The organism is Streptomyces sp. NPDC090022 (genome assembly GCF_044748145.1).
Taxonomy (GTDB): Bacteria; Actinomycetota; Actinomycetes; order Streptomycetales; family Streptomycetaceae; genus Streptomyces.
This window is the reverse complement of record NZ_JBIVFN010000002.1, coordinates 280,076-500,284: the sequence shown is the minus strand read 5'-3', so window position 1 is coordinate 500,284 and position 220,209 is coordinate 280,076. Positions and strand designations below refer to the sequence as shown.

General features: G+C 71.4%; 222 protein-coding genes, 2 tRNA genes and 9 pseudogenes (1 of these 233 running past the window's edge). 103 read left to right on the top strand and 130 right to left on the bottom strand.

What is annotated here, in order from left to right:
• The 3 genes from ACIPXB_RS06940 to bldG all read right to left on the bottom strand — a co-directional run.
• A protein-coding gene (locus ACIPXB_RS06940) for a sodium-translocating pyrophosphatase (protein ID WP_401445467.1) crosses the window boundary here: on the bottom strand, window positions 1-339 show its beginning. Its footprint begins 2,040 nt before the window's first position; 339 of the gene's 2,379 nt are visible here — the first part of the coding sequence; the start codon lies at window positions 337-339; the stop codon falls past the left edge of the window.
• Between the two features lie 279 nt (window positions 340-618).
• The gene (locus tag ACIPXB_RS06935) at window positions 619-1,056 is read right to left on the bottom strand and encodes an ATP-binding protein (protein ID WP_401445465.1); all 438 of its coding nucleotides are present in this window, start codon (window positions 1,054-1,056) and stop codon (window positions 619-621) included.
• Between the two features lie 85 nt (window positions 1,057-1,141).
• The gene (bldG, locus tag ACIPXB_RS06930; protein ID WP_125647807.1) at window positions 1,142-1,483 is read right to left on the bottom strand and encodes an anti-sigma factor antagonist BldG; all 342 of its coding nucleotides are present in this window, start codon (window positions 1,481-1,483) and stop codon (window positions 1,142-1,144) included.
• A gap of 81 nt (window positions 1,484-1,564) precedes the next feature.
• Here bldG and ACIPXB_RS06925 point away from each other — a divergent pair, with 81 nt between their 5' ends.
• The gene (locus tag ACIPXB_RS06925; protein WP_401445462.1) at window positions 1,565-4,021 is read left to right on the top strand and encodes a DEAD/DEAH box helicase; all 2,457 of its coding nucleotides are present in this window, start codon (window positions 1,565-1,567) and stop codon (window positions 4,019-4,021) included.
• 75 nt (window positions 4,022-4,096) lie between these two features.
• Here the strand turns inward: ACIPXB_RS06925 and ACIPXB_RS06920 are convergent.
• From ACIPXB_RS06920 to ACIPXB_RS06895, 6 genes and pseudogenes are all read right to left on the bottom strand, one after another.
• Window positions 4,097-4,357, bottom strand: a pseudogene (locus tag ACIPXB_RS06920) (Rv3654c family TadE-like protein); the annotation flags it as partial.
• Window positions 4,354-4,719 carry a TadE family type IV pilus minor pilin gene (locus ACIPXB_RS06915; protein ID WP_401445460.1) on the bottom strand — a complete coding sequence of 122 codons (366 nt, stop codon included), beginning with the start codon at window positions 4,717-4,719 and terminating at the stop codon, window positions 4,354-4,356. The pseudogene ACIPXB_RS06920 and the gene ACIPXB_RS06915, both read right to left, overlap by 4 nt.
• Window positions 4,706-4,912, bottom strand: a complete 207-nt coding sequence (locus ACIPXB_RS06910; protein WP_401445457.1) for a DUF4244 domain-containing protein — start codon at window positions 4,910-4,912, stop codon at window positions 4,706-4,708. Before ACIPXB_RS06910 ends, ACIPXB_RS06915 begins: the two co-directional genes overlap by 14 nt.
• A gap of 105 nt (window positions 4,913-5,017) precedes the next feature.
• Window positions 5,018-5,800, bottom strand: coding sequence for a type II secretion system F family protein (locus ACIPXB_RS06905; RefSeq protein WP_401445454.1), 783 nt, complete (start codon window positions 5,798-5,800; stop codon window positions 5,018-5,020).
• Window positions 5,800-6,687, bottom strand: coding sequence for a type II secretion system F family protein (locus tag ACIPXB_RS06900; protein ID WP_401445453.1), 888 nt, complete (start codon window positions 6,685-6,687; stop codon window positions 5,800-5,802). The genes ACIPXB_RS06905 and ACIPXB_RS06900 overlap by 1 nt, the downstream gene beginning before the upstream one ends.
• Window positions 6,684-6,992: pseudogene (locus tag ACIPXB_RS06895) on the bottom strand (ATPase, T2SS/T4P/T4SS family); the annotation flags it as partial. The gene ACIPXB_RS06900 and the pseudogene ACIPXB_RS06895, both read right to left, overlap by 4 nt.
• Before the next feature lie 44 nt (window positions 6,993-7,036).
• On the opposite strand from ACIPXB_RS06895, the gene ACIPXB_RS06890 reads away from it, so the two are divergent.
• The 5 genes from ACIPXB_RS06890 (at window position 7,037) to ACIPXB_RS06870 (ending at window position 11,854) form a co-directional block, all read left to right on the top strand.
• Window positions 7,037-8,584, top strand: coding sequence for a recombinase family protein (locus ACIPXB_RS06890; protein WP_401445451.1), 1,548 nt, complete (start codon window positions 7,037-7,039; stop codon window positions 8,582-8,584).
• A gap of 696 nt (window positions 8,585-9,280) precedes the next feature.
• Complete coding sequence (locus tag ACIPXB_RS06885; RefSeq protein WP_401445448.1) at window positions 9,281-9,529, top strand: hypothetical protein; 249 nt, start codon at window positions 9,281-9,283, stop codon at window positions 9,527-9,529.
• An 11-nt stretch (window positions 9,530-9,540) separates the two neighbouring features.
• On the top strand, window positions 9,541-10,986 hold the full coding sequence (locus ACIPXB_RS06880; RefSeq protein ID WP_401445446.1) for a phage/plasmid primase, P4 family: 1,446 nt from the start codon (window positions 9,541-9,543) through the stop codon (window positions 10,984-10,986).
• Window positions 10,987-11,065: 79 nt separating this feature from the next.
• Window positions 11,066-11,377 carry a hypothetical protein gene (locus tag ACIPXB_RS06875; RefSeq protein ID WP_329101142.1) on the top strand — a complete coding sequence of 104 codons (312 nt, stop codon included), beginning with the start codon at window positions 11,066-11,068 and terminating at the stop codon, window positions 11,375-11,377.
• Window positions 11,378-11,380: 3 nt separating this feature from the next.
• Window positions 11,381-11,854 (top strand): hypothetical protein, encoded by a 474-nt coding sequence (locus tag ACIPXB_RS06870; RefSeq protein ID WP_401445444.1) that lies wholly within the window; start codon window positions 11,381-11,383, stop codon window positions 11,852-11,854.
• A gap of 252 nt (window positions 11,855-12,106) precedes the next feature.
• Here ACIPXB_RS06870 and ACIPXB_RS06865 read toward each other — a convergent pair whose 3' ends face one another.
• From ACIPXB_RS06865 to ACIPXB_RS06850, 4 genes are all read right to left on the bottom strand, one after another.
• Window positions 12,107-12,661 carry a hypothetical protein gene (locus ACIPXB_RS06865; protein WP_401445442.1) on the bottom strand — a complete coding sequence of 185 codons (555 nt, stop codon included), beginning with the start codon at window positions 12,659-12,661 and terminating at the stop codon, window positions 12,107-12,109.
• A 772-nt stretch (window positions 12,662-13,433) separates the two neighbouring features.
• Window positions 13,434-14,279, bottom strand: a complete 846-nt coding sequence (locus ACIPXB_RS06860; protein ID WP_401445440.1) for a helix-turn-helix domain-containing protein — start codon at window positions 14,277-14,279, stop codon at window positions 13,434-13,436.
• Window positions 14,280-14,300: 21 nt separating this feature from the next.
• Entirely contained in the window at window positions 14,301-14,816 is a 516-nt protein-coding gene (locus tag ACIPXB_RS06855) for a DUF6879 family protein (RefSeq protein WP_401445438.1), read from the bottom strand.
• Window positions 14,788-15,042: a hypothetical protein gene (locus ACIPXB_RS06850; protein WP_401445436.1), complete on the bottom strand. Its 255-nt coding sequence runs from the start codon at window positions 15,040-15,042 to the stop codon at window positions 14,788-14,790. The genes ACIPXB_RS06855 and ACIPXB_RS06850 overlap by 29 nt, the downstream gene beginning before the upstream one ends.
• Window positions 15,043-15,842: 800 nt before the next feature.
• Between ACIPXB_RS06850 and ACIPXB_RS06845 the strand changes: the two genes are divergently transcribed.
• Window positions 15,843-16,286 carry a hypothetical protein gene (locus ACIPXB_RS06845; RefSeq protein WP_401445434.1) on the top strand — a complete coding sequence of 148 codons (444 nt, stop codon included), beginning with the start codon at window positions 15,843-15,845 and terminating at the stop codon, window positions 16,284-16,286.
• A 78-nt stretch (window positions 16,287-16,364) separates the two neighbouring features.
• Window positions 16,365-17,192 carry a protein kinase gene (locus tag ACIPXB_RS06840; protein ID WP_401445433.1) on the top strand — a complete coding sequence of 276 codons (828 nt, stop codon included), beginning with the start codon at window positions 16,365-16,367 and terminating at the stop codon, window positions 17,190-17,192.
• On the opposite strand, the gene ACIPXB_RS06835 is transcribed toward ACIPXB_RS06840, so the two are convergent.
• Window positions 17,125-18,141 carry a TadA family conjugal transfer-associated ATPase gene (locus tag ACIPXB_RS06835; protein ID WP_401445430.1) on the bottom strand — a complete coding sequence of 339 codons (1,017 nt, stop codon included), beginning with the start codon at window positions 18,139-18,141 and terminating at the stop codon, window positions 17,125-17,127. The two genes, ACIPXB_RS06840 and ACIPXB_RS06835, sit on opposite strands and share 68 nt — an antisense overlap.
• Window positions 18,138-19,262 (bottom strand): septum site-determining protein Ssd, encoded by a 1,125-nt coding sequence (ssd, locus tag ACIPXB_RS06830; RefSeq protein WP_401445428.1) that lies wholly within the window; start codon window positions 19,260-19,262, stop codon window positions 18,138-18,140. Before ssd ends, ACIPXB_RS06835 begins: the two co-directional genes overlap by 4 nt.
• A 430-nt stretch (window positions 19,263-19,692) precedes the next feature.
• Here ssd and ACIPXB_RS06825 point away from each other — a divergent pair, with 430 nt between their 5' ends.
• On the top strand, window positions 19,693-20,565 hold the full coding sequence (locus tag ACIPXB_RS06825) for an HAD family hydrolase (RefSeq protein WP_401445426.1): 873 nt from the start codon (window positions 19,693-19,695) through the stop codon (window positions 20,563-20,565).
• Between the two features lie 428 nt (window positions 20,566-20,993).
• Here ACIPXB_RS06825 and ACIPXB_RS06820 read toward each other — a convergent pair whose 3' ends face one another.
• The gene (locus ACIPXB_RS06820) at window positions 20,994-21,836 is read right to left on the bottom strand and encodes an oxidoreductase (RefSeq protein WP_401445423.1); all 843 of its coding nucleotides are present in this window, start codon (window positions 21,834-21,836) and stop codon (window positions 20,994-20,996) included.
• Window positions 21,837-21,938: 102 nt separating this feature from the next.
• On the opposite strand from ACIPXB_RS06820, the gene ACIPXB_RS06815 reads away from it, so the two are divergent.
• Window positions 21,939-23,015, top strand: coding sequence for an ATP-binding protein (locus ACIPXB_RS06815; RefSeq protein WP_401445421.1), 1,077 nt, complete (start codon window positions 21,939-21,941; stop codon window positions 23,013-23,015).
• On the opposite strand, the gene ACIPXB_RS06810 is transcribed toward ACIPXB_RS06815, so the two are convergent.
• Complete coding sequence (locus ACIPXB_RS06810; protein WP_401445419.1) at window positions 22,969-24,264, bottom strand: hypothetical protein; 1,296 nt, start codon at window positions 24,262-24,264, stop codon at window positions 22,969-22,971. The two genes, ACIPXB_RS06815 and ACIPXB_RS06810, sit on opposite strands and share 47 nt — an antisense overlap.
• A 226-nt stretch (window positions 24,265-24,490) precedes the next feature.
• Between ACIPXB_RS06810 and ACIPXB_RS06805 the strand changes: the two genes are divergently transcribed.
• The 5 genes from ACIPXB_RS06805 (at window position 24,491) to ACIPXB_RS06785 (ending at window position 31,979) form a co-directional block, all read left to right on the top strand.
• Entirely contained in the window at window positions 24,491-26,773 is a 2,283-nt protein-coding gene (locus ACIPXB_RS06805) for a SulP family inorganic anion transporter (protein WP_401445416.1), read from the top strand.
• Between the two features lie 192 nt (window positions 26,774-26,965).
• Complete coding sequence (acs, locus tag ACIPXB_RS06800; RefSeq protein ID WP_401445414.1) at window positions 26,966-28,921, top strand: acetate--CoA ligase; 1,956 nt, start codon at window positions 26,966-26,968, stop codon at window positions 28,919-28,921.
• A gap of 203 nt (window positions 28,922-29,124) precedes the next feature.
• Complete coding sequence (gene nhaA / locus ACIPXB_RS06795) at window positions 29,125-30,522, top strand: Na+/H+ antiporter NhaA (protein ID WP_401445411.1); 1,398 nt, start codon at window positions 29,125-29,127, stop codon at window positions 30,520-30,522.
• Window positions 30,523-30,564: 42 nt separating this feature from the next.
• On the top strand, window positions 30,565-31,023 hold the full coding sequence (locus ACIPXB_RS06790) for a phage holin family protein (RefSeq protein ID WP_401445408.1): 459 nt from the start codon (window positions 30,565-30,567) through the stop codon (window positions 31,021-31,023).
• Window positions 31,020-31,979, top strand: coding sequence for an alpha/beta fold hydrolase (locus ACIPXB_RS06785; RefSeq protein ID WP_401445405.1), 960 nt, complete (start codon window positions 31,020-31,022; stop codon window positions 31,977-31,979). Before ACIPXB_RS06790 ends, ACIPXB_RS06785 begins: the two co-directional genes overlap by 4 nt.
• Before the next feature lie 368 nt (window positions 31,980-32,347).
• Here ACIPXB_RS06785 and ACIPXB_RS06780 read toward each other — a convergent pair whose 3' ends face one another.
• From ACIPXB_RS06780 to nth, 3 genes are all read right to left on the bottom strand, one after another.
• Window positions 32,348-33,550, bottom strand: a complete 1,203-nt coding sequence (locus ACIPXB_RS06780; protein ID WP_401445402.1) for a MarP family serine protease — start codon at window positions 33,548-33,550, stop codon at window positions 32,348-32,350.
• A 13-nt stretch (window positions 33,551-33,563) separates the two neighbouring features.
• Complete coding sequence (locus ACIPXB_RS06775) at window positions 33,564-34,403, bottom strand: NUDIX domain-containing protein (protein ID WP_401445400.1); 840 nt, start codon at window positions 34,401-34,403, stop codon at window positions 33,564-33,566.
• Window positions 34,404-34,569: 166 nt separating this feature from the next.
• A complete protein-coding gene (gene nth / locus ACIPXB_RS06770; RefSeq protein ID WP_401445398.1) occupies window positions 34,570-35,382 on the bottom strand; it encodes an endonuclease III in 813 nt (270 codons plus the stop codon).
• A 345-nt stretch (window positions 35,383-35,727) separates the two neighbouring features.
• On the opposite strand from nth, the gene ACIPXB_RS06765 reads away from it, so the two are divergent.
• Complete coding sequence (locus ACIPXB_RS06765; protein ID WP_003981529.1) at window positions 35,728-36,402, top strand: Crp/Fnr family transcriptional regulator; 675 nt, start codon at window positions 35,728-35,730, stop codon at window positions 36,400-36,402.
• Between the two features lie 164 nt (window positions 36,403-36,566).
• On the top strand, window positions 36,567-37,004 hold the full coding sequence (locus ACIPXB_RS06760) for a hypothetical protein (protein WP_401445395.1): 438 nt from the start codon (window positions 36,567-36,569) through the stop codon (window positions 37,002-37,004).
• An 82-nt stretch (window positions 37,005-37,086) separates the two neighbouring features.
• Here the strand turns inward: ACIPXB_RS06760 and ACIPXB_RS06755 are convergent, their stop codons facing one another.
• The 4 genes from ACIPXB_RS06755 to ACIPXB_RS06740 all read right to left on the bottom strand — a co-directional run bounded on the left by ACIPXB_RS06755 (window position 37,087) and on the right by ACIPXB_RS06740 (window position 39,672).
• Complete coding sequence (locus ACIPXB_RS06755) at window positions 37,087-37,932, bottom strand: MBL fold metallo-hydrolase (RefSeq protein WP_401445393.1); 846 nt, start codon at window positions 37,930-37,932, stop codon at window positions 37,087-37,089.
• The gene (locus ACIPXB_RS06750; RefSeq protein WP_401445390.1) at window positions 37,929-38,846 is read right to left on the bottom strand and encodes an NUDIX hydrolase; all 918 of its coding nucleotides are present in this window, start codon (window positions 38,844-38,846) and stop codon (window positions 37,929-37,931) included. Before ACIPXB_RS06750 ends, ACIPXB_RS06755 begins: the two co-directional genes overlap by 4 nt.
• A gap of 197 nt (window positions 38,847-39,043) precedes the next feature.
• Window positions 39,044-39,514 (bottom strand): RidA family protein, encoded by a 471-nt coding sequence (locus ACIPXB_RS06745; RefSeq protein WP_401445388.1) that lies wholly within the window; start codon window positions 39,512-39,514, stop codon window positions 39,044-39,046.
• A complete protein-coding gene (locus ACIPXB_RS06740) occupies window positions 39,511-39,672 on the bottom strand; it encodes a DUF4177 domain-containing protein (RefSeq protein ID WP_007264966.1) in 162 nt (53 codons plus the stop codon). Before ACIPXB_RS06740 ends, ACIPXB_RS06745 begins: the two co-directional genes overlap by 4 nt.
• Window positions 39,673-39,757: 85 nt before the next feature.
• Between ACIPXB_RS06740 and ACIPXB_RS06735 the strand changes: the two genes are divergently transcribed.
• Window positions 39,758-40,738: an ArsA family ATPase gene (locus ACIPXB_RS06735; protein WP_401445386.1), complete on the top strand. Its 981-nt coding sequence runs from the start codon at window positions 39,758-39,760 to the stop codon at window positions 40,736-40,738.
• An 80-nt stretch (window positions 40,739-40,818) separates the two neighbouring features.
• Window positions 40,819-42,063 carry an ArsA family ATPase gene (locus ACIPXB_RS06730; RefSeq protein ID WP_401445842.1) on the top strand — a complete coding sequence of 415 codons (1,245 nt, stop codon included), beginning with the start codon at window positions 40,819-40,821 and terminating at the stop codon, window positions 42,061-42,063.
• A gap of 1 nt (window position 42,064) precedes the next feature.
• Here ACIPXB_RS06730 and ACIPXB_RS06725 read toward each other — a convergent pair whose 3' ends face one another.
• Window positions 42,065-42,415, bottom strand: a complete 351-nt coding sequence (locus tag ACIPXB_RS06725) for a WhiB family transcriptional regulator (protein ID WP_401445384.1) — start codon at window positions 42,413-42,415, stop codon at window positions 42,065-42,067.
• 375 nt (window positions 42,416-42,790) lie between these two features.
• On the opposite strand from ACIPXB_RS06725, the gene ACIPXB_RS06720 reads away from it, so the two are divergent.
• Window positions 42,791-45,133 (top strand): transglycosylase domain-containing protein, encoded by a 2,343-nt coding sequence (locus ACIPXB_RS06720; protein WP_401445382.1) that lies wholly within the window; start codon window positions 42,791-42,793, stop codon window positions 45,131-45,133.
• Window positions 45,134-45,290: 157 nt separating this feature from the next.
• Here the strand turns inward: ACIPXB_RS06720 and ACIPXB_RS06715 are convergent, their stop codons facing one another.
• Window positions 45,291-45,752: a GatB/YqeY domain-containing protein gene (locus tag ACIPXB_RS06715; RefSeq protein WP_401445379.1), complete on the bottom strand. Its 462-nt coding sequence runs from the start codon at window positions 45,750-45,752 to the stop codon at window positions 45,291-45,293.
• A gap of 67 nt (window positions 45,753-45,819) precedes the next feature.
• Here ACIPXB_RS06715 and ACIPXB_RS06710 point away from each other — a divergent pair, with 67 nt between their 5' ends.
• From ACIPXB_RS06710 to ACIPXB_RS06680, 7 genes and pseudogenes are all read left to right on the top strand, one after another.
• On the top strand, window positions 45,820-46,761 hold the full coding sequence (locus ACIPXB_RS06710) for a metallophosphoesterase (RefSeq protein WP_401445377.1): 942 nt from the start codon (window positions 45,820-45,822) through the stop codon (window positions 46,759-46,761).
• A 97-nt stretch (window positions 46,762-46,858) separates the two neighbouring features.
• Window positions 46,859-46,932: transfer RNA gene (locus ACIPXB_RS06705), tRNA-Pro, on the top strand.
• A gap of 232 nt (window positions 46,933-47,164) precedes the next feature.
• Entirely contained in the window at window positions 47,165-48,016 is an 852-nt protein-coding gene (locus ACIPXB_RS06700; protein ID WP_401445374.1) for a hypothetical protein, read from the top strand.
• A gap of 79 nt (window positions 48,017-48,095) precedes the next feature.
• Window positions 48,096-48,305 (top strand): hypothetical protein, encoded by a 210-nt coding sequence (locus ACIPXB_RS06695; RefSeq protein WP_401445840.1) that lies wholly within the window; start codon window positions 48,096-48,098, stop codon window positions 48,303-48,305.
• A gap of 124 nt (window positions 48,306-48,429) precedes the next feature.
• Window positions 48,430-49,875 carry a flotillin family protein gene (locus ACIPXB_RS06690; protein WP_401445371.1) on the top strand — a complete coding sequence of 482 codons (1,446 nt, stop codon included), beginning with the start codon at window positions 48,430-48,432 and terminating at the stop codon, window positions 49,873-49,875.
• 105 nt (window positions 49,876-49,980) lie between these two features.
• A complete protein-coding gene (locus tag ACIPXB_RS06685) occupies window positions 49,981-50,496 on the top strand; it encodes a hypothetical protein (protein WP_401445368.1) in 516 nt (171 codons plus the stop codon).
• Window positions 50,497-50,681: 185 nt separating this feature from the next.
• Window positions 50,682-51,175: pseudogene (locus ACIPXB_RS06680) on the top strand (amino acid transporter); the annotation flags it as partial.
• 70 nt (window positions 51,176-51,245) lie between these two features.
• On the opposite strand, the gene codA reads toward ACIPXB_RS06680, so the two are convergent.
• Window positions 51,246-52,550 (bottom strand): cytosine deaminase, encoded by a 1,305-nt coding sequence (gene codA / locus ACIPXB_RS06675; protein WP_401445365.1) that lies wholly within the window; start codon window positions 52,548-52,550, stop codon window positions 51,246-51,248.
• 131 nt (window positions 52,551-52,681) lie between these two features.
• Complete coding sequence (locus ACIPXB_RS06670; RefSeq protein WP_401445363.1) at window positions 52,682-52,849, bottom strand: hypothetical protein; 168 nt, start codon at window positions 52,847-52,849, stop codon at window positions 52,682-52,684.
• A 152-nt stretch (window positions 52,850-53,001) separates the two neighbouring features.
• On the opposite strand from ACIPXB_RS06670, the gene ACIPXB_RS06665 reads away from it, so the two are divergent.
• Both ACIPXB_RS06665 and ACIPXB_RS06660 read left to right on the top strand, forming a co-directional pair.
• Window positions 53,002-54,801, top strand: a complete 1,800-nt coding sequence (locus ACIPXB_RS06665) for a S9 family peptidase (protein ID WP_401445360.1) — start codon at window positions 53,002-53,004, stop codon at window positions 54,799-54,801.
• A gap of 122 nt (window positions 54,802-54,923) precedes the next feature.
• Window positions 54,924-55,679, top strand: a complete 756-nt coding sequence (locus tag ACIPXB_RS06660) for an SURF1 family protein (RefSeq protein WP_401445357.1) — start codon at window positions 54,924-54,926, stop codon at window positions 55,677-55,679.
• A 12-nt stretch (window positions 55,680-55,691) separates the two neighbouring features.
• On the opposite strand, the gene ACIPXB_RS06655 is transcribed toward ACIPXB_RS06660, so the two are convergent.
• The 4 genes from ACIPXB_RS06655 to ACIPXB_RS06640 form a co-directional block, all read right to left on the bottom strand.
• Entirely contained in the window at window positions 55,692-56,702 is a 1,011-nt protein-coding gene (locus ACIPXB_RS06655; RefSeq protein WP_401445354.1) for a hypothetical protein, read from the bottom strand.
• Complete coding sequence (locus ACIPXB_RS06650; protein WP_401445352.1) at window positions 56,699-57,463, bottom strand: SigE family RNA polymerase sigma factor; 765 nt, start codon at window positions 57,461-57,463, stop codon at window positions 56,699-56,701. The genes ACIPXB_RS06655 and ACIPXB_RS06650 overlap by 4 nt, the downstream gene beginning before the upstream one ends.
• A gap of 168 nt (window positions 57,464-57,631) precedes the next feature.
• A complete protein-coding gene (locus tag ACIPXB_RS06645) occupies window positions 57,632-58,708 on the bottom strand; it encodes an aspartate-semialdehyde dehydrogenase (protein ID WP_401445349.1) in 1,077 nt (358 codons plus the stop codon).
• Window positions 58,705-59,985, bottom strand: a complete 1,281-nt coding sequence (locus tag ACIPXB_RS06640; protein ID WP_401445346.1) for an aspartate kinase — start codon at window positions 59,983-59,985, stop codon at window positions 58,705-58,707. Before ACIPXB_RS06640 ends, ACIPXB_RS06645 begins: the two co-directional genes overlap by 4 nt.
• 202 nt (window positions 59,986-60,187) lie before the next feature.
• Between ACIPXB_RS06640 and ACIPXB_RS06635 the strand changes: the two genes are divergently transcribed.
• Window positions 60,188-60,718, top strand: coding sequence for a hypothetical protein (locus ACIPXB_RS06635; protein ID WP_401445344.1), 531 nt, complete (start codon window positions 60,188-60,190; stop codon window positions 60,716-60,718).
• 31 nt (window positions 60,719-60,749) lie between these two features.
• Here ACIPXB_RS06635 and ACIPXB_RS06630 read toward each other — a convergent pair whose 3' ends face one another.
• The 3 genes from ACIPXB_RS06630 to ACIPXB_RS06620 form a co-directional block, all read right to left on the bottom strand.
• A complete protein-coding gene (locus tag ACIPXB_RS06630) occupies window positions 60,750-61,409 on the bottom strand; it encodes a DUF5063 domain-containing protein (RefSeq protein WP_401445341.1) in 660 nt (219 codons plus the stop codon).
• Complete coding sequence (gene recR, locus ACIPXB_RS06625; protein ID WP_401445339.1) at window positions 61,402-62,001, bottom strand: recombination mediator RecR; 600 nt, start codon at window positions 61,999-62,001, stop codon at window positions 61,402-61,404. Before recR ends, ACIPXB_RS06630 begins: the two co-directional genes overlap by 8 nt.
• A gap of 93 nt (window positions 62,002-62,094) precedes the next feature.
• Window positions 62,095-62,439, bottom strand: coding sequence for a YbaB/EbfC family nucleoid-associated protein (locus ACIPXB_RS06620; RefSeq protein WP_076044258.1), 345 nt, complete (start codon window positions 62,437-62,439; stop codon window positions 62,095-62,097).
• A 274-nt stretch (window positions 62,440-62,713) separates the two neighbouring features.
• Between ACIPXB_RS06620 and ACIPXB_RS06615 the strand changes: the two genes are divergently transcribed.
• Window positions 62,714-63,460: an SLATT domain-containing protein gene (locus ACIPXB_RS06615; RefSeq protein ID WP_401445335.1), complete on the top strand. Its 747-nt coding sequence runs from the start codon at window positions 62,714-62,716 to the stop codon at window positions 63,458-63,460.
• Window positions 63,461-63,544: 84 nt separating this feature from the next.
• On the opposite strand, the gene ACIPXB_RS06610 is transcribed toward ACIPXB_RS06615, so the two are convergent.
• The 4 genes from ACIPXB_RS06610 to ACIPXB_RS06595 all read right to left on the bottom strand — a co-directional run bounded on the left by ACIPXB_RS06610 (window position 63,545) and on the right by ACIPXB_RS06595 (window position 69,118).
• Window positions 63,545-64,195: a hypothetical protein gene (locus ACIPXB_RS06610; RefSeq protein ID WP_401445334.1), complete on the bottom strand. Its 651-nt coding sequence runs from the start codon at window positions 64,193-64,195 to the stop codon at window positions 63,545-63,547.
• Window positions 64,196-64,373: 178 nt separating this feature from the next.
• Window positions 64,374-66,812 (bottom strand): glycosyltransferase, encoded by a 2,439-nt coding sequence (locus tag ACIPXB_RS06605; RefSeq protein ID WP_401445838.1) that lies wholly within the window; start codon window positions 66,810-66,812, stop codon window positions 64,374-64,376.
• Between the two features lie 173 nt (window positions 66,813-66,985).
• The gene (locus ACIPXB_RS06600; RefSeq protein ID WP_401445332.1) at window positions 66,986-67,666 is read right to left on the bottom strand and encodes a GntR family transcriptional regulator; all 681 of its coding nucleotides are present in this window, start codon (window positions 67,664-67,666) and stop codon (window positions 66,986-66,988) included.
• Window positions 67,667-67,744: 78 nt separating this feature from the next.
• A complete protein-coding gene (locus ACIPXB_RS06595) occupies window positions 67,745-69,118 on the bottom strand; it encodes an aspartate aminotransferase family protein (RefSeq protein ID WP_401445329.1) in 1,374 nt (457 codons plus the stop codon).
• Window positions 69,119-69,290: 172 nt separating this feature from the next.
• Here ACIPXB_RS06595 and ACIPXB_RS06590 point away from each other — a divergent pair, with 172 nt between their 5' ends.
• From ACIPXB_RS06590 to ACIPXB_RS06555, 8 genes are all read left to right on the top strand, one after another.
• Window positions 69,291-69,917, top strand: a complete 627-nt coding sequence (locus tag ACIPXB_RS06590; protein ID WP_401445327.1) for a DJ-1/PfpI family protein — start codon at window positions 69,291-69,293, stop codon at window positions 69,915-69,917.
• Between the two features lie 160 nt (window positions 69,918-70,077).
• The gene (locus ACIPXB_RS06585; RefSeq protein ID WP_401445836.1) at window positions 70,078-70,551 is read left to right on the top strand and encodes a MarR family winged helix-turn-helix transcriptional regulator; all 474 of its coding nucleotides are present in this window, start codon (window positions 70,078-70,080) and stop codon (window positions 70,549-70,551) included.
• A 184-nt stretch (window positions 70,552-70,735) separates the two neighbouring features.
• Complete coding sequence (locus tag ACIPXB_RS06580) at window positions 70,736-72,730, top strand: serine/threonine-protein kinase (protein WP_401445325.1); 1,995 nt, start codon at window positions 70,736-70,738, stop codon at window positions 72,728-72,730.
• A gap of 264 nt (window positions 72,731-72,994) precedes the next feature.
• Window positions 72,995-73,981, top strand: coding sequence for an alpha/beta hydrolase (locus ACIPXB_RS06575; protein ID WP_401445322.1), 987 nt, complete (start codon window positions 72,995-72,997; stop codon window positions 73,979-73,981).
• Window positions 73,974-75,164, top strand: a complete 1,191-nt coding sequence (locus tag ACIPXB_RS06570) for an acyltransferase (RefSeq protein ID WP_401445320.1) — start codon at window positions 73,974-73,976, stop codon at window positions 75,162-75,164. The genes ACIPXB_RS06575 and ACIPXB_RS06570 overlap by 8 nt, the downstream gene beginning before the upstream one ends.
• Window positions 75,165-75,174: 10 nt before the next feature.
• Window positions 75,175-76,560 (top strand): sensor histidine kinase, encoded by a 1,386-nt coding sequence (locus ACIPXB_RS06565; protein ID WP_401445317.1) that lies wholly within the window; start codon window positions 75,175-75,177, stop codon window positions 76,558-76,560.
• A 9-nt stretch (window positions 76,561-76,569) separates the two neighbouring features.
• Complete coding sequence (locus ACIPXB_RS06560) at window positions 76,570-77,235, top strand: response regulator (RefSeq protein WP_401445314.1); 666 nt, start codon at window positions 76,570-76,572, stop codon at window positions 77,233-77,235.
• Window positions 77,236-77,261: 26 nt separating this feature from the next.
• Window positions 77,262-78,467, top strand: coding sequence for a cytochrome P450 (locus ACIPXB_RS06555; protein ID WP_401445311.1), 1,206 nt, complete (start codon window positions 77,262-77,264; stop codon window positions 78,465-78,467).
• A gap of 70 nt (window positions 78,468-78,537) precedes the next feature.
• On the opposite strand, the pseudogene ACIPXB_RS06550 reads toward ACIPXB_RS06555, so the two are convergent.
• The 3 genes and pseudogenes from ACIPXB_RS06550 to ACIPXB_RS06540 form a co-directional block, all read right to left on the bottom strand.
• Window positions 78,538-78,681 (bottom strand): annotated as a pseudogene (locus ACIPXB_RS06550) (ABC transporter permease); the annotation flags it as partial.
• 72 nt (window positions 78,682-78,753) lie between these two features.
• A complete protein-coding gene (locus ACIPXB_RS06545) occupies window positions 78,754-79,422 on the bottom strand; it encodes a hypothetical protein (protein ID WP_401445309.1) in 669 nt (222 codons plus the stop codon).
• A 156-nt stretch (window positions 79,423-79,578) separates the two neighbouring features.
• On the bottom strand, window positions 79,579-80,418 hold the full coding sequence (locus ACIPXB_RS06540) for a diacylglycerol kinase (RefSeq protein WP_401445307.1): 840 nt from the start codon (window positions 80,416-80,418) through the stop codon (window positions 79,579-79,581).
• A 185-nt stretch (window positions 80,419-80,603) separates the two neighbouring features.
• Here ACIPXB_RS06540 and ACIPXB_RS06535 point away from each other — a divergent pair, with 185 nt between their 5' ends.
• Window positions 80,604-81,887, top strand: a complete 1,284-nt coding sequence (locus ACIPXB_RS06535) for an adenylosuccinate synthase (RefSeq protein WP_401445304.1) — start codon at window positions 80,604-80,606, stop codon at window positions 81,885-81,887.
• Between the two features lie 97 nt (window positions 81,888-81,984).
• On the opposite strand, the gene ACIPXB_RS06530 is transcribed toward ACIPXB_RS06535, so the two are convergent.
• The 14 genes from ACIPXB_RS06530 to ACIPXB_RS06465 all read right to left on the bottom strand — a co-directional run bounded on the left by ACIPXB_RS06530 (window position 81,985) and on the right by ACIPXB_RS06465 (window position 93,984).
• Window positions 81,985-82,275 carry a hypothetical protein gene (locus tag ACIPXB_RS06530; protein ID WP_401445302.1) on the bottom strand — a complete coding sequence of 97 codons (291 nt, stop codon included), beginning with the start codon at window positions 82,273-82,275 and terminating at the stop codon, window positions 81,985-81,987.
• 92 nt (window positions 82,276-82,367) lie between these two features.
• A complete protein-coding gene (locus ACIPXB_RS06525) occupies window positions 82,368-83,243 on the bottom strand; it encodes an alpha/beta hydrolase family protein (protein ID WP_401445299.1) in 876 nt (291 codons plus the stop codon).
• A 199-nt stretch (window positions 83,244-83,442) separates the two neighbouring features.
• Window positions 83,443-84,645, bottom strand: coding sequence for a kynureninase (gene kynU / locus ACIPXB_RS06520; protein WP_401445297.1), 1,203 nt, complete (start codon window positions 84,643-84,645; stop codon window positions 83,443-83,445).
• Window positions 84,638-85,489, bottom strand: a complete 852-nt coding sequence (locus tag ACIPXB_RS06515; RefSeq protein WP_401445295.1) for a tryptophan 2,3-dioxygenase — start codon at window positions 85,487-85,489, stop codon at window positions 84,638-84,640. The genes kynU and ACIPXB_RS06515 overlap by 8 nt, the downstream gene beginning before the upstream one ends.
• Window positions 85,490-85,671: 182 nt before the next feature.
• Window positions 85,672-86,085 (bottom strand): DUF3151 domain-containing protein, encoded by a 414-nt coding sequence (locus ACIPXB_RS06510; protein WP_401445293.1) that lies wholly within the window; start codon window positions 86,083-86,085, stop codon window positions 85,672-85,674.
• 99 nt (window positions 86,086-86,184) lie between these two features.
• Window positions 86,185-86,628, bottom strand: a complete 444-nt coding sequence (locus tag ACIPXB_RS06505) for a hypothetical protein (protein WP_401445291.1) — start codon at window positions 86,626-86,628, stop codon at window positions 86,185-86,187.
• 313 nt (window positions 86,629-86,941) lie between these two features.
• Window positions 86,942-87,964: a class II fructose-bisphosphate aldolase gene (fbaA, locus tag ACIPXB_RS06500; protein ID WP_401445289.1), complete on the bottom strand. Its 1,023-nt coding sequence runs from the start codon at window positions 87,962-87,964 to the stop codon at window positions 86,942-86,944.
• Between the two features lie 193 nt (window positions 87,965-88,157).
• Window positions 88,158-88,697 carry an orotate phosphoribosyltransferase gene (gene pyrE, locus ACIPXB_RS06495; protein WP_401445287.1) on the bottom strand — a complete coding sequence of 180 codons (540 nt, stop codon included), beginning with the start codon at window positions 88,695-88,697 and terminating at the stop codon, window positions 88,158-88,160.
• Window positions 88,698-88,768: 71 nt separating this feature from the next.
• Window positions 88,769-89,563 carry an aldose 1-epimerase gene (locus tag ACIPXB_RS06490; protein ID WP_401445285.1) on the bottom strand — a complete coding sequence of 265 codons (795 nt, stop codon included), beginning with the start codon at window positions 89,561-89,563 and terminating at the stop codon, window positions 88,769-88,771.
• Window positions 89,564-89,599: 36 nt separating this feature from the next.
• The gene (locus ACIPXB_RS06485; protein WP_401445282.1) at window positions 89,600-90,682 is read right to left on the bottom strand and encodes an SRPBCC domain-containing protein; all 1,083 of its coding nucleotides are present in this window, start codon (window positions 90,680-90,682) and stop codon (window positions 89,600-89,602) included.
• A 114-nt stretch (window positions 90,683-90,796) separates the two neighbouring features.
• On the bottom strand, window positions 90,797-92,443 hold the full coding sequence (locus tag ACIPXB_RS06480; RefSeq protein WP_401445280.1) for a polyamine aminopropyltransferase: 1,647 nt from the start codon (window positions 92,441-92,443) through the stop codon (window positions 90,797-90,799).
• Window positions 92,444-92,576: 133 nt separating this feature from the next.
• Window positions 92,577-93,098, bottom strand: a complete 522-nt coding sequence (locus ACIPXB_RS06475) for a DUF2617 family protein (RefSeq protein ID WP_401445278.1) — start codon at window positions 93,096-93,098, stop codon at window positions 92,577-92,579.
• Window positions 93,099-93,419: 321 nt separating this feature from the next.
• Complete coding sequence (locus ACIPXB_RS06470; protein ID WP_401445276.1) at window positions 93,420-93,599, bottom strand: hypothetical protein; 180 nt, start codon at window positions 93,597-93,599, stop codon at window positions 93,420-93,422.
• A gap of 121 nt (window positions 93,600-93,720) precedes the next feature.
• Entirely contained in the window at window positions 93,721-93,984 is a 264-nt protein-coding gene (locus ACIPXB_RS06465; protein WP_401445275.1) for a hypothetical protein, read from the bottom strand.
• A gap of 129 nt (window positions 93,985-94,113) precedes the next feature.
• Between ACIPXB_RS06465 and ACIPXB_RS06460 the strand changes: the two genes are divergently transcribed.
• Both ACIPXB_RS06460 and ACIPXB_RS06455 read left to right on the top strand, forming a co-directional pair.
• On the top strand, window positions 94,114-95,304 hold the full coding sequence (locus ACIPXB_RS06460) for a pyridoxal phosphate-dependent aminotransferase (RefSeq protein WP_401445273.1): 1,191 nt from the start codon (window positions 94,114-94,116) through the stop codon (window positions 95,302-95,304).
• A gap of 5 nt (window positions 95,305-95,309) precedes the next feature.
• Entirely contained in the window at window positions 95,310-96,485 is a 1,176-nt protein-coding gene (locus ACIPXB_RS06455) for a hypothetical protein (RefSeq protein WP_401445271.1), read from the top strand.
• 21 nt (window positions 96,486-96,506) lie between these two features.
• On the opposite strand, the gene ACIPXB_RS06450 is transcribed toward ACIPXB_RS06455, so the two are convergent.
• Entirely contained in the window at window positions 96,507-97,046 is a 540-nt protein-coding gene (locus ACIPXB_RS06450) for a YbjN domain-containing protein (RefSeq protein ID WP_401445269.1), read from the bottom strand.
• 199 nt (window positions 97,047-97,245) lie between these two features.
• Complete coding sequence (gene clpB, locus ACIPXB_RS06445) at window positions 97,246-99,831, bottom strand: ATP-dependent chaperone ClpB (RefSeq protein WP_401445267.1); 2,586 nt, start codon at window positions 99,829-99,831, stop codon at window positions 97,246-97,248.
• Window positions 99,832-99,936: 105 nt separating this feature from the next.
• On the opposite strand from clpB, the gene ACIPXB_RS06440 reads away from it, so the two are divergent.
• On the top strand, window positions 99,937-100,341 hold the full coding sequence (locus ACIPXB_RS06440) for a pyridoxamine 5'-phosphate oxidase family protein (RefSeq protein ID WP_401445265.1): 405 nt from the start codon (window positions 99,937-99,939) through the stop codon (window positions 100,339-100,341).
• 282 nt (window positions 100,342-100,623) lie between these two features.
• Here the strand turns inward: ACIPXB_RS06440 and ACIPXB_RS06435 are convergent, their stop codons facing one another.
• Window positions 100,624-100,938, bottom strand: a complete 315-nt coding sequence (locus ACIPXB_RS06435; RefSeq protein ID WP_219667885.1) for a (2Fe-2S)-binding protein — start codon at window positions 100,936-100,938, stop codon at window positions 100,624-100,626.
• Window positions 100,939-101,228: 290 nt separating this feature from the next.
• Here ACIPXB_RS06435 and ACIPXB_RS06430 point away from each other — a divergent pair, with 290 nt between their 5' ends.
• Window positions 101,229-102,242, top strand: a complete 1,014-nt coding sequence (locus tag ACIPXB_RS06430) for a helix-turn-helix transcriptional regulator (protein ID WP_401445262.1) — start codon at window positions 101,229-101,231, stop codon at window positions 102,240-102,242.
• A 140-nt stretch (window positions 102,243-102,382) separates the two neighbouring features.
• Here ACIPXB_RS06430 and ACIPXB_RS06425 read toward each other — a convergent pair whose 3' ends face one another.
• The 4 genes from ACIPXB_RS06425 to dnaK are packed head-to-tail and all read right to left on the bottom strand — an operon-like array spanning window position 102,383 to window position 106,528.
• On the bottom strand, window positions 102,383-102,829 hold the full coding sequence (locus ACIPXB_RS06425; RefSeq protein WP_401445259.1) for a heat shock protein transcriptional repressor HspR: 447 nt from the start codon (window positions 102,827-102,829) through the stop codon (window positions 102,383-102,385).
• A gap of 1 nt (window position 102,830) precedes the next feature.
• Window positions 102,831-104,012 (bottom strand): molecular chaperone DnaJ, encoded by a 1,182-nt coding sequence (gene dnaJ, locus ACIPXB_RS06420; RefSeq protein WP_401445257.1) that lies wholly within the window; start codon window positions 104,010-104,012, stop codon window positions 102,831-102,833.
• Window positions 104,013-104,045: 33 nt separating this feature from the next.
• Window positions 104,046-104,684: a nucleotide exchange factor GrpE gene (gene grpE / locus ACIPXB_RS06415; RefSeq protein ID WP_401445256.1), complete on the bottom strand. Its 639-nt coding sequence runs from the start codon at window positions 104,682-104,684 to the stop codon at window positions 104,046-104,048.
• On the bottom strand, window positions 104,684-106,528 hold the full coding sequence (gene dnaK, locus ACIPXB_RS06410) for a molecular chaperone DnaK (RefSeq protein ID WP_401445253.1): 1,845 nt from the start codon (window positions 106,526-106,528) through the stop codon (window positions 104,684-104,686). Before dnaK ends, grpE begins: the two co-directional genes overlap by 1 nt.
• Before the next feature lie 242 nt (window positions 106,529-106,770).
• On the opposite strand from dnaK, the gene ACIPXB_RS06405 reads away from it, so the two are divergent.
• The 3 genes from ACIPXB_RS06405 to ACIPXB_RS06395 all read left to right on the top strand — a co-directional run bounded on the left by ACIPXB_RS06405 (window position 106,771) and on the right by ACIPXB_RS06395 (window position 111,121).
• Window positions 106,771-107,400, top strand: coding sequence for a sugar transferase (locus ACIPXB_RS06405; RefSeq protein WP_401445250.1), 630 nt, complete (start codon window positions 106,771-106,773; stop codon window positions 107,398-107,400).
• 144 nt (window positions 107,401-107,544) lie between these two features.
• Window positions 107,545-109,818: a (Fe-S)-binding protein gene (locus ACIPXB_RS06400; protein ID WP_401445248.1), complete on the top strand. Its 2,274-nt coding sequence runs from the start codon at window positions 107,545-107,547 to the stop codon at window positions 109,816-109,818.
• Window positions 109,819-110,176: 358 nt separating this feature from the next.
• On the top strand, window positions 110,177-111,121 hold the full coding sequence (locus tag ACIPXB_RS06395; protein ID WP_401445246.1) for a Yip1 family protein: 945 nt from the start codon (window positions 110,177-110,179) through the stop codon (window positions 111,119-111,121).
• Window positions 111,122-111,195: 74 nt separating this feature from the next.
• Here the strand turns inward: ACIPXB_RS06395 and ACIPXB_RS06390 are convergent, their stop codons facing one another.
• Together ACIPXB_RS06390 and dcd are read right to left on the bottom strand one after the other, a co-directional pair.
• Entirely contained in the window at window positions 111,196-111,693 is a 498-nt protein-coding gene (locus ACIPXB_RS06390) for a phosphoribosyltransferase (protein ID WP_401445245.1), read from the bottom strand.
• Complete coding sequence (gene dcd / locus ACIPXB_RS06385) at window positions 111,690-112,277, bottom strand: dCTP deaminase (protein WP_401445242.1); 588 nt, start codon at window positions 112,275-112,277, stop codon at window positions 111,690-111,692. The genes ACIPXB_RS06390 and dcd overlap by 4 nt, the downstream gene beginning before the upstream one ends.
• 460 nt (window positions 112,278-112,737) lie before the next feature.
• On the opposite strand from dcd, the gene ACIPXB_RS06380 reads away from it, so the two are divergent.
• A tRNA-Gly gene (locus ACIPXB_RS06380) sits at window positions 112,738-112,811 on the top strand.
• A gap of 51 nt (window positions 112,812-112,862) precedes the next feature.
• Here ACIPXB_RS06380 and ACIPXB_RS06375 read toward each other — a convergent pair.
• The 13 genes from ACIPXB_RS06375 to ACIPXB_RS06315 all read right to left on the bottom strand — a co-directional run bounded on the left by ACIPXB_RS06375 (window position 112,863) and on the right by ACIPXB_RS06315 (window position 120,690).
• Window positions 112,863-114,008 (bottom strand): tyrosine-type recombinase/integrase, encoded by a 1,146-nt coding sequence (locus tag ACIPXB_RS06375; RefSeq protein WP_401445240.1) that lies wholly within the window; start codon window positions 114,006-114,008, stop codon window positions 112,863-112,865.
• Window positions 114,008-114,220 (bottom strand): excisionase family DNA-binding protein, encoded by a 213-nt coding sequence (locus tag ACIPXB_RS06370; RefSeq protein WP_401445237.1) that lies wholly within the window; start codon window positions 114,218-114,220, stop codon window positions 114,008-114,010. The genes ACIPXB_RS06375 and ACIPXB_RS06370 overlap by 1 nt, the downstream gene beginning before the upstream one ends.
• Window positions 114,213-115,661, bottom strand: coding sequence for a replication initiator (locus ACIPXB_RS06365; RefSeq protein ID WP_401445834.1), 1,449 nt, complete (start codon window positions 115,659-115,661; stop codon window positions 114,213-114,215). The genes ACIPXB_RS06370 and ACIPXB_RS06365 overlap by 8 nt, the downstream gene beginning before the upstream one ends.
• A gap of 14 nt (window positions 115,662-115,675) precedes the next feature.
• Window positions 115,676-115,999, bottom strand: a complete 324-nt coding sequence (locus tag ACIPXB_RS06360; RefSeq protein WP_401445235.1) for a hypothetical protein — start codon at window positions 115,997-115,999, stop codon at window positions 115,676-115,678.
• 5 nt (window positions 116,000-116,004) lie between these two features.
• Window positions 116,005-116,199 (bottom strand): hypothetical protein, encoded by a 195-nt coding sequence (locus ACIPXB_RS06355; RefSeq protein WP_401445233.1) that lies wholly within the window; start codon window positions 116,197-116,199, stop codon window positions 116,005-116,007.
• A gap of 90 nt (window positions 116,200-116,289) precedes the next feature.
• On the bottom strand, window positions 116,290-116,472 hold the full coding sequence (locus ACIPXB_RS06350) for a hypothetical protein (RefSeq protein ID WP_401445231.1): 183 nt from the start codon (window positions 116,470-116,472) through the stop codon (window positions 116,290-116,292).
• Window positions 116,473-116,609: 137 nt separating this feature from the next.
• Window positions 116,610-116,933 (bottom strand): hypothetical protein, encoded by a 324-nt coding sequence (locus ACIPXB_RS06345; protein WP_401445230.1) that lies wholly within the window; start codon window positions 116,931-116,933, stop codon window positions 116,610-116,612.
• A gap of 23 nt (window positions 116,934-116,956) precedes the next feature.
• Entirely contained in the window at window positions 116,957-117,112 is a 156-nt protein-coding gene (locus tag ACIPXB_RS06340) for a hypothetical protein (RefSeq protein WP_401445228.1), read from the bottom strand.
• Between the two features lie 18 nt (window positions 117,113-117,130).
• The gene (locus ACIPXB_RS06335) at window positions 117,131-117,319 is read right to left on the bottom strand and encodes a mobile element transfer protein (RefSeq protein ID WP_401445225.1); all 189 of its coding nucleotides are present in this window, start codon (window positions 117,317-117,319) and stop codon (window positions 117,131-117,133) included.
• A gap of 14 nt (window positions 117,320-117,333) precedes the next feature.
• Window positions 117,334-117,981 carry a DUF2637 domain-containing protein gene (locus ACIPXB_RS06330; RefSeq protein WP_401445223.1) on the bottom strand — a complete coding sequence of 216 codons (648 nt, stop codon included), beginning with the start codon at window positions 117,979-117,981 and terminating at the stop codon, window positions 117,334-117,336.
• An 84-nt stretch (window positions 117,982-118,065) separates the two neighbouring features.
• Complete coding sequence (locus ACIPXB_RS06325; protein WP_401445221.1) at window positions 118,066-119,418, bottom strand: FtsK/SpoIIIE domain-containing protein; 1,353 nt, start codon at window positions 119,416-119,418, stop codon at window positions 118,066-118,068.
• Window positions 119,419-119,424: 6 nt separating this feature from the next.
• Entirely contained in the window at window positions 119,425-119,772 is a 348-nt protein-coding gene (locus ACIPXB_RS06320) for a hypothetical protein (protein ID WP_401445219.1), read from the bottom strand.
• A gap of 138 nt (window positions 119,773-119,910) precedes the next feature.
• A complete protein-coding gene (locus ACIPXB_RS06315; RefSeq protein WP_401445217.1) occupies window positions 119,911-120,690 on the bottom strand; it encodes a GntR family transcriptional regulator in 780 nt (259 codons plus the stop codon).
• An 18-nt stretch (window positions 120,691-120,708) separates the two neighbouring features.
• Here ACIPXB_RS06315 and ACIPXB_RS06310 point away from each other — a divergent pair, with 18 nt between their 5' ends.
• From ACIPXB_RS06310 to ACIPXB_RS06300, 3 genes are all read left to right on the top strand, one after another.
• Entirely contained in the window at window positions 120,709-121,176 is a 468-nt protein-coding gene (locus ACIPXB_RS06310) for an NUDIX hydrolase (RefSeq protein ID WP_401445214.1), read from the top strand.
• A gap of 633 nt (window positions 121,177-121,809) precedes the next feature.
• On the top strand, window positions 121,810-122,991 hold the full coding sequence (locus ACIPXB_RS06305) for an AAA family ATPase (protein ID WP_401445211.1): 1,182 nt from the start codon (window positions 121,810-121,812) through the stop codon (window positions 122,989-122,991).
• Window positions 122,992-122,996: 5 nt separating this feature from the next.
• Window positions 122,997-123,578, top strand: a complete 582-nt coding sequence (locus ACIPXB_RS06300; protein ID WP_401445209.1) for a DUF4276 family protein — start codon at window positions 122,997-122,999, stop codon at window positions 123,576-123,578.
• A gap of 256 nt (window positions 123,579-123,834) precedes the next feature.
• On the opposite strand, the gene ACIPXB_RS06295 is transcribed toward ACIPXB_RS06300, so the two are convergent.
• Genes ACIPXB_RS06295 through ACIPXB_RS06280 form a run of 4 tightly spaced genes read right to left on the bottom strand, consistent with a single transcriptional unit; the run spans window position 123,835 to window position 125,280 of the window.
• A complete protein-coding gene (locus tag ACIPXB_RS06295) occupies window positions 123,835-124,179 on the bottom strand; it encodes a hypothetical protein (RefSeq protein WP_401445206.1) in 345 nt (114 codons plus the stop codon).
• Entirely contained in the window at window positions 124,176-124,871 is a 696-nt protein-coding gene (locus tag ACIPXB_RS06290; RefSeq protein WP_401445203.1) for a GntR family transcriptional regulator, read from the bottom strand. Before ACIPXB_RS06290 ends, ACIPXB_RS06295 begins: the two co-directional genes overlap by 4 nt.
• Before the next feature lie 8 nt (window positions 124,872-124,879).
• Window positions 124,880-125,104 (bottom strand): hypothetical protein, encoded by a 225-nt coding sequence (locus ACIPXB_RS06285; protein ID WP_401445200.1) that lies wholly within the window; start codon window positions 125,102-125,104, stop codon window positions 124,880-124,882.
• Entirely contained in the window at window positions 125,101-125,280 is a 180-nt protein-coding gene (locus tag ACIPXB_RS06280; RefSeq protein ID WP_401445198.1) for a hypothetical protein, read from the bottom strand. Before ACIPXB_RS06280 ends, ACIPXB_RS06285 begins: the two co-directional genes overlap by 4 nt.
• Before the next feature lie 492 nt (window positions 125,281-125,772).
• Here ACIPXB_RS06280 and ACIPXB_RS06275 point away from each other — a divergent pair, with 492 nt between their 5' ends.
• Window positions 125,773-126,528, top strand: a complete 756-nt coding sequence (locus ACIPXB_RS06275; protein ID WP_401445195.1) for a GntR family transcriptional regulator — start codon at window positions 125,773-125,775, stop codon at window positions 126,526-126,528.
• A gap of 297 nt (window positions 126,529-126,825) precedes the next feature.
• On the opposite strand, the gene ACIPXB_RS06270 is transcribed toward ACIPXB_RS06275, so the two are convergent.
• The 3 genes from ACIPXB_RS06270 to ACIPXB_RS06260 all read right to left on the bottom strand — a co-directional run bounded on the left by ACIPXB_RS06270 (window position 126,826) and on the right by ACIPXB_RS06260 (window position 129,081).
• Complete coding sequence (locus tag ACIPXB_RS06270) at window positions 126,826-127,215, bottom strand: hypothetical protein (RefSeq protein WP_401445833.1); 390 nt, start codon at window positions 127,213-127,215, stop codon at window positions 126,826-126,828.
• Between the two features lie 610 nt (window positions 127,216-127,825).
• Entirely contained in the window at window positions 127,826-128,701 is an 876-nt protein-coding gene (locus tag ACIPXB_RS06265; RefSeq protein ID WP_401445193.1) for a sigma-70 family RNA polymerase sigma factor, read from the bottom strand.
• On the bottom strand, window positions 128,698-129,081 hold the full coding sequence (locus tag ACIPXB_RS06260) for a VOC family protein (RefSeq protein ID WP_401445190.1): 384 nt from the start codon (window positions 129,079-129,081) through the stop codon (window positions 128,698-128,700). Before ACIPXB_RS06260 ends, ACIPXB_RS06265 begins: the two co-directional genes overlap by 4 nt.
• 628 nt (window positions 129,082-129,709) lie before the next feature.
• Here ACIPXB_RS06260 and ACIPXB_RS06255 point away from each other — a divergent pair.
• Window positions 129,710-130,954 (top strand): annotated as a pseudogene (locus tag ACIPXB_RS06255) (IS110 family transposase).
• Window positions 130,955-131,367: 413 nt separating this feature from the next.
• Here ACIPXB_RS06255 and ACIPXB_RS06250 read toward each other — a convergent pair.
• Entirely contained in the window at window positions 131,368-132,081 is a 714-nt protein-coding gene (locus ACIPXB_RS06250; protein WP_401445187.1) for a cation transporter, read from the bottom strand.
• Window positions 132,081-132,416, bottom strand: a complete 336-nt coding sequence (locus tag ACIPXB_RS06245; RefSeq protein WP_401445185.1) for an ArsR/SmtB family transcription factor — start codon at window positions 132,414-132,416, stop codon at window positions 132,081-132,083. The genes ACIPXB_RS06250 and ACIPXB_RS06245 overlap by 1 nt, the downstream gene beginning before the upstream one ends.
• A 138-nt stretch (window positions 132,417-132,554) precedes the next feature.
• Here ACIPXB_RS06245 and ACIPXB_RS06240 point away from each other — a divergent pair, with 138 nt between their 5' ends.
• On the top strand, window positions 132,555-133,280 hold the full coding sequence (locus ACIPXB_RS06240; RefSeq protein ID WP_401445183.1) for a class I SAM-dependent methyltransferase: 726 nt from the start codon (window positions 132,555-132,557) through the stop codon (window positions 133,278-133,280).
• A 65-nt stretch (window positions 133,281-133,345) separates the two neighbouring features.
• Here the strand turns inward: ACIPXB_RS06240 and ACIPXB_RS06235 are convergent, their stop codons facing one another.
• Entirely contained in the window at window positions 133,346-133,618 is a 273-nt protein-coding gene (locus ACIPXB_RS06235) for a twin-arginine translocase TatA/TatE family subunit (protein ID WP_401445180.1), read from the bottom strand.
• Between the two features lie 226 nt (window positions 133,619-133,844).
• Between ACIPXB_RS06235 and ACIPXB_RS06230 the strand changes: the two genes are divergently transcribed.
• Complete coding sequence (locus ACIPXB_RS06230) at window positions 133,845-134,249, top strand: BlaI/MecI/CopY family transcriptional regulator (protein WP_401445178.1); 405 nt, start codon at window positions 133,845-133,847, stop codon at window positions 134,247-134,249.
• Between the two features lie 5 nt (window positions 134,250-134,254).
• On the top strand, window positions 134,255-135,184 hold the full coding sequence (locus ACIPXB_RS06225; protein ID WP_401445175.1) for a M56 family metallopeptidase: 930 nt from the start codon (window positions 134,255-134,257) through the stop codon (window positions 135,182-135,184).
• A 63-nt stretch (window positions 135,185-135,247) separates the two neighbouring features.
• Here the strand turns inward: ACIPXB_RS06225 and ACIPXB_RS06220 are convergent, their stop codons facing one another.
• The 3 genes from ACIPXB_RS06220 to ACIPXB_RS06210 form a co-directional block, all read right to left on the bottom strand.
• Entirely contained in the window at window positions 135,248-135,703 is a 456-nt protein-coding gene (locus ACIPXB_RS06220; RefSeq protein ID WP_401445173.1) for a tellurite resistance TerB family protein, read from the bottom strand.
• A gap of 131 nt (window positions 135,704-135,834) precedes the next feature.
• Window positions 135,835-136,857: a sporulation protein gene (locus ACIPXB_RS06215; RefSeq protein ID WP_401445171.1), complete on the bottom strand. Its 1,023-nt coding sequence runs from the start codon at window positions 136,855-136,857 to the stop codon at window positions 135,835-135,837.
• Window positions 136,858-136,950: 93 nt separating this feature from the next.
• A complete protein-coding gene (locus ACIPXB_RS06210) occupies window positions 136,951-137,172 on the bottom strand; it encodes a hypothetical protein (protein ID WP_401445168.1) in 222 nt (73 codons plus the stop codon).
• A gap of 385 nt (window positions 137,173-137,557) precedes the next feature.
• Here ACIPXB_RS06210 and ACIPXB_RS06205 point away from each other — a divergent pair, with 385 nt between their 5' ends.
• Together ACIPXB_RS06205 and ACIPXB_RS06200 are read left to right on the top strand one after the other, a co-directional pair.
• Window positions 137,558-138,904, top strand: a complete 1,347-nt coding sequence (locus ACIPXB_RS06205) for a hemolysin family protein (RefSeq protein WP_401445166.1) — start codon at window positions 137,558-137,560, stop codon at window positions 138,902-138,904.
• A complete protein-coding gene (locus ACIPXB_RS06200; protein WP_401445164.1) occupies window positions 138,901-139,926 on the top strand; it encodes a hemolysin family protein in 1,026 nt (341 codons plus the stop codon). The genes ACIPXB_RS06205 and ACIPXB_RS06200 overlap by 4 nt, the downstream gene beginning before the upstream one ends.
• Window positions 139,927-139,997: 71 nt before the next feature.
• On the opposite strand, the gene ACIPXB_RS06195 is transcribed toward ACIPXB_RS06200, so the two are convergent.
• Together ACIPXB_RS06195 and ACIPXB_RS06190 are read right to left on the bottom strand one after the other, a co-directional pair.
• Complete coding sequence (locus ACIPXB_RS06195; RefSeq protein ID WP_401445162.1) at window positions 139,998-141,089, bottom strand: GNAT family N-acetyltransferase; 1,092 nt, start codon at window positions 141,087-141,089, stop codon at window positions 139,998-140,000.
• A 206-nt stretch (window positions 141,090-141,295) separates the two neighbouring features.
• Complete coding sequence (locus ACIPXB_RS06190) at window positions 141,296-142,669, bottom strand: FAD-dependent oxidoreductase (protein WP_401445159.1); 1,374 nt, start codon at window positions 142,667-142,669, stop codon at window positions 141,296-141,298.
• A gap of 107 nt (window positions 142,670-142,776) precedes the next feature.
• On the opposite strand from ACIPXB_RS06190, the gene ACIPXB_RS06185 reads away from it, so the two are divergent.
• Entirely contained in the window at window positions 142,777-143,151 is a 375-nt protein-coding gene (locus ACIPXB_RS06185; protein ID WP_401445156.1) for an ArsR/SmtB family transcription factor, read from the top strand.
• A 5-nt stretch (window positions 143,152-143,156) separates the two neighbouring features.
• Window positions 143,157-143,645 carry a GNAT family N-acetyltransferase gene (locus ACIPXB_RS06180; protein WP_401445832.1) on the top strand — a complete coding sequence of 163 codons (489 nt, stop codon included), beginning with the start codon at window positions 143,157-143,159 and terminating at the stop codon, window positions 143,643-143,645.
• A 33-nt stretch (window positions 143,646-143,678) separates the two neighbouring features.
• On the opposite strand, the gene ACIPXB_RS06175 is transcribed toward ACIPXB_RS06180, so the two are convergent.
• From ACIPXB_RS06175 to ACIPXB_RS06160, 4 genes are all read right to left on the bottom strand, one after another.
• The gene (locus tag ACIPXB_RS06175; protein ID WP_401445155.1) at window positions 143,679-143,924 is read right to left on the bottom strand and encodes a hypothetical protein; all 246 of its coding nucleotides are present in this window, start codon (window positions 143,922-143,924) and stop codon (window positions 143,679-143,681) included.
• A 123-nt stretch (window positions 143,925-144,047) separates the two neighbouring features.
• Window positions 144,048-145,115 carry an ArsO family NAD(P)H-dependent flavin-containing monooxygenase gene (locus ACIPXB_RS06170; RefSeq protein ID WP_401445153.1) on the bottom strand — a complete coding sequence of 356 codons (1,068 nt, stop codon included), beginning with the start codon at window positions 145,113-145,115 and terminating at the stop codon, window positions 144,048-144,050.
• Entirely contained in the window at window positions 145,112-145,894 is a 783-nt protein-coding gene (locus tag ACIPXB_RS06165) for an aquaporin (protein ID WP_401445151.1), read from the bottom strand. Before ACIPXB_RS06165 ends, ACIPXB_RS06170 begins: the two co-directional genes overlap by 4 nt.
• Window positions 145,895-145,934: 40 nt before the next feature.
• Window positions 145,935-146,249 carry an ArsR/SmtB family transcription factor gene (locus ACIPXB_RS06160; RefSeq protein WP_401445150.1) on the bottom strand — a complete coding sequence of 105 codons (315 nt, stop codon included), beginning with the start codon at window positions 146,247-146,249 and terminating at the stop codon, window positions 145,935-145,937.
• A gap of 76 nt (window positions 146,250-146,325) precedes the next feature.
• Here ACIPXB_RS06160 and ACIPXB_RS06155 point away from each other — a divergent pair, with 76 nt between their 5' ends.
• From ACIPXB_RS06155 to trxB, 3 genes are read left to right on the top strand one after another with little or no spacing between them, the layout of a single operon-like run.
• On the top strand, window positions 146,326-146,958 hold the full coding sequence (locus ACIPXB_RS06155; protein ID WP_401445148.1) for a low molecular weight phosphatase family protein: 633 nt from the start codon (window positions 146,326-146,328) through the stop codon (window positions 146,956-146,958).
• Between the two features lie 42 nt (window positions 146,959-147,000).
• Window positions 147,001-147,420: an arsenate reductase ArsC gene (locus ACIPXB_RS06150; protein WP_401445145.1), complete on the top strand. Its 420-nt coding sequence runs from the start codon at window positions 147,001-147,003 to the stop codon at window positions 147,418-147,420.
• 4 nt (window positions 147,421-147,424) lie between these two features.
• On the top strand, window positions 147,425-148,411 hold the full coding sequence (gene trxB / locus ACIPXB_RS06145) for a thioredoxin-disulfide reductase (RefSeq protein ID WP_401445143.1): 987 nt from the start codon (window positions 147,425-147,427) through the stop codon (window positions 148,409-148,411).
• 43 nt (window positions 148,412-148,454) lie between these two features.
• Here the strand turns inward: trxB and ACIPXB_RS06140 are convergent.
• Window positions 148,455-148,615, bottom strand: a pseudogene (locus tag ACIPXB_RS06140) (amino acid permease); the annotation flags it as partial.
• 603 nt (window positions 148,616-149,218) lie between these two features.
• On the opposite strand from ACIPXB_RS06140, the gene ACIPXB_RS06135 reads away from it, so the two are divergent.
• Window positions 149,219-149,887: a uracil-DNA glycosylase gene (locus ACIPXB_RS06135; RefSeq protein WP_401445141.1), complete on the top strand. Its 669-nt coding sequence runs from the start codon at window positions 149,219-149,221 to the stop codon at window positions 149,885-149,887.
• 800 nt (window positions 149,888-150,687) lie between these two features.
• On the opposite strand, the gene crcB (ACIPXB_RS06130) is transcribed toward ACIPXB_RS06135, so the two are convergent.
• The 6 genes from crcB (ACIPXB_RS06130) to ACIPXB_RS06105 all read right to left on the bottom strand — a co-directional run bounded on the left by crcB (ACIPXB_RS06130) (window position 150,688) and on the right by ACIPXB_RS06105 (window position 156,634).
• Window positions 150,688-151,062, bottom strand: coding sequence for a fluoride efflux transporter CrcB (gene crcB, locus ACIPXB_RS06130; protein ID WP_401445138.1), 375 nt, complete (start codon window positions 151,060-151,062; stop codon window positions 150,688-150,690).
• Window positions 151,059-151,406 carry a DUF190 domain-containing protein gene (locus ACIPXB_RS06125; RefSeq protein WP_401445136.1) on the bottom strand — a complete coding sequence of 116 codons (348 nt, stop codon included), beginning with the start codon at window positions 151,404-151,406 and terminating at the stop codon, window positions 151,059-151,061. Before ACIPXB_RS06125 ends, crcB (ACIPXB_RS06130) begins: the two co-directional genes overlap by 4 nt.
• On the bottom strand, window positions 151,403-151,888 hold the full coding sequence (gene crcB, locus ACIPXB_RS06120; protein ID WP_401445134.1) for a fluoride efflux transporter CrcB: 486 nt from the start codon (window positions 151,886-151,888) through the stop codon (window positions 151,403-151,405). Before crcB (ACIPXB_RS06120) ends, ACIPXB_RS06125 begins: the two co-directional genes overlap by 4 nt.
• Before the next feature lie 822 nt (window positions 151,889-152,710).
• Window positions 152,711-154,081, bottom strand: coding sequence for an FAD-binding oxidoreductase (locus tag ACIPXB_RS06115; protein ID WP_401445132.1), 1,371 nt, complete (start codon window positions 154,079-154,081; stop codon window positions 152,711-152,713).
• 675 nt (window positions 154,082-154,756) lie between these two features.
• Window positions 154,757-155,125, bottom strand: a complete 369-nt coding sequence (locus ACIPXB_RS06110; RefSeq protein ID WP_401445130.1) for a hypothetical protein — start codon at window positions 155,123-155,125, stop codon at window positions 154,757-154,759.
• Window positions 155,126-156,121: 996 nt separating this feature from the next.
• Entirely contained in the window at window positions 156,122-156,634 is a 513-nt protein-coding gene (locus ACIPXB_RS06105) for a DUF5994 family protein (protein WP_401445127.1), read from the bottom strand.
• A 492-nt stretch (window positions 156,635-157,126) separates the two neighbouring features.
• Here ACIPXB_RS06105 and ACIPXB_RS06100 point away from each other — a divergent pair, with 492 nt between their 5' ends.
• From ACIPXB_RS06100 to ACIPXB_RS06080, 5 genes are all read left to right on the top strand, one after another.
• Window positions 157,127-158,320, top strand: a complete 1,194-nt coding sequence (locus ACIPXB_RS06100; protein WP_401445124.1) for a PP2C family protein-serine/threonine phosphatase — start codon at window positions 157,127-157,129, stop codon at window positions 158,318-158,320.
• Window positions 158,321-158,942: 622 nt separating this feature from the next.
• The gene (locus ACIPXB_RS06095; protein ID WP_401445121.1) at window positions 158,943-159,146 is read left to right on the top strand and encodes a cold-shock protein; all 204 of its coding nucleotides are present in this window, start codon (window positions 158,943-158,945) and stop codon (window positions 159,144-159,146) included.
• Between the two features lie 250 nt (window positions 159,147-159,396).
• Window positions 159,397-160,908, top strand: coding sequence for a DEAD/DEAH box helicase (locus ACIPXB_RS06090; RefSeq protein ID WP_401445118.1), 1,512 nt, complete (start codon window positions 159,397-159,399; stop codon window positions 160,906-160,908).
• A 46-nt stretch (window positions 160,909-160,954) separates the two neighbouring features.
• Window positions 160,955-161,359 (top strand): CBS domain-containing protein, encoded by a 405-nt coding sequence (locus ACIPXB_RS06085; RefSeq protein ID WP_401445115.1) that lies wholly within the window; start codon window positions 160,955-160,957, stop codon window positions 161,357-161,359.
• A gap of 49 nt (window positions 161,360-161,408) precedes the next feature.
• Window positions 161,409-161,720, top strand: a complete 312-nt coding sequence (locus ACIPXB_RS06080) for an SCO5918 family protein (RefSeq protein ID WP_401445112.1) — start codon at window positions 161,409-161,411, stop codon at window positions 161,718-161,720.
• Between the two features lie 125 nt (window positions 161,721-161,845).
• Here ACIPXB_RS06080 and ACIPXB_RS06075 read toward each other — a convergent pair whose 3' ends face one another.
• A complete protein-coding gene (locus ACIPXB_RS06075; RefSeq protein ID WP_401445109.1) occupies window positions 161,846-162,205 on the bottom strand; it encodes a hypothetical protein in 360 nt (119 codons plus the stop codon).
• A gap of 890 nt (window positions 162,206-163,095) precedes the next feature.
• On the opposite strand from ACIPXB_RS06075, the gene ACIPXB_RS06070 reads away from it, so the two are divergent.
• Window positions 163,096-163,434, top strand: coding sequence for a MerR family transcriptional regulator (locus ACIPXB_RS06070; protein ID WP_401445106.1), 339 nt, complete (start codon window positions 163,096-163,098; stop codon window positions 163,432-163,434).
• Between the two features lie 612 nt (window positions 163,435-164,046).
• On the opposite strand, the gene ACIPXB_RS06065 is transcribed toward ACIPXB_RS06070, so the two are convergent.
• Together ACIPXB_RS06065 and ACIPXB_RS06060 are read right to left on the bottom strand one after the other, a co-directional pair.
• Entirely contained in the window at window positions 164,047-164,523 is a 477-nt protein-coding gene (locus tag ACIPXB_RS06065) for a cupin domain-containing protein (RefSeq protein ID WP_401445103.1), read from the bottom strand.
• Between the two features lie 205 nt (window positions 164,524-164,728).
• Window positions 164,729-165,661, bottom strand: coding sequence for an NAD-dependent epimerase/dehydratase family protein (locus ACIPXB_RS06060; RefSeq protein WP_401445101.1), 933 nt, complete (start codon window positions 165,659-165,661; stop codon window positions 164,729-164,731).
• 131 nt (window positions 165,662-165,792) lie between these two features.
• On the opposite strand from ACIPXB_RS06060, the gene ACIPXB_RS06055 reads away from it, so the two are divergent.
• A complete protein-coding gene (locus tag ACIPXB_RS06055; RefSeq protein ID WP_401445099.1) occupies window positions 165,793-166,764 on the top strand; it encodes a GlxA family transcriptional regulator in 972 nt (323 codons plus the stop codon).
• Between the two features lie 61 nt (window positions 166,765-166,825).
• On the top strand, window positions 166,826-167,356 hold the full coding sequence (locus ACIPXB_RS06050; RefSeq protein WP_401445096.1) for an NAD-dependent epimerase/dehydratase family protein: 531 nt from the start codon (window positions 166,826-166,828) through the stop codon (window positions 167,354-167,356).
• A 27-nt stretch (window positions 167,357-167,383) separates the two neighbouring features.
• Here the strand turns inward: ACIPXB_RS06050 and ACIPXB_RS06045 are convergent, their stop codons facing one another.
• Window positions 167,384-168,382, bottom strand: coding sequence for a LuxR C-terminal-related transcriptional regulator (locus tag ACIPXB_RS06045; RefSeq protein ID WP_401445094.1), 999 nt, complete (start codon window positions 168,380-168,382; stop codon window positions 167,384-167,386).
• Window positions 168,383-168,517: 135 nt separating this feature from the next.
• Here ACIPXB_RS06045 and ACIPXB_RS06040 point away from each other — a divergent pair, with 135 nt between their 5' ends.
• The 10 genes from ACIPXB_RS06040 to ACIPXB_RS05995 all read left to right on the top strand — a co-directional run bounded on the left by ACIPXB_RS06040 (window position 168,518) and on the right by ACIPXB_RS05995 (window position 179,129).
• Entirely contained in the window at window positions 168,518-168,664 is a 147-nt protein-coding gene (locus ACIPXB_RS06040) for a hypothetical protein (RefSeq protein WP_401445091.1), read from the top strand.
• 46 nt (window positions 168,665-168,710) lie between these two features.
• Entirely contained in the window at window positions 168,711-169,928 is a 1,218-nt protein-coding gene (gene hemA / locus ACIPXB_RS06035) for a 5-aminolevulinate synthase (protein ID WP_401445088.1), read from the top strand.
• Between the two features lie 39 nt (window positions 169,929-169,967).
• The gene (locus tag ACIPXB_RS06030; protein ID WP_401445086.1) at window positions 169,968-170,822 is read left to right on the top strand and encodes a TauD/TfdA dioxygenase family protein; all 855 of its coding nucleotides are present in this window, start codon (window positions 169,968-169,970) and stop codon (window positions 170,820-170,822) included.
• Complete coding sequence (locus ACIPXB_RS06025) at window positions 170,810-171,769, top strand: 3-oxoacyl-ACP synthase III family protein (protein WP_401445083.1); 960 nt, start codon at window positions 170,810-170,812, stop codon at window positions 171,767-171,769. Before ACIPXB_RS06030 ends, ACIPXB_RS06025 begins: the two co-directional genes overlap by 13 nt.
• Entirely contained in the window at window positions 171,766-172,965 is a 1,200-nt protein-coding gene (locus ACIPXB_RS06020; RefSeq protein WP_401445080.1) for an acetyl-CoA carboxylase biotin carboxylase subunit family protein, read from the top strand. The genes ACIPXB_RS06025 and ACIPXB_RS06020 overlap by 4 nt, the downstream gene beginning before the upstream one ends.
• On the top strand, window positions 172,962-174,002 hold the full coding sequence (locus ACIPXB_RS06015; protein WP_401445078.1) for a zinc-binding dehydrogenase: 1,041 nt from the start codon (window positions 172,962-172,964) through the stop codon (window positions 174,000-174,002). The genes ACIPXB_RS06020 and ACIPXB_RS06015 overlap by 4 nt, the downstream gene beginning before the upstream one ends.
• A gap of 15 nt (window positions 174,003-174,017) precedes the next feature.
• Window positions 174,018-174,602, top strand: a complete 585-nt coding sequence (locus ACIPXB_RS06010) for a hypothetical protein (RefSeq protein ID WP_401445076.1) — start codon at window positions 174,018-174,020, stop codon at window positions 174,600-174,602.
• Window positions 174,602-175,912 (top strand): PLP-dependent aminotransferase family protein, encoded by a 1,311-nt coding sequence (locus ACIPXB_RS06005; RefSeq protein ID WP_401445074.1) that lies wholly within the window; start codon window positions 174,602-174,604, stop codon window positions 175,910-175,912. Before ACIPXB_RS06010 ends, ACIPXB_RS06005 begins: the two co-directional genes overlap by 1 nt.
• A 122-nt stretch (window positions 175,913-176,034) precedes the next feature.
• Window positions 176,035-177,858: a phenylacetate--CoA ligase family protein gene (locus tag ACIPXB_RS06000; protein ID WP_401445072.1), complete on the top strand. Its 1,824-nt coding sequence runs from the start codon at window positions 176,035-176,037 to the stop codon at window positions 177,856-177,858.
• A complete protein-coding gene (locus ACIPXB_RS05995; protein ID WP_401445070.1) occupies window positions 177,858-179,129 on the top strand; it encodes an MFS transporter in 1,272 nt (423 codons plus the stop codon). The genes ACIPXB_RS06000 and ACIPXB_RS05995 overlap by 1 nt, the downstream gene beginning before the upstream one ends.
• A 121-nt stretch (window positions 179,130-179,250) precedes the next feature.
• Here the strand turns inward: ACIPXB_RS05995 and ACIPXB_RS05990 are convergent, their stop codons facing one another.
• Window positions 179,251-179,844 (bottom strand): TetR/AcrR family transcriptional regulator, encoded by a 594-nt coding sequence (locus ACIPXB_RS05990; RefSeq protein WP_401445068.1) that lies wholly within the window; start codon window positions 179,842-179,844, stop codon window positions 179,251-179,253.
• Window positions 179,845-180,002: 158 nt separating this feature from the next.
• Window positions 180,003-180,938, bottom strand: coding sequence for an alpha/beta fold hydrolase (locus ACIPXB_RS05985; RefSeq protein ID WP_401445066.1), 936 nt, complete (start codon window positions 180,936-180,938; stop codon window positions 180,003-180,005).
• Window positions 180,939-181,050: 112 nt separating this feature from the next.
• On the opposite strand from ACIPXB_RS05985, the gene ACIPXB_RS05980 reads away from it, so the two are divergent.
• The gene (locus ACIPXB_RS05980; protein ID WP_401445063.1) at window positions 181,051-181,671 is read left to right on the top strand and encodes a TetR/AcrR family transcriptional regulator; all 621 of its coding nucleotides are present in this window, start codon (window positions 181,051-181,053) and stop codon (window positions 181,669-181,671) included.
• Here the strand turns inward: ACIPXB_RS05980 and ACIPXB_RS05975 are convergent.
• From ACIPXB_RS05975 to ACIPXB_RS05965, 3 genes are all read right to left on the bottom strand, one after another.
• Window positions 181,668-182,711, bottom strand: coding sequence for an MASE1 domain-containing protein (locus tag ACIPXB_RS05975; RefSeq protein ID WP_401445061.1), 1,044 nt, complete (start codon window positions 182,709-182,711; stop codon window positions 181,668-181,670). The two genes, ACIPXB_RS05980 and ACIPXB_RS05975, sit on opposite strands and share 4 nt — an antisense overlap.
• 68 nt (window positions 182,712-182,779) lie before the next feature.
• Window positions 182,780-183,607, bottom strand: coding sequence for a PP2C family protein-serine/threonine phosphatase (locus ACIPXB_RS05970; RefSeq protein WP_401445059.1), 828 nt, complete (start codon window positions 183,605-183,607; stop codon window positions 182,780-182,782).
• A gap of 144 nt (window positions 183,608-183,751) precedes the next feature.
• Window positions 183,752-184,141, bottom strand: a complete 390-nt coding sequence (locus tag ACIPXB_RS05965; RefSeq protein ID WP_401445057.1) for a VOC family protein — start codon at window positions 184,139-184,141, stop codon at window positions 183,752-183,754.
• A gap of 292 nt (window positions 184,142-184,433) precedes the next feature.
• Between ACIPXB_RS05965 and ACIPXB_RS05960 the strand changes: the two genes are divergently transcribed.
• A complete protein-coding gene (locus ACIPXB_RS05960; RefSeq protein ID WP_401445055.1) occupies window positions 184,434-185,507 on the top strand; it encodes a SigB/SigF/SigG family RNA polymerase sigma factor in 1,074 nt (357 codons plus the stop codon).
• A gap of 31 nt (window positions 185,508-185,538) precedes the next feature.
• On the opposite strand, the pseudogene ACIPXB_RS05955 reads toward ACIPXB_RS05960, so the two are convergent.
• The 3 genes and pseudogenes from ACIPXB_RS05955 to ACIPXB_RS05945 form a co-directional block, all read right to left on the bottom strand.
• Window positions 185,539-186,057 (bottom strand): annotated as a pseudogene (locus ACIPXB_RS05955) (ATP-binding protein); the annotation flags it as partial.
• 83 nt (window positions 186,058-186,140) lie between these two features.
• Window positions 186,141-186,575, bottom strand: a complete 435-nt coding sequence (locus ACIPXB_RS05950; protein ID WP_401445053.1) for an STAS domain-containing protein — start codon at window positions 186,573-186,575, stop codon at window positions 186,141-186,143.
• A gap of 17 nt (window positions 186,576-186,592) precedes the next feature.
• Window positions 186,593-186,946 (bottom strand): PRC-barrel domain-containing protein, encoded by a 354-nt coding sequence (locus tag ACIPXB_RS05945; RefSeq protein ID WP_401445051.1) that lies wholly within the window; start codon window positions 186,944-186,946, stop codon window positions 186,593-186,595.
• Between the two features lie 148 nt (window positions 186,947-187,094).
• On the opposite strand from ACIPXB_RS05945, the gene ACIPXB_RS05940 reads away from it, so the two are divergent.
• The gene (locus ACIPXB_RS05940) at window positions 187,095-188,432 is read left to right on the top strand and encodes an aspartate aminotransferase family protein (RefSeq protein WP_401445048.1); all 1,338 of its coding nucleotides are present in this window, start codon (window positions 187,095-187,097) and stop codon (window positions 188,430-188,432) included.
• 255 nt (window positions 188,433-188,687) lie between these two features.
• A complete protein-coding gene (gene pucL / locus ACIPXB_RS05935; RefSeq protein WP_401445046.1) occupies window positions 188,688-189,632 on the top strand; it encodes a factor-independent urate hydroxylase in 945 nt (314 codons plus the stop codon).
• Here the strand turns inward: pucL and ACIPXB_RS05930 are convergent.
• Window positions 189,629-189,763, bottom strand: a complete 135-nt coding sequence (locus ACIPXB_RS05930; RefSeq protein WP_401445044.1) for a hypothetical protein — start codon at window positions 189,761-189,763, stop codon at window positions 189,629-189,631. The two genes, pucL and ACIPXB_RS05930, sit on opposite strands and share 4 nt — an antisense overlap.
• An 18-nt stretch (window positions 189,764-189,781) precedes the next feature.
• Between ACIPXB_RS05930 and ACIPXB_RS05925 the strand changes: the two are divergent.
• From ACIPXB_RS05925 to ACIPXB_RS05910, 4 genes and pseudogenes are all read left to right on the top strand, one after another.
• Window positions 189,782-190,312 (top strand): annotated as a pseudogene (locus tag ACIPXB_RS05925) (CbtA family protein); the annotation flags it as partial.
• A gap of 17 nt (window positions 190,313-190,329) precedes the next feature.
• Window positions 190,330-190,575, top strand: coding sequence for a hypothetical protein (locus tag ACIPXB_RS05920; RefSeq protein WP_401445041.1), 246 nt, complete (start codon window positions 190,330-190,332; stop codon window positions 190,573-190,575).
• Window positions 190,576-190,691: 116 nt separating this feature from the next.
• A complete protein-coding gene (locus ACIPXB_RS05915) occupies window positions 190,692-191,051 on the top strand; it encodes a hypothetical protein (protein WP_401445039.1) in 360 nt (119 codons plus the stop codon).
• Window positions 191,052-191,109: 58 nt separating this feature from the next.
• On the top strand, window positions 191,110-191,298 hold the full coding sequence (locus ACIPXB_RS05910; protein WP_401445036.1) for a hypothetical protein: 189 nt from the start codon (window positions 191,110-191,112) through the stop codon (window positions 191,296-191,298).
• 88 nt (window positions 191,299-191,386) lie between these two features.
• Here the strand turns inward: ACIPXB_RS05910 and ACIPXB_RS05905 are convergent, their stop codons facing one another.
• The 3 genes from ACIPXB_RS05905 to ACIPXB_RS05895 all read right to left on the bottom strand — a co-directional run bounded on the left by ACIPXB_RS05905 (window position 191,387) and on the right by ACIPXB_RS05895 (window position 192,839).
• A complete protein-coding gene (locus ACIPXB_RS05905; RefSeq protein WP_401445034.1) occupies window positions 191,387-191,791 on the bottom strand; it encodes a hypothetical protein in 405 nt (134 codons plus the stop codon).
• A 96-nt stretch (window positions 191,792-191,887) separates the two neighbouring features.
• A complete protein-coding gene (locus ACIPXB_RS05900) occupies window positions 191,888-192,289 on the bottom strand; it encodes a RidA family protein (RefSeq protein WP_401445031.1) in 402 nt (133 codons plus the stop codon).
• A gap of 76 nt (window positions 192,290-192,365) precedes the next feature.
• Entirely contained in the window at window positions 192,366-192,839 is a 474-nt protein-coding gene (locus tag ACIPXB_RS05895; RefSeq protein WP_401445829.1) for an RrF2 family transcriptional regulator, read from the bottom strand.
• Window positions 192,840-192,986: 147 nt separating this feature from the next.
• Here ACIPXB_RS05895 and ACIPXB_RS05890 point away from each other — a divergent pair, with 147 nt between their 5' ends.
• The 4 genes from ACIPXB_RS05890 (at window position 192,987) to ACIPXB_RS05875 (ending at window position 198,014) form a co-directional block, all read left to right on the top strand.
• Window positions 192,987-193,814, top strand: a complete 828-nt coding sequence (locus ACIPXB_RS05890) for a hypothetical protein (protein ID WP_401445029.1) — start codon at window positions 192,987-192,989, stop codon at window positions 193,812-193,814.
• Between the two features lie 50 nt (window positions 193,815-193,864).
• A complete protein-coding gene (locus ACIPXB_RS05885; RefSeq protein WP_401445027.1) occupies window positions 193,865-195,907 on the top strand; it encodes an FUSC family protein in 2,043 nt (680 codons plus the stop codon).
• 108 nt (window positions 195,908-196,015) lie between these two features.
• Window positions 196,016-196,738: a hypothetical protein gene (locus tag ACIPXB_RS05880; RefSeq protein ID WP_401445026.1), complete on the top strand. Its 723-nt coding sequence runs from the start codon at window positions 196,016-196,018 to the stop codon at window positions 196,736-196,738.
• Between the two features lie 25 nt (window positions 196,739-196,763).
• The gene (locus ACIPXB_RS05875; RefSeq protein WP_401445023.1) at window positions 196,764-198,014 is read left to right on the top strand and encodes a sensor histidine kinase; all 1,251 of its coding nucleotides are present in this window, start codon (window positions 196,764-196,766) and stop codon (window positions 198,012-198,014) included.
• Window positions 198,015-198,105: 91 nt separating this feature from the next.
• On the opposite strand, the gene ACIPXB_RS05870 is transcribed toward ACIPXB_RS05875, so the two are convergent.
• Complete coding sequence (locus ACIPXB_RS05870) at window positions 198,106-200,196, bottom strand: PhoX family protein (protein WP_401445021.1); 2,091 nt, start codon at window positions 200,194-200,196, stop codon at window positions 198,106-198,108.
• A 284-nt stretch (window positions 200,197-200,480) separates the two neighbouring features.
• Between ACIPXB_RS05870 and ACIPXB_RS05865 the strand changes: the two genes are divergently transcribed.
• On the top strand, window positions 200,481-202,358 hold the full coding sequence (locus ACIPXB_RS05865; RefSeq protein WP_401445019.1) for a VWA domain-containing protein: 1,878 nt from the start codon (window positions 200,481-200,483) through the stop codon (window positions 202,356-202,358).
• 76 nt (window positions 202,359-202,434) lie between these two features.
• Here ACIPXB_RS05865 and aspS read toward each other — a convergent pair whose 3' ends face one another.
• Complete coding sequence (gene aspS, locus ACIPXB_RS05860; protein ID WP_401445017.1) at window positions 202,435-204,264, bottom strand: aspartate--tRNA ligase; 1,830 nt, start codon at window positions 204,262-204,264, stop codon at window positions 202,435-202,437.
• Between the two features lie 146 nt (window positions 204,265-204,410).
• Between aspS and ACIPXB_RS05855 the strand changes: the two genes are divergently transcribed.
• Both ACIPXB_RS05855 and ACIPXB_RS05850 read left to right on the top strand, forming a co-directional pair.
• The gene (locus tag ACIPXB_RS05855) at window positions 204,411-206,627 is read left to right on the top strand and encodes a SpoIIE family protein phosphatase (RefSeq protein ID WP_401445015.1); all 2,217 of its coding nucleotides are present in this window, start codon (window positions 204,411-204,413) and stop codon (window positions 206,625-206,627) included.
• 58 nt (window positions 206,628-206,685) lie between these two features.
• Window positions 206,686-207,747: an AI-2E family transporter gene (locus ACIPXB_RS05850; protein WP_401445827.1), complete on the top strand. Its 1,062-nt coding sequence runs from the start codon at window positions 206,686-206,688 to the stop codon at window positions 207,745-207,747.
• A gap of 131 nt (window positions 207,748-207,878) precedes the next feature.
• Here the strand turns inward: ACIPXB_RS05850 and ACIPXB_RS05845 are convergent.
• Window positions 207,879-208,202, bottom strand: a pseudogene (locus ACIPXB_RS05845) (hypothetical protein); the annotation flags it as partial.
• A gap of 113 nt (window positions 208,203-208,315) precedes the next feature.
• Window positions 208,316-209,287: a pirin family protein gene (locus tag ACIPXB_RS05840; protein WP_401445013.1), complete on the bottom strand. Its 972-nt coding sequence runs from the start codon at window positions 209,285-209,287 to the stop codon at window positions 208,316-208,318.
• A gap of 190 nt (window positions 209,288-209,477) precedes the next feature.
• Here ACIPXB_RS05840 and ACIPXB_RS05835 point away from each other — a divergent pair, with 190 nt between their 5' ends.
• Window positions 209,478-209,981, top strand: a complete 504-nt coding sequence (locus ACIPXB_RS05835) for a hypothetical protein (RefSeq protein WP_401445011.1) — start codon at window positions 209,478-209,480, stop codon at window positions 209,979-209,981.
• Window positions 209,982-210,107: 126 nt separating this feature from the next.
• Here ACIPXB_RS05835 and ACIPXB_RS05830 read toward each other — a convergent pair whose 3' ends face one another.
• From ACIPXB_RS05830 to ACIPXB_RS05815, 4 genes are read right to left on the bottom strand one after another with little or no spacing between them, the layout of a single operon-like run.
• Entirely contained in the window at window positions 210,108-211,067 is a 960-nt protein-coding gene (locus ACIPXB_RS05830) for a helix-turn-helix domain-containing protein (RefSeq protein WP_401445010.1), read from the bottom strand.
• 27 nt (window positions 211,068-211,094) lie between these two features.
• Entirely contained in the window at window positions 211,095-211,553 is a 459-nt protein-coding gene (locus ACIPXB_RS05825; RefSeq protein WP_401445008.1) for an SseB family protein, read from the bottom strand.
• Window positions 211,554-211,601: 48 nt separating this feature from the next.
• Window positions 211,602-211,796, bottom strand: a complete 195-nt coding sequence (locus ACIPXB_RS05820; protein WP_401445825.1) for a DUF397 domain-containing protein — start codon at window positions 211,794-211,796, stop codon at window positions 211,602-211,604.
• Entirely contained in the window at window positions 211,738-212,637 is a 900-nt protein-coding gene (locus ACIPXB_RS05815) for a helix-turn-helix transcriptional regulator (RefSeq protein ID WP_401445006.1), read from the bottom strand. The genes ACIPXB_RS05820 and ACIPXB_RS05815 overlap by 59 nt, the downstream gene beginning before the upstream one ends.
• Before the next feature lie 113 nt (window positions 212,638-212,750).
• On the opposite strand from ACIPXB_RS05815, the gene ACIPXB_RS05810 reads away from it, so the two are divergent.
• The 5 genes from ACIPXB_RS05810 (at window position 212,751) to ACIPXB_RS05790 (ending at window position 217,619) form a co-directional block, all read left to right on the top strand.
• Window positions 212,751-212,957, top strand: a complete 207-nt coding sequence (locus tag ACIPXB_RS05810; RefSeq protein WP_401445004.1) for a hypothetical protein — start codon at window positions 212,751-212,753, stop codon at window positions 212,955-212,957.
• Window positions 212,954-213,310, top strand: coding sequence for an ATP-binding protein (locus tag ACIPXB_RS05805; RefSeq protein ID WP_401445001.1), 357 nt, complete (start codon window positions 212,954-212,956; stop codon window positions 213,308-213,310). The genes ACIPXB_RS05810 and ACIPXB_RS05805 overlap by 4 nt, the downstream gene beginning before the upstream one ends.
• Window positions 213,311-213,427: 117 nt before the next feature.
• Window positions 213,428-215,254, top strand: a complete 1,827-nt coding sequence (locus ACIPXB_RS05800; protein ID WP_401444998.1) for an acyl-CoA dehydrogenase — start codon at window positions 213,428-213,430, stop codon at window positions 215,252-215,254.
• A gap of 200 nt (window positions 215,255-215,454) precedes the next feature.
• Complete coding sequence (locus tag ACIPXB_RS05795) at window positions 215,455-216,213, top strand: hypothetical protein (RefSeq protein WP_401444996.1); 759 nt, start codon at window positions 215,455-215,457, stop codon at window positions 216,211-216,213.
• 113 nt (window positions 216,214-216,326) lie between these two features.
• The gene (locus ACIPXB_RS05790; protein WP_401444994.1) at window positions 216,327-217,619 is read left to right on the top strand and encodes a M18 family aminopeptidase; all 1,293 of its coding nucleotides are present in this window, start codon (window positions 216,327-216,329) and stop codon (window positions 217,617-217,619) included.
• A 91-nt stretch (window positions 217,620-217,710) separates the two neighbouring features.
• Here ACIPXB_RS05790 and ACIPXB_RS05785 read toward each other — a convergent pair whose 3' ends face one another.
• Complete coding sequence (locus tag ACIPXB_RS05785) at window positions 217,711-219,546, bottom strand: NHL domain-containing thioredoxin family protein (protein WP_401444992.1); 1,836 nt, start codon at window positions 219,544-219,546, stop codon at window positions 217,711-217,713.
• Between the two features lie 90 nt (window positions 219,547-219,636).
• Complete coding sequence (locus ACIPXB_RS05780; RefSeq protein ID WP_401444990.1) at window positions 219,637-220,182, bottom strand: class I SAM-dependent methyltransferase; 546 nt, start codon at window positions 220,180-220,182, stop codon at window positions 219,637-219,639.
• Window positions 220,183-220,209: the final 27 nt, after the last annotated feature.

Genomic DNA, 220,209 nt, shown 5'->3' with positions numbered 1-220,209 from the left:
GGTGATCGCCGAGAAGATGGCGCCGACCAGGAAGAAGGCGGAGCGGCCCGCCCGCTGGGACCAGTCGTCGGCGGGGAGCAGGAAGAGCAGGAAGAAGACCACGACGGCGAAGACGCCGAGGGTGCGCAGCTGGCGGCCCAGGTAGGCGTTGGCGCCTTCCTGCACGGCTGCGGCGATCTTCTTCATATTGTCGGTTCCCTCGTCGGCGGCGAGGACCTGGCGGACCAGGATCTGCGCGACGACGAGTGCGGCAATGGCGACAATCGCGATGACGATCACGATCAGACGATTGTCATCGGTGAGTACTGCCGCCGCTTGAGGGGTGAAGAGCCCCGTCATTCGTCCTCCTTGACGTGTGAGCTCAAAGATGTGGACGGATTGTAGGGAGCCTCACCTGATCAAAACAGTACGCGGGAAACGGAATTGGCCTGCTGTTGCTCCTCAGCAAAAGATCGCGTCACTCCATTACGCTCGAAAGAGGTAATGGGACAAAGGCATTGACGCCCGATCATTGATCGGGAAGTCCGCACCGGGGCATGAAAAAGGCCCTGCTCAGCAGGGCTGGCAGGGCCTTTCAAAGAAATATCCGACGATGGGATTAACGATCTCGTCGGCGGGTCACGGAAGGTCCGCACCGCCCGCGGTCGGCCAGCTCATGCGGATGACACCGCCCGATTCTCCGCTGGTGACCTCGACGTCGTCGACCAGCCCGCTGATCACGGCCAGCCCCATCTCGTCCTCGCCGTCGGCGTCCGGATCGAGCACGGCGGCCATGCCGGGAACGGTCTCGTCGCCGCCGGGCGGTCCGGGGACCTCGTCGCCGACCTCGATGGAGAAGGTCTTCTCCTCCTCGTTCAGCACGACCCGGACCGGGGCGGTCAGCCCGTGGCTGCGGTGCAGCCCGACGGCACGCGAACAGGCCTCGCCGACGGCGAGCCTGACCTCGTCGAGCACTGCCTCCTCCACACCGGCCCGGCGCGCCACGGCGGCCGCGACGAGGCGGGCCGTCCGGACGTGTTCGGGCTGAGCGCTGAAGCGGAGTTCAACGGTGGCCATGCGCGTCCCCCTCGGACTCAAGGCGTGCCTTGCAGGGGCCCGGACCGCTCCGGCCCGGTACCCCCGCTCCTACTACCGGAAGCCGTCAGTCGGTGGCCGCGACGGCGTCGTCCACCGTCGTGTGGATCGGGAACACCTTGGTGAGACCGGTGATCCGGAAAATCTTGAGGATGCGCTCCTGGTTGCACACCAGACGCAGCGAGCCCTCGTGCGCACGGACGCGCTTGAGGCCTCCCACGAGCACACCGAGACCGGTGGAGTCGAGGAAGTCCACCCGCTCCATGTCGACAACCAGGTGGTAGCTGCCGTCGTTCACCAACTCGACCAACTGCTCGCGCAGCTTGGGCGCGGTATACACATCAATCTCGCCACCGACCTCCACGACCGTGCGGTCGCCGACAGTGCGAGTCGACAGGGACAGGTCCACGGATCCTCCAGCACCTTGCTATCGAGCGGCGCCCCCCAGGGGCCTCCCCACCCGAAGGTAGGGGAGGGATTGGCTGCCGCGATGGCATTCAATCACTTACCGGCAGGCGCGCACGACGCCTTGGGACCATTGTCCCCGACGCCAGTGCCACACTCGGTTCCAATGGCCAATACTCCTCGTCCCGGTCGGCCCACGGCACCCGCGGACGCACGACCCACTCCCGGCACGGTCCTGGACCGGCTGTCACGGGGGCCTTCCCGGGCTGCGCGCATCACCCATACGGAGCACTTGCCCCCTCGGGAGGGCCGTCATGCCGTCTGGCCCGACTGCATCCGAACGGATGTCGTAGCCGCCATTCGGTCCAACGGCATCGAGCACCCGTGGGAACACCAGGTCAGGGCCGCCGAGCACGCCCTGGACGGCGAATCGGTGGTCGTCGCCACCGGCACCGCCTCGGGCAAGTCCCTGGCCTATCTCGCGCCCGTCCTGACCGCTCTCGCGGACGGCGCCGAGGCCCCGAACGGGCGCGGCGCCACCGCCCTGTACCTGGCGCCCACCAAGGCGCTCGCCGCCGACCAGCGCCGCCGCGTACGGGAACTCGCCGCGCCGCTGGGCAACGCGATCCGGCCCGCCGTGTACGACGGCGACACGCCGGTGGAAGAACGCGAATGGGTGCGTCAGTACGCGAACTACGTGCTCACCAACCCCGACATGCTGCACCGCGGGATACTCCCGGCCCACCCGCGCTGGTCCTCCTTCCTGCGCGCCCTGCGCTATGTCGTGATCGATGAGTGCCACACCTATCGCGGCGTGTTCGGCTCCCACGTGGCCCAGGTCCTGCGCCGGCTGCGGCGGCTGTGCGCCCGCTACGGCTCCGAACCCGTCTTCCTCCTCGCCTCGGCCACCGCCAGCGACCCGGCGGCCGCCGCCGCCCGCCTGACCGGGGTGCCGGTCGCCGAGGTCGTCGACGACGCCTCCCCGCGCGGCGAGGTGGTCTTCGCCCTGTGGGAGCCCCCGCTGACCGACCTGCACGGCGAGAAGGGCGCCCCCGTCCGCCGTACGGCCACCGCGGAGACCGCCGACCTGCTGACCGACCTGGTCGTCCAGGGCGTCCGTACGGTCGCCTTCGTCCGCTCCCGGCGCGGCGCCGAGCTGATCGCCCTGATCGCCCAGGAGCGGCTCGCCGAGGTGGACCGCTCGCTGCCCGGGCGGGTCGCGGCCTACCGGGGCGGCTATCTTCCCGAGGAGCGCCGGGCCCTGGAGGGGGCCCTGCACTCCGGCGAGCTGCTGGGCCTGGCCGCCACCACCGCCCTGGAGCTGGGGGTGGACGTGTCGGGCCTGGACGCCGTCCTGATCTCCGGCTACCCCGGCACCCGGGCCAGCCTGTGGCAGCAGGCCGGCCGGGCCGGACGCTCCGGACAGGGCGCGCTGGCCGTGCTGATCGCGCGGGACGACCCCCTGGACACGTACCTGGTCCATCATCCCGAGGCCCTGTTCCGCCGTCCGGTGGAAGCCACCGTCCTGGACCCCGACAATCCCTACGTCCTCGCCCCCCACCTGTGCGCGGCAGCGGCCGAGCTGCCGCTGACCGAGGCGGACCTCGCGCTGTTCGGCCCGGCCGCCCCCGGACTGCTGCCCCAGCTGGAGTCGGCGAAGCTGTTGCGCCGCCGGGCCACGGCCTGGCACTGGACCCGGCGGGAGCGGGCCTCGGACCTGACCGACATCCGGGGCGGCGGTGGCCGGCCCGTCCAGATCGTCGAGGCCGCCACCGGACGGCTGCTGGGGACGGTCGACGAATCCGCCTCCCACACGGCCGTCCACGACGGCGCGGTCCACCTCCACCAGGGCCGCACCTATCTGGTCGAGCACCTGGACCTGGAGGACTCGGTCGCCCTGGTCCAGGAATCGTCTCCGCCGTTCTCCACCACGGCCCGCGACACCACCACGATCTCCATACTCGAGACCGAGACCGAGATCCCGTGGGGCGACGCCCGGCTCTGCTACGGCTCCGTCGAGGTCACCAACCAGGTCGTCTCCTACCTGCGCCGCAAGCTGATCACCGGCGAGGTGCTCGGCGAGGCCAAGCTGGACCTGCCGCCGCGCACGCTGCGCACGCGGGCCGTGTGGTGGACGGTCACGGAGGATCAGCTCGACGAGGCCCGGATCAACCCGGAGATCCTCGGCGGCGCCCTGCACGCCGCCGAGCACGCCTCCATCGGCCTCCTCCCGCTCTTCGCCACCTGCGACCGCTGGGACATCGGCGGCGTCTCCGTGCCGCTGCACCCCGACACCCTCCTGCCGACGGTCTTCGTCTACGACGGCCACCCCGGCGGGGCGGGCTTCGCCGAGCGGGCCTTCCACACGGCCCGGGCCTGGCTGACGGCCACCCGGGACGCGATCGCCTCCTGCGAGTGCGACGCCGGCTGCCCCTCGTGCATCCAGTCCCCCAAGTGCGGCAACGGCAACGACCCCCTCCACAAGCGCGGCGCGGTCCGGCTCCTGACCCGGCTCCTGGCCACCGCGCCCCCGCCCGCCTGAGACCTCTTCCGGCTGTGGCCCGGCATGGGCCCGGGCCCGTGCGGTGAAGGGGCCGGCGCGGACCTCGGCCGTGACCTCGGCCAGCTCGCCCGTGACCGTGCAGACGCCGAGCCGGGCCTCCTGGGCCCGGGCCACCCGCCCGGCCGTCACGCAGGCCGCCGCCGGGCCGTGGGCCCAGCTCACCGCCGCGGCCAGGGCCGCGAGGTCGGCGGCCGCGGCGGCCCGGTGCCGGGCGGCCACCGCCTGGCCCAGGACCAGTACGCCGCCGAAGACCGCGCCCAGGACGGTGGTGACCAGCGCCGCCCACACCGTGGCCGAACCCCGGTCCCCGCTCATGGCGGCGGCCCCACGGAATCCTCGGCCAGGGCCACCGCCCGGGCGCCCAGGCGGACGGGCAGGGCCCTGGGGCCCGGGGCGGGCGCGGACACCCGCACCCGCCACAGGTCTCCGGTCCGGGCCAGCTCCACCACCGCGCCCGGCGGGGCGGCCGACCTCGCGGCCGCCACCGCCACCTCCGCCGGCTCGGAAGCCGCCGCGGCCCGCGCGCCGGCCCGGGCCGCGTCCACGCACCGGATCTGTGCGGCGGCCGCCATCAGCGCCCACACCAGCAGTGCCGCGAAAAGCACCAGCGCGGGAATCACCATCGCGGCCTCCGCCGTCACGTATCCGCGGTCGGCTTTTTGTTCAGAACGGCACATCGAGCGCCTTTCCGATGGTCGACTGCAGTGCGGTGGAGACCACCTCGCTCGTCACCACCTTGTACAGAACGGCCGCGAACGCACAGGCCGCGATCGTGCCCATGGCGTATTCCGATGTGGACATCCCGGCATCGGCCCTCCGCGGGCGGCGGAGTTCGATCAGTCGGGTACGGACCGAGGAAATGATCTTCACGGTGACTCTCCTTGCTGTCGCATGTCATGAATCGCCGTCACCGGCGCTGTCGTTATCGCTGTCACGGCTCGGATGTTCTTGTGTTCTCGTGTTGTTGATGTGATTTCAGGTGGAGCCGAGAAGGCCGGCTGCCATTCCGATCACCACCGGCGCGACTCCCACCGCGAGAAACGCGGGGAGGAAACACAGCCCGACGGGTGCGGTCACGAGGACCGCCGCCCGCTGGGCCTTCGCGGTCGCCCGGCGGGTCCGCTCCGCACGCAGGCCCGACGCGATCCGGGAGACCGGCTCCGCGACGGGAGCGCCCGTGCGCGCCGCCCGCTCCAGGCAGTCCGCCAGCGGTCCGGCGCCCGGCAGCTGCGCCAGCCTCCCCCAGGCGGCCCCCGGTTCACCGCCGAGCCGGAGCTCCGCCCCGGCCAGCGCCAGCCGCTCGCCCACCGGGCCGCCCAGCGACTCGCCCACCACTTCGGCAGCCTCCACCGGCCCCGCCCCGGCCGCCAGACAGGCGGCCAACAGGTCGGCGGCGAAGGGCAGCCGCCGCTCGGCGCCGGCGAGGTCCTCCCGCGGCGGCCGCTGCCGGACCTTGCGCTGCCAGCGGCGCACACCGACCGCGGCCACGCCCCCGGCCAGCACCCCCGGCACCCCGCCGACCAGCACCCAGCAGACGGTCAGCGCGCCCACCGGAGCTCCCCAGGCGGCCGCGGCCGACCGAACCCGGGGGCCGACCGGACTCCTGCGGCGGCCGAGCTCCGCCGCGAACAGCAGCGCCAGCCTCCGCCTGGCCGCACGCTCCCGGATCCCCGCCACCACCACCGCGCCCACGCCCAGCACCACCGCCGCGAGCACCAGCACCGTCCCCAGCCTGTGGACGAAGAACCCGCCCTCCATCACCGCTCCCCCGCCCGCACGATCCGCCGGCACCACACCAGCCCCAGCACTTCCAGGACCCCGCCCACCAGCAGGCAGCCCAGCCCCATCGGGGTGTGCAGCAGCACCCGCAGCGGGTCGGCGCCCAGCGCCGTGCCCATCAGCAGCCCCACCACCGGCAGCAGCGCCAGCACCACCGCCGTGGAACGCGCCCCCGCCAACTGGGCGCGCAGCGACTCCTGCCGGTCGCGCTCCGCGCGCAACGCCCCTTCCAGCCGCTCCAGTCCGGCGGCCAGCCCGGCGCCCCCGTCCACCGACACCCGCCAGCAGGCCGCCATCCCGGCCAGCCCCTGAGCTCCCGGCTCCCGGGCCGCCTGCCGCAGCGCCCCGGCCACATCCCCGCCGAACGCCGCCGCGGCCAGCACGCCCGCCTCCCGTGGGCCCGGCCCGCCGGGCCCGGTCACCGTCCGCCGCAGCGCCGCCGAGAGCGCCTGCCCCGGCTGCGCCCCCGCCCGTAACTCGCCGACCGCCGCCCCGCACAGGGCCACCACCCGCTCCGCCCGCGCACCGCGGGCTCGGGCCCGCTCCCGTGCCCGCAGCCGGCGCCGCACCAGTGGCACCGCCAGCGCCCCCGCCACCAGGGGCAGCACGGACCCGCCCAGCAGGGCGAGAAGGAGCCCGGCCGCGACACAGGCCACCTCGCCCCACCGCACCACCGCCGCCCGGGCCGCCAGACGCTCCCACCGCACCGCACGCCCCGGCGGCCGCACCCCGTGACCTCGCGCCAGCAGCGCCCCCGCCCGGCGCGAGACCCGCTCGCCCCGCACCGGCAGCCAGGCCAGCACCGCCCCCGCGCACAGCAGCCCGGCCAGCACCGGCGCCTGCCCGCCCACCGCTCCCGTGCTCATCGCAGGCCTCCCAGCAGGGGCCGCAGCCGCTCCCAGCCCCGCTCCCGCGCGAAGCCCCGCGCGCCCCAGCGCAGCGCCGGCACCGTGACCACCAGACCGGCCGCGTCCCGCTCCAGGACGTGCACCTCGGCCACCCGCCGCCGCCCGTCCCGGCCCCGGACCAGATGGATCACCAGGTCCAGTGCGGCCGCCAACTGGCTGTGCAGGGCGGCCCGGTCGAGGCCGGCAGCCGTGCCGAGCGCCTCCAGCCGGGCCGGGACGTGCGCGGCCGCGTTGGCATGGACCGTGCCGCAACCGCCCGGGTGTCTCGCCTAGCAGTGCATGGCGATCGACTCACTGGGACCCTGATGTGAAGCAACCCACCGTCGTCATTTACGACCGCCTGTCCCGCCTCTTCGCCGAGGAAGCACCCGACCACCGCATTACCGCCTGCAAGGCATACGCCGAACAGCGCGGGTGGAGGGTCGTGCACATCGCCACAGACACCAACGTCAGCGGCGCAAGCCGACTGGAAGACCGCCCCGGCATGCGCGAAGTGCTGACTTGGCTTCCGCGCGCTGACTACGTGCTGGCTTCCAAGCTGGACCGGTATGCACGAAGCGTTCTGGAGTTTCAGCGGCTCCTGCGCGCTGCCGAATCGACCCACACAACGATCATCACTGCCGATGGCGTGGTGTCCCCGGAAAATGCATCCATCATCATCAACGTCCTTGCCGCATTCGCTGAGTATGAGCGCGACATGATCAAGGCTCGCATCACAGACAGCAAGAAGCACTTCCGCTCACGGGGCAACCACCTCGGCGGACTGGCCCCCTACGGCTACGCGGTAAGCGGACCGATCAACAACAAGCGATGGATCATTGACGAGTCTGCGGCCGATGTCTTGCGTGACTGCGCCGACAAGCTGATCAATCACGGCGGATCTCTGACGGGCCTTGCCCGAGACCTGAATGAGTGCGGAATTCTGCCCCCGGCAGACCATGCACGCAAGCGGGACGGCCGGAAGCTACGCAACCAACGTTGGCACTCAACAACTCTGCGGGATGTTCTCTACACCCCTGCTGTTCGCGGGTGGCTAGTTCAGGCTACGCCCGGAGAGAAGCGTGGCGCTCTCACAAATCAGCCCGTGCTAGATGCTGAGGGGAAGCCCATTTCGGCTGGACCGGAAATCCTCAGTGCCGAAACCTGGTCCGCAGTCCGCGCGATCATTGACGGAAAGTCGAAGGGTCGTGGCAGCGAGCGAACCGGCAAGGCACTACTCCTTCATGTTGCGCTCTGCTCAGAGTGCGACGGCCCGATGTACCGGCAACGCCGTGCCGTGAACGGAAAGGACTACAGCACCTACGTATGCCGCAATGGTGTGGGCAAGCGAGGAATCCACAAGCCCAACGTCATCATTGCCCGGCATCTCGAAGAACTGGTGACTGCCGATTACCGGAAACGGTTTGGCACTTTCAAACTCATGCGCTGGGCTGAGCCGGACGGCAGCGCGGTACTACAACACTCCGAAGTAACGGAGCGAATTGAGCGCCTTGCAGGGAACCTTGGACAACTGGACCCGAACGGCACTGCGGCGCGAATGGTGATCGGCCAGATCGCGGCACTGGAAAAGCGGCAGGCGGAACTAATGGCAGAGGCCGAACACGCCGAAGGCCGCTGGGTGGACGCTGGGGGCACCATCAGCGAAGCATGGGAATCACGCGACGAAGAAGGGCGGCGCGCCTTGCTCGCCGACCTAGGCACAAGGGTAGTGATTCGCCCGGCAACTCTCGGAGCAGCTAGGCGATTCGACCCCACGCGGGTCTCCCTGAGTTTCGCTGGCCCTGCCTGGTGGCGTGAATCTGAACCGGCAGAAGCGCACTTGCTCGCTCTCGCGCTGGAAGAAGAGTTGAGTTGACCCCCTAGCCCCTGAGGTTCTGAGTCCCGTTCGGTCATTGACCGGGCGGGGCTTTCTCATGCCCTGAGTGGCCCCCTGAGGGCTGCCCGCACGCTCGCTGACACCTGGGACGGGCGGACCGCCCAGGGCGCTCAGGCGGGCACACAGGGCTTCACGTGCAGGCTGCCGCCCACGGGCAATCCACTCCTTCACTCCCCTTTGAAACCGCTTGCCGGTAGCCCCACCAACGAGGGGAAGCACCATGACCGAGGCTCCGCTCGTAGGCACTCAGGCGGGCACGTGGCACCCCGCCCCACTCGGGAACAGCGGGCAGACCCACGGGAGCTGGTGTCAGAATTCCTGACACCTGAGCAGACCCTCTATACGCGTATGGGAACTCTCTACAGGTGCAAGCTTTTTCGACACCTCCGCTGCGGTCGCCACTTGGCAGCCGGCCCACAGGCGATCGACTCACTAGATACATTTAGAAGGAACGATGCGGGTCCCGCCTCCACGCGGAGGCGTTCGACTCCCTAACTCCATTCGAGACCGGTTGGACGGCGAATCCAGCATCCCGGTCATGCGCTGACGCGCACCCCCTTTCACTAAGCCCCCGGTCTCGTACCGGTTTCATCGCTGCGGATTTCGCCGTCCACGCAGCGTGTGAGACCAGGTACGAACCGGGGGCTTTTTCTTTACCTAAAAGGACGGCGAACCATGAACGGTTACCAGCATTACCAACGCGCTGAGCAGATTGCAGCGGAGTGTGCGCAGTACGGCGTGAACCCCGAAACAGTGGCCCTTGCTCAGGTTCACGCGACGCTATCTCTTGCTGCTGCCACTGCTGACGCTACGAATTTCAAGCGAGACCTGTACGCGGGAAATGGCGAAGACCTCCCGGCCGCTAAGACCGCCAAGAGTCGTGCCGAGCGTGCCGCCGCATCCGCTGCCGCTTTTCTCGACTAGGAATGGCCACTATGATTTTCGATGACGCCTACTGGGTCAAACAGCGCGCACGGCTGGACGTGAGCAACGATGTTCTTCACGTAAATTTCGCGAAGTTCGTTGCTGATCATTGCGCGCATCGACTCAAGCATATTGAGCACGTTGGTTGGTATCGCTGGAATGGGACTGTCTGGGAAGCAACCGGCAATGACGGGGCGGCAATGCAGGCCATCACGGATGCTGTTGCCATTCTGGCTAAGCGCATCGTGGATTCGCCTGGTGACACTTCATGGGCTTCCGCTGCCATGAGCAAGATGCTCGTAAATTTTCAGCGCAGGGCAATCGTTGCTGAGATGAGCGTGCTTCGGGAGTTTCACGCAAGCGTTGACGACATGGACGCACAGCGGCACCTGTTGACGTTCCAGAATGGCACCGTGGATCTCCGGTCTGGTGAAATACGGCCACACTCGCCGGCTGACCTGCTGACTCAATGCGCGAAGGTTAAATACGTGCCTGACGCTGAGGCTCCGCGCTGGCTTCGGTTTGTGGAAGAGGTCTTTCCGGATGACGGCGAGCTACAGCGGTACTACCAGACGTTTTTGGGTTATTGCGTGACTGGCGAGGTGCGAGAGCACGCGCTAGGTGTCTGGTACGGCGCTCATGGCCGGAACGGTAAGGGCACGACAGTCCGCACGATGCAAAAGGTCTTTGGCGCTGAGATTATCCGGGAAGTTGAGTTCTCGATTTTTGAGAACGTCCGAGGGCAGGCTCCGCACACTGAGCAGATTGCAGCCCTTCGCGGGGCACGCATGGTCGTTGCTCAGGAAGGCAACCCGGGTACGCCGATGAACACGGCGCTCTTGAAGAATTTCAGCGGTGGCGACCGAATCAGCACCCGTCACCTTATGGGCAAGGTCTTCTCCTATGAGCCGACATTTACCATTGTGCTGGCGACGAACCACCTGCCGGAATTCTCTACAGGTGGTGCAGCATTGTGGGCGCGGACTAAGGCAGTTCTGTTTGGCCAGTCTTTCGCTGACCGACGGGACCCAGACCTTGAGCCGACCATTCAGGGCCCGGAAGCCGAGGGTGTTGCCGCATGGGTTGTTCGCGGAGCGACTCGCTATTACGCCGAGGGGTTGAAAGACACACTCAGCGTGATTCAGGCCACGGAACACCACAGAGACAGCGTCGACCCGCTTAAGGACCTAGTGGGCGAACTCTTCGACTACTCCGAGGGCGGGGAAGTCGGCCGTTCTTCGTTCAATGCCGAGTTGAAGATGTGGCGGGACAACAACGGCGACAAGTCGGCGAAGTTCAGCCCGTCCAGCGTGAAACGACATCTACTCGATAGCGGAAAGGTCCAAGAACTCCGGCGCAAAAATAGGGGTTGGGTCTACACCGGCATTCGCCTGGTGAGTGACCCGGATACCACGGCTGGCCCCGGCATCTTCGACCACACCGACGCTGCCACCTGAGTACCTAATTCTCCTACCCTTTCCCTCCCCGTCCGCAATCGGTTGCAGCGGGGCCTCTCCAAAACGTAAGGAATTACCGATGACCGATACCCCCTGGTACATGCGCAAGAACCAAATTGTTGAGAAGCGTGATCCAGAGCGAATGCGCCGACACCTTGAGTCGCTGGCATCTGTGGCCAGCGAGGAACTTGACGCCGAGTCGGCCCACCTTCGAGCCGCTGAGGCAAAGGGCGTTCAGCTCAGCCCCGCGCAGCGAATGACGATGGGCTATTCGCAGATTGCCCGCAGCGCCGCCGATCAGCTAGGCGTCCAGCCGTCCAAGCCTGAGCCTTCGCCGTCCGGCGATCACCTGACCCCTGACCAGCGCATTGCGCGCGGATATGGAGCTTGATCTATGACTGCCCTTGAGAATGCCCGTAAGGCCGCTGAGGCCGCCGCAGCGAAGCTATCCGCCCTGGAGTCCGCCGAGGCCGAGAAGGCCGCCCAGAAGGCCGCTCAGCGAGACGCACGCCAGCGTGAGCTAGACACTGAGTTCCTGAGCCGCTGGGAGGCGCTCGACGCTGAGCTGCTGGCAGTCGGTTCGAAGTCTGCCGCTGACGCTGTGTACGAGGGGGTGGATTCGGTTGCCGCCGTTGCTGCCTTCTGGATCGCCCGCGCTAAGCGCAATGCGGTTCGGACCCATGCGCGAGACGCGTTCTTCCGGCTGCACGGTCGACACCCTGACGACACCTTCGCCCGTGAGCTTTCCGCTCGGGACATGATGGTTGCGGCGCGACTGGACGAGGCTATTTATGGTGCCTCTCATCGTCATGCCGCTGACCTCGCCACTGCCCTTGAGGCTGAGTGGTTGGTGCCGGATGGCGCATGACGCACTGGACCCGGGACCGAATGGCGATTACCCATTCTTCCCTCGGTTGCCGGACGGCTCGCCCGCATGGTCTGACCAGTGCCCTGCTGTCTATCACGGTTCCCGTGTGCCCCGAGGCGTTGCCACCATTGTCCGCGACCATCAGCGCATTGTGATTGACCAGACTCCACGCGACGCAAACGGCGACCCTATCATGCCGCCGATAGTCTCGCCGAATTAGCAGATAGCCCCCCTGTATCCCGTGCAGGGGGGCTACCTTACACTTCCGTCATCGTCTAGGGCAGCCTGAGCGAGAAATACGAATCGGTCTAGAGTCTCTTCAAATTCGCGCGCCTCTTCCGCGATCCGATCCTTTATCCCCTGCAATGCCTCTTCGCTGGTTGTTCGCTCCCCAGACACGTACTGGTGAAGTCCCAGCACGCGGAAGGTCAAAGCATTGCTGAGTCTTTCAAGCTTGCTTGCTGTTGTCGCGATTTCCTTCGGCCCGGCTAGCGCAACCTCTACCCATTTCTCTTTCACGGCATCGGCCGCTTCCTCGCAGCGTGCAGTAAAGGTCTCATTGATCCGTTCGAAAGGGAATGCATCATAGGCGACCGCGAGTATCGCGACATGATCATTCATCCTCGATGTCACGGCGATGAATTCTTTGTAGGCGCCGTGTCGCGGCTCTCGCCTCTCCTTCCGATGTTCTGCGCGGGCTGTGATGCGTACACCTTCCCGCTGAGCCCAACCCGTGGCCATAGCCGCGCCAATGGTCGCCACCGAACCCGCCAACGCCCCGCACACTGCTGCCAATCCTGCGTCCATGCGGCAACCCTCACGGCTCAGAAGTCGGGCCGTCAAGAGGTCCGTGTTGCCAGCGGCACGCCCCTTCACTTGCGCAACTCTGCCCCCTTCGCCGGCATTTGAGGCCCACCCCCACTGACCAGTAGATATGCCCCGCGCACCCCACCTGACCCCCCTTCGCTGTCGCTATGCCCCCGGCCACGGGTAGGCACTCAGACCCTTGGAGCAGCCATGCCCCGAAAGCCTAAGAAGCCTTGTACTCAGCCAGGTTGCAGCGAACTCACGGATGGCGGTCCGTGCACTGAGCACAAGAGACAGAGGGACCAACAGCGAGGATCAGCGAGCAAGCGCGGTTATGACGTCGGCTGGCAGCGAAAGCGAAAGGCTTATCTGTACGCGAATCCGTGGTGTGTGATGTGCAGTCGACATGCGAACGTCGCGGATCATTGGCCGTTGAGCCGTAAGCAACTGTTGGCGAGAGGTGAGGCAATGCCTGATGCGCCAAAGCACCTCAGGCCGTTGTGTACTGCATGCCACAACAAGGAAACAGCTAAGAACCAGCCGGGCGGATGGGCTGCCGAGAAGGCCAAGCGAAGGCCGAATGACGTTCCGCCGTTCTGACGTTCTGAGTCGCGTCTACCCCCTGGGGGGTGCCCCCCTCCCGGCCCTGAGATTGACCGACAGGGAGGCAAAAACCTAGCACCGCAACTCAAGGCGTTTGCGCGGGATGATCTTTCCGCCGTAGCCCCGTATCCGCTGCCTTCCTGGTGGCCGATACGGGGCTTTCTGTGTTTCATCCCACGGCGTCAATGGCTGCTGTGATGAGCGACCGAGCCTCAGCCCCGTGGACGGCAACCTCTTTCAGCTTTCCGAAAGCCTTGAGGTACAGCGCTACGTCACTCGGCTGAGTTTCCTTGATGGCCGCCGACAGGGTTTCCACATGGACACGCTTGCCATCAAAAATTGTGAACGTCTCCAACGGCCATGCTTGCCGGGGCGCCGTGAACGGAATGATTCCCAGCGAGATGGAAGGCAGCGCCATCACGGACAGCAGGTGACCTAGCTGAGCGGCCATTACTTCGGCGCTGCCAATCCGGTACCGCAAAACCGCCTCTTCAACCAGTACAGCGAACCGGTGGTCCCCTTCACGGATTACGTGTGACCGATTCATACGTGCTTTCACAGCGTCCGACACATCGTCTGGTGTCCCGCGAAACTGTGCAATGGAGGTCAGCAAGGCAGTAGCGTAACCGGGAGTTTGAAAGAAGCCGGGCACCACGTTGGAGCAATAGACGTGGAATTGCTGTGTCTGCTCGTAGAGCGGTACGCCCGACTCCTGAAGCCGCCGGAGCCCTGTTCGTTGCAGCCGCTTCCACTGGACATACATGGAATCCGCTTGCCGGTTGGCGGCAATCAAGTCTTCGGCTTGCCGTGACACGCCGCATGCTGTGCACCAGGCCCTTATATCGGCGTCGCTGGGCGGTGTCTTGGCATGCTCAATCCGCGATGACTTTGACTCACTCCACCCGCACCGGACAGCCAACTCACGGCCCGTGATTCCTGCGTCAAGCCTCATCTCCCGCAACCGCACGGCTACGGCTTCCCTGGCTTCTTGGGCTTTGGACGAAGGGGATGACATGGGTTGACTGTCCGGTTCGACTCAGATCGTGTATTCGCTGTGCGGGGTTGCGCGCTGCCAGACTTCTTCGAACGCGCTGGCGCAGAGCTTCAAAGTGCCGGCGTCAGTGCTGAGTTCATCCGCGACGTGGCTGCCATCTCCGGCGAAGTAGTGGAAGCGAATTAGGTTTCCGTCGAACAGCCAGAAGTCATTGGCAGGCAGCAGGAATCCCGTTGCGTGACTACGGCGCAGCCAGCGCACATCCTCGCCAGCAACGACGTTAGCGCGCGTGGCGTAGTGCTCCCAACGGATGTATTCGCTGACAGGTTCCGAGACAACGCGGGCACGCCGAATAGCCACACCCCGCAACACGGCATCCGCAATGGTCTGATGGAAGGGGTGCCACCAGGATTCCCGGTTGTCCCAGTCGATGTGTTCCCCGCGCTGCCATGCTTCTAGCCGGGGGTTGCTCCCATAGTCGTCCCGCAACTCCAAATGGACGGCGGATTCACGGGTGTTGGCCAGCAGTTCACTGAACGGCGGAACGCTCGACGGCATCGCACGCTTCCCTGATCATCGGCACCATGCGGGCCGGAATCCTGACGACTTCCTCGCTGTCCGGGATCGTCCCCTTGGCCGGACTGCTGGCCTCACAGGTCGCGCGGAGTTCAGCGCCAGCCTTCCAGCCCTGCAACACCAGTTCTCCCGCCTCTTCATCAGCCCAGACGGTAGGGCAGTGTTCAAGGTCGGTGTTCGGGTCGATCCCAACGAACCGTAGCGCCATGACAGCCTCTCTCCGTTGCGGTTTGCCTGAACTTGCATGGCCCATACTCCCGTTGCTGCGCGGGTAGTCAAGACCGCCCGCAACGAATCAGTGTGCAAGCTCATGCAAGTTTGCGGAGTTCCGGCCGGGCCGACTTTTAGCGTCGTCATCACCACGACTGCACCGAGGGGACGGCGGACATGGCGGCAAAGACCGAGACCGACGCGAGACAGCGGGAGTACACGACTTTCGCCCCCTCGGGGGAGACGTGCCCGGCCTGCCGGAAGCCGATCAAGAGCCTTGAGCGTTGTCGCCGGGGGGAGGTCGAACGTCAGTCGGCCGGTCCCGCCGTGGTCTATCGGCACATCGACTGTGACGACCCGCAGGGGCTCAAGGCCGGGTCCAAGTCGTGACGGCCCCAGCTAGGCGCGCGAGAGCCCGCCTGGACGCCTTACCGGCCCCGAAGCTGGTCAGCCTCATAGACGACCCGGACGGGCCTTACAGGGACTCTCCAGAAGGCTGGTGGACCGAGCGGGGTGGAGCGCTGGACGTGCGGTCCGGGGTCGTCTACTTCCCGCCTGGCAGCAACCCGCCCCCGTCCCCGTTCCGCGACGAGGAGACGTGAGGGCCGCGCGCGGCCTGGTGGTGGGTCTCGCTGCTGCTGCGTGGGTCTACGTCGTCGCCGTCATCGTGGCCCGAGGCTGGGCCGCCTAAATCTCCGTCCCTGCCGGACGCATATCCGCATAGGTGTTCCCCCACCAGGAATCCCGGCAGGGGCGGCGCAATGCACCGTGCTCCACTCGACAAGGAGGAACACAGGAATGACCGCAGTAGCGAATGACCTCAAGACCGGCCGCTCCCTGGTGAGCGCCGACCTTTTCGACAGCATCGCTGAGTTCACGGTGATCCACTTCGGCTACAGCCGCGACAAGGCGGAGCGGGCCACGGATCAGGCTCTCGCGTTCGTCGCCACGGTCGGCACGGCTGCGGTGAAGATGGTCCCGAGTGACGACGTGGACGGCGCGCTGCACGCGTTCATCCTGCACACCGCCGACTACCGCGAGTTCTGCGAGACGTACGCGGGCCGGTTCCTGGAGCACAACCCGCGCCCGGGTGGTGGTGGCCGGGTTCTGGAGGAGGTGCAGGCGACCGCCCACGCGATCAAGGCCAACGGGTTCCTGGTGCTGGATGCGCTGTGGACCGTGAACGGCGAGAACGCGGCGCAGTGCGACTCTGACTGCGGACGCGACTACCGGGCCGCCTGACGGCCGGCTGACCCGTACTGGTGAGGGTGGGGCCGGTTCTCAACTGCGGGAACCGGCCTCACTGTTGGAAGGTGAAGCGTGATTTTCGAAGGTCCGTACAGCCCGCCGGACGGTGCGCTGCAACTCCTCAATCCGGGGCCCGCCGAACTGGTGCTCAACCGGCGCGGGTCGTCCGTGTGGAAGGTCAAGACCGAGGCCGGTCCCTACGCGGTGAAGGTGGGATATCCGAGCCGCACGCATGCATGGACGGCGCTTGCTCCTGCCCGTGAAGCCGCCGTTCTGCGACAGCTCACCCATGAGCGGATCTTCAGCGGGGAGTGGGAGCACGGCACGTGGGGCGCTCAGCCGTGGCGGCGAGGAGACAGCCTCTATGACCGGTGGGCACCCTGCCGGGATGGGGAGGCTGAGCCGAACCTCGGACAGGCCCTGTCGTGCGCCGTGGCGCTGTCGGGGCTGCATGAGATGGGATGGGTTCATGGGGATGTGCAGCCCGCGCATCTCCTCCTGGGTGAGGTAGGCGGCGCGTTCCTGATCGATCTTGCGCTGTCCAGCGGAGGACGGATTCCCCGCGCCTATGACTTCCCGTACCGAGGCTGTCTCGTCCACTACGAGGCCCCGGAAGTCTCGGCCAGCGTGTTGGAATCCGGAGCGGCAACGCCGACACAGGAAGCAGACGTGTACGCGCTGGGAGCAGCACTGTTCATCAGCGCGACGGGCTGGCGGCATGTGGCCTACCCGGACGACGCTCCCCGGGAGGTACAACGGCAGGCCGTCGTGGCGGGCCCTCACCGCCCCGTGGACGTGCCGGGAGTGCTGGGCAGCCTCATCCCCCACATGCTCAGCCGTACGCCCGCTGACCGGCCCACCAGCGCCGAGGTATGCGAGAGGCTGAGCGCCGCCATGTAGGGGTTGGTCCTAGCCCCGTCTGTGCGCTCGCCCCACGGCGCATGGCCGGGGTTTCCCCATGTGCGCTAGCCGGATCTATGTATGGTTTGGGTAGGCACCCGCCCTCGTGCCCGGTGTTGAGCGCGGCCAGCAGATCCGCGACCTCCGGACCGCGCACCTCGCCCACCACCAGCCGGTCGGGCCGCATCCGCAGCGCCTGCCGGACCAGATCGGCGAGCGTGACCAGACCGGCGCCCTCCTGATTGGCCGGGCGGCTCTCCAGCCGCACCACATGCGGGTGTTCGGGGCGCAGTTCGGCCGAGTCCTCGGCCAGCACGATCCGTTCCCCCGGCCCCACCAGCCCCAGCAGCGCGCTCAGCAGCGTGGTCTTGCCCGTGCCGGTGCCGCCCGAAATGAGGAACGACCGCCGGGCCTCCACCAGCGCCCGCAGCATCCGCTGTCCGCCGGGCGGCAGCATGCCCACCGCGACCAGCTCCTCCAGCGTGAACGCCCGTGGCCGCACCACCCGCAGCGACAGGCAGGCCGATCCGACGGCCACGGGAGGCAGCACCGCGTGCAGCCGGGTCCCGTCCGGCATCCGGGCGTCCACCCAGGGCCGGGCATCGTCCAGCCGCCGCCCCGCCACCGCCGCCAGCCGCTGTGCGAGCCGGCGCACCGCGTCGGTGTCGGCGAAGGTGACCCCGGTCAGCTCCAGCCCGCCGCCCCGGTCCACCCAGACCCGGTCGGGCGCGGCCACCAGCACATCGGTGACCTCCGGATCGGCGAGCAGTGGCTCCAGGGGTCCGGCTCCCACCAGTTCGGATCGCAACGCGGCGGCGGTGCCCAGCACTTCCGCGTCGCCCAGCAGCCTGCCCTGCTCCCGCAGGGCCGCCGCCACACCCGCCGGGGTCGGCTCGGTGCCGGTCTCGGCGAGCCGCTGCCGTACGGCGTCCAGCAGTCCCGTACTCATGCCGGCACCCCCTGGGCCGCGAGCGCCCGCTGCCAGAACCCGGCGCAGAACCGGGCCAGGGCGCTGCGGGCGGACGATCCCGGCGGCTCGCCCTCGGCCACCCTCCCGGGCAGCCCCACCTCCAGCGGCACCTCACCGGCGAGCGGCACCCGCAGCAGCCCGGCCACCGCCTCGGCGTCGAGCCCGCCCGGGCAGCGGCCGCGCACCACCACCCGCACGTCCCGGGCCACCATGCGCACCCCGGCCGCGACCCGGGCGGCGGCGGCCACCGACCGCAGCTCCCCCGGGACCACCATCAGCACCAGGTCCAGCTGCGCCAGCACCTCGGCGACCGCCTCGTCGACGCGGCGCGGGAGGTCCACCACGACCACCCCGCCCCGCCGACGGGCCGCGGCCACCACCGACCGCACCGCCGCGGGCGGCACCGCCACCCGCTCCCCGCGGTCCCAGCTGAGCACCCGCAGGGCGTGCAGCTCGGGCAGCGACTCCTCCAGGGCCCCGGCGGCGACCCGCCCCCGCGAGCGGGCGAAGTCCGGCCAGCGCAGCCCCTCAGCGCCCTCGCCGCCCAGCAGGACGTCCATGCCGCCGCCCAGCGGATCGCCGTCGATGAGGATGGTCCGCTCCCCCGACCGCGCCGCCGTGACCGCCAGGGCGCACGCCAGCGTGGAGGCGCCGGCCCCGCCGCTGCCGCCGATCACGCCGACGGTCAGCGCCGGCCGCCCGGCGCCCTCCACCACATCGGCGAGCCGGTCGACGAGCCGGGCCTCCGCGTCGGGCAGCCGCAGCACCTGCTCGGCGCCGATCTCCACCGCCCGCTGCCACACCAGGGGATCGTCCGGCTCCCGCCCGACGAGGAACACCCCGTCCCGGCGCGGGGCACCGCGCACCCGCCGGGCCGCGTCGTCCCCCACCAGCACCAGGGGTGCGGACTCCCAGCCGCTGTGCTCGGGCATCGCGTGCCGCACATGCGCCCGCGCGCCCGCGGCGGCGCACAGCCGCAACAGGTCGTCCAGCAGCGCCGGGTCCTCGGTGATGATCAGCGGCCTGCCCGCGCCGGGCTGCGGCACACCCCCACCCGGCCCGCCACGCTCCAGCAGTTCACTCGACTTCGATCCAGCCACGATCTCCGCCTCCTTCTCGCCGCAAATCCACGACCGCGCACTTCGCGGCCGGAATCACCGTGCAGCGATCCGGAAAAAAGCGTGGATCTTGGTCGAATACTGTGGACAGCAAGCCCCCTGTGAATAACTCCATCACCCCAACAGGTGAGTTTCAGAGCGCGGCGGAACCACTACGCAGCGTTACGCGTCTCATGTGGTGTGGAAGGACGCCGCTCAGGGCCGCAAAAGAGGAAGGGCCGGGGCCGGGGACGCTCAAACTGCGTCCGGACATGCGACGACCCCCGCCGGGGGGGAGAGCGGGGGTCGTCCCCACGGCCGACTCGGGGGGGGAGGAGTCGGACCGGGTTAGCACGGTCGCGAACGATCCGTGACTTCCATGGTGTACCCGAGAGCCTTCTCAGGCAAACCCACGCGCCACACCTTACGCCGAATGGTGGGCGCATATGCTCGGCTCGTGGAAATCCAGTCCTTGGCGCACTCCTCGCCCCGCACCGCTGCCTTCTTCGACCTGGACAAGACGGTCATTGCGAAGTCGAGCACACTGACGTTCAGCAAGTCCTTCTACCAGGGCGGCCTGATCAACCGACGCGCCGTGCTGCGCACCGCGTACACCCAGTTCCTCTATCTGGCCGGCGGCGCCGACCACGACCAGATGGAACGGATGCGCGAGTACCTCTCCTCCCTGTGCAAGGGATGGAACGTGCAGCAGGTGAAGGACATCGTCGCCGAAGCCCTGCACGACCTCATCGATCCGCTGATCTACGACGAGGCCGCCTCGCTCATCGAGGAGCACCACACGGCCGGCCGCGACGTGGTGATCGTCTCGACGTCCGGGGCGGAAGTGGTCGAACCCATCGGCGAGATGCTCGGCGCGGACCGGGTCGTCGCCACGCGCATGGTCGTCGGCGAGGACGGCTGTTTCACGGGTGAGATCGAGTACTACGCGTACGGCCCGACCAAGGCGGAGGCCGTACGCCAGCTGGCCGAGTCGGAGGGGTACGACCTGGCGCGCTGCTACGCGTACAGCGACTCCATCACCGACGTGCCGATGCTGGAGGCGGTCGGCCACCCGCACGCCGTCAACCCGGACCGGGCGCTGCGCAAGGAGGCGTACGCGCGCGACTGGCCGGTCCTGGTCTTCAACCGCCCGGTACGGCTCAAGCAGCGCCTGCCCGGGCTCTCGATGCCGGCGCGCCCCGCGCTCGTCGCGGCGGCGGCCGTGGGCGCGGCCGCGGCCACGGCGGGACTGGTCTGGTACGCCAGCCGGCGCCGCGCGAACGCGCTCACGAGTCTGACGGGCTGATCCCCGGGGCCGGCCACGGGCCCGACCCCGGCCCCGACCCCGGCCCCGGCTGACCTGCGGCGACGCGGGCCGTCCGATTCGCCCCGACCCGTCCTGGAAAGTAAAGAAGTGCGGCAAGGGGTTCCGCTTACCTCGGAAGCGGAGTACAAAGGAGTCAACGGCCCGCGAGACCAAGGACATCCGAGAGGATCATTCTTAAACGCAGCAAGGCCCCACGGACCGAAGCATGAACGCCGAGCACCCACGCGACGTCGACCCGTCGATTACGGGCCAGCCGCACCAGGTGACGGGCAAAGTTCCCGACCTGATGGGCAACTATCGAGGACGCTTGGTAACTGGGCGTGAATGCCAGCGGCGACACCATGAGCAGGACGGTGTCGCCGCAACCCGTGTCCGGGCCCGAAACGCGCCCGCGCCCCGGCCTGCCCCTACGCCGCGCCGCGCTGGAGCGCCTCGCACACGGCCGTCGACTCCCGCACCCCGAGCTCGACCGCCCGCCCGCAGTGCGCGATCCACGCCGCCATCCCGTCCGGGGTCCCGGACACGTACCCGTCGAGCGCCGCCAGGTACGCCGCCCGGCCCTGCTCCGCGTGACCGACCTCCGCCGGGCAGATGGCCTTCGGGTCCAGCCCGCTGTTGATGAGCACGATCCGCTCCGCGGCCCGCGCCACCACCCCGTTGTACGAACCGAAGGGCCGCAGCGCCAGCAGCTCGCCGTGCACGACGGCGGCCGTGACCAGCGCCGGAGCCGCACCGCCCGCGATGATCAGCCGGGAGAGTCCGTCCAGCCGCCCCGCGACCTCGTCGGCGCCCGGCAGCGGCAGCTCCACCAGCGGCTCGTCCACCGGCTCGCCGGCCAGCCGCGGCCGGCCCACCGTGTCGTCGGAGGCCGCCCCGCCGGCCGCCACCAGGTGCAGCCGCGCCAGCACGCGCAGCGGCGACTGCCGCCAGATGCTCAGCAGCTGGCCGGCCTCGGCGGTCAGGCGCAGGGCCGCGCCCACCGTGCGGGCCTGTTCGTCCGCGCCGAAGTCGGTCCGGCGGCGCACTTCCTCCAGCGCCCAGTCCGCGCCCGACAGCGCGGCGCTGCCCCGCGCCGCGCGCAGCGCCGCCTCGGAGGTGATCTCCCCGCTGCGCCGGCGCATCACGCGGTGGCCGTACACCCGGTTTACGGACTTGCGTACGGAATCCACGGACTCCGCCACGCCCGGGAGCGCGGCCAGTGCGGCGAGCGGATCGTTCGGAGCGGCAGGCGGGGTGGCAGGCGTACTCATAAGCAGGGAGCCTACGCACCCATACCACCCGCCCCACCTTTGAGTGGTCTTCTTCACTCACACCGACCACTCAAAGCAAGCGCACTACTACGCTACGTGAACATGAAGATCGCTTTCGTGGGAAAGGGCGGCAGCGGCAAGACCACGCTGTCCTCCCTCTTCATCCGCCACCTCGCCGCCAATGAAGCCCCCGTCGTCGCGGTGGACGCCGACATCAACCAGCACTTGGGGACGGCGCTCGGTCTCACCGAGGACGAAGCCGCCGCGCTGCCCGCGATGGGCGCCCACCTGCCCCTGATCAAGGAGTACCTGCGGGGCTCCAACCCCCGGATCGCCTCCGCCGAGACGATGATCAAGACGACTCCGCCCGGCAGCGGCTCCCGGCTGCTGCGGGTCGGCGAGGACAACCCCGTCTACGCGGCCTGCGCCCGCCCCGTGGAGCTCGACGGGGAGATCGTCCGGCTCATGGCCACGGGCCCGTTCACCGAGGCCGACCTGGGCGTGGCCTGCTACCACTCCAAGGTCGGCGCGGTCGAACTGTGCCTGAACCACCTGGTGGACGGGCCCGACGAGTACGTCGTCGTCGACATGACGGCGGGCTCCGACTCCTTCGCCTCGGGCATGTTCACCCGGTTCGACATGACCTTCCTGGTCGCCGAACCGACCCTCAAGGGCGTCTCCGTCTACCGCCAGTACAAGGAGTACGCCCGCGACTTCGGGGTCGCGCTCCGGGTGGTCGGCAACAAGGTGCAGGGGGCCGACGACATCGACTTCCTGCGCGCCGAGGTGGGCGAGGACCTGCTGGTCACCGTCGGCCACTCCGACTGGGTCCGGGCGATGGAGAAGGGCCGGCCGGCGGCGTTCGACCTGCTGGAGGCCGGCAACCGGCTGGCCCTGCAGGCGCTGCAGGACGCCGCCGAGGACTCCTACGCGGACCGCGACTGGGTCCGCTACACCGAGCAGATGGTCCACTTCCACTTGCGCAACGCCGAGAGCTGGGGCAACGCGAAGACCGGGGCCGACCTGAGTGCCCAGATCGACCCCGGCTTCGTACTCGGCGAGCCTCGAAGCGGGCCCGCCGGTGGGCCCATGGACGGGCCGGCCGGTGAGCCCGCCGGAGTGCAGGAGGGGCTCAGTCCTCTTCCGCAGCCTCCCCTTCCGGCCCCGCAGCCGGCGTAGCGCCCGCGGGCGTCGCGGGAGGGGACGGCGGCAGGACCGGACCGCTGGTCAGGAACTTCTTCCAGCCCTCCTTCGGCGCCTCGCCCACGTCGAGCGTGCGCAGCCACTCCAGGGCCTTGGGGTCCTGCGCGTCCAGCCAGTCGACCAGCTCGCGGAAGGGCACGCAGCGCACGTCCTTCTGGGTGCAGACCGTCTTGATGGTCTGCTCGAGGGCGCGCATGTACGTGCCGCCGTTCCAGGACTCGAAGTGGTTGCCGATGATCAGCGGGGCCCTGTTGCCCTGGTAGGCGCGGCCGAAGGCCTGGAGCAGACCGTCGCGCAGCTGGTTGCCCCAGTACTCGTGCTGCGCCGGGTCGCCCTGCGAGGTGGTCCCGGACTGGTTGACCATGAAGTTGTAGTCCATGCTCAGCGTCTCGAAGGCGCGCCCGGGGATGGGCACGAGCTGGAGCGGGATGTCCCACAGGCCGTCCGTCTTCTTCGGCCACTTCTGCTTGCTGATGCCGCTGGAGTCGTAGCGGAAGCCCAGGTCCTTGGCGGCCAGCATGAAGTTCTTCTGACCCTCCAGGCACGGGGTGCGGGCGCCGATGAGCTCCTTGTCGTAGTCGAAGGGGAGGGACGCGACCTGCTTGAGGCCCGAGTTGGTCCGCCAGTTCTTGACGAAGGACCTGGCCTGGCTGATCTCGCTCTTCCAGTCCTCGACGGACCAGGTGCCCACTCCCCCGTCCGGGCCGCAGAAGTGGCCGTTGAAGTGGGTGCCGATCTCGTTGCCCTCCAGCCAGGCCCCGCGCAGCTGCTCGGCGGTGTCCTTGATGCCCTGGGGGTCGCCGAAGCCGATCTCGGAACGGCCCGGGCCGTGCTGGGGCGCGTTGTAGAGCGAACGTTTCTCCTCGGGCAGCAGGTAGACGCCGCTGAGGAAGTACGTCATCCGGGCGTTGTGCTTCCTGCCGACCTCGCGGAAGTGGGAGAAGAGCTTCTGGCTGTCCTCCCCGGCCCCGTCCCACGAGAACACCACGAACTGCGGCGGCTTCTCACCGGGAGCCAGCCGCGTCGCCTTCGACACGTGGGGCTGCGGACCGGTGTACGACGTCGAGCCGTCGCCGATGGGCCGGTTCACGCTGCCGGGGGCCTCGGGCGCGGCGACGCCCTTCTGCGGGCGCTCGTGCGGGGCCTGCGAGCCACTGCATCCGGCGACGCCCAGCGCCAGGGCCGTGGCGGCCAGGCCGCCGGCGATCTTTTTCTTGGCGGTCATGTCCGCCCACCTCTCCCGTGCCGTAGGACGTCTCGACCGCAACGTCCCATGCGGCCAACCCCGGGAATGGTGTGACAAGCCGGACAAAATGCTTAATCACTCCTGAGAGTTAATTCGTAGGCCATTTGCCCCTTTTGTCGGGCAGGGTCCTTTACTCTCCATTACCTTTCATTTACCGAGTGTTGAGACTCCCGCCGCTTCCCCCCTTGCCCAGAGGAGACGGGACATGACCCCCCGCTTCACCGCGGATCTCTCCGCATCCATCGCCGTATTCCTGATCGCGCTGCCGCTCTCCCTCGGTATCGCCCTGGCCACCGGCGCCCCGCTGCAGGCGGGCCTGGTGGCCGCCGCGGCCGGCGGCATCGTGGCCGGGCGGTTCGGTGGTGCGCCGCTCCAGGTCAGCGGCCCCGCCGCCGGACTCACCGTCGTCACCGCCGAGCTGATCCAGCGGTACGGGTGGCGTACCACGTGCGCCATCACCGTGCTCGCCGGTGTCTGCCAGCTCGCACTCGCCGCGCTGCGCACGGCCCGGTCCGCCCTGATGGTGAGCCCGGCCATCGTGCACGGCATGCTCGCGGGCATCGGCGTGACGATCGCCCTCGCCCAGCTGCACATCGTCCTGGGCGGCACCCCGCAGAGCTCGCCCATCGCCAACGTCCAGGGGCTGCCCGGCCAGTTGGCCGACCCGCATCCGGCCGCGCTCGCCGTCAGCGTCCTGACGTTCGCCGTCCTGCTCGGCTGGCCGCGACTGCCCGGACGGGTCGGCCGACGGCTGCGCAAGATCCCGGCCGCCCTGGCCGCGGTGGCCACCGCCACCACCTTCGCGGTCCTGGCCGGGCTCACCCTGCCCCTCGTCGACCTGCCGTCCTGGCGCAGCCACGCGCTGCCCGAGCTGCCCGAGGGGCCGGTCCTGGGGATCATCGCGGCGGTGCTGACCATCACCCTGGTCGGCAGCGTCGAGTCGCTGCTCTCCTCGGTCGCCACCGACAAGCTGATCGCCTCCGAGCGCACGGCGGACACCCGCCCGCCGCGCGCCGACCTCGACCGTGAACTGCGCGGCCAGGGCGCGGCGAACATCGTCTCCGGCGCGCTCGGCGGACTGCCCATCACGGGCGTGGCCGTGCGCAGCGTGGCGAACGTCAAGTCCGGTGCCGTCAGCCGCCGGTCGTCGATCATGCACGGGTGCTGGGTGGTGCTCGCGGCCGCGCTGCTCGTACCCGTCCTGGACCTCATCCCGCTGGCCGCGCTGGCCGCGCTGGTGATGGCGGTCGGCATCCAGATGGTCAGCATCACGCACATGCGCACCGTCACCCGGCACCGGGAGATCCTCGTCTACGTGACGACGATCGTGGCCGTCGTCCTCGGCGGCGTGCTGGAGGGCGTCGCGATCGGGATCGCCGTGGCGGTCGCGGTGGCGCTGCACCGGCTGGCGCGGACCCGGATCACCGTGGAGCAGCCCGACGAGGGCGTCCACCGGGTGCGGGCGCGCGGGCAGTTGACCTTCCTGGCCGTACCCCGGCTGAGCCGGGTGCTGGGCCAGATCCCGCACCAGTCGCACGCGGTGATCGAGCTGGACGGTTCCTTCATGGACCACGCGGCGTACGAGGCGCTCCACGACTGGCAGGACTCGCACGTGGCGCACGGGGGCTCGGTGGAGGTCACCGGCCGCTCCGGGGCGCGGATCGCCGATCCCGACCGGGGCGAGCGCGGCCACCAGTGCTGCCGGCCCTGGACGCCGTGGGCCAACCACTGCGACCACCGCGAGGCACCGGCGACGCCGGCCCGCCGTGGCAAGGGGCAGCTGGCCAGCGGGATCACCGCGTTCCAGCGGGACACGGCACCGCTCGTACGCGACGAGCTGGCACGGCTGGCGCGCGAGGGCCAGCGGCCCTCCCAGCTGTTCATCACCTGCGCGGACTCCCGGCTGGTCACCAGCATGATCACGGCGAGCGGCCCGGGAGACCTGTTCACCGTCCGCAATGTCGGCAACCTGGTGCCGCTGCCGGGCGCGGAGTCGGGTGACGACTCGGTCGCGGCCGCCATCGAGTACGCCGTAGACGTCCTCCAGGTGGAGAGCATCACGGTGTGCGGGCACTCGGGCTGCGGGGCGATGCAGGCCCTGCTGAACTCCTCGCCCGACGCGCCCCCGAGCCCGAGCCCGAGCCCGAGCCCGCTGCGCCGCTGGCTGCGGCACGGCCGGCCGAGCCTGGCCCGGATGGCCAGCCGCCACCACGCGTGGGCGCGGATCGCGGGCCGGCTGCCGGCCGACGCCGTGGAGCAGCTGTGCCTGACCAACGTGGTGCAGCAGCTGGAGCATCTGCGGGCCCACGAGGCCGTGGCGCGCCGGCTCGCCGAGGGCAAGCTGGAGCTGCACGGGATGTACTTCCACGTGGGCGAGGCGCAGGCCTACCTGCTGACCGGCGGCGAGGACCACTTCGACTGCCGCGTCTTCGACAGCGTGGGCATTCCGGCGGAGAACTGGACAGAACGCGTCAACAGCGGCGTGTGACATCGGTGCCGTGAACCGACACGCCGCCGAAACCGTGGAATCGTGTGGCCCCTTCCCGCACCCTGCGGCGGGAAGGGGCCATACGCCGGTATAGGTCTACACCAATTTTCGGACAAGGCCTTGCCACCTGGCCCTCTGGCTGGTGAGCTATGCCCGGGGACACAACGGACACCCCGGGAAAGGGAGATGTCGGTGAGCAACGAGAGCCTGGCCAACCTGCTCAAGGAGGAGCGTCGCTTCGCGCCGCCCGCCGAGCTGGCCGCCGCCGCGAACGTCACGGCGGACGCCTATGCACAGGCAGACGCCGACAGGCTGGGCTTCTGGGCCGAGCAGGCCCGGCGCCTGACCTGGGCCACGGAGCCGACCGAGACGCTCGACTGGTCCAACCCGCCCTTCGCCAAGTGGTTCGCGGACGGCAGGCTGAACGTCGCGTACAACTGCGTCGACCGCCACGTCGAGGCCGGCAACGGCGACCGCGTCGCCCTCCACTTCGAGGGCGAGCCCGGCGACAGCCGCGCGATCACCTACGCCGAGCTCAAGGACGAGGTCTGCCGGGCCGCCAACGCGCTCACCGAGCTCGGTGTCGAGGCCGGCGACCGGGTCGCCGTCTACCTGCCGATGATCCCCGAGGCCGTCGTCGCGATGCTCGCGTGCGCCCGCGTCGGTGCCGCGCACTCGGTGGTCTTCGGCGGCTTCTCCGCCGACGCCGTCGCCTCCCGCATCCAGGACGCCGACGCCAAGCTGGTCATCACCGCCGACGGCGGCTACCGGCGCGGCAAGCCGAGCGCCCTCAAGCCGGCCATCGACGAGGCCGTCGCCAAGTGTCCGCAGGTCAAGAACGTCCTGGTGGTACGGCGTACCGGCCAGGACACGGCCTTCACCGAGGGCCGCGACATCTGGTGGCACGAGCTGGTCGGCCGGCAGTCCAAGGAGCACGCGCCCCGGGCCTTCGACGCCGAGCACCCGCTGTTCATCCTGTACACGTCGGGCACGACGGGTAAGCCCAAGGGCATCCTGCACACCTCCGGCGGCTACCTGACGCAGGCCGCCTACACCCACCACGCGGTCTTCGACCTCAAGCCCGAGTCCGACGTGTACTGGTGCACCGCCGACATCGGCTGGGTGACCGGGCACTCGTACATCGTGTACGGCCCGCTGGCCAACGGCGCCACCCAGGTCATGTACGAGGGCACGCCCGACACCCCGCACCAGGGCCGCTTCTGGGAGGTCGTCCAGAAGTACGGCGTCACGATCCTCTACACCGCGCCGACGGCGATCCGGACGTTCATGAAGTGGGGCGACGACATCCCCGCCAAGTTCGACCTGTCCTCCCTGCGGGTCCTGGGTTCGGTCGGCGAGCCGATCAACCCCGAGGCCTGGATCTGGTACCGCAAGCACATCGGCGGTGACCGCTGCCCGATCGTCGACACGTGGTGGCAGACCGAGACCGGCGCCATGATGATCTCCCCGCTGCCCGGCGTCACCGAGACCAAGCCGGGCTCCGCCCAGCGCGCGCTGCCCGGTATCTCCGCCACCGTGGTGGACGACGAGGCGCACGAGGTCCCCGACGGCGGGGGCGGCTACCTGGTGCTGACCGAGCCCTGGCCGTCGATGCTGCGCACCATCTGGGGCGACGACCAGCGGTTCATCGACACGTACTGGTCGCGCTTCGAGGGCAAGTACTTCGCCGGTGACGGCGCCAAGAAGGACGACGACGGCGACATCTGGCTGCTGGGCCGGGTCGACGACGTGATGCTGGTGTCCGGCCACAACATCTCCACCACCGAGGTCGAGTCCGCTCTCGTCTCGCACCCCGCGGTCGCCGAGGCGGCCGTCGTGGGCGCCGCGGACGAGACCACCGGCCAGGCGATCGTGGCGTTCGTGATCCTGCGCGGGACGGCGCACGAGGACAGCACCCTCGTCGCCGAACTGCGCAACCACGTCGGCGCCACCCTCGGGCCGATCGCCAAGCCCAAGCGCGTCCTGCCGGTCGCGGAGCTTCCCAAGACCCGCTCCGGCAAGATCATGCGCCGGCTGCTGCGCGACGTGGCGGAGAACCGTGAGCTGGGCGACGTCACCACGCTCACCGACTCCTCGGTGATGGACCTGATCCAGACCAAGCTGCCGTCCGCCGCCAGCGAGGACTGACCGGCAGCGCACAGACGGGTGAGGGGCATTCGGCGCGACCGCGCCGGATGTCCCTTTCGCGCTTAAAGTGAAGATCGTCGGATAGCCCTCGCGCCCACCCTGTAGGGTATTGAAAGCGTAAATAAAGATCACAGGGTGCGCCGGGAAGTCTGGTCGGCAAGCGATTCGTCATGCCGTCCAACGCACCCCGGAGGTGCCCCACCGTGGCCACGCCCAGCCCCCGCCGCAAGCTCCTCGGACGGCTCTCGCTCCCCGAGAGCCGTTTCGTGGCCGATGCCCTGCGCACCGAGACGGTCGGCGGCATCCTCCTCCTCGTGGCCGCCGTCATCGCCGTCATCTGGGCGAACACACCGCCCATGGCCGACAGCTACACCGCCGTCCGCGACTTCCACATAGGCCCGGCCGCCCTCGGCCTCGACCTCTCCCTCCAGCACTGGGCCGCAGACGGCCTGCTCGCGATCTTCTTCTTCGTCGCCGGCATCGAGCTCAAGCGCGAACTCGTCGCGGGCGACCTGCGCGAACCCAAGGCCGCCGCCCTGCCGGTCATCGCCGCGCTGTGCGGCATGGCCGTGCCCGCGCTCGTCTACGCCCTGGTCAACATGGCCGGCAACGGCTCGATGGCGGGCTGGGCCGTACCCACCGCCACCGACATCGCCTTCGCGCTCGCCGTCCTCGCGGTCATCGGCACCTCGCTGCCCTCCGCGCTGCGCGCCTTCCTGCTCACCCTCGCCGTCGTCGACGACCTCTTCGCGATCATCATCATCGCGGTGTTCTTCACCGAGGAGATCAGCTTCCCGCAGCTCGGCGGTGCCGCCCTCGGCCTGGTCCTGTTCTGGTTCCTGCTCCGCAAGGGCGTCCGCGGCTGGTACATCTACATCCCGCTCGCCCTGGCCATCTGGGGCCTGATGTACAACAGCGGGGTCCACGCCACCATCGCCGGTGTCGCCATGGGCCTGATGCTGCGCTGCCGGCGCACCGACGAGGAGGAGTACTCCCCCGGCGAGCACATCGAGCACCTGGTCCGGCCCGTCTCGGCCGGCCTCGCCGTCCCCCTGTTCGCCCTGTTCTCCGCTGGGGTCTCCCTCTCCGACGAGGCGATCGCCCAGGTCTTCACACGCCCCGAGACCCTCGGTGTCGTCCTCGGTCTGGTCGTCGGCAAGACCGTCGGCATCTTCGGCGGCACCTGGCTGGCCGCCCGCTTCACCCGGGCCGAGCTGAGCGAGGACCTGGCCTGGCCCGACGTCTTCGCGGTGGCCTCCCTGGCCGGCATCGGCTTCACCGTCTCCCTCCTGATCGGTGAACTCGCCTTCACCGGAGACCCCGAGCTCACCGACGAGATCAAGGCCGCCGTCCTCATCGGCTCGCTCATCGCGGCGATCCTGGCCTGCGTCCTGCTCAAGCTCCGCGACCGCAAGTACCGCGCCCTGACCGACCGCGAGGAGCGCGACGACGACCGCGACGGCATCCCGGACATCTACGAGGAGCACACGCCGGAGTACCACTGGCGGATGGCGCGGATCTACGAGGAGAAGGCCGCCGAGCACCGACGCAGGGCCGAAGCGGCGGCCGGGTCCAGCACCGACGGCGGTCGTCCGGCATGATCTGAGTGACGACAGGACGCCGCAGACTTGAGGGAGAGAGCGATGAGCGCAGTGGACCAAGGGGCGCAAGGAGCCGAGCGCACACTCGGCCAGCTGGTCGCCTCGGCCACGGCCGAGATGTCCGCCCTGGTGCACGACGAGATCGCCCTCGCCAAGGCGGAGATCCGCCAGGACGTCAAGCGGGCCGGCGCCGGCGGCGCCGCCATCGGCGTGGCCGGCGTACTGGCCCTGTTCTCCCTGCCGGTGCTCAGCTTCGCCGCCGCGTACGGGATCCACAACCTCGGTCTCGGCCTCGCCTGGTCCTTCCTCATCGTGGGCGTGGCGTTCCTCCTGATCGCCGCCCTGCTCGCGCTGCTGGCCGTGTCCAAGTTCAAGAAGGTCAAGCCGCCGGAGAAGACCATCGCCTCCGTCAAGGAGACGGCCGCGCTCGTGGGCACCGTCAAGCCGCACCCGCGGCCGTCGAGTGACAAGGCCGTGGGTGTGACACGCTCGTCCTCATGACAGCGCCCACACCGGAATCCACCCCTGCGCCCACAGCCGCCTCGGCGGTACGGCTCGACCTCCCCGGCGGGCACCGGGTGACCCACCGGGACGTCGCCGCCAACGGCGCCCGGTTCCACGTCGCCGAGGTCGGGGACGGGCCGCTGGTCCTGCTGCTGCACGGGTTCCCGCAGTTCTGGTGGACCTGGCGGCACCAGCTCACGGCCCTCGCCGGCGCCGGCTACCGCGCCGTGGCCATGGACCTGCGCGGGGTCGGCGGCAGCGACCGCACCCCGCGCGGCTACGACCCGGCCAACCTGGCGCTCGACGTCACCGGCGTCATCCGCTCGCTGGGCGAGCCGGACGCCGCCCTGGTCGGCCACGACCTGGGCGGCTACCTCGCCTGGACGGCCGCCGTGATGCGGCCCAAGCTGGTGCGCCGGCTGGTGGTCTCCTCCATGCCGCACCCGCGGCGCTGGCGCGCCTCGATGCTGGCGGACTTCGGGCAGACCCGTGCCGGCTCGCACATCTGGGGCTTCCAGCGGCCCTGGATCCCCGAGCGGCGCCTGGTCGCCGACGACGGGGCGCTGGTGGGCGAGCTGCTCCGGGAGTGGTCGGGGCCGCGGCCGCCCGAGGAGGAGGACGTGGACATCTACCGGCGCGCCATGTGCATCCCCTCCACCGCGCACTGCTCGATCGAGCCGTACCGGTGGATGATGCGCTCGATGGCCCGTCCTGACGGTCTGCAGTTCAACCGCCGGATGAAGCGGCCGATCCGGGTGCCGACGCTGCACCTGCACGGCTCGCTCGACCCGGTGATGCGCACGCGCAGCGCGGCCGGTTCCGGCGAGTACGTCGAAGCCCCCTACCGCTGGCGGCTGTTCGACGGGCTGGGGCACTTCCCGCACGAGGAGGACCCGGCCGCCTTCAGCGCCGAGCTCATCAACTGGCTCAAGGACCCCGAGCCCGACCGCTGAGCCGTACGCCGGTGCGCGCCGCACTCCCTGACGATCCGTCCGGTGTTCGTACGACGATCGGGTGAGCATTCAATTGCCCGGCGCATAGGCCAAATAGCCGCGCCGAACGCGGTTACCGACCTTGGGGTACGGGCACAGGTCGGAGTATGGGCTGGACGCACGACCACAGTGACTCCGCACGCGAACGCCGCTCGGCCGCCACGCCGGGCACCCACGAGAGGGTGGCCCGGCAGGGCCACGACCCTCGTCTCGGGATTCCTCGCATCCTGCGCCGGCGGGCCCGCTGGGTCTCGGCCCGCCTGCGCCATCAGCGCACGTAGGACCGCCCGCGCCGGGGACACGAGCGGCACCGGCCGGGCCGCGCCGCGTCAGAGCGCGCAGCCCTCGGTGCCCACCCGCTGGGTGGCGGTCGTCCCCAACCGGATGTCGTCGCGGACCTCGTCCGCGGTCAGCGCGTACCCGGTGTTCGGGTCGTCCAGCGACTTGGCGAACACGACCCCGTAGACCTTGCCGTCGGGTGTCAGCAGCGGGCCGCCGGAGTTGCCCTGGCGGACCGTCGCGTACAGCGAGAAGACGTCGCGGCGCACGGTCTTGCGGTGGTAGATGTCCGGGCCGCTGGCGTTGATCCGGCCGCGCACCCGCGCCGCGCGGACGTCGTACGCGCCGTTCTCCGGGAAGCCGGCCACGATCGCGTCGTTCCCGCTGACCGCGTCCTTGTCGGTGAACTCCAGCGGCGGCGCCTTCAGCTTGGGCACGTCCAGGACGGCGATGTCCCGCTGCCAGTCGTAGAGCACGACCTTGCCGTCGTAGAGCTTGCCCTCGCCGCCGATCTGCACGGTCGGCTCCGCGACCCCGCCGACCACGTGCGCGTTGGTCATCACCTTGCCGGGCGCGAACACGAAGCCGGTGCCCTCCAGCACCTTGCTGCAGCTGGGCGCCGTACCCACGACCTTGACGATGGACTTCTTCACGCGCTCGGCGACCGGGCTCGTGGCCAGCGCCGGGTCGGGGGCCTTCACCTCGGTGATGTGCTCGTTGGAGAACGGGGAGAAGACCTGCGGGAAGCCGTTCTGCGCGAGGACCGAACTGAAGTCGTTGAACCAGGTGTTGGCCGTTTCGGGCAGCACCCGGGACACCCCGAGCAGCACCTTGGAGTTACGGACTTCCTTGCCCAGCGTGGGAAGTGACGTCCGGGCGAGGGCCGAGCCGATGAGCCAGGCGACCAGCAGCATCGCCACCACGTTCACCAGCGCCCCGCCGGTCGCGTCGAGGGCGCGCGCCGGTGACCAGGTGATGTGGCGGCGGAGCCGGCTGCCGAGGTGGGTGGTCAGGGCCTGCCCGATCGAGGCACAGATGATGATCACGACGACGGCGATGACCACGACCGTGGTGGAGGCCTGCTTGCCGTCGTCCGTCACCTGGTCCCAGATCAGCGGGAGCAGGGACACGGCGACGAGACCACCGCCGAGGAAGCCGATCACCGACATGATGCCGACGACGAACCCCTGGCGGTAGCCGACGATCGCGAACCACACGGCCGCGAGCAACAACAGGATGTCCAGCACGTTCACGTGGGCCACCGTCTCACGCGCGCCAGTCGAGCGGGACCTGCCGTGACCGGTCCCACGGCTCCTCCCAGCCCGCGAAATGCAGCAGCCGGTCGATCACTCCGGCGGTGAAACCCCAGACCAGAGCCGATGCGACCAGGAATGCGGGGCCGTGGTGGCCGCTCGGGTGGACGGCCACGGCCCGGTGTGCCGGGTCCGTGAGATCCGCCACGGGAACCGTGAAGACCCGGGCGGTCTCGGCAGGGTCGACCGCGCCCACCGGGCTCGGCTCGCGCCACCAGCCCAGGACCGGGGTGACCACGAACTCGCTGACCGGGATGTAGAGCCGGGGCAGCACGCCGAACAGCTGCACGCCCGACGGATCCAGGCCGGTCTCCTCCTCGGCCTCGCGCAGGGCCGCGCGCAGCGGGCCGGTGGTGTGCGGATCGCCGTCCTCGGGATCGAGCGCGCCGCCGGGGAAGGAAGGCTGGCCGGCGTGGCTGCGCAGGCTGCCCGAGCGCTCCATGAGCAGCAGCTCGGGGCCGCGCGGGCCCTCTCCGAAGAGGATCAGCACGGCCGACTGGCGGCCGCGGCCGTCTTCGGGCGGCAGGAACCGGCTCAGCTGCGGCGGCCGGACGGTCCGTGCCGCCTCGACCACGGGATCGAGCCAGGCCGGCAGGCCGGTCACCGACACGACGGGCCCGCCGTCGGCGCCGCCGCCCTCGGCGAGGGCCTGCCCGGTCGCGTGCCCGGTCGCGTGCCCGGTCGCGTGCCCGGTCGCGTGCCCGGCGACGTGCCCGGTGGCGTGCGCGGCGCCCGTCCGAGCGCTCCGCCCGGCGGCCGCCGCCGCGCCTTCGTCCCGCGTACCGCGCGTCATAGACGCCCCTGCCTTCCGTCGTGGACGTACACCGGCTGAAACGCGGGCCGGGTACGGATTCGTTCCACCCGGCCCGCGACCGGTTCCCGCGGGTTACCCCTGCGCCCCCTGGCCGTGCCCCTGTCCATGCCCCGGCCCGTGGCCCAGCCCCTTGCCCGGGACCGGGTCAGCCCGCCGAGCCCAGCGGGAGGGCCGGCCGGCCCGGGTAGTCGGGCGGCGGCGAGAGCCGCTGCCCCGGATGGCCCCCCATCTCGTACTTCAGCAGCTTCTTCGCCTTCTCCGGGTCCGTCTCGCCCTCCCCGTACGCCGGACACAGCGGGGCGATCGGGCAGGCTCCGCACGCCGGCCGCTGCGAGTGGCACACGCGCCGCCCGTGGAAGACGACCCGGTGCGACAGCATCGTCCACTCGCTCTTGGGGAAGATCGCGCAGATCTCCGCCTCGACCTTCTCCGGGTCCGTCGCCGCGGTCCACTTCCAGCGGCGCACCAGCCGGCCGAAATGGGTGTCCACGGTGATGCCCGGGACCCCGAACGCGTTGCCGAGGACCACGTTCGCCGTCTTGCGGCCCACGCCGGGCAGCGTGACGAGGTCCGCCAGCCGCCCCGGCACGTTCCCCCCGAAGTTGTCCCGAAGGGCCGCGGACAGCCCCATCAGCGACTTTGCCTTCATCCGGAAGAAGCCCGTCGGCCGGATGATCTCCTCCAGCTCCTCCGGCACGGCCGCCGCCATGTCCTCGGGCGTGGGGTACTTCGCGAACAGCGCCGGGGTCGTCTGGTTCACGCGCAGGTCGGTGGTCTGTGCGGACAGGACCGTGGCGACGAGCAGCTCGAACGGATTCCGGAAGTCCAGCTCCGGGTGTGCGTACGGGTAGACCTCGGCGAGCTCCCGGTTGATCCGCCGGGCCCGCCGGACCATCGCCAGCCGCGACTCCGGTTTCGCGGCCTTCACGGTCACGGCCTTCGCTGCTTTCGCGGGCACGGCCTTCGCTGCTCTCGCGGCCACGGGGCTCGCAACCGCTTTTTTGGGCGAACCTTTGCTCTTTTCCCGTGCCGTGGGCCCCGCCTGGGCCTTCGCGGCCCCTTGTTCGCCCACAGCTGAATTCCGGGCCCCGGTCACTCCCGTGGACCCCTTGGCCTGTGCTCTCACCGGCTTATTGGACACCCGGCCAGCCTACGGCGGAGCACTGACACCCGCCCGGACCTCCGGTAACACCACCCAGCACACCCGTACGTCCGGCATCCTTGTGACTGATCGCACTGTTTGATGCGTCCGGCAAAATGGGGAACACGGTCCCCTGAGGCGGTCGACATAGGAGAGAGACTCGTGGACGACGTTCTGCGGCGCGCCCCGCTCTTCGCGGCGCTCGATGACGAGCAGGCCGCGGAGCTCCGCGCCTCCATGGGCGAGGTGACCCTCGCACGCGGCGACGCCCTGTTCCACGAGGGCGACCCCGGTGACCGGCTGTACGTCGTGACCGAGGGCAAGGTGAAGCTGCACCGCACCTCCCCCGACGGCCGCGAGAACATGCTGGCCGTCCTCGGCCCCGGCGAGCTCATCGGTGAGCTCTCCCTCTTCGACCCGGGCCCGCGCACCGCGACCGCGACCGCGCTCACCGAGGTCAAGCTGCTGGGCCTGGGCCACGGCGACCTCCAGCCCTGGCTGAACGCCCGCCCCGAGGTGGCCACCGCCCTGCTGCGCGCCGTCGCGCGCCGCCTGCGCAAGACCAACGACCAGATGTCCGACCTGGTCTTCTCCGACGTACCGGGCCGTGTGGCCCGCGCGCTCCTGGACCTCTCGCGCCGGTTCGGCGTGCAGTCCGAGGAGGGCATCCACGTCGTCCACGACCTGACGCAGGAGGAGCTGGCCCAGCTCGTCGGCGCCTCCCGCGAGACGGTCAACAAGGCGCTCGCCGACTTCGCCGGCCGCGGCTGGCTCCGCCTGGAGGCCCGCGCCGTGATCCTGCTCGACGTCGAGCGCCTGGCGAAGCGCTCGCGCTGACGCCTCTCGCGCGCGCCGGCACCGTCACGTAACGGCGCCACCGCGCACCGGCGCCGCCGCGCACCGGCGCCGCCGTATTGCCGCTGGAGGGCCCCATCCACCCGGGTGGGGCCCTCCCGTGCGTCCCCCTCCCGCACGGCCGTCACAGCCGTCACAGTGGTCTCATGGAGCACAAAACCCCGGACACCCACGGGTACGTCGAGCGGGAGGGCTCCCTCGGACAGGTGCAGCCCGCCTTCGCGGCCGTCGTCGCCACCGCGCGCTCCCGCGTCGCCGAGGCGTACGGACGCCGGCTGCACAGCGCCTACCTGTACGGATCACTGCCGCGCGGTACCGCCCGGCCCGGCCACTGCGACCTGGACCTGCTGCTCGCCCTGCACCACGCACCCCGCGACGAGGACCGCCAGCGCGCCGACGTGCTCGCGCGCGGGCTCGACGAGGACTTCGACGTGATCGACGGCGTCGGCATCCTGCTGTCCGACAAGGACACCCTGCTGAGCGAGCGGGAACGTGACGACCTGGGCCGGTTCCTCGCCTGCCGGTGTACGCCGCTGCTCGGCGCCGATCTCGCCGAGCACCTGCCCCGCTACCGGCCCGGGTGACGACCCGGCTACCGGCCCCGCTGACGACCCCGCACGAGGATCAGGCAGCCGACCGGGCCGTCAGGGGGCTTGATCGCCGAGATCACTCGGGCCCCCCGGGGATCAGTCCGTGATCCTGGAGGTACTCGAGCTGCGCGCGCACGGACCATTCGGCGGCCGGCCACAGCGACCGGTCCACGTCCGCGTAGACGTGCGCCACGACCGCCTCGGGCGTGGTGAACCCGCTCTCCACGGCCGTCTCCACCTGCGCGAGCCGGTGGGCCCGGTGCGCCAGGTAGTACTCCACCACTCCCTGGGCGTCGTCCAGCACCGGCCCGTGGCCGGGCAGGACCGTGTGCACGCCGTCGTCGACGGTCAGCGAGCGCAGCCGACGCAGCGAGTCCAGGTAGTCGCCCAGCCGTCCGTCGGGATGCGCGACCACGGTGGTCCCGCGGCCCAGGATGGTGTCGCCCGTCAGGACCGCGCGGTCGGCGGGCAGATGGAAGCAGAGCGAGTCGGCGGTGTGCCCGGGGGTGGCGACCACCCGCAGCTCCAGGCCGCCGACGCGGACCGCCTGCCCCGCGGCCAGGCCCTCGTCGCCCAGCCGCAGCGCCGGATCCAGGGCCCGCACCTTGGTACCGGTCAGCTCGGCGAACCGGCCCGCCCCCGCCGCGTGGTCGGGGTGGCCGTGCGTGAGCAGGGTCAGCGCGACCCGCTTCCCGGCCCGCTCGGCGGTGGCGATGACATGGCGCAGGTGTACGTCGTCCAGCGGGCCCGGGTCGATGACGACCGCGAGTTCGGAGTCCGGCTCGGAGACCAGCCAGGTGTTGGTGCCGTCCAGCGTCATCGGCGAGGCGTTCGGCGCCAGGACGTTGGTGGCGCGGGCGGTGGCCGGCCCGGAGGCGACCACACCGCGCGGCTGGCCGGGCAGGGCGGCGGCGTCCGTCATGAGGTGCCTCCCGACGACGTGTCTCCCAGGTCCACCCGTTTGGTGAACTCGTCGTGACCCGGCCAGCTGAGCACCAGTTCGCCGCCCACCAGGGCGGCCTGGGCCAGGACCGGCGTCAGGTCCTGCGCGGCGGCCGCGTCGAGCGCGGCGGCGGCGTGGGCGTACGGCTGAAGGGAGCGCAGGGTGGAGATGGTCGGCGGCATCATCAGCAGCTCGCCCTTGTCGTAGCCCGCGGCCGCGTCGGCCGGGCGGATCCACACCGTCCGGTCGGCCTCGGAGGAGGCGTTGCGGGTGCGCTGGCCCTCGGGCAGGGCGGCCACGAAGAACCACGTGTCGTAGCGGCGCGGCTCGAACTCGGGTGTGATCCAGCGCGCCCAGGCGCCGAGCAGGTCGGAGCGCAGCAGCAGACCGCGACGGTCCAGGAACTCGGCGAAGGAGACCTCGCGGGCCACCAGCGCCTGCCGGTCGGCCTCCCAGTCGTCGCCGGTCACATCGCCGACGAGGGTCCCGTCGGCGGCTCCGGCCAGCAGGACCCCGGCCTCCTCGAAGGTCTCGCGCACCGCGGCGCAGACGATGGCCTGGGCGGTGCCGGTGTCCGTACCCAGCCGCTCGGCCCACCGCTCCAGGGAGGGCCCGGCCCAGCCGACGAGGTGGTCGTCGTCGCGCGGGTCCACGCCGCCGCCCGGGTACGCGTACGCGCCTCCGGCGAAAGCCATGGAGGCGCGTCGGCGCAGCATGTGTACGGCGGGCCCGGCGGCGGTGTCCCGCAGCAGCATCACGGTGGCGGCGCGCTTGGGAGCGACCGGGGTGAGCGAACCGTCCGCGAGCGCGCGGATCCGGTCGGGCCACTCCGGCGGGTACCACTGGCCCCCGGCGGGGGGCTGGGCCTGGGGTTGCTGCTGACCATTCGGCATGGGCGGATGCTACGGCCATCCGGCCCGATGTTCGAGAGCCCCCGAGCGGGCCGGGGCGCGCCGCCCCCGAGGCCGCCCGTTCGCCACGGCGCGAACGGGCCACCCCGGGAACGGGCCACCCCGGGAACGGGCCACCCCGGGAACGGGCCACCCCGGGAACGGGCCACCGCGAGGGCGGTACGCCAGGACGCGGTACGTCAGGAAGCGGTCAGCTCGACCTGGATCTCGACCTCGACCGGTGCGTCCAGCGGCAGGACCGTGACGCCGACCGCGCTGCGCGCGTGGACGCCCTTGTCGCCGAGGATCTCGCCGAGCAGCTCGCTCGCGCCGTTGAGGACGCCGGGCTGGGCGGTGAAGTCGGGGGCGGAGGCGACGAAGCCGACCACCTTCACGACCCGCGCGATCTTGTCGAGGTCACCGACCACCGACTTGACGGCGGCCAGGGCGTTCAGCGCGCAGGTCGCGGCGAGCTCCTTGGCCTGCTCCGCGGAGACCTCCGCGCCGACCTTGCCGGTGACCGGCAGCTTGCCCTTCACCATCGGGAGCTGGCCCGCGGTGTAGACGTACGCGCCCGAGCGGACCGCCGGCTGGTACGTGGCCAGCGGCGGGACGACCTCGGGCAGGGTCAGGCCGAGCTCGGCGAGCCGGGCTTCGACGACGCCGCTCATGCCTTCTCCCGCTTGAGGTAGGCCACGAGCTGCTCGGGGTTGTTCGGGCCGGGCACGACCTGGACGAGCTCCCAGCCGTCCTCGCCCCAGGTGTCCAGGATCTGCTTGGTGGCGTGGACCAGCAGCGGAACCGTCGCGTATTCGAACTTCTTGGTCATGGGAGCGAGGGTAGTACCTGCCACGGACGGCTCTTGCGCACCCGCCTCCACCGCGTCCGCCACCGAGGAATTAGGCTCGGTGGCTGTGAGCAGGCTCCAGGTGGTCAGCGGCAAGGGCGGAACCGGGAAGACCACGGTCGCCGCGGCACTCGCGCTCGCCCTCGCGCGCGAGGGCAGACGGACACTTCTGGTGGAGGTCGAGGGCAGGCAGGGCATCGCCCAGCTCTTCGGGGCGGAGGCGCTCCCCTACGAGGAGCGCAAGATCGCCGTGGCACCCGGCGGCGGCGAGGTCCACGCCCTCGCCATCGACGCCGAGCGGGCGCTGCTGGACTACCTCCAGATGTTCTACAAACTCGGCTCGGCCGGGCGCGCCCTGAAGAAACTCGGCGCCATCGACTTCGCCACGACCATCGCCCCCGGGCTGCGGGACGTGCTGCTGACAGGCAAGGCGTGCGAGGCGGTCAAGCGCAAGGACAGGACGGGGGCGTACGTCTACGACCACGTGGTCATGGACGCGCCGCCGACCGGCCGCATCACCCGGTTCCTGAACGTCAACGACGAGGTGGCCGGGCTCGCCCGGTTCGGGCCGATACACAACCAGGCGCAGGCCGTCATGGGGGTGCTGAAGTCCCCTCAGACGGCCGTGCACCTGGTCACCCTGCTGGAGGAGATGCCGGTCCAGGAGACCGCCGACGGCATCGAGGAACTGCGGGAGGCCGGGCTTCCGGTGGGCCACGTCGTGGTCAACATGGTGCGCCCGCACCATCTCGACGAGGACGCCCTGCGGGCCGCGGCCGGCGAGCGGCGCGCCGAGGTGGCCCAGGCGCTCTCGCGGGCCGGCCTCGGCGGCGCGCGCCGCGGGGGCCTGGCGGAGCGGCTGGTGGATCCGCTGCTGGAACAGGCCGCCGAGCACGCGGGGCGCGTACAGCTGGAGCGGGAGCAGCGGACGGTGCTGGAGGGACTGGACGTGCCGACGTACGAGCTCCCCCTGCTGGGGACGGGCATGGACCTGGCCGGGCTGTACGAGCTGGCCGTGGAACTGCGGAAGCAGGCGGACGACGCATGACGGGCACCACGACGGGCACGACGGGCACGACGGGCACGACGGGCACCACCACGACCGGAAGCGCGAGCGGGGGCACGGCGATGGGGCTGGGCACGGGGCTGGACAGACCGCCGCGGCTCGCCGTGGACGCGCTGCTGGACGATCCGGGCACCCGGATCATCGTGTGCTGCGGCGCGGGCGGGGTCGGCAAGACGACCACGGCCGCGGCGCTGGGCGTACGGGCGGCGGAGCGCGGCCGCAAGGTGGTCGTGCTGACCATCGACCCGGCGCGCCGGCTCGCCCAGTCGATGGGGATCGACTCCCTCGACAACACCCCCCGCAAGGTCACCGGGGTCGACGGCGACGGCGGCGGCGAACTGCACGCCATGATGCTCGACATGAAGCGGACCTTCGACGAGATCGTCGAGGCGCACGCGGACCGCGAGCGGGCCCGGGCCATCCTGGAGAACCCCTTCTACCAGTCCCTGTCGGCCGGCTTCGCGGGCACGCAGGAGTACATGGCGATGGAGAAGCTCGGGCAGCTGAGGGCCCGGGACGACTGGGACCTGATCGTCGTCGACACCCCGCCGAGCCGGTCCGCGCTGGACTTCCTGGACGCGCCGAAGCGGCTGGGGTCGTTCCTGGACGGGAAGTTCATCCGCGTGCTGATGGCGCCGGCGAAGGTCGGCGGCCGGGCGGGGCTGAAGTTCCTCAACGTCGGCATGTCGATGATGACCGGCACGCTGAGCAAGCTGATGGGCGCCTCGCTGCTGGGGGACGTGCAGACGTTCGTGGCCGCCATGGACACGATGTTCGGCGGCTTCCGCACGCGGGCGGACGCGACGTACCGGCTGCTGCAGGCTCCGGGTACGGCGTTCCTCGTGGTCGCGGCGCCCGAGGCGGACGCGCTGCGCGAGGCGGCGTACTTCGTGGAACGGCTGGCCGCGGACCGGATGCCACTGGCCGGGCTGGTGCTGAACCGGGTGCACGGCAGTGGCGCCGACCAGCTGTCCGCGGAGCGGGCCCTGGCCGCCGCGGAGAATCTTGAAGAGGGCGGCATTGTCGATCAGGAGTCCGGGAAAGCTGGACCTGGTGACTCCGACGCGGGCACTCCCCCGCCCGTGGACGGGATCACGACAGATGAGATCACCGCGGACCAGATCACCGCGGGGCTGCTGCGCCTGCACGCCGAACGCATGCAGGTGATCGCGCGCGAACAGCGCACACGCGATCGCTTCACCTCGCTCCACCCCGAGGTGGCGGTGGCGGAAGTGGCCGCCCTGCCCGGCGATGTGCACGACCTCGCCGGGCTGCGGGCCATCGGAGTACGGCTCGCGACCGGCTGACCTACCCGGCCGCCGCGTACGTCTCGTACGGAACGTCGACGTCCGCGACGTCGTCCACGGTGAGCAGGCCCGTACCGCGTTCGTACTCCGTGCGGGCGGTTTCGAGCAGCCGTCGCCACGAGGTGACGGTGGGACGCCTGCGCAGCAACGCGCGCCGCTCCCGCTCGGTCATACCGCCCCATACGCCGAACTCGACACGATTGTCGAGCGCGTCGGCCAGGCACTCCGTACGCACCGGGCATCCGGTGCACACCGCCTTGGCCCTGTTCTGTGCCGCTCCTTGAACGAACAGTTCATCCGGATCGGTAGTGCGGCAGGCTGCCTGCGCACTCCAGTCGGTAACCCAGCCCATGCCGGCGCCGTCCTCTCCCGAATCGAGGCTCCCCCACGGCGGCAGCGGCATATTCACCGCTGCCAGTTGAGGACGTTACGCAGGGCGAGCACAGTGCAACACCCCCGACGGGCCCAATCTTGAATGGCCCGAACGGACTATGGGTAAGCGGCAGATCACCCGACGGAGTGATCGGGCGACATGCCCGGCACTTCCGGCAATTCGGGTGGAATCATCGGAAGCGGGGATCGGATTCGGACATCAGTCCACCCCATTCGGGAAGGGTGAAAATCAAGCCGAGGGGTTGATGTCGCACCGCACTGCTGTGACAGTTGAGGGCAGCTTAGGCCAAGGCATACACGCGTGTCCGGCGAATGAGAACGTAGGCTGCCCTTCATGGGAAAGAAGCGCTCGGGCGGAGGGCTCTCGCCGAGTCATCAGGCCGCCAAGTTCCTCGGGGTGTCCGTTCTCGCCGGAGTCGTCCTCGCCGGCATCGCCATCCCCGCCGCGGGGGCCTTCGGTCTCGCCGCCAAGGGGACCGTCGAGGGTTTCGACGAGATCCCGGCCAATCTCAAGACCCCGCCGCTGAGTCAGCGCACCACGATCCTGGACGCCGAGGGTGGCTTGATCGCCACGGTCTACTCGCGTGACCGGCAGGTGGTCCCGCTGACCGCGATCTCCCCGTACATGCAGAAGGCGATCGTCGCGATCGAGGACGCGCGCTTCTACGAGCACGGCGCGGTCGACCTCAAGGGCATCCTGCGCGCGGTCAACCGCAACGCGCAGGAGGGCAGCGCGGCGCAGGGCGCCTCGACGCTCACCCAGCAGTACGTCAAGAACGTCTTCGTCGAGGAGGCGGGCGACGACGAGACCAAGGTGCGCGAGGCCCAGGAGAAGAGCCTCGGGCGCAAGATCCGCGAGCTGAAGTACTCGATCCAGGTCGAGGAGGAGCTCGGGAAGAAGAAGATCCTCGAGAACTACCTCAACATCACCTACTTCGGGCAGCAGGCGTACGGCATCGAATCCGCCGCGCAGCGCTACTTCAGCAAGCCCGCCAAGGACCTCACCCTGGAGGAGTCCGCGCTGCTCGCGGGCGTCGTCCAGTCGCCGAGCCGGTACGACCCCGTCAAGGACTCCGTCGAGGCCGCCAAGCGCCGCAACACGGTCCTGCAGCGGATGGCCGACATCAAGGACATCTCGCAGACCGAGGCGGACGAGGCGAAGAAGAAGCCCATCCAGCTGAAGGTCACCCGGCCCAAGAACGGCTGCATCACCGCCGTGAAGGGCGCCGGCTTCTTCTGCGACTACGTCCGCAACACCTTCCTGTCCGACCCGGTCTTCGGCAAGACGCGCGAGGAGCGGGCGAAGGTCTGGAACCAGGGTGGCCTGACGGTCCGTACGACACTGGACCCGCAGTCGCAGGACTCGGTCAACGAGTCGATCAAGGACCACGTCGACCAGGACGACAAGGTCGCCACCGCCGTCACCCTGGTGCAGCCGGGCACGGGCCGGGTCATGGCCATGGGCCAGTCCAAGCCGTACGGCTTCGGCAAGGACGAGACGCAGATCAACTACTCCGTCGACAAGCGGATGGGCGGCTCGAACTTCGGCTTCCCGACCGGTTCGACGTTCAAGCCCTTCGTGGCGGCGGCCGCCATCGAGAACGGCGTGTCGCCCACCAAGTCGTACGCGGCGCCGTACTCCATGCTCTACCCCGCGTCGGTCGACACCTGCAGCGGCAAGCCGTGGGTGCGCGACAGCAACAAGCCGGTGGAGAACGAGAAGGAGTCCGAGGTCGGCCCGTACGCCCTCCGGGAAGCCATGGCGTTGTCGGTCAACACCTACTTCATCGAGATGATCGGTGACCTGGGCCTGTGCCCGCTGGCCGAGATGACCACCAAGCTCGGTGTGATCCCGGCCGACGGCACCAAGCTCAAGGAGGTGCCCTCGATCGCGCTCGGCACCGAGGGCATGTCCCCGCTGACCATGGCCAACGCGTACGCGACCTTCGCCAACCGGGGTCTGTACTGCACGCCGGTCGCGATCGAGTCGATCACCGACGCGCACGGCAAGGCGCTGCAGGTGCCGAAGTCGAAGTGCGAGCGGGCGATGTCGGAGAGGACCGCCGACACCATCAACGCGCTGCTGCTCGGCGTGGTCGACTCCGGTACGGGCGCCACCGCGGGCCTGACCGACCGGCAGAGCGCGGGCAAGACGGGTACGACGGACGAGCGCTACAACGCCTGGTTCGTCGGCTACACGCCCAACATCGCGGGCGCGACCTGGCTGGGGTCGGGCGGCACCAAGCAGGTGTCGATGGAGCAGATCACCATCGGCGGCCAGTACTACGGGGAGGTCTGCGGCGGCTGCCTGCCCGGTCCGATCTGGAAGCAGGCGGTCACGGGCGCGCTGGCCGGCCGGCCGGTGGAGAGCTTCCCCTCCGTCCACATCCCGGAGAGCGGGCTCCCGGGCGGCGGCAACCGGCCGGGCGGTGGCCCCGGCCAGACGCCGACCCGGCCCACCAAGCCCGGTAAGCCGAACAAGCCGGGCGGTGGCGACAACAAGCCCGGCGAGTCCCGGCCCGGCGGCCTGACCACGGGCGGCAACGGAGGCAACGGCGGGACCGGCGGCACCGGTGGGACCGGCGGCACGACCAACCCGTTCCCGGGGATCACCCTGGGCCCGGGCGGCGTGGTCGGCGGCCCGGACGACGGCGACTCGGGCGGCGGCCGCCCGTAACCGGAGCGGTAGCCGGTAGCCGGTAGCCGGTAGCGGCGTAACCCGGAACGCCGAAGGCCCCCCGGCCGTGCACAACGGCCGGGGGGCCTTCGCTTGGTCCATCCCGAGTCAGGCGGATCGGGCGCGGATCAGTCGCGGATCAGGCGAATCGGGCGGATCAGGCGAGGTGCTGCTTGACGACGGCGGCGACGCGGCCGCCCTCGGCCAGCCCGGCCACCTTCGGGTTCACGATCTTCATGACGACACCCATGGCACGCGGCCCCTCGGCCCCCTGCGCCCTGGCCTCCTCGACCGCCTGCGCCACGATCGCGGCGAGCTCGTCGTCGGAGAGCTGCTTGGGCAGGTAGGCGGCGAGGATCTCGCCCTCCTGGGTCTCCCGCTCCGCCTGCTCCGGGCGGCCACCCTGGGCGAAGGCGTCGGCGGCCTCGCGGCGCTTCTTCGCCTCCTTGGTGATCACCTTGAGGATCTCCTCGTCGGAGAGGGTGCGCGCCTCCTTGCCGGCGACCTCTTCCTTGGTGATGGCGGAGAGGGTGAGCCGGAGCGTGGACGAGCGCAGCTCGTCGCGCGCCTTGATGGCGGTGGTGAGGTCTTCCTGGAGCTGGGCCTTGAGCGTGGTCATGCAACGAGTCTGCCAGGTGATGACCGGGTGCCGCCCACTCGTTTTCGGCGTCTGCGACGATGTCCCCATGCGCGCGCGTTACGGAATCCCCCTCAAGGTCACCGCCGGAATCGCGGCGGTGGGGGCCGCGGGAGTGGCCTACGCCGCCGGTTTCGAAGCCCGGTCGTTCCGGCTCCGGCGAATCACGGTCCCGGTGCTCCCGCGGGGCATGCGGCCGCTGCGGGTCCTGCAGGTGTCGGACATCCACATGGTCCGCGGGCAGCGCAAGAAGCGCGCCTGGCTCCAGTCGCTGGCGGGCCTGCGCCCGGACTTCGTGGTCAACACCGGCGACAACCTCTCCGACACCGAGGGCGTGCCCGAGGTGCTCGACGCCCTCGGCCCGCTGATGTCCTTCCCCGGCGTGTACGTCTTCGGCTCGAACGACTACTACGGGCCGCGGCTGCGCAACCCCGGGCGCTACCTGATCGAGAAGGTCCAGGGCCGGCACGGGCTGAACGGCAACAAGCCGGTCGTCGGCGCCGTCCACAACCCGTGGGAGGACATGCGCGACGCCTTCGACGCGGCGGGCTGGCTGAACCTGACCAACACCCGGGCCCGCCTGAAGCTCGAGGGCCTGGAGCTCGCCTTCACCGGCCTGGACGACCCGCACATCAAGCGCGACCGGTACGAGCGGGTGGCAGGCGGCCCGGAGGCGGACGCCGACTTCTCGATGGCGGTGGTGCACGCGCCGTACCTGCGCTCGCTGGAGTCCTTCACGGCGGACGGCTACCCGCTGATCCTGGCCGGTCACACCCACGGCGGCCAGCTGTGCATCCCCTTCTACGGCGCCCTGGTCACCAACTGCGACCTCGACACCGACCGCGTGAAGGGCCTGTCCACCCACGAGGCCAACGGCAACCGCGCCTACCTGCACGTCTCTGCCGGCTGCGGCACGAACCGCTACACCCCGGTCCGCTTCGCCTGCCCCCCGGAGGCCACCCTCCTGACCCTGACCGCGGCCACGACCTGACCGCCACGCACTCCGCGAAAACCGGATTTCGTCTCAGGCCGAGGGTCCGCTAGAGTAATCGATGTCGCCAGGGCAGCCAGTCTGCAGGGGCGGCGATCGGGGTGTAGCGCAGCTTGGCAGCGCGCTTCGTTCGGGACGAAGAGGTCGTGGGTTCAAATCCCGCCACCCCGACTTCGTAAGACCAGGTCAGGGGCCTGATCCGAGAAATCGGATCAGGCCCCTGACTGGCGTTTGCCCCTGTCGTGGGAGCCAACGGGAAGCCGACCCCGAAACTCGGCTCCCTACCCCCCCTCCGTGATCTACCGCAAGGAACTGACCCGGGGGGGGCGACCCGCGCATAGGCTCAGGACGGCCGGCGTGGGACCGGCTGGACGTCCTCGGGCTGGACGCCACGGGGCGGCTCGTGGTCGTCGAGCTGAAGCGCGGAACAGCCGACCGTGACGTCCACCTCCGGGCGATCACCTACGCCGCTCTGGTTTCCCGGTTCGACCTCGACGCGCTGGCCCAGGCGCACCGCGAATTCCGGAAGGGCAGGGGCGAGGTCCTCGAACTCGACGAGTGCCGGCAACGTCTCCTGGATCATGTGGACGGGGAGTGGAGCCCGGAGCTCCTCCAGCGCCCCAGGCAGGTGATCATCGCCGGCGGCTTCCCCAAGCAGGTCACCCACACCGTGGTCCGGCTGTCGGAGATGAACCTCGACATCGACCTCATCCAAGTAGGCCTGTGGAAGGTCGACGGACAAGTCCTCGCCGACCTCACCAAGGTCTATCCCACCCCGGAGGTGGAGGAGTTCACTCTCGCCCCGGCCCGGATCGAGGCCGAGGCAGCGGCCAAGAAGCTGGAGGAACGCTCGCGGTCCCAGAACGCCGTGCACGTCATCGTCGGCGCCGGGCTGCTCCCGGACGGCACCCTGCTCACACCGACGCCGAGGCAAGGGCACCACCTGGTGGGACGTCGACACCGCCCACGTCCCGGACACCGTCGCCCCCGACGCGTGGGGAACTCTGGCCAGGACCAGCCTCACCGGCCTGGCCGAGCAGCTCAGCGGCACCGGCAAGGACTGGACGAGCGTGCACGACCTCCTGGCGGCGGTCCCCTCAGGCTGGTGGACGACACCGACGTCCTGCCGACCGAAGGCATCTATTGCAACGCAGGCGCCGCGGCTCGGCTCGGGCTATACCTGATCACCCCGAGGGCAGTCGGCCGCGTGGTTCGGAGCCCAGATGGGGCGCTGACACCGGTGCCGGCTGCGTGACCGTGGCTTTCGATCTTCCTCACTCGCTCGGCGCCCTTGTGTCGGGGGCAGCCGGTAGCCTGCGGGTATGGCCGATGACATGGTGGGGCTGTCCGGGCGGGTGACGGGCACGGTGGGGCCGGGGCTGGTGGGCGAGGTCATCGTGCGGATCCGGGGCGGGGCCGAGCACTTCCTGGCGTACCCCGCGCTCGGGGAGCGGGACCGGCTGGAGGTCGGGGCCGTGGTGACGGTCGTGGAGTACCTGGCGCCGCGGACCGTGTACGTGACGGCCGCCTATCCGGGCGGCTGAATTCCGTAACTGTCCCTTTTCGTCTCAGGATTGCGACAAGTGACGGTCAGCGGCTTCTGTCGCGGACGTACCGGGCGCACACTCCCCTTCACCGGCGCCGAGCGGCGCCGGCCTAAGGGGGCGAATGCCGATGGCCATCGGCGTCGTTGCGGGACTCGTTCTCGCCGCTGTCATCGTCGTGGTCGGCCTGTTCAAGCTCATGTGGCGGGTCGCCGAGCCGAACGAAGCACTCATCATCTCCGGTTCCACCCACAAGACCGAGGGTCTCGGGGAAGGGATGGGATTCCGGATCGTCACCGGGCGCGGCACCCTCGTGCTCCCCGGTGTGCAAGCGGTACGCAAGCTCTCCCTCGACCTCAACGAGACGCAGCTGTCCGTGGACTGCGTGACCCAGCAGGGCATTCCGCTGCGGGTCAAGGGCGTGGTCATCTTCAAGGTGGGCGACGACTTCGTCTCGATCGCCAACGCCGCCCGCCGTTTCCTCGACCAGCAGAAGATGATGCCCGAGCGGGTGCACATCGTCTTCGCGGGCCATGTCCGCTCCATCGTCGGCGGGCTGACCGTCGAGGACATGATCCGTGATCGCGAGAAGCTCACCGGGCAGACCCGGGCCGCCTGCGGCACCGAGATGGAGAAGCTGGGGCTGATCGTCGACTCGCTCCAGATCCACGAGATCGAGGACCCCACCGGGTACATCAAGAACCTCGCCATGCCGCACGCCGCCGCGGTCCAGCGCGACGCCCGCATCGCGCAGGCCGAGGCGAACCGGCTGGCGACCGAGGCCGAGCAGACCGCCTTCGCGCGGATGGCCGAGGCGACCCGGGACAGCGAGATCCTGCAGGCCGGCTACCAGGCCGAACGGGACAAGGCGGCCGCCGCCGCACGGCAGGCGGGCCCGCTCGCGGACGCGGCCGCGCGGCAGGAGGTCGTGGTCCAGGAGACCCGGGTGGCGGAGCTGGAGTCCCACCGCCGCGAGCAGCAGCTCCAGGCCGACGTGCGCAAGCCCGCGGACGCCCGGGCCTACGAGCGGCGCACGATCGCCGAGGCGGAGCGCGACGCCCGGATCTCGGCCGCGCAGGCCAAGGCAAAGGAGACCGAGCTCGCGGCGGCGGCCGAGGCGCGGGCCACCGAGGCGCGCGGGCTGGCGGCGGCGACGGCGACCCGGGCCACCGGTGAGGCGGAGGCGGCGGCCGCGCAGGCCAAGGGGCTGGCGGCGGCGCAGTCGGCGAAGGCCAGGGGCCTGGCGGAGGCCGAGTCCATCAAGGCGCGGGCGGAGGCGCTGGCCGAGAACCAGGAGGCCGTCGTCGCCCAGCAGCTCGCCGAGAACTGGCCGCTGATCGTGGAGGCCGCGGCGGGTTCCTTCGGCAAGGTGGAGCACATGGTGCTGCTCAACGGCGCCGAGGGGATGTCGGAGATGTTCGCCAAGGCGCTCACCATGGGTGGCACCGGGCTGGGGCTGGCCCGGCAGCTCATCGCCTCCATGGGGCCGGGTGGGGGCAACGGGGTGGGTGCGGTCGCCGGGGCAGGTGGTGAGGCTGTTTCCGAGGTGGTTTCGATCACCGAGGCGTAAAGCCGGTAGGCGGGGCGCCAACGGGGTCTATGGACTTCGTCAACGGCCCGTCAGCACTGCGTCAGGAACGGCCCGCCGGGGAGCCGGCGGGCCTACCGTCGGGGCATGGGACGACGTATCAGCCTGCCCGACACCGACCAGGGTTGGGCATCCGAGCGACGTACCGCCCTGGGGGCGGCCGGCCTGCTGCTCGCGGCGATCCTGACGGTCGACGCAGGCGCCGGACTCCTCACCCCGGCCCGGGCCGCGCTGTGGGCCGGGCTGGCCGCCCTCGCCTTCGTGATCCTGCTGCCGTCGCGGGTCTCGGCCGGGCCCGGCCGGCTCGCCGTGCGCGGGCTGCTGACCGAGCGGCAGGTGCGGACGGACGCATTGGTCTCCGTGCGGTGGATGGACGGGGTCGCGCAGCGCATGGTGCTCCGCGACGCCGACGGGCACCGTGTGGAGATCGATCCGGAGGTGTTCGTACGCAATCCCGCGATGTGGCGGCGGGTCGACGAGGACACCCGGGGCTGTGTCGAGCGGGGCACGCTGCTGTGCGGCGCGACCGCGATGCGGCAGCTGGCGGCACGGATCGACCGGCGCACGGCGCGGTCGGTGTTCCAGGTGTCCGGACTGGGGTGAGCCCCGGCCACCGCGCCCGGCGGGCCCACCACCGCCAACCGGCTCATGATCGGCGTTGACGACGCGTCGGGATGGCGTCGTCACCGTGCAGATCTGATCACCCTGAGTGCGCCGGCTGCGCCGTCCCGTGCCGACGGTCGGAGCATGCCGTACGACAGGAGCGCCCGACGATGGCCACCCCTGCCCGCACCTCGCGCGTGAAGATCGGCGCCTGCTTCATCGCCGGCATCCTGGCCCTCTCGCTCCTCTCCCGCCTCGCCCGCATCTTCGAGCTGCGCGTCACGCACGTCGAATTCGACGACATGGCCGCGCGGTTCGTCCGCGACACCGCCAACCGCACCATCCGGCTCATCGCCAACGAGCCCGACAACCGCGACAAGGCCGAGTACCGCGAGAAGGTCGAGCAGATCCGCGCCGACAACGACATCTTTGCTGACGCTGGAGAGCTCCACCGTCCCCAACGCCCTCGCCCGCGCTGCTCCTGCCCATCCGGGACGAGACCGGGCAGCGGCCGCGCATCTACTTCGAGTGGACCGAGGGCAATCCACTCGCCGACTTCCTACGGTTCTTCCTCTTCGGGCAGGGCGAGGTCGCGCCCGTCACCCGCGAGGTGATCCGCGAGGTGATCCGCGAGGCGGAGCCCGACCGCGCCCGCCGCCCCCACGTGCACGCGGGCTGACGCGGCGGGCTGACACGGCGGGCGGCCGCACCGGCCGGCCGCCGTCCCGTCCGGGGAGGGGCGCGGGTGGCTACGGGTGGGTGAACGTCACCTCCCTGGGTGGCTCGTCCGGCCAGGTGAGGTGGGTGGCCGCGGGCGGGGTCGTGGCCAGCAGGTGGCCGCGGGAGACCACGTGGCGGGGCCGGACCTGACGGCGCAGCGCCTCGGCCGGTGAAGGCGCCGGGAGGAGGACGAACGAGGCGGGCGCGCCCTCCGTGATGCCGTACTCCTCCAGGCCCAGCACCCGCGCCGCCCGGTCGGTCACCATCGAGAAGGCCGTCGGGATCTCGTCCGCGCCGGTGAGCTGCGCGGCGTACAGCCCCATCAGGGCCGTCTGGAGCGGGTTGCCGGTGCCCAGGGCGTTCCACGGGTCCATCACGTCGTCGTGCCCGAAGGCCACGTTCACCCCCGCCGCCAGCATCTCCTTGACCTGGGTCAGGCCCCGCCGCCGCGGGTAGCCGTCGAAGCGGCCCTGGAGATTGAGGTTGGCGAAGGGATTGCAGACCAGATTGATGCCCGAACGCCGCAACAGCCGCTGCAGCTTGTAGCTGTACGCCCCGTTGTACGACCCCATCGCCGTCGTGTGCGAGGCGGTGGCCCGCCCGCCCAGGCCCGAGCGCAGCGCGAGGGTGGCCAGGACCTCGACGAAGCGGGACTGCTCGTCGTCGATCTCGTCGCAGTGGGCGTCCACCCGCAGCCCGTGCCGCTCGGCGAGCTCGAACGCCAGGTGGAGGGAGGCCACCCCGTCCTCCCGGGTGTCCTCGAAGTGCGGGATGGCACCGACGACGTCCGCCCCGCGCGCCACGGCCTCGCTCATCAGCTTCCCGCCACCCGGGAAGGAGAGGATGCCCTCCTGCGGGAACGCCACGATCTGGAGGGTCATCACCTCCCGCACCCGGTCGCGGACTTCGGCGAGCGCGTCCAGCGCGACCAGCCGGTCATCGGTGACATCGCAGTGCGTCCGCACATACAGCACCCCCTGCGCGGCCTGCCAGCGCAGCACCTCCGTCGCGCGGGCGATCACGTCCTCCCGCGTCAGGCTCTGCTTGCGCTCGCTCCAGCAGGCGATGCCCTCCCAGAGCGTCCCGGAAGCGTTCGGGCGCGGCTCGCCCGCCGTCAGCGCGGTGTCCAGGTGGATGTGCGGCTCGACGAAGGGGGCGCTGATCAGGTCACCGTGCGCCTCGATCAGCGTGCCGGTCGCGGGCGGCTCCTTCTGGTCGTCGTACGGCACGACGCGCGCGACGCGGCCGTCCTCCGCCACCTCCACGTCGACGGGACCGGGGGCGAGCCGGCCCTCCCCCGTGTGCAGCCGGGCACCCCGGACGATCATTCGCATACGCTCACGATACGACCGGTCACGCAGTGTGCCCACCCCGCGGCCGCCCCTGTGGACGACCGCCCGCCCGGCCCGCGGCGATCGGCCCGCCTTCGCGCGCCGGCCGCGGGCCGGGTGACCGGTGCCGGGACTCAGCCGCGCTTGGCCTGAGCCTTCTGCTGCATGCCCCTCGTCTTCGCGGAGAGCTGCTGCGCGTCTCTGACCGCGGCCTTGGCACGTGCCTCGGCCGCCGTGTTCTTCGCCATCGCGCGCTCGGAATCGTGGTGACCGATCTTGCCGGCACGATCCTTCTTGGCCATGATCACTCCTCCTCGGAGCACTCGGACGTCGCGGGGCGTACGCAGTCCACTGTCCCCCCGTTCGGCGCAGTCGGCATCCCGGGGCCCCGCCGTCAACGCCCGGGCCGGAAATCCCCGCCCGCGGGGCCGCGCCGTACGCCGAGAATGTGGCTATGACCAGCGATACGACGATCACGGCCGACATGCCCGACTGGGAGAAGCGCTTCCGCGCGCCCCGCGTCCTGATGCCCGAGTGGGCCGAGGACGCACCCGACCGCTCCCTCTACATCTCGAACGTGACGGGCACGTACGAGTTCTACGCCTGGGACCGCGCGACCGGCGACCGCCGGCAGGTGACCGACCGCCCCAACGGCACCACCGACGGCACGCTCTCCCCCGACGGCGAGTGGATCTGGTGGTTCAACGACAAGGACGGCGACGAGTTCGGCACCTGGGTGCGCCAGCCGTTCGCGGGCGGCGCCGACGAGCCCGCCACCCCGGGCCTGGAGCCCTCGTACCCGGCGGGCCTGGCCATCGGCCGCGACGGCACGGCCGTCGTCGGGCGGTCCACCGACGAGGACGGCTCGACGATCTTCGTCTCCCGGCCGGACGCCGCACCCGTCGAGATCTACCGGCACCGCGAGTCGGCGGGCGTCGGCGACCTCTCCCGCGACGGCACGCTGATCGCCGTCGAGCACACCGAGCACGGTGACTCGATGCACTCCTCGCTGCGCGTCGTCACCCTCGACGGCACGACCGTCGCCGAGCTGGACGACACCAAGGACGGCACCGAGGAGCTGGGCCTGTCGGTCCTCGGCTTCGCGCCCGTCCCCGGCGACACCCGGCTTCTGGTCTGCCACCAGCGCCGCGGCCGCTGGGAGCCGATGATCTGGGACGTCGCCGACGGCACCCAGCAGGACCTGGCGATCGACCTGCCCGGCGACGTGGGCGCGCAGTGGTACCCGGACGGCTCGGCGCTGCTGGTCTCGCACAGCTTCGAGGCGCGCGACGAACTGTGGCGCTACGACCTCGCGGGCCGCGAGCTGGTCCGTGTGGACACCCCGCCCGGCTCCCTCTCGGACGCCTCCGCGCGGCCCGACGGAACGGTGGAGTACCTGTGGTCCTCGGCCGCCGAGCCCTCCGCCGTACGGTCGACCGCGGTCGGTGTGGTCCTGGAGCTGCCGGGTCTGCGGGCGCCGCGCTCGGTGCCGGTGGAGGACGTGTGGGTGGAGGGCCCCGGGGGCCGGATCCACGCCCTCGCGCAGCGTCCGGTGGGCCACGGCGACGGCCCGTTCCCGACCGTCTTCGAGGTGCACGGCGGCCCGACCTGGCACGACAGCGACGCCTTCGCCGCGGGCCCGGCGGCGTGGCTGGACCACGGCTTCGCGGTCGTCCGGGTCAACTACCGGGGCTCGACCGGGTACGGGCGGGAGTGGACGGACGCCCTCAAGCACCGGGTCGGCCTGATCGAGCTGGAGGACGTGGCCGCGGTGCGCGAGTGGGCCGTGGCCTCCGGACTCGCAGATCCGCGCCGGCTGGTCCTCTCGGGCGGGTCGTGGGGCGGCTACCTGACGCTGCTGGGCCTGGGCACGCAGCCCGACGCGTGGGCGCTGGGGCTGGCGGCCGTGCCGGTGGCCGACTACGTGACGGCGTACCACGACGAGATGGAGACGCTGAAGGCGCTGGACCGCACGCTCTTCGGCGGCACCCCGGAGGAGCAGCCCGAGCGCTGGACGGCCTCGTCCCCGCTGACGTACGTGGACGCCGTGCGGGCGCCGGTCTACATCGCGGCCGGGGTCAACGACCCACGCTGTCCGATCCGGCAGATCGACAACTACGTGGACCGGCTGGCGGCGCGCGGCGCGGTGCACGAGGTGTACCGCTACGACGCCGGGCACGGCTCGCTGGTGGTGGCGGAGCGGATCAAGCAGCTGCGGCTGGAGCTGGACTTCGTACGCAAGCACCTGCCGTAGGACGTGTGACGCGACGGTGTGACGCCGCCGTGTGACGCGGCACACCTGGCGCAGGGCCTCGGCCGTGCGGCCGGCGCGGACCTGCCGTGAGGTCGCCGGTGCACCCCCCGTACCGTGGAGGGGTGCACCGGTTTCTGCTGACCCCGCGGTGGTGGGGGATCAACGTCTTCGTCGTGCTGGCCGTCCCCTTCTGTCTCTTCATGGGGTCGTGGCAGCTCGGCCGGTTCGAGGACCGCGTCGACAGTCATCGCGAGGCGTCGGCCGGGCGGCCCGCCGACGAGGCCGCCGTCCCGCTGGACTCGCTGCTCCCGGTGGACAAGAAGACCTCGGGCCGCATGGCGACGGCCTCCGGCGAGTACGCCGAGCAGTTCCTGGTGCCGGAACGCTCGCTGGAGGGCCGGACCGGCTTCTACGTGCTGACGCTGCTGAAGACGGCCGGCGACGGCAAGGTCGTCCCGGTCGTCCGCGGCTGGCTGCCGGGGGACGCCGACCCCGCGAAGGCGCCCGCGCCGCCGGCCGGGCCGGTCTCGGTGACCGGCGCCCTCCAGGCCCCGGAGAACTCGGGCACCAGGGGCGTGCACGCCTCCGGCGGCCTGCCGGCCGGACAGCTCGGCGTCATCGGTGCGGCCTCCCTGGTCAACCTGGTGCCGCACGACCTGTACGACGCCTGGCTGACGGTGCAGACCGCGTCGGACGGGCTCACACCGGTGCCGGCGAAGGCGCCCGCGAACACCGGACTGGACCTGAAGGCCTTCCAGAACCTGGGCTACACGGGCGAGTGGTTCGTCTTCGCCGCGTTCGTGCTCTTCATGTGGTTCCGGCTGTACCGCCGCGAGGTGGAGTCCCTGCGCGACGCCGAAGCGGGCCTGGCCGCCTGATCCGCCGGCCCCCTACGGGGTGGGCGACTGCGGGATGGTGCCCGTCCGGTAGACCGTGCCGGCGCACGGGGACGACGGGAGCGTGGTCTGCGCCGTCGGCGCGCCGGGCCGCGCGGTGAGGGTGACCGAGACGCCCGGCGACGCGGGCGGCTGCGGCGGGGGCGCCGCGGCCTCGGTGTTCGCCGCGGGACCGGTGGCCGGACCCTGCGGGTCGCTGGCGGTCGGCGCGGGGCAGGACAGGGCCGACGGCACCCAGGCGTAGCGGACCTCGTACGACATGTGCGGCGCCAGGACCAGCGAGGCGACCTCGGACGACGGATCCGGCAGCCCCGGGGCCGGGTCGGACGGCGTATGGGCGAGGACCTCGGTGCCCGCCGACGCGGTCACCGCGTCCGGCCCGGTGACCACGCAGCCCAGCGCCGAGACGTTGGTGACGCGGAAGCTGCCGTAGACCTTGCCGTCGGAGTCGGGGGTGCCCGCGCTGCCCGACACGCCCAGCTGTCCCGCGGTGCACAGGGGCACCCCGGGGGCGGCGGCGGGCGGCTGCGGCCCGGAGCTGAGGGTGGGCGCGGCGGAGGTGCCGCCGGCCGTCGTCTGCGGGGCCTCCGGCGAGACGCCCGGCCGCTGGTCGGGGACCGCCGGGACGGTCGCGCCCCGGGTCGGGGAGCCGGTGGGCTGCCGCTGGTGCCCGGAGCCCGTGGCGTGCGGGTCGGAACCGGTGCCGGCGGTGCCCGGCACGTCCTGGCCGTGTCCGGCCATCGCCGGACCGTCGGCCTCCGTGTGTTCGGTGCCGTCCGTCAGGTGCAGCACCGCCGGGGTCCCGCCGCCGATCAGCAGCACGGCGGCCGCGGCGCCCACCAGCGCCTGCCGCTTGCGGGCCCGGCGCGCGGGGACCGCGTGCCGCAGCCGCTCCAGGGCCAGCGGGGCGGGTTCCAGGTCGGAGACCGCCCCGTGCAGCAGCGCCCGCAGGGCCCGTTCGTCGTCCGGGGCGGGGGCCTGGCCGTCGTTCCGGTCGTCCTTCATGACTGCGCAGCCTCCATCGCCACCCGCAGCGCGGCAATGCCCCGCGATCCGTACGCCTTGACCGAGCCCAGGGATATCCCGAGCGTCTCGGCGACCTGAGCCTCCGTCATGTCTGCGAAGTAGCGCAGGACCAGGACCTCGCGCTGCCGCCGCTGAAGGCTCTTCATGGCCTTGATCAGGTCGTCCCGCTCCAGCTGGTCGTACGCGCCCTCCTCCGCGCTCGCCATGTCCGGCATCGGCTTCGAGAGCAGCTTGAGGCCGATGATGCGCCGGCGCAGGGCGGACCGCGAGAGGTTGACGACGGTCTGGCGCAGGTAGGCCAGGGTCTTCTCGCGGTCCCGGACGCGGTTGCGGGCCGAGTGGACCCGGATGAAGGCCTCCTGGACGACGTCCTCGCAGGAGGCGGTGTCGTCGAGGAGCAGCGCGGCGAGCCCCAGCAGGGAGCGGTAGTGCGCCTGGTAGGTGGCGGTGAGATGGTCGACGGTCGTCCCGGCGACGACATCGCCGACGCACGCCACGACGTCCTCGGCGCCGCCCGCGGCACCGGGCACACCGGCGCCGGGCAGGTCCTTGTCGCCGGATTCGGCGCTCTCGCGGGGCGGGGGCACGCTACCGCCCCGCACCGTGCGCGGGGGTGCCGTGCCCGTGTCGGCGGCGGCCGGTCTCACCGTGACGCCGTCGGAGATGCGTACGCGCCGCCGCACCGGGCCGAATCCCGTGCGCGCCGGTACGACGGCGAAGTCCAGCAATGCCTCTGCCACGCCAGTTGGACACCCGTCCCCCCGTCAGGGTTGTACGCGCGCGGCAGCGTCACTCCTGGTGCGTCAAATACCGTCATGCGTACCCGCTCTTCCCGATTGCCCCGTTCGTCGAGGCGGCACCGGGCCTACACCTTGATCAAGGGATCAGTGCAGATCCTACAAAGCGAATTACGCATATTCACGCGAGATCAGTTCCGCGATCTGGGCACCGTTCAGCGCGGCCCCCTTGCGCTGGTTGTCGGCGCACACGAAGAACTCCAGCGCCCGCCGGTCGTCCAGCGAGCCCCGCACCCGCCCGACCCACGCCGGATCCGTCCCGGCCGCGTCCGCGGGCGTCGGGAACTCCCCCGTCGCCGGGTCGTCGACGAGCACCACGCCGGGCGCGGCGTCCAGGATCTCGCGGGCCCGCGCCGGGTCCACGTCCTGCTCGAACCGGGCCCGGACGCTCACCGAGTGCCCGGTCACCACCGGTACCTGGACGCAGGTGACGGCCACCGGCAGCGCGTCCAGCTGCAGGATCCGGCGGACTTCCGCCCGTACGGCCAGCTCGTGCGAGGAGTGGCCGCCCTCGCGCAGTTCGCCGGACCACGGCACCACGTTCAGGGCGAGCGGGGCCGCGAAGGGCCCGGTGTCCTCGCCCACGGCCCGGCGTACGTCGCCCGGCTGCTCGCCGAGCGCGGTCCCGGCGACCAGGGACAGCTGACGGCGCAGCGCGTCGGTGCCGGCGCGGCCGGCGGCGCCGGCGGCCTGGTACGAGGAGAGCGCCAGCTCGGTCAGGCCGTACTCGGCGTGCAGCGCACCCACCGCGGCGATCATCGCGGCGGTCACGCAGTCCGGCCCGGCCACGATCCCGCGCGGCCGGATCCGCGCCGCGTGCGCGTTGACCTCGGGCACCACCAGGGGCACCTCGGGGTCCTCGCGGAAGGCGGCGGAGGTGTCCACCGCCACCGCGCCCCGGGCGACGACCACGGGCGCCCAGCGCGCCGAGATCTCCGCCGGGGTCAGGAAGAGCACGACGTCGCCCGGGCCGAGGCCGTCGAAGGCGTCCTCGGTCAGGGCGAGCACCTCGCTCTCCTCGCCGCGCACGGCCAGCATGCGGCCGGCCGAGCGCGGCGAGGCGATCAGGCGTATGCCGCCCCAGACGTCCGCTCGCTGGGACAGGATCTGGAGCAGGACGGAGCCCGCCGCCCCGGTCGCCCCCACCACGGCGAGCGCCGGGGCGGCGGGCGGCCGGGTGGCGGTCATCGTCCGGTGCCTCCGTAGACGACGGCCTCGTCGCTGTCGGAGTCGAGGCCGAAGGCGGTGTGCACGGCGCGCACGGCCTCGTTGACGTCGTCCTGGCGGGTCACGACCGAGATGCGGATCTCCGAGGTGGAGATCAGCTCGATGTTGACGCCCGCGTCGGACAGTGCCTGGAAGAAGCTCGCGGTGACGCCCGGGTTGGTCTTCATACCCGCGCCGACCAGCGAGATCTTGCCGATCTGGTCGTCGTAGCGCAGCGAGTCGAAGCCGATCGCGTTCTTCGCCTTCTCCAGGGCGTCGATGGCCTTGTGGCCCTCGGCCTTGGGGAGGGTGAAGGAGATGTCGGTCAGGCCCGTGGAGGCAGCCGAGACGTTCTGCACGATCATGTCGATGTTGATCTCGGCGTCCGCGATGGCGCGGAAGATCGCCGCGGCCTCGCCCGGCTTGTCCGGGACGCCGACGACCGTGATCTTGGCTTCGGAGACGTCGTGGGCGACTCCGGAGATGATGGCGTGCTCCACCTGCTGGTCCCCTTGCGACTCGGGCTTCTCGTTGCTGACCCAGGTGCCCGGCAGTCCCGAGAAGGACGAGCGGACGTGGATCGGGATGTTGTAACGGCGCGCGTACTCCACGCAGCGGTGCAGCAGCACCTTGGAACCGGAGGCGGCGAGCTCCAGCATGTCCTCGGAGGAGATCCAGTCGATCTTCCGGGCCTTCTTCACCACGCGCGGGTCGGCGGTGAACACGCCGTCCACGTCGGTGTAGATCTCGCACACCTCGGCGTCCAGCGCCGCGGCGAGCGCGACGGCGGTGGTGTCCGAGCCGCCGCGGCCGAGGGTGGTGATGTCCTTGCTGTCCGCCGAGACGCCCTGGAAACCGGCGACGATGGCGATGTTGCCCTGGTCCAGCGCGGTACGGATCCGGCCCGGCGTGACATCGATGATGCGCGCTTTGTTGTGGACCGAGTCGGTGATGACGCCTGCCTGGCTGCCGGTGAACGACTGGGCCTCGTGGCCCAGGTTTTTGATCGCCATGGCCAGCAGGGCCATGGAGATCCGCTCTCCTGCGGTCAGCAGCATGTCGAATTCCCGTCCGGCGGGCATCGGAGATACCTGCTCGGCGAGATCGATCAACTCGTCCGTCGTGTCGCCCATCGCCGATACCACGACGACCACCTGGTGGCCGTTCTTCTTGGCGTCGACGATCCGCTTGGCGACCCGCTTGATGCCCTCGGCATCGGCTACGGAGGAGCCTCCGTACTTCTGCACGACAAGGCCCACGTGCGCTCCTCGCTCAGTCCATTACTGCGGTCAGCTCCGCAGTCTAACGAGCGACCGGATTCCGACCGCCGTGTACCACATCATGAGACGTAGTGTTCGTCACATGTCGACACCGGGGGCGGGCGAGGGGATCGTGGGAGAAGGGGGCGTGCAGGGGGTGCGGGGGCGTTCGTGAGGGGGTCCGCAGGACGGGAGAACCATCATGAACCGAGGCTCGACGTTCGCCGTCGCCGTGGCCGTGGCCGCGGCCTGCACGGTCTCGCTGGGCAGCGTCGCCGTGGCCCTGCCGTCGGCCGCGGCCGCACCCGCCGCGACGTGCACGAAAGTGCCCGTCGACGGCTCCCCGAACACGGTCCGCCTCATGGGCGAAGGCTTCGACTCGGTCAAGGTGAGCCTCAGCTCGACCGGCGGCGACGGCTACGTCCCCGACGTGCCGCTGAAGCACGGCTCGTTCACCGTCGGCCCCGTGGCCGACCACTTGTGGTGGGCCTACCCGGACAAGGGACCGGGGGTCCCGTGCGTGCAGGCGGCCCCGGGCCAGCAGCCCCCGCAGCAGAGCCAGGAAGAGGCCAAGGACCAGTACAGCAAGGGGTTCCAGCAAGGCCTGAGGGAAACCCTGGCCATGTGCAAGCAGACCACGCCGAAGACTCTCACCACGGACCCGAACTGGCAGGCGGGCTACGCCAAGGGTGCCGAGACCGCCCTGGCCACCAAGCGCTGCCAGGGCTCCTGACCCGGCTGCCACGGCTCCTGACCCGGCAGCGCTACGGGCGGGCCGGGCGGCGGCCCAGGCCGCCCAGTTCCTCCGCCATGACCAGGCCCGCCTGCTCCGCCAGATCGTCCTCGGCCAGGTCCTCGTCGGTGTCCAGGCCGTCCAGCTCCTGGAGCGGCTGGTCGAGACGGACGTGGGCGATCAGGGACTGCAGGGCGCGCAGCGTGGCCGAGGCCGTCGGGCCCCAGTTGGTGAAGTACGAGAACTGCCACCACCACAGCGCCTCCGTGACCCGGCCCGCCTGGTGGTGGATGAGGCCGTGCCGCAGGTCGGCGACCACGTCGGCCAGGTCGTCCGAGATCCGGTGCGCGACCGGGGCCTTGCGCGGCTCGTACGGGTCGAAGACCTCGGAGTAGACGTCGACCGGCTCCAGCATGAGCGCGAAGCGCTCGCGCAGCTCGTCCACGTCCGGCTCGGGACCCAGGTCCGGCTCGTAGCGCTCGTCGGGCAGGACGTCCTGGTACGCACCCAGCCGGCCGCCCGCCAGCAGCAGCTGGGAGACCTCCAGCAACAGGAACGGGACGGCGCTGTCCGGGTCCTCGCCCTTGGCCACCTCGGTGACCGCGACGATGAAGGACTCGATCTGGTCCGCGATCGAGGCGGCGAAGTCGTCCGGGTCCTGGCCCAGTGCGTGCAGCGTTGCGTCAGACATCGAGGAGTCGCCTTCCTTCAAAGGCCCGCCCGAGCGTGACCTCGTCCGCGTACTCGAGATCGCCCCCGACGGGGAGTCCGCTGGCCAGGCGGGTGACCTTCAGGCCCATGGGCTTGATCATGCGGGCGAGGTACGTGGCGGTCGCCTCGCCCTCCAGGTTCGGGTCGGTGGCGAGGATCAGCTCGGTGACCGAGCCGTCCGCGAGCCGCGCCAGCAGCTCGCGGATGCGCAGGTCGTCCGGGCCGACGCCCTCGATCGGGCTGATCGCGCCGCCCAGCACGTGGTAGCGGCCCCGGAACTCGCGGGTCCGCTCGATCGCGACCACGTCCTTGGGCTCCTCGACCACGCAGATGACGCCGGGGTCGCGGCGCGGGTCGCGGCAGATGGTGCACCGCTCCTCCTGCGCCACGTTCCCGCAGACCGCGCAGAACCTCACCTTGTCCTTGACCTCCAGCAGGGCGTGCGCGAGCCGGCGCACGTCCGTCGGCTCGGCCTGCAGGATGTGGAAGGCGATCCGCTGCGCGCTCTTGGGCCCGACGCCGGGCAGCCTGCCCAGTTCGTCGATCAGGTCCTGGACCACGCCTTCGTACAACGGACTGCCTTCTTCCTGTTCAGCCTGTTCAGCTGGGGACTGCAGAGACTAGAGGGACGGGAGGGATTGCTGAAGGGTCTGGAGCCGACGCGTCTAGAACGGCAGGCCGGGGATCCCGCTGCCGCCGCCCAGCCCCTGCGCCAGCGGACCGAGCTTCTGCTGCTGGAGCGCCTGCGCGTTCTCGTTCGCCGCCTGGACCGCCGCGACGACCAGGTCGGCCAGGGTCTCGGTGTCCTCCGGGTCCACCGCCTTCGGGTCGATCACCAGGGCCCGCAGCTCGCCGGAACCGGTGACCGTCGCCTTGACCAGGCCGCCGCCGGCCTGGCCCTCGACCTCGGTCCGCGCGAGCTCCTCCTGGGCCGCTGCGAGGTCCTGCTGCATCTTCTGGGCCTGCTGGAGCAGCTGCTGCATATTGGGCTGGCCACCACCGGGGATCACGGGTCACTCACTCCATGCCATCGACAGACTTCGACCTTCGACCACGTTGTGGTCAATCCGAGCCTACGTGCTCCCCGCGCGGCGCGCCCTACGCCGTGCGGACCAACTCTTTCGGGTGAGAGACGGGACGTACCCGCACCTGATCAAGACCTCCTTGCGGGCGGAAATCCCGGGATTCGCCGCCCATCGCCCGCCATTCGGAGGTAGGAAGTGCATGCGCACCATTGCGCACACGCGCACCACCACACGTCAGCGCAGGCAGAGGGAGTGCCGGGTGAGCCAGCCGGAGATGCAGCCCGAGGGGCCACCCCGGGATCCCCGGGAGGAGAGCAGCGGCCCGACGGCGGCGGGGGATCTGACCGGCAGGCCGTTCCCCCTCGGGGACTGGGGCGAACCCGCCGAACGCCTGGACGAGCTCTACCGGCGCGTGGAGGCGGATGCGCTGCGCACCGCCGAGTGGTATCTGTCCGACCGGGCGTGGAAGCGGCGCGGCGCCCGCGTGCTGCGCGCCGGCGCGGCGCTCGGCGCGGTCACAGGGGCCGCGATGCCGCTGGTGGAGCTGACCGGCGCGGCGCCCGGCGCGGCGGCGTACGGGTACCTGGCGCTGCTGCTGGGGGCCGCCTGCCTGGCCTGCGACCGGTTCTTCGGGCTGACCTCGGGCTGGATGCGCGACGTGGCCACGGCGCAGGCGGTCCAGCGAAGACTGCAGACGCTGCAGTTCGACTGGGCCTCGGAGAACGTACGGGAGGTCCTCGGGCCGACCGAGGGCACGGCCAGCGAGGCCGCCGAGCGCTGCCTGACCGTGCTGCGGCGGTTCTCCGAGGACATCACCGAGCTGGTGCGCTCGGAGACGGCGGACTGGATGGTCGAGTTCCGTTCGGGGCCGGCGCCGCTGGTCATGCAGTCCCTCGGCACCGCCGCCCCCCGCCCGGAGCCGGGCGCGCACCCGAGCCGCTTCCCGCTGCCCCCGGGCACCCGCCCGAACATGCCGCGCCAGCGGCCGCCGGAGCAGCCGCGCTGAGCGACGGCCGCGCTGAGCGACGGCCGCGCTGAGCGACGGCCGCGCTGACCGACGGCCGCCCGGCCGCACCTCCCGGTGGCGCGCTCAGCTGAAGATGATCATCGACCCCTGGCCCAGGCTGCGGGTCGCCGCCGCGTGCAGGCCCAGCCACACGTGGCGCTCCCGGGCGAAGGGACTGTCGTCGTACGGAATGGGACCCGCCGGTTCCTCCAGCGAGGTGGGGCGCCCCGGCGGGGCCGGCGGGGCCGGGGGCCGGGCCGGGTCGATCCCGATCGCGGGCGCGACGAACGCCAGCTCGCGCAGCAGGCCCTGCGCGGAGCCCAGCGGGCCGCCCCCGGCCAGCAGCTCCTCGTTGGCCAGCGGAGCGGCGAAGTCCACCGGCACGTAGGCGCCCGCGTGGTCGTAGTGCCAGACCAGGTGCGACTGCTGGGCCGTGGCCTCGAACATCTCCAGCAGCTGCTCGTAGTCCCCGCCGAGCTCGTCCACCGGGGTCACCGGCAGCCCGCAGATCTGCAGCAGGTAGGCCCGCCGCAGGAAGTGCAGGGCGTCGTAGTCGAAACCGGCGACCGGGGCCACGTCCCCGGACAGACCCGGCATGTACGCGAAGACGGGCACGGACGGCAGTCCGGCCTCGCCCAGGGCCTTGTCGTACGAGGCGATCTCTTCCGCGAAGGGGTTGTCGGGGCTGTGGCACAGCACGTCGACAAGGGGGACCAGCCACAGGTCACAGGCCACGCGGGCTCCGTTCGGTCGTTGTGCGCCGATCGGGCCAGAGTAGTGCTCCGAACACCCTCCGCGAAGGGGTGCGCAGAACCTGGCCGGGCGAACCTGGCAGACCTGGCCGGGCAGACCTCGCCGGGCAGACCTCGCCGGGCGAACCCGGCCGGGCAGACCCCGGCCGGGCCGGCCCTCGCTAGGTGGGTCCCACCCGCCACACCCAGACGTCCGCCACCCGCGCCGGCTCCGCGCCCAGCAGCTCCGTCAGCAGGACGCGCAGTTCGTCGGCCCGGTCCTGGTCCGGCAGGACCACCGCGCCCGCCTTCCAGTGCGCCAGGTCCTGGCGGGCCTGCTCCCGCCACTGCGGACCGATCTCGGGCAGGTCGGCGCCGTAGCGCACGTCGCGCAGCAGGTTGGACAGGTGCCGCGGGGCGGCGCCGTAGATGCCGATCCGCTCGGGTCCCCAGGGGCCGTTGAAGTACCCGCCGGCCAGCCGGAAGCCGAAATCCGCCTCGACCTGCCAGTGCAGCGCGTCCGCCCCGGCGGGGTCCGGCAGCGGTACCGGAACGAGTGTCTCGCCCTCCTTGACGTACGGCTTCCAGGCACCCGAGGTGACGAACTCCGGCACCGGCGCCCGGTCCCGTACGGGCAGCGGCGTCGGCAGCACCGGCACCAGCGCGGCCGCCACCGCCAGCAGGCCCAGGACACGCTGGTCCCGGCCGCGCAGGCGCAGGATCCGGTCGAGCGCGAGGGCCAGCAGCATGCCCAGGACCGGGGCGCAGATCATCGCGACCCGGCCCTCGATGACCGATTCGAAGAGCGGGGCCTCGGCCAGCAGCGCCCAGGGCCCGGGCAGCACCACGTCGGTGTGCGGGACGCGTACGAGGGGCCCGAGGGAGAGCAGGGCCGCGGCCACCGCCGTGAGCGCCAGCGCGCGGACCGCCGTACGGCGCCACAGCCACACCGTGACGGCGCCGCCGAGCGCGAGGAGCGGCCAGCCGTAGAAGGCGTTCTGCTCGGTCGGGTTCATCGACAGGCGCTCGGCGGTCTTCTCGTCGCCGAAGAGCGAGCGCCCGGCGTACTCGATCAGGGCGCGCGGACTGTTCCCGGCGTTGTCCCCGTGCAGCACCGAGTGGTAGCTCTGCGGGCCGAAGAACTGCCACCACAGCGGGAACGCCACCAGCGGTACGGCGACCGCCGCGCCGATGGCCAGGCCCCGCCCCAGCGGCCGCCAGGAGACCCGGGCCCGCTCGCGGTCGAAGGCGGCGTACCCGGCCGCGAAGACGAGCATGCCGACGGCCGCGAGCAGGAAGGGCTCCTCGCCGAGGAAGACCTGGTACGCCGACAGCAGCCCGAGGATCACACCGTCACGTACGACATTGCGCCCCGTGCACAGCCGCAGCGCCCGGTCGATGATCAGCGGGAGCACGAAGAGCACGACGAAGTTCGGGTGCGCGGTGGCGTGCGAGACCATCGGCGGCGCGAAGGCGGCCAGCGCCCCGCCCACGGCCGCCGGCCCGCGCCCCGCGGGCAGCCACCGGCGCATCAGCCGGTACCAGGTCCAGGCGGTCGCGGCGATGCCGAGCGTGAAGACCAGCGCGAGCGTGAAGGTCGGGCCGAACGCGAGCGTGACGGGCGTCAGCGGCACGGACAGGCCGAGCATGACCGTGTTGCCCATCAGGTTGACCCCGTCGGGCGCGCCCTGGAACAAGGTGAAGAGCGGATTGCGCAGGTGGGAGACGTTGTCGGCGGTGACCGCGAAGAACCATTCCCACTGGTTCTGGTCCTGCATCGCGTCGCGCAGGTAACCGCCGCCGAGGTCGGACCAGAGACGGTGGTAGAGCAGCACCGCGCCCAGCAGGTAGAGCGCGGCCACGGCCAGCCCGCCGGCCTTCAGCCGGGCCAGGTCCCCCAGGACGCGCAGGTAGTCGGCCGGGCGGATCTTGGAGCCCTCCTGGTGCGCCCAGCGCACCGGCACCTCGGCCACCGGCCAGCCCTGGGTCCGGAAGTACTGCAGGATCTCCACGTCGATGGCCCAGCCGTCGAGCCGGGAGGCGGCGAAGGCGGCGCGTGCCCGGTCGCCGTCGAAGAGCTTGAAACCGCACTGGGTGTCACGGACACCGGGGACGGCGACGGCGCGTATCAGCCGGTTGCCGGTACGGCCGAGCAGCTCGCGCAGGGCGCTCTGGTGGCGCTCGATGAGGGAGTCGGGGTGGGCGCGCGAACCGATCGCCGCCCAGCTCGCGGGCTCCTGCGCGAGGGTCTTCTCCAGCCGGTCCAACTCCTCGACGGGCGTGGCGAGATCGGCGTCCGTGAGCAGCACCCGGCGGCCGGCGGAGGCGGCCACGCCCAGGCGCAGGGCGTGGCCCTTGCCGCGGTTGCGGTCGGAGCGGACCAGGCGGATCCGGGGGTCGGCGGCGGCCGCGGCCCGGGCGACGGCGGCGGTGCCGTCCGGGGAGCCGTCGTCCACGACGATGACCTCCCAGTCGGCGGGGCCGGTGCCCAGCCGCTGGTCGAGGTGGGCGCGGATGCGCTCCAGGGACGGCCCGAGGCGGTCCTCCTCGCAGAAGGCGGGGACGACGACGCTGAGCGCGACGGGGCCGAGCCAGGGGCGGGGGGCGGCGGGGGCCGGGATACGCGCGGATGTGGGGGCGGGCGTGGCGGTGGCCGTGGTTCCGGTCGTGCGGGTTCCGGTGGCCGTGGTTCCGGTGGCCGTGGCTCCGGTGGCCGTGGCTCCGGTGGCCTGGGCGGGGTCGGGGCGGTTGGGACGGGTGGTGCGGTCGGGACGATGAGGACGTTCCGTTGCCGTCACGCGTCCGCCGCCTCGAGGCCTGCCGCCCAGTCCAGGCCGTGCTGGTTGTAGGCGCGCACCAGGCGCCGTACCTCCTCCGCGTCGGCACGCGTCACCGCGTCCACCAGCTCGCTGTGCCCGCGCCACAGCACGGTGTTCAGCTGCGGCTCCCGTTTGAGGTGGGGCACCGCGAAGACCCAGCACTGCACGCGCAGGCGGTGCAGGAACTCGGAGATGTACGTGTTCCCCACCAGCCCGCCCAGCTCGCGCCAGAACCGCAGGTCGTAGCCGATGAGGACCTCCAGCGAACCGCTCTGGGCGGCCCGCATGGCCTCCTCGGCGCGCCGCCGTACGGACACCAGCTGCTCGGCGGCGCGGGCCGACGTACCGCGCTCCACCAGCCGGCGGAAGATCCCGTCGACTATGAGGATGCGGGCCTCGACCATGCCCCGGAAGTCGGCCACCGAGTAGACCCGGACCCGGAACCCGCGGTGCATCGCGGATTCCAGCAGCCCCTGGGCCGAGAGGTCGACGAGCGCCTCCCGGACCGGGGTCGCGGAGACCTCGTACTGCTCGGCGATCTGCTTGACCGTGAACTCGGTCCCGGGCGGCAGGCGTCCCGCGAGCACCTCGTCGCGCAGTGCGTCGGCGATCTGCTGGCGAAGTGTGTTGCGGGTGACAGCGCCGCTGCCGGCCATAGGGGTCCGTCTCCTTCGTAAGAACTTCCGGACACCTTAGGCCAGGCGGCGGAGCCGGACCGGGTGGATGTGACGCCCCTAACCGCCGGTCGTGTGGCGGTCGGCGACCGTCAGCGCCTCGTCGAGCAGGGCCAGGCCCTCCTTCGCCTCCTCGTCGGTGATCGTGCAGGCGGGGACGACGTGGGTGCGGTTCATATTGACGAAGGGCCACAGACCGGACTTCTTGCACGCGGCCGCGAACTCGGCCATCGGCGCGTTGTCGGCGCCCGCCGCGTTGTAGGGCACGAGCGGTTCGCGGGTGGCGCGGTCGCGTACGAGCTCCAGGGCCCAGAAGGCGCCCAGGCCCCGGACCTCGCCGACCGAGGGGTGGCGCTCGGCGAGTTCGGCCAGGCCCGGCCCGAGGATGTCGGCCCCGAGGCGGGCGGCGTGCTCGACGACGCCCTCCTCCGCCATGGCCGTGATCGTCGCGACCGCGGCGGCGCAGGCCAGGGGGTGACCGGAGTAGGTCAGTCCGCCGGGGTAGGGGCGGGTGGCGAAGGTCTCGGCGATCGCCGCCGAGATGGCGACGCCGCCGAGCGGCACGTAACCGGAGTTGACGCCCTTGGCAAAGGTGAGCAGGTCGGGGGTGACGTCCCAGTGCTCGGCGGCGAACCAGGTGCCGGTGCGGCCGAAGCCCGCCATCACCTCGTCGAGGATGAAGACGATGCCGTGGCGGTCGCAGAGCTCACGGACGCCCGCGAGGTAGCCGGCCGGCGGGACCATGATCCCGGCGGTGCCGGGCACCGTCTCCAGGATGATCGCGGCGATGGAGGCCGGGCCCTCGAAGGCGATGGTGTCGGCGAGGTGGGCGAGCGCGCGCTCGCACTCCTCCTGCTCGGTGGTGGCGTGGAAGGGCGAGCGGTAGAGGAACGGTCCCCAGAAGTGCACGACGCCGGCCGAGGCGGTGTCGGAGGGCCAGCGGCGCGGGTCGCCGGTGAGGTTGATCGCGGCGGCGGTGGCGCCGTGGTACGAGCGGTAGGTGGAGAGCACCTTCTGGCGGCCGGTGTGCAGCCGGGCCATCCGGACGGCGTTCTCGACGGCCTCGGCGCCGCCGTTGGTGAAGAAGATCTTGTCGAGGTCGCCGGGGGTCCGCTCGGCGATGAGGCGTGCGGCCTCGGAGCGGACGTCGACGGCGAAGCCGGGAGCCAGGGTGCAGAGCCGGCCGGCCTGCTCCTGGATCGCGGCGACGACCTTGGGGTGCTGGTGGCCGATGTTGGTGTTGACCAGCTGGGAGGAGAAGTCGAGGAAGCGGTTGCCGTCGTAGTCCCAGAAGTACGACCCCTCGGCCCCGGCGACGGCGAGCGGATCGATGAGCTTCTGGGCGGACCAGGAGTGGAAGACGTGCGCGCGGTCGGCGGCCTTGACGGCGGCACCGGCCTGCGGGTCGGCGGCGGACACGGAGTGAGGGGTCATGAGGGGAGGCTAGAAGTGCGCAGGTGGGAGGGGGTATCGGCGCTGTGTACGGGAGTGGGGCGCGGACCTCGGCAACCTGTCGGGGAGGTGATGCGCCGGAGTATTGACAGCATGCTGTCGTCATGACAGTCTTTTGTCATACGGCACGGCCCGACACACGGAGGCGAGCACCATGAGCGACACCACCCGCGGCATCGTCCACCTCGCGGTCTACGACACGTACGCGGACTGGGAGACCGGCCACACCACCGCACACCTGGCCCAGCGCGGCTACGAGATCCGTACGGTCGCCCTGTCGGCCGGCACCACGGTCACCACCATGGGCGGCGTCCGCATCCAGCCCGACCTGGCGCTGGCGGACCTCGACCCGGCCGACTCCTCGCTGCTCATCCTGACCGGCGCCCACCTGTGGGACGCCGGGGACTCGCTGGCCCCGTTCGCGGCCAAGGCGCGCGCCTTCCTGGAGGCCGGGGTGCCGGTGGCGGCGATCTGCGGCGCCACGGCGGGCCTGGCGCGGGAGGGCCTGCTGGACGGCCGGACGCACACCAGCGCGGCGCCGTACTACCTGGCGCAGACCGGGTACGAGGGCGGCGAGGGGTACGTCGAGGCGGACGCGGTGACGGACGGCGACCTGATCACGGCGGGGCCGACCGAGCCGGTGGCCTTCGCGCGCGAGGTCTTCGCGCGGCTCGACACGTACAAGCCGGACGTGCTGGACGCCTGGTACCGGCTCTTCCACGACTCGGACGCGAGCGCCTTCCCGGTGCTCGCGGCGGCCGCGGAGACGGGCGATGCGTGACGGCGGGTCCTGTCCGGGAGCGGCTCGCGAGGCCGGTTCCGCGGGAGGCGGGGAGGCTGGTTCTGCGGGAGTCCCGGAGCCCGGTTCCGGCCGCGGCCGCGGCCCGGAGGGCGGCTCCGGAGACGGCCCGGGGCGCGGTGGGGCCCGGGCGCGGCAGGACCTGCTCAGCAGGACCGCGCTCGGCGTCTTCCGGCTGAACGGCCAGTTCCTCTCCGTATCGGAGGAGCTGGCCCGGCCGGCCGGGCTGACGGCGGCCTGGTGGCAGGTGCTCGGCGCGGTCCTGCGCGAGCCGCTGCCCGTCGCGGGCATCGCGCGGGCGATGGGCATCACCCGGCAGAGCGTCCAGCGGATCGCGGACCTGCTGGTGGCCAAAGGGCTGGCCGAGTACGTCCCCAACCCGGCCCACCGGCGCGCCAAACTGCTGCGCCCGACGGAGGCCGGCCGGGCGGCGGTCGCCCGGATCGACCCCGGGCACGCACGGCTGGCGGACCGGCTCGCGGCGGAACTCGGCGAGGAGGCGTTCGCACAGACGGTCCGCACGCTGGAACGGCTGGCGGTGGCGATGGACGCGCTGACCGAGGCGGCGCCCGAGGCACAGGGCGAGGCGCAGGGCGAGGCGCAGGGCGGGACGTAGGACCGGGCCCGGGCGGGGCGCAGGGCGGGGCGCAGGGCGGGGCGCAGGGCGGGGCCGGCGCCCCGCCGCGGGCAGCCGAAGAACCGGAAATGCGGCCGAGGCCGTCCCTCTCGCTGCGCGAGCGGCGCAAACGGCATTATCCTCGGCCCGTTCGGCCAGTCCTAGGGGGAGGGACCACTCGGCCATGGAGCAACTGCTGCCAGGCGATCCGCACCAGATCGGCCCGTATCGCCTGCTGTCCCGGCTGGGGGCCGGCGGCATGGGCCAGGTCTTCCTCGCCCGGTCCGACCGCGGGCGGACCGTCGCGGTCAAGCTCGTCCACCGTGAGCTGGCGCTCCGCGAGGAGTTCCGCAACCGGTTCCGGCAGGAGGTCGCGGCCGCGCGGCGGGTCGGTGGGGAATGGACCGCTCCGGTCCTCGACGCCGACACCGAGGCCGACACGCCCTGGTTCGCGACGGGTTACGTCGCCGGCCCGAGCCTGCGGCAGGTGGTCAACCGCGACTTCGGTCCGCTGCCGAGCCGTTCCGTACGCATCCTGGCGGCCGGACTCGCGTACGCCCTCCAGGACATCCATGCCGCGGGCCTGATCCACCGCGACCTCAAGCCGTCGAACGTCCTGCTCACCATCGACGGGCCCCGGGTCATCGACTTCGGCATCGCGCGCGCCCTGGAGGCGGCCGACGCCGACGGCGGGCTGACCCGGACCGGTGAACTCGTCGGCTCCCCCGGCTTCATGGCCCCCGAGCAGGTCCGCGGCGAACCGGTGACGGCGGCGTGCGACGTGTTCTGCCTCGGCGCGGTGCTGGCGTACGCGGCGACCGGGTCGCTGCCCTTCGGCGACGCGGAGGGTGCGGGCGGGCTGGCCCCGCTGCTGCTGCGGATCACGGAGGCGGAACCGGCGCTCGACGACGTACCGGACGAGCTGCGCGACCTCGTACGGGACTGCCTGCACAAGGACCCGTCGGCCCGGCCGACGCCGGCGGACGTGCTGGCGCGGGTGGGCGCGGACGACACGGTGGCCGCCGGAAGATCCCTGGAGCCCTGGCTTCCGGGGGCGCTGGTGGCGCAGCTGGGGCGGCACGCCGTACAGCTGCTGGACCGGGAGGACACCGGGCCGGAGCGGACCGTTCCGCCGCAGGGCGGTGCGGGGGCCGTGGGGGCGGCGGGGGCCGTGGGGGCGGCGGGTGGCGTGGGTGCCGCGGGTGGCATGGGTGCCGCGGGTGGCGTGGCCGGTGCGGGTGTTCCGGTACCGCCGGTCGCTCCCCCGGCCGCGACGATGCCGACGGCTCCGACCGCTCCGACCGCTCCCGTGACCATGGATCCGGCGACCCTGGTGGCGCCGCCCGGGTACGGGCAGCCGCCGGCGTACCCGGGGCAGATGCCCGGTCACCTGCCGGGGCACGTGCCTGGTCATGCGCCCGGTGCCGTGCCCGGTCACGTTCCCGGTCACGTTCCCGGTCACGCGCAGATTCCGGGGCAGGTGGGGGGCCAGGGACACGTCGGATACGTCGGCGGGCCCGGCCAGTCGTACCCGACGTACCCCTCCTACCCGGGGTTCCCGCCGGTCGAGGAGCGACGGCAGCCGCGTACCGCCTCCACCGCGTTCCTGGTCGGCGTGGCCACGGTCGTCGCGATCGCGGCGGGCGGCACCGTGTACGCGGTGATGCGCGGCGGTGACGCGAACACCGCTGCGCCCGCCGCCCCGAACGGCTCGGTGTCGGCCCCCGCCTCACCCGGTTCCTCGGGATCGTCGGGGGCGTCGGGGTCCTCCGGTTCGCCTTCCGGTTCGTCCTCCGGTTCGTCCTCCGGCCCGTCCGGTACGGCGCCCACGGCCCCGGCGACGCCGCCGACCGCGCCGGACGCGCTGCCGTCGGGATACGTGGGCACCTGGCGGACCACTTCCGCCACCCAGAGCTGGCAGCTCACGCTCGCGCCCGGCCGGGTCGGCGACACCGTGATGACGCTGTCCGTCCAGGACTCCGCGTTCTCCTGCACCTGGACGGCCACGCTGCAACGCGGCGGCAGCAATGTCGAGCTCAGCGCCTCGTCTCTGACGGCCGGCGGTCCGCCGCACTGCGACCCCGGCCAGTGGAGCCGGCTGCGGCTGCTCGGCGACGGCTCGCTGGAGCGCGAACTGGTCGGCAGCAGCCGCTCGCCGCTCGTCTACCGGCGCGCCTGAGCGAGCCGACCGCTCCTCGCGGCGGATTGCGTCGAAGCCATCGACCGGTCCGGACGGCGTGGACGGCATGGACGGCATGGACGTCCGGACGGTCCGGACGGTCCGGACGCGCCTGGAGGTCCGACCTGTCGTCACCCTCGTCATACCTGAGAGCCAGTCGGAAAGGCGGCTCTGGAGCATGACGCCGACCACGGGACGCGATTTCTAACTTCGGAACCAGGGAGAAAGATCCTCTCCTCCCCTGGACCGGAGGGACGAACTGTCATGACCAGCAGCCGCAAGCGCCGCCGACCCGCCGGACGTCTGCGTCGCACCCTGCTGGCCTCGCTCGTCGCCGGCGCCGTCGTCCTCCCCCTGTCCGCGGCGACCGCCGTGCCCGACGCGCCGGCGCCCGCCGCCATCGGCTTCGGTGACGGGTCGGGTGCGGGCGCCGACGCGGCCGCCGTGCAGGAGCGGTACACCGCCGCGCTGGCCGGCGTGGCCGGGGCCGCCGCCATGGCCGAGGACGCCGGGCGCCCGGAGCGGGCCGCGAAGCTGCGGGAGATGACCGCGGGCGGCTCGGCGCAGTTCCTCGCCTTCGACGGACACGGGAAGGGGAGGGCCGTCGAGGTGTTCGGCCGGCTCGCGACCGCCGACCGGGTCACGGTCCTGGTCCCGGGGTCGGACACGACGCTCGACACCTATCAGAGGTTCCGTGCCGGGGCCGTCGCCCTGCAGCAGCGCCTGGAGCGGGAGCACCCGGAGTCCGCCGTCGTGGCCTGGCTCGGGTACGACGCCCCCGGCACGGTCAGTCCCACGGTCGCCACCACCGGCCGCGCCGACGAGGCCGCGCGTGAACTGGCGCCCTTTCTGGACCGGTTGCCGGCGCTGACCGCGCCCGGGGCCCGGCTGTCGTTGCTGTGCCACTCCTACGGCTCGGTGGTCTGCGCCCGGACCAGGACCGGTCCCGCCGTCACCGACATGGTCCTGTACGGCAGCCCGGGCACCGGCGCCGGCGCCGCGGCAGCCCTGCCGACCGGGGCGCGGGTGTGGGCCGGGCGCGGCAGCCGTGACTGGATAGCCCACGTGCCCCATGTGCGGTTCGCGGGGATCGGCTTCGGTACCGATCCGGTGGACCCCGCCTTCGGGGCCCGCCCGTTCGCCGCCGGTGCGGCCGGGCACAGCGACTACCTCAAGCCCGGTACGCGCTCCCTCGACAGCCTCGCCGCGATCGTTCTCGGCACCGCTGCCCCGGAGGCCTCCCATGGGTGAGTTCCGTACACGCTGGTCGGTCCTGGCCGGACGGATCGAGAGGGGCACCCCCGCCGGACGTGACCGGGCCGTCGATGCGCTGCGGGCCTTCGCCATCCTCGGCGTGGTCCTCGGGCACTGGCTGGTCACCGCGCTGACCACCGCCAAAGGGGGCCTGAGCACCACCAGCCCGCTCGTGCACCTGCCGTATCTGGCGCCGCTGTCCTGGGTGTTCCAGACCCTGGCCGTCTTCTTCCTCGTCGGTGGCCAGGTGGCCGCCCGTGGGTATGCGTCGGCGCGGGAGCGCGGGATGCCGTACCGGGAGTGGGTCGGGGGGCGGCTGGGGCGGCTGTTCCGGCCGGTGCTGGCGGTGCTGACGCTGTGGGCGGTGGCCTCGGCGGGGATGCTGGTGGGCGGGGTGCCGCCGGGCACGGTGCACACCCTGCTGAAGCTGGTGCTGTCGCCGCTGTGGTTCCTGCTGGTCTTCGCGGTGCTGACCGCCGCGACGCCGCTGGTGGCCCGGCTGCACCCGCTGTGGCCGCTGGCCGTGGTGGCGGCGGTCGATGCCGGCCGATTCGTGGGCGGTGCCCCCGAGAGGCTGGGCTGGATCAACGTGGCGGCCGGCTGGCTGGTCCCCTTCACCCTGGGGGCGGCCTGGTCCCGCGGCGCCGCGTTCACCCGGCGCGGGCCGGCCGTGGCGCTGCTGGCCGGCGGCGCCGTCACCACGGCCGCGCTGATCGTGTGGGGCGGCTACCCGGCGTCCATGGTCGGCGTACCGGGAGCGGCGGTGTCGAATCTGAACCCGCCGACCCTGGCGGCGGTGGCCTTCGGGCTGGCCCAGTGCGGGCTGGCGCTGCTGGTGTGCGGGCCGCTGGCCCGCGTGATGCGCCGGCCGCGTGCCTGGGCGGCGGTGGCACTGGTGAACCTCTCCGCGATGACCGTGTTCCTGTGGCACCAGACCGCGATGATGGCCGTCACCGCCATGGGTCTGCTGGCCGACGGGGACCTGCCGGGCCTGCACACCGTGCCCGGCGACTGGACGTGGATAGCGGCCCGCCTGCTGTGGCTGCCGGTGTTCGCGGGCGGGCTGCTGGTCTGCTGGGGCGCGTTCCGGATCCACGAGGAGGCGCGGCGGACGCCGGGTCGCGGTGCCCTGGCCTCCCGGGCCCGGGTGGCGGCCGAGCCGGAGATCGCCCGTGCCTAGGCTGATCGGCGTGAAACAGCCGAACGAGCCGAACGAGTCGAACCAGTTCCGCAGCCACGCTCTCGCCCCGGTTCTGGCGCACGCCCGCAGGGCGGCGGGGACCCTGGCGCGGGACCTGCTGACCACGCAGCGCGACCCGTTGCCGAGGATGCGCAAGCCGCGCTGGCTGGCCCGCCTGCCGCACGTGTTCGTCGGCTACTGGGCCTACTTCTTCGGTTTCCTCGTCTCCATGCAGCTGGGCGGCACGTACCGGGTCCACGGCTTCGTCCCCGGGACCATGCTCGGGGTGCTGGCCGGGCTGTCGATCCTGGTGGCGATGTTCCGGCCGATGCCCGGCTTCTGGCTGGGGCTCGGTGCGGCGACCTGGGCCGCCTTCGAGATGAGGGACGGCCTCGAGGACGTCCACGGGGTCGAGCCGTTCGCCGTCGGTGGCCAGAGCTGGCCGTGGACGCCCGCCGGGCTGCCCGCGTTCGCGGTGGTGATCCTGCTGGTCGCCCTGCGGGTGCCGCCCCGGGTCACCGCCGAAGCGGTCGGCGTGGCGCTGGCGTTCACGGCGCTGGCGGAGCTGGTCTTCGCCCCCGTGGTCCCGGTGGGCGGAACCACCTCCACGTTCCTGGACGCGGTGCTCCTCCTCGGCATCGCCGGCATCCTCGGCTACGCGCTGCGCGCGGTGCGGCTCGCCCGCGGCAAGCTGGAGGAACAGGAGACCCTCACCGAGGCCGAGCGGGCCCAGCGCACGCTGCTGGAGGAGCGCAGCCGGATCGCGCGCGAGCTGCACGACGTCGTCGCCCACCACATGTCGGTGATCTCGATCCAGGCGCAGGTCGCCCCGCACCTGGTGGACAACCCGTCGCAGGAGCTGAAGGAGAACCTGGCGGGCATACGGCAGAACGCGCTGGAGGCCCTCACCGAGCTGCGCCGGGTGCTGGGCGTCCTGCGCTCGGAGCATCCGGACGACCCGGCCAATCCCCACCATCCGCAGCCCACGCTGGCCGATCTCGACGCGCTCGTGGACAACGTGCGGGGAGCCGGGCTGGAGGTGACCACCGAGATCGCCGGTGTCCGTCGGCCGCTGACCCCGGGCACGGAGCTGACCGCGTACCGGATCGTGCAGGAAGCGCTGAGCAACTGCCTGCGCCACGCGCCCGGTTCCCGGGTCGAGGTGGGCGTCGCCTACGGGCCGCACGAGCTGCACCTGTGCATCGCCAACAGCAGGCCGACCCGGTCCGCCCCGCCCTCGCAGGGCGCCGGGCACGGGCTGCTCGGCATGCGCGAACGGGCGGGCATGCTGGGGGGCGAACTCGCCGCGGGGCCCCGCCCCGGCGGCGGGTACGAGGTGTCCGCCGTGCTCCCCATGGATCCCCCGGCCGCCACCGACGAGACGACGAAGGACTGAAACAGCCTCATGACCACGCCGATCCGGGTGATGATCGCCGACGACCAGATGATGGTCCGGCAGGGCTTCACCGTACTGCTCAACGCCCAGCCCGACATCGAGGTGGTCGGGCAGGCCGTGGACGGCGCCGACGCCGTCGAGAAGGCCGCCGAACTCACCCCCGACGTGGTCCTCATGGACATCCGCATGCCGGGCATGGGCGGTATCGAGGCCACCGCCGCCGTCACCGGCGCGCCCGGGGCCACGGTGAAGGTGCTGGTGCTGACCACCTTCGACCTCGACGAGTACGTGTACGAGGCGCTGCGCGCCGGGGCCTCCGGCTTCCTCCTCAAGGACGCCTCCGCCGACCAGCTCGCCGAGGCGGTCCGGGTGATCGCCGCCGGCGAGGCGCTGCTGTCGCCGAACATCACCAAGCGGCTGATCACCGAGTTCTCCCGGCTGGGCGCGCCCAGGGCGCCCTCCAGGGACCGGATCGGGGAGCTGACGGAGCGGGAGACGGAGGTGCTGGTCCTGATCGCCCAGGGGCTGTCCAACTCCGAGATCGCCGACCGGCTGGTCGTCGCGGAGTCCACCATCAAGACCCATGTGAGCCGGATCCTGGTGAAGCTGGGCCTGCGCGACCGCACGCAGGCGGCGGTGTACGCGTACGAGACCCGGCTGGTCATCCCCGGCTAGTGCGGTCGCGGCACTAGGGTCCGGGGATGGACTTCGATCCGTGGAATCCCGCATTCGTCGCCGATCCCTATCCCGCCTACGAGGCGCTGCGCGCACGGGGACGGGTCATCCGGTACGAGCCCACCGGGCAGTGGCTGGTCCCGCACCACGCGGATGTCAGCGCGCTGCTCAGGGACCGCCGACTGGGGCGGACGTACCTGCACCGCTTCAGCCACGAGGAGTTCGGCCGGACCCCTCCCCCGGCCGAGCACGAGCCGTTCCACACCCTCAACGACCAGGGCATGCTCGATCTGGAGGACCCCGCCCACGCCCGGGTGCGGCGGCTGGTCGCCAAGGCCTTCACGCCGCGGACGGTCGAGCGGCTGGCTCCGGCCGTCACCCGGATGGCCCAGGAGCTGGTGGCCGGCTTCGTCGCCGACGGCGGCGGCGACCTGCTCACCGCGATCGCCGAGCCGCTGCCCGTGGCCGTCATCGCCGAGCTGCTGGGCATTCCGGGTCCGGACCGGCCCCTGCTGCGGCCGTGGTCGGCGGACATCTGCGGGATGTTCGAACTCAACCCGGGCGAGGAGGTCGCCCGCCGGGCGGTCCGCGCGTCGGTCGAGTTCAGCGCGTACCTGCGCGGTCTGATCGCCGAGCGCCGCAAGGATCCCGGCACGGACCTGATCTCCGCGCTGATCGCGGCCCACGACTCCGAGGACGGCAGGCTCAGCGAACAGGAGATGATCTCCACCTGTGTGCTGCTGCTCAACGCGGGCCACGAGGCGACCGTCAACACCACCACCAACGGCTGGTGGACCCTCCTGCGTCATCCGGACGAGCTCGCCGCCCTCCGCGCCGATCCCACGATGTTGTCCACAGCTGTGGATGAACTGATGCGCTACGACACCCCGCTCCAGATGTTCGAGCGCTGGGTCCTCGACGACATCGAGGTCGGCGGGACCGTCGTCCCCCGCGGCAGCGAGGTCGCCCTGCTCTTCGGCTCCGCCAACCGCGACCCCGCCAGCTTCGAGCGCCCCGACACCCTGGACCTGCGGCGGACGGACAACCCGCACCTGAGCTTCGGTGCCGGGATCCACTACTGCCTGGGCGCTCCGCTCGCCCGCGTCGAGCTCGCCGCGTCCTTCGGCGCGCTGCTCGCGGACAGCACTCCGCCACTGCGGCTCGTGCGCGAGCCGCAGTGGCGGGAGGGCTACGTGATCCGGGGCCTGCGCGAACTCGTCGTCGCGTTCTAGAGGGCCAGGTCCCGGCGGCGCAGGGCCGTCAGGCCGGCCCCGGCGAAGGCCACGGCCGGCGCGGTCAGCACCAGCGTTCGGTGGCGAAGAGCCGTACGTTCTCGGCCCAGCCGAGCGGCGAGAGCCAGGTCAGGACCGACTCCCCGCCCGGCGTCCCCGCGTCGCCCGCCGCCTTGAGGACGAAGGCGGCGCCCAGGACGGCGGACGTGATGCCTTGGCGGCGCGAGCGTTCTTGGCGCACGCACCGCACGACGCTGGACCTGCCGGGGTCCTGACGGGGCCGGGGCTACGCGCGCGGGCCGGGCCTACGCGCGGGGGCCGGACGCGGGCGTCCCGCCGGGCGGGCCAGGCCCAGCCGCCCGGTCTCCGGGACCCACAGGAGGACCGCGCCGTCGGGATCCCCGCAGAGCCACACGACCGGCCCGCACGCGGGCACCGCTCCGGGCCCGCCCCCGGTCTCGGGCGCCGGTGACGGCCCCGGCCGACGCCACGGCTGGAAGGGGCGCAGGACGCGGTGGGACAGCGGACCCAGGGTGAAGGCGTGCGGCTCACCGGCGCCGGGCTCCGCCGGGACGGCCGGGAGCGGGTGCGGGGGCGGGAGCGGGTGCGGTGGCGGGTCGTGCGGGCGCGCACCACGGGCCCCGGGGCCCGTCAGCAGGGCCACCGGTGGGCGCAGCCGGCCGCCGGTCACCGTCAGGACGTACGGCGTCCAGCGCGCCCCCGGCCGCAGGCGGCGCTCCGCGCCGCGCAGGACGTACAGCTCCCGCAGGCCCAGCCCGCTCGGCGCGCACAGCACCGCCAGGTGCAGGGCCGCCGCCGGCCCCCACGGCACCGCGACCAGCTGCGCCAGCACCGCGGGCAGGAAGAACAGCGGCAGGAGGCACAGCAGGACGCCGTCCCGCCGCCAGTCGGCCACCGCGTCCCGCAGCGCCGCACCGTCCGGCCCGTCCGTCACCCCTTGTCCGCCCGTCCCGCCCCTCGCCTCCACCCGCACCTCGCTTCCCCGCGCCCCGCGACCTCCCGCGCCCTCGCAGCGACCGCGACTCGCGGCCTCCCGCCCCCGCCCCTCGCGGCCGCCCCCAGCCCGCCCCCGCAGCCCGCCGGCCGCTCGTTACCGCGGGACCGTCAGTTCCCACGCCGCCGGCCGCAGGGTCCAGGTGCGGCGGCGGACCGGGCCCGTCACCGTGTGGTCGGCCCGGTAGCGGAAGTCCGGCCCCGACACCGTCACCGACCGTGCCCGCGCCACCCGCGGCCCGGCACCGCCGCCCGCCCGGACGCTCACCTCGGCCAGCCCGTCCCGCACCACCACCGACACCTCGTGCACCGGCTGGTCCACGTCCGCCAGCAGCACCCCGTCCGCCTCCACCCGCAGCCGGTGCGCCGCCCCCGGCGCGCCCGGGCCCCCGCCGCCCACCGGCGGCCGGACCAGCGTCCGTACCAGCGACCGGCACGCGCTCCACACCGACGGCGCCGCCGGCCCGGACACCGCGCGCCGCGCCGCCGCCGGGGACGACGGGATCCGCAGGCCCCCCAGCACCACCCCGTCGCTGTCGTCGACCAGCAGGTCGTACGTCCGCACCGCCCCCTCCAGGACCGCCCGCGCCGCCGCCACCGCCCCCGCCGGAACCCCCAGCGAGCGCGCCACCACCAGCGACCCGGCCGGCCCCACCGGGATCAGCGCCACCGCCGACGACCCCAGCTCCCGCGAGCGGTGCAGCAGGGCCACGGTCCGTGCCAGCGCCCGGTCGTCGCCCACCACCACCGGCTGGCGACTGCCCCGGCGGGCGAGCGCCCGCGCGTACTCCTCAGGGGTCTGCGGGAGGCAGATCTTGGCCGCCGCCCCCGCGCTCAGCACGTCCTTCGCGATCCGTACGGACTCGCCGTCCAGGCGGCGGGCGACCGGGTCGACGAGCACGAGCAGGCCGCCCACCGGCGCGCCCGCGTGACTCATGGTGGGCTCTGGAGCCGACACCTCGGTCCTTCCTCGGGTAGCATCTTTGTGCAAGAGCCCCTTGCGCTATTGCGCCAGGGGCTTCGTCTATTCCGGGGCAACCGGTCCGACGGCTCAGCCTGCGGTGTACATCGTCGTACGCCCCCTGACCTTGGACATGCCCCATCCGGAAGAGGTGTACGCCTGTGCCCGCTCTTGTGCTGCTCGGAGCCCAGTGGGGTGACGAGGGCAAGGGAAAGGCCACCGACCTCCTCGGTGGCTCCGTCGACTACGTGGTCCGCTACCAGGGCGGCAACAACGCCGGCCACACGGTCGTCGTAGGCGACCAGAAGTACGCCCTTCACCTGCTCCCTTCCGGCATCCTCTCGCCCAGCTGCACGCCGGTCATCGGCAACGGTGTCGTCGTCGACCCGTCCGTGCTGCTGTCCGAGCTCCGTGGCCTGAACGAGCGCGGGATCGACACCTCCAAGCTCCTGATCAGCGGCAACGCCCACCTGATCACGCCGTACAACGTCACCCTCGACAAGGTGGGCGAGCGCTTCCTCGGCAAGCGCAAGATCGGCACCACCGGCCGCGGCATCGGCCCGACGTACGCGGACAAGATCAACCGCGTCGGCATCCGCGTCCAGGACCTCTACGACGAGTCGATCCTCACCCAGAAGGTCGAGGCGGCGCTGGAGAACAAGAACCAGCTGCTCGCCAAGCTCTACAACCGCCGCGCCATCGAGGCCGGGGCGATCGTGGAGGAGATGCTCCAGTACGCGGACCAGATCAAGCCGTACGTCGCCGACACCACGCTGATCCTGAACGACGCGCTGGACGAGGACAAGGTCGTCCTCTTCGAGGGCGGCCAGGGCACGCTCCTCGACGTCGACCACGGCACGTACCCCTTCGTCACCTCCTCGAACCCGACGGCCGGCGGCGCCTGCACCGGCACCGGCGTGGGCCCGACGAAGATCACCCGGGTCATCGGCATCCTGAAGGCGTACACCACGCGCGTCGGCGCCGGTCCGTTCCCGACCGAGCTGTTCGACCAGGACGGCGAGGACCTGCGCCGCATCGGTGGCGAGCGCGGTGTCACCACCGGCCGCGACCGCCGCTGCGGCTGGTTCGACGCGGTCATCGCCCGCTACGCCACCCGCGTGAACGGCCTGACCGACTTCTTCCTCACCAAGCTCGACGTCCTCACCGGCTGGGAGCAGATCCCGGTCTGCGTCGCGTACGAGATCGACGGCAAGCGCGTCGAGGAACTGCCGTACTCGCAGTCCGACTTCCACCACGCCAAGCCGGTCTACGAGTACCTGCCCGGCTGGTCGGAGGACATCACCAAGGCGCAGACCTTCGCCGACCTGCCGAAGAACGCCCAGGCGTACGTGAAGGCGCTGGAGGAGATGTCCGGCGCCCCGATCTCGGCGATCGGTGTCGGCCCGGGCCGCACCGAGACGATCCAGATCAACTCGTTCCTGTAGGAACCGCGTGCCCTCGAGGGGGACGGCCGGCACACCCCGTCGGCCGTCCCCCTCCGCCGTTCCCTCCGGCGTTCCCTCCGGTCAACGCCACCTGCGCCTACGCCGGGTCCGGCGGGGCGCTGTCGTACAGCTCCTCCGCCACCATGAAGCGGAAGTGGAAGACGGCGGACCACTTGCTCTCCAGCACCAGCAGGAAGCCGTCGCGGTCGCGGTACAGCCTGCGGCGTACGACCCGACCCGGGCGTTCGGGGTCGAAGCACTCCGCCCGGCGGCGAAGCTCCGCCAGCGCCTCCTCCCGGGTGCCGTCGACATGCCCCACCACCCGCGCCTGCCACATCCGCCGCTCGTAGCCGACGTTCTGCTCGACGATCAGTCCCCACCTGGCCAACGCCACCACCCCCGGGGGACATTGTCTCGAACCAGCCGCTTTTCGTCCCGGGGCGCGGCACACCGCTCGCGCGCGCCCGTCGCGGCGCCGCACTACCAGGCGAGCTGGGCGATCTCCTCGCAGACCACCGCGCAGGCGTCCGCCGCCGGGTCGATCAGCGGGAAGTGACCGACCCCGTCCAGCAGCGTCAGCCCGACCATCTCGCCGGCCTTCGCGGCCGCAGCCACGTACGACTCGGCGACCGGTGCCGGGACGACGATGTCCTCCCGGCCGTGGACGATGGCCGTGGCGATGCCCGTCGGCAGCAGGGCGGCCGGGTCCGCGTACGGCAGCCGCTCCGTGAACGCGGCCGCGCCGCCCAGCAGCTGGGCGCTGGCGCCGCCGCAGACGCCGAGTTCCTCCGCCACCACGAAGTCCGCGATGGGGGCCAGCGCCACCACCCCGCGCAGCGGCGGCGGGGAGGGCAGCCGCCAGGGCGAACCGGCCGGCAGGACGTGCCGGGCCGCGGCCCACAGCGCGAGGTGGCCGCCGGCCGAGTGGCCGGTGACGACCGTCCGGCGTACGTCGGCCTGCGGCAGCGCGCCCGCCACCAGCGCCGGGAGCGCGTCCATCGCGGCGGCGACGTCGTCGAAGGTCTCGGGCCAGCGCCCGGCCACGGGGCCGTCCGCGCCCTGGTGCGGCACGGACCGGCCGCGCCGGTACTCGATGTTGGCCACCGCGAAACCGCGCCGGGCCAGGAAGTCCGCGAGGGGGGTGATGTGCTGCCGGTCGTACGGGGCGCGCCAGGCACCGCCGTGCAGGACGGCCACCAGCGGGGCGGGCACGCTGCGTTCGCCCCGGGGGGCGTAGAAGTCGATGACCTGGTCGGGGTGTTCGCCGTACGCGGCGGTGGCGTCCGGGGCGACCGGGGGGTGAGCGAAGGCCGAGGCGGCCTCGGCGGCGTCCCGTTCGACTGCGGGGTCCGTCATCGGCTCAACCTCTCGGTAACGCGTGGGACAAGGGGGACACATGTTCCGGGCAGAGCGGGACGGTATCAGGCCGGAACCGAACGTCTCGCGCCAGCCCGGGGCCCGGACGGGCGTGCACGGGGCCGATACGGGGGCGGACCGGACCGAAATCCCGCCCGCCCCCGGCACGTCACGTCCCAGGTGACGCTTCAGCGGCGCGTCACCCGAAAATGTGACCCAGTGTCCGCGCCGCCCGCTCCGCGTCGGCGAAGCCGACGTACAGCGGGGTGAAACCGAAACGCAGCACGTCGGGGGCCCGGAAGTCCCCGATCACGCCCCGCGCGATCAGCTCGCGCATGACCTCGGCGGCGTTGTCGGTGCGCAGCGAGACCTGGCTGCCGCGCTCGGCGTGGGCCAGTGGAGTGACGCACTCGACCCGGCCGGCCGGGACGTACGCCTCGACGCACTCCAGGAAGAAGTCCGTCAGGGCGAGCGACTTCGCCCGTACGGCCTCCACCTCGACCCCGTCCCACGCGTCGAGCGCCGCCTCCAGGGCGAGCATCGACAGGATGTCCGGAGTGCCGACCCGGCCGCGGACCGCTCCCTCGCCCGCCGTGTACACCGGGCTCATGGCGAACGGGTCCGCGTGCGAGTTCCAGCCGGGCAGCGGGGAGTCGAAGCGGGCCTGGTGCCGCTCGGCGACGTAGAGGTACGCGGGCGAGCCCGGCCCGCCGTTGAGGTACTTGTACGTGCAGCCCACCGCGAGGTCGACGCCGTGCTCGTCCAGGCCCACCGGGAGGGCGCCCGCGCTGTGGCACAGGTCCCAGACGGCGAGCGCGCCCGCCGACCGGACCGCCGCGGTGAGCCCGGCCAGGTCGTGCAGCCGGCCGGTGCGGTAGTCGACGTGGTTGAGCAGGACCGCGGCGGTGCGCGGGCCCAGGGCGGCCGGGACCGCCGAGGGCTCCACCGGGACCACGGTCAGGCCGGTCATCCGCGCCGCGGACGCGGCGATGTAGCCGTCGGTGGGGAAGGTGGTGGCGTCCACGAGCAGCTCGGTGCGGCCCTCGCCCGCCAGGCGGGCGGCGCCGACCAGCGCCTTGAAGAGGTTCACGCTGGTGGAGTCGCCCACGACGATCCGGCCGGGCGCGGCGCCGACCAGCGGGGCGATCCGGTCGCCGATCCGCTCGGGCGCCCTCCACCAGCCGCTCTCGTCCCAGGACCGGATGAGCAGCTCGCCCCACTGGCGGCCGACGACGTCCGCGACCGCGCCGGGTACGGCGGCCGGCAGGGCGCCGAGCGAGTTGCCGTCGAGGTAGACGATGCCGTCGGGGAGCCGGAAACGCTCGCGGAGTTTGCCGAGGTCGTCGGCGGCGTCCGCCTCGGCCGCGCGGGTGCCGAGCGGGGTCGGCGTCGGCTCAGACATGGCTGCGCGCCGTCCACAGCTCGGGGAAGACGTTCTTCTGGGCGCGCTTCTCCAGCCAGGTGACCCCGGCGGAGCCGCCCGTACCGGTCTTCGCGCCCATCGCGCGGCGGGTGGCGACCAGGTGGTCGTTGCGCCAGCGCCAGACGAGCTCGGCGACGTCGGTGAGGACCTCGCCGAGGCGGTGCAGGTCGTGCTCGGCGTCCGGGTCCGCGTACAGGGCGGTCCAGACGGCCTCGACGTCGGGCGAGGGCTCGTAGCGCCGGGAGAGGTCGCGTTCCAGGACCTCCGGCGGGACGGGCAGGCCGCGGCGGGCGAGCAGGCGCAGGACCTCGTCGTAGAGGCTGGGCTCCTGGAGGGCCTTCTCCAGCTCCGCGTGGACGCGCGGGGCGCCGCGGTGCGGGACGAGCATGGAGGCCGACTTCTCGCCGAGGAGGAACTCCATCCGGCGGTACATCGCCGACTGGAAGCCCGAGCCCTCGCCGAGGGCGGCGCGGTAGGAGTTGAACTGCCCCGGAGTGAGCTGGGCGAGCGGGCGCCAGGAGGCGTTGAGGGCCTCCAGTTCGCGCAGGGATCGCTTCAGCGCGTCCATCGCGACCGGCACGCGGTCCTCGCGCAGAGCCTTCGCGGCGGTCTCCCACTCGTGGACTATGACGGTGAACCACAGCTCCATGACCTGGGTGGTGACCAGGAAGACCATCTCGCCCGGATCGTCCGAACGGGGGTGCTGGAGGTGGGTGAGGACGTCCGCCTGGACGTAGTCCTCGTACGGGGTGGTGCCGTCGAAGTCGAGGTTCGGGGTGTCCGAACCGCCGGCTCCGGAGGCATCAAGGGAAGGCGTCGACATTGCTGTCTCCTCGACACGTGATTCCGGGTAGCGGTCCGCTCCTTCCTGCTAGGAAAAGTGGAGCCCCGGTCCCCTGCCCGCATCATAAGCCGGTCCGGCGCGCCGCCCCCAGAGAAGAGTGACGGGCATCACATCGGGGCGGCGGCCGGTCGGCCCGGGCCGCGAACGGGCCCGGGCGGAGGTCAGCCGAGGGTGTCGGCGGCCGTCTGCGAGGAGTCGCGCAGGAAGGTCGAGCAGCGCTCGTACTCGTCCTTCTCGCCGATGGCCTGCGCGGCCCGGGCGAGGGCGTGCAGCGCCCGCAGGAAGCCGCGGTTCGGCTCGTGCTCCCACGGGACCGGGCCGTGGCCCTTCCAGCCGGCGCGGCGCAGGGCGTCCAGACCGCGGTGGTAGCCGGTGCGGGCGTACGCGTACGACTCGACCGTGCGGCCGGCCTCGAAGGCGTCGTCCGCCAGCCGCGCCCAGGCGAGGGAGGAGGTGGGGTGCTGCGCGGCCACCTCGGCCGGTTCGGTGCCGGCGGCGAGCGCCTCGCGCGGCTCCGGGTCGTCGGGGAGGTGGGTCGGGGCGGGTCCCCCGAGCAGGTTCTCGTGAATGGCCATGGTCACCAGTCTGCTGCACCGGACCCCGCCCGCGGCGCCGGGCCGTCCGGTCCGCCCGCCCCGACCGGCCGGACAGGCGTGAACCTTCCGGTCACGGCGCTAGCCGGCGGTGCGGGCCGCGCGGACCAGGCGGGCGGCCAGGAAGCGTACGGAGTCCAGCGAGGCCTGCGCGACGGACAGCGGCGCGTGCGGGGAGGGCGGCGGCGGAACGTGCGTACCGAGCCAGTCCATGCCCAGCCCCTGCGCGAAGGCGCACAGTTCCCGCAGCCGGTCGTACGGGTCGGCCCGCGGGTCCGTGAACCCGGCGGCGGGCCGGCCCCGCCAGTCCGCGCGCCCGGCCGCGCCGGGCAGTTCGGCGCCGAACAGGATCCCGCCCGCCGCCCGCAGCAGCGCCCACTGCGGCTCGCCCAGGCCCTGCGACCCGACGAGCACACAGCGCGCGCCGACTTCCGCCGCGCCGTCACGGGCGGCATAGGCCTGCGGCGAGGCCCAGCCCTGACGGCCGTCGTGGACGACCGCTATGAGGGGTGTCGTGCCGGCCATCGCTCAGGTCCAGCCCGTGTCACCCGACCCGCCGGTCGTCGGCTCGCGGTATGGCTGCGGTCCCCCCACCGTGCTCTCCCCCGTACGAAAAATCAGTACCTGTAAGTGTTTTTCCTGGAACGTATTCATGATCACGAAGAACGTAGCGCCCGCACCGCCCGGGCCAAAACCGAACCCCCCGCCGGCGGCGGGGGGTTCGGTCGGGTCCACGCGGACGAGGGGCCCTGCCCGCCGTCCCGGGACGGCGGGCAGGGCCCCTCGCGTGGTGCTGAGCGGCAGCGTCGTGACGCTGCCGCGCTGCCGCGCTGCCGCGCTACTTCAGCTTGGTGCCGGTGGAGCGCAGGTTCGCGCAGGCCTCGGTGACGCGCTGGGCCATGCTCGCCTCGGCCAGCTTGCCCCAGGTGCGCGGGTCGTAGGTGGACTTCTTGCCGACCTCGCCGTCGACCTTCAGGACACCGTCGTAGTTGCGGAACATGTGGTCCGCGACCGGGCGGGTGAAGGCGTACTGGGTGTCGGTGTCGAGGTTCATCTTCACGACGCCGTTCTCCAGCGCGGTGGCGATCTCCTGCTCGGAGGAGCCGGAGCCGCCATGGAAGACGAAGTCGAACGGGGAGGACTTGCCGTACTTCTCGCCGACACCCTGCTGCAGGTCCTTCAGCAGCTCGGGGCGCAGGACGACGTTGCCCGGCTTGTAGACGCCGTGCACGTTGCCGAAGGAGGCGGCCAGCAGGTAGCGGCCCTTCTCGCCCAGGCCCAGGGCCTCGGCGGTACGGATCGCGTCGTCGACGGTGGTGTACAGCTCGTCGTTGATCTCGTGGCTGACGCCGTCCTCCTCGCCGCCGGTCGGGGTGATCTCGACCTCAAGGATGATCTTCGCCGCGACGGCCTTGGCGAGCAGCTCCTGGCCGATGGCCAGGTTGTCGGCCAGGGTCTCGGCGGAGCCGTCCCACATGTGCGACTGGAAGAGCGGGTTCAGACCCTTGGCGACGCGCTCGGCGGAGATGTCGAGCAGCGGGCGGACGTAGCCGTCCAGCTTGTCCTTGGGGCAGTGGTCGGTGTGCAGGGCGACCGTGATGTCGTACTTGGCGGCCACGACGTGCGCGAACTCCGCCAGCGCGACCGCGCCGGTGACCATGTCCTTCTTGTGCTGGCCGCCCAGGAACTCGGCGCCGCCGGTCGAGATCTGGATGATGCCGTCGCTCTCGGCCTCCGCGAAGCCGCGCAGCGCAGCGTGCAGGGTCTGGCTCGAGGTCACGTTGATGGCCGGGTAGGCGAACTTGCCTGCCTTCGCCCGGTCCAGCATCTCGTTGTAGACCTCGGGGGTTGCGATGGGCATCTGTCCGCTCCTTGGGTATGCGGGTGGTGTGCTGAGTTGCTGTCCCTGACCTGGGGGCGACGTCACCGTCGCGCCCATCTTTCCAGACTCTCGGAGACACTCCAGACCGCGTCCGGGCGGCCGTGCCCCGCGATGGTCCGGGTGTTTCACGTGAAACACCCGGACCCGCCGGAAAGGCGCAGGTCAGGCCTGATCAGGCGAGATCGAGGTCCTCGAGGCGGTACCCGGTGAGGTACTGCAGACCCGCCTGCGCGATGGCGTCGGCGGCGCCGCGGTCCACGATCGTGGCCACCGCGACGACCTCACCGCCGGCCTCGCGGACCGCCTCGACGGCGGTCAGCGGGGAGCCGCCGGTGGTCGAGGTGTCCTCGACGACCAGGCAGCGGCGGCCCTTGACGTCGGTGCCCTCGATCCGGCGCTGCATGCCGTGGGCCTTCTGCGCCTTGCGCACGACGAAGGCGTCCAGCCGCTGCCCGCGCGCGGCGGAGGCGTGCAGCATCGAGGTCGCGACCGGGTCGGCGCCCAGGGTCAGGCCGCCGACGCAGTCGTAGTCGAGGTCGGCGGTGAGGTCGAGCATGACCTGCCCGACCAGGGGGGCCGCCTCGCCGTCCAGCGTGATCCGGCGGAGGTCGATGTAGTAGTCGGCCTCCCGGCCGGAGGAGAGGATCACCTTGCCGTGCACGACGGCCTTGTCCTTGATCTGCTGGAGCAGCTCACCACGTACGTCACTCATGAACCCACAGCTTAGGGGGTGCCCGGCGGACACCCCCTCGGCCGTGGAACCCACGGCTCCGCGCGCCGTCCCTAGCCCCTGTCGTCAAGCCGTCGCCAGGTCCACGTGGCTGTGACCTCCAGGGGGTCGACGGGGGTGACCAGGCGGGGGGCGGTGTTGAAACCGTTCGGCGGGCCGGACTGGGGCTCGACGCAGACGGCCTCGGGCTGTTCGTCGTAGACGACCACCCATTCCGCCCGGCTGGTGATCTTCAGCTCCAGGGCGCCGGGCCAGGTCAGGGTGACGTCCACGCCGTAGGGCATGCCGAAGCAGTCGTCCCACGGGCCGGGGCGCGGCTCGATCCGGCGGCCGGTGGGCAGGTGGTCCTCGCCCCGCTCCTCCTGCCACTCGGGCCGAAAGTCCAGCACCACGTCCTCGCCGTACCCGAGGTTGCGCAGGAACCAGGGGTGCCAGCCGGCCTGCGCCGGGAAGCTGTCCCCGTACGTCTCGACGCCCAGCGCGAGCGTCAGGGAGTCCTCGGTGAGCGCGAAGGTCTGGGTGACGCGGCCCGGGTGGGGCCACGGCTCGACGAGGTCGTACGTGAAGGCCGCCTCGGTCTTGTCGGCGGTGGCGGTGCGCCAGGCGGCGTCGCGGCCGAGGCCGTGGAGGGCGTGCGGAGGGTGGTTGAGCAGCATCTGCCGGGTGACGCTGCCGTCCTGGAACCGCCCGTCCGCGAGCCGCCCGCACCACGGCACCATCGGGAACGAGCCGAAGTGCGAACCCTGGCGCAGCAGCTCGGTGCCGTCGATACGGAGGCTGCTGATACGGCAGCCGTTGTCCTGGTCGACGGTCACCTCGGCGCCGCCGGCACTCAGTTGCGTACTCATGGCCCCGACCCTACGGCCCGTCAGCCCAGGACGCCCCTACCTGCGGCGGCGCAGCACGCGGCCGACGACGACAGCGGAGGCGATGGCGAGCGCGGCGGCGGGCGCGAGCCAGCGCAGGCTCGCGCCGGGCGCCACGGTGGCGGGGGCGGGCACCGGCGCGTAGCGGCCGCGCGGCGGCGCGTGGTCGACCTCCTCCGCGCTGCGCCCGATCATGGTCCGCCGTGCGTGGGCGGCCTCGGCGGGCGGGCGCGGCCCTTCGCCGAACTCGGCCTCCAGGAAGGGTTCGAGGGCGGGGTCGAGGGAGGGGTCGAGCGAGGGCGGCGGCACCTCGGCGTCGAAGACGGAGGCCGAGCCGTCGGCGGGCGATCCGTCGACGGACGGAAAGTCGGCGGACGGAACATCGGCGGACGGAACGTCGGCAGGCGGAACGTCGGCGGCCGATCCGTCAGCGGGCGGAATGTCGGCGGGCGGAATGTCGGCGGGCTCGATGAAGTCCGGGGCCTCCACCACCTCGACCCCGTCGTCGACCCCGTCGTCGACCCCGTCCTCGTCCTCGTCCGGGCCCGCGCCCGTGTCGACGTCGTCCTCCAGGCCCGCGTCCGTGTCGACGTCCTCGTCCAGGCCCGCGTCCAGGTCCGCCTCGACCACGTCCGTCCCGGCCGCGCCGGCCTCCTCCGCGGCCCCGGGCCGGCCGGCCACCGTGGCCAGGTGGGCCGCGGTCCGGTCCAGCAGCCGGTGGACCGCCGTCGTGGTGGCCTCGGGGGCGAAGGCGGCCGCCCGGCCGTCGGCGGTGGCGTCACCCGTGAAGGCGACCCGCGTACCACCGTCCACGTCGGCCAGCCGCAGGGCCAGCGCCAGCTTCACGGTGCCCGAGCCGCGGACCTCGGTGCCCTCGCCGCTGATCTCGTACGTGTCCGGGTCCCGCTCGGTGACGGTCAGCGCGCCCCGGTAGGTGACGGTGTGCCCGCCGACGCGCAGCTTCAGCCGCCCGGCCAGCGGCCCGCTGGCCTCGTCCGCGTCCTGCTGGAGCCCCGGCACACACCGGGCCACCCGCACGGGGTCGCGCAGCACCGCGCGGAGGTTCTCTACGGCCACCGGGACGAACACCAGATGCTCCATGCAGCCGAGCCTACCGACGACACCCCCTCCCGCACCCGGTCCGGCGCCGACCAAACGCCGACCAGCACCGTGGCTCCAGCGGAGCCCGAGCGCCGCCGGCCGCCCCGCCGCCGGTCAGGAGAACGAGTACCGGGGGTGCGGCAGCGTCGACGGCGGCAGGCCCGGCATCCGCAGGCGCTCCGCATCGCGCGCCGCGTCCCGCAGGGAGCCCGTCGAGAGGGAGCGCAGGCCGCCGGGGGTGTCCTGGTCGACGTGCAGGGCCGGGCGGTGGTCGCGGGCGGCCAGGACGAAGCCCCAGTCCTGCGGCGGGGCGTCGGCCGCGCCCAGGGTCCGGTCGGGGCCCGCGGCGAAACCGGAGAGCCGGCCGCCCGCGCTGTACGGCGCGGTCCGCAGGCCCGCCGCCCGCAAGGTGGCCTCGACCGTCCAGTACGTGCGCGGCCGCGTGGCCAGCGGTCCCGCGTGCACCACGAGCCGGCCGCCCGGGGCCAGCGCCCGCCCGGCCAGCCCGTAGAACTCCTGCGAGTACAGCTTCGTGCTGGGCGTGATCCCGGGGTCGGGCAGATCGGAGACGATCACGTCGTACCGCCCGGCCGGCACCCCCCGCAGCCAGCGGAACGCGTCCGCCGTGACGACGTGGACGCGCGGGTCCGCGAGCACGCCGGCGTTCAGCGCCGACAGCATCGGGTCCGTCCGGGCCAGCCGCACCACCCCCGGGTCCAGCTCCACCACGGTCACCGCCGCGACGTCCGGGTGGCGCAGCACCTCCCGCGCGGCCAGCCCGTCCCCGCCGCCCAGCACCAGCACCCGCGCGTGGCGGCCCGACATCGCCGGGTGCACCAGCGCCTCGTGGTAGCGGTACTCGTCGTAGCCGCTGATCCGCAGCCGGCCGTCCAGGAACAGGTCGAGCGAGCGCGGCGAGCCGGTCCGCGGGCCCGTGACCACCAGTTCCTGCACCCCGGTCTGCACCGCCACCCGCACCTCGCCGCCGTAGACCGCGCGCCGGGCCGCCCGCTCGAAGTCGTCGGCGAGCACGGTCGCGGACGCCAGCGCCGCGAGGACGGCGACGTTCGCCGCCAGGATCAGCCAGCGCGCCCGCCGGGTCAGGTCCCGCCGGAACAGCCACAGCACCAGGGCCCCGCCGGCCGCCGCGTTGACGGTGCCCGTCAGCATGGCGCCGGTCAGCTGGCCGAGCAGCGGCAGCAGCAGGAACGGGAAGGCCAGGCCCCCGACCAGCGCGCCCACGTAGTCGGCGGCGAACAGGTCGGCGACCGCCCCGCCGGCGTCCTGCCGCCGCACCCGCTGGATCAGGGTCATCAGCAGCGGCACCTCGGCCCCGATCAGCACCCCGATGACGAGCGAGAAGCCCACCAGCGCCGGCCGCGACTCCCCCAGCCAGGCGAAGCTCGCGTAGAGCGCGGTCGCCGAGAGCCCGCCCACCAGCGCCAGGGCCGCCTCGATGACGGCGAAGCCGACCGCCGGGCGCGCCCGCAGCCCCTTGGCGAGCAGCGAGCCGACGCCCATCGCGAAGACCATGAGGGACAGCACGACGGAGGCCTGGGTGACGGAGTCACCGATCAGGTACGAGGCGAGGGCCAGCAGCTCCAGCTCGTACACGAGCCCGCAGGCGGCGCAGACGAACACGGTGGCCAGGACGAGGAGTCGGCCGGTCCGGGGCCGTACGGGCAGGGCGGCCGGGACGGTCGCCGCACCCCGAGGCTCCGGCGCCGGGAGCACCCCGCGGGAGGCGGAACGGTCGATCATGCAGCGAACCGTACGTCACGGCCCGCTCGCACCGAGTCACCCACATGGGTGTAACTGGAGCACTGCTCCGGCCAGTTGGAGTAACGGTGCAGAAACGACTCGGCACCTCGCCCGCCGGCGCGGGAACAGCGCCTCACACGGCGGCCGCGGCCATCCTCACCCCGACCCGGGTCCGGGTCGCGACCAGCTGTCCTTCCTGCGGGTAGGCGTGCCAGGTGCGCCAGCGGACCTGCCCCTCGTAGCGCTGCGCGAGCATCGCGGTGAAGGCGTGCGGGCTGCCCGGAAAAGTGCCGGCGAGTCCGTTCGGGTGATCGGCGACCAGCGCGAGCAGTTCCTGCGCCCGGCCCGCGAAAGACCCCTGGGAGAGGGTCTCCACCCGCGCGGCGAACTCGTACTCCCAGTCACCCACCCGCTTGGCCACGCCGAGCGGCAGCGGCGTGCTGCTGCCGGGGATGCAGGCCACCGTCTCCGAACAGAGGACCGCGTCCTCCTCCAGGAGCACCTGATGGGAGGCTCCGAGCAGGCGCAGCTCCACCTTCGCACCCGCCAGCTCGAGGTTCAGTACGGCCAGGGCCGGCAGCCGGTCACGGCCCAGGGCCCAGGCGAGGTCGGCGGCACGCGTGTCGGTGTAGGTGGTCTGGAGGGTCGTGAGCATGAGTCGGCTCCGCAAACGCGCGAGGGAGAGGGGCCGGAGCCCCGCCAGCGGCCATGACGACGGGTGGGGGGTCACCGGCTCGGGTCCACAGGAAGTCCCGGGATGTCCGAGGACTGGTCTACTCAACCGAGGGAATCATGAAAGGCACGGCACTCACAGCGTTTTTACCCAACTTGAAGGGGTTTACATCCCCTCGGGGGCTCCACAGTTCAGGTGTTCAACCAGGCACGTCATCCGCCCCGCGCGCGAGGCTCTCCAATGGAACGGCGCCCGGCGGAAGTTGTCCCCGCCGGACGCCCCCGCACGGGCCGCTCACTCGCGTCAGTCGACGCCCTGACAGCCGTTCAGGCAGGAGTGCGGGCCGCTGCCGCACTGCGGGTGACCGCCGCAGGAGTGCGGACGCCCGCATTCCTGCGGCGGCGCCGTTTCGGCCGCCGCCCACCAGCTGAGCGTGGTGTCGTTCGACGGCCGTGCGAGCCGGTCCAGCCAGGCTCTGATCATCGTGCTCGACCCCCTTCCGGGCACCGCGGGACGCCGGGGGCCGACACCCTGTCCCGGCCCCCGGCGTCCCGCGTACAGACGTAGAGAGGGGATGCCCGCACCACGCCCCGCCGAAGCAGGATCAGCTGCCTCCGCCTCCGCAGCCCCCGCCGCCACCGCCTCCGCCACCGCCGCCTCCGCCTCCGCCTCCGCACGAGGAGGACGACGAGCCGCAGGAGGAGCCGCCGCCCGAGTCGCCACCGGAGTCACCGCCCCACCAGCTGGAGGACGACGACGTGTGCGAGCGCTTGCTCCCGGAGCCCGAGCCGACCGCGCCGATCCGCGCGACCAGCACGATGATCCCGGTGACCACCAGGATGATCGGAATGAGAATGGCCATCGACATGACGTCCGGCCCCCTTCGTACGCCCCGGTCCCCCGAGGAGCGGGATCCCCGCGTCCCGCGTGAGAGGGGGATGCCCCCGCCTCCGGCGGCCCAAAGCACACTTGAGCAAGTCCAGAGGTTCCCCTCAGGATGGCGCCCATGAGCGCATCCGCGGGCGAGAACCGCCCCTTCCTGAACCGCCGTCTCGCGGCTTTCGGCACCACGATCTTCGCGGAGATGTCGGCTCTGGCCACCCGCACCGGCTCCCTCAACCTGGGTCAGGGGTTCCCCGACACCGACGGCCCCGCCGAGATCGCCGAGGCGGCCGTCCGCGCCGTCCGCGACGGCCGCGGCAACCAGTACCCGCCCGCCCCCGGCATCCCGGAGCTGCGCCGGGCGGTCGCCGCCCACCAGGAGCGCTTCTACGGCCTGTCCTACGACCCCGACACCGAGGTCCTCGTCACGGCCGGCGCCACCGAGGCCATCGCCGCCGCCCTCCTCGCGCTCCTCGAACCCGGCGACGAGGTCGTCGCGCTCGAACCCTTCTACGACTCCTACGCCGCCTGCATCGCGATGGCCGGCGCCACCCGCGTCCCGGTCACCCTGCGCCCGCGCGACGGCGCCTTCGCGCTCGACCTCGACGAGCTGCGCGCGGCCCTCACCCCGCGCACCCGGCTGCTCCTGCTGAACACCCCGCACAACCCCACGGGCCACGTCCTGCCCGACTCCGATCTCGCCGCCATCGCCGCCCTCGCCGTCGAGCGCGACCTGCTGGTGGTCACCGACGAGGTGTACGAGCACCTCGTCTTCGAGGGCGGGCACACCCCGCTGGCGGGCCTGCCCGGCATGCGCGAACGCACCGTCACCATCTCCTCCGCCGGCAAGACCTTCTCCTTCACCGGCTGGAAGGTCGGCTGGGTCACCGCGCCGCCCGCCCTGGTCACGGCGGTCCGCTCCGCCAAGCAGTTCCTCACCTACGTCGCCTCCGGGCCCTTCCAGTACGCGATCGCCGAGGCCCTGGCCCTGCCCGACGCCTACTACCGCGACGTCCGCGAGGACCTGCGCGCCAAGCGGGACCTGCTCGCCGACGGCCTGCGCCGGGCCGGTTTCGAGGTCTACGCGCCCCGGGGCACGTACTTCATCACCACCGACATCGCCCCGCTCGGCGAGGACGACGGCCTCGCCTTCTGCCGCGCCCTGCCCGAACGCGCGGGGCTGGTCGCCATCCCCAACTCCGTCTTCTACGACGACAAGGACGCCGGCCGCACCCATGTGCGCTGGGCCTTCTGCAAGCGCACCGAGGTCCTCGAAGAGGCCGTCGCCCGTCTCGGCAGGCTCTAGTGCCGGTGACGACGGGCCGAGCGCCCGCCGCCACCGTCCCCTCCCCCGCCCCCGCCGTCCCCGCCGCCCTGCCCGGGGCCGTCGTGGCGCTCGCCGCGTTCGCCCTCGTACGGGGGCTGGGGGCGGCCGCCGTCGCCCTCGGCGCGTGGTGGGTGGGCAAGGACCCGGTGGCGGTGCTGGGGGCGTCGTGGGACTCCGGCTGGTACATCGCCATCGCCGAGCGCGGGTACGGGCGGACGCTGGCGTGGCCCGAGGGCGGCTACCTCCAGAGCGACCTGGCGTTCTTCCCGCTCTACCCGGGTCTGATGCGGCTGGCCTCGGCCGTGCTCGGCGTCGGCGCGGCGGGCGCCGGGCTGCTGGTGGCCTGGGCGGCGGCGGGCCTGGCCGCGGTCGGGGTGTACCGGATCGGGGAGCGGATCTCGGGGGCCCGGGCCGGGGTGCTGCTGGTGGTGCTGTGGGCGGCGGTGCCGCACGCGGTGGTGCTGAGCATGGGCTACACCGAGGCGCTGCTGGCCGCGCTCGCCGCCTGGGCGCTGTACGCCCTGCTGACCGGGCGGTGGCTGTGGGCGGCGGGCCTCGCGGTCCTGGCCGGACTGACCCGGCCGACCGGGATCGCGGTGGCGGCGGCGGTGTCCGTGGCGGCGCTGTGGACGCTGCGGGAGCACCGCGGGCGGGCCGGGGCGGCCGTGTGGGCGGCGGGGCTGCTGGCCCCGGCGGGCTGGGCGGCGTACCTGCTGGCCGTCGGGATCCGGCGGGGGGATCCGCTGGGCGGCTACTTCACCGTGCAGCGCGGCTGGGGGTCGCGCTTCGACTTCGGGGCCGGGGCGGCCGGGTCCGCGGCGCGCGTACTGACCGGTGACGGGCGGACGACGTTCGCCTCGGTGGTGACGCTGCTGGTGCTGGTGGGGGCGGTGGCGCTGGGAGTGGCGCTGGTGCGGTACCGGGCCCCGCTGCCGCTGCTCGTCTACACCGGCGTCCTGCTGGTGATCTCGCTGGGCGGGAGCGGGTTCTTCGAGTCCAAGCCGCGGTTCCTGCTGCCGGCGTTCCCGCTGCTGCTGCCGCTCGCGGCCGTCATGGCGCGAGCCCGGCCGCGGTCCGCGGTCGTGGTGACCGCGGCCCTGGCCGGGCTCTCGTCGGGCTACGGGGCGTACCTGCTGCTCATCGCCCGGGTGCCGCTGTGACGGCGGGTGCGGGGGCGGGGACTACTTGCCGTCCTCGCCGCCGTCGGTCTCGCCCTCGGACGAGTCGACCTCCTGCTCCAGGCCGAGCTGCTCCAGGAGCCACTTGTCGAACTCGATCGAGGCGCGGACCCAGCTGACCGTGGAGGACACGAAGTGCTCCAGGGAGACGCCGGTGCCGATCAGCATCTGCGCCTCACCGATCAGACGGACGGAGCCGTCGTCGTGGGTGTGGGTGTAGACCTTGGGCCACAGGGTGCGGCGGTTCCAGTCGTCGATCGACTCGAGCAGCTGGTGCTTCTCGTCGATCTTGTGCGGGCGGTCGTAGAACGTCCGCACCGAGAAGACCTGCTGCTCGTCCTCGCCGCGGAACATGAAGTACGTACGGAACTCCTCCCACGGCGCCGCGAGGTCACCCTCGTCGTCGACGACGTACTTGAGCTCCATCTGCTCCAGCAGCTGCTTGACCAGGTCCTGGTCGGGGACGACGGGGCCCGCCGGTCCTGAGGCCTGCGGTTCGGGCTGACTCCCGAAATTCGGAATCGAGGCCGGGTCGATGCTCACCGTGTTTTTCCCTTCGTGCGGATACCGCCATCCTCCCCCATGGCGCCCACCCCGTGGCAACCCTCGCACCGACGATCCGCTCCGGGCGGACACGATCGGCGGCGTCAGGGGCCCCGCGGGGCCCCTGACGTGGGCGATCGCCCGGACCGCGGCCGCGGCGGCTCCGGGACCGCGGCCGTGGCGACGCCCGGACCGCGGTTTACAGGGCGCGGCCGACCAGCAGGTCCTCGCCCGCGACGTCGACGCGTACGGTGTCCCCGTCGCGGACCTCGCCCGCCAGGATCTCCTTGGCCAGCCGGTCGCCGACGGCCGTCTGGATCAGGCGGCGCAGCGGCCGGGCGCCGTACGCCGGGTCGTTGCCCTTCTCCGCCAGCCAGGCCAGGGCCTGCGGCGTGACGTCCAGCGTCAGCCGGCGCTCGGCCAGCCGGCTCGCCAGGCGGCCGATCTGGAGCTCGGCGATCCGGCCCAGCTCGGCCTGGTCCAGGGCCGAGAAGACGACCAGGTCGTCCAGCCGGTTGAGGAACTCCGGCTTGAAGGAGGCCCGGACGACCTCCAGGACCTGCTCGCGCTTGACGTCCTCGCTCGTCAGCGGCTCGACCAGGTACTGGCTGCCCAGGTTCGAGGTCAGGATCAGGATGGTGTTGCGGAAGTCCACCGTCCGCCCCTGGCCGTCGGTGAGCCGGCCGTCGTCGAGGACCTGGAGCAGGATGTCGAAGACCTCCGGGTGCGCCTTCTCCACCTCGTCCAGCAGCACCACGCTGTACGGGCGGCGGCGCACCGCCTCCGTCAGCTGGCCGCCCTCCTCGTAGCCGACGTACCCGGGCGGGGCGCCGACCAGACGGGCGACCGAGTGCTTCTCGCCGTACTCGGACATGTCGATGCGGACCATGGCCCGCTCGTCGTCGAAGAGGAAGTCCGCGAGCGCCTTGGCCAGCTCGGTCTTGCCGACGCCGGTGGGGCCCAGGAACAGGAAGGAACCGGTGGGGCGGTCGGGGTCGGCGATCCCGGCGCGGGTACGGCGCACGGCGTCCGAGACGGCCCGTACGGCCTCCGACTGGCCGATCAGGCGGCGGCCCAGCTCCTCCTCCATGCGCAGGAGCTTCTGGGTCTCGCCCTCCAGCAGCCGGCCGGCCGGGATGCCGGTCCAGGCGCCGACCACGTCCGCGATGTCGTCGGGGCCGACCTCGTCCTTGACCATGGTGTCGCGGGCGGCGCTCTCCTCGTCCGCGGTGGCGGCCTCCAGCTCCTCCTTCAGCGCCGGGATCTCGCCGTACTTCAGCTTGGACGCCGCCTCCAGGTCGCCGTCCCGCTCGGCACGCTCCAGCAGGCCCTCCAGGGCGTCCAGGCGCTCCTTGAGCTCACCCACCCGGTTGAGGGACTGCTTCTCCTTCTCCCAGCGCGCGGTGAGGCCGCGCAGCTCCTCCTCCTTGTCGGCGAGGTCCTTGCGCAGCTTCTCCAGGCGCTCGATCGAGGCGGGGTCGGACTCGTTCTTCAGCGCCAGCTCCTCCATGCGGAGCCGGTCCACCGACCGCTGGAGCTCGTCGATCTCCAGCGGGGAGGAGTCGATCTCCATGCGCAGCCGGGAGGCGGCCTCGTCGACGAGGTCGATGGCCTTGTCGGGCAGGAAGCGGGAGGTGATGTACCGGTCGGACAGGGTCGCGGCGGCCACCAGGGCGCTGTCGTTGATCTGCACCTTGTGGTGGGCCTCGTAGCGGCCCTTGAGCCCGCGCAGGATCGCGATCGTGTCCTCGACGCTCGGCTCCGCCACCAGCACCTGCTGGAAGCGGCGCTCCAGGGCCGGGTCCTTCTCGATCCGCTCGCGGTACTCGTCGAGGGTGGTCGCGCCGACCATGCGCAGCTCGCCGCGCGCCAGCATGGGCTTGAGCATGTTGCCCGCGTCCATGGCCGAGTCGCCGCCGGCGCCCGCGCCCACGACGGTGTGCAGCTCGTCGATGAAGGTGATGATCTGCCCGTCGCTGGACTTGATCTCCGCGAGGACGGTCTTGAGGCGCTCCTCGAACTCGCCGCGGTACTTCGCGCCGGCCACCATCGCGCCGAGGTCCAGGGCGACCAGGCGCTTGTTCTTCAGCGACTCGGGGACGTCGCCCTTGACGATGCGCTGCGCGAGGCCCTCGACGACGGCCGTCTTGCCGACGCCGGGCTCGCCGATGAGCACCGGGTTGTTCTTCGTACGGCGCGAGAGCACCTGGACGACGCGGCGGATCTCGTGGTCGCGGCCGATGACCGGGTCGAGCTTGCCCTCGCGGGCGGCCGCCGTGAAGTCGGTGCCGAACTTCTCCAGGGCCTTGTACTGGCCCTCGGGGTCGGGGGTGGTCACCCGCCGTCCTCCTCGTACGTTCTCGAAGGCGGCCAGCAGCTTGCCGGCGGTCGCGCCCTGTGCGGTCAGGACCTCACCGGCGGCGCCGCCCTTGGCGGCGACGGCGATGAGGAGGTGTTCGGTGGAGAGGTAGTCGTCCCCGAGCCGGCCGGCCTCGGCGTCCGCCTCGGCCAGGACGGCGAGCAGCTCGCGGCTGGGCTGCGGCGGCGCCACCGTGGAACCGGTGACGCTGGGCAGGCCCGCCAGGACGCGCTCGGCGCCGGCGCGGACGGCGGCCTGGTCGGCGTCGACCGCGACGAGCAGATCGACGATGTTCTCGTTGTCCTCGCCGGCGAGCAGGGCCAGCAGCAGGTGCGCGGGGGTCAGGTCCGGGTGGCCGTCCTTCACGGCCCGGGTGGTGGCGGCGTTCAGGGCGGCCCGGCTCCTGTTGGTCAGCTCGGCGTCCACGGGCGGCTTCTCCTCTCCGGCTCTTCCTTGATACTGACAAGGTCAGCGTACACAAAGTTGAGTCTATTCCACTCAAGGCGCTGTCCGGTAGATACGCTGCGGCCCATGTCCCACGACGTACGGAACCCGACGCCCGACTACCTCGCCTTCTGGCGGGAACGGCACGTGTGCACGCTGACGACCCCGCGCCCCGACGGCACCCCCCACGTGGTCCCGGTGGGCGTGACGTACGACCCGGAGGCCGGGGTGGCACGGGTGATCAGCAACAAGCACAGCAAGAAGGTCCGCAACGTCCTGGCGGCGGCGCCGGGGACGGCGCGGGTCGCGGTCTGCCAGATGGCGGGCCGGCGCTGGGCCACGCTGGAAGGGCGCGCGACCGTCGTCACGGACGAGGCGTCGGTCGCCGACGCCGTGGCGCGCTACGCGGTGCGGTACGGGCGGACGCCGTCGCCGAACCCGGACCGGGTGGTCATCGAGATCGCCCTGGACCGTGCGATGGGCCGGGCCTGATCACGGAGCGGACACCGGTCCCGATCACGGGAACGGCACCGGGCGCGATCACGGGAACGGCACCGGGCGCGATCACGTCCGTGGCACCGAGTGCCGCCGGCGCGGGGCCGTGACCTGGCACGGCGCCGGTTGAGAGCGGGATTCCGCTTTCGGTTCGGATTTCATCTTGTCCGGTTCGCGTATGGACGCGGACAGCACAACGGCGCCATCGTGTTCAGGTCCACGATGGCGCCGTTGTGTGGGGGTAGCGCCTGAGCGATCTGCGACGACGGGGGAATCGCGTCAGGCACTGCGGGGGGTGGCGGTGGTGATGTCGGGCTCGAACAACTGGTGGTCGCGCTGGTCCAGGTTGACGAACACCATGCCGTACCGGACTTCGCAGCGGACGGGCTGCGGCGCACCACGGGGGCGCCGCAGGCACCGGTACGCCCGGACGTCCTCGTCCTCCTCGCGCACCACGACGATCGGCTGCCCGAACAGGGTGACCATCAACGAATCGCCAGGGTGGGGGATGGCCGTGACGAGATCGATGAACTGCCACCCGGACCGGTAGGCCGAGGCCATTTCACGCCGGAAGTCGCGATCGTCGGGGGTCATCAGGACACCTTCGCAGGGGCCGAGGTCCACCCGGTGTCCAACTTGCCCGCCGTCGGACCGTTGGTCCAGCCGGTGTCTCCGTCGGCGCGAGCGCTGCCCGCATCAGCGTCGATCGCGCTCACTGCCCCAAATACCGCAACGGCGGAGAAAACAACGGCAAGCGCCGAGCGAAGCATTCTCTTGTACATGGTCGGCTTCGTCCTCACTTGATGGAATCCTCTCCCCCGCGTGTCAGACGATGGCTCATTCGGGCACGTCAATGCCACAGGGACGATGCATCATGTTCTTGCATGTTCAGGACCCTGGGGGGTGGAGATTTGCCCAGAAACGACACAAACCCGACACATCCCCACCCCGTCACGTCCCTGTGCGACGAGGGAACACGGCTGTACGCGGCAGCGCTCAGCACCGGACGAATCGCCCGGGGAGAGGTCCAGAACGCTCCCTGCCTGCTTGAATTCGCCCTTCTGCAGCCCGACCCTGACGACGCGAACCAACTCCGTCCGGTTCCCCCGTCCGTCGCGCTCGCCCAACGGCTCCACCCGATTGAACGGGAGATCCAGGACCGGCGGCGGACCGCTGTAGATCTCACCGACGCTTTCGAGCCGTTCCTGGCCATCAGCGCGCAGAGCCCGTCGGACACCCATGCCATCACGGTGCTCGAGGGCTTCGAACGGATCAACGCCGCCCTCAACCTCGCCACCGCCGAGTGCCACACCGAGGTCCTGACCGTCCAGCCGGGCGGCCCTCGGCCCTCCCTGGCCCTCAGTCAGGCCCTGGAACGCGACGCCCCGTTGATCGACCGTGGGGTCAGCATACGGACTCTCTACCAGCACACCGTGCGGCACAGTCAGGGCACGCTCGCGTACGTCGACCGGATATCCGCCGGCAAGGTGGAGATCCGCACCCTGGAGGAGCTCATCGAGCGCCTCATCATCTTCGACCGCTCGGTGGCCTTCATCCCGGCGAGCGACGACCGCCGGGTGGCGCTGGAACTGCGGCACCCGGGGCTGGTCGACTACCTCATCAAGGTCTTCGAACAACTGTGGCGGCGCGCCGTGCCGCTGCGCGACGAGGTCACCTACACCCCGACGCCGACCGGCATATCGGGGGTCCAGCGCTCGATCGCGCAGCTCCTGGTCGAGGGCCACGTGGACGAGGCGATCGCCCGCCGGCTGGGCATGAACGTCCGCACCTGCCGGGCGCACATCGCCAAACTGGCCACCACCCTGGGCAGCGGCAGCCGCGCCCAGCTCGGCTTCCTCATCGCCCAGTCGGGCATCCTCAACGGCCCGGAGCGCTAGCCCCCGTACGCTCGCCCGTACGCCGTGCCGTACGCCGCCCCGGAGGCCTCCCGGGACGCACGAGGGCCCCGCCCGGGGTCTTCCGGGCGGGGCCCTCGTCACGTCACGCGGTACCGCGTCGGCAGCGCACCGCTGCCGGGTCAGTCCTGCGGGCGCTTGGGGCGCCACACGACCAGCGCGCTGGTCTGCTGCGGCGGCTGGTACGGGACCAGGTCGCGCCGGTAGGAGGCGTGCACCTGGGCCTCGCGCTGGCGCATCGCCGCCGCCGCGCCGTCCACCGCCGCCGAGAGCTCGGCCACCCGCTGCTGGAGCGCCGCGACCTGGTTCTCCAGCTCGATGATCCGCTTGATGCCCGCCAGGTTGATGCCCTCGTCCTGCGACAGCTGCTGCACCGTGCGCAGCAGCTCGATGTCACGGGCCGAATAGCGCCGGCCGCGCCCGGCCGTACGGTCCGGGGAGACCAGGCCGAGCCGGTCGTACTGGCGGAGGGTCTGCGGGTGCAGACCCGAGAGCTGGGCGGCCACCGAGATGACGTAGACCGGGGTCTCGTCGGTCAGCTGGTACGGATTCCTGCGGCGGCCGTCCATGTCATGCTCCCTTCGCGGACTCGAACAAGGTGGCGCGCGGATCCTCGGAGGAGGTCGCGTCGCGGTACGTCTCCAGTGCCTCGCGGGCCTTGTCCGACAGCTGCGTCGGAACGGCCACCTCGATGGTGACGAGCAGATCGCCCCGGGTTCCGTCCTTGCGGACCGCGCCCTTGCCGCGGGCGCGCAGCGTGCGCCCGCCCGGGGTGCCCGGCGGCAGCTTCAGGGTCACCGAGGGGCCGCCCAGGGTGGGGACCTTGATCTCGGCGCCCAGTGCCGCCTCCGTGAAGGTGACCGGGACGGTCACCGTCAGGTTGTCGTCCCGCCGCCCGAAGACCGGGTGCGTGCCGACGTGCACGACGACGTACAGATCGCCGGCCGGACCGCCGCGCTCGCCCGGGGCGCCCTTGCCGCGCAGCCGGATCCGCTGGCCGTCGGAGACGCCCGCCGGGATCCTGACCTGCATGGTCCGCGAGGACTTGGCCCGGCCGCTGCCCTTGCAGACCTCGCAGGGGTGCTCGGCGATCAGGCCACGGCCCTTGCAGTCCGCGCACGGGTCGGTGAGCGAGAAGCCGCCGCCGCTGCCCCGCGAGACCTGCCCGGTGCCCACGCAGGTCGGGCACACGCGCGGCGTGCCGTTCTTGTCGCCGGTGCCGGAACAGGCCTTGCAGGCCGCCTGGGAGGACATCCGCAGCGGCACCGTGGCCCCGTCCACCGCCTCCGTGAAGGAGAGGGTGACCTCGGACTCGATGTCCTGGCCGCGGCGCGGCTGCGTACGGGTGCCCGTACCCGCTCCGCCGCGGTTGAACAGGCCGCCGAAGACGTCGCCCAGCCCGCCGCCGAAGCCGCCGGCGCCCGCTCCGCCCTGCTGCGTGCCCCCGAAGAGGTCGCCGAGGTCGAAGTTGAACGAGCCGCCGCCACCGCCCGGTCCGGGGCGGAAGCCACCGTTGCCGAAGAGGGCGCGCGCCTCGTCGTACTCCTTGCGCTTCTTGGCGTCGCCGAGGATGTCGTTGGCCTCGGAGATCTCCTTGAAGCGCTCCTCCGCCGCGGCGTCGCCCTTGTTGGCGTCCGGGTGGAACTCGCGCGCGAGCTTCCGGTACGCCTTCTTGATCTCGGCCTCGGTGGCGTCCTTCGGGACACCGAGGACCTTGTAGTAGTCCTTCTCCACGAAGTCCTTGGTACTCACCCTCGGTGTCCCTCCTCTCGCAGTGGAATTGCGTCAGCCCTTGTCAGGGGCATCCGTGTCCGCATCGCCGGCGTCCTCGGACTTCGGCGCCGCGCCCGGCTGGGGCTCGGCGACCGCGACCCGCGCGGGACGGATCGTGCGCTCGCCGATCCGGTACCCCGGCTGCAGGATCGCCACGCACGTCGTCTCGGTGACATCCGGCGCGTAGCTGTGCATCAGGGCCTCGTGGATCGTCGGGTCGAAGGGCTCGCCCTCCTTGCCGAACTGCTGCAGACCCATCTTCGCGGCGACGGTCTCCAGCGATTCGGCCACCGACTTGAAGCCGCCGACCAGCTCACCGTGGTCCCGCGCCCGGCCGATGTCGTCCAGCGTGGGCAGCAGCTCGGTCAGCAGGTTCGCGACGGCGATCTCCTTGACCGTGACGCGGTCCCGCTCGACCCGGCGGCGGTAGTTCTGGTACTCGGCCTGGAGCCGCTGGAGGTCCGCGGTGCGCTCGTTGAGCGCCGTACGGGCCTGGTCCAGCTGCGCCAGCAGAGCGACGTCCTGCTTCGCGTCCCCGGCCGGGGCCGCCGCCTCCTCCTTGGCGGAGTCGGCGGCCTTCGGCTCGTCGGGCGTGGTGCCGTCGGCGGGGACTTCGGGCTTCTCCTCGAAGCCCGGGGTCTCCTCCGACATCAGGCAGCGCCGCCCTTCGGCTTCTCGTCGTCGACGATCTCGGCGTCCACGACGTCGTCGTCGGCCTTGGCCTGCTGCTCACCGGCGGGGGCGCCGGCGGCCTGCGCGCCCTGGGCGTCGGCGTAGATCGCCTGGCCCAGCTTCTGGCTGACCGCGGCGACCTTCTCGGTCGCGGTGCGGATCTCGGCGGTGTCCTCGCCCTTGAGCTTCTCCTTCAGCTCGGCGACGGCCGCCTCGACCTCGGTCTTGACGTCGGCCGGGACCTTGTCCTCGTTGTCCTTGACGAACTTCTCCGTCTGGTACACGAGCTGCTCGGCCTGGTTGCGGGTCTCGGCGGACTCGCGGCGACGCTGGTCCTCCTCCGCGTACTGCTCGGCCTCCTGGCGCATGCGGTCGACCTCGTCCTTGGCGAGCGAGGAGCCGCCGGTGACGGTCATCTTCTGCTCCTTGCCCGTGCCCAGGTCCTTCGCGGTCACGTGCATGATGCCGTTGGCGTCGATGTCGAAGGAGACCTCGATCTGCGGGACGCCACGCGGGGCCGGCGGCAGGCCGGTCAGCTCGAACATGCCGAGCTTCTTGTTGTACGCCGCGATCTCGCGCTCGCCCTGGTAGACCTGGATCTGCACGGACGGCTGGTTGTCCTCGGCCGTCGTGAAGATCTCCGACCGCTTGGTCGGGATCGTGGTGTTGCGCTCGATCAGCTTGGTCATGATGCCGCCCTTGGTCTCGATGCCGAGGGACAGCGGGGTCACGTCGAGGAGCAGGACGTCCTTGACCTCACCCTTGAGGACACCGGCCTGGAGGGTGGCGCCCATGGCGACGACCTCGTCCGGGTTGACGCCCTTGTTGGCGTCCTTGCCACCGGTCAGCTCCTTGACGAGCTCGGCGACGGCCGGCATACGGGTCGAGCCGCCGACCAGGACCACGTGGTCGATGTCGGACAGCGAGATGTTCGCGTCCTTGATGACGTTGTGGAACGGGGTCTTGCAGCGCTCCAGGAGGTCCGCGGTCAGCTGCTGGAACTGGGCGCGGGTGAGCTTCTCGTCCAGGTGCAGCGGGCCCTCGGCGGACGCCGTGATGTAGGGCAGGTTGATCGTGGTCTCCGTGGAGGAGGAGAGCTCGATCTTCGCCTTCTCGGCGGCCTCGCGCAGGCGCTGGAGCGCCATCTTGTCCTTGGACAGGTCGACGCCGTGGCCGTTGGCGAACTGCTTCACCAGGTAGTCGACGACGCGCTGGTCCCAGTCGTCACCACCGAGGTGGTTGTCACCGTTGGTCGCGCGGACCTCGACGACACCGTCACCGATCTCCAGGAGGGACACGTCGAAGGTGCCGCCGCCGAGGTCGAAGACGAGAATGGTCTGGTCGTCCTTGTCGAGGCCGTACGCCAGGGCGGCGGCGGTCGGCTCGTTGACGATGCGCAGGACGTTCAGGCCCGCGATCTCGCCGGCCTCCTTGGTGGCCTGGCGCTCGGAGTCGTTGAAGTACGCCGGCACGGTGATGACCGCGTCGGTGACCTTCTCACCCAGGTAGGCCTCGGCGTCGCGCTTCAGCTTCTGCAGGATGAAGGCGCTCATCTGCTGCGGGTTGAAGTCCTTGCCGTCAAGGTTGATCTTCCAGTCGGTGCCCATGTGGCGCTTGACCGACCGGATGGTGCGGTCCACGTTCGTGACCGCCTGGCGCTTGGCGACCTCGCCGACGAGGACCTCGCCGTTCTTGGCGAAGGCGACGACGGACGGCGTGGTCCTGGCGCCCTCGGCGTTGGTGATGACGGTGGGCTCGCCGCCTTCGAGAACGCTGACGACGGAGTTGGTGGTGCCCAGGTCGATGCCGACCGCACGAGCCATTTTGATTCCTCCAGCTGACTTGAGTGGAACAGACTCAAGGATGCAATACGGGTCGCGGTCCCGTCAACAGACCTGAGTCGAGGGGACTCAACTCTTACGCCAGCCTTACGCTCACCCCGGCTGCAACCCGGCTGCGACCCGTCCGCGCCGACCGGGACCGGGGTGAGCCGGGCGGGGGACCGGCGCCCTCCCGCGCCGCGCGGCGCGCGGCGCCGCCGGGGGCGGTGCGGCACGGTGCCTGCATGCCGTTGCCGCCGCCGCTGACATTGCCGCTGCCGTTGCCGGCCCTGCCGCCGGCCAAGCGGGTCGTCGACCTCGCCGGCGCGCTCACCCTGCTGGCCCTGCTCGCGCCGGTGCTGGCGGTGGCGGCCGCCGCGCTGGCCGCGACCGGGCACGGGCGGGTCTTCGTACGCGCCTCCGGACGGACCTCCGGACGGACCTCCGGACGGGTCTTCGTACGGCAGGAGTGCGCCGGGCTGGCCGGCGCCGCCTTCCGGACCTGGCGGTTCGCGACCACGGGGCGCACCGGAGCGCTGCTGGAGCGCTGCGCGCTGGACGGGCTGCCGCAGCTGCTCAACGTCGTGCGCGGGGAGATGTCCCTGGTCGGCCCGCGGCCGCAGGCCGGCCCCGGCGGCCCGGACGCCGGGCGGGCGCCCGTACCGCCGCCCGAGCGGCTCCCCGTACGTCTGCTCGTACGCCCCGGGGTGACCGGGTTGTGGCAGGTCAGCGCCCGGTCGGAGCTACCGTGGGAAGAGATGGCGCTGCTCGACCGGCACTACGTCGAGCACCACTGGCTGGGAATGGACCTGGCGATCCTGGCCCGGACACCACGCGCGGCGCTGGCCCACCGGGCCCGCGCCGGGGCCGCCTGAACCGCACGCTCACGCCGCCACGTAGGGTTGCCTGAGCGACACAGATCACCGCCTGCGCGGCTACAGTGCGGCCGTATAAGTCGGTAACCTCAGGCTTGACTGAATAAGTTACCGCTTAGTAACGGCCCGCCCGAGGAGCCCGTCATGCAACTCGCCGCGATCATTGTGTCGCTGACCCTGACCGTGGTCGGCGTTGCACTCTTCGCCCGAGCGATCGCCCAGATCTACCGGTTCGTGAAGATCGGCCAGCCCGTGCCGGCCGGCAGCCGCACGGACGACTGGAAGGCCCGTACGGTCACGCTGACCAGGGAATTCCTCGGCCACACCCGGATGAACCGGTGGGGCATCGTCGGCTTCGCCCACTGGTTCGTGGCGATCGGCTTCCTGACCCTGCCGCCGACCCTGGCCCAGGCGTACGGCCAGCTCTTCGAGGCGGAGTTCACGCTGCCGATCATCGGCGGCTTCCTGCCGTTCGAGCTGTACATCGAGTTCATCGGCGTGATGACGATCCTGGGCATCCTCGCCCTGATCGCGATCCGCCTGCTGAGCCTGCCCTCGCGGGCGGGCCGCAAGTCGCGCTTCGCGGGCTCGAAGGCCTGGCAGGCGTACTTCGTCGAGTACGTCATCCTCACCATCGGCCTCGCCATCTACGTGCTCCGCGGCCTGGAAGGCGCCATCCACCACGTGGACTCCTACGAGGCCGCGTACTTCGCCTCGTACCCGCTGGTCGTGGCCTTCGAGGGACTGTCGGTCAGCACCCTGCAGAACCTGCTCTACTTCACGGCGATGGTGAAGATCAGCGTCTCGCTGATCTGGATGATCACCGTCGCGCTGAACACCAACATGGGTGTCGCCTGGCACCGCTTCCTCGGCTTCCCGAACATCTGGTTCAAGCGCAACGCCGACGGCGCCACGGCGCTCGGCGCCCTGCAGCCGATGACCAGCGGCGGCAAGGAGATCGACTTCGAGGACCCGGGCGAGGACGACGTCTTCGGCGTCTCCCAGGTCGAGCAGTTCTCCTGGAAGGGCATCCTCGACTTCTCCACCTGCACCGAGTGCGGCCGCTGCCAGTCGCAGTGCCCCGCCTGGAACACCGGCAAGCCGCTCTCGCCGAAGCTCCTGATCATGTCGCTGCGCGACCACGCGCACGCCAAGGCCCCGTACCTGCTGGCCGGTGGCGGCAAGAGCATGGAGGGCGAGGAGAAGGCCTCCGAGGAGCAGCTGAAGGACGTCCCGGCCGCCGCCCTGGCGGAGGCCGAGCGCCCGCTGATCGGCACCGCCGAGGAGAACGGCGTCATCGACCCGGACGTGCTGTGGTCCTGCACCACCTGCGGCGCGTGCGTGGAGCAGTGCCCGGTCGACATCGAGCACATCGACCACATCGTCGACATGCGCCGCTACCAGGTGATGATCGAGTCCGCCTTCCCGAGCGAGGCCGGCACGATGCTGAAGAACCTGGAGAAGAAGGGCAACCCCTGGGGTCTGGCCAAGAAGCAGCGCGTGGAGTGGACCAAGGAGGTCGACTTCGAGGTCCCGATCGTCGGCAAGGACGTCGAGGACCTCTCCGAGGTCGACTACCTCTACTGGGTCGGCTGCGCCGGCGCCCTGGAGGACCGCGCCAAGAAGACCACGAAGGCCTTCGCCGAGCTGCTGCACATCGCGGGCGTGAAGTTCGCGATCATGGGCGGCGAGGAGAAGTGCACGGGTGACTCCCCGCGCCGCCTGGGCAACGAGCCGCTGTTCCAGCAGCTGGGCCAGGAGAACGTCGCGATGCTGAACATGGCGTTCGGCGAGGACGACGAGGACCCGGAGACGAAGAAGCCGAAGTCGGCGAAGAAGATCGTCTCCACCTGCCCGCACTGCTTCAACACCATCGCGAACGAGTACCCGCAGCTCGGCGGCGAGTACGAGGTCATCCACCACACCCAGCTGCTCCAGCACCTCATCGACGAGGGCCGGCTGCTGCCGGTGACCCCGGTCGACGGGCTGATCACGTACCACGACCCCTGCTACCTGGGCCGGCACAACAAGGTCTACACGCCGCCGCGCGAGATCATGTCCGCCGTCCCGGGCCTGCGCCAGCAGGAGATGCACCGCCACAAGGAGCGCGGCTTCTGCTGTGGCGCCGGTGGTGCGCGGATGTGGATGGAGGAGCGGATCGGCAAGCGCATCAACACCGAGCGCGTGGACGAGGCGCTGTCCCTGAACCCGGACATCGTCTCCACCGCCTGCCCGTTCTGCCTGGTCATGCTGACCGACTCGGTCAACGGCAAGAAGAACGACGGCCAGGCGAAGGAGTCGCTGCAGGTCGTGGACGTCGCGCAGCTGCTGCTCGACTCGGTGAAGACGCCGCCGCAGGCGGCGGGCGAGGACGTCGCGGAGCCGGAGCCCGAGCCGGAGCCGCAGCCCGCGAAGTAGCCGGGCGGCCGGCGGACACGTCAGCGGCCGGGATCCCCCGTGGGGGGTCCCGGCCGCTCGGCGTTCCGCCGGCGTGGACGTCGGCCTCGACGTGGTGCGCGCCGGACCGGTAGATCTTGGCGACCGAACCGTCGGCGAGCCGGGCGGTGTTGGCGACACCGCCGAAGCCACGGACCCGACATGTGGGAATAGCGTCGAGAACGTCACAACCACTGACAGAACACCACGCAGGGGCGTAAACCGGATGGGGTGCGTACCCCATGGGGTACCCCTAGGGGATGTCACAGGTCAGCCGCAAAGGGTGGCAATTCCGGTCGCTCGTTCACCGTCACGCGCCGGACCAGGTACGTTCGATCACGTGGCTGGATTCAGGATCGGACGGGGCCGGGACAACAACCGCACCCCGCAACAACCCCCGCGGCAGCAGCCGTACGGTCAGCAGCAACCGCCGCAGGCGCCGTACGGCCAGCAGCCCTACCCCCCGGCAGGCCCGCCGCCGCAGCAGCAGTGGCCGCAGCAGGCCCCGGGAGGTCACGGCGAGCCCGAGTACTTCGACCCGCACACAGGTGGCCCGGCGTACGGCGGCCGGCAGCAGCCGTACGGCTACGACCCCGGACACGGCGGCGGCCAGGGACACGGGCACGGGCCGGGCGACGGCGCGTACGCCAACAACCCCGGCCACACCCAGGCCTTCGCCGTCGGCGAGGACCCGTACAGCCAGGGCGCGACGTACCACGCGGGCGCGGCGGCCGCCCCGGCCGGACCGCGGCTGCACTGGAAGGACCTGCTCCGCGGCATCGTGCTGCGGCCCGGGCCGACCTTCCTGCAGATGCGGGACTACCCGGTGTGGGGCCCGGCGCTGATCGTCACGTTCCTCTACGGCCTGCTGGCCGTCTTCGGCCTCGACAAGGCCCGCGAGGACGCGATCAACGCCACCCTCTCGCAGGCCGTCCCGATCGTCCTGAGCGCCGGTGTGGCCTTCGTGGTGTGCGGTCTGATCCTGGGCGCCGTCACGCACACGCTGGCCCGCCAGATGGGCGGCGACGGCTCCTGGCAGCCGACCGTGGGCCTGTCCATGCTGGTCATGTCGATCACGGACGCGCCGCGCCTGCTGTTCGCCGTCTTCCTGGGCGGCGACAACATGCTGGTGCAGGTGCTCGGCTGGGCCACGTGGGTGGCGGCCGGCGCCCTGTTCACGTCACTGATCAGCAAGTCCCACGACCTGCCGTGGCCGAAGGCACTGGGTGCCTCCGCGATCCAGCTGATCGCCCTGCTGTCGATCATCAAGCTGGGCACGCTGTAACCGCCGACGAAAAGGGCCCCCGCCGCGCGAACCGCACGGCCGGGGCCCTTTCCCTTGGCTCACCCCTCGACGACTCAGGCGTCGAGGACCTGACCCTCACGCTTGACGACGGGCGGCTCGACCGACCAGGGGAAGTTGATCCACTCGTCGGTCTTCTTCCACACGTATTCGCACTTCACGAGCGAGTGGGACTTCTCGTAGATGACGGCGGAGCGCACCTCGGCCACGGTGCCCAGGCAGAAGTCGTGCACCAGCTTCAGCGTCTTGCCGGTGTCGGCGACGTCATCGGCGATCAGCACCTTCTTGTCGCTGAAATCGATCGCGTCCGGCACGGGGGCGAGCATCACCGGCATTTCGAGAGTGGTACCGACTCCCGTGTAGAACTCGACATTCACGAGGTGAATGTTCTTGCAGTCGAGGGCGTAGGCCAGCCCGCCGGCCACGAATACGCCGCCGCGCGCGATGCTCAGAATGATGTCGGGCTCGAAACCGTCATCGGCGATGGTCTGCGCCAGTTCGCGCACCGCGCGTCCGAACCCCGCGTAGTCCAGGTTCTCGCGTACGTCACTCATGCCGGTCGCCTTACTTCGGTGCGGTGGAAGTTCTGGAAGGAACGCGAGGCCGTCGGCCCGCGCTGCCCCTGGTACCTGGACCCGTACCGCTCACTGCCGTACGGGAACTCGGCGGGCGAGCTGAGCCGGAACATGCACAGCTGGCCGATCTTCATCCCGGGCCACAGCTTGATCGGGAGCGTGGCGAGATTCGACAGCTCGAGGGTCACGTGACCGGAGAATCCCGGATCGATGAACCCGGCCGTCGAGTGCGTCACCAGACCCAGCCGCCCGAGACTGGACTTCCCCTCCAGTCTGGAGGCGATGTCCTCGGGAAGCGAGATGACCTCGTACGTCGAGGCGAGAACGAACTCCCCGGGGTGGAGGATGAAAGCCTCGTCGCCTTCCGGCTCGACCATCCTGGTCAGATCGGGCTGCTCGATCGCCGGGTCGATATGGGCATAGCGGTGGTTCTCGAACACCCGGAAATACCGGTCGAGCCGCACGTCGATGCTGGAGGGCTGCACCATCGATTCGTCGAACGGGTCGATGCGCACCCGTCCGCTGTCGATCTCGGCCCGGATGTCCTTGTCTGAGAGAAGCACGTCCCGAGGATACGCAGAGCGCGCAGGTCCCCCCAATCGAGAGCACCCGCGCGCGTCCCCGCCCCGCCGGTCCCTAGCGCTTCACGGCCCCCACGGGCACGGCATGCCGGAGCCGCGCGCACCGCGGACACCGCAGCAGCCGCCCCGGCCCGATCCGGCCGGCCCCGAGCTGCTGCATCGGGAACGTGGCGGTGCTGAAAACATGCCCTTCGGCACAACGGACGACGGTGTGCTCCATCGAGTCCCTTTCCCCAACGAGCGTACTGCGACGAATCGCCACATTAGGGGATGTTCGGGACCCGCTCCAGCCGCCGCTCCGCACCCCCACGGTACGCCCCAACTCCCGCCCCCACAGCAGCCGGTACCCACCCACGACACGACGACCCCCGGGCGAATTCACCGAGGGCCGACCATGGGGTACAGTGTGCAACGATGCGGTTCCAGGAAGCTGGCCCGCTGTGCGGATGTAGTTTAATGGTAGAACATGAGCTTCCCAAGCTTATAGCGCGGGTTCGATTCCCGTCATCCGCTCCATAACAAAGCCCCAGGTCACAGACCCGGGGCTTTTGTGTTGCCTAGACCTTTCTACCCCTCCCGTGCCAGATCCGTGCCAGATGCCTTGGCCCTCATGGCACGGACCCGCGCATCGATCCCCGCTGCGACCTCCTGCTGTCGCTCAAGGTTGGAGTGCTGGTAGATCATCGCCGCCTTCTCCGAGGACTGGCCGGCCCGCACCATCGTGTCCTTCAGCGTCGCCCCGGACTGCGTCGAGAGCGTGTGCCCGGTGTGACGAAGGTCGTAGAGCGTGAACCCGTCGGGCAGTCCCACTTTCTTCCGGGCCTTCTTCCACTTCCGTCCAAAGGTGGTCCGCCGAAAGGGGCCGCCTCGCTCCCCCACGAAGAGCAGACCGTCCGGCTTTTGCTCCGCATACAGATACATGTGGAGCTTCAGATCACCCTTCATGAAGTCCGGCAGGACGATGAACCGCTTACCTGCCTCGGACTTGGTCTCGCCAGGAGCACGCTTCCCGGTGTTCAGCTCAGGCTCGGCGGACCGCACCCACACGCCGTTGTTCACCAGGTCGACGTCATGCCGCCGCAGGGCTGCCTGCTCCTCCGGCCGGGCGGGGCCGTAAGCGGCGATGTAGACGAGGAGCCGCCACCGCGCCCCCAGCTCCCGGGCGAGCGCGTCGACCTGTTCGACGGTGGCAGTCTGCCGTTCCGCCGGCGACTCCTTCCCCGCGCCCTTGATCCGGCAGGGGTTCCGGCGGATCAACTCATCGTCGGCAGCCGTCTCCATGATCGCCTTGAGCAGCCGGTACGCCTTCGCCACGGTCGTGGCCCCGGTCACCTTGAGACGCTCGGCCCGCCAGGTGCGGACCCGGGGCGGTGTGATCTCGTCGAGGTCGTACTCCTCGAAGGCCGGCAGCAGGTGCAATCGCAGAAGCCGCCGGTACAGCTCATCGGTCGTGGCAGCGAGCCCCCGCTCCTCCACCCACTGGAGCGCGTAGTCCCGGAAGTTGACGGCCCCTGCGTCCGGGTCCCGCCAGTCCCCCTTCTTGATCTCGGTCTGCTGCTCGGCGAGCCAGTCGTCCGCGTCGCGCGAGGACGCGAAGGTCTCGGGCGCCGGCCGCATGACGCCGTCAGGACCCGGATACCGCGCCTGGAACCGCCCGGACGGCAACTTGCGAATGGCGCCGAACGTGCGCTTCCTGCCCTTGCGGTTACCCATCAGGCTGCCCTCCGGAAGCGCGAGCGCTGCGGCCGACGAGGCTCGACGGTGTTGGCGCTGATGTACTCCTGCACCGCGCTCTCCGGTATCCGCACGTGCGTGCCGACCTTCACGTAGCGGATGCGCCGCTCGGCAACCAGGCGACGAGGAAACCGCACGGTGGTGCCGAGCAGTTCAGCGACCTGGGCGACGGACAGGTGGCGCTCATTCATGCAGTTCCCCCTTCAGGGCTTCGCGGGCGGTGTCACGGTTGATCTGGATGTCGCGGGCGATGGAGGCGGCCAGGACCGCTTCACCCGGGCTGTGGCCGTGTCCGGCGTACTGCCAGGAGGCCAGGACGAGCACGGTGTCCGGCTCGACGCCGTCCAGGCCGCGGGAGGCTTGTTCCTGGGCGGCGCGGTAGTCGGCGCGGGTCTGGCGGAGGGCGCCGAGGGTGGTGGAGTAGGCGCGGGATTTGGTGGAGAAGTGGCCCCGGAAGCCGAGCATGTGGGCCCAGCGGGTGAGCGCGCGGTCCGGGTAGAGGGGCTGCAGAGCGGCGCAGGCCTCCATCAGGCGGCGAACGTGGTCGGAGACGGGCAAGTGGGTGAGGTCCTCGCCCAGGCCGGTCCCCTGGCAGCGGGCGCAGCGGCTGAGCGCGGAGCCGGGGCGGTAGTAGGAGTCGGACAAGCCGCTTCCCCGGCACTTGCGGCAGTGCACGGCCGTGTCGGTGGCGCCCGTCGTCTCGGCAGCCTTGGTGGCGTACTTGGCGACGTAGGAGGCGACGGCCTGTTCGGTGATGTCGGAGCCGTCGCCGAAGGCCTTGATCGGGCGGATGTCGAGCTGGGTGCCCCAGCGCAGGACGCGGACGGGTTGGTCGGCGGCCGCGGGGACGGTGATCGAGGTGTAGGTGTGGTGGGCGGCGGCGCGGATGGCTTCGGTGAGCAGGTGGGTGCTGGCCCAGTGCGGGGGCGGGGTGTGGGCGTCGGCCCAGCCGTCGAGGCGGATGACGGCGTGGAAGTGGATGGCGCCGCGCTTCTGGAACTCGGCGACCTTGCCGAACGCTACTCGGCAGGTGGCGGCCAGCTCGCGTTGGGTGAGTCCGGCGCGGGCGGCGATCTCGCGGCGCAGACGGGTGGTGAAGCGGGACCACAGCCCGCCGGCGTGGTTGTTGAAGAGGACGGCGCCGGCGTAGTCGTAGGTGGCGGGGTCGAGGGCGGTGCCGAGTTCCTCGTCCTGGGGGGTGTGGTGGGTGCCGCAGCGGCAGCGGCCGGAGTCGGGGCGGTTGTGGACGGGGCCGAAGGAGGGGGCGGTGAGGGTGGCGAAGACGCGGGGGTGTTCGCGGACGGTGGAGGGGATGTTGCGTCGGTCGTCTCCGGCGAGTCCGGCGCGGATGAGCTGGTAGGTGTCCCCGGCGTACGTCCAGGCGCAGGAGGGGCAGCGGGAGGCGCGGCGGTTGCCGCAGGCGATCCGGAGCCGGGCGCCGGGCTCGTCCTTGGTGGAGTAGCGGTGCAGGGTCTCGCCGGTGGTCTTGTCCTTGGCGAGGGTCCAGCCGGTGATGTGGATCGGGTCGGAGCAGCCGCCGGTGCGGTGGATCTGGTCCTGCCAGCGGTCGAAGCCGGGAGCCCCGGCCACCTTGAGCAGGTCGCCCAGGGTGGCCGGGTCCAGGCCCGCCATGTTGACGGTGTCGGTCACGCGTGCACCGCCTCGCCACAGGTCGGGAAGACGGTGTAGACCCGGATGCTGATGTGGCCCAGCGGTGCGGTGAACAGGAGCTTCCTGTCGTCCTCGCGCTCCGTGAGTGCGACGTCGGCGGAGTCCGTGTGCGTGGCCACGCGCCAGGCTTCCAGGTCGGCCGGACCGTCGAGGAGGACGTGAGCCTCGTGAGGAGTGATCTGACTTGCGGTGATGTAGGCGCCGGGCAAGTCCGGGTGCAGGTCGGCCAGCCGGGAGAGGGTCGCAAAGATCTCGGTCATGGCGGCCAGCGGAGCGGTCATGTCGGTGTGGGTGAGCATCGTCGTCACCGTCCGGCCGGGACGGTCGCCGTGTGGCGGGCGGCACGGGTGCCGGTGCCGGTGCCGTGGCAGGCCGGGCAGTGGGCGGTGATGGTGCGCAGGTGGCCGGAGCGGTCACGGCCGCCGAGGGTGACGGCGACGGCGGCGTGGCCGTCGCAGTTCGGGCAGACGCGGCCCGGGGTGTGGGTGTGGTGGGTCATGATGGTGCTTCCTTCCGGATCGGTTGGTTCGGGCAGGAGCACGGCGCCGGGACGGCCGAAGCGTGGTGGCAGAGACCGTCCCGGGGCCGGTCAGCGGCGGCGGTTGCGGCGGGGCTTGGAGTAGCCGGGCGGGATCGCGTCGTAAGCCTGGACGCCGTCGGCGAACGCGGAGAGGTCCCCGTCGCTGGCGTTGATCTGGCGCTTGATCGCGTTCATGGTCCGGCGGTCGCCGTGGCGGCGGGCGTTGGCGTACTCGCGCCCGAGTTCGGTCATGGCGGGGTCGGCGGGCGGGGTGCCGTCGGGCTTGCTGCGGTGGAGATGCCCATGTCAGCGGAGTCCTTTCAGCGGGTGGGCGGGGCAGTGGGTGATGTGGCGGGGGCTGCGGGGGCCGGTCGATGGAAGGGGGCTGGTCAGCGGTTGCCGAGTTCCTGGCGCAGGGCGCGGACCAGGAGGAGCAGGATGACGCCGCTGATGGACAGGGCGACGGCGGTGACGGCGACGGCCAGGAGGAGCGAGACGGCGACGGAGGCCAGGGCGAGGACCCCGACGACCCCGCCGGCGGCGAGGGCGAGCGCGGTTCCGGGCGACTGAGTGGCCAGGCCGCCGAGACCGGACGCCTTCACGGCCGGGGCCGGAGTGGCGGTGGTCTCGGTCTGCTCGGTCGGGACGGGGATGGCGCGGACGGTCGCCGGTACGACGTAGGTGTCGGGGGTCGGGTAGCGGGGCTTGAACACGGGGTTTCTCCTTCCGGGTCGGGTTACTTGATCGCGGTGTCGATGGCGGGGCCAAGGATGCTTCCGGCGAGGAGGAACCCGCCGAGGAGGATCACGGCGACCAGCCACCAGGGCGGGCGGACGAGCTTGACGCCGAGCCAGCCGATGACGATCACGGCGAGCCAGAGCGGGATGTCCATGGAGATGTCTCCCCGAGGTCAGCGCGGGGCGCAGCGGTGAGCGGTGGCGGCGAGTTCGGCGGCGGTGCGGCTGGTGTAGTCGGCGGACCAGTCGCAGCGCGGGGCGGTGCAGGCGGCGGCGTGGGCCTCGCGGCCGTGGCGGTCGGTGTAGGTGCCGACCTCGACGGGGCCGAAGCGGCGTACGTCGCGGAAGCGGTAGCGGGGCACGGCGGTTCCTCCTGTCAGGCGAGCTGGGCGGCGATGGCGTCGGCCATCGGGGCGGGGACACCGAGGCGGGCGCGCAGGGTGTCCGGGTCGATCGCGTTGCCGGTACGAGTGCGGTGCTCGTCGGCGACCTTGCGGGCGTAGTCGAGGAGTGCGTCCGGGACCGCAACCGGCGGAGGGGCGGGGGCAGGCAGAGCCGGTGTGGCGACCGCTTCCGGGGCCGGGACCTCGGCGAGCGGCCCTGTGGCCGGTGGGGGCTCGACGTCGTCCACCGGACCGGCGGTGGCGGGTTCTGCCGGGCTGTGTGCCAGGAGGGTGCCGCCGAGGAACGCGAGGGCGGGCCATCCGGCGACGAGGATCCGCAGCCAGGCGGGAACGTCGTCCAGGTCGAGGAGGCCGGCGGTGGCGACGTTGGCGCCGAGGGATGCGGCCAGGGCGATGCCGAACCAGGTCCATGCGGACCGCGTGGGTTCCCCGGCGTCGCGCAGGCGCCGGAGCCGGTGCCAGGCGGCGACGAGGAGCAGGTCCACGCTGACCGGGTAGGCCCAGGCCTTCCAGCCGTCCTGGCCGGCGGCCGCGGCCAGGTCGTGAAGGTGGGCGAAGGACAGGGCCCCGGCGATCACGGCCTGTACGAGGACGGCGTCCGGTCGGAGCTTGGCGGGCATGACGGGCTTCCTCTCCGCTTTCAGGCATGGGAGGGGTAGGGACGTGGCGCGAGGCGGTCACGCCGACCGGTGGAGAGGGAGGGATCAGACGGTCCGCGGGGCCTGAGAGGGGATCTCGGCCGGGACCGGGACGTGCGGACGGAAGGCGTCCAGTGCCGGGACGTCCGGCGTCAGTCCCTCGTACGCGGCGCAGACGGCCGCGGCTTGATCGAGGGAGACGAACGGGGACCGGATGCGGGCCCAGCCACCACTCGCGAGGCCGACCACGGCCGTACCGGGCCGCTCAGCCGGGATGGCGGTCGCGGCACCGACAGCCCGCAGGCTGATATCGCCGAGCGCCATCTTGGCGGACGCTTCGTCGTTGACGCGGTGCGAGACACGCCCCGTGAGCTGGGCGCGCAGCGCAGTGGCACCGGTGCCGAGTTCGGAGCCGAACCGCTGGCCGCAGATCTCCAGATAGATCGCGGCGGCCCGTCCCAGCTGCCCCAACCGCACCAGCTGGGTGACCATGTGGTCCCGGCGCTTCTCATCCGCCTTGCTGGCGATCAGGAACAGCTCCGCCACCTCATCCACGATCACCACGATCGGTACCGGCCGGATGTCCTCGGGCAGACCCCAGACATCCGAGGTGATCGACTCCGGCGACGCATCCGGGTCCAGGTTCTGGGAGGCCCGTATCAGCTCATAGCGACCGGTCATCTCTTCCACCAGCGCATCGAGCAGAGCGCCGGCGTCCTCCGGCGTGTACGCCAGTGCCGAGAGGCGACGGGTGAACGGGGCCAGCTCCACGCCCCACTTGCAGTCGATCCCGACCAGCGCGACCCGCTGCGGTGCCAGGCCCTTGATCAGCCCGCGCAGGTAGACCGACTTCCCCGACTCGGTCGCCCCAATGACCAGTTCGTGAGGGCTGGCCCGGAAGTCCCGCTCATGCAGGGCCCCATCGGCCCGGAGCGCGACCGGCACCCGAAGCAGCTCGGCCGGCAGCTTGCGCGGCATTTCCACCCGCCGCAGCACGTCGTACGCGATCAGCCGCACTTCCAAGTACCCGGGCCTCAACGCCCTGACGTGCACCCCGTGCATCCGCCAGGAGTGCCGCAGTCGCTCGCTCGCGGCGTCGAAGTCCAGGACCTCCTGACCGGGCAGGATCTTCAGCCGCAGCACCAGCCCGGAGCGGGTGACCCGCGCTCCCCTCACCCTGGGCACCGCGCGAGCCGGCGCCCGGTCCATCGCGGCGGCCACCCAGACCCGGGACCGGGACGGCTGCTCGGTCAGCCCGCAGGCCTCCATCACCGCCCTGTACGACCACAGCAGCCGCACCAGGGTGACCAGCCACCCGAATCCGAGCCAATACCAGAGCGGCCGCTTCCACCTCAGCCACCCCACCAGGGCGGCGACCAGCACTAAGCCGCCCAGCGCGGCGAGCGTCCCCCCGGACATCGGAGGTCAGACCGTGACCGGCGCGGCCGCGATGGCGGTGACGGCGGCGGCGCGGAAGCTGATCCCGTGCCGCTTCTGGCCGTTGAACTCGTTCTCCCACGGCCGGGCCATCAGCCCGGTCAGCGCGACCGGGGTCCCCATGACCAGCTCGCCGGAGACGCCGGGCTTGGGCACCGCAACGGCCAGGACCTCGGCCTCGCCGTTCGCGGCGAACAGCACCTCCACCGTCATCATCGCGGCCCCGGTGTCGGGGTCGGTCGCGATCTCACCGGTCCGCCGGTCCTTCAGCTTCGGGGCCGGGGGCACGGCCACCATGACCAGCGCGGACGACGTGTCGACAGGGATCTGACGCACAAGAACCACTCCTCTGTACAAGCTGGACTCCCTCACTCCTGTATAGGAGTGACATGAAGAAGAGTGCCCAACTCCTACACATGAGTCAACCCGCTACGAAAGAAAACTCGCAGCGGGTCGACGGGAGTTGAGCGGCCGTCAGTCGGTGGCGGGGATCCGGAACTCGAAGACAAACTGGTCAGCGGCCATGAGGGTGTCGCAGACCTCCACGACCCGCCCCTCCTCAGTCACCGCGTTCCGCAGCAGGTGAACGACTGGCGCCCCAGGGCTGAGAGCCAGCTCGGAGGCCTCAGCCTTGGCGGCCGGCCGAGCCTGCAAGGTCTCCACGAACTCGGCGAAGACGTGGCCGTGGTCCTCAAGCCGGGCGTAGATGCCGCCGCCACCAGGGTTCTCCTCGAAGAGTTCAGGGATGTCCCGCACCACGTCCCAAGGCAGGTACGACGTGGCCGTCTCGACGGGCGTCCCGTTCCGGAGGTAGAGCCGCCGCCGGGCAAGAACCTTCGTCCCCACCTCGACGTCAAGCCGCTCGGCGATTCCCTCGGGCGCTTCGGCCGGCCCGATGTAGATCACGCTGACACCCGCGGTGGCGCCGGATTGCTCGGACTCGGCGAGGTAGGCGGCCTTACCGCCCCGACGGAGCGAGCGGCGGAAGCGGTCCGAGGACCGATGACGCACGGGCGGCCGGGACTTCACGTACGAGCCCTTGCCGTGCCGCGTATCGACGAGCCCGCTGGCACGGATCTCCAGCATGGCCTTACGAATCGTCCCGCCGGAGACCTTGTAGCGGTCGATCATCTCCGCTTCGCTCGGCACCTGGTCACCGGGCTCCAGCGCCCCTGAGCGGATCTGCTGGACGATGTCCTCGGCGATCTGCAAGTACCGCGGTACGGCCTTGCCCCCTCCTACAGCTGTTCCCATGGTCCTTCGCTTCCTCCTATGCTCCTGTACATGAGTAACAGCGCCCCGACGACCAGGTCAACGCCGCGCCACTCCGTATCGGTAGCGGGCGTGGTGGTGCGGGAGGACGGCCGGCTGCTGGCGATCCGGCGGGCGGACAACGGGACGTGGGAGCTGCCGGGCGGAGTGCTGGAGCTGACGGAGGCTCCAGAGGAGGGCGTCCGGCGCGAGGTCCTGGAGGAGACCGGGATCGAGGTCGAGGTCGCCGACCTCACGGGCGTATACAAGAACGTGATGGTCGGCGTCGTAGCCCTGGTGTTCCGCTGCAAGCCGTCCGGCGGCACCGAGCGCACGTCCGACGAGACCACGGCGGTCCAGTGGCTCACGCCCGAGGAAGTGTCCGACCGCATGTCCGAGGTCTACGCGATCCGACTCCTGGACGCCCTGGACGGGAACGGCCCCCACGTCCGAAGCCACGACGGGCGCCAGCTCCTCACGGTGCGGTGAAAGTTTCCCTACTCCATCAAGGCACCCGCCGCGCACAGCGCGGCGAGCGCGCCCGTCGCCCGGGCCTGCGCTCCTGTCTCCGCCCCGCTCCAGCCCGCCCGCCGGCCGCGCGCCAGAGAGCGCGGGTCTGATGGTGGGAACCGCACGTCTCGGCTGGCGATAGTAGGCCCCGCGGCCGCACCGCCACCGAGTCGAGCAAGCCCAGCGACACCGCCCCAAATCTCCTCAAGGCGCACCCCTGCCCGCCAGGCCAGCCGGGTGACCGGGGCCCCGCAGGATGCCGCACCTCGCCCCAGCCACATCGCCGTCAGCGCGTCAGAACCCTTGCCTCCGGCGGGGGGGGGCGCTCCGGCTCCGGGATGACCGGGGCCCGTCGTACGGGTGCCGGTCGGTTTGTGGTGGGGGTGGGGAGCTGTCATCCCGCCTGCCGTCGACCCAGGCAAGCCGAGCAGACGTGGGCCCTGGCGTCCAGGTCGTTCGTACAGTGGCGCGCTCCACCTGGACGCCAGGACCCACGCCTGCTCCACGTACGTGTGGGTCGACGGCAGACGGGATGACAGGGGTCGTGTTCAGTGCTGAGGTCGCGTCCCGTAGGTCTCGAAGGTCTTACCTGTGCGATGCCAAACTGACCGCATGCAGCACAACTACTTCTCGCTGACCCGCGTCCGGCTACGGCACTACCGGAGCATCGCTGCGGCTAACGTGCAGTTGGGCCGGCTCCTGCTGCTCGTTGGGCCCAACGGCTCCGGCAAGAGTAACTTCCTGGACGCCCTGCGCCTCGTGTCTGAGTCGCTTCAAACCTCCCTGGACCAGGCTCTCCGTACACGTGGCGGAGTGTCGGAGGTCCGACGCCGCTCGACGGGCCATCCAACCCACTTCTCGATTGATCTCTCATTCGAGAGCCCCGAATTCTCCGGCGAGTACGGGTTTGAGGTGGGGGCTGTCAAAGGCGGAGGCTTCCGCATCTCTAAGGAGTACTGCAAAGTCTGGAGCCAACCATCACCGGAAGAGGGTCCGCTTCCCTTCGAAGCGCACTTTCGAGTTGAACATGGCGTGCTGACTGAACACAGCGAACCGATTATGCCCCCAGTAAGCGAGCAGCGCCTGTATCTGGTTTCTGCGGCAGGGCTCGACTCCTTTAGGCCGGTTTTTGACGGCCTCGCCGGTATCAGTGTTTTTAGTTTGAACCCAGACGTGATACGTCAGCCTCAGACGCCGGACGCCGGGGAATTTCTCCACCGCGACGGAGCTAACATCGCAAGCGTGCTGCATAGGCTAGAACGTAGCCAGCGAGGTTCGGCCGATAAGGCACGTATTGAAAGCTACCTGCAGAATATTGTCCCCGGGATCCAAGGCGTATCTCGCTCCGAACTAGGAAACTGGGAAACTCTAGTTTTCAGCCAAGATGTTCCCGGAGCGAAGAATCCGTGGCGATTTCAGGCGCAATCTGTATCTGATGGAACGTTGCGCGCACTCGGCGTCCTCGTGTCTCTTTTCGCTGGAACCGGATCTACTCTTAGCACGGTGGGGATTGAGGAGCCAGAGAGTGCATTGCATCCTGCCGCAGCCGGCGTTCTTCTAGATGCACTTCGAGATGCATCTGAGCGTAGACAAGTGGTTGTGACCAGCCATAGCCCTGACTTGCTAGACCGGGACGATTTCAGCCTGAATGAAATCCGCGCGGTTCGATCCATTGGCGGCGAGACTTGCATTGGCGAATTGGATGAAGCTGGCGCTCTAGCACTCCGGGAACATCTCTACACACCCGGCGAATTGCTCCGCAATGACCAGATCCTTCCGGCGGTGGCTCGATGAATCAAATGCCAATCGTCGCTCCAATCGTTGAAGGATATGGCGAGGTCACGGCTGTGCGACAGCTAGTTACTCGCATTGGAGAGAAGTTTGGGATAGTTGTTGAAGTCGCTCAACCCTTCCGGCTTGATTCCGGGCGAATGCGTAGGCCTGAAGAACTGGCGAAAGCCGTGCGACTGCAGGAAGTGCGCGTCAGAGGAAGGGTTGGGGGAGTGCTGATTGTGCGAGATGGGGACGACGACGACATTCGATGCCCCGTGGAACTGGCTCGCCAGATATCCCCAGTTCCGGGCGCGTTCTCGGTTCCGGTGGAGGTGGTAATTGCATGCCAAGAATACGAGGCATGGTTCCTTGCCGCCGCAGAGTCTCTTCGCGTTCACGCTTCGGTTCGCGACGATGCCGTTACACCACCAAATCCAGAATTGAAGAGAAATGCAAAAAAGCAGTTGGAGCTAATGATGAATGAGTCCTACAAAGAGACCCTCCATCAGGTGAAATTCTCCTCCTTGATTGATCTTTCTGTAGCTGCTGAAAACAGTCGATCGTTCAGGAGGATGATGCACGCGGTTGAGAAGCTCATCACCCGCTGAGTCGAGAGCGTGCCCCTGGGAGTGCCCGGGTGGTGCCACAGCTGCGGTCGCAGTGTCGGGGCGGGGGCGCGTGCGAGCTTGGAAAGCAGCTGTCGCGAACAGGGTGCGCGACTTCGTGACTCGCAGCCTATTCGCCGAAGCGCCTTGGCCGCAGGCCTCTGACCTGGCGATGCGCTACAGACGCACGGGGCCTCCGAAGCCGGGGCACAGAAGCCCCGGCGTGAGCCGGGGCTTCTGTGCGAGTGGCGTTGCTTGGTCAGTCGAAAACCGTCGTGGGCGGCTGAGAGGGTGGAGCCTGCGTCAATGATGTCCGGGCTTGGAGCCAGCGGTGGTGGCCGCGGCTTTCTGCCACGCGCAGGGTGTCCTGCAAGGAGCGGGCGAGGTCCGTGGCCAGGGACCGGAGGTCCTCCGAGGTGGTTTCCTTGGCGCTGAGTATCGCGGATGCGTCGTCCAGGAGGTCGGCCGCCGAGTCGAGTAGGAGGGCTTCGGTGGTGTCTGCGAGGCGGGACAGGAGGCTGTTGCTGTTGTCGGTGCTCAGGAAGCACGGCTTGCCGTCGGGGCCCGACCACGGGAGGAGCCGTAGTTGGTCGTGGGGCGTCATCCGTCCGTCTCGCTCTCTTCGGTTGTGGGGTGGGTGGTGAAGACAGCGTTGGTGCTGTCGCCCGGGTGGGTCTGAAGTGCGGCTTCGATGACGCGGCCCCTGGCGTTGGTCGCCACCCTGGTGATCGCGAGCACGGGCTGGGTGGGGCTGATGCGGAGAGTTGTCGCTTCCTCTGGGGTCGGGAGGCGGGCCGTGACTGTCTCGCGGATCTCCGTCCACCCGGTGCTTGTCCCGCAGGGCCAGCGTGACGAGCTGGCGAGTGAGGCCGGCGCCAGGTCGCGGGGGACGTAGATGCGCGCGAGGCTTCGGGGGGTCTGGTCCTCGCGCGTGATGCAGAAGAACTCGGTCAGGAGGGTGTTCGACGTGACCTTGAGCAGGGTTCTGAGGTGGCCCCTGGCCCGGAGGTTGGTGGTGCGGACAGTGACCTGGAGGGTCGGGTCGAAGAGCATGCGGCCACCGCCGGCGTACGTGATGCGGCGTCGTGGGGGACGTACGAAGTTGCCCTTGCCGTGGACCTTGTCGATGAGGCCCTCGGCCTGGAGGAGGGCGAGGGCTTGCCTCAGGGTTGGGGTGCTCGCCTCGTAGTGGGCGGCGAGGTGAGGCTCTGAAGGCAGGCGCTCGCCTGGGTTGAGGCGGCCGGTGGTGATCTGCGTGCGGAGGTCTTCGGCGATGGTGTCGCGGAGGGTGGGCACGGGGTCGGTCACCACCTTCTGAGGACTCGGAGGGCGATGAGACGCGTGCGACGGTGCATCGTCAGCTGTTCGCCCGTCTCGAAGAGGAGGCATTTGGCGCCGCGCGGCAGTTGGCGGATGTCGATCACTCGGTACGGCTCGCCGCCGACCTGGATGACGTCGCCGCGCTGCACGTTGGTCGAGGTGATCTCCACCGGCGAGGCGATGGCGCCGGTCGGGGTCCATGGCGTCATCCCGTCGCCTCCGTGGAGGCGTGGTGGGTGGACGGCGCGTGGCAAGAGCAGGCGCACGCCTCGTAGATGACGGGGATGCCGAGCGGGGCCGTGGCCGGGGAGGAGTGCGCGCACTCGTGGTGCGTGCCGATTCGGCATGCGGTCGAGTGGTACGGCGCTGCCTTGGCGTGGAGCATCAGGAAGCCTCCACCGGCGAGAGGTGCCGGCGGGCCGTGGGCGGTAATGGCGTGCGGCGGTGAGGGCTTCCCGGGCGCCGGCCTCTGGTGGGTGGCGCTGCGCGGCGGATACGGTTGAGCACGCTGATCAGCTCCTATCGCTGATGGCCAGGTCCCCGGACGTCGCCCGTCGCGGGGACCGCTTTGTGTACGGCGGCCCATAAGGTGCGGCCGTTCTCGCTGCTGGCGTGGAGGCCGAACCGGTCTGCCTGCGCCACCACGTCCAGGGCCTCCCGCCATGTCTGCACGGGGAGGGGTTCCGGCACCTCCGCTTCGATCGTCGTTCGGTCGGCGTGCTGCTCCACGCGCGTGACGAATCCGAGGGCGGACAACCCGGCGGCGATGTCCTCGGCGCTTGGCTTCGAAGCGGGCACAGACAAGCCTCCGTCGCCGGATGATGACACTGCGTGAAGCTAGTTAACTAGATTAGAGCTAGTGGACTAGATTTTCCATATGCCTGAGCAGCCGCCATACCTCCGCATCGCGGATGTCCTTCGAGAGCGGATCGCGGCGCACGAATGGGCGCCGGGGGATCGGCTCCCCTCACGGGCCCAGATCGCCCAGGAGCACGGCGTTGGCGACAACGTGGTGCGTCGGGCGCAGGAGTTGCTGATCTCTCAGGGTGTGCTGGAGGGGCGTGCGGGGTCGGGGACGTATGTCGCCGAGCCGCGGCAGCGGGTGCGGGTGGTTCGATCCGTGGCGCGGGAACAGGGCGGTGGTTCGCCGTTCCGGTCCGACATGAGGGCCATGGGCAGGCTCGGGGACTGGGAGAGCCGCATGGAGGCCAAGGTCCCGGCGCCGGCCGAGATCGCCGCGCGGCTCGGGATCGCAGAGGGGGACCTGTGCGTGCGGACCACGTACGAGTTCCTCGCGGACGGTCGGCCCGTGCAGCTGTCGACCAGCTGGGAGCCGTACGACCTCACCGGCGGGACCATCGTCGTCCTGCCTGAAGGCGGGCCGCACGCGGGGGAGGGTGTCGTGAACCGGATGGCCGTCATCGGCATCACGGTCACCCACGCCGTGGAGCAGCCCGAGCCGGCGCACGCGAGCGCGGAGGAAGCCACGCTTCTCGGGATCCAGAAGGGGTCCTTCGTGACGCGCATCCGGCGGACGTACTACAGCGACGAGGGGCGCCCCGTGGAGACGGCCGACATCGTCGTGCCCGCCGCGCTGTGCGAGATCGTCTACGAGGTGCCTGTCAGCCGGTAGGGGTGGTGGCCGCCCGGGGCGCCCGAGGTATGTTGCGCCTCATGTCGAGTGGGCCTCCCATCTGTCCGTCGTGCGACAAGCCGATGCAGTGGCACGGGTTTCTCCTCTTCCAGCGTGAGGAGGACGACAAGCGCGTCTGCCGAGCCTTGTGGCGTTGTGCGGAGCGGCACTTGTGGTGGCACTGGGCTGATCGGCCGGACGATCCCCTGGAGATCTGCCCACTTCCCGACCCCATGCGGTGACATCAACGGTGGCGAATGACGGCGGTGCGGGAAGCTTCCGGGCGATGGGTCGCCGTCAGTTGGGATGGCTGGTGGGGCGCGGCCGAGAGGGCCATGGCGGTGATTGCTCGACCCACCGTTGCAGGCGGGCGCAGGCCACCAGCGCGCTGCGGTCTTCGGTGAAGTAGAACAGGAAGGACCATTTCTGATCGACGGTATCGATCATCCCTCCGCGGACCGGCCGGTCGTGCTCGCGGAGGAGCTGCACCATTTGTTCCAGCCCCAAAGGTTCGACTCCGTGCAGCCGCATGCGCCGAAGTCGGCGGGCAAAGACCCCGGCATGCTGTCCTGCGGGGGCGGCTGTGGCCCACGTGTGGAACGTGGCGCCGTCGCGTAGGGCGGCGAGAGCAGCCACGGACAGCTCGTCGTCACCGGACAACAGCCTTTCCAGCGCGTGTCGTTCCATGGTCACCCCCGCCCGGATGCTGCGGCACAGCAGCCGAGAACCGCAACCCCAATATGCGTTCGCGTCCGGTGGCGTCGCTCGTAGGTCTGGTGTCGGCCGGTATACCCGTCGCTGACCAATCCGGCTAGAGCTACGGCTCAGAAGGTTCGCAACGCGTGAAAGGGGGGTGGGGTTGGAGCCCCATCGGGATCCCGAAGCCGAGGCTCGGGGAGCCCTGTCCGGCCACCCCCCTTGGCCGCCGTGTTCCTCAGTGGGAACATCGAACCGGCCCATCACGTAGTCGGAGGCTAGCGCCGGCCACTGACACCGGCTCGCAGTTGCTCCCACGCGTGCCAGACCCGTGCCAGATGTGTGCCAGGTAGGGCGGAGAACAACGGTCAACGGCGGGCGTCGAGGTAGGCCGCAGGGTCACGCCTGGCAGTCGTTTCCGCTGGTCAGAGGGCAGATGGCGCTAGCAAGATCGGTGATTCCCAAGCTTATAGCGCGGGTTCGATTCCCGTCATCCGCTCTTCCACGAAGCCCCAGGTCAGAGACCTGGGGCTTCGTCGTTCCCTTCGTGGCCGATCGGTCCGGTCGGCTCGTACACGGACGGGCCCCTGACGACACCGCCTCAAGCCGAATCGCGCCGCTGGAGCGAGGCGAGTTTGGCCGGGTCGATGACGATGTGGATGTCTGTGATCCGGCCTCGGACGACGGTGAAGGCGATGGCGGAGAGCGGGGTTCCGTCGGGGCGCCAGGCCATATGACCGGGGACACCGTCGACCAGGACGGGCCGGTGGTGGGCGGCCTCGCCGGAGAACATGCGGGCGCCGGCGGCGACCTTGGTGGCTCCGAGGGTGACGACCACGCCGGCGGGGGTGTCGACGGTCAGCTTCACGTTCGGGTCGAGGACGCGCAAAAGCGCTTCGAAATCACCGCCGAGGGCGGCCGCGCGGAATGCCTCGACGACCTGCCAGTGCTCGTGGCCGAGGTCCGCCGGCCGGTCCGTGGTCCGGACCTTGCGGCGGGCGCGGCTGGCGATCATCTTGGTGGCGTCGGCGGATTTCCCCAGCAGCTGGCCGATTTCCCCGAACGGCACCGCGAACATGTCGTGCAGGACGAACGCCAGGCGTTCGGTCGGGGTGAGCGAGTCGAGTACGACGAGCAGGGCGAGGCCGACCGAATCGGCCAGCACCGCCTGTTCGTCGGGCGCAGGGTCGTCGGCCGACGTCACCACGAGGTCCGCGGGCTGCTGCCCGTAGGCAGCCTCGGGGCGGGACGTGCGGGATCTCAGAAGGTCGAAGCTGATCCGGCCGACCACGGTGGTCAACCAACCGCCCAGGTTGTCGATGGTCGCCTCGTCCTGGCGAGCGAGGCGCATCCACGCTTCCTGGACCGCGTCCTCGGCGTCGGCGTGCGAGCCCAGGATGCGGTACGCGACGGCGCGCAGCCGATCGCGCTGGGCTTCGAACGCCTCGGTCACGGGGCCGGGCGGGGTGGCGGTCACGGCTTTCGCTGCTGCCGGAGCGAGATCCGGTTGCCGTCCGGGTCCACCGCCTCGACGCGGACCCCGAACGGATAGTCCACGGGTTCGGGCTCCTCGAAGATGACGCCGCGTCGATGCATGGCCTCGAAGTCCTTTCGCAAGTCCTCGGATTCGAGGATCAGCGGACCGGGTACGCCCTCGCCGCCCGGCTGTCCCGCGGCCGCCGCGTGCGACCACAGGAGTATGTGCACGGGGCTGTTTGGAACGCCGACGGTGAGGAAACGTCCGTCGGGCCCTGGGAAGTCGAGTCTCTTTTCCAGGCCGAGTCCCCCGGTGTAGAACTCCAGCGCGCGGTCCTGATCGGTGACGTAGACCGTCACGTACATGATATTGGTCAACATCCTGTTCTCGATTCGCTCGCAGGTGTGGCGACCGTTCGAATTGAGTCGTCGCTCCTATGACGAATGCCGGCGGGGGAAGGTAACAGGACCGGTCCGCTGCAGCGGTTGCCGAGCGCATGAGGTGCGGCTCAGTAGTGCATGTCCAGGTCCGGGGCATGTACCGGCTGGTCGATCAGTCCGGGACACCATCACGTGCGCCCGCAGACTTCTCGGTCTGACACTCCGCGGGCCCACCGTGCCACAACGTGCCAGTAGGGGCGGTAGCCAGCGGTCAACAAGGGACTCGCCGAGGCGACCCGCGCCGGACCATCAGTGCACGTTTTCACAGGTCAGCAACTCAGCGCACCTTCGGTGCGCGCCGGGGGAGCGGTAAATCCCGTGGCGCGCGCCGGGGGTGCTTCCGTCCGCCCTGATGCGGGTGGAGTCGGGTTGGAGACCGTGGAGCTGTCGTTCCGGTCGAAACCGATGCCTCTGTGATGCTGTGCAGCTCGTAGGTCAGCATGGTGCTGAGGGCTTTCCACGGGAACCGTGGAGTGTTGCTGTGAGCACGGGCGTCAGATTCCTGATCGACCCGGGCCCTCCCGGAACGGCGTTGCGTCTTGCCCTCGTCGAGTGAGAGGAGCGGGCCGTGGACATCCTCCACGAACGCTGTGCGGGCATGGACATCAGCAAGAAGGACGCCAAGGTCTGCGTGCGGACTCCCAGTACGCGCCGCCGGGGCACCTTCACCACCGAGACAACGACGTGGGGCGCCACCACCAACGCGGTCCTGGAACTACGCGAGCACCTGCTCGCCGCGAACGTCTCGCTGGTGGTGATGGAAGCGACATCGGACTACTGGAAACCGTTCTACTACCTGCTGTCCGAGGGCCTGAACGTGATCCTGGTCAACGCCCGGCAGGCCAAGAACCTCCCCGGCCGCAAGACCGACGTCTCCGATGCCGCCTGACTGGCCCAGCTCGGTGCCCACGGGCTGCTGCGGGCCTCGTTCGTGCCACCCGAGCCAGTGCGTGAACTGCGCGACCTCACCCGGGCCCGGACAGCAGCCACCCGCCAGCGCGGCCAGGTCGTCCAACGCCTGGAGAAGCTGCTGGAGGACACCGGCATCAAACTCTCCGCGGTGGCCGCCGACATCATGGGCGTCTCCGGCCGGGCGATGCTGGAGGCCCTGATCGCCGGCGAGCACGACCCGCAACTGCTGGCCGAGCTCGCCAAACGCAAGCTCCGCAACAAGATCTCCGAGCTCACCGAGGCACTGACCGGCCGCTTCCGGGAGCATCACGCTTTCCTGACCCGCCTGCACCTGGACCACTACGACCAGCTCACCATCATGATCGAGGAACTCACCGGGCGGATCGACCAGGTGATGGCACCCTTTCGTCCAGCCCTGGACCTCCTCGGGACCATCCCCGGGGTCAAACGGGCCGTCGCCGAGGTGATCACCGCGGAGACCGGCGGGGACATGACGCGCTTCCCCTCCGCCAAACACCTCGCCTCCTGGGCCGGGGTCTGCCCCGGCCACCACCAGTCCGCCGGCCGCACGAAGAACACCAAGGTCCGCCCCGGCAACCCCCACCTCAAGGGCGCCCTCGGCCTGGCCGCCCTCGGCGCCGCCCGCACCAAGGACACCTACCTCGCCGCACGCCACAAACGGCTCACCGCCCGGCGCGGAGCGATGAAGGCCCTGGTCGCCGTCGAGCACTCGATCATCACCGCGATCTGGCACATGCTCACCGACCACAAGCCCTACCACGAGCTCGGCGGCGCCTACTTCACCCAACGCGACCCCGAGCGCGCCACCCGCCACGCGATCACCCAGCTCAACCAGCTCGGCTACACCGTCACCCTCAACCCCATGGAGACCGCAGCCTGACCGGGCAGACCCGGACACCCGGCAGCCCACGACGGCCACCGGGCACCCAGCCATGCCCACACCCACCCTGACCTGCTGCTATTTACGCGTCAGGCGTCATGCACAGGCCCAAGTGCCGGGTGATTCCCAAGCTTATAGCGCGGGTTCGATTCCCGTCATCCGCTCTTGAACGAAGGCCCAGGTCAGCGACCTGGGCCTTCTTCATTGTCTAGACCTCTCAGCCCTTGCCGTGCCCTCCGCGTGCCCCAACTCGCAGGAACGCCCTGGCCGGAGGCCCTTTCGCGCACCACTTGCACCGCACGGACAGGAAGGCGTCTCGGATACCGAGACGCATTTCATATGACCTGCGTCACAACCTGACCGTCGGTCCGGTAATTCGCTTTCCCAAAGCGACAGTTGGTGCAACGGATGGTTCAGGAGCAGCAGTCGCATTCGGGGCGGCGCCCGCAGGCGTCCGACGGCGCGCCGACTGACGGCGCGGCCACAGCTGCAGGCGCCGCACAGCAGCCTTTGCCCTGCCAGGCGTCCCGGCCTTCCTTCACGGCGATGGCGGCGATGACGAGGGCCGCGATCGGGTCCGCCCAGGACCAGCCGAGGGTGGCGTTGAGCACCAGCCCGACCAGCAGGACGGCGGAGAGGTAGGTGCAGAGCAGGGTCTGCTTCGAGTCGGCGATCGCCGAGGCGGAGCCGAGTTCGCGTCCGGCCTTGCGCTGGGCGGCGGACAGGAACGGCATGATCGCGAGGGAGAGGGCGGCGATGACGATGCCGGGGACGGACGCCTCCGCTTCACCCGTCCCCGTGAGCGCGCGGAGGGCGTCGAAGGTGACGTAGGCCGCGAGGGCGAAGAACGACACCGCGACGATCCGCAGCGTGGTCTTCTCGCGGGCGTCCCGTACCGCGTGGTCGCGGGCGGAGAACTGCCAGGCGACGGCGGTGGCGGAGGAGACCTCGATGACGGAGTCGAGGCCGAAGCCGATCAGCGCGGTGGAGGAGGCGATCGTGCCGGCGGTGAGGGCGACGGCCGCCTCGACGACGTTGTAGGTGATCGTCGCGGCGACCAGGAGCCGTATTCGCTTGGCGAGCACATCGCGGCGGGCCGGCGACGGACCCAGGGATATGGACGCCATCAGCAGCAGCCCTTCGATTCCGCGTCGGGGCAGGTCTTGTCCTTCTCGACGGCCACGACGGCTGAGCGCAGGTCGCCGAGGGCGTGGCCGAGTCGGGCATCGGCCAGCTCGTAGCGGGTCCGGCGCCCGTCGGGGACGGTGACGACCAGGCCGCAGTCCCGCAGGCAGGTCAGGTGGTTGGACAGGCGGGTCCGGGAGACCCCGAGGGTGTCGGCGAGGTCGGAGGGGTAGGCCGGTGCCTCGCGCAGGGCAAGAAGGATGCGGCAGCGGATCGGGTCGGCGAGCGCGCGGCCGAAGCGGGCCAGCACCTCGATGTCAGGGGCGACGGTAAGCACCCTTCGACAATACAGAGGATCCTGAATCCAGGAAACCCTGGATCATTCGGCCCTGGACGGGCGCCCCTGGCCCTTGGGAACGGGTCGCGGACCAGGGGTAGCGCGTGGAGTCGGGCCTCGCGTCAGCCCGACCCTTCCGTGACCGACCGGCGCCTGCTCTCCACCCAGGCGTACGGCACCGGCCAGCACCTCGCAGCCCGCCAGTCCCTCTACCAATGGCAGACCCCACGACACGACCTCCCCGGCATCGTCGTGGGCGAGCTGGCCGGCATACGCGGAGCAGTAGCGGACGTCGGCTGCGGCAACGGGAAATTCGTACAGCGGGTACGCGCAGACCGGCCGGACCTGACCGTGCTCCCCATGGACATCTCCCCCGGCATCCTGGCAGGCATCGCCGGTGCCGTGGCCGCGGACGCCCAGAGGCTCCCGATCGCGGACGGGGCCCTGGGCGCGGTCCTGGCCGAGGACGGCATCGCCATCGCGTCCACCAACAGCAGGACCGACAAGCGGGAACTGGAAGACCTCTGGCGACGAGCCACAGGCGACGTCCTCGGCCTTCCGGAGGGCCCCGCACGAGTCCAGCTCTCCGCCCGCTTCACCCTGGAGGACGCCCCCGCCATCCTGGGCACCGTCTTCGACGATGTCCGGACGATCCCTCTCCCGGGAGTGATCGAAGTGACCGAAGCCGCACCCGTGATCGCCCACCTGGCCTCGTACGAGGCATGGGCCGACCAGATGGGCGTGCCGTTCAAGGAAACGATCGAACGGGCCCGAGACCGAGTGGAAGAGACCATCCAGGCAGCGGGCGCTTTCCGCGTCACGTGCCTCGGCGGCATCCTCGTCTGCCGAGGAGCGGACTCGTAACGCCGGGCGCCCGGACAAGCACCGGCCTGCACTGCCTGGTGGGCGACCTCTCGGCGACAGGCAGATCAGCGCTGAGGGCCCTCGGTGCCGGGCTGGGCTACAGGACGGGGGCTCGGTGCGTCGACGACTGTTCCCTCGACGATGCGGGGCGTGTCCGCGCCGGCCTGCTGATGCGCTCCGGGAGGGGAATCCGGTCCGTCGGCCTTCATCGCTCGCGCTTCGCTCTTGAGGATTCGGGCGGATTTACCCATGGAGCGGGCGAGTTCGGGGAGCTTCTTGGCGCTGAGGACGACGATCGCAATGATGAGGATGATCGCGATCTCACTGATGCCGAACATGCTGCACTCCTCAGTCGCTGCGCATTGGCCCCCAGCCGGTGGCTCGGTACCGTCTCGCATGGCCGTAGTGAAATCTACAGGACTGTAGAAATATGGACCAGGGTCCCTACGTCCTGGCGCCTGGCGGGCGAACGGCCAGGGAACATGGACGGACAGCCAGGGGTACGCCGCCAGTACGATGAACCGCCCCGCGGTCGTGGCGGGCTGATGACGGGAGGTCGACGGCATGGCGGACCAGGTCAAGGGCGGTGCCGGGCAGGATTCCCCCCGACGAGGGCAGGGTGAGCTGGAGGGCCAGGTGCTGGCCTCGCTGAATGACGCTCCGGGGCCGGTGAACGCCGCCTGGGTGCAGAAGCGGCTCGGTGGCGGTCTCGCCTACACGACCGTGGTGACGATCCTGACCCGTTTGCAGGCCAAGGGCGCAGTCACCCGGCAACGGGCCGGGCGCTCGTTCGAGTGGACGCCGGTGGCCGACGAGGCCGGGCTGGCGGCGCTGCGGATGCGCAGGGTGCTGGACGCGGAGTCGGACCGCGAGGCCGTGCTGGCGAGCTTTGTGACCGCGTTGCCTCCGGGAGACGAGCGGCTGCTGCGGGAACTGCTGGCGCAGGCCGCCGAGGAAGGGGAAGACTGACGCCCATGGGGGTCTTCGTCTTCCTGCCGCTGGTCCTTCCGTTGACGGCGTGGCCGATCGCGCGCCTTGCCGAGCACCACCTGCACCCACGGGCCGCGACGTGGCTGCTCACCGCCGTGGCGGGCGTGCTGGCGGTGTGCAGCACGCTGTGTCTGGCCCTGCTGATGGTCGTCGGTACCGCGCAGCTGCCGGGCAACCCGCTGCCGGACGGCTGGTCCGATCCGGAGGTGCGCGAGGCGGTCCCGTACGACGAGGTCGCGGGCAGAGCTGCAATTCCGGCCCTGCTGGTCGTCGTCGCTTCGTGCGCGCGGGCGGCGTGGCGGCACCACCGGATCCGGCTGCGCGCCGGTCAGGCGCTGGCCGGGCTGCCGTCCCCTTCGGTGGCGGTCCTCACCGACGAGGATCCGTACGCGTACGCGCTGCCCGGCCGCCGGGGCCGGGTCGTGGTGACGACGGGGATGCTGGCACTGCTCAGCTCGCGGGAGCGGCGGGCCCTGTTCGCCCATGAGCGTGCGCATCTGACGGGGCGGCACCACCGGTTCCTGCTGGCGGTGCAGCTGGCAGCGCAGGCCAATCCGTTCCTGCGTCCGCTTCGGACGGCGGTGGCGTTCACTGCGGAGCGGTGGGCAGACGAGGAAGCCGCCGCTTCTGTGGGCAGTCGGCGCACCGTGGCACGGGCGGTCGGCAAGGCGGCGCTGGTCTCGCGAGGTGCCCCGGCTGCGACGCTGGCCGGCTTCGCCGATGCCGGGCCCGTTCCGCGTCGGGTGGCCGCGCTGCTGCGGCCTGCGCCGAGCACGTCGTGGTGGCCGCGTGCCCTCACGCCCGTGGGTATGGCTGCCTGGGGGGCCGCTGCCGGTACGACCGTCTCGGCCCTGTCCTCGGCGAACTCGGCCGTCACCCTGTTCTTCATCCTGGAGGCGGCCGCCCCGCTGTAGTCCGGGTGGGCGACCGGCGACCGGGGCAGCCGCGTGACGCGACAGCCCCGGCCGGTCTCGGCGCTAGAGGTCGAACTCGTGGGGCGGCAGGTCGAGGGTGTAGCAGGCTTCGCGGACGACGGCCTGCTCGGTCTTGTCGAAGTCGCCATCGGCACCGCCGATGACGATGCCGATCTGGATGACCGCGCGCGCCTCGGCGGGCTTCTTCTTTGCCTTGGCGATCTCCTGCATCACGCTGACCTTGCCGAAGGCGAAGTCGGCGGTCAGCTTGTCGAGGTTGTCCTCGAACCGCCGCTGGAGGTCGGCGGCGTCGAAGTTCTGCAGCACCTCGTTGGTGGCGATCAGCTGGGCGACCCGCTGCCGCTCGGAAGGGTCGACGGTGCCGTCGGCGGCGGCGACGAGCGCGCACATCGCCATGGACGCGTCGCGGAACGCGCCGGACTTGAGGTCGTTCTTCTTCGCCACCAGTTGGGTCTGCATCGTCGATGCGGACTCCTTGATGCGGTCCCACAGGGCCATGCCAACTCCGTTTGCGTCAGGCAGGCGTGATGGGCCGGCGGTAGGCCGCCCAGGCACCCGCGTTTCTACATCAATGTAGAAACTATCAGGAGGGGCCGGTCGGCCGCCGCCTCGATCCCCCTGAGGAGCGGCTACGCCTCCTCGTCCCCGCCGTCCTCGTCTTCGCCTTCGAAGAAGTCGCCCACCTCATCGACGACTTCGGCAGCCACCATTCCGCCGACGACTCCGACGGCGAGGCCCGCCGCGCCCGCGGCGACGACGGTGCCCATGCCCGGGCCGGAGCGGTGGCCGTGGCCGTGATCGCCGTGCCCGTGGTGGCCGTGACCCTTGTCCGCGTACGGGTCACCGTGCACGGCATGCGGCGCGTGGGAGCCGTAGGTGCTGCGGCGCTCCACGAGCTGACGGATCCAGGCGTCGACCTCGGCGTTCCAGTTCACGGTGTGCACATCGCCGTGGGCCACGGTGTGGCGGGAGAGGGCGTCGTGCCCCTCGGAGAAGAAGCCGCCGCGCTTGTCCGCTTCGAGGACGACCTCCAGCCCTGCGGGGCCGGCGAGGAAGGTCACCTCGATCTCGTTGACCTGGTGCGCATAGGCGGGCGCGGGGGTGAGTTCGATCTCCTGGTAGAAGGGCAGCTGCTGGCCGGTGCCGTGGATCTGCCCGTACTCCAGGTCGGCGGACTTGAAGCCGAAGCCGAGCTGCCCGAGGGCTTCGAGGATCGCCTCCTGCGCCGGGAGCGGGCGGACGGTCAGCGGGTCGAGGTCTCCCTTGTCCTTCGCGCCGGCCACGCCGAGCTCGGTGCGTACGCCCAGGACGATGCCGAGCGGCTGCCCGTACAGCTCGGTGATCGGCGTCTCCCACGGCAGCGGGAAGGCGAACGGGATGCTGCGCTGCTCACCCTCGGCGAGGCGGAAGTTCCCGCCGACCGCGATCCGGTGGAAGACCACCGCGCCCTCGGACTCGCCGTGGTCGTACTCGGCCTCGACCCGGGCGATCAGTTCCAGGGTGATGTGGTCGATCGTGAAGTCGGCGCTGCCGCCCTTGATGTCGACCTGTCCGGACAGGGTCCCACCGGGGGTGGCGGAGACCGGGTCCAGGACCGTGTCCACGGCCGGGCCGCCGACACCGAGTGAGCCGAGCAGTCGCTTGAACACCATCGTGGCGTCCACTCCTTCATGTGATGCGTACGGTGCGTTGAAGCAGCGGGCCGGCGCCCCGCCGCAGCGGGGGGGCGCCGGCCCGGGCAGGGGTTACTTCGCGGAGGTGTCCAGCGCGGCCAGGGCCTGGGCCCAGCGGGCGTACTTCAGGTCGGCCAGGTCCGCGACGGTCTTGATGCCGAACGCCTCCTGGAGCAGGTCGCCCTGCCGGTCGGAGACGCCCTTGAGCGCGGAGACGGGCGCGGCGAGGATCTCCGGCAGGCTCTTGTCCGCCCACGCCTTGTCCAGCATCTTGTCCAGGTCGATCGAAGCCATGACTGCCCCTCCCAGTGGATCGCGGAAGAACACGGGACGTGCGGGCGGCAGGCCCGCCGACGGAAATGATCCCGCCGGCCCTCGCGTTCTCTACACAACTGTAGAAGCATAGGGTTCGAGGGTCCGCCACAGGAGGCGATCTGGCGACATTCCGGAGAAAGTCCGAAAGGCGCGCCCGCGGCGAGCCACGCCACTCAGCAGCCGAGGGACTTTACTTACCCTTTACGATGAGTTCGGGGACACTTCTCCCCACCAGACGACCCGTGGATCCCGCCCGGTCCACCGAGCAAAGAAGGAGCAGCAGACCCGCAATGGGTGAACCTCCCAGTCCCAGCCGTGCCACGCCTTGCCCGAGAACCTTTGAGTCGGGAGCGGGGGTGGCACGGTGACCGAAGTCCTGCTGCTTCTTCTCGCGCTCGCTCTGACGCTGGCGTGCGCGGTGTTCGTCGCCGCCGAGTTCTCGCTGACCACCGTGGAGCGCAGTGAACTCGAACGTGCCGCCGCGGCCGGTGAGCGGGGCGCCGAGGGCGCCCTGAAGGCCGCCAAGCGCCTGACCTTCCAGCTGTCCGGTGCCCAGCTGGGCATCACGGTGACCTCGCTGGTGATCGGCATGCTGGCCGAGCCGTCCGTCTCCGCGCTGCTGCGCGGCCCGCTGGAGGCCGTCGGCCTGCCGGCCGGGGCGGTGTCCACCACGGCGACGCTGCTGGGCGTGGCAATCTCGACGGTCGTGCTGATGGTCGTGGGTGAGCTGGTCCCGAAGAACTGGGCGATCTCCCGTCCGCTGGCCGTCGCGAAGGTCGTTGCCGGTCCGCAGCGCGCCTTCACGGCCGCGTTCGCGCCGCTGATCCGGCACCTGAACAACACGGCGAACCGCCTGGTGCGCCGGTTCGGGCTGGAGCCGGCGGAGGAGCTGGCCTCGGCCCGTACCCCGGAGGAGCTGGTGGCTCTCGCCCGGCACTCGGCCCGCGAGGGAGCCATCGAGGCGGACTCGGCCGAGCTGTTCGTGAAGTCCCTCCACCTGGCCGAGCTGACCGCGGAGAACGTGATGACCCCGCGTGTGGACGTCCAAGCTCTGGAGGCCCACGCCACCGCCTCGGACGCGGCGAACCTGACCCTGGCCACCGGCATCTCCCGCTTCCCCGTCTACCGCGACACCCTCGACGAGGTGATCGGCACCCTCCACATCCGCGACGTCCTCGCGCTGGAGGAGGAGCAGCGGGTCAAGACCCCGGTCACGGACCTGATGACCTCCGCCCTGCTCGTACCGCACTCACTTCCCGTGGACACCCTCCTCGGGCGGCTGCGCAAGGCCCGCACCATGGCCGTGGTGATCGACGAGTACGGCGGCACCGCCGGTGTCGCGACCGTCGAGGACATCGTGGAAGAGGTCGTCGGCGAGGTCCGCGACGAGCACGACCCGATAGAGGTCCCCGACCTCATCGAGGGCCCCGAGCAGGATGGCCGCAAGGTCTGGGAGGCCGACGGCAGCGTCCGCCTCGACGAACTGGAAGAGATCGGCTTCCACGTGCCCGAGGGCCCGTACGAAACCCTCGCCGGCCTGATCGCCACCGAGCTGGAGCGCATCCCCGTCGAAGGCGACACCGTCACCGTCGACGGCTGGGCGCTCGCCGTGCTCGACATAGAGCACCACCGCGCGGACCGCGTCACGATCACCGCCCCAGCAGCGACCTCCGCCGACGACGGCACCATCTCCGGGAAGGACGTCCGATGACCACAATCCAGCTGCTGATCGGCGCGTTCACCCTGATCACCAATGCCTTCTTCGTCGGCGCCGAGTTCGCCCTCATCTCCGTGCGCCGCAGCCAGATCGAACCCGCCGCACTCAAGGGCAACCGGCGGGCCAAGACCACGCTGTGGGGGCTGGAGCACCTCTCGGCGATGATGGCGACCGCCCAGCTCGGCATCACCGTCTCCTCGCTGGTGCTGGGCGCGGTCGCCGAGCCGGCCATCGCGCACCTGCTGGAACCGCCGTTCCACGCCATCGGTGTGCCCGAGGGCCTGATCCACCCGATCGCCTTCGTCATCGCGCTCACCCTGGCGACGTACCTGCACATGCTGGTCGGCGAGATGGTCCCGAAGAACATCGCGCTCGCCGCCCCGGCGCCGACCGCCCTGCTCCTCGGCCCGCCGCTGGTCGCCCTGACCCGGGCGCTGCGCCCGTTCGTGTTCGGCATCAACGCCTTCGCCAACGCGCTGCTGCGGCTGCTGAAGGTGGAGCCCAAGGACGAGGTCGGCTCGGTCTTCACCGACGACGAACTCACCCGCCTGGTCAAGGACTCGTCCGCGGCCGGTCTCCTCGGCCCCGAGGACGGCGAGCGCCTCCAGGACGCCCTGGAGCTCGGCACCCGGCCGGTCGTCGAAGTCATGGTGCCCCTGGAGCGCGTGGTGACCGTCGGCCACGACATCACCCCGCGCGCGCTGGAGCGGACAGCCTCCGACCACGGCTTCTCCCGCCTCCCGGTCACCGGCCCCGGCGAGGAGATCCTGGGCTACCTGCACATCAAGGACGCCCTCGGCGTCCCCGACCGCGACCAGCCCTTCCCGCGAACGTCGTTGCACCCGATCACCAAGGTCGCACTCGACACCCCGCTGGACGACACCATGACGGCCATGCGCGCGGCGGGCACCCACCTCGCGGCCGTCACCGGGAGCAAGGGCACCGTCCTCGGCTTCGTCACCATGGAGGACCTGCTCGAAGAACTCGTGGGCGCGGCCCACGACCCGAGCGCCTGACGGTAGGACGCCCTCCGCTCGTCGGCCCACCCCGGAATGCCGAGACCGCGAGACCGTTGCCCGCATGCTGCTCACGGGCAACGGTCTCGCACCCTTCCTACGGCCTGCAGGGTGCGCACGGCCGCGCCCTTGAGCTGGGGCCGCTCCCTCACGAACCGCCGGACAGCACGCGACGGCTCGCGGCTGAGCCAGTGCAGGGCCGCACCCGGCCTGGGCCGCAGTACGGCGCCCTCGTGCACGATCAGCTCCCCCGTCTTGAGCGAATCCTTGTACGCGGCGTCGCCCCTGCCGAGGTCAACCAGGTCGATGCCTGCGCCGGCAGCCGCCTCGATCACGCGGCGGTAGAGAACGAGACCCGGCGAGTACCTGGCGACGTCCCGGTCGTAGGCGGGGAACCAGCACGACAGCACGGTGCGCGAGCGCAGACCGAAATGTGCGGCGACAGGCCTCTCGCCCGCGTACAGCACCGACAGCAGGCCCGAGCAGGCGGGTGCGTCCGTCTCGGCGAGATTACGCACCAGGCCGCTGATCCAGTCCTGAGCGAACCGGTCACGCCGGCCAGTCCGGCGGTACTGGGCGGACTTCCACTCCATCAAGGTCCGCAGGACCGCCGGGTTCCGGTCGTCGAACACGAACCTCAGGGGCCCGACCTGCCGCGCCAGGCGGCGCTCCTGCGCCAGGGTCGACTTCAGGAACCGACGGGAGCCTGCCCGGAGCACCTCTTCGTAGCAGGCGTAGCCGCCGGCCAGATCGATGACTGGCGAAGCGAACCGCCCGGTCGCATACGGCAGGAACAGGTCCTGACCGCTTTCGAGATGGTTGAACTCCCAGACGGACAGAGAGCCGGCGCGCAGCAGCTCATACGGATCGACGCTCACTCCGGGGCGCAGAACAGCGCCCTGACAGTCGGAGACACCCAAGCCGATCGCACGGCCGCGGCCCCACCGGCCTCGCTCGAACGGGAAGAAGCCGACCGGCTCTCCGCCCTGACGCACCACCGCAACCCTGGCACCGGGCCGGACACGGCCGACCGCCTGGCAGAACTCCGGACTCATGAAGGGATTGGCCACCAGGGCCGTCGTGGCCCACAGCTCACCCCACAGCTCAAGGTCTGCCCGGCCCATGTCGGCAGGGTGAATCACGTCGATGCGTTGGACGGACATTGCGGCTCCTGGTTCGTGGACTACTCGTGGGGGCCGCAGCCCGTCTCCCACCACGCGAGCAGTGGGTCAGGCCATGCCGGACGACGCGCGCACAGACGTGGGCCCCACTGTCTCAACGACCCGCAGCGCCTCTAGGCCAGCCTGTTCGCCCCAAGACGCCTCCCCATCGGTCGCGGCCGCGCCGGCCTGGGTTGGCGGCACTGCGGTCAGCAGCCGCCCGATGAGACGGGCGCACCGACGCCAATCTGCAGCGTGGTCGCGGCGGGGGTGGCGCAGCAGCCGCCGCCGCTCTGCTCGGCGGCCTCGGGCTGGTCGAAGAGGCCGGCGCCGCCGCAGACTCCGGTTTCGGGGAGGGTGAGTTCGACGCGCTCGGCGGCCTCGCGATCACCGGCGAGGGCGGCGGCGATGGAGCGGACCTGCTCGTAGCCGGTCATGGCGAGGAAGGTCGGGGCGCGGCCGTAGGACTTCATGCCGACCAGGTAGACGCCCTGCTCCGGGTGGGAGAGCTCGTTCACGCCGTGCGGGTAGACGGTGCCGCAGGAGTGCTGGTTGGGGTCGATCAGCGGCGCCAGCTCGGTGGGGGCCTGGAGGCGCTCGTCAAGGCCGAGGCGGAGTTCGGCGAGGAAAGACAGGTCGGGGCGGAAGCCGGTCAGCCCGATGACCTCGTCCACCGCGTCGAGGCGGCGGCCGTCCTCGCCGACCAGGACCAGGCGGTCGTCCGCGTCCCGTTCGACGGCTTCGGTGCGGAATCCGGTGACCGCGTCGGCGTATCCGTTGTCCACGGCGGCCTTGGCCGCGAGACCGAGGGCGCCGCGGGCGGGGAGCTGGTCGGCTTCGCCGCCGCCGAAGGTGGAGCCGCTGATGCCGCGGCGCAGGATCCACACGGCGTGGGTGCCGGGCTCCTCCTTCGCGAGGTCGGCCAGGTAGGCGAGGGCGGTGAAGGCGGAGGCGCCTGAGCCGATGACGGCGGTGCGCTTGCCCGCGTACCGGGCTCGGACAGCCGGGTCCTTGAGGTCGGGCACGCGGTAGGAGACCCGCTCCGAGGCGGCGCGCTCGCCCAGGGCGGGGAGGCCGTCGCCGCCGAGCGGGCTGGGCGTCGACCAGGTGCCGGAGGCGTCGATCACCGCGGCGGCCAGGATCCGCTCTTCGCGGCCGTCGGCGGTGCTGAGGTGGACGGTGAACGGCTGGGCGTCCCGGTCGGCGTCCACCACGCGGTCGCGGCCGGTACGGGAGACACCCGTGACCGTGGCGTTGTAGCGCACCCGGCGGCCCAGCACATCGGCCAGGGGCTGGAGGTACTTCTCCGCCCAGTCACCACCGGTCGGGTACGCGGCGCCGTCGGGCTTGACCCAGCCGGTCGGGGCGAGGAGCTTCTCGGCCGCCGGGTCGATGACCTCGGCCCAGGTGGAGAACAGTCGTACGTGGGACCAGTCGCGGGTGGCGGTGCCCGCGCTCGGCCCGGCCTCCAGGACCAGGGGCTCAAGGCCGCGTTCGACGAGGTGAGCGGCGGCGGCCAGGCCGACGGGGCCGGCGCCGATGACCACGGTCGGAAGGGGCGCGGGGGCGGTGTTGTCGCTCATCGGGGGCTCCATTGGCAGGCTTCCGTCGATCTTCTGGTTCGACGTTTGTCGATATCGCCGACTCCTGGAGCCTGCACCACAGCATCGACCGATGTCAATATCGACACATGTCGAATCTGAGTGCGGTCGAGCTGCCCCTCCTCAGCGAGCCCGTCGCGCCCTGCTGTCCCCCGCTGAACGAACGGCCGCTGAGCACGGAGGAGGCCGAGCGGACGTCGAAGATGTTCAAGGCGCTCGGCGACCCGGTGCGGCTGCGACTGTTCTCGCTGGTCGCCTCCCACGCGGGCGGGGAAGCCTTCGTGTGCGACATCTCCGACGTCGGGGTCTCCCAGCCGACCGTCTCCCACCACCTGAAGAAGCTCAGGGACGCGGGCCTGCTTTCCTCCGAGCGGCGCGGCACCTGGGTCTACTACCGGGTCGAACCCGCCGTCCTCGCAGCGATGGGCGCCCTGCTGACCAGCGCGGCCACGAAGGGGGCGTGACGCGGATGCGAGTCGCGCCGCTGCTTGCGGAACACGCGGACGAGGTCCTGGCGATCTACCAGGCCGGGATCGACGAGGGCAACGCCACCTTCGAGACCGCCGCGCCCACGTGGACGGTCTTCGACGCGTCCAAGCTGCCCGAGCACCGCTTCGCCGCCATCGGCGAGGACGGCAAGGTCCTGGGCTGGGTCGCCGCCAGTGCGGTCTCCGACCGGTGCGCGTACGCCGGGGTGGTCGAGCATTCCGTCTACGTCCACCCTGGCGCTCGCGGGCGAGGGATCGCCCGCGCCTTGCTGGATGAGCTGATCGCGTCCACGGAAGGGGCGGGCATCTGGACGATCCAGTCCGGCATCTTCCCCGAGAACACCGCCAGCCTCGCCCTCCACCAGCGCGCCGGCTTCCGGATCATCGGCACCCGTGAGCGCATCGGGCGTCACCACGGCGCGTGGCGGGACGTGGTCCTGCTGGAGCGTCGCAGCCCGGCCATCGCCTGACGAAGGGGGCAGGGGCCGGCCTGCGGCGGAGGGTCAGTAGGAGCGCGGAGACATGACCTGCGGCTCCGCGCCGGTCGGCTCCAAGAAGCAGCGAGGGACACCGGGACCGGGTGTCGCCCGTACCGCGACCTGCGTCGGCGGGTCCGTCGGAAGCTCGACGTGCACGGTCACGGGGTGGTCGTCATGTGTGGTGGCATACCCGGTCGCTTTGCCGTCGACGAGCACTTCCACCCCGGCGGTGTGGCCGGTCTGGACGGTGGCGCTGACCGAGTGCCCCACGTGGTCGATGTGGAAATGATGCCGTTGCTCATGAGGTCGCCTCCGGCTCATGCACCTGCATCGCCGCTCCTGTATCCAGCGTAGGCACGTGACCTGATGTCCCGGTAGCCAAGCCGCTCTCGGTTACGCCGAAGCGGCGGCCAGGAGGGCGGCGATCTCGCGGGCGGCGTCACGCGCCGGGCGGCCGACGCCGATGAGGGTGGCGGAGGCGGGGCCGGTCCAATCCCCGTAGCCGAGAAGGTGCAGACGGGGCTCGCCGACAGCTCGGGTGCCCTCGGTGGGGATGTGCCCACGGGTCACCCGCAGGCCGAGGGGCGCGAGGTGGGAAAGGGCGGGACGGAAGCCGGTGCACCAGATGATCGCGTCGGCCTCGGCGCGGTTGCCGTCGGCCCATTCGACGCCGCCCGGGGTGAGGCGGGTGAACATCGGCTGGGCCTTGAGGAGGCCCGCGTCGCGGGCCTCTCGTACGGGCGGGACGGCGACGATGTCGCCGAGCGAGGCGACACCGCCGGTGTCGGTGCGGCCCTCGTCGAGGGCGCGTCGGCGGGCGGTGGCGTGGTCGAAGAGCGCCCGGCCGTCGATGTCGTCTGCGAGGTACCGGGGTTCGCGCTGGGTCACCCAGGTCAGCTCAGTGGAGTGGGCGAGGTCGGCGGCGATCTGGGCGCCGGAATTTCCTCCTCCGACGACGATCACGCGTCGCCCGGTGAACTCGCCGGGGCTGCGGTAGTTCACCGTGTGGAGCTGGGTGCCGGTGAAGTCTGCGCGACCCGGGACCGCCGGGATGAAGGGACGCCACCAGGTACCCGTGGCGCTGATGACCGCACGGGCCTGCCAGCCGCCGGTGTCGGTCACCACCCGCAGGAACTCGCCGTCCCGGTGGACTGCTTCGACGTGGACACCGCGCTGGACGGGGAGCTCGTACCGCTTCTCGTAGTCGGCAAGGTACGAGACCACGTGCCCGGCGTCGGGGTAGACCTCGCCCGGCTGCGGCGGCATGAAGCGGCCGGGCAGAGAAGAGAAGGCTGCCGGGGAGAACAGATGCAGGGAGTCCCAGGCGTGCTGCCAGGCACCGCCCGGTGCCACCTGGGCGTCGAGGATGACGTGCTCGACGCCCAGACGGCGCAGGTGGTAGCCGGCGGCGAGCCCGGACTGGCCGCTGCCGATCACCACCACATCCGCCCGCCGGGTCATGCGGCAGGCGTCCCGCTGTCGCTCTTGCCTCGCATGAAGATGACGGCCACGAGGGCCAGGCCGACGACCGCCCCGACGAGCTGCATGCCGATGAAGCCGAGTACGGAGGCGGGAGCGATGCCGGCGAAGGTGTCGGTGAAGGCGCGGCCGATGGTGACGGCGGGGTTCGCGAAGGAGGTCGAGGACGTGAACCAGTACGCGGCGCCGATGTACGACGCCACCGCCACGGGGGCGAAGCGCAGCCGGTCCGTCTTGGCCAGGCCGAAGATCAGCAGGATCAGGCCGGCGGTGGCGACGACCTCGCCGAGGAGCAGGTTGCCGTCGGAACGGTCGTGCGTGGACCACTGCACCAGCGGCTCGCCGAACATCGCGTCCGCCAGGATCGCGCCCGCGATGGCACCGACGACCTGCGAGGGGACGTACACAGCGAGCTCGCGCGCTGTGACGCCGACACCGCCACGCCGGGCGGTCCACCACTCGGCCAGCGTCACGGCCGGGTTGAAGTGCGCGCCCGAGACCGGGCCGAGCAGCGCGATCAGCACCCCGAGCCCGAAAACCGTGGCGGTCGAATTGGCCAGCAGTCGGAGGGCGACATCCTGGGTCAGCTCGGTGGCCTGAATGCCGGATCCGACCACGACCGCCACCAGGGCGGCGGTACCGACGAGCTCGGCGGCGGCACGGGCGATCAGCGGGGTGCGGGGCGGGGTCGCGCCGGGCGCGGGCTGCGGAGCGGTGTCGGCGGCTATCGCGTCGCTCGCGGCGGGCTCGGTGGCGGTCAAGGCAAGGTCTCCTCGGGCAGGTGAGGCAAAGCGCGGAAGGCTAAGGGCAGGACCGCTTGAGGTTCGCTTCGGCGGTGGCACGCGCGGTCTGGGCGAGGTCGGCGAACTGACCGGCGAGGGCTTCGATGACTTCCGGGCGCAGACGGTAGTAGATGTACCTCCCGCAGGGCTCCGTATCGACGACCCCTGCCTCACGGAGCACCTTCAGGTGGTTGGAGAGGTTGGTCTGCTTGGCACCCGTCTCCTCAACGAGGTGGGTGGTGCAGAGCGTCTCCTTGGCGAGGAGGGTCACGATCCGGAGCCTGAGCGGGTCGGCCAGAACCCGGATCAGATCAGTGTCGACTGACGTCATCATGGACTGATACTGTCACATCAGTTGGGGCTGACACCAGTCCGAGCTGACCCTATTGGCTCCTTTGAACGGGAACGCCATGTCCACGCCCTCCTCACCCCGCCTGCCGGACGAACGCCTGGCCGCAGGGGCTGCCCGCCTCGCATCCCGGTACGCCGGACACTTCGGCCCGGAGACCGTCCTCGGCCTCCTCGCCGACTCCTACGCCCGGCTCGCCGAGCACGCCCGCATCCGTACGCACCTGATCGTGCTCGCGGAACGGCTGACCGCCGAGCGCCTCGACGCCCTCGCCCACACCCACGGCATCGCGGGCGACGCGCGGACACGGGTGCTGTTCGTGTGCAGCCACAACGCCGGCCGCTCCCAGATGGCCGCCGCCCTCCTCGCCCACCGAGCAGGCGAGCGCTTCACCGTCTCCTCGGCGGGAACCCACCCCGCCGCCGACGTGGAGCCGCACATCGCCCAGGCCCTGACCGAGGCCGGCGTGGAAATGGCCGACCCCTACCCCAAGCCGCTGACCGAGGAAGTCGTCCAAGCCGCCGACGTCGTCATCACGATGGGCTGCGGCGACGCCTGCCCCGTCGTGCCCGGCCGCCGCTACCTCGACTGGCCGGTCCCCGACCCCGAAGGCGCACCGATCACCGTCGTCCGCGACATCCGCGACGCCATCGACGCCCACATCGCCGACCTGCTCACCGAGCTCGGCGCCTGAAACCGCCAATCCCCGCAGTTGTCTGACCCCCAAGGAAGAACGATGTCCTCCACCCCTGCCGCATCCGTCCTCTTCGTCTGCATCCACAACGCCGGCCGCTCCCAGATGGCGGCGGGGTTCCTGCGCCACCTCGCCGGGGACCGCGTCGAGGTCCGCTCCGCAGGTTCCATGCCCGGTGACCAGATCAACCCGTCCGCTGTCGCCGCCATGGCCGAGCTGGGCATCGATATCTCCGACCAAAAGCCCAAGGTCCTCACCCCCGAGGCCGCCCAGGCGTCCGACTACATCATCACCATGGGCTGCGGGGACGCCTGCCCGTACTTCCCTGGCAAGACCTACCTCGACTGGCAGCTCGAGGACCCGGCCGGCCAGGGCGTAGAGGCCGTCCGCCCCATCCGCGACGAGATCAAGGGCCTCATCGAGGGTCTCATCGCCGAGATCGACGCGAAGAAGCAGGACTGATCCCGTGACCGACGCGACCGCTCCCGACGACGGCATACGCAACGTCATCATCATCGGCTCCGGCCCCGCCGGCTACACCGCCGCCCTCTACACCGCCCGCGCCCAGTTGAAGCCCCTGCTGTTCGGCAGCTCCATCTTCGTCGGCGGGTCGCTGACCACCACGACCGAAGTCGAGAACTTCCCCGGCTTCCCCGACGGGGTCGACGGCCCCGACCTCATGGCGAACATGCGCGCCCAGGCCGAGAAGTTCGGCGCCGAGATGATCGACGACGACATCATCTCCGTCGACCTCACCGGCACCATCAAGGAAGTCACCGACTCCGAGGGCACCGTCCACCGCGCCAAGACGGTGATCGTGGCGACCGGGTCCGGCTACCGCAAGCTCGGCCTGCCCAAGGAGGAAGAGCTGTCCGGTCGCGGGGTGTCCTGGTGCGCGACCTGCGACGGGTTCTTCTTCCGCGACCGCGACATCGTCGTGGTCGGCGGCGGCGACACCGCCATGGAGGAGGCCACCTTCCTCACCCGCTTCGCCAAGTCCGTCACCGTCGTCCACCGCCGTTCCACCCTGCGCGCCTCCAAGGTCATGCAGAACCGCGCCTTCACCGACGACAAGATCTCGTTCGCCTTCGACAGCGAGATTGCCGAGATCAAGGAGGCGAACGGCATGCTCTCGGGTGTCGTCCTCCGCGACACCTTCACGGGCAAGCTCCGCGACCTGGACGTCACCGGCCTGTTCATCGCGATCGGGCACGACCCGCGCACCGAGCTGTTCACCGGCCAGCTCGACCTCGACGACGAGGGCTACATCACCGTCGAGTCTCCGTCCACGCGGACGAACATCCCCGGCGTCTTCGCCGCCGGCGACGTCGTCGACCACACCTACCGGCAGGCCATCACCGCAGCCGGCACCGGCTGTGCGGCAGCACTGGACGCCGAGCGGTACCTCGCCGCCCTGCGCACGCAGGACGAGCCGATGGCCGCAGCCGTCTGACTCGAGCAGACTGGTGGGGCCCACTCGACGAGCGGGCCCCGGTCGGCATGCTCCGCACCGGCCGGCTCTCGGCCGGAGTCAACGTCCGAGCGGAGGCGTTGGCGATGGCGCAGTAGGCGAGCGCCCCGAAAGAGGAAAGCCGATCGCCCCGCGCACGTCGGCACTCGAGGCGAGTACGGCCACGACGACGCCCACCACGAGTTCGGGCGGCGGCACCTGCTGATGCGACAACGGCGTCGCTCTCACCCTGCAACCACTGGTCCTGAGGCAGGAAGAGCACTACAGGCGAGCGACTGCAAATCCGATGAATAACCAGTACGGCCCGCCCGGTCTTCGTCCGGGCCCGTTGCCGGATAAGTCTCGGCGTCGGCGAACTACTCGGAGGTGGGTACGAGAGCGCCGGCAATGGCCTCCCCCATCCGTCCCCAGACCCGGCCCGACCGCATCCCTCAGCCCACAAGCGCACTACAGGAAGCGATGGCAACCATCACCACCACGAGGAGGCCGACGAACAGTCCGATGGCAGGCCAATCAGGTCCCCCCGTCTCAGGCCGCTGCACCGTCATGCCCGCCATGAGCCCGCACCTACGGCAGAAATGAGGGCCAGGCCCCCACACGCGGCCCTGGCTACCGCAACGGTCGCAGCGCACAGAGCGCCCTTGGTCTGTCATGAGCGCGAAGCGTAGTGGGATTCGCAGGCCACAGGCCGACAGTACGACTGCCTGCCGAGAAGTCACGGCAGTCAGCATCGAGATCAACACTGCGGTATCCCTCCCAGTTGTGAGCGGGGATGGCAGACTGCGGCCCATGTCTCATGACGCGTTCAGGTCCACGGCACCTCGTGCGCTGCGTGATCCCGACCAGCTGCGTGCCCGGCTGGATGCAGTGCGGACCGATCCCGTGGTGCGCCCGTTGAACGACTGGGTGGAGAACCTGCGCGCTCGGCTAGGGGACGGCGAGTCCGTGCCGTGGTTCGACCCCGCTTCCGCCGGCGTGGGGGCCCGGAGTCTGTTCCTGCTGGAAGCCCCGGGCCAGAAGTCCATGGGAGCGGAAGCAGGGCTGCGGCGCGCCGGCAGCGGCATCATCTCCATCGACAACGACGACATGACCGCCCAGAACTGCTGGACGCTGCGCGCCGAGGCCGGCCTGCCGTACCAGGAGTCACTGCACTGGAACGTGGTGCCGTGGTACCTCGGCACTGCTGACCGCATCGCCGCCCCGGGGAAGACCGAGATCGAGCGTGCAGCGCCCTTCCTCCACGAGGTGATGGCCATGCTGACCTCGCTGGAGGTCGTCGTTCCCATGGGACGCAAGGCCCAAGCCGGATGGGCTGCCTACCAGAAACGCTACGCGCCGAAGGTACACACCCTTCCCACCTGGCACCCCAGCCCCCGGGTCTTCGCTTCGCGGCCCGCAGCGCGCCAGGAGATCCTGGAGGTCCTTCAGGAAGCGGCACACCTGCTGCGTGCAGCGTGACAACGACAAGGCCGCCGACAGCAGATGTGGACCAACGGTCCTTGCCTTCCCTCCCCTGGCACGTCAGGCCTGATCGTTCACGCCCCGCCAGGGATCAATCACCTCACTGCCTGCCGGAGCGCCCGCAACCCCGGTACACGGCTGAGTCGGCCCTCGCGATGTAGTTCGACGCGACTACGGGCGGCACTTCCCACAGGCATTCATCCCTGCCTGAAGTGCCTCGTACAGAGTGATCTTCTCGTGGCCCCCGGGCAAACACCTCGGGTACTGGCCACCGGGCTCGTCGCGGTGGTACGCGGTGCCCCTCTTGCCGGGGCCGCTGTTCGACGTCCACCCATAGGAGACGGTGACGGTCCTATCGAGCCGCGCGAGCTCGCGATCGAGACCGCGAGCTCGGCGCATAGTTCGCGCCGATGTGCGGCGATCCGTTCACGTACGCGTTCCACGGTTTCCATGTGGTCCCGTCCCCCATCACCATGATCTGACGATCCGGTCGCGAACAGCCGCTCCCGGGCAGGGCTGCCATCCATACCCGGTCGTCCGACGTGGACGGGAGGGCGGAAGGCTGCTTCACGCCACCGCGCAAATGGCCGCGCCCGTTGCCATATTCCGACGGCCGTCCGGTCATGTAGTCGCAGACCACCGCCAACAGGAACCGGCGAACAGAACAATGGCGGGCCAATCAGGGCCTCTGACGCACCGCGCCAAACCCCCGGAGGCGCCTGCGGACTGACACACGCCGCAGCCCACCACCGGCCTGACCGCCTCGGCCCGGTACTCGCGGTGAGCGCGGCTGGGCCTCACGCCCAGAGGGCCTCGGCGAGGGCCACTCCCAGGAAGACCGCGCCAAGGCCGACGACCACGCTGACGATCACGTTGACGGCCGCGTAGAGTTTCGCGCCGTCCTCGACCAGCCGCAGCGTCTCGTACGAGAACGTCGAGTACGTGGTCAGCGCCCCGCACAGGCCTGTCCCGATCAGCAGTTGCACCTGCGAGGGCGCCGCCCCGGCGGTCACCGCCCCGGTGACCAGACCCAGCAGCAGGCAGCCGAACACGTTCACGGTGAAGGTGCCCCAGGGGAAGACGGTGTCGTGCCGTCTCTGCACCGCCCGGTCGGTCAAGAACCGCAGCGGGGCACCGACCGCCGCACCGAGGACCACCAGCAGCCAGTTCACTTGGCCTTCTCCCGGCCCACGTACCGGATGACCTCGCAGTCGTCGAGGATCACCAGCCCCTCGTCCACCAGCTCATCGAGCTCCGGCAGGAACGCACGGATCTTGTCCTCGGCATCAACGATGACGACCGCCACCGGCAGGTCCTCGCTCAGCGACAGCAGCCGCTGCGTGTGGATCAGCGACGAGGCCCCGAAGCCCTCGATCCCCCGGAACACGCTCGCGCCCGCGAGCCCGGTTTTACGCGCCCGGTGCACGATCTCCGTGTACACCGGCTTGTGGTGCCACAGATCGGTCTCCCCGACGAAGATCGTCACTCGCAGGGCCCTGCCCGTCAGCCTGGTCATCGCTGCCTCCATGCCAGTACGCGGCGGGTCACCCACACCGCGGTCCACACCGCCACCAGCGCCGCGACGACCGTCAGGACCAGGTACGCCAGCCCCGTACGGGCCTGTCCTCCGACCGCCAGCTTCTGGATGTCCACCGCGTACGTCGAGAACGTCGTGAAACCGCCCAGCACACCGGTGCCGAAGAACGGCCGCACCAGCCGGTGTGCCGACCACAGATCCGTGATCACGACCATGAATACGCCGATCACCGCGCATCCGACGGCATTGACGGCCAGAGTCGTCCACGGAAAGCCGCCCGCCACGGTCGGCCATATCAGCGAGGCCCCGTACCGGGCCGACGCCCCGATCGCACCTCCGAGCGCCACCACCGCGACGACCGGCACCAGTTCCCGGGCCAGGTCACGTCTGCGCCCGCCGGCGGACAGATCGACATCAGGGACGGCGGGTTCGCCTGCCAGCCTGGACGAAGGAACTCCCATGGATACGCATCTCCTACCTGCAGGGCACCCGCAACCCGGGCACAGACCATCGCAAGTAGGGACCGTTGGCGGCGCGGATGCCGCGGTTCGGGTACGGCGGGCCCCACCGCCACGCGGCAACCCCACGAGACCACCGCTCCCACCAGACTAGCGGCCGACCCTCTCCGCTCGCCAAAGCCGGTCACCGACAACGCGCGATTGCTCGTGCGACGCAGCGGTCCGGTTCCACCTGTCCGACCCACGGACGCACCGAGATCCAGGGCAACTGCCGCCTTCGCCGAGACACCAGGCACGGGCGTGCCCCATCCGTGCCCTTCAGGGCGGCGAACAACGGTCGACAGAGGTCTGGAAAGACTCCCGCCACAGTCCTTACAGCCGACCGTATCCCCAGGTCAGAAGCCATATCGACACCCGTGGCGTCATTGATTCCCAAGCTTATAGCGCGGGTTCGATTCCCGTCATTCGCTCTTCCGCGAAGGCCCAGGTCAGAGACCTGGGCCTTCGTCGTTGTCCAGACCGACTCGGAAGCCGCGCACCACCTGTGCACCACCTCCCGCCCGACACTGAACGGCATCTCGCCCCGCGCGCCACCCGAGATGTCCGGCCAGACATCGCCCGCATCGGCCAGCGCCTCGCCTGACTCGCACGGGAAGCCGTGCCATAACGTGCCAGTAGGGGCGGTGAACAGCGGTCAGCAAAAAGGGCCGACGAGGCGGCCAGATCCGAGCAGGAAGGGATTGTTTCCGCAGGTCAGGGCATACACGCACCCCAGGGCCGATGGGAGCGCATTGCGGCCACCGTGTGCAGCGGGCTCGAACGGCGCTACGGCTTGATGTTCTGGTTCACATGGAACAGATTGCCAGGGTCGTACACCTTCTTGACCTCGACAAGGCGTTCGTAGTTGCCACGGTAGTTGGCCCTGATCCGGTCCTGGTCGTCTTCGGCCATGAAGTTGATGTACCCGCCCTCCTCCGAGTGCGGGGCGGTCGCCTGGTAGTAGTCGCGCACCCAGGCGATGTTGGCCTCGTTGTCGGCGGGGTCCGGCCACATTCCGGCGATGACGGTAGCGAACGTGGCGTTCCGGTAGGCGAAGGCCGTCGCGTCCGATGCCACGCGGTGGCAGGCGCCGTTGATCGGGTAGATGTGCACGGTCGAGCTGACGGCGGGTAGCCGAGGCCCGTACTCAAGATGCGCCGTGATCGCCGCGTCACTCAGCTCGGTGACGAAGTTGGCCTTCCAGTAGTGCTGCAGGCCGGGTGGTACCAGCGCGTCGAACGCGCTGTTGAGCGCCGGATACGGCATCGGGCCGACGTGCTCGGCGACCACCGGCGCGATGTCGCGGAACCGCTGGACCGCGCGCTCTCCCTCGTCCATCGGTCCGGCCCAGCACGCCACGATCAGGATGAAGGTGTCGCCGTGCCGGTTCTCTGGGATGAAGGGCAGTGGAGGGGCGATCTGGAAGGCGGGGAACCCGCCTAGTTCCTCCGGGGCGTCGGCGATGAGTTCACGGAACGCGCGCAGAACCGTGCCGGCGTCCTCCAACTCGTAGAGGAGGGGCCCACCGTAGATGTCCTTGACCGGACTGAGCTGGAACTCGAACGAGGTCACCGCGCCGAAGTTGCCGCCGCCACCCCGGATGGCCCAGAACAGGTCGTCGTGTTCCTTCTCGCTCGCCACGAGGAGCGTGCCGTCCGCGGTCACCACATCGGCCGAGATCAGGTTGTCGCAGCTCAGACCCAGGCCGCGGGCGAGATAGCCGATGCCGCCACCGAGGGTGAGCCCCGCGACACCGGTCGTGGAGATGATCCCGCCCGTGGTCGCCAGACCGAACGCGTGCGCCGCCGCGTTGAAGTCGCCCCAGGTCGCTCCGCCATCCACACGCGCGGTCCGCCGCTCGGGATCAACGCGCACGCCTCGCATACCGGACAGGTCGGCGACCACGCCGTCGTCGCAGGTCCCGAAGCCGGGCACGCTGTGCCCACCGCCACGCACCGCGAGATCCAGCGCGTTGTCCCTCGCGAAGCCGACCGTGGCCATGACATCGCCCGCGTTGACGCAGTGCACGACCGCAGCCGGGCGCCGGTCGACCATGGCGTTGTAGACCTTGCGTGCCTCGTCATAGCCGTCGCTGTCAGGGGTGACCACTGCCCCCCGTACTCGTTCCCGCAGCTGTTCGATCGATGAGTTGCCCATAGTCACTCCTCGCGCGTCACTCCTCGCGCGTCATTGCCGCGTGATCCGGAGGGCACGGCCCCACGCACCGGTCGGCCTTCACTCCCGGCCAAGCCGTGCGCCCCATTTGCCTCTCGGGCTGATCTGATTCCACGCTACGCCGCTGAGACGGAGGCTCAACTCGGCGGCTCGGGAGGTGGCGGAGGACATCTGGGGCGGCGGCACCCAGGCGCCGGCCCTGCTCCCCGGCCGTGACACCGCTCCAACCCGGCGTGCCCCAACCGTGCCCTTCAGAGCGGTGAACAACGGTCACCGCTGGCGCCAGGCGCACCCTCGGAAACCGACCCCGGCGGGCGAAGTGGCAGGTCAGCGCCTTACACGGCGCTATGGCGTCGTTGATTCCCAAGCCTATAGAGCGGGTTCGATTCCCGTCATCCGCTCCACGTCGAAGCCCCAGGTCACCGACCTGGGGCTTCGACGTTGTCCACGCCTTCCTGGCACCGCGCACCACCCCCGCACCGCCTGCCCTTCTCGCGTCGGAGCAAGTGCGGCGGCGGGACGACCAGGACCACGGCCAGAAGGCGCGGCCTCATCCGCGGGAGAGCCTGGGTCTCGAACCACCCGCCGGAGGCGAGCACGTGACGACGAGCCGTACCGGGGGCGGGGTCGCCGAGTTCGGACGGGTCGATGCCGAGGTCACCGGGCAGCCCCGCCGGCGGTACGGAGGCCGGCCTCGGTGGCGGCGGCGTTGCGGATGCGGCTGATCTCGGCGGCGATGTCCCGGGCCTCGCCGAGGTCGGTGACCTCTCCGGCGCGGGCCTCCAGCACGTGGAGTCGAGCGGCGGTCTCCGGGTGCCGGGCAGTGGCCACCTCGACGGCCCACGCCTCCGTGAAGGTGCGGAGGGGGATGGCGGAAACCTCGGCGCGTGCGCGGGCGGTGCTGGCCGCGCGGTCGCGGTCGAAGTCGGCAAGCAGGTGCGGGGCCACCTGGGCGAGGGCGGCGCGGATCGCCTCGGGCTGAGCGGGCGGCTGCGGGACAGTGGACGGCTGGGGCGCGGTGCTCATGCGGCTTCGGTCCTCTCCTCCTCGCCAAGTTCGCCCGCACGGTAGGCGTTGGCAAGGGTGGTGACGTGCTGGCGGGACCAGCCGACGCGGCGGCCTGCCGCAGCTTTCTGCCCATAGCGGTCGGCGGAGCCGATCCGGCCCACCGTGCGATTGAGGTGCGCCTGCGCCCGCGCAAGGGCCTGCTCGGCCCGGCGGACGGCCTTGAGGGCGTCGTCCAGATCGGCCTTCTCGTCGTCGGTCAGGGTTCACTGGCGGCTCGCACAACCCGAGCGTAAACCGTCACCATGACGTGACGCTATGGGACTCTCCCGCTGGAGGACCGAGCCGGGAGAAGCGACGCACCATGCACATGGGTGGAAGCCGAACCCTGAAGCGCACGGGCGCCGGGCGTCCAGGGGTTACCTCACGGCAGACAGGAGCCGCGCGAACGCCGCCGGCCGTGCCACAACGTGCCGGCAGAGGCGGTAAACAGCGGCCAACAGAGGGGCCGACAGGCCCGCTCCTACGCGACTCCCGGCCATCATCTCAGCAGGTCAGAGGCTATGCAGGCCCTTGAGTGCCGGGTGATTCCCCGACCCGACAGCGGAGCTCCAGGTCCAGCTCTTCGACGGGGCGGGGATCGCGCCGCGGGACGTCACCCCGTGGAACGCCTACCCCTGGTACATCAACCGCTCGCCGAAGGCGGCCGAGCTCCAGGCCGGCGTCGAGGTCCTCAAGCAGTTGCTGGGGCTGATGCCGAAGGTCGAGGTCGTGCTCCTGCAGGGCAGCGAAGCCCAGGACGCGTGGCGCCGCCTGCTCAAGACGCACCCCGGAGCGGTCCGTGAACGCAGTCTGAAGGTCGTCGGCACGTACCACCCGGGACGGCAGGCTCTCTTCACGCCGAACCCGGAGAAACGCGCCCGCCGCGCACGGCACAGAGTCGACTCCTGCCAGAGGGTCGGTGACGTGCTCCGTGGAGTGGGCGGGTCGTCAGGCGTTGGCGGGTGGTCGTCCCGGTCAGGCCGGCGCTTCTCGGCCGGGTCCGGGGGGCGGTACGGGGGCGATGAGGATCTCGGCGGCCGAGGTGGTGTTGTCGGCGTTGACGGCGCGGGCCATGGCGGTGCGGGCGGCGTCGGGTGTGGTGCCGGGGGGCACCACCAGAAGGGCGAAGTGGTCCTTGTCGCCGCGGGTGATGAGGACCGTGTCGTCCCCGACGGGGTCGGAGTCGAGGTGGACGACGCGGCCGTCGACGACCAGTCGGGTGGGCAGGCCGTTCCAGGCGGAGGCGTCCAGACCTACCCGGGTTATGGGGCCGAGGTGCTCGGTGAGGACGCCGATCAGCGCGGGGAGCTCGCCCAGGACGTCACGTGAACGCGGCCACCACGCACCGTCGAGGACCCCCTCACGGGAACCGGTGGTCTCCAGCCGCAGCAGGGCGGTGCCGGGCCGGACCGCAGTGTGGACCGCGTCCGGCAGGACCATCGGGGGCGCGGGCACCGGAGGCCCGTGCGGTGTGTCGGCGTCAGCCATATCGGTCCGCCCGTCCACGGGTGCGGCCGCCCTCGGGCGGTGCCTGAAGGTGCACCGGCGCGCGGGCGCGGCGCTGCCGTGCTTCCACGGTACTCCCGCAGCCGCTGCGCCGCCTGGCGCAGCGCACCCGCCCGGTCGGGAAAATGCCTGGTCGCGGCGGGTCGGAGGCCACGGAACGGGCGTGCGCACAGCGGAGGTACCGGAAGCACTTCGCACACCGGCTTCCCCGCAGGTGTCGTTCCCGGCGAACACGAGAAGCCGGGCTGCCGCGGGTGGCCCGGGGGCGGGTCCGGGTTGCGTCCTGGGAAGTGGTGCAGGGGTTCGACCTGATCCGGGGGTTGCTCCGGCGTCAGGTCGAAGCCGGGCGCGAACCGGCACTGAGCCCTTGGAGGAGCGCCGGTCATGTGGCGTGCCCGGCCGCCCGAGGGGATCCTGGAGCCGGTACCGCCCGCGTGGCCGGTGCCCGTGCCCGGCCCGGTTGGAGGCACCAGGATGGCCGTCGGAGGTCGCGGGACCCCGGACCGCTCCGAATGCTTCGGGGAGGGGCTGCTCGGGCTGCTCCTGGACCGGGCACACGGGCTACCGCCGCACCTGGTCGCCCCGCTCGTCGCGGAGGCGGTGGCCCGGCTGGGCGGCCGCGACCCCCAGATCCTGCTCCAGGACTACGGCCAGCAGAACCTGGTCCCCCTGCCCGGAGCGGGGGCCGGGGGTCCGCAGCCCATCGACCGGTCCGATGCCGGCCGGTGCTTTGTGGAGTCGCGCCCTTGGGAAGTCCCGGCGGCCGACGGCGTACGGGTCCACCTGCCCCTGCTGGACGGCGGCGACCAGGTGGGGGTCCTCTCGGTCACCCTCGACCGCGCCGGCCGCGACGAGCGTCGCATCCTGCGCAGGATCGCGGGCCTCACGGCCGACTTGATGCACACCAAGAACGGCTACACCGACCTGTTCTTCCGGACCCGGCGCAGCGAACCGATGAGCGTGGCCGCTGAGATCCAGTGGTCGCTGCTGCCCCCGCTCTCGATGGTGATGCCGCACGTCGCGGTGGCCGGAGTCCTGGAGCCTGCCTACGACGTGGCCGGGGACAGCTTCGACTACGCCCTGAACGGCGACATCCTGCACCTCGCCATGATCGACGCCATGGGGCACGGCCTCGACGCGGCCACCATGGCCACCGTGGCCATCGGCGCCTACCGCCACGCCCGCAGGATCAGCATCGAGCTGTCGGAGATCTACCTCTTCATGGACCGGGCCGTCGCCGAGCAGTTCGACCCGGACCACTTCGTGACCGCCCAGATGATGCGCCTGGACACGGAGACGGGCCGGCTCCAGTGGGTCAACGCGGGACATCCCGCGCCGATGCTGGTCCGCGCCCACCGCGTCGTGGGCCGCCTGGAGAGTCCCACGACCCTCCCCGTCGGCTTCGGAGGGGACCAGCCGCAGGTCAGCGCGGTGACACTGGAGCCGGGCGACCGCGTCCTCTGCTTCACCGACGGCCTCGTCGAGGAACACGCCAACGGGCAGGAGCAGTTCGGCGAGGAGCAGCTGATCGACTGGGTGAACCGGCTGGAAGGGGACGACCAGGGGATCCGCACCGTGGCCCGGGAGCTGTCCCACACCCTCAAACGGGCGCGCGGTGAAACCACCTCGGACGATGCCACGCTCGTCCTGTTCGAGTGGCACGGCTGACGGAGGTCCGTGCCCCAGCGTGCCGGTGAACTGCGGACAGGAAACTGCGGGCAGGAAGGGTAGGCCCGAAGCCCGGCACCAAGGGACCCGCATGACTGTGTCCGCAGGTCAGAGGCCGTATGACGACTCAACCCGAGGTGATTCCCGAGCTTATGGCGCGGGTTCGATTCCCGTCATCCGCTCGTGCACGGAGGCCCAGGTCGAGCGACCTGGGCCTTCGTCGTTTTCCAGACCGCTCGGGGACTCCCCCGGGCTCCGACCCGCTGACGCAGGTTCCGACGACCTGCCGACAGGCCCGCCCGCCGACCGCCTCGCTTCCGAATCGCCGAATTCGGAGTGCACGAATACCTGTGTTCGCGGCCTGAGGTTCTAACGTCCATCGCGGGCAGAGATTTTACCGGCGCCACACAGGGAGAAATATTCGCGGCACACGGACCGCGGTGACGTGCTACTGTCGAACCAGTTGCAGTTTTGGTACCCAAAAACTTCAAGCGCCTCCCGTCGGCCGCGTGCCGCACGGAAGCGCTTTGTATTTCCGGTCATTTTCCGGGCAGGGCATCATCGCGGCGACACGGCGTCCGTACGGTACGGATTCCGTCGTACTGCCCCAAGGAGATATGACATGGCTACTGGCACCGTGAAGTGGTTCAACGCGGAAAAGGGTTTCGGCTTCATCGAGCAGGACGGTGGCGGCCCTGACGTGTTCGCCCATTTCTCCAACATCGCCTCCCAGGGCTTCCGCGAGCTCCAGGAGGGCCAGAAGGTCTCCTTCGACATCGCGCAGGGCCAGAAGGGCCCGACGGCCGAGAACATCGTTTCCGCCTGACGCTGACGCGTAATACGTAGCTGGGGCCCGCATCCCTCGGGGTGCGGGCCCCAGCTGCATGCATTTCGCAGGGTTTTCACGTGCACCTGCGCCTCTCGCATTTCTTTCGCTCGCCCGCTTGCGCCGATTATTTCTTTGTCCTGAGCCAGGCTGCCTGCTTTCGCATTTCATTCGGCCCGTTCCGGTGATTCCCAACGCTGTTCATCCGCTGCCGGGTCCTCGATACGCGCCGTATCAAGGAAGGTTCTGTATGAACCCCACACGCACGAACGGCCGTTCCTCCCGCACCCGCCGCAACGGCGGCCACACGTACAGCTCCTCCGCCGGAACGGGCCGGGGCGGTCGCTCCGGTTCGTCCGCCGCGAGCCGATCAGGAGGTCCGAGCCGGTCGGGCGGATACGGCAGGCGTCCCGCCGCCATGCAGGGGGAGTTCGCCCCGCCGAAGACGATCACTCCGGCGCTGCCCGCCGTCGAGGCCTTCGCCGACCTGGCCCTGGACCGGCGCATCCTGGCCGCGCTCACCGCGGAGGGCGTGTCCGTCCCGTTCCCCATCCAAGGCGCGACCCTGCCGAACTCCCTGGCGGGCCGCGACGTCCTGGGCCGCGGCCGGACCGGCTCCGGCAAGACCCTCGCCTTCGGCCTGGCCCTGCTGGCCCGCACCGCCGGACAGCTCGCCGAGCCCCGTCAGCCGCTGGCGCTGGTCCTCGTCCCCACCCGGGAACTCGCCCAGCAGGTCACCGAGGCGCTCACGCCCTACGCCCGCGCCGTGAAGCTGCGCCTGGCGACCGTCGTCGGCGGGATGCCGATCGGCCGGCAGGCGAACGCTCTGCGCAACGGCGTCGAAGTCGTCGTGGCCACCCCCGGCCGCCTCAAGGACCTCATCGACCGCGGTGACTGCCGGCTGAACCAGGTCGCGATCACCGTCCTCGACGAGGCCGACCAGATGGCCGACATGGGCTTCATGCCCCAGGTCACCGCGCTCCTGAACCAGGTCCGCCCCGAGGGCCAGCGCATGCTGTTCTCCGCGACCCTGGACCGCAACGTCGACCTCCTGGTCCGCCGCTACCTCACCGACCCCGTCGTCCACTCCGTGGACCCCTCACAGGGCGCGGTCACCACGATGGAGCACCACATCCTGCACGTGCACGGCGCTGACAAGCAGCGGCTGACGACCGAGATCGCGGCGCGCGACGGCCGGGTGATCATGTTCCTGGACACCAAGCACGCCGTGGACCGCCTCGCCGAGGACCTCCTCCACTGCGGTGTCCGGGCCGCCGCCCTGCACGGCGGGAAGTCGCAGCCGCAGCGCACCCGCACCCTCTCCCGGTTCAAGGCCGGGCACGTCACCGTCCTGGTCGCCACGAACGTCGCGGCACGCGGCATCCACGTCGACAACCTCGACCTCGTCGTCAACGTGGACCCGCCGACCGACCACAAGGACTATCTCCACCGCGGCGGCCGGACCGCCCGGGCCGGCGAGTCCGGCCGCGTCGTCACCCTGGTCACCGCCAACCAGCGCCGCGACATGACTCGTCTCATGGCGGCCGCCGGCATCGTGCCCGAGACCACCCAGGTCCGCTCCGGCGAGGAGGCGCTGCGCCGGATCACGGGTGCCCGGACCCCTTCCGGCATCCCCGTGACGATCACCGCGCCGCCGGCCGAGCAGCGCACACGCGGCTCGGCCTCCCGCGGTCGGCGCGGGCCCGCCTCGGCGGCGAGGCGCGCCGGCGGACGACGTTCCGCCGGCGACGTGGCGGCCTGAGCCGTACGTGATCCGGAAGCTGACCCATCTCTGCAGGAGGCACGTTGTGACGCTGGTCCAGATGCAGCCCCGCCCGACGCACCCCGCCCCCGCGCACCTGACGGCGGCCGACGCCGTGGACACGGCCGGACCGCGGGTCTACGACGACATGACCGTGGAGGTGGCCCTGGCCGTCATGGCCGGGGCCCACACCGCGCACCTGCTCGTCTGCGACAGCGATGATCAGCGCACCGGCCTGGTCACCCGGGCCCAGCTCACCACCGTCCGTGAAGGCCCCACCTACACGGACCGGCTCCAGCTGCGCGACCTCTGCGGCGACGGCGGGCCGCTCACCTCGGCCACCGCCGTGACGATCGGGCGGGCCGTACGTCCCAGGGTCGTCACCTCGTCCGGCGTGGGCGAACAGGACGGCACTCCGGGCGCCCACGCGCCCGCCCTCGTCCTCGCGTGAACCGCCTCACCACGGCGGAACCATCCCCTTCCTCTCCCTGTGAGGCATCATGCGCTGCGTCATCGCCCGCTTCCCCTTCGACCTCACCAAGAGCGGCGTCCTGGACTCCATGAAGGGCGTCAAGCCCGAGGAGGTCGTCGGCGAGTCCGTGATCATCGGCCGCCGCACCTACCCCGTCAAGCAGGTCGGCCAGGTCATCACCCGCCAGGACCGTCGCGACTTCAGCGCGGGTGAAGTCCTCCGCGCCATGACCAAGCTCGGCTTCACCTGCCGCGGCCTCCCCCAGAAGACCGCGCCCACCCGCGCCCCCGACCCGTTCCAGCACGCCGCCGCGATGCTCGGCACCCCGGCGGCGGCCTGACCGTGGCCCACGGGCGAACGTGAGCTGACACACCCGAACAACCAAAAGGGCCCGACCGGCACCCGCCAGCACCCGCCGGTCGGGCCTCTGGCGTATCGGTGGGCAGGTTTCTCCACGGCCGCAGGTCAGTGATCGGAGTAGCTGAAGTCGCCCATGGTCCAGGCGCTGACGTCCGCGATCGAGACGCGGTACATCCCGCCCGTCTCCGGGATCCCCACCGTGCCCTGAAGGATCCGCGCCATGTGGAAGTGCAGATACGCGGGCGGTCCGTCCCTCCGCGTCGTAGCAGCGAAGACCGCGGAGAACTCTCCCAGGCGGGCGGAGTCCGCCAGGACCTCCGAGACCCGCTGCCTCCACACCGCTTCGGGCGCCAGCCGACCGGTGATGACAGCTCCACCGGTGACCACGGTCATGGACATCTGATTGCTCTGCCCGGACTCCACCAGCGTGGCGACGTCAACGAGCAGCTCGTCAAGCTTCGACATGAGAGCCGATCCTATTCACGGGTCACCCCGTCCCCTCAACCGGTCGTGCCACTGGGCGGGACGGGCCGTCACCGTCTTCCCACCAGAGGCACGCCGTGTGACCGGGGTCGCCTTGCGAAGAAGCGCCGGGCGCTGTCACGCGTAGGGGCGAACGGAATGCGCAGGGCAGTCGGTCCCCCTGTCCGTACCCGTCAGAACCGGTCCCTGCCCGCCCATGGCGTGTGCCCCGATATGCGCTGGTCAACCTGACAGTGACCGCCCCGCGGCCCTCCGCGTCACCGTTCGAGGTCGATTACCTGATCACCGGACACGCGGAAATCTATGTTGACCGGAGTAGACATTGGACGTTGGCATGGTTATGGTTTCTGTCGTAGCCCAGAAGGACAGCAAGGCCTGGCAGAGACGAACTGCCGGCCGGCAGTACAGGTAGTCGCAGTGAGCAGGACGGTGCGGCGGTGGAGTTTCGAAGCCAGGGTTTTCGCAGGACGGCGACGGGACTGGCGGCCGGACCGGGTGGCCCGCAGTGATCAGGGGCCGCCGCAAGCGGGACCGCGGTCATGGCAGGTGCGGTACCCGTGAGTGCAGTACGCACACCCGCAGTACGCAGTTCCCCGTAGTAAGCAGTTGATCACCGAGGAAGAACGGAGGAACCCGCGCCATCAGGATCGCCCGGGCGTACGTCTGAGCCCGGGTACCGCAGGACATCGATAGTGAGGTGGTCTCCGGTCAAGCAACCGCGATCCCCGCACCCCCGACAGCAACCAGGTCGGGCGCGCGGACACAGAACGCCGGCGCAGTATCAGGGCCGGCAGGTGGTGTAGAAGTTCCTTCGGGGCCCTGGTGCCAGTACGGCACCAGGGCCCCTCAACGCGTTTCCCAGAGAGGTGCAAATGACAGCAGATGACTCGTACGGCCGTCTCGACGACGACGACTACCCCGCCTACACGATGGGCCGGGCCGCCGAGATGCTCGGCACCACACAAGGCTTCCTCCGCGCCATCGGCAAGGCCCGCCTGATCACCCCGCTGCGCTCGGAGGGCGGCCACCGCCGCTACTCCCGCTACCAGTTGCGCATCGCCGCACGTGCCCGCGAACTCGTCGACCAGGGCACACCGATCGAGGCCGCCTGCCGCATCATCATCCTCGAAGACCAGCTCGAGGAGGCCCAGCGCATCAACGCCGAATACCGCCGCGCCGCCGCATCCGACGGGCCACCAGACTCGGCTTGAGGTGAGTCCGCCCCCCGTCGGCATCGACCGAAGGTCAGGCCCCGTAGGCACGTTCGGATCATCCCGGAGTACTGCTTCATCGGCAGAGGCCGGTCCATCGCCCCCCACGCATGACCTCATGGACCGCGGTCTGCTCTGAGCACACCGCGACCTGAGACCACGCGGCACTCCGGCGTCGCCTCGGTCACGCACGACGTCGGCGTGATGGTGATCCAGGCAGGCGCCGCCCGCGAGGTGATGAAGACCTCCCCCGAGGAGGCCGGAGAGGCGTTGCTCGCCGTCGAATCCAGCGGGCGGTCCCGGCGGCAGTCGCCGCACCCAGGGCGAGGAACGCGTCGGGTGTTCCGGCCCACAGTGCCCTCGGGCCCACGAGCGCGAGGGCTGCCGCCGAGACGATCCAGGGCAGGGTGCCGGCCGGACACCAGAGGACGGTGGCGGCGATGCGGCGGTGCGCGGGCCGTCGGCGGAGCGGGCGGAGTGAGCGGAAGGTTCAGGGAGGGCGTCGCGCGCAGGCGGCCCATCGCACGGGTCATGGCCGAGGTGATGGCCGAGGTGATGACCGAGTACATCCCCGGGGGCGAACGCGAGCACGTTCCCGGTCGACCTCGCCGGTCAGGCGTGCTCGTCCGATGGCTGTCGGGCAGGTTGGACCGACCAGCTCGGCGGCGCGTCGTTGCCCGAGTCCTCGTCGCGCTCCGCGTCGGCGGATGTCGCATGGATCTTGCCCGACGCGTGGTGGACCGGCGCGTACACGGCGTAGAGCTGCAGGGTCTCGTCACCGATGTTGGTGACGTTGTGCCACGTGCCGGCGGGTACGAAGACGGCCCAGCCGTCCTCGACCTCCCGGTCGAAGTCGAGCCGATCCTTCGTACTGCCCATCTGGACGCGGCCCCGCCCTGCGTCGAGTCGTAGGAATTGGTCAGTCTCCGGGTGCGCCTCCAAGCCGATGTCCTCACCCACCGGGATCGACATGAGCGTCAGCTGAAGGTACTTCCCGGACCAGGCGACCGCGCGGTAGTTCGTGTTCTCGAGCGTCGCCTTCTCGAGGTCGAAGCTTTGAGGGTCCGGTCCGATGTCCTTGATGGTCATACTTGTCTCCCGGTCGACGAGGGCGTGACACGGTCGCAGTCTTTGCGCCAGCCCACGTCAACCATCCCAGAGCCCTGGGCTCTTCTGGCTGCCACCACGCGATCCGGTCGCCATTCGGCACGGCGAGGACGACGCCGTCGGCCTCGAAGCCGCGATCACCGTCGACGGCTCGCCGAGCGCCCCGGTCCCCGCCCGGTCGAAGAGGCTAGGCCCGGTCGGCCGCGGCGTGTTCCCTGGCCATCTCGGTGAGCACCTCGTCGAGGCGGGTGGGGGTGACGCCCAGGGAGCGGGTCGTGGCGGTGGCGTCGAGGATGCTGGGCCGGTCGTACAGGTAGAGCATCTCGGGGAACTCCGCCATGACCGTGTCGGTCCGCCCGATCCGCTCCAGCTCCGCGGGCGTCATACGGAGCAGCCTCGGTTCGGGTGCGGCGGCCGACGTGGCCAGGCGCGCGGCGAGTTCGCGTACCGGCACCTCGGAGGTGGAGGGCACGTGCCAGGCCCGGCCCCAGGACCGCTCGCTGCCCGCCGCGGCGACGAGGGCGCGCGCCGCGTCGCCGGTGTAGGTCCAGCTGTGCGGGGCGTCGAGGTCACCCGGGTAGGCGGCGGGCGCGCCGGCCAGCACCTGCGCGCCGACCATGAGCGTGAACGGCGAGAGCGCGCCCGCGCCGAGGAGGTCGGCGGCCCGGACCTCCGTCACCCGGACCCGGCCGGCGTCGTGGGCGGCGAGGGCTTCCTCCCACATCCGTGCCCGGACCGCGCCCTTGATGCTCGTCGGCGCCATGGGGAGGTCCTCGGTGACGGGGCCGGAGACGAGTCCGTAGCCGTACGTGTTGCCGAGCATGACGTAGTCCGCGCCGGCCCGTTCGGCCGCGGCCAGCACGGCGGCGGCCAGCGGCGGGAACTCGGCGGGCCAGCGGTCGTACGGCGGCATCGCGCAGTTGAACACCACCGCCGCGCCGCGGATCAGCCCGGCGAGCCGCGCCGTGTCGGTGGCGTCGGCGGCGACCCGGTCGATCCGCTCGTGCTCCGGGCCGCTGCCGCGGCGGGTGACGAGCCGGACCCGCTCACCGGCGTCGGCCAGCAGGCGGGCGGTGGCCGATCCGGTGGCTCCGGCTCCGACGATGACGTGCAAGGACACGGGTGGACCCCCTGGTCGCGGTGGTGGGAGCGGCCGTCGGCCGATGGGCCGCGGCGACGTGCTCCCTACCCTCGGTCCCGCGTGATCCGTAGGGTAGTGGCCCGAATGCCAACTCTGCGGAGGTTCGGGCCATGCACCGCGTCGCAGTCGTCGCCGTCCCGCCGGCGACCACGTTCGACCTGTCCATCCCCGAACTGGTGCTCGGCGAGACGACGGTCGACGGCGCCCCCGGCTACGAGGTGCGCGTCTGCACCGCCCGCCCCGGGGCCGTCGCCACCAGCGGCAGCCTGTCCCTCACGGTCCCCCACGGTCTGGAGGCCGTCGAGGACGCCGACACCGTCATCGTCACCGGCACCGCCGCCCGCGACGACACCGACCCGCGCGTCCTCGCCGCGCTGCGCCGCGCGGCGGCCGACGGCAAGCGCATCGCGTCGATCTGCACCGGGGCCTTCGTACTCGCCCGTGCGGGGCTGCTGGACGGACGCCGCGCCACCACCTACTGGGCCAAGTCGCAGGAGTTCTCCCGCCGCTTCCCCGCCGTCGAGCTCGACCCCGGCGTGCTGTACGTCCAGGACGGCAACATCCTCAGCTCCGCCGGGCTCTCGGCCGGCATCGACCTGTGCCTGCACCTGGTACGGACCGACTACGGGGCCGCGACGGCCAGCGCCGTGGCCCGCCTCGTCGTGGCGGCACCGGTACGGCCCGGCGGCCAGGCGCAGTTCATCGAGGCGCCGGTGCCGCGGGAGACCGGGACCTCGCTGGCCGCGACCCGCGGCTGGGCGCTGGAGCGGCTGCACGAGCCGCTGGCCCGGGCCGACCTCGCGGCCCATGCCCGGATCAGCGTCCGCACGCTGACCCGTACGTTCCATGCCGAAACCGGGCTCAGCCCGCTCCAGTGGCTGCTCCACCAGCGCGTGATCAGGGCCCGGGAACTGCTGGAGACGACCGACCTGCCGATGGACCGGGTCGCCCGGCTCAGCGGTCTCGCCACCCCCGATTCCCTGCGCCGGCACCTGTCCCGGCACACCGGGCTGACCCCCGGCGCGTACCGCGCCGCCTTCACCCGGCGCCGGGCCCTCGGCGCCGCCGACGACCGCGCCTGACCCCGTCGCGAACAGGGAAACCGCGTCCACGCGGTGCGCGGGCGCGGTTTCCCGGGATACCTTGCCCGCCGCCCGGGTCACCGAGGAGGACCCCTTCGGGGTCCGCGGCGGCACCGTCGCCGACCATGTCGTCACCGGCCTCGTGGAGGCGGAGGGGCGGCTCTTCTCCGCCGGTCACGTGGCGGGGATCGCGCTGCGGTACGGGATCTTCTACGGCCCCGGGACCTGGTTCGACCCGACGCCGGGGAGCCGGGCCATGCCGGTCCCGGCCGGCGGGGGCTCGGTCGTGCCCTGGGTCCACGTCGAGGACGCGGCCGGGGCCACCGTCGCCGCGCTGACGCGGGGCCGGGCGGGCGAGGCGTACAACGTCGTCGACGACCGGCCGTCCCACTGGGGCGAACTCGCCGCGGCGCGCGGCGGACGACGGGTCCTGGTGCCCGGGTGGGCGCTGCGGCTGGCGGTCCCGTACCTCGGCGCGCTCATGCTCGGCACCCGGCTGCGGGTCTCGCACGAGAAGGCCACCCGGGAGCTGGGCTGGAACCCCGGCCACCGGGACCACCGGTCCGGCATGGCCGCCGTACGGGTACCGTGACCGCCGCCGTACGAGGCGCTGCGCTCCCTAGACCCCGGGGGCCGGGTCGTACGGGTCCTCCTCCAGGATTCCGCTCCTGGCGATGAGGTAGGCCAGCTGGGCGCGGCTGCGGCTGCCGAGCTGCTCCGAGGCCTTGCGGACATGGGTGGCGACGGTACGCGCGCTCATGCCGAGCCGTCCGGCGATGGTCTCGTCGGTGTAGCCGTTCACCATGAGGTGCAGGACGGCCCGCCGGGTCTCGTCGGTGAGCAGCGGCGGCCGGTGCTCGGTCGGCGTGTGCCGCAGGGGCGCGGCGCGCTCCCACGACTTGTCGAAGATGCCGACGAGGTACCGGATCATCCCGGGGTGCTCGATGACCAGGGCGAGCTGCCGCCGCTCCGCGTCGGGGTCGGGGACGAAGGCGATCTTCCGGTCGCACACGATCAGCCGGTCGAACACCTCGTCCAGGGTGCGGACTTCGGCGCCCGCGACGGAGATCTGCTCCACGTAGGCGAGCGTCGGGGCGTGGGAGCGGACGGTGTGCTGGTAGATGGTGCGCTGGCGCACCCCGCGCTCCAGCGCGGACAGTTCGCGCGGGAGGGCCTTCGCCAGCAGCTCCGGCGGCCGGCCGCCACCGGGCTGGGCCGTGAGGATCTCCTCCTCGCACGACTCGACGACCGAGGACAGCGTGGCGCTGATGACGGCCGCGCCGCTGACCTCACGGATCCCGCTGCTGGTACCGCCACCGGTGTGGTTGCGGTAGACCTCCTCCGCCCGGTGCATGGCCACACGGGCCGCCGCCAGAGCCCGCTGCCTGTCCTCGATGTCCGTTTCCAGCGGGCGCATCACGGCGTTGGCCGCCAGGCCCGGGGGGAGGGGCATCAGCCCGCCGCCGGGCAGCTCCCGCAGGAGCCCCAGGTCCAGCAGGCAGCGCGGGCATTCCCGGACCGGGAGATCGCCCCGGACGGCGTCCTCGTAGAAGGCCAGCCCCTCGTCGCAGAGCTCGACGGATCGAACACGTACCCCTGTGTCCGCTTGTGTGCACATCTGTCCATCCTTCAAGTCTCTGCATTGCGTGATCATGCTCCCGGATTTCTCTGTTTTCGGCGAGAAGGCCGACGCATGATTCCTGTCACGGGCCAGAGAAACCTGGCCGGGGCAGAACTCGATCAGGGGGACCCAATGTTCAGGACCACTCTCCAACAGCTCCTCGGCGCCGTTGCCGTGACGCTTCTGGCGGCTCTCGGCACCGTGGCGATCGGCGAATCCGCGCCGCGGGCGGAGCTCGCCGCGGCCGCTCCGCTGCCGGGCGACACCGAGTGGGGATGACCTCCTGGCAATCCCTGGATCGTGAAATTCTAGTTACAGGAGACACATGTCCGTCCTTCCCGTATCCGCCCGGCCCCTGCCCGTCCTCGACGGCCTGGAGGAGAGGCTGACAGACCTGAAGAAGTCGGGTCTGTACCGAGAATTCACGCCTTGCTCGTACCTGGCGGACCAGCCCGGGCACGCGCTGCACCAGGGCCGCCGCGTCCAGGTCTGGTGCACGAACGACTACCTGGGCATGAGCCAGAACACGCAGGTCATGCACGCCCAGATCGCCTCGACGCTGCGGCACGGCACGGGCAACGGCGGCTCGCGCAACATCGCGGGCACCAGCGAGGCCCACGTGGCGCTGGAGACCCGGCTGGCGGCCTGGCACGGGAAAGCCCGCGCCCTGATATTCACCAGCGGATACGTCGCCAACTTCGAAACGCTGACCACACTGCTCGCGGCCGTGCCGGACATGGTGGTCTTCTCGGACTCGCTCAACCACCGCTCATTGATCGAAGGAATCCGCGCCTCCAAGAACCGGAGGCATATATTCCCGCACAATGATATCGACGCACTGGACGAAATGCTCGGTCAATATCCGGCGGAGCAGCCGAAGTTGATCGTCTTCGAATCCGTCTACTCGATGGACGGGGACATCGCGCCGATCACGGAGATATGCGATCTGGCCGAGCGCCACAATGCCATGACCTACCTGGACGAGACGCACGCGATCGGCGTGAACGGGCCGTCCGGGGCCGGGATATGCGAGGAGATCGGGGAACACCGTCCGACCTTCGTCCAGGGCGTGTTCGGAAAGGCGATCGGTACGACCGGCGGCTACGTCGCGGGCCCCGACACCGCCCTCGACTACGTCCGCTCCCACGCGCCCGGGTTCATCTTCACGACCACCATTCCGCGGTCGAGCCTGGACGCCACCCAGCGCAGTCTCGACGTCATCCAGGGCGCCGCAGGCGGCGAACTCCGCCTGAAACTCCGGGAGAACGCGGCGCTGATGCGCAGCCTCCTGCGCGAGGCGCGCATCGACTTCATCGACGCCCCCACCCACCTGGTCCCGGTGCTGGTCCCGGGCGGTGAGCGGGTCAAGAGGATCTCGCGCCGCCTCCTGGACGAGCACGGCATCTACGTCCAGCCCATCAACTTCCCGTCCGTGGCGAAGGGGGGCGAGCGCTTCCGGGTCACGGTCGCGCCGTTCCGTACCCGCACGGAGATCGAGGGATTCGTACAGGCCCTGCGCGCCTGCCTCGACGACATCCGATAGCGCAGCCCTTTCACTTCACCGCTTCAAGGAGATCCGCTCGTGCAGATCAAGGAAATCACCCCGTTCATCGGCTCGGAGCTGACCGGCGTCGGCTACGAGGAGCTCCGGGACCCCGAGGTCTTCGCCCAGCTCGTCGACATCGTGCACCGCCGCGAACTGGCCGTCGTCCGGGGCCTGGACATCACCCCCGAGCAGCAGATCGAGCTGGCGTCCCGGATCGGCCGGCCCGTGCCGTTCCTCATGGCGAAGTACCGGCACCCCGAGCACCCGGAGATCATGATCTCCTCCAACGCCATGAAGGCGAACCGTCCCGTCGGCGTCGCCCGGGTCGGCAACTTCTGGCACCAGGACTCCTCGTACATGAAGGACCCGGCGCCCTACACGATGCTGCACGGCGTCGACGTACCCGCCACCAGCGGCCACACCCTCTACGCCAGCGCCCTCGACGTCTACGACCGGCTTCCGCAGGAGTGGAAGGACAAGATCGCCGGCCGCACGGCCCTGCACACCGTGAGCAAGCGGCAGCGGATCTCGCCCGAGCACGTCGGGCTCTCCATCGCCGAGCTCAAGGCGCTGGTCGAGATGGAGTACCCGCCGACCGAGCACCCGCTGGTCAAGCACGACGCCGTCACCGGCCGTCCGTACCTCTACGGCGCCCCCGAGTACATGGACTCCGTCGTGGGCTTCGACGCCAACGAGAACGCGGAGTTCTTCGCCCTCATCGACCGGCTCGTCCAGGACCCCGAGCACGTCTACACCCACCGCTGGACGACCAACGACCTGGTGGTGTGGAAGACGGCGACGACCTACCACGCGGCCACCGCGGTCGAGCCCGGTGCCACGCGGACCGTGCACCGGGTGAGCATCGAAGAGGGCGAGACGTGGGCGGCATAGCCGACTTCGACGTGGCCTTCCCCTCCGCGAGGGCCGACATCCGGGCCATGTCCGCGGCCTCGGGCGTCGCCCTCGCGGACCTGGCCCGGATCACCCACTGCGAGACGTTCCCGGTGCTCGCGGACGGTGAGCAGGCCTGGGAGCTCGCCCTGACCGCCGCCCGCACCGTCCTGGAGCGGACCGGCGTGGCACCGGAGCGGATCCGGCAGGTCGTCTACGCCGGGTCCGGCGCGTGGGACCGCCCCTTCTGGTCGCCCGCGGCGAAGGTGGCCCACGCCCTCGGCATCGAGGACGCCCACTGCTTCGAAGTGGCGAACTTCTGCAACGCGGGCATGACCGCCATCCGGCTCCTGTCCACCGCGGGGGCCCTGGATGAGAACGAGTACGCGCTGGTCCTCGTCGGGGACCGGCTGAGCCGGATGGTCGACTACCGTGACCCGGATTCCAAGGCTTTGTTCAACTTCGGTGATGCGGCTGCGGCGGTGCTGCTGGGCGGCGGTCCGAGTCGTTTCCGTGTCGTCCACTCCGCGATGCGCACCGATGGCAGCTGGTCCGACTACTACGCCGGTGAGCTGGCCGACGGGCGCGTCCTGATCCGGCGCGGCGCGCACCGCAAGGGGCTCGCGGACGCCTACGTACGGAACTTCACCGCCCTGGTGGACCGGACCCTGACCGCGCTCGGCATCACGGTGGGGGACGTCTCCCACTTCCTCGTCAACCACGGCGACCGGGACATGCACCAGCGGCTGCTGGCGGCCCTGGGCATCCCGGCCGGGCGGAGCGTCTTCAACTACGACCGGCTGGCCCACATGGGCGGGGCGGACACCCTCATCGCCCTGAAGGACCTCGAACGCGGGGACCGGCTGCGGCACGGCGACCTGATCATGCTCGCCGCCAGCGCCATGGGCTTCAGCTGGTCCATCACGACCTTGGAGTATCTCGGATGAAGATCCTCGTCATTCACCAGGTGCCGTACCGGAAGATCGGTTACGAGCGCGGCATCGACCACGACCGCCACGAGGTGACGTACATCGGGCATCCGCACCGGATGGCCGACCTCCCCGGCCACCTGCCGGCGCGGCGGATCGTCCTCGATGCCGACGAGGACCTGGTCGCCGGGATCCGGGCCCGGACCTCGCCCGCCGACGGCTACGAGAAGGTGCTCGCGCTCTCCGAGTTCGGCATCATCGAGGCCTGCCACGTCCGTGCGCACCTCGGCATCGAGGGCCCGGACCTCGCCGCCGTCGAGCGGGTCCGGGACAAGGTGCGGATGAAGGAGGCGCTGGCCGGCTCGGGTCTGCGCCACCCCCGGTTCGCCGCCGGGCCCGCGGCGGACGGCACGCTGCCGTGGACGGGGCGTACGGTCCTCAAGCCCCGCCAGGGTGCCTCCAGCGAGGACGTGACGATCCACGAGACGGCCCGCGAGGCGCTCGACGCCTACGCGCGGCTGGCCGACGCCGGCGAGTTCCAGCTCGAGGAGCACATCGACGGGGACATCCTGCACGCGGACGGGCTGGTGGCGGACGGCCGGCTCGTCGACCTCGCGGTCAGCCGGTACGTCAACAAGCCGGTCGAGTACGCGCACGGGTCCCCGCTCGGCTCGCACCAGGAGCCGTGCACGCCCGCCCAGCGCGCGCTGGCCGAGCAGGTCGTGGCGGTCCTCGGCATCGAGGAGGGCTGCGTCCACCTGGAGTTCTTCGAGACGCCCGCGGGCGAGCTGGTCTTCCTGGAGGTGGCCAACCGGGTGGGCGGCGCGGCCGTGGTCTCCGTCCACGAGCTGCACACCGGGGTACACCTGCCCTCGCACGAGATCGCCGTCCGGCTCGGCCTGGACCGGCCGCAGGCCGGCGAGCCCAGCGGCCGCCACCACGGCTGGCTCGCCTTCCCCGGCCACCACCTGGCGCCCGGCGAGGTGCGCACGATCGACGTACCCGACCGGATCCGGACCCATCCGTGCCTGGACACCCTGCACGTCCTCGCGCCCGACCAGGAGACGCCGCGTCACATCACCTACCAGGAGTGGGAGGTGCCGGTCTTCATCGAGGCGTCCCACACCGACGCGGGCGAACTGCGCCGCTTCCTGACCGAGTGCGCCCGCGCCGTCTCCGTCCGCACCGCACCGGCCGCGCAGGTGGCGGCATGAGCGCCCCGGTCCGCACCACGCGGGTGATCACCCAGCGCCGCCGGCCCCGGGGCATGCCCGTGCCCGAGGACTTCGCCGAGGCGGAACTGCCCCTGGCGGCGCCGGCCGAGGGCCAGGCCGTGGTGGAGAACCTGTGGCTGTCGGTGGATCCGTACATGCGCGAGGCCATGGACGCCGAGTGGGAGCTCGACGCTCCGCTGGAAGGCCGTTCGATCGGCCGGGTCGTGGAGTCGCGCAGCGCCGGACTCCCCGTCGGGGCCCTGGTGTTCCACCGGGAGGGCTGGCGGACCCACGCCGTGGTGTCCGCGGACGAGGTGCGCGTCCTGCCGCGCTACGAGGGGGTCGCGACCGAGTCCTTCCTCGGCCTGCTCGGCGGCACCGGCCTGACCGCGTACGTCGCCCTGACCCGTATCGCCCGGCTGCGGGCGGGCGAGACGGTCTACGTCTCGGCCGCCGCCGGCGGTGTCGGGACGGCGGCCGGCCGGCTGGCGCGGCTGCTGGGCGCCGGCCGGATCGTCGGCAGCGCCGGTTCCCCGGCCAAGGTCCGGCTGCTGACCGAGGAGCTCGGCTACGACGCCGCGTTCGACCACCGCGCCGGACCCTCCCTGCCCGAGCAGCTGGCCCGCGTGGCACCCGACGGCATCGACGTCTACGTCGACAACGTGGGCGGTGCGCACCTGGAGGCGGCGATCGGGGCGATGCGCGAGGACGGGCGGATCGCCTGGTGCGGAGCCATCGCGCAGTACAACGCGGGTGCCGCCCCGGCGGCGCCCCGCAACCTCTTCGACCTCGTGGAGAAGAGCATCCGGCTGGAGGGCTTCCTCGTCTCCCGCCACCGCGACGCGCAAGCGGAGCTGGAGGAGTTCCTCGTCCCGCACCTGCGGTCGGGACGGATCACCGACCGGCTGAGCGTGACCGAGGGCTTCGGGCGGACCGTCGACGCCTTCCTCGGGATGCTGCGCGGCGAGAACACCGGCAAGGCGGTCGTACGGCTGGGCCGGGACGACCCGGCGCCGGTCCCCGGCAACTCCCCCTGAGCGAGCGAGGGTTCCATGTCACACGTCCGCACCGGACTGCACATCAGCGTCGTGACGCTCGGTTCCGCCCACCGGATCTGCGCGATCTGGAGCGTACGGGGGACCGCCGCCGCGGAGCATCCGTGCGAGTTCCCCGGCGCCCTCCTGCTGCCGCGCAAGGGGGCGGAGCAGGACTGGGCCGTCGAGACGGCGCTGGCGGCGGCCGTGGCGCACGGGGCCGGTGACGGTCCCGCCTGCGTGGACCTGACCACGACGGCGGGCGGGATCGAACCGGCCGGGCTGCGGACCGGGGTGTGCGCCTCCGACCTGCTGGACCTGGCCCGTACGGCGCTGGGCGAGGACCAGCGGGAGTGGGCCGAGCTGGCCCGCACGGACCCGGCCGCCTTCCGCGCCGCGGCCCGCCGCCCGTACTCGATGCGGCAGCGGGCCGCGTGCCTGGTCACCCGGGACCCGGCCGGCCCGCGCCGGGACGTACGGCTGCTGCACGCACGGCAGGACACGGTCCTGCGCGACTACACGGTGGGGCTGCTGGCGTCGGCCGGGACCACCGACGCCACGGCGGGCGACGAGACCCGCCCTTCCCACCCCAGGAGACAGTGATGCGCCTGCCCACGGAACTGAAACCGCGGCCGGTACCGGTACCGGTGCCCGCGCCCGCCGCTGTTGCGCCCGTGTCCGCGACCGCGCCCGTGTCCGTGTCCGTGTCCGTGTCCGTGTCCTGGGAGCGGTACTTCTCCCGCAGCGCCCACGCCATGGTGCCCTCCGAGGTCCGCTCGCTGTTCTCCGTGGCCGCCCGCCCCGGCATCGTCTCGCTGGCGGGCGGCATGCCGGACGTCTCCGCCCTCCCGCCGGACACCATGGCCGGCATCGTCGCCGACGTCGTGCGCGAGCACGGCGCGACGGCCCTCCAGTACGGGTCGGCGCAGGGCGACCCGGGGCTGCGCGAGCGCATCTGCTCCGTCATGGCCCTCGAGGGGATCTCCGCCCGCCCCGAGGACGTCATGGTCACCGTGGGCTCCCAGCAGGCCCTGGACCTGCTGGCCCGGGTGCTGCTCGACCCCGGGGACACGGTGGTGGCCGAAGGCCCCACGTACGTCACCGCGCTCGGTACGTTCAAGGCCGCCGGCGCCCGCGTGGTGCAGGTCGCCATGGACCGTGCCGGGGTGGTCCCGGACGAACTGGCCGCGGCCTTCCGGCGGCTGGCGGCCGAGGGCCGGCCCGCCAAGTTCTTCTACACCGTCCCCACCTTCCAGAACCCCACCGGTGCCACGGTCCCGGCGGGCCGCCGCGCGCGGATCCTGGAGGTCTGCCGGGCGGCCGGGGTGCTCGTGGTGGAGGACAACCCGTACGGCCTCCTGCACTACGACGGCGAACCCACCCGGGCCCTCGCCGCCGACGACCCCGAGCGGGTGGTCTACCTCGGGTCCTTCTCCAAGACGCTGGCCCCGGGCCTGCGGGTGGGCTGGGTGCACGCACCGGCCGCCCTGACCGCCAAGCTGGTGCTCGCCGCCGAGAGCGCCATGCTCTCCCACTCCGCGCTCGCCCAGCTGACCGTGGACCGCTACCTGCGCACCCAGCCGTGGCGGGAGCGGCTCGCGGACTTCCGCGCGGGCTACCGCGCCCGGCGCGACGCCATGCTGCGCGCGCTCTCCGCCTCGATGCCCGCGGGGGTGTCGTGGACCGTCCCGGACGGCGGCTTCTTCATCTGGCTGACCCTCCCGGAGGGCATGGACTCACGCGAACTGCTGCCCCACGCGCTGGCGGCGGGGGTCGCGTTCGTACCGGGAACCGGCTTCTACGCCGACGGCCGCGGCGCCCGGCACCTGCGGCTGTCCTTCTCGTACCCGCCGGCGGAGCGGATCGACGAAGGCGTCCGGCGGCTGGCCGCGGTGATCACCGCACACCTGTGAGGCGACCCCACGGCGCGACCCCGTGACGCGACCCCGTGACACGGCCCCGTGACACGGCCCCGTGAACCGGCTGTACGCGGACGGACGGCAGCCACCCCCCTACCCATGACGAGGACTTGATCATGAGGCACTACCCCACCGACCTCCTGCTGGCCGTCGAGCACGTCGAGCGCGCCCTCGCGTCCGGCGCCCTCGCCCCGCTCGACGCCGCGCTGCGGCAGGCCGGCGTCGCCGACCCGCCGCGCCGGTTCGACAGCGGGCGGCTCTTCGAGGGGCTGGACCGGCTGCTCGGCGGCGTCTGCCAGTTCCCCTGGCAGCCGCTGACCGACAGCGACGATGTCCTGGAGCTGAGCCCGGTGGGCACCGTCGTCCTCGACGACCTGCGCGCCGAGGCGACCCTGCGCGGTCTGCTGCTCGCGTGGGCCCTGGGCAACCGGGTCACCGTACGGTCGGCGCGCGGCGAGCTGTGGGAGCAGGTCATGACGGCGCTGCGGGACGCCGGTGTCCCGCTGCCGGCGGGACAGGTGACCGGGCCCGGCGCCGACGCGCCCGTGGAACCGCTGGAGGTCCCCGAGCTGCCCGCCGGCGCGGACCTCGCCCTCGACTGCCAGGCCGCGTGGGCGCACGGACTGTTCCGTGGCCGGCACCTGCCGGGCGTCTCCCTGGCCCACATCCGCGGCGAGGACGACGACCACCGCACGGAGCGGCTCGCGGCCCGCCTGCGCTACCTGGTCGCGCGCGCCCGGCGCACCCCGTACTACCGGGAGCTGCCCGACGTGACGCGGGACGCCGACCCCACCCGGCTCCCCGTCCTGGAGAAGGCGGCGCTGGAGGCGCACTCACTGCCCGCGAGCCGCGACCTGAGCAGCGGGGACCGGGCCACCGGGGAGGTGCTGCGCTCGGGCGCGACCAGCGGCGAGCCGCGCTACATCGTCTACTCGCGCTCCGACTGGGAGAACATGGTCCGCGAGGCCGTCCCCATGCTGTACGCGCTGGGGATCGAGCCGGGCGACCGGATCGTCAACACGCTCTTCGGCGGCGGCATGTACGGCGGGCTGACCACGACGTTCAGCGAGCTGTCCCGGATGCCCGTCGAGTCGTACGCGACCGCGCAGTTCGTGACCGTCGACGATCTGCTGATGCTCACCGGGAGCTTCGACGCCAACGTGATCCTCGGCATGCCGGCCCTCATCCTGCCGCTGCTGCGCGACGCCAAGAAGCGCCGCCCCGGGCTGCGGATCGAGAAGGTGATCTACGGCGGCACCCCGATGACCGAGACCGACAAGACCTGGCTGCGCGAGGAGCTCGGGGCCCGCGTGGTGTCCAGCATCCTCGCGGCGAACGACGGCGCGCAGCTCGGCTACCAGTGCGGGTTCCTCGGCGGGACCGTGCACCACGTCAACGACGACTACAACCTCATCGAGGTCGTGGACGAGGCCGGTCGGCCGGTCGCGCCCGGGACCCCCGGTGAGCTGCTGGTCACGGGCCTGCAGAAGTTCGAGGGCCCGCTGATCCGCTACCGCATCGGCGACATGGGCCGCACGTACGAACACGCGTGCGCGTGCGGGGTGTCGGGGCGGGTGCTGGAGTACCTGGGCCGCTCCGACGGGCTGGTCCGCTTCAAGGGCGAAACGGTTCTGTACGGGGAGGTCTTCGACGTCCTCGCCGCCTTCGAGGTCTCGCAGCTCCAGATCGAGGTCGCCACCGAGGGCAGCCGGGAGATCCTGACGGTCCGCACCGAGGCGCCCAGCCCGCCGGACCCCGAGGCCGTGCGCGAGCTGCTGGTCAAGGAGTTCCCGGTGCTGGGCGGCTACCAGGACTTCGACGCCGCGCTGGACGCGTACGAGCTGCGGATCGTCTGCCTCGCCGAGGGCGGGCTGCCGCGCAATCCGGTCAGCGGCAAGGTCAAGAACGTCATCGACCGCCGGCTGGACGGGGTGCTGTGATGCTCGGGCACGACCGGGTCGCGCGCACCATGCTGGGGGCGATCACCCTCTCCAGCGTCGGCGTCGGCATCCACACCCTGGCCATGGGGCAGTTGCTGTACGGCCGTACCGGCAGCCCGGCCGCCTTCGCGTTCGTCCTGACCCTCCAGGGCGTGGCGGCCCTGTGCGTCCTGCCGGTGTGCGGTCCGCTGGTGGACGCCCTCGACTCCAAGTGGGTGTACGCGCTGTGCGGGCTGGGCCGGGCCGGCACCGTCGCGCTGATCGTGGGCGTCGCGGCCCTGCTGCCCGGCACGGAAGCCGTGCCCTGGATCGTGGCGGCGTCCGCGCTGCTCGCCGTCTTCGACAACGTCGAGCGGTCGGCGCTGTTCAAGCTGACCGCGCACCACGTGGACCAGGAGCACGCCACCCGGTTCAACAGCCTGATCGGCGTGGCCTTCCAGGCCGGGGCGCTGAGCGGGATGGCGCTCCTGGGACTGATCCTGACCTGGGGCACCGCCGAACAGGCCCTGATGATCGACATCCTGATGTCGCTGGCCTGCGCCCTCGCGGTGAGCCGGATCCGCCTGACGGCGGACGAGGGCAACCCGCCGCTGTCCGCACGCCTGCTGACGCGGGCCGTGACGGGCACGGTGGGCGAGTGGCGGCGGATGCTGGTCCGCTACCGGGGCGACCGGACCGTCTTCCTCATGATCGTCCTGTGCGGTGGTGACTTCGTCTTCGCCCAGGGCCTGAGCACCCTGGTCATCCCGCTGACCGCCGAGTTCCACGGCGGCCGGGGCTGGTACGTGGCGGCGCTGGAGGCCACGTTCGCGGTCGGGATGATCAGCGCCTCGTTCCTGACCCGGTACCTCGTCTCGCAGCGCCTGCTGCCGGTGTGGCTGCTCGGCCAGGCCGCGGCGGCCGCCCTGCTGGCCGTGAGCGGGACGGCCGCGGTGCACTTCCTCGCGTTCTTCCTGGCGGGGTTCGCCAACCTCAACAGCCTCACCTGGCTGCTGACTTCGCTCCAGCAGCACGCGGCGGAGGGCGACAAGGCCAAGATGGCCTCGCTGCGGCTGCTCGCGATCGGCCTGGGCACCGCGGCCCTCATGCCGGTTGTGGGGCAGTTCTCCACGGCCTCGCTCGGGGCCGGGTTCTGGAGCGTCGCGGCGACGATGGCGCTCTTCGCGGTGGGCGGGGCGGTGGTGGCTCGTGGGTACCGGCCGCGGGCGTCGGGGTCGGGGGGCTCCGTACTCCCGGAGGTCCGGCCCGCGGAGCCGGTGGCGGCGGGGTGAGCCGTACGCCGGGACACGCGGCGGGCCCGGGTCGGTGACCCGGGCCCGCCGCCGTGCAGCCAACGTGGGGACGGGTCAGCGGGAACGGGTCACGGGGGACGGACGGCTCACCAGGCACGGCTCACTGCGGCGGGCGGCGCAGGCCGGCGACCAGCAGGGCCGCCAGGCGGCGGGCGTCGTAGCGGGGGTCGCTCTCGGCGCCGATGCAGAGGTTCCCGATACCGCGCATGAGCTGGTACGCGGTGAGGTCGCCGGCGATCTCGTCCGCGGCGACGGCGGCGTCGAGCAGCTCGGTGCACACCGGCACGAGCCGGTCGAGGAAGGAGGTGTGGAGCCTCTCGAAGCCCGCGCTGTCCGACCGCATCGCGGCCGCCAGGCCGTGCTTGGTCACCAGGAAGTCGACGAAGAGGTCGACCCACCGCTCCAGCGCGGCGTGCGGTGTCGGGCTGCTCGCCAGCAGGGCCGGGCCGGCCTCGGCGCAGGCGTCGAGCTGGTGGCGGTAGACGGCGATGACGAGGTCCGCCCGGGCCGGGAAGTGCCGGTAGACCGTACCCACCCCGACCCCGGCCCTGGCCGCGATGTCACGTACCGGTGCGTCCACCCCCGAGGCGACGAAGGCCGCCGCGGCCGCGTCCAGGAGGGCCTGCTGGTTGCGCCGGACGTCCTTGCGCCGGGATCCGGCCGCGCCGGCCGGCCGGGTCTCGCCGTCGTTCACCGCGCACTCCTTCCGTGGGCCGTGGGCCGTGGGCCGTGCCGGACGGAACGGTGTCCGTCCGGCTCGCTCGCGGAGGAAGGTTCCGTTTCGGTCCTTCCGGTCATGATGCCAGACCCGGCCCGGGCCGTCCGGCCCTGATCCGGGGGCCGCTGGACGGCCTACGCGCGGGCGCGCGGCGCGAGCGAGTCGACGTCCTCCATGAAGCTGAGCATCCGGGCGTTGACCAGATCCGGGTGGTCGATCTGCGGGCCGTGGCCGGTCGCGGCGACGATCTCCGCGCGGGCGCCGGGGATCACCCGGGGCACCCGCTCCAGCTGCCGCTTCGGGTGCACCAGCAGGCTCCGCTTGCCCATGATCAGGTAGAACGGCGTACGGATCGTGCCCAGTTCGGCGTCCGACAGCGGCAGCGGGGCGGGCCGGCGGATCCGGAAGGCGCGCACACTCGCGTGGATCCAGGCGCGCAGTTCGGGAACGACGATCACGGGCTGCTCCAGCCAGGCGGCGAGCCGCGGGCGCAGCGCCTTGGGCGCGTACGTGGCGAACAGGCTCGCGAAGATCCATACGAAGAACCGCAGCCCCACCTTCTCCAGGCCGCCCGGGTCGAGGGCGGTGACGGAGGCGAGCCGGCCGGGGCGGCGGTGCACCATGTTGATGACCAGCCAGCCGCCGTACGAGGACCCGACCAGGTGGACCTTGTCGAGGCCGAGGGCGTCGAGGGTCTCGTCGAGCCACTGGGCGGCGCGCTCGGGCTGCCACATGGGCTCGCGGTGGACGCTGCGGCCGGGGTCGCCGGGGGTGTCGAAGGCGTAGACGGGGCGGTCGGCGCTGAGCGCGGGGGTGTTGGGGTACCACATCGCGGAACAGCCGCCGGAGCCGTGGATCAGGACCACCGGCGTACGGGACTCGGCGGCGGGGTCGGCGGGGCCGTACCGGTAGACGTGCGTGGTGCCGAAGCTCGTCTCCACGTCGGTCTCGGAGCGCAGGGGCGCGCCCTTCGCGAACAGGGCGTCGCAGGTGGCGAAGTACCGGTCGCGCAGGGTGTCGTCGACGTAGCGGCCGATGTCGCGGCGGGCACGGGTCGTGGAGTCGGTCACGGGGCACCTCCTGGGAGAACCTGATCTTCGTGATACGACCGTACCACGAAGATGGTACGGCGGTACCATGAAAATCCGGCGCATCCCACCGACGGGCGGAGACCACGAAGACATGCCGAAACGCGTGGACCACGAAGAACGGCGCACCCAGATCGCCGACGCGCTCGTGCGCGTCGCCGGACGGCGCGGACTGCACGCGGTCGGCATGCGCGACGTGGCGGCCGAGGCCGGCGTATCGCTGCGGCTCGTGCAGTACTACTTCGAGACCAAGGAGAAGCTGCTCCTCTACGGACTCCAGCACCTGACCGACCGCTTCACCGCCCGCGTCGCCGCCCGCCTGGGCGCCGCCGGCCCGGACCCGGGCCCGCGCGCGACCGCGGAGGCGCTGGTCCTGGCGTCCCTGCCCACCGACGAGGAGAGCCGGACCTTCCACCTGCTCTACAGCTCGTACGCGATCCTGTCCGTGACCGACGAGGCCCTGGCCGCCCAGCCCTTCATCGACAACCCGGACGCCGCCGAGGACGCCCTGGCCGGCCTGATCGCGTCGGCCCAGGAGGCCGGCCGGGCCGACCCGGACGCCGACGCGCGCACGGAGGCGATCAGCCTCCTGGCCATGGCGGCGACCCTCGGCACGAGCATCCTGGTGGGCCAGCGCACCCCGGACGCGGCCACCGCGGTCCTCCGCCACCACCTGAACCGCGTCTTCACCCCGCACCCGACCGACACGCCCTAACCCTTCGGGCGGCCCGCCTGGAGGGCGGCTACCACCTCGGCCAGGCTTTCGCAGGCCTGTTCGATCCTGACGCGGATGTTGTTCTGCTCGGTGACCATGGCGGACAGCAGCAGGGCGGTCAGGGCCGCGCTGCCGTTGAGCGCCTGGAGGTTGACCATGATCTCGAAGAGGGTGCGGTCCGCGAAGGGGCCGGTGCCGGCGGTGGCCGCCGAGATCGCCAGGACCGAGATGATCAGCACGCACGGCGCGGCGCCGGCGAGCTGGAAGCGCACGGCCGCCCAGATGATCAGCGGGAAGACCAGGAAGAGCAGGGACAGCGGGCTCCGGGTGGTCACGAGGGTGACCACGGCGGCGGTGATCAGGAGGACGGCCGCCTCGACCGCACGCAACGGGTCCACGGGGAGCCGGGGCCGGCGCAGGGCCAGCAGCAGCGGGGTCAGGACCAGGACGCCCATCGCGTCGCCGGCCCACCAGGCGGACCACACCGGCCAGAAGTCGGCCGCCGACAGGGCGCCGGTGAGCAGCAGCGTCGCGGCACCGGCGGTCGCACTGACCAGCATGGGCAGCAGTCCGCCGAGGAAGACCAGGGCCAGCCCGTCGCGCAGCCGGTCCAGCTCGGTACGGAAGCCCGCGCGCCGGAGCATCGCGTACGCGCACAGCGGCGCGACCGTGTTGCCCGCGACGATGCCCAGGGCGGACACGTCGAGGCTGCTGATCGACGCGATGACCAGGGCCGTTCCCGCAGCGATGCCCGGCCAGACGCCGGCGCCGAGCCGGAGCAGGGCGGCCACCGCGATGCCCGTGGGCAGCCACAGCGGGGTGACCCGGGCCCCGTCGACGACGATGCTCTGGAGCAGCCCGACGCGCCCGGCCGCGTAGTAGGCGACGGCGACGGCGAGGATCTGGAGGAGCGTGGCGCCGGCGCCCCGGCCGCGCCACGGGCCCTGTCCCCGGTTCTGCCCTCGGCCCTGTCCTCGGCCCTGTCCTCGGCCCTGTCCTCGGCCCTGTTCCGGCTCCCCCCGCCCCTGCTCGGTGCCCATCACCGTATGAGACACCGCCCGCCGCCCCGCCGCGGAGCGTGACACGCCCGGTCAGGGGTGTCCCCTCGTCACGACGACGGCGCGGCCGCCTCATGGCGCAGGACCAGGACCGCGGCGTCGTCGGCGTGGCCCGTGGAGTCGGCCACCTTCATCACCTCGGCGGCCAGGTCGCCGGGGTCGGCGCCCGCGCCGTTCCGGACCACCCGGGCCACGCGGGCCAGCCCCACCTCGATCGGGAACGACGGGCCCTCCACCACACCGTCGGTCAGCAGCACCCAGGCTCCCGCGTGCGTCAGGGGGTGGCGGGTCACCGGGTACGCCGAGCCGGGCAGCACGCCCAGCGGGATGCCGCCCTCGTCCTCGGCGACGCCGTACGCGCCGTCGACCGTGGCCCAGACCGCCGGGACGTGCCCGGCCCGGGCCGCCTCCAGGACCCAGGCCTTCGGATCGAACCGGAAGAAGCCGCAGGTGGCGAAGAGGTCGCGGCCCACCGACAGCAGCAGGTCGTTGGCCCGGCCGAGGACCTGCCCCGGGTCGGCGGTGGCCGCAGCCACCGCCCGCAGGGCTATCCGGATCTGGCCCATGAACGCCGCCGCCTCGACGTCGTGGCCCTGGACGTCGCCGATGGAGAAGGCCAGCGCCCCGTCGGGCAGGGCGAACCCGTCGTACCAGTCGCCGCCGATGTCCAGCCCGCGCCGGGCCGGCGCGTACCGGGCCGCGGTCCGCAGGCCCGGTACGGCGGGCAGGGTGGCCGGCAGCATCTCGCGCTGCAGGGCCTGGGCCAGCTCCACGCGGGCCGTGTGCAGCTCGGCCCCCTCCCGCGCCTGGGCGGTGAGGCGCCCGAGCATGGTCAGCAGGTCGTCGGCGCTCGACCGCGGGGGACGACGCGGGGTCATGGACCTCTCCGATGGACGTCCGTTTTCCCCATCGTATTTCCGCGGGCCGCCCGCCGCCCGGTGTCCGGCCGCCGGGCGGCAAGCGGCCTGAGGCCTGAGGCCTGAGGCCTGAGGCCTGAAGCCTGGGGCCTGAAGCCCGCGGCCTCAGGCCGTGGGCGTGGCCGCGGCCCGCTCGGCGGCGCTGCGCTCGACGCAGAACTCGTTGCCCTCGATGTCGGCGAGAGTGACCCAGCCGGCGCCGTCGGGACGGCGGTGGTCGCCGACCAGGGTGGCGCCCAGGGCCAGCAGGCGCTCGACCTCCTCGTCACGGGTGCGGTCGGTGGGCTGGATGTCGAAGTGGATCCGGTTCTTGACCGTCTTGGTGTCGGGGACGGCTATGAACAGGATCGACACGCCCTCCGTCTCGACCAGGGCCTCGGGGTCACCGGGGAAGTCGTCATCGGCGATCTTGCTGTTCAGTACCTCGGCCCAGAAGGTGGCGAGCCGGTAGGTGTCGGCGCAGTCGACGGTCACGTGATGCACAAGGGATGCCATGGGCTCACTATGGCCAGCGATCCGATGATCTTCCAAGGGGTTCGGGGGCGCCGCGCGGGGTGGCGGGCCGCCGCGCCGGGGGCGAGGATGGCGTGGCGGGCACGCCCCGCATCCGGCCCCGTAACGGGCGGCCGGCACCGGTCCCTCCCGCGGGCCGCCGCGACCCGGCGGCCGGGCGCACGCGGGCCCGAGGGATACCCGAGGCGCCCGCCGGGTATATCAAGACAGGACATGGCTCACGACGGCCAGGCTGCATCCGCCGCGAAGCATCAGCACCGTCGGAGGACGAAGCATGGACCCCATCGCGCACACCCCCGACCACTTCGACCATACGGAGCCCGTGGCCGACCCGGCCGCGGCGGCCCCGGACGCACCACAGAGCCGCGCACCACAGAGTCACGGGCCACAGAGTCACGGGCCAAGGAGCCACGCGCCGCGCCCTCGGACGGAGAGCCCCGAACCGGCGGACCTCCCCGGGCTCCCGGAGATCCCCGAGGACCCGCTGGGCGTCAGCACGGGCGAGGCCCGCACGCTCTCGGTGGCCCTGTTCCACCGGCTGCAGGCCCTGGACGAGGGCAGCGCCGAGTACTCGTACGTACGCAACACGCTCGTCGAGCTCAACCTCAGCCTGGTCAAGTTCGCGGCCCGCCGGTTCCGCAACCGCAGCGAGCCGATGGAGGACATCATCCAGGTCGGCACGGTGGGCCTGATCAAGGCCATCAACCGGTTCGACGCGGACCGCGGAGTGGAGTTCACCTCCTTCGCGATGCCCACCATCACGGGTGAGATCAAACGTTTCTTCCGGGACACCAGCTGGGCCGTGAAGGTCCCCCGCCGGCTCCAGGAACTGCGCCTGGACACCGCCAAGGCGAACGACGCGCTGGAACAGGACCTCGGCCGCACCCCCACCGACGGCGAGCTCGCCGAGCGCCTGGGCGTCGACGAGGAGGAGCTGGCCGAGGGCCGCAAGGCCGCGCACGCCTACTCCACCCGGTCCCTGGACGCCCCGGCGCAGGAGGACGGCGACGCGTACGGCAGCCGGCCCGCGCTCGGCGAGGACGAGGCCGCCTACGACCGCATCGAGTGCCTGGAGTCCCTCAAGCCGCTGCTGGCCGAGCTCTCCGAGCGCGAGCGGATCCTGCTCTCCCTGCGCTTCGGCCAGGAGCTGACGCAGTCCGAGATCGGCGACCGGCTGGGCCTGTCGCAGATGCACGTGTCGCGGCTGCTCACCCGGACTCTGACGACGCTGCGGACCGGGCTGCTGGCGGATCCGGAGCCGGAGCCTGAGTCGGAGCCGCACCCCGAGCGGGAGCCTCAGCACGTGTCGCAGCGCGTGTCGCAGCCGGACGCCACGGGTCCGCGGTGAGCGGCGAGGCCACCTCCAGCCACACCGTCTTGCCGCCCCACGCGCTCGTGGAGGGCACCGAACCCCAGCGGCGGGCGAGCCGCTCCAGCACGGTCAGACCGTGACCGCCCGGCAGGGCGGGATCGAGGATCGGACGGCGACGGGGCTCGACCGGGCTCCCGTCGCTGACCTCCACCCGCAGCCGCTCGGCGGTGTGGCGCAGGACCAGCTCCCTCGGGCCGCCGGCGTGCATGCAGGCGTTGGTCACCAGCTCGGAGACCAGCAGCAGCACGTCCTCGGCGGCCTCGGCGCGGTCGGCGGCCGCACGGTCGAAGCCCTCCTGCCCGGCCGACCCCTCCTGCCCGGCCGACCCGCCAGACCCGCCCTGCCCGCTCGACCCGTCCTGCCCAGCCGGCCCGCCCGGCCCCTCGGCCGCGTCGGTGCCGCCGACGGGGTGGACACGGCCCGCGTCGGGTGCGTACGCGTACCCGTACCCGCGTCCCGCGCCGAGCCCGCCGGCGATGGCCCACAGGTCCTCCTCCGGTTCCGGGCCGACCCAGCCCCAGTCCACCAGGGCCTGGCGGGTGAAGTCCCGGCAGCGGGTGACCACGCCCGGGGTGCCGCCGCCCAGGAGGAGCCGGCGCGTCTGTTCGGTCACGGCGCGCCACCGCCCCCCGCGTGCCGCTCGGGGCCGGCCGCCCCGCTCAGGTCGGCCGACCCGCTCGGCCCGCTCGGCGCACCGCTCGCGGCCAGGGCGTCGGCCAGGTCGGCGTGGACCCGGAAGACCCCCTCGGCGCCGGTGAGGTGGAACATCCGCGCCACCGGCTGGCGCAGCCCTGACAGCTCCACGCGGCTGCCGGCCTCCTCGGCCCGCAGCCGGGCCCGCAGCAGCACGTTCAGTCCGGTCGAGTCGCAGAACCGCAGCCGCGCGCAGTCCACCACCAGCCGGTTCCCCTCGCCCGCCCCGTCCAGGGCGGCCGCCAGCGCCTCGCGCAGCGGGGCCGCCGTGTCGTGGTCGAGCTCACCGGCCAGGGCGAGGACGGTGCCGCCGTCCACGGCGGTCGCCTCGACGGAGAAGCGCCGGGCCATGGTCCCTCCCTCCGGGCTCACATGTGCCGGTTGACGGCGTAGTACTGCTCGATCAGCCGGATGTGGGCCACGTCGTCCTCATGCTGTCCGCGCTCGAAGTCCGGGCCGGCCTTGATGTCGGCCTTGGTCACGGCGACGTGCACGGTCTCCTCGTCCAGGTCCACGTACGTCACCACGCCCGCCGGCACCAGGACGTGGCGCCCCATGAACCAGTGACCGGTGTCCACGACGATGTACGAGCGGCCCGCGTCGGCGGAGTGTTTGTCGATCTTCCCCACGTGCCCGTCGCGCGCCACCACCTTGAAACCGGTGAGCTCCACCCCCGCGACATGGCCGCTGCTCTTGGCATAAGCCCACATCTCGGTACCCACGGCAGCCTCCCACTGTCTCTGCGCGGCACCTACCCACGCACCGGGCGATCAATCACCTGCTTCACGCGCCCCTGCTTCGCACACCCCCCGCCCAAGATTCCAGCATCCGGAAATTGCAGTCCGAATCATGGACAATTACCCTCGATCCATGAACGCACGAGACGCCGTCAAGGACGCTGACCGCAAGCACGTGTTCCACTCCTGGTCCGCGCAGGAGCTCATCGACCCGCTCGCCGTCGCCGGCGCCGAGGGGCCGTACTTCTGGGACTACGACGGGAACCGCTACCTCGACTTCTCCAGTGCCCTCGTCTACACCAACATCGGCTACCAGCACCCGAAGGTCGTCGCCGCGATCCAGGAGCAGGCGGCGAGGATGTGCACCGTGGCCCCCGGGTTCGCCGTCGACGTGCGTTCCGAGGCCGCCCGGCTGATCGCCGAGCGGACCCCCGGCGACCTCGACAAGATCTTCTTCACCAACGGCGGCGCCGAGGCCGTCGAGAACGCCGTCCGGATGGCCCGGCTGCACACCGGCCGCCCCAAGGTCCTCTCCGCGTACCGCTCGTACCACGGCGCCACCTCCACCGCGCTCAACCTCACCGGCGACCCGCGGCGCTTCGGCACCGACTCCGCCACCGCCGGCGTCGTCCACTTCTGGGGGCCGTTCCGGTACCGCTCGCCCTTCTACGCCACCACCGAGGCCGAGGAGTGCGCGCGGGCGCTGGCGCACCTGGAGGACACGATCGTCTTCGAGGGCGCGCAGTCGGTCGCCGCGGTGCTCCTGGAGCCGGTGGGCGGCGCGCCCGGCGTGCTCGTGCCGCCGGCCGGCTACCTCGCCGGCGTCCGTGAGATCTGCGACCGCCACGGCATCCTGCTCATCCTCGACGAGGTCATGGTCGGCTTCGGGCGCACCGGACGCTGGTTCGCCGCCGACCACTGGGAGGTCGTCCCGGACCTGATGACCTTCGCCAAGGGCGTCAACTCCGGGTACGTGCCGCTCGGCGGCGTCGCCATCTCGGCGGAGGTCGCCGAGACCTTCGCCCGCCGCCCCTACCCGGGCGGACTGACCTACTCCGGGCACGTCCTGGCCTGCGCCACCGCCGTCGCGACGCTCACCACCATGGCCGAGGAGGGCATCGTCGAGCAGTCCGCCCGGACCGGCGAGCAGCTCCTCGGCCCCGGGCTGCGCGCGCTCGCCGAGCGCCACCCCTCGGTCGGCGAGGTCCGGGGCCTGGGCACCTTCTGGGCCCTGGAGCTCGTACGCGACCGCGGAACCCGCGAACCGCTCGTGCCCTTCAACGCCTCGGGCGCGGACGCGGCCCCCATGGGCGCCTTCGCCGCGGCCTGCAAGAAGGGCGGCCTGTGGCCGCTGGTGGCCGGCAACCGCGTCCACGTCGCCCCGGCGTGCAACATCGGCGCCGACGACGTGGCCCGGGGGCTGGAGATCCTCGACAGCGCCCTCTCGGTCGCGGACGCGCACATGGCCTGACCTGCGCGGATGGAGGGTCGCCCAAAAAGGGGACGGCCGTCTCGGACGATCCGTCTCCTTCCTGACGGCCCGTGGGCGTGCTGCAATCCGAGGAGCACCTACGGACCGGGATGCACGTCAGTCCCGGGGCGGCCCCCTGGGGGCCGAACGGCGGGGGGCGGGCCGGCGGCACCTGCGTGCGCGGCCGCCGGACGCCGGGCGTACGGATCCATTGAGACGGACTCCGTGTTCCCGAGACCCGAAGGAAGACAGCGCATGAGCAAGCACGTCCTGGCCCAGAACCAGTACGGCAAGGCCGAGAACCGCATCGTCAAGGTCACCCGCAAGGGCAATGGGGGCACCTCCCGGACGGAGTCCGGGGGAGGATCGTGGCACGAGATCCGCGACCTCAACGTCTCGGTAGCGCTCCGCGGCGAGTTCCGCGACGTCCACCTGACCGGCGACAACACCAACTGCCTGCCGACCGACACCACCAAGAACACGGTGTACGCCTTCGGCAAGGAGCACGGCATCGAGTCGCCGGAGGCCTTCGGCATCCTCCTCGCCAAGCACTTCGTCTCCTCCCAGTCGCCGATCCGCGAGGCGCAGATCCGGATCGAGGAGTACGCCTGGGACCGGATCCCGGTCCCGACCCGCAAGGAGCAGCACTCCTTCGTCCGCAAGGGCCAGGAGGTGCGCACCGCGCAGATCACCTACAGCGAGACCACCGGCCTCCAGGTCATCTCGGGCCTGAAGGACCTGACGGTGATGAACTCGACCGACTCCGAGTTCCACGGCTACATCAAGGACGAGTACACGACGCTCCAGGAGGCGTACGACCGCATCCTGGCGACGAAGGTCACCGCCCGCTGGGCGCACTCGGCGCTGGCCGCCGACGACGCGTCGTACGACTGGGACCGCTCGTACAAGAAGGTGCGGCGGCACATGCTGGAGGCGTTCGCCGAGACGTACTCCTACTCGCTCCAGCAGACCCTGAACCAGATGGCCGAGCGGGTGCTCGACCACTGCCCGAAGGTCAACGAGGTCCGGCTGAACCTGCCCAACAAGCACCACTTCCTGGTGGACCTCGAGCCCTTCGGCCTCAAGAACGACAACGAGGTGTACTTCGCCGCCGACCGGATGTACGGCCTGATCGAGGGCACCATCCACCGCGACGGGGTGCAGCCGGTCATCGCGACCAGCGACTGGATCACGGCTTAGCCGGCGTCGTGCGGCGCCCCGAGCCGCAGGTTCCAGCGCCCCGCGCGGCCGCTCAGTTCGGTGAGCGTGTCCGGGCGGGCGTCCAGCCGCCAGAACGTCCGCGCGTCCAGCCCCAGCGCGTGCACGACCACGGCCCGTACGAAGGCCTGCTCGGCGGTATCGCGTCGCTCGTCTTCGCGTACGCGCTGGGCCGCGTCGGCCGCTTCTCGCCGCGGGCGACGGGGGCCCTGGTCGCCCTCGGCGCGTTCGTGACGATGACACCGGTCCCGTTCTTCAAGTACCCGGCCAACCCGCCGGCGGTGGGCGACCCGGAGACCGCCGCCCGGCGGACCGCGCTCTACCTGCTGATGGTCGTCCTCGGTGTGCTGCTCGCGGCCGCCGCGGGCATCGTGGGCCGCCGCCTGGCGCCGAAGTGGGGCACCTGGACGGCGGGCTGGGCCGCGGCCGGTGTGTTCGTCGTGACGATCGGGCTGGCGTACGCCTTCCTGCCGCCGATCGACGAGGTCCCGGCCGGCTTCCCGGCGACGCTGATCTGGCAGTTCCGGCTGGCCTCGCTGGCCATCCAGGCCGCCCTGTGGGCGGTTTTCGGCCTCGTCTTCGGCACTCTTGCCGAACGGCTGCTTGTCCCGGCCGCGGCCGGGCCCGAATCTGGCAGGGAGGCGGTACAGCCGACCAGCTGAGACGAGGGAATGTGCCCATGCAGGCGGCGATCTGGCAGTGGCGCGGCTGGACGGGCGCGGCCCCGTTCTGGCTGGGTGGCCTGATGCTGGTGCTGGTCCATCTGACCGCGCTGACCCTGTTCGCCCAGATCGGCGTGATCACGGCCCTGGCCGCCCTCGGCGGCCTGGTCCGGCACCTGTGGTCCGGTGACTACGGCCATCCGGCCGTCCACCTCGCCGCCGCGCTCATGGGCGCGGCGGCGGTGGCGTCCGTGGTGGTCTGAAGGTGGTCTGACGGTGGGCTGACGGTGCTCTGAAGGGGCGCACTTCGTCCCCCGCCCGGGGGCATCGACGGGCCGGGCGGGGTGGTTCTCCGGCGTGTCGGGGCACAGCTCCGGGCATGAGCGGGACGCCGTCGTGGACACGGAAGGCGCGCGCGGCACTGGCCGAGGCCATGGCCGTGGTCTGCGCCGTGCTGCTGTGCGTGTTCGGCACCGGTCCCGCGGCCGCCGGGGCCCCGGCCGAGCCGTGCCCGGCGTCGGCGCCCGCCGACCCCGGCGGCGAGGGCCAGGCCGACCCGGCCGCCGATCCCGAAGTCCGGGCGTCCGTACGGGCGCTCACCCGCGGCGTGCCGGTCCGGCGGCCGCCGGAGGCGGGCGTACCGGTGAGCCTCGCGACACCGCCGGGCGGGATCTCGTACGGGAGCCCGCTACCGGAGCGGTCCCTGCGGACGGTGCGGAGCGTGGTGCTGCGCTGCTGAGCGTTCCGAGCAGCAGCGCACTCCCCACACCCCCACCGCACCCCCGTGAGGTTCCCGCATGCCCATCGACCCCTTCACCGCCCTGAACGCCATGCTCCGCGCGGAGGTGGTCCGGATCGCACCCGCGCCCAAGCCCGCACCCGCACCCGCACCCGAGGCGCCGGTGCCGGCCGGGGAGGGCGAGCCCGACCCCGACACGTACGAGGACCGGCCGGTGGCCGCCGAGGCGGTGAGCCGCTCCAGGTAGCCCGGCGACCCGCGTCCCCGCGTCCGGCCACGGGGCGCGGGGACCGGCGTACGCGCGACGGCCCGCGGCCGCCGTCAGTCGTCGGTCGTCAGTCGTCGTGGACGTGGAACCAGTAGAACGCCGGCACCCCGACGAGCACGGCGCCGAACAGGGCGACGCCGGTGGAGCGGAGCACGGAGTCCCCGGTCAGGCTGTAGAGGTACCCCAGCGCGATGCCGGTGAACGCGCCGTACATCGTGGCGCGCAGCTCGGGCATCAGCGCGGGGCCGACGCGGGCCATCACGGCCAGGCACGCCGCGAAGATCACGCCGCACAGGATCCCGTAGAAGACGTTCGCCGCGTCGACCGGACCCATCTGGCGCTGCATGAACGCCGCGTAGACGCCGTAGACGAGGCCCGCGAGCAGGTGACGCGCCAGCATCTCCCGGGTCTCGCGGGGCCGGGGCGCCGCGTGCCGCCGGGTGGCGGTGGGTGTGGGTACCGCGTGTGCCATGGCAGGGCTCCTTCTCTCCCCCACCGTCCAGGGCACACCCGCCGCCCGGGGGCGGCAAGTGGATCACCCGTGCGGCGTACCGGTGCGCCGTACCGGTCAGGCGGTGGCGCGCACCGCCACCGCGTCCATCTCGAAGAGCATCCCCGGCAGCGCGAGCGCGGCGACGCCGATCAGGGTCTGGGCGGGCAGTTCGGTGCCCCAGGTGGCGTGCAGGTGCTTCAGGAGGATCTCCAGCTTCCGCTGGTCGTGTCCGACGATGTACGTCCCGACGCGGACGACGTCGCCGGGGCCGAGGCCGGCCGCCGCGAGCGCGGTGCGCAGGTTGGCGAAGGTCTGCGCGACCTGCGCCTCGAAGTCGTCGGAGACGACGTGGCCGCTCTCGTCGGAGCCGTACTGGCCGGCGATGAACACCTGCTCGCCGGGGGCGGAGACGATGTGGCTGTAGCCGAAGCCGGTGGGGTCGTGGAGGCCGGCCGGGTTGGTGATGCTGCGGGTCATGTCCAGGCTCCTTGGGTCGTCCGTGCCTACGTGCGTACGTGCGTACGTGCGTGGTGTGGTCAGTGCGGGGTGGTGGTCAGTGCGCGGCGAGCCAGTCGCGCAGCCGCTGGGGGGCCTGGGGGGCCTGCCGTTCGGCCTGCTGACGGATCTCGTCGAGGTGCTGCGCCGCGAGCTCGCGGCGCCAGGCCAGTTCGGCCCGGGTCATGGCGTGCGCGATGGCGCAGTCGGCGGAGAAGGCGGAGGGCGGGCCGCCGCCGGGTCCCTGCTGACGGATCTCCGCGCAGCGGAAGGCCTCCTCGGGCCCCTCGACGGCGGCGACCACGTCCATGAGCGTGATGCGGTCCAGCGGGCGGGCGAGGCGGAAGCCGCCGCGCGGTCCGGGCGTGGAGGTCACGATGCCCGCCCGGGCCAGCGCCTGGAGCTGCTTGTTCAGGTAGGCCGCGGGGAGTTCGTGCCAGGCGGCCAGGCGCGCGGCCGAGACCGCCCGGTCGGGGCCGGCCCAGGCCAGGTTGACGCAGCTGTGCAGCGCCCACTCGACGCCCTCGCTCATCTTCATAATCTGGATGTTAGATATCCAGATTAGAAGAGGCAAGCGGCCGGGGCGGGGATGGGCCGAACCGGCGACACGGCGCCGACACGGCACCCGGGCGCAGCAGCAGGGCTCGCGCCGCCCGCCCGCGCGACCTTCCCTGGTGACGTGCGCACCTTCCTGTCGGCGGTACTCGTCGCGCTCGTGGCCCTCCTGGTGCCCGCGAGCGCCGTCGCGTACTGGGCCGACCGGGAGGTGGCCGACGCCGACCGCTACACCGCCGCCATGGCCCCGCTCGCCGACGACCCGGCCGTACAGAACCTCGTCGTCACCCGGGCGACGCGCGCCATCGCCGCGCAGATCGACGCGGGCCCCTTCCAGGGCGGGGTGGAGGCGCTCCTGGGCGAGGCCATGCGCTCCTTCACCGGCACCGAGGCCTACCGCAGCGCCTGGGAGGCCGCCAACCGGGCCGCGCACGCCGCGTTCACGCAGGCGCTCGCCCACGGCGACGGGGACGCCGTCACCATCGACCTCGCGCCGGTGGTGGCCCAGGTCAAGGGGGAACTGGTCGCGGAGGGGGTGCCGTTCGCCGACCGCATCCCCGAGACGCACGTGACGGTGACGGTCATGGAGTACCGCAACCTGGGGGCGCTCCGGAAGGGTTTCCGCATGCTCCAGATCGCCGGCATCTGGCTGCCCGTGCTGACCGTGCTGCTCGCCGTCGGCGCGGTCGCCGTCGCCGTCCGCCGTCGCCGGGCCGTGGTCGCGACCGGACTCGGGATCGCGCTGGGCGCCGTCCTGCTGTCGATCGCGGTGGCCGTCGGCCGCCACCTCACCCTCGACGACCTGCCCGCCGACATCGACCGGGCGGCCGCCGAGGCGGTCTACGACGCGCTGACCGCGTTCCTGCGGACCACCGTCTGGGTGGTGCTGGCCATCGGTCTCGCCGTGGCGCTGGCCGCCTGGCTGACGGGGCGGCTGCGCCGTACCCCATAAGCTGACAACTCAGAAGAATCCGATTCGCGAGCGGCGGCACGGAAGCGGCGATGAGCACCGAACAGATACCGTCCGGGCGGACCCGGCCGAACCGGCTGGCGCCGCCCGCGTGGCTGCTGAGGGGTCTGCGGCCGGCCTCCGCGCCGATCCCGTGGGCCGCGGCGGCGCGGGCCGGTGTCGCCCTGGCCGCCCCGCTCGCGGCCGGCTTCGCGCTGGACGAGCCGGAGTACGGCGCCCTCGTCTCGATGGGCGCCCTGTCCGGCGTCATCGGGGACACCGCCGACGCCTACCGGATGCGGATCCTGAACATCGCCGTCCCCCAGGTGTTCGGCGCCGTCGGGGTGGCCCTGGGCACCCTCGTGTACGGGCACGGCTGGGTGGCGGTCGGGGCGCTCACCCTCGTCGCACTGGTCTCCGGGATGATCTCCTCGATCGGCACGGTCGCCTCCGTCTCCGGGCTGCTGCTCCTGCTCTACGCCGTGATCGGGGCCGGGCTCCCGCTGCCGCAGCCCTGGTGGACGGCGCCCCTGCTGCTCACCGCCGGCGGGCTGTTCGTGCTCGCGCTGACGCTGCTGGGCTGGCCGCTGCGCGGGCGGCAGCCGGAGCGGTCGGCGGTCGCGGCGACCTACCACCGGCTGGCCGAGCTGCTGGAGGCGGCGGGCGGGCCGGCGTACGAGGAGCGCCGGCAGGCCCTCACCCACGCCCTCGACCAGGCCTACGACCTCGTGCTCGGGCGGCGGGCCCGGGTGCACGGCGGCAGCCCCGCGCTGGTGCGGATGCTGGCGCAGCTCAACGTCGTCATCCCGCTGGTGGAGGCCGCACCGGCGGTGCACCTGCGCGGGCGCCCGCTGTCGCCGCGGATCCCGGCGGCGGTACGGGAACTGGCGGCCGCCGTCGAGGAGGGGCGCCCCGGACCCGCCGCGCTGGACCTGCCCGCGCCGCACACCCCCGCCGAGCGGGCCCTGGACGCGGCGCTGCGGCACGCGGCGCGGATCGTGCACCTGGCCGACCCCGACGTGGACAACGTCGACGACCGGCTCGGCCGCCCGGCGGCCCTGGGGGTCCGGGTGCGCCGCACCGTGCGCGACGTGATGTTCTCCTCGGCCTCCTGGCGGTACGGACTGCGGCTGGCGGTGTGCATCGGCCTGGCCCAGTCGCTGGTGTCCCTGGTGGAGCTGGAGCGTTCGTACTGGGTGCCGCTGACCGTCACCTTCGTCCTGAAGCCCGACTTCGGGTCGGTCTTCTCCCGGGCCGTGCTGCGGGCCGTGGGCACGGCCGGCGGGCTGGTCATCGCGGCGGCGGTGCTGGCGGAGGTGCCGCGCGGCTGGTGGGACGTCCCGGTGATGTTGTTCCTGGGGGCGCTGATCCCGGTGTTCTCGGCGAAGGGGTACGCCCTCCAGACGGCGGCCATCACCCCCGTGATCCTGCTGCTCTCGGACCAGCTCAACCACCAGGGCTTCGACCTGATCCGGCCGCGGCTGCTGGACAGCTTCATCGGCTGCGCGATCACCCTGATCGCCGGCTATCTGCTGTGGCCGGAGAGCTGGCGGACCCGGATCGGCGACCGGCTGGCCGACTGCGTCGACGACGCGGCGCGGTACGTGGAGCGGGCCTTCGCCCCCGTGGCCGGCCCGGAGGCCCTCGCCGCGGCCCGGCAGGCCCGGCTCCAGGACCGCCGGCGCATCTACCGCGAGCTGTCTGGCGTCCGCAACGAGTTCCAGCGCGCCCTGACCGAGCCGCCGCCGACCGGTGCGCGGGCGGCCGCCTGGTGGCCGCTGGTGGTCGCCGTCGAGCGGATCGTGGACGCCACCACGGCCGCCCGGGTCCGGGTCAACCACGGCGCGGCCGCGCCCGCGGCGGAGGAGGCCGACGAGATCGTCCGGCAGCTGCGGGAACTGGCGGACGGGGTACGCGGCAGCCGGATCCCGGGTCCGGAGCCCGCCCCCGGGCCGGGGGAGGACGACACCGGGGTGCTCTGCCCGGTCCGCCAGGAGGTCGCGGCCGCCCGCGCGATCGTCCGCCCGCACCCGGAGCAGCCGCCGGCCGCGCCGCGGAAGGGGCCCGGGTCCCCGAGCGGCACGCTCGGCCGCTGACCTGCCGGGTTCCCGGAAGAGCCGCCCGGTCCCGGGCCGGGGGCGGCGGTGTCCCCCGTTCGGGCCCGGTCTCGGGCCGGGACCGGCTCCGCGAGGGAGCATCGGAGCATGCGGCACCTCTTCGCTCCCCCGGCCCGCGGTCTGCCCGTCCTGGCCCTCGCGCTGGCTGCCGCGGCCGTGACCGGGTGCGCCGATGTGACGGGGCTGCGGACCGAGGGCGATCTCGGCGAGGCCCACGAGCCGCTGGCCCTGTGGAAGGACGTCCGTCCCGCCCCGCCCGCGCCCGGGCAGAAGCCGGGCCGGCCGGCCGTGGTGCCGGGCGTCCCCGCCGTACCGGGCGGGACCATGCGCGGCGTGGACGCGCTGGCCGTCGTCCGCGCGGACATCCTCGCCGACGCCGCGAAGGACGGCGGCACCGGGCAGCTGGTGGACCCGCGGGCGGCGCAGCGGCTGGCCCGGTGCACCTCGGCCGCCGACGGCGGCCCCGACTGCCCGGTGCGGCCACCGGTCCTGCACGACCTGACCGGCGACGGCAAGGACGAGCTGATCAGTGCCGTGGACATCGACGGCCGGCTGAGCGAGCTCCGCGTCTACACCGTCGACGACGGCGCGGTCACCCGTGTGCTGTCCCACCGCGCGGTACTGGAGGGCGTGGAGGTGGCCGCCGGGCACCTCGCGGTGCGCGAGCCGACCTCCAACCCGAAGCTCGTCTCGATCTCCGACTACGAGTGGGACCCGGCCGCCGGGAGCATGAACCTGTCCCAGCTGACGCTCGACGAATGCCCCACCGTCCAGGAGCCCGCCACGCGCTGCCCGCCGAGCGGGATCTGAGAAGCGGGGGCGGGCGGCCGTGCGGGTGACGAGCAGTCTGCGCTGGAAGATCGCGCTGACCACCACCGCCGTGTGCTGCGCGGTCGCCGCCGTGCTCGGGGTCCTGGTGCACAACGAGGTCGCCGAGGAGATCGTGGGACAGGTCCGCAAGGACGCGTCGCGCGACCTGGAGCACGCCGTCGCCCACTACACCTACGGCACCACCCACGGGGACGTGAACAGCGCCGTCGACCCGCCCGGCCTGCCCGAAGCGCTGCGCCGCCTCGTCGCGCGCGGCGAGACCGGCAGCATGGTCGGCGAGCGGACCGGCAAGCCCGTCATGTGGGCCGCCGGGCCCGCCGACGGCAAGGCGCTGGCCGTCTGGCTGCCGTACGGGGCCACCCGTGACCGGCTGCGCGAGGTGGACACCGCGATCCTCGCCTCCGCCGCCCTCGCGGCCGGCGTGGTGGCGCTGGCCGGCCTGTTCCTGGCCGGCCGGATCAGCCGGCGGCTGACGACCACGGCCGCCGTGGCCCGCCGGATCAGCGCGGGGGACCTGGACGCGCGGGTGGGATACCCGGCGGCGGGCCCCGAGGAGCGGTTCCGTTTACACGACGAGGTACGGGACGTGGCCGTCGCCCTGGACTCGATGGCCGCCTCGCTCCAGGAACGGCTGGAGGCCGAGAAGCGGTTCACGGCGGACGTCGCGCACGACCTGCGCACCCCGCTGGCGGGCTCGCTCGCGGCGGCGTCCCTGCTGCCCGAGGGCCGCCCCAAGGAAATGATCAACGACCGGCTGAAGGCCCTGCACCGGCTCACCGAGGACCTGCTGGAGATCTCCCGCCTGGACGCGGGCGCGGAGCGGGCCGACCTGACCGAGGTGGAACTCGGGCGGGCGGTACGGCGCATCGTCGCCGCGACCGGGCTGCCGGTGTCCGTGACCGTGGCCCGGGACGCCGTGGTCCTCACCGACCGGCGCCGGCTGGACCGGATCCTGGCCAACCTGCTGGTCAACGCCGACAAGCACGGCGGTCCGCCGGTCGAGGTGAGTGTGGACGGCCCGGTCGTGGTGGTGCGCGACCACGGTCCCGGCTACCCGCCCGGCCTGATCGAGCGCGGCCCGCAGCGCTTCCGCACCGGGGACCCCGGGCGCGGCCGGGGCCACGGTCTGGGCCTGACGATCGTGGCGGGCCAGGCGGCCGTACTCAAGATCGGTCTGCGTTTCGCCAACGCGCCGGGCGGCGGCGCGGTGACCACGCTCCACCTGCCCGGCGAGCTGCCGCCGGCGGGCAGTTGACGCACCGAGGGTCGTGTTTCACGTGAAACACGACCCTCGGATCACTGCACTCCGTACCGGGACATGACGTTACATACCGGCAAGTACCGGATCAGACGCCGATGTTGCGGCCGTCCTTGCGCCACACGGACACGACCGAGGGGCGGACGATCTTGCCGGGGCCGTCGGGCCACACCGAGGCGGGCTTCTCGACGGAGGCGCCGTCGATCTCGCCCGGGTGCTGGACGGCGACCAGGACGCGCTTGTCCTGGATGATCGGGCCGCAGGTCTCGGCGCCGCGCGGCACCGTCAGGAACTGCTTGAGCTCACCACGGCGCTCACCGGCCGTCGCGACGCCGAACAGCCCGTCGTGGGAGCCGAGCTGGTTGCCGTCGGTGGAGATCCACAGGTTGCCGTGCGGGTCGAAGGCCACGTTGTCCGGGCAGGAGATCGGGCTGACCTTGTCCTTCGGGAAGCCCGCGAAGTAGGTGGCCGGGTCGTTCGGGTCACCGGCGACCAGGAAGAGCCGCCAGGCGAAGCCGTCGCCGGCCGGGTCGTCGAAGTTCTCGGCGAGCTCGAGGATCTGGCCGTGCTTGTTCAGGTTGCGCGGGTTGGCCTCGGTGGCACCCTCCGCCTTGCCGGGCTTGCCGCGGTCGGTGTTGTTCGTCAGCGCGACGTAGACCCGGCCGGTGCGCGGGGAGGGCTCGACGTCCTCGGGACGGTCCATCTTGGTGGCGCCCACCTTGTCGGCGGCCTGGCGCGTGAAGACGTACACCTCCTCGGCGGTCATGCCCTCGACGTGCGAGACGTTGCCGGTGGCCAGCTTGATCCAGACGCCCGAGCCGTCGAACTCGCCGTCGGTGGGGTACTTGCCGGTGCCGTCGATCTCGGCGGCCGGGCTGTCACCGGTGAGCTTGGCGACGTAGAGGGTGCCCTCGTCGAGCAGCGTGAGGTTGTGCTCCTTGGCCGCGCGCGAGTTGCCCTTCATCATCCGCTTCGAGGAAACGAACTTGTAGAAGTAGTCGAAGCGCTCGTCGTCGCCCATGTAGACGACCGGACGGCCGTCCTCGGTCAGGCGCGGCTGGGCGGCCTCGTGCTTGAAGCGGCCGAGCGCGGTGCGCTTGCGCGGGACGGAGTTCGGGTCGTACGGGTCGAGCTCGACGACCCAGCCGAAGCGGTGCGACTCGTTGGGCTCCTGCGCCACGTCGAAGCGCTTGTCGAAACGCTCCCACTTGCGCTCGGTCTCGCCCGAGGTCACGCCGTAGCGCTTCAGACGGGCGGCGGCGACCGGGTCGGTGACCTTGCCGGCGTTGGCGAAGTACTGGTTGAAGTTCTCCTCGCCGTGGAGGGTGGTGCCCCACGGGGTGGTGCCACCGGCGCAGTTGTTCAGCGTGCCGAACACCTTGGTGCCGGTCGGGTCCACGGAGGTCTTCAGGAGCTCGCCGCCGGCGGCCGGGCCGGTCATACGGAACTCGCTCTTGGTGTGCAGGCGCCGGTTGAGCTGGTGGCGGTTGACGGCCGTCAGCTTGCCGCTGCGGTGGTCCTCCTGGACGACGACCACGGACAGGCCGTGCGCGGCCCAGGCGATCTCGACCTGCTCGCGGGTCGGGTTGGCCGGGTCGTAGCCCTTGAACATCAGCACTTCGTCCGTGTACTCGTGGTTGGCCACGAGCAGCTGCTGGCGCTCGTAGTCGCCACCGAGCGGGAGCAGGCTGAGGAAGTCGTTGTTGTAGCCGAACTGACCGGCCTGGGCGGCGGCGGTCTGCTTGTCGGGGTGGAAGCCCGGCGCACCCTTGACGATCGGGTCGCCCCAGCGGATGAGCACGTTCTGCTCGTGGCCCTCGGGGATGGTGACCTTGTCGTCGGTGTTCGGCGCGACCGGCTTGAAGCGCAGGCCACGGGCACCGTCGCCGCGGGCGCCCGCGCCCGCGAACCTCGCGTCGGCGGCCGGGGTGGCGTTGGCGGTGGGGGCCTGGCCACCGAGGGCCACAGCGGTACCGGCGGCGGAAGCGACCGTCACGACGGCGGCGGCGCGCATCATCGAGCGGCGGGAGTAGGCGCGGGCTATGACGTCACCGGCGTACTCGTTGTCGCTGGTGTTCGGCACCTCGTGGAAGCAGGCGTCGCCACAGCGGTAGCGGCAGGTGAGGGCGGAACGGCCGCCCCCATGCGGGTTGCCGATGAGCGGCAGAAGCTTGCGCACGGGTGTCCTCCGGGTCTGTACGCGCGCCGACAGCGTGTCGGTACGAATCCAGCCGCGACGGTAGGGGGGTGGGGCGCCCGTGCGGCGGCGAGTGGATGAACGATCGGTGAACCCGGCACGACCAGGCGGGAGTTCACCCGAGCGGCGGTGGTGGACGCCACGAAGGCCGCCCCTGCCAAACTTCATCGCGCGTGGCCGATAACCTTACGTGTCCACTCTGGGCAGGGATCTTCCGCGCAGCACGGACAAATGACTCACGCATCTCATTGCGAAAGGCCTCGCTCATGGGTATTCGGAGCTTGTTGCGCAAGGTGTTCGGCCGCTCCTCGGAGCCGGTTCCGGAGCCCACGACCACGTCCGCCTCGGCCGAGACCGCGACATCGGCGTCGCTGCCGACCCAGGGGGACCGCACCCCGCTCGACGTCGCGGCCGAATTGGTGGCGGCGTCGTTCGACAATCCGACGGTGCCGCCCCAGTCCGCCCCGCGGGACCACCGCGCGCCGGTCCTGACGGGCGCCCCGTCCCCCACCCCCACCCCCACCCCGGACCCCACGGTCCCGGAGGCCCGCTCGGAAGCCACCCCCGCTGCCGCACCGGCGGCGCAGGACACCGAGGCCGAGGCCCCCACGGCCGAGCCCACCGAGGCCCAGGCCCCCGCCGCCCCCGCGGCCGAGGCCACCGAGGTCCAGGCCCCCGCCGAGGAGCCGAAGGCCGACGTCGAGGCGGTCGCCGCCGCGCCGCAGGCGCAGGACACCCCGGCCGAGACGCCCGCCGACGCACCGGCGCAGGCGCCGGAGCCCGCCACCGCGGTGGCGGCCGAGGCCGCCGAGCCCGCCCCCGCACCGGAGGTCCCGGCGCAGGACACGGCCGAGCCGGCCGCACCTCAGCAGACCGAGGTCCCGGTCGTCCCGGCGGAGCCGGTGGCGCAGGACACCGAGGAGCCCCAGGCCGAGGCCGCCGAGACCGCCACCGCTCCGGAGATGCCGGCGCAGGACGCCCCGGTCGAGGCCGCCGCCGAGGCGCAGGCGCAGGACACCGAGGTCCAGGCCCCCGCCGGGGAGCCGGTCGCCCAGGAGACCGAGGAGCCGGCCCCCGCCGCCGAGCCGCAGGCCGACGGCGCGGAGACGGCCGCCGCACCGGCGGCCGAGGCCCCGGCGGCCGCTCCGCAGGAGCCCGCCGCGCCGCAGGCGCAGGACGCCCCGGCCGAGACGCCCGCCGACGCACCGGCGCAGGCCCCGGAGCCCGCCGCCACGGCGGACGAGGTCGCCCCCGCGCCGCAGGCGCAGGACACCGCGGCCGAGGTCACCGAGCCCGCCCCCGCGCCGCAGGCGCAGGACACCGCGGCCGAGGTCACCGAGCCCGCCCCCGCACCGGAGGTGCCGGCGCAGGACACGGCCGGGCCCGAGGCCGTGGCGGCCACGGCGGAGCCGGTGGCCCCGGACGCCGAGGAGCAGCCGCAGGCCGAGGCCGGCGTCGACGCGGTCGCCGCAGAGGCCGAGGTCGGGCCCGGTGTCGGGCTGGCGGACGTCAGGCGGCGGGCCGGTGGGGTCCTCGCCGCGTACAAGGCCGCCGGCCAGGTGCTGCGGGCCAAGGGGCAGGCCGGCGCGCGGGCCCGCGTGTACCTCGTCCTGGACCGGTCCGGGTCGATGCGGCCGTTCTACAAGGACGGCAGCGCCCAGTACCTCGCCGACCACACCCTCGCCCTCGCCGCCCACCTGGACGACGCCGCCACCGTGCACACCGTGTTCTTCTCCACGGAGGTGGACGGCACGGCCGACCTGACCCTCGACGCCCACGACGGCGCCTGGGTCGAGGCCCGCCACGCCGAGCTCGGCCGCATGGGCCGTACGAGCTACCACGTGGCCGTCGAGGCCGTACTGGAGCACTACCGCAAGGGCGGCGGCACCGGACCCGCCCTGGTCGTCTTCCAGACGGACGGCGCGCCCGACAACCGTCAGCCCGCCCGCCAGGCGATCGCCGACGCCGCCACCACCGCGCCGGACGTCCACTGGCAGTTCGTCGCGTTCGGCGACCACGACAACAAGGCCTTCGACTTCCTGCGCAAGCTGGACGCCGACAACGCCGGCTTCTTCCACGCCGGCCCGGCCCCCGCCGAGCTGACCCCGGCCGCCCTGCTCAAGGGGCTCCTCCAGAGCCGCTGACGTACGGAGAGCCACCACACGAAGGGCCCGGGATCCAGTGGATCCCGGGCCCTTCGTCACGTACGGCCGGCGTCGGTCACCGCGCCGCGTCCGGGTGGACGGCCTCCGCGATCGGCTTGGCGTCGGCCGGCTTGGCCTCGGCCTTCGTCTCCACCGGCTTGCGCAGCGCGATGTTCAGCTCGCGCAGACGGGCCTCCTCCAGCACCGTCGGCGCGCCCATCATCAGGTCCTGCGCGTTGCCGTTCAGCGGGAACGCGATCGTCTCGCGGATGTTCGGCTCGTCGGCCAGCAGCATCACGATGCGGTCGACACCCGGGGCGATACCACCGTGCGGCGGGGCGCCGAGGCGGAACGCGCGCAGCATGCCGGCGAACTCGCGCTCGACGGTCTCCGCCTCGTAACCGGCGATCTCGAAGGCCTTCAGCATGACCTCGGGCTCGTGGTTGCGGATGGCGCCGGAGGACAGCTCGATGCCGTTGCAGACGATGTCGTACTGCCACGCCAGGATGTCCAGCGGGTCCTTCTCCTCCAGGTCCTTCATGCCGCCCTGCGGCATGGAGAACGGGTTGTGGGAGAAGTCGATCCGGCCGGTCTCCTCGTCCTTCTCGTACATCGGGAAGTCGACGATCCAGCAGAACCGGAAGACGTTCTCCTCGAAGTGGCCGGCACGCTTGGCGGCCTCGACCCGGACCGGGCCCATGATCTTGGAGACCTCGTCGAACTCGCCCGCGCCGAAGAACACCGCGTGGCCCGCGACCAGGCCCAGGCGCTCGGTGAGGACCTTGACGTTCTCCTCGGTGAGGAACTTCGCGATCGGGCCGGTCAGCGTGCCGTCCTCGCCCACGCGCACCCAGGCCAGGCCCTTCGCGCCGAGCGAGACGGCGAAGTCGCCGAGACCGTCGAAGAACTTGCGCGGCTGCGCGGCGGTGTCCGGCACGGCCAGCGCACGCACGTGCTTGCCGGCGAACGCCTTGAACTCCGAGCCCTCGAAGACGTCGGTGATGTCGACGAGCTCCAGCTTGGCGCGCAGGTCGGGCTTGTCGTTGCCGTACTTGAGCATCGACTCGCGGAACGGGATCCGCGGGAACGGCGAGGTGACCTCGCGGCCGCCGCCGAACTCGGTGAAGAGCTCGGTCATCAGCTTCTCGATCGGCTGGAAGACGTCCTCCTGCTCGACGAACGACATCTCGACGTCGAGCTGGTAGAACTCGCCCGGCGAGCGGTCGGCGCGGGCGTCCTCGTCGCGGAAGCAGGGCGCGATCTGGAAGTACCGGTCGAAGCCGGAGATCATCAGCAGCTGCTTGAACTGCTGCGGCGCCTGCGGCAGCGCGTAGAACTTGCCCGGGTTCAGGCGGGAGGGCACCACGAAGTCGCGCGCGCCCTCGGGGGAGGTCGCGGTGAGGATCGGGGTCGCCATCTCGTTGAAGCCGAGGGCCACCATCTTCGAGCGGATGGAGGCGATGACCGCCGAGCGCAGCATGATGTTGCGGTGCATGCGCTCGCGGCGCAGGTCGAGGAAGCGGTACTCCAGGCGGCGCTCCTCGTTCACACCGTCGTCGGTGTTGATCGTGAAGGGCAGCGGGGCGGCCGCGCCGAGCACCTCGACCTCGGCGGCCTCGATCTCGATCTCGCCGGTGGGCAGCTCGGGGTTGATGTTCTCGGCGCCGCGCGAGACGACCTTGCCGTCGACCCGGATCACCGTCTCCTTGGAGAGCTTGTCCAGGGCCTCGGCGGCCGCGGTGCCGGGACGGGCGACGAGCTGCGTGATGCCGTAGTGGTCGCGCAGATCGATGAAGAGGATGCCGCCCAGGTCTCGACGATTGTGCAGCCAGCCGCTCAGCCGGACGTCGGTGCCGACGTCAGAGGCGCGGAGCTCGCCGCAGGAGTGGGACCTGTACCGATGCATCATTCATCCAGTTCTTCGCGATAGCAGGTGGAATTCAGCCTCCCCAAGGTTACCGTCCGCTCCGGCCCGGGCACGGCCCCCGCCCCGGCCCCCGCCCCGGCCCGCAGGAGGGGCGGCGCCGCACCGCGACCTGTAAAGATGGCCTCGTGCGCACCGAGGACGTCCTGGCCGCGATCGCGACGGGCCTGTGGCGATGGGACAACGCCTCCGGGACGGTCACCCTCGACGGCGAGGCCGCCCGGCTGCTCGGCCTGCCCGCGGAACCGGTCGTCCTGCCCGAGGTGGCCGTGCGGTCCCGTTTCCACCCGGTGGACTGGAACGAGATCAACGGCATCGTGAACCTCGCCGTCGTCGAGGGCACCCTCGCCGAGGCCCGGCTGCGGATCATGGACGAGGACGGGCGCGTCCTGCGCACCGTACGCACCCGCTCCAAGCCGGTGGAGAACCGCGCCACCGACGGCCGCGTCGACTACGAGCTCATCGGCACCCTCCAGGAGATCGCCGAGCCCCAGCCCGGCACCACCGCCGCCCACACCCCCATCACCGGCGACTGGCGGCGCTCGCGCGAGGCGTTCCTGCTGGACGCCGGCCGCGCGCTGGCCGAGGCCCGGTCCACCGCCGAGGTGCTGCGGGTGGCGGCGTCCCTGTCGATGCCCGGGTTCAGCCCGGACGGCCTGGCGGTCTTCGGGGTCGAGGGCGAGCGGCTGTCGGTCATCGGGCACCACGGGCACAGCCCCGGCGACGAGGCCCCCTTCACGGAGATGCGGCTGGACACCGCCTACCCGGCCGCCGAGGTGGTCCGCACCGGCCGGGCGGTCTACCTGCCCACCCCCGAGGACTACAAGCGCCGCTTCCCCGCCACCTGGGCTCTCGCCCAGCGCTTCGACCGGGCCTCCTGGGCCTTCGTGCCGCTGATCGTCGCCGGCCGCACCATGGGCGCCTGGATGGCCGCGTTCAAGCACCCCGTGTCCTTCTCGCCCGACGAGCGGTCGGTGCTGACGACGGTGGCCCGGATGCTGGCCCAGGCCCTCCAGCGGGCCGGGGTGGCCGAGTCCGAGCGGGAGCTCACCACGGGCCTGCAGCGCTCGATGATGCCCACGCTCGGCCCCGAGATCCCCGGCATGCAGATCGCGGCGCGCTACGTGCCCACCGGCGGCGGCCTCCAGGTCGGCGGCGACTGGTACGACATGATCCCGCTGCCCTCGGGACGGTTCGCCCTGGTCATCGGGGACGTGCAGGGGCACGACGTACGGGCCGCCGGGCTGATGGGACAGCTGCGGATCGCCGTACGGGCGTACGCCTCCGAGGGCCACCGCCCGGACGCGGTGCTCTCGCGCGCCTCCCGCTTCCTGGCCGGCCTGCACGCGAACGACCGCGGTACGGACGCCACGGGCGTCCCCGCCGAGCCGTACGACGACGCCGACTTCCACAGCCCCCGCTTCGCGACCTGCCTGTACGTCGAGTGCGACCCGGAGACCGGCGTGCTGGAGGTGGCCCGGGCCGGCCATCCCGACCCGGTGGTCCGGATGACCGACGGCACCGTGCTGATGCGGCCCACGGCGGGCGGGCTGCCGCTGGGCATCATCCCGGACACCGACTACCCGACCACCCGGTTCACCCTGGAGCCCGGCGAGACGATGATGCTGTGCACCGACGGGCTCATCGAGACCGGCGGGCACGACCTGGACACCGGCTGGGCGCGGCTGCGGGCGATCCTCGAGTCCGACCTGCACGACGGCGACGGCGACGGCGACGGCGGGGTGCCGGCCCCGGGCCACCTGGAACGGCTGGCGGACCTGCTGGTGCAGGCCGTCCACGGGCCGTCCTCGCACCACACCACCGGTCCGCTCGCCGACCGCCGCGAGGACGACATAGCCGTGGTCCTGCTGTGCCGCGAGGGTCCGGGCTGCGGCTGCGGCGCGCCGGTGGCCCACCGCGCCCGTCCGGCCCGCCGGACCGTCCTGACGGTGGCGCAGGCCGAGCCGGAGCGCATCGCGGGCGCCCGCCGCCAGATCCGCGAGCTGCTGCACGACTGGGCCGACGCCGAGCAGGTGGACTCGGCGGTGCTGATGGTCTCCGAGATGGTCACCAACGTGCTGATGCACACCGACGGCGACGCGGCCCTGGTCGCGGAGGCCGTGGGCGAGCTCGGGGCGCGCCGGCTGCGCGTGGAGGTCGCGGACGGCAGCGACGAGCTGCCGCACAAACGCCACCCGGGCGAGATGGCCTCCAGCGGGCGCGGGGTGCTGCTGCTGGAGATGCTCGCGGACACGTGGGGCGTGGACCCGCGGGGCGAGGGCAAGTCGATCTGGTTCGAACTGCACGAGCAGTCCAAGGCCGAAGCCGACGCGGGCCCCGCCTGAGCGGACCGCCGCCACAGCCCCGCGTGCCCCGCCCCCACCGTGGTTGGATGACGGCGTGCTGAGCTCCCTCCTCCCCGCGCCCGTCCGCCGGCTCGCCGCCTGGTGCATCGTGTTCCTGCTGGTCACCGGCGTGGCCGCGGTACTGGTCTGGCTGATCATCGTCTTCAAGACCGCCGTGACACCGGTCCTGCTGGCCCTGCTGGGCACGGCGCTGCTCGGGCCCCTGCACCAGCGGCTGGTCCGCATGGGGCTGCACCGCTCGCTGTCCGCCGCGCTGACGTCCCTGGTGATCGTCGCGGTCATGGGCGGTGCGACGTACATCGTGGTGGCGGCGCTCATCGACACCGGCGACCAGATCCTCCTCAGCCTGCGCCGGGTCGGACAGGACCTCGCCACGCACTTCGGGGCGGCGGGCACCTCGCTGGAGGACCTGGCCAAGAACGCCAAGGGGCTGCTGTCACGGTTCGGCAGTACGGCCGCCTCCGGCGTGATCACCGGCCTCAGCGTGGTCGGCGAGATGATCGCGACCGCCGTCCTCGCACTGCTGCTGATCTTCTTCTTCCTGCGCGACTCCCACCGGGCGGCCGACACCCTGCGCTCGCTCGCGCCGCGCGAGACCGGGGACATGCTGGAGGCGATGGGCCGGCGCGCCTACGAGGCCGTCGAGGGCTTCATGCGCGGCACCACCTTCATCGCGCTCATCGACGCCATCGCCATCACCGCCGGTCTGCTGGTCCTCCAGGTGCCGGGCGCGGTGGGCCTGGGCGCGCTGGTGTTCGTCGGCGCGTACATCCCCTACCTCGGCGCCGTGATCTCCGGCGCGGTCGCCGTCCTGGTCGCGTTCGCCGACCGGGGCTGGGTGATCGGCCTGTGGGCGCTGGGCGTCGTCCTGGCCGTCCAGGTGCTGGAGGGCCACGTGCTCCAGCCGATGATCCAGAGCCGTACGGTCCAGATGCACCCGGCCGTGGTGATGCTGGCGATCACGGCGGGCGCGAGCGTCGCCGGAATCCTGGGCATGCTCCTGGCGGTGCCCCTGACGGCGGCGGCGTTCGGCGTGATCTCGGAACTCCGCTCCCGCTACGCGGCCGACCCCGCCCCCGGACCCGTGGGTCCCGCGTAGCCCCGCCGGCGAGGTGTCCGGAAGGCGCCCGCTACCGACCCGGAACCTGCCCCACCCCGTCCGCCCCCCGGTCGACGATGGCGACGGAGGTGACAGGGGTCCCGGCCTTCCCCCAGGCATGGGCGCCGTGACTCCAGCTCATCCGCACGCCACATCACCGGTTCGCCCGGCTCGCGCCACGCCACGCCCTGGTACCACTCGGGCATCGCGACCCCTTGCAGCACGGCGGCGGCCTCGGTCCCGTTCCAGCCCTGGGGGCCGATCCGTTCGAATCCCCGCCGCTCGATACGCACCCACGTATCCCGCTCTGTCCGGCCACCCAGGGAACGGCGCTTGCGTACCAGCGCCTGCCGATCCCATCGCACGTGCAGCGCCCCTTCCACACGCTCCAGCACGTCTTCGACCGGCTGACGGCGCAGGTCCACTCGGGCAGCGACAGGCAGGGAAACAGCCATGTTGACCTCCTCGGCGAGCGGACGACCGTAGCAGGAGGCCCTCCTCCAGTGGAGCCTGGACGGGCCCCGTCCCTACCCAGACCGGACCCGTCCGCATGTGGCTCCGGTGAGGCCTACAGGCCGCCCTCGGTCATGCCGTGTACGGCCGGGATCGTGCCCAGGCGGCCCTTCTGGAAGTCCTCGAAGGCCTGCTGGAGTTCGGCCTGGCTGTTCATGACGAACGGGCCGTAGTGGGCCATCGGCTCGCGGATCGGCCGGCCGCCGAGGAGGACGACCTCCAGCTCCGGGGTGTGGCCGTCCTGCTTCTCGTCCGCGCGGACGGTGAGCGAGGAGCCGCTGCCGAAGACGGCGGTCTGGCCCAGGTGGACCGGGCGGCGCTCGGCACCCACCGAGCCCTTGCCGGCGAGTACGTACGCCAGGCCGTTGAAGTCCTCCCGCCACGGCAGGGTGATCTCCGCGCCCGGGGCCAGCGTCGCGTGGATCATCGTGATCGGCGTGTGCGTGATGCCGGGACCGGCGTGGCCGTCCAGCTCACCGGCGATCACCCGGAGCAGCGCGCCGCCGTCGGGGGACGTCAGCAGCTGGACGTTGCCGCCGCGGATGTCCTGGTAGCGCGGCGCCATCATCTTGTCCTTGGCCGGCAGGTTCACCCACAGCTGGAGGCCGTGGAAGAGACCGCCGGACATGACCAGGTGCTCCGGCGGGGCCTCGATGTGCAGGAGGCCCGAGCCCGCGGTCATCCACTGGGTGTCGCCGTTGGTGATGGTGCCGCCACCGCCGTTGGAGTCCTGGTGGTCGAAGATCCCGTCGATGATGTACGTGACGGTCTCGAAGCCGCGGTGCGGGTGCCACGGCGTGCCCTTGGGCTCGCCCGGCGCGTACTCCACCTCACCCATCTGGTCCATCATGATGAACGGGTCCAGGTACTGGTAGTTGATCCCCGCGAACGCCCGGCGCACGGGGAAACCCTCGCCCTCGAAGCCGCTCGGCGCGTTCGTCACGGCCAGTACCGGGCGGGCCACGGCGTCGGCCGGGGCGGTCACACGCGGCAGGCTCAGCGGGTTCTCAACAGTCACTGCAGGCATGGTGGGCCTCCTTCTGCGTCGAGTTTAGTTGAAACTCGAACTTTCTGCCACCCGCAGCAACCATGGCCGTCCCGCCGGCATTCCCGGTCCCGGACAACCCGCGGCCGCGCCATGGCGTCTACCCGAGGAGAACGAGCGCACCGCCGCACACCACACGGCACCGCGTCCGACGACTTCGGGGGAAAACGGCGTGACCAGCAGCCCGGCACCGGACGGCACCACCGGATCCACGGAGGAGGTGGAGGAGGTGGAAGAGCCGGACAACGCGGAGGGGGTCGCCCGGCGGCGGCTGCCCGCGCCGGTGTCCGCCCTGCTGCGCTCGCTCGCCTCCACGGCCGTGCTCGTCGCCTTGGGCTACGCCGCCTACCGCTGGGCGGCCACCGGCCTGCCGATGGAGCCGCTGCCGGGCTCGCCCTGGGCCTACCTCGCCACCGGGGCCGCGTTCTGCCTGGCCGGCTGCCTGCTGCTGCGCTGGGCGGTGGCCGCCGCGAAGGCGCGCGCGGACGCGGATGGGGACTCCGACTATTTCTCGGGCCTGGACTACGTCGTCAGCACCGTCGTCTTCGCGGGCATCAGGATCTGCCTCGCCTACCGGCCCGACCTCGCGACGGTCTGGACGTACGGCTTCATCGGTATCGGGGCCCTCGGCGTGGTCGCGGTCGTCTGGCGCCGCCGGCTGGCCCGCCACCTCTGAAGAGGCGGTACGGCGGGGAGCCCCCCGTAACTCCCGCTCCCCGCCGTCCTCATGTTCGGCGACACGGGGCGGATGCCGCGAACGTTTCGGCCGTGCCCGAAACGAGCCCGGGGCCCGTACGGCCCCTCAGCGCGCCCGGTACAGCAGGTCCACGCCCAGCCCGGTGGCCGCGTGCAGCACCGCCTTGCCGTCCCGGCGGGTGGTGATCAGGCCCGCCGCGCGCAGCGTGCGCGTGTGCTCGGAGACCGACGGCAGGCTGATGTCCAGGTCACGGGCCAGTTCGCTGGTCGTACGGCCCTCCACCAGCCGTTGCAGCACGGCCGCCCGGGTCCGCCCCAGCAGCGCGTCCAGGGCGCCCGCCGGGGGCTCCGCCGCGGTCAGGGGGAACGGGGTCAGCGAGGGGTAGACCAGCACCGGCGGCCCCTCGGGGGGCTCCGCCAGCAGCGGCCGGCCCGTCCAGAAGGCGGAGGGCATCAGCAGCAGGCCGCGCCCGGCCAGGTGCACCTCGCAGTCCGGCGGCAGCCCGACCTCCAGGGTGGTGCCGGACCAGCGGGCCGCCGGGTGGGTGCCCGCCAGCGCCGCCTTGATCCCGTGCGCCGCCATCAGCCGGGTCCGCCACGCGATGTCGGCGTGGAAGGACTGCCGGATCCGGGCCCCGTACGGGGCGATGACGCTCTCGTACCCGGCCCGCAGCGCCGCGTCCAGCTCCCGCCAGGCGGCGGGGTCCTGCGCCCACAGGGACCGCAGCCAGCCGGCCCAGCCGGGGGCGCGGGCGAGCGTACGGTGCAGCTGGTCGCCGGTGAGCCGGGTCCCGGCCTCCCGGACCTCCGCCAGGCCCTCGTCGATGTCCCGCACGAAGGGCTCCACGAAGCACGGGTTGTCGCCGTCCGCCCCCAGCAGGCCCAGCAGGGGCCGGGTACGGCCCGGCAGCTCCCGGGTCAGCCGGGCCCGCCAGCGGCCGAAAACGGCCTGTTCGTCGGTGCGCTGCCAGGAGGCGAGCGCCAGGGCCAGCTCGATCAGCGGATAGGGCTCGGACGCGAAGGTGACGCCCAGCAGGTCCTCCGCCGTGAAGTGGATCCTCAGCACCGAACCCGCCCCCTGGGTCGACCTTGGCTAGCCGTACATGCGGCGCATCGCGAAGTCGACCATCTGCTCGACCGCCTTCGCGTCGAAGACCATCCGGTGGTCGCCCTCCATGTCGAGGACGAAGCCGTAGCCGGTGGGCAGCAGGTCGATCACCTCGGCGCCGGTGATCACGAAGTACTTCGACTCCTTGCCGGCGTACCGGCGCAGCTCCTTGAGCGTGCTGAACATCGGGATCACCGGCTGCTGCGTGTTGTGCAGGGCCAGGAACCCGGGGGTCTCGCCGCGCGGGCAGTAGACCTTCGAGGAGGCGAAGATCTGCTGGAAGTCCTCGGCGGACAGCTGCCCGGTCGTGAAGGCCCGCACCGCGTCCGCGAGGGAGGGCGGCGACGGCTCCGGGTACAGCGGCGGCGCCTGCTGCGCGTAGCCCTGCGGGGGCTGCTGCGCGTAGCCCTGCTGGGCACCCGGATTCTGCTCGTAGCCGTACATAGGCTGAAGCCTATCGAGGCCGGGGGCGGCGGGACCGCCGAGTTCCGGTCAGTGAGCCTTCAGCTGCGCGACGAACGGTTCCCATGCGGTCGCCGACACGATCACGACTCCGCCGTCCCGCCGCTTCGAGTCACGGACGGGGACGACCCCGGTGACCCCGTCAGCGACCTCGACGCAGAGTCCCTCAGGTGCCGTGCTGTAGCTGCTCGTCCGCCAGGCGGCTGCGCTCACGTCGACGTGCATGGTTGCCATTTCCGTAGTCCTCCGCCGCTTGCTCGATCATCCTCAGGGACACCGCAGGTGACAGGGCTGCCGCCCGGAGGCGGTTGTACGCCTGCTGGTACCGCGTAACGACGCCCGGATCGTCGATGAGCTGGCCGCTGAACATGCCCTCCGTGTAGACCATGGGCGGGGCATCGCTGAAGCTCATGAAGAAGGTGGAGCCCATCATGAACGGATGCGCCCCCGCGTTACACGGAAGGATCTGTGGAATGAACCGGCGGCGCCGGGCCACGGCGGCCACGTGGGCGAGTTGCTCCGCCATCGCGTCGTCCTCAACGATCGGCTCGCGCAGGATCGACTCATGCAGGACGGCCCACGAAGCTGGTCCGGCGGCATCCTCGAAGACCCACGCCCGGTCCCGGCGGGCCGTGACTTTCGCCTTGACCGTCACCTCCGGCTCCAGCGGATCAACGGCAAGGATGATCCCGCGAATGTACGGCTCCAGTTGTAGGGGCCCAGGGAGGAGCATCGGGTTCCACTCCTCGATGTCACGCGCGTGCGTCTCCATTTCGAGAGCGTCCTCGAAGTAAGGCGCGACAAGACCCCTCTTGGCCTTGCGCACGTCCTCGCAGCGCCGCGTGAAGAACCCGTCCGTCCGCAGCACTTGATCCATGTGCTTCGCCAGGTCCAACGGCATGCGGCGCTGGCCCCGTTCGATCTCGCTCAGGTAGCTGACCCCGTAAAAGCTGCCCTCCACCGCCTGGCGAAGCGTGAGGCCCACCGCCTCCCGCTTCCAGCGCAGCTCTTTGCCGTAGAAGGCCGGGACGCTCGCCGAGCCGTCGATCTCCTTGCGTGCGGCCATCGCAGGGCCCGCCTTCCACACTCCGCACTGTGGACCGGAAACGCTTCCCACCGTACGTCGCGAGGCACCAGCCTGTGAGGGCTTCGTCACAGTCCGCCACGAAAGGGTTTGGCATGAGCGACCACCCCCACGACCGTGAGGCCCTCGCGGCCCTCGACGCACTCCGCGCCGCGCTCGCCGCGCACGGGATCACCCTCCCCTCGCTGGAACTGCACCTCCTCTCCTACGCCGGGACGTACGCGACCCCTCCCCTGATCAGCCTCGGCAACTGCAACCCGGCCACCGCCCAGCGGCTCGCCGACGCGCTGGACCCCCGGTGACCCTCACCGTCCGGCTGCTCGCCGTGCCGCAGGCGGCGCCGATGGTGCGGCACGCCGTGCGGGAGCACCTCGGCCCCGACGGGCATCCCGACGCCGAGCTGTGCGTCACCGAGCTGCTGGCCAACGTGATCGCCCACGTGGGCCCCGGCACCCCCGTCACCCTGCGCGTCACCGGAAGGGCAACCCGTACGCGGGTCGAGCTCACCGACCCCGCGCCGGGCGTGCGGCCCGTACCGAGGTGCGCGGACGAAGGCGACGAGTCGGGCCGCGGGCTGGCGCTGGTCGACGCGCTGGCCGTGCGGTGGGGCGTCACGCACGGGCCCGGCAGCAAGACCGTGTGGTGCGAGTTTTGACGCTGGTCACAGTTCACCTGGGAAGGGTTGCCCTTATTACCGGTGGGTAGCATCATGACGTTACCGATTGGTATGTACGAGGAAACTGTCTCCCCGATCCTTAACGGAGCCGTCGCCATGGGGCACTACAAGTCGAATCTTCGCGACATCGAGTTCAACCTCTTCGAGGTGCTCGGCCGCGACAAGCTGTACGGCACCGGCCCGTTCGCGGAGATGGACAGCGAGACCGCCAAGGACGTCCTGTCCGAGATCGCGCGCCTGGCCGAGAACGAGCTGGCCGCCTCCTTCGAGGACGCCGACCGCAACCCGCCGGTCTTCGACCCCGCCACCAACACCGCGCCGGTCCCGGCCTCGTTCAAGAAGAGCTACGAAGCCTTCATGGACTCCGAGTACTGGCGCCTCGGCCTGCCCGAGGAGATCGGCGGCACCACCTCCCCGCGCTCCCTGGTCTGGAGCTACGCGGAGCTGCTGCTCGGCTCGAACCCGGCCATCTGGATGTACTCCTCCGGCCCGGCCTTCGCCGGCATCCTCCACGAGGAGGGCAACGAGGCCCAGAAGAAGATCGCCCAGATCGCGGTCGAGAAGCGCTGGGGCTCCACCATGGTCCTCACCGAGCCCGACGCGGGCTCCGACGTGGGCGCCGGCCGCACCAAGGCCATCCAGCAGGAGGACGGCTCCTGGCACATCGAGGGCGTCAAGCGCTTCATCACCTCCGGTGAGCACGACATGGAGGAGAACATCCTCCACTACGTCCTCGCCCGCCCCGAGGGCCACGGCCCGGGCACCAAGGGCCTGTCCCTCTTCCTCGTGCCGAAGTTCCACTTCGACTGGGAGACCGGCGAGCTGGGCGAGCGCAACGGCGTCTACGCCACGAACGTCGAGCACAAGATGGGCCTGAAGGCCTCCAACACGTGCGAGATGACCTTCGGCGACCAGCACCCCGCCAAGGGCTGGCTGATCGGCGACAAGCACGACGGCATCCGCCAGATGTTCATGATCATCGAGTTCGCCCGCATGATGGTCGGCACGAAGGCCATCGCGACGCTCTCGACCGGCTACCTCAACGCGCTGGAGTACGCCAAGGAGCGCGTGCAGGGCCCGGACCTGGCGAACTTCATGGACAAGACCGCGCCCAAGGTCACCATCACGCACCACCCCGACGTCCGCCGCTCGCTGATGACGCAGAAGGCGTACGCCGAGGGCATGCGCGCGCTCGTGCTCTACACGGCCTCGGTCCAGGACGAGATCCAGATCAAGCAGGCCGCGGGCGAGGACGCCTCCGCCGCGATCGGCCTGAACGACCTGCTCCTGCCGATCGTCAAGGGCTACGGCTCGGAGCGCTCGTACGAGCAGCTCGCGCAGTCGCTGCAGACCTTCGGCGGCTCCGGGTACCTCCAGGAGTACCCGATCGAGCAGTACATCCGGGACGCCAAGATCGACACCCTCTACGAGGGCACCACGGCCATCCAGGGCCAGGACTTCTTCTTCCGGAAGATCGTCCGCGACCAGGGCGCCTCGCTGAACGTCCTCTCCGAGACGATCAAGAAGTTCCTGGCCGAGGGCGAGGGCGGCGAGGAGCTGGCCGCGGCCCGCGACGCGCTGGCCAAGGCCGCCGTGGACCTCGAGGGCATCGTCGGCAAGATGATCGTCGACCTCACCGCCACCGGCGAGGACGTCAAGAACATCTACAAGGTCGGCCAGAACACCACCCGCCTGCTGATGGCGTCCGGTGACGTGGTCGTCGGTTACCTGCTGCTCAAGGGCGCGGCCGTGGCCGCCGCCAAGCTGGGTTCCGCTTCCGCCAAGGACGTGCCCTTCTACCAGGGCAAGATCGCGGCCGCGAAGTTCTTCGCCTCGCAGATCCTGCCGGGCGTCTCGGTCCAGCGTCAGCTCGCCGAGGACGTCGACAACTCCCTCATGGAGCTCGACGAGGCCGCCTTCTAGGCAGCAGCGACCGCCGGGCAGCGCGCCACGGACGACCGGGGCCGGGCCTCCTCCGCACGGGGAGGCCCGGCCCCCGCCGTACCCGGCCCCGCCGTACCCGGCCCCGCCGTACCCGGGGGCCGTTGTCCACAGCCGCGGGGTTGTCCACAGGCCGGCCGCCGGTTCCCCGGATGTCAGTGGTTCGTGGCACGCTCGTAGGCATGAGTCGACAGGAACAGCCGCACGGCACCGGCAGGGGGTACAGCGTCCCCACCGGGCGGCCGTACGCCCTCAGGGAGCTGCAGGCCAACCTGGGCACGCTCGGTGACCAGGTCGGGGAGCTGTACGAGGGCGCCCACCCCACCGAGTACGAACCGATCACCGACGCGCTGTACGCGGCCTTCCAGACGGCCGCCGGGCTGGCCCCCGCCAAGAGCTACACGGGCTGCCCCGAACACCCCAACGGCGCCCTCGACCCCGAGGCGCCCGAGGGCTGGGGCCGCTGCCTGATCTGCAACGACCGCAGACGCCTGGGCCGCCGGACGCAGGGCGGCGGGCAGGGCGGGCCTGCCGGGCAGGGCGCGGCGGTACCGGCCGGGCAGCAGCGGCGGCTCGGCTATCCGGTCCCGCCCGGGCCGTACACGCTCGGAATGCTGCGCGCCTACCTGCGCACGGTCGACGAGCAGCGGTTCCACTTGTCCCTCACCTCCCCCGACGAGGACTTCGTCCGGATCGCCGACGATGTGCACCAGGCCTTCATCGTGGCCCGCGAACTGTCCCGGCCGCGCAACGCATCGGGATGCGCCGAACATCCCGGCGCGCCGATCGATCCTGATGCTCCGCCGGGAGAGGCCTGTATCTTCTGCGCCGGACGCAAGAGGCGCGCGCAGCGCTCTCCGCAGACCCCCGAGATGCTCCCGCGCATCCGCCGGGGCGAGCGGCGGCAGCTGCAGCGCCGTTTCGAGCGACCGCCGGGCTGAGCCCGGCCGAGACCGTGGTGCCACCGTTACCGCGCGCTCTGGGCCCTCGGCTGTCGTCGGCTATCCGCCACAGTCCGGCCATGGCGAACACGACCGTCGTTAAGGTGAACCACATGAGCTCTCCCGCCCGCTTCGACCGCGGCCACACCGACGATCTGATGACCTTCCTGGCGGCCAGCCCATCGCCGTACCACGCCGTCGCGAACGCGGCGGAGCGGCTGGAGAAGGCCGGATTCAGGCAGGTCTCGGAAACGGACGCCTGGGACGCGAGCGCGGGGGGCAAATTCGTGCTCCGCGGCGGCGCGACCATCGCCTGGTACGTGCCGGAGGGCGCCGCCGCGCACACCCCCTTCCGGATCGTCGGCGCCCACACCGACTCCCCCAACCTGCGCGTCAAGCCGCTGCCCGACACCGGCTCGCAGGGCTGGCGGCAGATCGCCGTCGAGATCTACGGCGGGACCCTGCTCAACACCTGGCTGGACCGCGACCTCGGCCTGGCGGGCCGGCTGACGCTGACCGACGGCAGCGAGCGGCTGGTCAACGTGGACCGCGCGCTGCTGCGCGTGCCCCAGCTCGCCGTCCACCTCGACCGGCAGGTCAACACCGACGGGCTCAAGCTCGACAAGCAGCGCCACATGCAGCCCATCTGGGGCCTGGGCGAGGTCCAGGAGGGCGACCTGATCGCGTTCCTGGAAGAGGAAGAGGGCCTGCCCGCCGGGTCGGTGGCCGGCTGGGACCTGATGGTGCACTCCATCGAGCCGCCGTCCTACCTCGGCCGCGACCGCGAGCTGGTGGCCGGCCCGCGCATGGACAACCTCATCTCGGTGCACGCCGGGATCGCGGCGCTCGCCGCCGTCTCGGCCGCCGGCCCGCTGGACCACATCCCTGTCCTGGCCGCCTTCGACCACGAGGAGAACGGCTCGCAGTCGGACACCGGCGCCGACGGCCCGCTCCTGGGCAACGTGCTGGAACGATCCGTCTTCGCCCGCGGCGGTACGTACGAGGACCGCGCCCGCGCGTTCGCGGGCACCGTGTGCCTGTCCTCCGACACCGGTCACGCCGTGCACCCCAACTACGCGGAGCGGCACGACCCTTCGCACCACCCGCGCGCCAACGGCGGCCCGATCCTGAAGGTCAACGTCAACCAGCGCTACGCGACGGACGGCAGCGGGCGCGCGGTGTTCGCGGCGGCGTGCGAGCGCGCCGGGGTGCCGTGGCAGACGTTCGTCTCCAACAACTCGATGCCGTGCGGCACGACGATCGGCCCCATCACGGCGGCGCGGCACGGCATCCAGACCGTCGACATCGGCGTGGCGATCCTGTCGATGCACAGCGCGCGCGAGCTGTGCGGGGCGGACGACCCGTACCTGCTGGCGAACGCCCTGGTGGCCTTCCTGGAGGCCTGAGCCGCCGCCCCCGCGCACGCGCACGCGCAACGAAGGGCCCCGCTCCCCCGACGGGAGGAGCGGGGCCCTTCGCCGCTACTCGCCTACTCGCCTACTCGTCCATACCGGCGAGGACCAGCGGCAGGCGGGCCGTGCCGCCCTCGGTGACGCGCACCGGGACGCCCCAGTCCTGCTGGTGGACGTGGCACGCCGGATATTCGTTGGCGGGGTCGTCGTCGCAGGACGCCGCCATCGCCGACACGTGCAGCACGCCTTCGGCCACGCCGTCCGCGAGGACCAGGTCCCGGGACAGGTCCGTACCCGCACCCTCGCCCTCCGCCAGCAGCTCCGGCGGCGTGGCGGAGACCAGCAGCCGCGTGGAGGGCCCGTACCGGGTGTCCAGCTTCTGCCCGGCGGGCGCCTGGAAGACCACGTCCAGGCGCAGCCGGCCGGGCGCGACCTCGGTCGCCGCCCGCTGCGTGCGGTGGGCGACCGACTCCACCCGTACCGCCTCCTCCGGCAGCCGCAGCCGGGTCAGCCGGTGCCGTGCCGACTCCACGACGACGATGTCGTCCCCGGCCAGCACGGCGGCGCTGGGCTCGCGCAGGTCCGTCGCCAGCGTGGACACCTGGCCGGAGGCGGGATCGTAGCGGCGCAGCGCGTGGTTGTACGTGTCGCAGACCGCGACCGAGCCGTCCGGCAGGGCGGTGACGCCCAGCGGGTGCTGGAGCAGCGCCTGCCCGGCGTCCCCGTCCCGGTGACCGAAGTCGAACAGGCCTGAACCGACCGCGGTGTGCACGACCCCGTCGGTGTCGATCCAGCGCAGCGCGGAGGTCTCGGAGTCGGCGATCCACAGCCGGTCCCCGGCCGCCGCCAGCCCCGACGGCTGCGCGAACCACGCCTCGGCGGCGGGCCCGTCGTGCAGCCCCTCGTTGGTCGTCCCGGCCGCCGCCTGGACCGTCCCGGCCTCCGGGTCCCAGGTCCACAGCTGGTGCACGCCGGCCATGGCGATCCACACCTTGCCGTGCCACCACGCCACGTCCCACGGCGAGGACAGGTCCACCTCCAGGGCCGGCCCGGACGTCGGCGAGCCCTGCCACCACTGCCGCCCGGTCCCGGCGACGGTCTCCACGACGCCGGTCTCCGGGTCCAGGACCCGCAGCGCGTGGTTGACGGTGTCCGCGACCACGACCTTCCCGTCGGGCAGCAGCGCCAGCCCCTGCGGCTCGCTGAACGCGTCCGGCCCGAAACCGCGGGTGCCGCTGCCGATCCGGCGCACGACGCTCTCGCCGTCGGGGGCGAGTTCGACGAGCTGGTGCCGGGTCGAGTCGGACACCAGGACGTTCCCGTTGCCGAGGACGACCGCCTTGCCCGGGAACCGCAGGTCGCCCGCCACCGGCTCCGGCGCCACGTACGGCCCGTCCCCGCGCCGCAGCGTCCCCTTGGCCTCGTGCTCGGCCTCCAGCTCCTCGACGAGCCGCTCGATGGCGTGCGCGTGCCCCTCACCGGCGTGCTGCGCGACGACGTACCCCTCGGGGTCGATCACGACGAGCGTGGGCCAGGCCCGCACGGCGTACTGCTTCCAGGTCGCGAGCTCGGGATCGTCGAGCACGGGGTGGTGCACCTCGTACCGCTCGACGGCGTCGACGACGGCGGCGTGCTCGGCCTCGTGCACGAACTTCGGCGAGTGCACGCCGATCACCACCACGGTGTCGCGGTGCTTCTCCTCCAGCTCCCGCAACTCATCGAGGACGTGCAGGCAGTTGATGCAGCAGAAGGTCCAAAAATCCAAGATCAATGTGCGACCTCGGAAGTCGGCGAGCTTCAGGTCCTTCCCGCCGGTGTTGATCCAGCCGCCCTTGCCGATCAGCTCGGGGGCACGGACACGGGCACGCTTGCGGGGTGCGGGTGCGGGCGCAGGGGTGGGCGCCGAGGCAGCATCGTTCATGTTTCAAGCTTGCCATTGGCCCATGAACACCAGATCACGGCCGTACGACGCCGTTGTCCTGCGCAGCTACGGGATCCGCTCGACCACGGACTAGCGTCCTTCGACGCCCCGGACGAACAGGGTTCCTGTGCGCCGACTCCCGGCGGGTGGGGCAAGCACGGACGCTGACACGTCCACGAAGCCGTGTTCCTTGAGAATCAGCGCCCACACATCGGGTTCGTAGTCCCACCGCTTGACGACAGCGGGGTCTTCTTCGGGCCCGCGCGGGATGTATGACGCCTGGCAGCCATAGCACCCTTCAACCGGGGGACGCTGGGAGAAGGCGAAGACGCCACCCGGCTTGAGGTTCGCGTGAACCATCGGCAGCAGAAGACCGGGGTCGGTGAACCAGGCAGCGCCGAACACGCTGTAAACCGCATCGAAGATCGTGAACGTGTCTCCGAGATAGGTGAGCGCGTCGGCCTGGTGGAGTTCCATCCCGTCCACGCCCGGCCACCGCTCGCGTGCCTTGTCGAGCTGCTTGGCGGAGAGGTCGATCCCGACGGACTTCATGCCGAGCGTTGCGAGATGAGCGGCGTTCCCTCCCGACCCGCACCCGAGATCGAGCACGCGGTCTCCCGGGTTGAGGTTGAGCACGTCGGCCCTGGGGCCGTGGTCCGGGTA

What these genes read in the sequence shown, in the direction of transcription:
- ACIPXB_RS06935 (WP_401445465.1), bottom strand. Translation starts at nt 1,056, where the DNA reads ATGGCCACCGTTGAACTCCGCTTCAGCGCTCAGCCCGAACACGTCCGG.
- ACIPXB_RS06925 (WP_401445462.1), top strand. Translation starts at nt 1,565, where the DNA reads ATGGCATTCAATCACTTACCGGCAGGCGCGCACGACGCCTTGGGACCA.
- ACIPXB_RS06915 (WP_401445460.1), bottom strand. Translation starts at nt 4,719, where the DNA reads ATGTGCCGTTCTGAACAAAAAGCCGACCGCGGATACGTGACGGCGGAG.
- ACIPXB_RS06905 (WP_401445454.1), bottom strand. Translation starts at nt 5,800, where the DNA reads ATGGAGGGCGGGTTCTTCGTCCACAGGCTGGGGACGGTGCTGGTGCTC.
- ACIPXB_RS06900 (WP_401445453.1), bottom strand. Translation starts at nt 6,687, where the DNA reads ATGAGCACGGGAGCGGTGGGCGGGCAGGCGCCGGTGCTGGCCGGGCTG.
- ACIPXB_RS06885 (WP_401445448.1), top strand. Translation starts at nt 9,281, where the DNA reads ATGAACGGTTACCAGCATTACCAACGCGCTGAGCAGATTGCAGCGGAG.
- ACIPXB_RS06880 (WP_401445446.1), top strand. Translation starts at nt 9,541, where the DNA reads ATGATTTTCGATGACGCCTACTGGGTCAAACAGCGCGCACGGCTGGAC.
- ACIPXB_RS06875 (WP_329101142.1), top strand. Translation starts at nt 11,066, where the DNA reads ATGACCGATACCCCCTGGTACATGCGCAAGAACCAAATTGTTGAGAAG.
- ACIPXB_RS06870 (WP_401445444.1), top strand. Translation starts at nt 11,381, where the DNA reads ATGACTGCCCTTGAGAATGCCCGTAAGGCCGCTGAGGCCGCCGCAGCG.
- ACIPXB_RS06865 (WP_401445442.1), bottom strand. Translation starts at nt 12,661, where the DNA reads ATGGACGCAGGATTGGCAGCAGTGTGCGGGGCGTTGGCGGGTTCGGTG.
- ACIPXB_RS06860 (WP_401445440.1), bottom strand. Translation starts at nt 14,279, where the DNA reads ATGTCATCCCCTTCGTCCAAAGCCCAAGAAGCCAGGGAAGCCGTAGCC.
- ACIPXB_RS06855 (WP_401445438.1), bottom strand. Translation starts at nt 14,816, where the DNA reads ATGCCGTCGAGCGTTCCGCCGTTCAGTGAACTGCTGGCCAACACCCGT.
- ACIPXB_RS06850 (WP_401445436.1), bottom strand. Translation starts at nt 15,042, where the DNA reads ATGGCGCTACGGTTCGTTGGGATCGACCCGAACACCGACCTTGAACAC.
- ACIPXB_RS06845 (WP_401445434.1), top strand. Translation starts at nt 15,843, where the DNA reads ATGACCGCAGTAGCGAATGACCTCAAGACCGGCCGCTCCCTGGTGAGC.
- ACIPXB_RS06835 (WP_401445430.1), bottom strand. Translation starts at nt 18,141, where the DNA reads ATGAGTACGGGACTGCTGGACGCCGTACGGCAGCGGCTCGCCGAGACC.
- ACIPXB_RS06825 (WP_401445426.1), top strand. Translation starts at nt 19,693, where the DNA reads ATGGTGGGCGCATATGCTCGGCTCGTGGAAATCCAGTCCTTGGCGCAC.
- ACIPXB_RS06820 (WP_401445423.1), bottom strand. Translation starts at nt 21,836, where the DNA reads ATGAGTACGCCTGCCACCCCGCCTGCCGCTCCGAACGATCCGCTCGCC.
- ACIPXB_RS06815 (WP_401445421.1), top strand. Translation starts at nt 21,939, where the DNA reads ATGAAGATCGCTTTCGTGGGAAAGGGCGGCAGCGGCAAGACCACGCTG.
- ACIPXB_RS06810 (WP_401445419.1), bottom strand. Translation starts at nt 24,264, where the DNA reads ATGACCGCCAAGAAAAAGATCGCCGGCGGCCTGGCCGCCACGGCCCTG.
- ACIPXB_RS06805 (WP_401445416.1), top strand. Translation starts at nt 24,491, where the DNA reads ATGACCCCCCGCTTCACCGCGGATCTCTCCGCATCCATCGCCGTATTC.
- ACIPXB_RS06790 (WP_401445408.1), top strand. Translation starts at nt 30,565, where the DNA reads ATGAGCGCAGTGGACCAAGGGGCGCAAGGAGCCGAGCGCACACTCGGC.
- ACIPXB_RS06785 (WP_401445405.1), top strand. Translation starts at nt 31,020, where the DNA reads ATGACAGCGCCCACACCGGAATCCACCCCTGCGCCCACAGCCGCCTCG.
- ACIPXB_RS06775 (WP_401445400.1), bottom strand. Translation starts at nt 34,403, where the DNA reads ATGACGCGCGGTACGCGGGACGAAGGCGCGGCGGCGGCCGCCGGGCGG.
- ACIPXB_RS06760 (WP_401445395.1), top strand. Translation starts at nt 36,567, where the DNA reads ATGGAGCACAAAACCCCGGACACCCACGGGTACGTCGAGCGGGAGGGC.
- ACIPXB_RS06755 (WP_401445393.1), bottom strand. Translation starts at nt 37,932, where the DNA reads ATGACGGACGCCGCCGCCCTGCCCGGCCAGCCGCGCGGTGTGGTCGCC.
- ACIPXB_RS06750 (WP_401445390.1), bottom strand. Translation starts at nt 38,846, where the DNA reads ATGCCGAATGGTCAGCAGCAACCCCAGGCCCAGCCCCCCGCCGGGGGC.
- ACIPXB_RS06745 (WP_401445388.1), bottom strand. Translation starts at nt 39,514, where the DNA reads ATGAGCGGCGTCGTCGAAGCCCGGCTCGCCGAGCTCGGCCTGACCCTG.
- ACIPXB_RS06740 (WP_007264966.1), bottom strand. Translation starts at nt 39,672, where the DNA reads ATGACCAAGAAGTTCGAATACGCGACGGTTCCGCTGCTGGTCCACGCC.
- ACIPXB_RS06730 (WP_401445842.1), top strand. Translation starts at nt 40,819, where the DNA reads ATGGGGCTGGGCACGGGGCTGGACAGACCGCCGCGGCTCGCCGTGGAC.
- ACIPXB_RS06725 (WP_401445384.1), bottom strand. Translation starts at nt 42,415, where the DNA reads ATGGGCTGGGTTACCGACTGGAGTGCGCAGGCAGCCTGCCGCACTACC.
- ACIPXB_RS06720 (WP_401445382.1), top strand. Translation starts at nt 42,791, where the DNA reads ATGGGAAAGAAGCGCTCGGGCGGAGGGCTCTCGCCGAGTCATCAGGCC.
- ACIPXB_RS06715 (WP_401445379.1), bottom strand. Translation starts at nt 45,752, where the DNA reads ATGACCACGCTCAAGGCCCAGCTCCAGGAAGACCTCACCACCGCCATC.
- ACIPXB_RS06710 (WP_401445377.1), top strand. Translation starts at nt 45,820, where the DNA reads ATGCGCGCGCGTTACGGAATCCCCCTCAAGGTCACCGCCGGAATCGCG.
- ACIPXB_RS06695 (WP_401445840.1), top strand. Translation starts at nt 48,096, where the DNA reads ATGGTGGGGCTGTCCGGGCGGGTGACGGGCACGGTGGGGCCGGGGCTG.
- ACIPXB_RS06690 (WP_401445371.1), top strand. Translation starts at nt 48,430, where the DNA reads ATGCCGATGGCCATCGGCGTCGTTGCGGGACTCGTTCTCGCCGCTGTC.
- ACIPXB_RS06685 (WP_401445368.1), top strand. Translation starts at nt 49,981, where the DNA reads ATGGGACGACGTATCAGCCTGCCCGACACCGACCAGGGTTGGGCATCC.
- codA (WP_401445365.1), bottom strand. Translation starts at nt 52,550, where the DNA reads ATGCGAATGATCGTCCGGGGTGCCCGGCTGCACACGGGGGAGGGCCGG.
- ACIPXB_RS06670 (WP_401445363.1), bottom strand. Translation starts at nt 52,849, where the DNA reads ATGGCCAAGAAGGATCGTGCCGGCAAGATCGGTCACCACGATTCCGAG.
- ACIPXB_RS06665 (WP_401445360.1), top strand. Translation starts at nt 53,002, where the DNA reads ATGACCAGCGATACGACGATCACGGCCGACATGCCCGACTGGGAGAAG.
- ACIPXB_RS06655 (WP_401445354.1), bottom strand. Translation starts at nt 56,702, where the DNA reads ATGAAGGACGACCGGAACGACGGCCAGGCCCCCGCCCCGGACGACGAA.
- ACIPXB_RS06645 (WP_401445349.1), bottom strand. Translation starts at nt 58,708, where the DNA reads ATGACCGCCACCCGGCCGCCCGCCGCCCCGGCGCTCGCCGTGGTGGGG.
- ACIPXB_RS06635 (WP_401445344.1), top strand. Translation starts at nt 60,188, where the DNA reads ATGAACCGAGGCTCGACGTTCGCCGTCGCCGTGGCCGTGGCCGCGGCC.
- ACIPXB_RS06630 (WP_401445341.1), bottom strand. Translation starts at nt 61,409, where the DNA reads ATGTCTGACGCAACGCTGCACGCACTGGGCCAGGACCCGGACGACTTC.
- ACIPXB_RS06600 (WP_401445332.1), bottom strand. Translation starts at nt 67,666, where the DNA reads ATGGCCGGCAGCGGCGCTGTCACCCGCAACACACTTCGCCAGCAGATC.
- ACIPXB_RS06595 (WP_401445329.1), bottom strand. Translation starts at nt 69,118, where the DNA reads ATGACCCCTCACTCCGTGTCCGCCGCCGACCCGCAGGCCGGTGCCGCC.
- ACIPXB_RS06590 (WP_401445327.1), top strand. Translation starts at nt 69,291, where the DNA reads ATGAGCGACACCACCCGCGGCATCGTCCACCTCGCGGTCTACGACACG.
- ACIPXB_RS06580 (WP_401445325.1), top strand. Translation starts at nt 70,736, where the DNA reads ATGGAGCAACTGCTGCCAGGCGATCCGCACCAGATCGGCCCGTATCGC.
- ACIPXB_RS06575 (WP_401445322.1), top strand. Translation starts at nt 72,995, where the DNA reads ATGACCAGCAGCCGCAAGCGCCGCCGACCCGCCGGACGTCTGCGTCGC.
- ACIPXB_RS06570 (WP_401445320.1), top strand. Translation starts at nt 73,974, where the DNA reads ATGGGTGAGTTCCGTACACGCTGGTCGGTCCTGGCCGGACGGATCGAG.
- ACIPXB_RS06560 (WP_401445314.1), top strand. Translation starts at nt 76,570, where the DNA reads ATGACCACGCCGATCCGGGTGATGATCGCCGACGACCAGATGATGGTC.
- ACIPXB_RS06555 (WP_401445311.1), top strand. Translation starts at nt 77,262, where the DNA reads ATGGACTTCGATCCGTGGAATCCCGCATTCGTCGCCGATCCCTATCCC.
- ACIPXB_RS06540 (WP_401445307.1), bottom strand. Translation starts at nt 80,418, where the DNA reads ATGAGTCACGCGGGCGCGCCGGTGGGCGGCCTGCTCGTGCTCGTCGAC.
- ACIPXB_RS06525 (WP_401445299.1), bottom strand. Translation starts at nt 83,243, where the DNA reads ATGACGGACCCCGCAGTCGAACGGGACGCCGCCGAGGCCGCCTCGGCC.
- kynU (WP_401445297.1), bottom strand. Translation starts at nt 84,645, where the DNA reads ATGTCTGAGCCGACGCCGACCCCGCTCGGCACCCGCGCGGCCGAGGCG.
- ACIPXB_RS06515 (WP_401445295.1), bottom strand. Translation starts at nt 85,489, where the DNA reads ATGTCGACGCCTTCCCTTGATGCCTCCGGAGCCGGCGGTTCGGACACC.
- ACIPXB_RS06510 (WP_401445293.1), bottom strand. Translation starts at nt 86,085, where the DNA reads ATGGCCATTCACGAGAACCTGCTCGGGGGACCCGCCCCGACCCACCTC.
- ACIPXB_RS06505 (WP_401445291.1), bottom strand. Translation starts at nt 86,628, where the DNA reads ATGGCCGGCACGACACCCCTCATAGCGGTCGTCCACGACGGCCGTCAG.
- fbaA (WP_401445289.1), bottom strand. Translation starts at nt 87,964, where the DNA reads ATGCCCATCGCAACCCCCGAGGTCTACAACGAGATGCTGGACCGGGCG.
- pyrE (WP_401445287.1), bottom strand. Translation starts at nt 88,697, where the DNA reads ATGAGTGACGTACGTGGTGAGCTGCTCCAGCAGATCAAGGACAAGGCC.
- ACIPXB_RS06490 (WP_401445285.1), bottom strand. Translation starts at nt 89,563, where the DNA reads ATGAGTACGCAACTGAGTGCCGGCGGCGCCGAGGTGACCGTCGACCAG.
- ACIPXB_RS06485 (WP_401445282.1), bottom strand. Translation starts at nt 90,682, where the DNA reads ATGGAGCATCTGGTGTTCGTCCCGGTGGCCGTAGAGAACCTCCGCGCG.
- ACIPXB_RS06480 (WP_401445280.1), bottom strand. Translation starts at nt 92,443, where the DNA reads ATGATCGACCGTTCCGCCTCCCGCGGGGTGCTCCCGGCGCCGGAGCCT.
- ACIPXB_RS06475 (WP_401445278.1), bottom strand. Translation starts at nt 93,098, where the DNA reads ATGCTCACGACCCTCCAGACCACCTACACCGACACGCGTGCCGCCGAC.
- ACIPXB_RS06470 (WP_401445276.1), bottom strand. Translation starts at nt 93,599, where the DNA reads ATGATCAGAGCCTGGCTGGACCGGCTCGCACGGCCGTCGAACGACACC.
- ACIPXB_RS06465 (WP_401445275.1), bottom strand. Translation starts at nt 93,984, where the DNA reads ATGTCGATGGCCATTCTCATTCCGATCATCCTGGTGGTCACCGGGATC.
- ACIPXB_RS06460 (WP_401445273.1), top strand. Translation starts at nt 94,114, where the DNA reads ATGGCGCCCATGAGCGCATCCGCGGGCGAGAACCGCCCCTTCCTGAAC.
- ACIPXB_RS06440 (WP_401445265.1), top strand. Translation starts at nt 99,937, where the DNA reads ATGTCCCACGACGTACGGAACCCGACGCCCGACTACCTCGCCTTCTGG.
- ACIPXB_RS06435 (WP_219667885.1), bottom strand. Translation starts at nt 100,938, where the DNA reads ATGACCCCCGACGATCGCGACTTCCGGCGTGAAATGGCCTCGGCCTAC.
- ACIPXB_RS06430 (WP_401445262.1), top strand. Translation starts at nt 101,229, where the DNA reads ATGTTCAGGACCCTGGGGGGTGGAGATTTGCCCAGAAACGACACAAAC.
- ACIPXB_RS06425 (WP_401445259.1), bottom strand. Translation starts at nt 102,829, where the DNA reads ATGGACGGCCGCCGCAGGAATCCGTACCAGCTGACCGACGAGACCCCG.
- grpE (WP_401445256.1), bottom strand. Translation starts at nt 104,684, where the DNA reads ATGTCGGAGGAGACCCCGGGCTTCGAGGAGAAGCCCGAAGTCCCCGCC.
- dnaK (WP_401445253.1), bottom strand. Translation starts at nt 106,528, where the DNA reads ATGGCTCGTGCGGTCGGCATCGACCTGGGCACCACCAACTCCGTCGTC.
- ACIPXB_RS06405 (WP_401445250.1), top strand. Translation starts at nt 106,771, where the DNA reads ATGCCGTTGCCGCCGCCGCTGACATTGCCGCTGCCGTTGCCGGCCCTG.
- ACIPXB_RS06400 (WP_401445248.1), top strand. Translation starts at nt 107,545, where the DNA reads ATGCAACTCGCCGCGATCATTGTGTCGCTGACCCTGACCGTGGTCGGC.
- ACIPXB_RS06390 (WP_401445245.1), bottom strand. Translation starts at nt 111,693, where the DNA reads ATGAGTGACGTACGCGAGAACCTGGACTACGCGGGGTTCGGACGCGCG.
- ACIPXB_RS06375 (WP_401445240.1), bottom strand. Translation starts at nt 114,008, where the DNA reads ATGGGTAACCGCAAGGGCAGGAAGCGCACGTTCGGCGCCATTCGCAAG.
- ACIPXB_RS06370 (WP_401445237.1), bottom strand. Translation starts at nt 114,220, where the DNA reads ATGAATGAGCGCCACCTGTCCGTCGCCCAGGTCGCTGAACTGCTCGGC.
- ACIPXB_RS06365 (WP_401445834.1), bottom strand. Translation starts at nt 115,661, where the DNA reads ATGGCGGGCCTGGACCCGGCCACCCTGGGCGACCTGCTCAAGGTGGCC.
- ACIPXB_RS06360 (WP_401445235.1), bottom strand. Translation starts at nt 115,999, where the DNA reads ATGCTCACCCACACCGACATGACCGCTCCGCTGGCCGCCATGACCGAG.
- ACIPXB_RS06355 (WP_401445233.1), bottom strand. Translation starts at nt 116,199, where the DNA reads ATGACCCACCACACCCACACCCCGGGCCGCGTCTGCCCGAACTGCGAC.
- ACIPXB_RS06350 (WP_401445231.1), bottom strand. Translation starts at nt 116,472, where the DNA reads ATGACCGAACTCGGGCGCGAGTACGCCAACGCCCGCCGCCACGGCGAC.
- ACIPXB_RS06340 (WP_401445228.1), bottom strand. Translation starts at nt 117,112, where the DNA reads ATGGACATCCCGCTCTGGCTCGCCGTGATCGTCATCGGCTGGCTCGGC.
- ACIPXB_RS06330 (WP_401445223.1), bottom strand. Translation starts at nt 117,981, where the DNA reads ATGCCCGCCAAGCTCCGACCGGACGCCGTCCTCGTACAGGCCGTGATC.
- ACIPXB_RS06325 (WP_401445221.1), bottom strand. Translation starts at nt 119,418, where the DNA reads ATGTCCGGGGGGACGCTCGCCGCGCTGGGCGGCTTAGTGCTGGTCGCC.
- ACIPXB_RS06315 (WP_401445217.1), bottom strand. Translation starts at nt 120,690, where the DNA reads ATGGGAACAGCTGTAGGAGGGGGCAAGGCCGTACCGCGGTACTTGCAG.
- ACIPXB_RS06310 (WP_401445214.1), top strand. Translation starts at nt 120,709, where the DNA reads ATGCTCCTGTACATGAGTAACAGCGCCCCGACGACCAGGTCAACGCCG.
- ACIPXB_RS06305 (WP_401445211.1), top strand. Translation starts at nt 121,810, where the DNA reads ATGCAGCACAACTACTTCTCGCTGACCCGCGTCCGGCTACGGCACTAC.
- ACIPXB_RS06300 (WP_401445209.1), top strand. Translation starts at nt 122,997, where the DNA reads ATGCCAATCGTCGCTCCAATCGTTGAAGGATATGGCGAGGTCACGGCT.
- ACIPXB_RS06295 (WP_401445206.1), bottom strand. Translation starts at nt 124,179, where the DNA reads ATGACGCCCCACGACCAACTACGGCTCCTCCCGTGGTCGGGCCCCGAC.
- ACIPXB_RS06285 (WP_401445200.1), bottom strand. Translation starts at nt 125,104, where the DNA reads ATGACGCCATGGACCCCGACCGGCGCCATCGCCTCGCCGGTGGAGATC.
- ACIPXB_RS06280 (WP_401445198.1), bottom strand. Translation starts at nt 125,280, where the DNA reads ATGCTCCACGCCAAGGCAGCGCCGTACCACTCGACCGCATGCCGAATC.
- ACIPXB_RS06275 (WP_401445195.1), top strand. Translation starts at nt 125,773, where the DNA reads ATGCCTGAGCAGCCGCCATACCTCCGCATCGCGGATGTCCTTCGAGAG.
- ACIPXB_RS06270 (WP_401445833.1), bottom strand. Translation starts at nt 127,215, where the DNA reads ATGGAACGACACGCGCTGGAAAGGCTGTTGTCCGGTGACGACGAGCTG.
- ACIPXB_RS06260 (WP_401445190.1), bottom strand. Translation starts at nt 129,081, where the DNA reads ATGTTGACCAATATCATGTACGTGACGGTCTACGTCACCGATCAGGAC.
- ACIPXB_RS06250 (WP_401445187.1), bottom strand. Translation starts at nt 132,081, where the DNA reads ATGGCGTCCATATCCCTGGGTCCGTCGCCGGCCCGCCGCGATGTGCTC.
- ACIPXB_RS06235 (WP_401445180.1), bottom strand. Translation starts at nt 133,618, where the DNA reads ATGTTCGGCATCAGTGAGATCGCGATCATCCTCATCATTGCGATCGTC.
- ACIPXB_RS06230 (WP_401445178.1), top strand. Translation starts at nt 133,845, where the DNA reads ATGGCGGACCAGGTCAAGGGCGGTGCCGGGCAGGATTCCCCCCGACGA.
- ACIPXB_RS06225 (WP_401445175.1), top strand. Translation starts at nt 134,255, where the DNA reads ATGGGGGTCTTCGTCTTCCTGCCGCTGGTCCTTCCGTTGACGGCGTGG.
- ACIPXB_RS06220 (WP_401445173.1), bottom strand. Translation starts at nt 135,703, where the DNA reads ATGGCCCTGTGGGACCGCATCAAGGAGTCCGCATCGACGATGCAGACC.
- ACIPXB_RS06215 (WP_401445171.1), bottom strand. Translation starts at nt 136,857, where the DNA reads ATGGTGTTCAAGCGACTGCTCGGCTCACTCGGTGTCGGCGGCCCGGCC.
- ACIPXB_RS06210 (WP_401445168.1), bottom strand. Translation starts at nt 137,172, where the DNA reads ATGGCTTCGATCGACCTGGACAAGATGCTGGACAAGGCGTGGGCGGAC.
- ACIPXB_RS06200 (WP_401445164.1), top strand. Translation starts at nt 138,901, where the DNA reads ATGACCACAATCCAGCTGCTGATCGGCGCGTTCACCCTGATCACCAAT.
- ACIPXB_RS06195 (WP_401445162.1), bottom strand. Translation starts at nt 141,089, where the DNA reads ATGTCCGTCCAACGCATCGACGTGATTCACCCTGCCGACATGGGCCGG.
- ACIPXB_RS06190 (WP_401445159.1), bottom strand. Translation starts at nt 142,669, where the DNA reads ATGAGCGACAACACCGCCCCCGCGCCCCTTCCGACCGTGGTCATCGGC.
- ACIPXB_RS06185 (WP_401445156.1), top strand. Translation starts at nt 142,777, where the DNA reads ATGTCGAATCTGAGTGCGGTCGAGCTGCCCCTCCTCAGCGAGCCCGTC.
- ACIPXB_RS06180 (WP_401445832.1), top strand. Translation starts at nt 143,157, where the DNA reads ATGCGAGTCGCGCCGCTGCTTGCGGAACACGCGGACGAGGTCCTGGCG.
- ACIPXB_RS06170 (WP_401445153.1), bottom strand. Translation starts at nt 145,115, where the DNA reads ATGACCCGGCGGGCGGATGTGGTGGTGATCGGCAGCGGCCAGTCCGGG.
- ACIPXB_RS06160 (WP_401445150.1), bottom strand. Translation starts at nt 146,249, where the DNA reads ATGATGACGTCAGTCGACACTGATCTGATCCGGGTTCTGGCCGACCCG.
- ACIPXB_RS06155 (WP_401445148.1), top strand. Translation starts at nt 146,326, where the DNA reads ATGTCCACGCCCTCCTCACCCCGCCTGCCGGACGAACGCCTGGCCGCA.
- ACIPXB_RS06150 (WP_401445145.1), top strand. Translation starts at nt 147,001, where the DNA reads ATGTCCTCCACCCCTGCCGCATCCGTCCTCTTCGTCTGCATCCACAAC.
- ACIPXB_RS06135 (WP_401445141.1), top strand. Translation starts at nt 149,219, where the DNA reads ATGTCTCATGACGCGTTCAGGTCCACGGCACCTCGTGCGCTGCGTGAT.
- ACIPXB_RS06125 (WP_401445136.1), bottom strand. Translation starts at nt 151,406, where the DNA reads ATGACCAGGCTGACGGGCAGGGCCCTGCGAGTGACGATCTTCGTCGGG.
- crcB (WP_401445134.1), bottom strand. Translation starts at nt 151,888, where the DNA reads ATGGGAGTTCCTTCGTCCAGGCTGGCAGGCGAACCCGCCGTCCCTGAT.
- ACIPXB_RS06115 (WP_401445132.1), bottom strand. Translation starts at nt 154,081, where the DNA reads ATGGGCAACTCATCGATCGAACAGCTGCGGGAACGAGTACGGGGGGCA.
- ACIPXB_RS06110 (WP_401445130.1), bottom strand. Translation starts at nt 155,125, where the DNA reads ATGAGCACCGCGCCCCAGCCGTCCACTGTCCCGCAGCCGCCCGCTCAG.
- ACIPXB_RS06105 (WP_401445127.1), bottom strand. Translation starts at nt 156,634, where the DNA reads ATGGCTGACGCCGACACACCGCACGGGCCTCCGGTGCCCGCGCCCCCG.
- ACIPXB_RS06100 (WP_401445124.1), top strand. Translation starts at nt 157,127, where the DNA reads ATGGCCGTCGGAGGTCGCGGGACCCCGGACCGCTCCGAATGCTTCGGG.
- ACIPXB_RS06095 (WP_401445121.1), top strand. Translation starts at nt 158,943, where the DNA reads ATGGCTACTGGCACCGTGAAGTGGTTCAACGCGGAAAAGGGTTTCGGC.
- ACIPXB_RS06090 (WP_401445118.1), top strand. Translation starts at nt 159,397, where the DNA reads ATGAACCCCACACGCACGAACGGCCGTTCCTCCCGCACCCGCCGCAAC.
- ACIPXB_RS06080 (WP_401445112.1), top strand. Translation starts at nt 161,409, where the DNA reads ATGCGCTGCGTCATCGCCCGCTTCCCCTTCGACCTCACCAAGAGCGGC.
- ACIPXB_RS06075 (WP_401445109.1), bottom strand. Translation starts at nt 162,205, where the DNA reads ATGTCGAAGCTTGACGAGCTGCTCGTTGACGTCGCCACGCTGGTGGAG.
- ACIPXB_RS06070 (WP_401445106.1), top strand. Translation starts at nt 163,096, where the DNA reads ATGACAGCAGATGACTCGTACGGCCGTCTCGACGACGACGACTACCCC.
- ACIPXB_RS06065 (WP_401445103.1), bottom strand. Translation starts at nt 164,523, where the DNA reads ATGACCATCAAGGACATCGGACCGGACCCTCAAAGCTTCGACCTCGAG.
- ACIPXB_RS06055 (WP_401445099.1), top strand. Translation starts at nt 165,793, where the DNA reads ATGCACCGCGTCGCAGTCGTCGCCGTCCCGCCGGCGACCACGTTCGAC.
- ACIPXB_RS06045 (WP_401445094.1), bottom strand. Translation starts at nt 168,382, where the DNA reads ATGTGCACACAAGCGGACACAGGGGTACGTGTTCGATCCGTCGAGCTC.
- ACIPXB_RS06040 (WP_401445091.1), top strand. Translation starts at nt 168,518, where the DNA reads ATGTTCAGGACCACTCTCCAACAGCTCCTCGGCGCCGTTGCCGTGACG.
- hemA (WP_401445088.1), top strand. Translation starts at nt 168,711, where the DNA reads ATGTCCGTCCTTCCCGTATCCGCCCGGCCCCTGCCCGTCCTCGACGGC.
- ACIPXB_RS06020 (WP_401445080.1), top strand. Translation starts at nt 171,766, where the DNA reads ATGAAGATCCTCGTCATTCACCAGGTGCCGTACCGGAAGATCGGTTAC.
- ACIPXB_RS06015 (WP_401445078.1), top strand. Translation starts at nt 172,962, where the DNA reads ATGAGCGCCCCGGTCCGCACCACGCGGGTGATCACCCAGCGCCGCCGG.
- ACIPXB_RS06010 (WP_401445076.1), top strand. Translation starts at nt 174,018, where the DNA reads ATGTCACACGTCCGCACCGGACTGCACATCAGCGTCGTGACGCTCGGT.
- ACIPXB_RS06005 (WP_401445074.1), top strand. Translation starts at nt 174,602, where the DNA reads ATGCGCCTGCCCACGGAACTGAAACCGCGGCCGGTACCGGTACCGGTG.
- ACIPXB_RS06000 (WP_401445072.1), top strand. Translation starts at nt 176,035, where the DNA reads ATGAGGCACTACCCCACCGACCTCCTGCTGGCCGTCGAGCACGTCGAG.
- ACIPXB_RS05995 (WP_401445070.1), top strand. Translation starts at nt 177,858, where the DNA reads ATGCTCGGGCACGACCGGGTCGCGCGCACCATGCTGGGGGCGATCACC.
- ACIPXB_RS05980 (WP_401445063.1), top strand. Translation starts at nt 181,051, where the DNA reads ATGCCGAAACGCGTGGACCACGAAGAACGGCGCACCCAGATCGCCGAC.
- ACIPXB_RS05975 (WP_401445061.1), bottom strand. Translation starts at nt 182,711, where the DNA reads ATGGGCACCGAGCAGGGGCGGGGGGAGCCGGAACAGGGCCGAGGACAG.
- ACIPXB_RS05970 (WP_401445059.1), bottom strand. Translation starts at nt 183,607, where the DNA reads ATGACCCCGCGTCGTCCCCCGCGGTCGAGCGCCGACGACCTGCTGACC.
- ACIPXB_RS05965 (WP_401445057.1), bottom strand. Translation starts at nt 184,141, where the DNA reads ATGGCATCCCTTGTGCATCACGTGACCGTCGACTGCGCCGACACCTAC.
- ACIPXB_RS05960 (WP_401445055.1), top strand. Translation starts at nt 184,434, where the DNA reads ATGGACCCCATCGCGCACACCCCCGACCACTTCGACCATACGGAGCCC.
- ACIPXB_RS05950 (WP_401445053.1), bottom strand. Translation starts at nt 186,575, where the DNA reads ATGGCCCGGCGCTTCTCCGTCGAGGCGACCGCCGTGGACGGCGGCACC.
- ACIPXB_RS05940 (WP_401445048.1), top strand. Translation starts at nt 187,095, where the DNA reads ATGAACGCACGAGACGCCGTCAAGGACGCTGACCGCAAGCACGTGTTC.
- pucL (WP_401445046.1), top strand. Translation starts at nt 188,688, where the DNA reads ATGAGCAAGCACGTCCTGGCCCAGAACCAGTACGGCAAGGCCGAGAAC.
- ACIPXB_RS05920 (WP_401445041.1), top strand. Translation starts at nt 190,330, where the DNA reads ATGCAGGCGGCGATCTGGCAGTGGCGCGGCTGGACGGGCGCGGCCCCG.
- ACIPXB_RS05915 (WP_401445039.1), top strand. Translation starts at nt 190,692, where the DNA reads ATGAGCGGGACGCCGTCGTGGACACGGAAGGCGCGCGCGGCACTGGCC.
- ACIPXB_RS05910 (WP_401445036.1), top strand. Translation starts at nt 191,110, where the DNA reads ATGCCCATCGACCCCTTCACCGCCCTGAACGCCATGCTCCGCGCGGAG.
- ACIPXB_RS05905 (WP_401445034.1), bottom strand. Translation starts at nt 191,791, where the DNA reads ATGGCACACGCGGTACCCACACCCACCGCCACCCGGCGGCACGCGGCG.
- ACIPXB_RS05900 (WP_401445031.1), bottom strand. Translation starts at nt 192,289, where the DNA reads ATGACCCGCAGCATCACCAACCCGGCCGGCCTCCACGACCCCACCGGC.
- ACIPXB_RS05895 (WP_401445829.1), bottom strand. Translation starts at nt 192,839, where the DNA reads ATGAGCGAGGGCGTCGAGTGGGCGCTGCACAGCTGCGTCAACCTGGCC.
- ACIPXB_RS05885 (WP_401445027.1), top strand. Translation starts at nt 193,865, where the DNA reads ATGAGCACCGAACAGATACCGTCCGGGCGGACCCGGCCGAACCGGCTG.
- ACIPXB_RS05880 (WP_401445026.1), top strand. Translation starts at nt 196,016, where the DNA reads ATGCGGCACCTCTTCGCTCCCCCGGCCCGCGGTCTGCCCGTCCTGGCC.
- ACIPXB_RS05865 (WP_401445019.1), top strand. Translation starts at nt 200,481, where the DNA reads ATGGGTATTCGGAGCTTGTTGCGCAAGGTGTTCGGCCGCTCCTCGGAG.
- aspS (WP_401445017.1), bottom strand. Translation starts at nt 204,264, where the DNA reads ATGCATCGGTACAGGTCCCACTCCTGCGGCGAGCTCCGCGCCTCTGAC.
- ACIPXB_RS05840 (WP_401445013.1), bottom strand. Translation starts at nt 209,287, where the DNA reads ATGCCTGCAGTGACTGTTGAGAACCCGCTGAGCCTGCCGCGTGTGACC.
- ACIPXB_RS05825 (WP_401445008.1), bottom strand. Translation starts at nt 211,553, where the DNA reads ATGTACGGCTACGAGCAGAATCCGGGTGCCCAGCAGGGCTACGCGCAG.
- ACIPXB_RS05820 (WP_401445825.1), bottom strand. Translation starts at nt 211,796, where the DNA reads ATGCACGTCGACGTGAGCGCAGCCGCCTGGCGGACGAGCAGCTACAGC.
- ACIPXB_RS05815 (WP_401445006.1), bottom strand. Translation starts at nt 212,637, where the DNA reads ATGGCCGCACGCAAGGAGATCGACGGCTCGGCGAGCGTCCCGGCCTTC.
- ACIPXB_RS05810 (WP_401445004.1), top strand. Translation starts at nt 212,751, where the DNA reads ATGAGCGACCACCCCCACGACCGTGAGGCCCTCGCGGCCCTCGACGCA.
- ACIPXB_RS05800 (WP_401444998.1), top strand. Translation starts at nt 213,428, where the DNA reads ATGGGGCACTACAAGTCGAATCTTCGCGACATCGAGTTCAACCTCTTC.
- ACIPXB_RS05795 (WP_401444996.1), top strand. Translation starts at nt 215,455, where the DNA reads ATGAGTCGACAGGAACAGCCGCACGGCACCGGCAGGGGGTACAGCGTC.
- ACIPXB_RS05790 (WP_401444994.1), top strand. Translation starts at nt 216,327, where the DNA reads ATGAGCTCTCCCGCCCGCTTCGACCGCGGCCACACCGACGATCTGATG.
- ACIPXB_RS05785 (WP_401444992.1), bottom strand. Translation starts at nt 219,546, where the DNA reads ATGAACGATGCTGCCTCGGCGCCCACCCCTGCGCCCGCACCCGCACCC.